Source organism: Nocardioides sp. Root140, assembly GCF_001426745.1.
GTDB lineage: Bacteria > Actinomycetota > Actinomycetes > Propionibacteriales > Nocardioidaceae > Nocardioides.
In genome coordinates, this window is record NZ_LMFI01000001.1 from 1360925 (window position 1) to 1573990 (window position 213066).

Below are 213066 nucleotides of genomic sequence, written 5' to 3' on the forward strand. Positions count from 1 at the left end.
AGCCCCTGCTCGAGGTCTCGACCGACAAGGTCGACACCGAGATCCCCTCGCCGGTAGCCGGCACCCTGCTCGAGATCAAGGCCAACGAGGACGACACCATCGAGGTGGGCGGGCTCCTGGCCGTGATCGGCGCTGAGGGTGAAGGTGGTGGCGCAGCTCCTGCTGAGGAGGCCCCCGCCGAAGAGGCACCTGCTGAGGCACCCGCTGCCGAGACTCCGGCCGCGGAAGCGCCCGCGGCCGAGGCTCCGGCCGCTGAGGCACCGGCTGAGCCCGCTGCCCCCGCCGAAGCCCCCGCCGAGCCCGCTGCTCCCGCCGCGTCCGGCGGCTCGGGTGCGGGCACCGAGGTCAAGCTCCCCGAACTGGGCGAGTCGGTCACCGAGGGAACCGTCACCCGCTGGCTGAAGAACGTCGGTGACGACGTGGCCGTCGACGAGCCGCTGCTCGAGGTCTCCACCGACAAGGTCGACACCGAGATCCCCTCGCCGGTCGGCGGCACGCTCCTCGAGCAGAAGGTCGCCGAGGACGAGACCGTCGAGGTCGGCGCCGTGTTGGCGATGATCGGTGACAAGGGTGCCGCCCCGGCAGCAGCCGCAGCACCGGCCGCCCCCGCCGCCGCTGAAGCTCCCGCGGCCCCCGCTGCTGAGGCACCCGCGGCCCCCGCTGCTGAAGCGCCCGCGGCCCCCGCCGCCGAAGCACCCGCGGCCCCCGCCGCCGAAGCACCGGCCGCTCCGGCGGCAGAGGCTCCTGCCCCGGCAGCGCCCGCCGCCTCGGCCGCTCCGGCCGCCAGCTCCGGCAAAGAGGACGCCGGCTACGTGACCCCGCTGGTGCGCAAGCTCGCCAACCAGCACGGTGTCGACCTGGCCAGCGTCACCGGTACCGGCGTCGGTGGCCGGATCCGCAAGCAGGACGTGCTCGACGCCGCCAAGGCCAAGGAGGCGCCGGCACCGGCAGCTCCCGCCGCGGCCGCTGCTGCACCTGGTGCCTCCGCTCCTGCTGCGTCAGCCGCACCCACGCCGTCCCCGCTCCGCGGCAAGACCGAGCCGCTGAGCCGCCTGCGCAAGGTGATCGCCAAGCGCATGGTCGAGTCGCTCCAGGTGTCGGCCCAGCTCACCCAGGTGGTCGAGGTCGACGTCACCAACATCGGTCGCCTCCGCGACTCGATCAAGGCCGACTTCGTGGCCCGCGAGGGCGTCAAGCTCTCGTACTTCCCGTTCTTCGCCAAGGCGACCATCGACGCGCTCAAGGCCCACCCGGCCCTGAACTCGCAGGTCGACGTCGAGAAGGGCGAGGTCACCTACTTCGACGCCGAGCACCTCGCCATCGCGGTCGACACCGAGCGCGGCCTGCTCAGCCCGGTGATCCACAACGCCGGCGACCTCAACGTGGCCGGCCTGGCCCGCAAGATCGCCGACCTCGCCGACCGCACCCGCAACAACAAGGTGAAGCCGGACGAGCTCTCGGGTGGCACGTTCACGCTGACCAACACCGGCAGCGTGGGCGCCCTCTTCGACACCCCGATCATCAACCAGCCGCAGGTCGCGATCCTCGGCACCGGCACGGTCGTCAAGCGGCCCGTGGTCATCGACGACCCGAACCTGGGCGAGACCATCGCGGTCCGCCAGATGGTCTACCTGTCGCTGACCTACGACCACCGCATCGTCGACGGCGCCGACGCGGCCCGCTTCCTCCAGGACGTCAAGCAGCGCCTCGAGGCAGGTTCGTTCGAGGTCTGAGACCCCAGCACGAAGCGCAGACGGCGCGCGTCACCCGGAGACCGGGGACGCGCGCCGTCGCCATTTCCACTGCGTGGCTCGATCCGCGGGATGGCCTCGTTGGCGCGTGACGGGGACCGTGACAGGCTTGGGCCATGGACGTCGTCATTGCCGGAGCATCCGGATTCCTGGGCACCCATCTGACCCAGAGCCTGCGCACCCGCGACCACACGGTGACCCGGCTGGTGCGACACCCGGTTCAGGCCGATGACGAGTCGCAGTGGGACCCCTACGCCGACCAGGTCGACCAGTCGGTCATCGACGGAGCCGACGTCGTGATCAACCTCGCCGGGTCTCCCCTGCTCGGCAACCCGCACTCGACGAAGTGGGCCGACGACCTGGTCCGCAGCCGAGTCGCGACCACGCGCGTGCTTGCCGACGCGGTCGCCCGCAGCCAGGCCGCCGGTCAGCCCACCGCGTTCCTGGCCGGCAACGGCATCTCGTTCTACGGCGACCACGGCGAGTGCGTGATCACCGAGGAGACCGAACCCGAGGGCGAGGCCTTCCTGACCGGCGTGACCAAGCTCTGGGAGGAAGCCGCCTCCCCCGCCGTCGACGCCGGCGCGCGGGTGTGCGTCCTGCGCACCGCACCGGTGATGGACCGTCGCAGCTCTCCCCTGAAGCAGATGCGCATCCCGTTCAGGATCGGGCTCGGTGCCCGGATCGGCAACGGGCAGCAGTACTTCCCGATGATCTCCCTGCGCGACTGGCTCTCCGCCGTCGTGCACCTGGCCGAGAGCGACTCGGCCTCGGGACCGCACAACCTGTGCTGCCCGGTGACCCCGACCAATGCCGACTTCACCCAGGCCCTCGCCAAGGCGTTGGGCAGCCGCGCCTTCGTCGCCGTGCCGTCGATCGTGCTGGACAAGGCCGCGGGGCGCATGGCACCGGAGATCCTCGGCTCCGTCCGCGCCGAGCCGGCCGCCCTGCTCGCCGAGGGCTTCGAGTTCGCCGACAACGACGTCCGCGACGTTCTCGCAACCGGCCTCAGGCACTGAGGTCGTCGGTCTCTCGTCGAACCGGCCCCGGTCAGCGGACCTGGCCGACCAGCCAGGCACCCCGGCGTCTCACCAGCGTCACAATGCGACGATCGGCACTGTCGGCAGGCAGGGCCAGCCGTTGACCGCGACCGACCGCCACGGCCCCGACCAGCCGATCGGTGACCTGCACGACGAGGCGCCTGGGCTCACGGTGCACCAGGCGGAACGCGAGCACCTGCTGGCGCAGACCTTCGACGTGCAGGCCGCGGGCGGCATAGGCGCGCAGCAGGCGTACGTCGTCGACGCCGGCACCCTCGGCGTACAGGCGACCGAGCGCCAGCGCATCACCCGCGGAGTACGCCGCGGCGCGCCGTGCGTCCCAGGCCGAAAGGATGCGCCGGGCCTCGACCTCCCACGAGCCGGCCGAGACGGTCGCCCGGGCCGCCGACGTGACCGGCTCCGCCACCCCCGCCGTGTCCTCGACACGATGCGTCGAAGAGCTGGCCCGGGCGAGCACGAGCACACCACCGACCGCGGCCGCCACGAACAAGGCGGCCACGGCGCCGAGCACCACTCCCCGGAGGTTCACCCCACCACCCTGACCCAGCGCGGACGATCGCGCATCCGGTCGTCCACAGGCGCTCGACGGCTGGGCACATCCGGTGTCGTACCGCCCCGGGAGTAAGGTCGAATCCGTGCCAATCGAGTTCCGTGAAGCAGGCCTGGGCGCCGACGCCGTCGACTACCGCGAGGCGTGGGAGATGCAGGGCGAGGTCCATGCCGCAGTCGCCGACGGCGCCGACGACGTCGTACTCCTCCTGGAGCACCCGCCGGTGTTCACCGCCGGCACCCGCACCGACCCCCACGAACGTCCCGCCGATCCCGGCGGCGCGCCGGTCATCGACGTGAACCGCGGCGGCAAGATCACCTTCCACGGGCCCGGCCAACTGGTCGGCTACCCGATCGTGAAGCTGCCCGAGCGGGTGAAGGTCGTCGACTACGTGCGTCGCGTCGAGGAGGCCCTGATCGCGGTCTGCGCCGACTTCGGCGTCACCACCGCACGCATCCCCGGACGCAGCGGTGTCTGGCTGGCGGCCGACGAGAAGGGCCCGGAGCGCAAGATCGCGGCGCTCGGGCTGCGCGTCTCGCGGCGGGTCACGATGCACGGGTTCTCGCTCAACTGCAACGTCGACCTGGCGTGGTACGACCGGTTCGTGCCGTGTGGCATCGCCGACGCCGGGGTCACCTCCCTGAGCCGTGAGCTCGGCCGCGACGTCGAGGTCTCCGAGGTGATCCCCAGCGTCGAGAAGCACGTGGCCGACCTGCTCGCCTGGAACGACTACACGCCGACCCCCGACTACGAGCCCCGGCCCGAGCCACCGCGACTCAACCTGATCCGCCCCGGCACCTGACGCCTCGGTGGTCGAGGAGCGAGGGACGAGCGTCTCGAAAGCACCCGGCGAGGCTCACGCCGTACGACGGCCGAGAGTGGGAGCCTGATCCCCGCGACCCGCACGAGGTGGGACGAACAGCGGGACGGGGACAGGCACATGGCCGAGATGGTGATCGAGACCCAAGGTCTCCAGAAGGTGTTCCACACCAGGCGCGGAGGTCGGCGCATCGCGGTGCGCGACCTCGACCTGCAGGTGCCGGCCGGTGGCGTGCACGGCTTCCTGGGCCCCAACGGCTCGGGCAAGACCACGACGATCCGGATGCTGCTCGGGCTGGCGTCGGCCACCTCGGGCACCATGCGCCTGTTCGGTCGCGACGTGCCGCACCACCTCGCCGAGGTGCTGCCGCGCATCGGCGCGGTGGTCGAGTCGCCCAAGTTCTCCCCCATGTTCTCCGGCCGCCAGAACCTCCAGCTGCTGGCCGGAACCATCGGCGTGCCGACGACCCGGGTCGACGAGGTGATCGAGACGGTGTCCCTCACCGGGCGGGACGGCGACCCGTTCCGGGCCTACTCGCTCGGCATGAAGCAACGCCTGGCCATCGCCGCCACGCTGCTCAAGGATCCTGACCTGCTGATCCTCGACGAGCCCACCAACGGACTGGACCCGTCCGGGATCCGGGAGATCCGGGAGACGATCCGCGACCTCGGGGCCCGTGGCGTGACCGTGCTGCTGAGCTCGCACATCCTGGCGGAGGTGCAACAGGTCTGCGACTCCGCCACGATCATCGGACAGGGCCGCATGCTGGCCACCGGCAAGGTCGACGACCTGATCGGTACGGGCACCTCGTGGCGGGTCGGCGTACCCGATCGGGCCGAGGCACTCCGCGTCCTCGCCGAGGGCGGCCTCACCGGGCGGATGGCCGCCGGCGAGATCATGGTCGACACCGACGACCCGCAGGCGATCACCCGCACCCTGGCCGCCGCCGGCATCTACCTGACCGAGCTGGTCGCCGAACGCGCCGACCTCGAGTCGGTCTTCCTCCAGCTGACCGAGGGCACCAGCCTCGACGACACCGCGAGCCACCCCGACACGGCCGCCGACACGGCGTACGACGAGGGCGAGGCCCGCGCATGAACCTCCTCAAGGTCGAGCTGACCCGCCTGCGCTGGCGACGCGCCGCGCTCCTGATCCTCCTGGCCGCCGTGGTGCTGCCGATCATCTTCATCGCGGCCACCGCCTGGAACACCCGACCGTTCAGCGACGCCGACGTCGCCGACGCCGAGTCCCAGATGCAGATGCAGCAGCAGTACGCCGAGGAAGACATCGCGAACTGCGTGGCACATCCACAGCAGTACGGCTTCGAGGCCGATGAGCCGGACCTCGAGTCCCTCTGCAGCCAGAGCATGGTCCCGCCTGACGACATCTCCAACTACCTCTACCGCGACCAGCTGAGCACGCCCTACGCCCTCGACGGTCCGGGCCTGTCCGCGGCCACCTTCATGGTGCTGCTCGCCCTCATCCTCGGTACGACGTTCGCCGGTGCCGACTGGGCGTCGGGGTCGATGAGCAACCAGCTGCTCTTCGAGTCGCGCCGTCCCCGCCTCTGGCTGGCGAAGGCCGCCGCAGCGGTGATCGGCGGAGCCCTTCTCGCCGTGGTGGGGCTGGTGGTGTTCTGGGCGTCGTACGCCGGGCTCGCGGGCTTCCGTGACGTGGAGCTGGCCGGGTACGCCGACGACATCGGCGCCCAGGTGCTGCGCGGCACCCTCTTCGCCGGGGCCGCCGCACTGGGTGGCTTCGGGGTCACGATGCTGTTCCGCAGCACGGTCGCCAGCCTCGGCCTCCTGCTCGCGGGGGCGGTCGGCGGGTCGATGCTGATGGCGGTGCTCCCCGTCGACGACCCCGAGCGGTGGATGTTCCACTCCAACGCCGCGGCCATCCTGCAGAACGGGTACGAGTACTGGCCCTCAGGCGGCTACTCCTGCATGGACGACTGCAGCGACATCATGCTGCACCTCTCACTCACCCACGGCGTGGTCTACTTCGCGGTCGTCCTGGCAGTCCTCACGGCCGTGTCGGTGTTCTCGTTCCGCAGTCGCGACGTGCCCTGATTCCGCGGTGCACGGATGCCCGTCGGTCGGCGTACTGACGGGTTCACGGCGGATTGGGGTGGCCTTCCTCACGGGCGTAAGGTTGCGGCTGTGACGCAAGCTCCCGCCGCCCCGACCTCACCCACAGCTCCCAACGGCCGCAAGCTGCTCCGACTCGAAGTGCGCAACGCGGAGACCCCGATCGAGCGCAAGCCCGAGTGGATCAAGACCAAGGCCAAGATGGGCCCCGAGTACAACGAGCTGATGAAGCTCGTGAAGTCCGAGGGCCTGCACACCGTCTGCCAGGAAGCCGGCTGCCCCAACATCTTCGAATGCTGGGAAGACCGCGAAGCCACGTTCCTCATCGGCGGCGAGCAGTGCACCCGACGCTGCGACTTCTGCCAGATCGACACCGGCAAGCCGCAACCGCTCGACCGCGACGAGCCCCGCCGGGTCGCGGAGTCAGTGCAGAAGATGGACCTGCGCTACGCCACCATCACCGGCGTCGCCCGCGACGACCTCCCCGACGGCGGCGCCTGGCTCTACGCCGAGACGGTCCGCAAGATCCACGAGCTCAACCCCGGCACCGGCGTCGAGAACCTGATCCCCGACTTCAACGGCAAGCCCGACCTGCTCGCCGAGGTCTTCGAGTCCCGCCCCGAAGTGCTGGCCCACAACGTCGAGACGGTCCCGCGGATCTTCAAGCGGATCCGTCCCGCGTTCACCTACGAGCGCTCCCTCGGCGTGATCACCGCGGCCCGCGAGTTCGGCCTGGTCACCAAGTCCAACCTCATCCTCGGCATGGGCGAGACCCGCGAGGAGATCTCCCAGGCACTCACCGACCTCCACGAGGCCGGCTGCGAGCTCATCACCATCACGCAGTACCTCCGTCCCTCGCTGCGCCACCACCCGGTGGAGCGGTGGGTCAAGCCGCAGGAGTTCGTCGAGCTGATGGAGGAGGCCGAGGACATCGGCTTCTCCGGTGTGCTCTCCGGGCCGCTCGTGCGGTCGTCGTACCGCGCCGGCCGCCTCTACAAGCAGGCGATGGAGCGGCGCGAGCTCGTCTGACGTAGTCTCCACCCCGCACTGATTCGAACTGATTGATATCCAGAAGGCCAAACACATGTCGACCCCTGTGGCACCCGAGAACATGAAGCGCCGTCAGCAGCTCGTGCAGACGTACAAGATGGCGAAGAAGTCCGACACGAAGATCGGGCTCTGGATGCTCGGCGCCTTCATCGTCGGCGCCGCCATCGGTTTCGGCCTCTTCTACATCCTCCCCGGATCGGGCGTGCTCGGCCTGGTCATGGCCATCGTCGGGGCGCTGCTGTTCGGCATCCTCTTCATGATGATCGTGTTCGGTCGCCGGGCGCAGAAGGCCGCGTTCAACCAGATGGACGGCCAGCGTGGCGCCGCCGCAGCAGCCCTGGGCATGCTCCGCCGTGGCTGGAAGACCGACCCCGCAGTCGCCTTCACCAAGCAGCAGGACGTCGTGCACCGCGTCATCGGCCCGCCCGGAATCGTGCTCGTCGGCGAGGGCTCCCCCGCCCGTGTCAAGCAGCTGCTGATCAACGAGCGCCGCAAGCACGAGCGGGTCGCCTCCGAGACGCCGATCCACGAGATCGTCTGCGGCAACGGCGAGGGCGAGGTGCCGCTGCCCAAGCTGGTCAAGCACGTCACCAAGCTCGGCAAGAACATCAAGGGTGCCGAGATGACCGACCTGCTCTACCGGATCAAGGCACTCGACGCGAACCGCTCGAACATCCCGCTGCCCAAGGGCCCGGTGCCGACCAACATGAAGGGCCAGCGCGGCAACCTGCGCGGTCGCTGACCCCGCCGAGCCACTCGCGTGTGCACCCTGCCTCAGGCAGGGCAGACGGTGTTCATCGCGGCGCCCGCCCAGACCCCGAGCATCTCGTCGGCCAACGTCGAGCCGGCACCGAAGTACTCCAGGCCCTTGCCATTGGCGCCGTTCGGGTTCATCTTCCCCTCGTCCTTCGGGTCTCCGATGGTCCGCGTCTCCATGAGCTTGATCGCGACCGGGAGCCCGGCCTCCCGCAGGGCGGCGTAGCCGGCGTCGACCTGCTCGTCGCACGACGGGGTGAAGATGCCGAACATGGCGGCACCCTCCTCGGCGTTGATCACCAGCCAGTTCGCCGAGGTCGGTCCGTTGAGGCTGTACATCGGGATGTAGCAGTGGTGTGCGCTGGCGCTCGTGGTGCCGAGTGCGACGGCGGCCACGACGCCGGCACCCGTGATCACGCTTCGTCGAATGATCCTGCTGGCGTTCATAGGGCGACTCCTCCGTCCAGACCCCGGCCTGTCCGGGATCGGCCTTCGAGTCCACCAGACCCGCCAGCGCACCCACATCACTCACATTGGTGAACCGGTGGATGGGGTTCGTCGTACGCCGGTCAGGGCTTGGCGGCACCCGTCGGGTAGGGCTGGACCTTGCTCGCCGGCGGAGCCACGATCTTCACCGGCTCGCCCCACTTCGACATCTTGAGCTCCATGGAGCCCTGCGCGTCGAGCTCGGCGGTCATCTTCGCGAGACGGCCCTCGTCGTCGAGCCACACGTCGTAGTCGAGGGTGTCGGGCACCTTGCCGGCCTGGTCGCCGAGCGTCTTCTTGAACGCCTCGGTGTTCGTGGTCAGCACGTAGTGCCGGGTGTGCGCGCCGTCGACGGAGTCCTCGCCGACCAGGGTGACCTTCTCCAGCCCCTGGCCGAACATCTCGACCGTCGACTTCGGGTCGAACGACGAGAGTCCGCCGAGGCTGGCGGCCATCGGGTTGTTCGGGTCGTCGAGGTCGATCTTGTAGAAGACGTCCTCGGTGCCGGCGCCCAGCATCGGCATCGCCAGGTACATCCCGTCGTCGACGACGCGGGCCTGGATCGACTGCTCACCGAAGGCAGGGGCCGACATCTCCATCGACATCCTGGGCTTCTCGCCCGTGTAGTCCACCTGGCCGGTGGCGGTCATCACGAGGCCGGCGTTGACCAGCTCCATGGTGATGTGCGCGGTGTCGATGCCCTTGAACGCCGACTCGATCTCCTTGGCGAACTCCTTGGCGTCGACCTCCTCGCCCACCGGGGCCACGCTGCTCGACGTACCGCCGTCGCCGGAGGAGTCGACCGACGCCGAGGTGGACTCCTCGGAGGAGCCCGCCTTGCCGTCGTCGTCGGGTCCGCAGGCGGTGACGCCGAAGATCAGCAGCGGGACGACCGCGGCGGTCGCCAGACGGTGCCGGGCGGGGCGACGGTGAAGAGTGCGCATGCGCACCAATCTAACGGCGGTCCCCAAGATCGCCGGAAGCGTCTCGTAGCAGCACCGTGGACGTGCCAGCCACCATGTCGTGGAGGCCGCGGCCGTCCGGGCGGAACACCAGCGGCGGGATGAACAGGGCGATCATCACGCTGCGGATCAGCGCGTGCAGCAGGTCGACAGGTGCCCCGCTCCCGTCGAAGCGTACGACGCGCAACCGGGCCACCTGCTTGCCGAACGAGCCGCCGACGAACGCGGTGAGCACGGTGCTCTCGAGGATGAACACCGCCATCGTGTAGAGCCCGGAGAACCGGTCGCTGCTCCAGTCCTCGATGCCCATGAAGAGCATCACGACCAGGGTCGAGGCGATCCAGTCGATGAGGAGGGCGAGCATCCGCTGGGCCCAGGAAGCGGTTTGTGGCACGGCGAGAACCCTACCTGCGGTGGATTGGGTCTCATTCACGGCTCAGGTGTTACATGCGCGAAACAAACCGGATACGGTCAAGAAACTGCCTGTGGCTACTTTTACGGGCAACCACTGGTGCAGTGCCGCACCGGAAATCTGATCCGCTCGAAAACTTGCGGTCGCACCAGTCCCCTGGGCTGCGGCCAAGGAGGACGAATGTTCGCGAATAGCGACGAGCTTCTGAAGTACCTCAAGGACGAACGCGTCGAGATGGTCGACGTGCGCTTCTGCGACCTGCCCGGTGTGATGCAGCACTTCACCGTGCCGGTCTCGTCCTTCGACCAGTCGGTCTTCGACGACGGCCTCGGATTCGACGGCTCCTCGATCCGCGGGTTCCAGGCGATCCACGAGTCCGACATGCAGCTGTTCCCGGACCCGACCACGGCGTACCTCGACCCGTTCCGCGTCGCCAAGACGCTGGTCGTGAACTTCTTCATCCACGACCCGATCACCGGTGAGGCCTACTCGCGCGACCCGCGCAACATCGCCCGCAAGGCGATGGCCTACATGGCCAGCACCGGCATCGGCGACAAGGCGTTCTTCGCCCCCGAGGCCGAGTTCTACGTCTTCGACAAGGTCCGCTTCGCGACCAATGCGAACGAGGGCTTCTACCACATCGACTCCGAGGCGGGCGCCTGGAACTCCGGTTCCGTCGGCACCGAGGAGAGCCCGAACCGCGGCTACAAGGTCAAGTACAAGGGCGGCTACTTCCCGGTCGCGCCGTACGACCACTTCGGTGAGCTGCGCGACGAGATGGTCATCGAGCTCGAGAAGTCGGGCCTGCTGGTCGAGCGTGCGCACCACGAGGTCGGCACCGCCGGCCAGGCCGAGATCAACTACAAGTTCGACGAGCTGCTCAAGGCCGCCGACGACGTGATGAAGTTCAAGTACATCATCAAGAACGTCGCCTGGCGCAACGACAAGACCGCGACCTTCATGCCGAAGCCGATCTTCGGCGACAACGGCTCCGGCATGCACGTGCACCAGTCGATCTGGAACAACGGTGAGCCGCTGTTCTACGACGAGACCGGGTACGGCGGCCTGTCCGACATGGCCCGCTACTACATCGGCGGAATCCTGAAGCACGCCCCGGCGCTGCTGGCGTTCACCAACCCGACGGTGAACTCCTACCACCGCCTGGTGCCCGGCTTCGAGGCCCCGATCTCGCTGGTCTACTCGCAGCGCAACCGCTCGGCCTGTGTCCGCATCCCGATCACCGGCTCGAACCCGAAGGCCAAGCGCATCGAGTTCCGTTGCCCCGACCCGTCGGCCAACCCGTACCTCGCCTTCTCGGCGCTGCTGCTGGCCGGCCTCGACGGCATCAAGAACAAGATCGAGCCCGCGGACCCGATCGACAAGGACATCTACGAGCTGCCGCCGGACGAGATGGCCGACATCGCCCAGGTCCCGACGTCGCTCGACGCGGTGCTGAAGGCCCTCGAGGAAGACCAGGACTTCCTCACCGTCGGGAACGTCTTCACCCCCGACCTGCTCGAGACCTGGATCGACTACAAGCGGACCCAGGAGATCGCGCCTGTGCAGCAGCGTCCGCACCCGCACGAGTTCGAGCTCTATTACGACATCTAACCGGGCCGCCGGCTGCGGTCGTTCAGGAACGCTGAACAACCGCAACAAACAGCCGCTGACCTGCAGAAACGCCGCTGAGCGACCCTTTGGTCGCTCGGCGGCGTTTGCTGTTGCTAGCCGCTCGCCTGTTACAAATCCAGTACAAATCTCGGGAGCGCCACCTTCCGCCAGGCTCGTCTCTTGGCGCTCCCCGGGCGGTCCACCCTGGGGGTCTCGGCGTAACTCGGTCGCCCGAATCGTCGCCGTCGCATCGCATGAGCTGACAACCGTCGTAGCGGATGCTCGGCGAGCGCGTTGCCAGATCATTTCCACCTGCGTGATCGCTCCCGCGCGGTTGTCGGACATAGGTGCCCGTAGACCAAACGTTCGTCAACGCCGCGAGGAGGGGCTTGATGATGGCAACAAACTCGAACGTGCCGACTGCGGAACCGGGAGTCTTCGGTCCGCGGCGTCGCGGAAACGCCAGCAGCCGGTCACCCAGGCTGGTCGATGCGCAGGAACTGTGGGACATCGACGATGTCGCGTCTTACCTCGGCGTCACCAAGCAGACCATCTACTCGTGGCGGACGACAGGCTACGGTCCCGCCGGCTTCCGTGTCGGCAAGCACCTGCGCTGGCGAGCAGCAACCGTCATCAATTGGACGGTTCGACTCGAGGAGAATCAGTGATCCCGACGGGTCCTCGGCCAGACCCGGGACCGGCGATAGCGACGGGACATCCGGCAGCACGACTTGTCCCTCGATCGGATTGTGCCGAGGACAGCCATGGCCAGCGTTAGCTCTGGCAGGCCAGCCGACGACGGCAGCCCTCGTTACGTCGTCAACTACCGAGATCCCGAGGGGCGGCAACGCCGCAAGACCTTCCGACGCAAAGCCGAGGCGGTCGCGTTTCGCAACACAGTCGAGGCGGACAAACTCCGTGGAACCTATCTTGATGTCGACGCGGGCAGGATCTCGTTTCGGACGTATGCCGAGGAGTGGCTGGCAAGCCGGACGTTCAGTCCGCTGACCTACGAGGCGACCGAGCTGCGACTCAGGCTCCACGTGTTCCCGACCCTCGGACACCTCGAACTTCGCCAGATCAAGCCGTCGACGATCCAGAAACTTCTCCGGTCGATGGAGATGGCCGAAACCTATCGACGCGTCATTTTCTCAAACGTGTCCGCCATCTTCTCTGCTGCAGTCGATGACGACATGATCGCCAAGAATCCCTGCAAGGCGAGTTCAGTGACACGGCCCGCCACGTCGCGACGAAAGGTTGTGCCGTGGCCGTCAGAGTGGGTTTCCTCCATGCACGACGCGCTGCCACCGCAGTACAGGATCGCGGTGACGTTGGGTTCGGGACTTGGACTGCGTCAAGGCGAGGTTTTCGGCCTGGCAGTCGAGGATGTCGATTTCCTTCGTGGAGTTGTCGAGGTGAGGCGTCAGGTCAAGGTCTTCGGTGGCAACCGCCTGGTCTTCGGTCTGCCGAAGGGCGACAAGACCCGGACCGTCCCACTGCCCGAAAGTGTCGGGACGGAACTCAGCAGCCACCTCGCCGCCTACCCGCGGCGCAGTGTCACGCTGCCGTGGGGCGCGCCCGAGGTTGAGAGGAAGTCGAGCGCGGGGCTCATACTGACGACACGCGAACGCTCGGCCCTCAACCGCAACTACTTCAACACGCGCCTCTGGAAGCCCGCGCAGGCGCGCGTGGGCATCGAGCAGGTGCGGGATAACGGCATGCACGCCCTCCGCCATTGGTACGCATCCGTCTTGCTGGACGCCGGCGAGTCGATCCGCGCGGTTTCTGAATACCTAGGACACAGCGATCCAGGCTTCACCTTGCGGACGTACACGCACCTCATGCCCAGCAGCTCCGAGCGTACGAGGGCCGCCATCGATCAGGCATTCGCGGAAGTGCAGGATGAGAAGCCCACGGCAGTGAATGGCGATGGCATCACCGAACTCGGCGCACCCTGAGAAGATCGACACCCGCAAGCAGCGAGTAACCCTGCACAAGGTTGGTCTTCTACAGAGAAGGTCGATGACCCAACAGGTAAGACGACAATGGGACCCAGGGCCAAGAAGTTCAGCGCCAGCTAGGTCGCATCCGATCCATCGGCTGTGTCAGCCTCAGCAGCATTCGTCGCCTGACTCGCCGTCGACCTCTTGGCCGGGGTCTTCTTCGCGGCCATCGCGCCCGCGGAGGCCTTCGCTGCGCCAGCTACGGAGACCTCCGCAACCGACTCCCCCAGCAGGTAGGCGCGAGCTTGTACCCGAAACTCCGGGTCGATGCCGGTCGCGGTCACCAGGAACCCGCAGACGTCCGCGACCAACTTGGCGGCGATCTCATCGAACTCGTCACCGAACGCGTTCGAGAGCGTCATCCGCTGCCGCGCCGCGGCGAACGCGGACGCAGCCTCGGCCTGCCGGAGCGCGTTCTGCATGTGGTCAGGGCGCCGCATCAGCCGGGTGACGAGCTCCCGGAGCGTCGGGTAGTACTCAGGCAGGTGGTCGCGCTCCTTCGCGCCGTCAGGGCGTAGTGACTGCAGGAGCTGAGCGACCTGCTTCTTCTCCTTCAGCCCGGTCGCGCCGCCGTACAGATACTCCTGGAGCCCGCGGTCGGGGTCAGAAAGGAAAGCACCTCGCACGTGCTCGGTGACCTTGATGAGGGTCACCAGGTACAGCCACGCCAGGTCGAAGAACAGCGACAGGTGGTCGGGGTCCTTCGGCTTGAGGAACTTCACCGCGTCAGAGAGGTGCGCGACGAGCTGGAATGGGTTGCGGTGGTCGTCGTAAATCCAGTAGTCGAAGTCGCGGTAATCGATGAGCGGCTTCAACCGCTTGTCCAGGTTCGTGTACGCCTTCAGGTGCGCTTCTGCTGCGGCCTTGTCGAACAAGATGGCCAGCGGGCTGCCTTCGGGCACCGGCGGACCGTGCAGGGTCTGCATGTGGGCCAGGTCCGCTGAGGGGAGCACCGTGATGCGGAGCTTGTCCGACAGCTGCCTGGTCGAGTCGAGGACCTCGTGCTCGCGCACCAGCATGGCGTCGTCGGCGCCGAACAGGTCAGCGACACCGCGGACCCAGAACATCCGGGCGGTCGGCTTGTCCGACTTGCCAGACTTGCAATCAGCGATGGTCGTCGACAGCCGGTACCCCGGCGTGACGGAGACCCCGAGAACGTCTAGGTCGGTGAACGTCTCTGCCGGCCCTCCGTCAGCACGCTCGTGACCACGCAGCACCACGTCGAGTCGGGTCGAGAAACCCATCGACCACAGGAGCGACCGGACGCCTACCTTCAGGCCCAGATCGAGCTCGCTCACAGAGACCTCGTTCCCATCGCCGCCTCGAAGATCTTGTCGAACTGCTTCGCCGAAGGCTGCGCACTTTTCCGGAGCCGATGCACGGTCTGCATCGGCGCCACGTACGACCGGTCCGACGCCAGCGTTTCCCGCGCCAGCGCGTCATCGACCCGGTGCTCGACCAGCTCACCGTGCGTCAGCAGCTCCCGCGCAAGCTTCAGCGCCTCCCGGTTGTCGGCGGTGTCGATGAACCGAGGAGTCACCCACCGACCGCCAGGCAATGTGTCCGGAGCGAACTCGATGAGGCGGGCGTTCCGCATCAATTCATACTGCCGCTTGTGACCGCTGTGCGGCGCCAAGAACCCCCGGTTCGGGTCCAGCAACTTGTCGATGACGTTGATGAGCCCGGCTGCATCCAGACTCGAATACCCACCGAACGACTCCGCGCACCGCAGACACGCGATGACCGCGAGCGCCTTGTCCAGAACGGGCTTGCGGGCGGTCAGGAGCTTCCTATCCGCGATGTATGGCAGCGCAGCGAACGGCTGCGCACCCCCACCAGGAACGGTCACGGCCGGCGCCATGATGAGGCCCTTCGCAACCGCGTCGGTCAGCAGCGGGTGCGTGGTCGGAGAGATGGCCAGCCCCTGCTTCGCCCGGACCGCGGCGAACTCCTCCGCGAGCTGATCACCACCGTGACTGTTCACGAGCTCTCCGAGCAGGGCCGGGTTCTCGAACCCGAAGAATGGCGAGTACACGATGTCGCCGTCGATGGCCTGCACTTTTTGCATCAGCCCGGAGTCCATGGCCAACTGCACGATCAGCGGGACATCGGCGTGGTCCAGCGCGAAGGTCGACTCGAGCTCCTCCAGCGGCACCGGGGCCTCGGACAGCCCGTCGACAACCACCAGGAGCTGCTTCTCTAGTTCGGTCGGGTTGCGGTCCTGCCACACCTCCCCGAGCCGCGTGTACAGATCGTCGTAGTAGGGGACGTTCTCGGTGAAGGTCTGGATCTTGCCGCCCGAGCGCTGGATACCGCTTACGAACCCGGCGTCGCCCAGGAGCGTGACCACTTCGTTGAACGCCAGCATGTCAACATCAAGCTGGCTGGCCGCGATCGACATCAGCGCCTGCGCGTCCTTGATGACGTCGTTGCCGCGGATGAGGCCCGCGACGGTCGCCGCCATCCCGACGATCCGGGTGTCAACCAGCGGCTGCAGCACCGGCGAGTTCGGGTCGACGTTCCGCACGCCGGAGTGCACGTCCTGGCAACGCAAACCCTCGTCGAAGTGGTCCATCGTCCTGTCCCCGTAGTTCTTCATGTTCGCGCGCGGCAACGGCAACCACACGGACCACATGCGCTTCCTTCGGCGATTCTTCCAGCGCCCACGTTCGATCGCCTAAGAGATTCGGAGTGCCATTCGACCTTTCTGGCGGCGAAACGCCTGGCGAATGCCGCTGCTCGAGTGGCTGATGTCGAGCCTCGCCGATATGCAGACCGACCGTGGCTGGGGAGCATGGCGCGACGCGTACGACGATCTACCTCAGCTGGCGACTATCCCGCCCGAGGTCGCGAACACCCGGACGTCACCGCGACCGAAGTGGAGGAGATGGCTTCTGGCCGGCGACCCGCAGGGTCAGACACAGACGACTCGGCAACACCCACGAGCAGTCCGGAGCCGATCTGCCCGGCACAAATGCTACGCTTTCATTCCCAGAGCATTCCGAGCAGAGGATCGAGATGACTGCATCGAGCGAGGCGAACGAGTTCCCGGTCACCGCGCCGGCGAGCCACGAGGCGGTCGCGCAGGCAGTGGGGAGGCACCTTCCACTCTTCGGTCAGGTCCTCATCGAAGCGTGGGGCGGGTTCGCGACCACCCGCCGCTTGGCGGCGCCGCAGATGGCCTTTGCCGGCGCCTCCTCGCGCGGGATGCTGGTCTCGGACTTCACTCGTGAGCCGGCCCACCGCATCTTCAACCGGGTGCCTGAGGCCACCGTGGAGGACGACCAGTTCGGCCGGCCGTGGGTGAGCCTGGCCGGCGGCGGTCTCAGGGTCCGGTTCCGCAAGCTCACCTCCGAGCTCGGCCTGTGCCGCAGCGACTCCGACCGGGCGCTCAGCCTGGCCTACCACCTCGGCGACCCGTGCCTGCCGGGCATGGAGACGTTCACCGTCCTGACCGCTGGCTACGTCCTGGACACCGCCGAGGAGAACATCTCGCGCCTCGAGTTGGTCTGCCATCTCGGCTTCACCGACGTCTTCTACTCTCTTCCGATCCCACTCACCAGCATGACCAGCACGACCCCTGTTGTTGGCTCGGTCGCCGGCCCGGTGCAGATGCCGCTCGCGCCGCTGTCGCCACCGATCATCCGCTCGGCGCAGACGGCCGCTGCCAAGCGCCTCGCAGCCGGCTCTCGCCCCGGAGGAGGTCGTGGTGTCTGACCAGGCACGGCCGCGGATGGTGACCCTCGTGCGGGAGTCGCTCGGCCTGACTCAGCTCGACCTGGGCGAGGCCGCCGGTCTGAGCCAGGGCTACATCTCCAAGGTCGAGTCGAGCCTGCTGCCCCTGACCGGTGAGAACCTCCTCAAGGTGGCGGACGCGTTGAAGTGCCCGGTCGAGCTGCTGGTCGACGACACCCCCGTGCAGGGGCTGGAGGTCACCTGCATGCACCACCGGCGCCGGCACTCCAAGATCAACGCCTCCACCAAGCGGCGCATCGAGGCCCTCACTCACCTGACCCGGGTCTCTGTCGAGGGCCTGCTGCGCGGCATCGAGCTCGTACCCGACACCGAGCTGCACCGTCTCGACCTCGACCTGTTCGACGGCGACCCCGCGGCCGCGGCACGCGCCGTACGCGCCTCCTGGCGAGTCCCGACCGGCCCGATCCACAACGTCGTCGAGGTGCTCGAGGCCGTTGGCATCATCGTGGTGGCACGGTCGCTGGTCACCAACGCCCAAGACGCGGTGTCCACCTGGCCACGTGACGGTGGGCGCCCGCCGATCATGGTCGTCAACCTCGGTCTGCCGGCCGACCGGCAGAGGTTCACCACCTGCCACGAGCTCGCTCACCTGCTCCTCCACACCATCCCCGAGGACGACCAGGAGAAGCAGGCCGACATCTTCGCTGCGGAGTTCCTCGCCCCGGCCGAGGAGATCGCACCGCAGCTGGCCGGCCTGACCACCCGCGACTTCCCACGGCTCATCCAGCTCAAGGCCCAGTGGGGCATGTCGATCGCGGCACTGATCCGGCGCGCCTACGACCTCGACGAGATCTCCGATCGGCAGTATCGCCAGTTCCAGATCCGGCTCAACCAGCTGGGCTGGAAGCAGCTCGAGCCCGGTGCCCTGCCGGCCGAAACTCCCAGCACCCTGACCAGGGTGATGGAGGTGCACCTGAGCCAGCACGGCTACACCATCGACGAGCTCGCCAAGACCGCCGGGATGCTCCCAGCCCCGTTCAAGGCCCACTACCGACCGCCCCGCGAGACACCTCCCGCGACCCCGCTACGGCTGGTGCAGCCATGAACGGCCAGGCACACAACCCGGCCGCTGACGCCGACGGCGCAGTCGTCCACAGGAACGATCAGACAGCGACTCATGCACAACCGCCGCTGAACACCGTCGAGCCGTCGGCCTCGCGGCCTAGGCTGTCCACACCCAGCCAGGTGGAAGGAGCAAGACCCCGGATGCAGATCCGCAGCAGCATCCACCGCGGAGCCCGCGACGACAGCCACGCCCACCCGGCCGCAGGGCGCGGTGTAGTGATCGGCCGCGAGGTCGACGTCCTGTCCGGGCAGATCGGAGAGGTCGGGGCCAGGTCCGCCGCAGGCCGCTTTCCGAGCCCGAACCCGCTGTTCGCAGGCTGCCCGTCCCTTTTCTTGCAGACCGCGTGCGCGACACGTCACCTCAGCGCCGCGGCTGCCCTGGTCGCGGTTGAGGAGACCGGCCTCCTGCTCACCTTGAACCCGCGGATGAAGGACCGCATCAAGGAACTGCGGCGCGTGGTCAGTGAGTGCCGAGTCACGATCGCCGCAGCCGCTCCTGCCGATGCATCCGCCCAACCGGTGCGCGCGGAGATTGTCGTGCTAGCCGACGCAAACAGGTATGCCGGGAAGAACCGAGCTGTCGCCACGGCTACGGGCTCAAACCTCGACCCGGCATGGGTCGCCGTGCAGCGCGAGCTCGGCCTTTCCGCGGCCCTCACTGATTCCCCCTACGTGCCGGCGGAGAAGCAGACGGCTCTTGCCGCGGTTCTCGACGAGGCACGCGCTCTCGGGCCTGACGTGGTCGCCGTGCTCCCACTCCATCTCGACTGGCTCAAGAAGGACGTCGCCAGCCTGATCGCCGAGATCAACAAAGCCGCAGTCCCGGTCGCGCTGGTGCTCGAGCACGACAACGACCCACTCGGCGTCCAGGACGCCGTCGCCGGACTGGTCCGACTGCTCGCCGAGGCCGAGGTCAAGATCGCGTTGCTGCGCTGCGACATCTCCGTGATCGGCGCAGTCGCCTTCGGTGCGAGCCTCGGCGCCGTCGGGACGACCACGGCGCTGCGACACCTCTACCCGACCAAGGAGAAGGGCGGCGGGTTCAACGGCGGAGCGCGGATCGGGATCTACGTGCCCCGTTCGATGGCCTACCGGGCCCTGGACACTCTCAACACCGCGATCGCGCTCGACCAGGAGCACCAGGAACGATGGATCTGCGGGTGCCATCGTTGTTTCAACCGGCCCCTGAGCCACATCCACGACGAGGTCGCGGCATACCAGCACTCACTGACAGCCATCGCAGAGCTCGGCCAGAACATCCTCGACGCCTCGAGCCCGTTGCACCGTCAGCACGCCTGGGTCGGCCAGTGCAACCACGCGCAGGTCACCAACATGGAGATCGCCGCAGAGACCGGCCTTAACTGGGATCCGCCCAAGTTCCAGGGCGCGTGGCACAAGCTCGCGCCGAGTCTGCCGCCACTGTCCTAGCCTCCGGCTCAGCCGCAGCGCTCGTTCAGCAGGCTGGCGTGACGCCCGTTCGGAGAGCCACGTCGAACAGTTGCTCCTCCATCAGGCGACGTTGGTGCGCAACCCCGCCCTCGGAGTGCTTGGCGCGTCCGAGGCCCTCGACGACCACTCGAGCGCCGACCGGGTTGACCTCGGCCACGGTGAACCCGTAGTAGTCGCACTCGAAGACATCCCAGCCATCTGCCCCTGGGGGCGAGGGGACGGCCGCGACCGCCGATGCGTAGGCCGAGGCAGCAGCTAGTGCACCCCGCGCCGCCGACAGCGGCCACAGGGTTATGAAGGCCTCCATGCGCAGGACGGCAGGCTCGATGTGGTCGCGCCCGTGCTCGAGCCGGTCGGCCAGGATGGAGCGGTACAGCACCGGACCCCGCCCAGTCGCGACCCGCCCCTCAAGAGCCTCGACGTCCCACGACACCACCGGCACCAGCAGGCCGTCGCAGAACCACACCGCCGGCAGGCACACCCCTGCACCGACCACGTCACGGCGTACGAACTCGGCGGCCTCGGCCGGCTGCAGATCGTGCCAATGCGCCAAACCGCGTGGCGTGGGCTTGGCGATGCCGAGCCGCTCCCGGGTCAGCATCTGCACCACCCCCAACGATCCTCTCCACCCACGTCACTGCGGTGCGCCTGAGCCGCGCCCCGGGCGACATCATCCGTCAGCGCGACCGCGGGGGTAACCCCCCACCCCCGCAACGAGACGCCGCCGCCAGCTGCTAGTCGGCGGGCCGAATGGCCCAACGCCCGGAGTATCACGACACACCTGCTGGAGTGACTACGCCGCGGCCCGCGAACCTACCCGCCCGCGCAGTGGGCAGCTCACGCAACATGACCTTCGCTTGAGGGACCACTCGCATCCCTCGGTCCTGGCCGAGCGAGCTGACGAACACCCAGTCATCAGGCTTCATCCCAACCCGCTCCATCAACAGCTTCGGCAACGTCACCTGCATCACCTCCGTCACCATCCGCGGTCGAACAGGGTCACGCCGCGCCGCGGCGCCGGGATCGTCCGGAGCCGGCACCGGCGTGAGCACAAGAGCCCACCGCCGGTCATCAGCAAGGCCCACCGTGACCCATACCCTCGGCCTGATCCCCGACAGCACCGCCAGCTCCATCGGAAGTCCAACACGACGTTTCTCGTTGACGCGCCGGGACACCTCCATAGTGTTCATACTAACACTACGCGAGCCTGATGCTGAGGAGACACACTTCGGACAGGGATGGCTTTCACCTCTCACGATTCACCTCCGGTCGGCGCAGCTGCTCACGCCTCGCCTCCCCACAGCAGGTCGAGGTCCGGATCGTGGATGACGTCGAGGCGCTTGTCGGGGGCGTAGGCCGTGGGCTCAGGCACCACCAGGCGGCGCAGCTGGCGCTCTGTCGCGCTTAGCTGGGTGGCGTCTATCTGGTCGATCGGGTCTGTGTCGTCGTAGTTCATCGCGGTCTCCTCAGCGGCCCGGGGCCCGGCGGTCGGTGGTGGGCTGGGTGCGCGGCAGATCCCGCTGCTTCTCGGGAGGCTTGGGCACGAAGGACTCGTCGAGCTCGCCGGCGAGGTCCCGCATCTGGGTCTGATACCGCTCCCACTCGCGAGGGTGGATCCCGTTCTGCAGGGCGGAGGCGACGACGGCGGCCATGGAGTAGGGCCGGTCGGCGGGCACCTGGTCGAGTGCGCACCAGGCCTTGGCGCCGTCGCCGTGCAGCCAGCTGGCGAAGCCGAGCATGGAGGCCGGCGCCGCGCGGACCTCGTCAGGGGCGCGGCGGGTGAGGTCGTTCCAGATCGCCATGTGGGAGGTGTGGTTCTCCTTGGTCATGCCCTCCCACAGCGCGTCGCGGGTGCCGATCTTCTCCAGCGCGAGGAGCATCCGTGCGCCGTCGACGTCGGAGAGCCGGTTGCCGTCGGTGTGGAACTGCTCGAGACGGTCCAGGGCCCAGTCCCGCTCCGCGGCCGGCGAGCTGGCCGCGGCTTCTGCTCGAGCTGCGGGGATCAGCTGGGCGATCGGCTCGCGGTCGCCGACCATGGAGGCGGCCAGCGAGGACCGGCTGGAGGCCGGTTGGGCGGCGCCGGACAGCACGGTCGTGGCCGCGATCCGCTCGGCGGTCGCCTGGGTCTGCAGCCCGGTGGTGCCGGTGTTGAACTCCCGCCACCGCTCCCCGTCGGAACACAGCCGGATCTGGGTGGTGATGCCAACGGTCTCGAGTCGGTTGGACAGGTGCTGGCTGGCCAGCTCGGCGCTGCGGCGGTCCCCGGTGAAGCAGAGGATGCCCAGCCGAGCTCCGGGGCGGGCGTGGCGGCCGTAGGGGCCGCTGATGGCGTCCCAGACCTCCTCGCGGGCGGTCGCGCTGGTCGGGAGGTCGACGCGGGTGATCGGGAGCCCGGGCCCGAACGGGACCAGGACGATCGACTCCTCGGGCTTGAAGCCGAGGACATGCGGGACGGCGGCGAGCAGCTCGTCCGGGGACTGAACGACGAGATCCATCGGAACCCTCCCCGCGGTCAGCTGGCCTGGGCCGGGCGGGCGGCGCGATCGATGCGCGCGGAGACGTACTTGAGCGAGACGCCGACCTCGCCGAAGCGGCTGTCGACGACCACGACGTCCTTGGTGCGCTTCTCGCCGGTCTCCTTGTCCGGCCAGCTCTCGGTGCGCTCGAGGCCGTGGACGAAGATCGGGTCGCCGGATCCGCAGCTGTCGTGCACGTGGGTGGCGGCCGAGCCGAAGATATTGAAGTTGTGGGCAGTGGGCCCGTCGTTGACCCACTCCCCCTCGTCGTTCTGCACGCGCCGGTTGACCAGGACCCGGCAGCTGACGAACGGCTTGTTCTCGCGGGTGTAGAGCAGCTCGGGAGCCTCGGCCAGGTTGCCGGCGAAGGTGACGGTGGTGGACATGAGTTCCTCCTAGGTGACTGCGAGACGTCGGAATCGGTCCCGCAGTCACCTAGGTCCCGTCGGGCTCCCGCAGCGATCACCTGGGCCGAACTTGTTCGTTTCCGCTCGTGCTCGCGAAGGAGCTGCTCCTCAGGGCGCAGTGAGGGCGCAAAGAAGCGCCCCGACCGGCTCTCGGGTACCGGATCGGGGCGCTGAGAAGGACGCGAGAGGCAGGGATCGACACAACTGTGCCGGCCACCAGCTGGGCCTACCGTGCCGGCCGCCGCCGCGGCGGTCGGTTGCTGAGCTTCTGCGGTGGCGGAGGCAGGTCGTGGCCGAGCCGCCGGCGGGATTCCTCGCCCGCGGCGATCACCGCTTCCTGGGCGAACGCGGAGCGGGCGAGCATCCGGCCGAGCTCCTGGCGGTCGGCCACGAGCGCGTCTTCGACGGCCTCGATGGTGGAGGCCGGCAGGTCGTGCTTCTTGTTGAAGCTCTTGCGGGTCACGCTGACCAGGGCGGGATGCTTCTCGCTGGCGGCCGCGAGCTCGGCGCGCTGCTGGGGCGAGCGCCGGGCGTGCAGCTCGAGCGCCTGGGCGAGCCAGCCGACGAACGATCCGGGCGAGTCGGGGTCGGTGTCCAGGTCGGCGACGTAGGCCGATCGGGCGAGGTCCCACACGCCGGGCTTCCAGTAGATGCCGACCGGGGTCGTGGTCTGGCTCCTCATGCCGCCACTCCCCTGGCCCAGCGCCAGCTGCAGCACCTGGCGCTAACACCAACGCCGCTGCATTCCCGGGCGGGGCCGTGTGCAGCCGTTCCCACTCTCGCTCGATTCCTTCCGTCCAGACAGCTACGAGGGTGCAGCTGCGCCGCGTCGCCGCAGCGGAGTCCGCCTCCGTAGGAGCGGGGTGTTCCCCACCCTCCGGACGTGCCCACCTTTCCACAGGTTCGCGCTGTGAGCCGGTAGGCGTCGGCCCCGTTGGGAGACTTGGTCCTGTCAGTTCTTTCTATTCTACTCACGGAGGACAGCCGCATGACCGACACCATCCAGACCGACGCCGTCACCACCACTGAGGGCACCGACGCCGCCCCGGCTGAGGAGTTCCTGCACCTGGACCCCGCCGACATCATCATCGGCACCAACGTCCGCACCGACCTGCGACCCGACCACAAGGAGTTCCGCAAGTCGATCAAGGAGCGCGGCGTCATCGAGGCCGTCACGGTCTACCGCAACGATAACGGCCAGTACGTCCTGCTGCGCGGCCAGCGCCGCACCGTGACCGCCGCCGACGTCGGCACCCCGACCGGCCTCATCCCGGCGCGGGTCGTCCCCCAGCCCGCCGAGACCGACCGGATCGGTGACCAGATGGTCGAGAACATCCACCGAGCCGGGATGCGCGAGACCGAGATCGTCGCGGGCGTGGAGCAGCTGGCCCTGCTCGGCGTGAGCGCAGCGCAGATCGCCAAGCGCACCAGCATCGACCGCCCGACCGTGAACGCCGCCCTGGCGGTCACCAAGGCCGACCAGACCCGCAACCGGCTCGACTCCGGCGATCTGACCTTGGAGGAGGCCGCGATCTTCGCCGAGTTCGAGCACGACCCCGAGGCCGTGGAGCGCCTGGAGTACGCCAAGCGCTTCCGCCGCTCCCTGACGCACGAGGCACAACAGCTGCGTGACGAGGTCGCCGAGCGCGAGGCCGACGCCGCCGAGGTCGAGCGGCTGCGCGGCGAGGGCCTGCCGGTACTGACCGCCGAAGAGGTCGCGGCGGCTGACGAGGTGCTGCGCATCGAGCGTCTGCTCAACGCCGAGGGCGAGCCGGTGCCGGAGGAGGAGTGGCCCAGCGTCCCGGGCGCTCGCGTCCACGTCGTCAAGGAGTGGGTCTACCCCGAGGACGAGTACGACGAGAGCGAGGACGACACCGACGACGAGGCCGACGACGAGGCCGACGACTACGAGCCCGCCGAGCCCTACCAGCAGTACGTGCCGGTGTGGGTCGTTACCGACCTCGACGCCTCCGGCCTGCGGCGTCGTGGCGGCGTCAGTGGCGGCGCGAGCAGCGGCAGCACCGCCGACGAGGACGCGGGCGAGAGCGAGGAGGAGGCCGAGGCCCGCCGCGAGGAGCGCCGCCGTGTGATCGCCTACAACAAGGCGTGGGCCAGTGCGGAGACGGTGCGCCGCGAGTGGCTGGCCGGGTTCGTCGCTCGCAAGACGGCCCCGGAAGGAGCCGAAGCCCTGATCTGCGAGGCGGTCGTCACCGGCCACCACTCGCTGAGCAAGGCCATGGACCACCGGCACCCGATGCTGTTCACGCTGCTCGGCATCCCGGCCCCGACCGGCTACTACGGCGCAGGCCAGGACGAGTGCCGCAAGATCACCACCAAGGCGACCACTCCGAAGGCCGCGACCATGACCACGCTCGCCGCCGTCGTCGCCGCATGGGAGGCGACCACCGGCAAGCACTCCTGGCGCAACCCGAGCGCGTGGGACGCCCGCGTGCTCGGCGCGCTCGTGGAGTGGGGTTACCAGCCCAGCGAGGTCGAGTGCATCCTGCTCGGCGAGGAGCCCGAGCCGGACGCCGACACGGAGGGCGAGGCCAACGCCGACGAGGCCAGCGACAGCGCCGCCTGACGCGTCGCCCCTCCCCCACCCGAGGCCGGTTCTCCCTGTGGAGAACCGCCCTCAGTGGAATAGAAACCATAGAATGAACTCAGTTCGTTTGATCCGCTACCCGGGAGGACCCCGCATGTCACACGAGATCGAGACCCACGGCACGCACGCTGCCGCCGTCTTCGCCCGCAAGGACGCCTGGCACCGGCTGGGCACAACCGTCCGCGACCGCGCATTCTCCGCCGAGGAGGCCATGACGCTCGGCCACCTGGGCGGCTGGGAGGTGCGCAAGTTGCCGCTCACCACCGCCGAGGTCAGCGAGGGCGGCGTCACGCCGATCGAGGTCCCCGGGTTCGCCACGGTGCGCACTACCCCGTTCACCGGCCAGCCCGAGGCGCTCGGCGTCGTTGGCGGCGGCTACACCCCACTGCAGAACGAGGACCACGCCGAGTTCCTGAACCTGCTGGCCGACGAGTCCGGCGCGATCTTCGACACMGCCGGGTCGCTRCGCGGCGGGCGGCAGGTGTTCATCACCATGCAGCTGCCGRACTCACTSACGGTCGGCGGCACCGACCGCGTCGACCTSAACATCGCCGCGCTCAACAGCCACGACGGCACCAGCGCGTTCCGCATCCTCGTCACCCCGGTCCGCGTCGTCTGCGCGAACACCCAGAGCGCGGCCCTGAGCAACYRCGAGTCGTCGTTCTCGATCCGCCACACSCGCAACGCCAAGGCCGCCGTCCAGGCCGCCCGCGACGCGCTCGGGCTGACCKTCACCTACGTCGACGCGTTCCAGGTCGAGGCCGAGCGGCTGATCCAGCAGACCATGACCGACGCCACGTTCGACGCMCTGATCGACGCCACGTTCGGCAAGGCCGAGGGCAACGCCACCAACCGGGTCCGGCGGCTGATCCAGCAGACCATGACCGACGCCACGTTCGACGCMCTGATCGACGCCACGTTCGGCAAGGCCGAGGGCAACGCCACCAACCGGGTCCGCGAGACCGAGCGCCGCCGCCGCTCCCGGCTGCACTGGCTGTTCGCCGACGCCGACACCCAGGCCGGCATCCGYGACACCGCGTGGGCCGGCTACCAGGCCTTCGCGGAGTACGTCGACCACTACGCCCCCGTCCGAGCTAAGGGCGACGAGGCCACCGCCCGCGCCACGCGAGTGCTCACCAGCGACGACCCCGACCGGATCAAGCGMSGCGCCTGGACCGCGCTCGCCCCGGCCTGACCATCCGCGCCAGTTCTTCCGGTGGCGGGCTGAGACCCCGAGTCCGGCCCGCCACCGGCCCAACCGAAGGAGGAGCCATGACCAAGCAGACGCCGAACACCGCCACGACCTTCCCCGTCGAGGTGATCCGATGAGCGCACACATCGAGTGGCTGGCCGCCGCTGAGACCAGCGTCCAGGTCCTCACCCCGGGCGAAGACTGGGTGGGTGCTGGGGAGCACCGCCGCCCGGTCCTGACTCTCGCCCAGGACGACGTGATCGCGATTGAGGGCACGCCCGCCGAGTTGCGTGCGCTCGCCGCGCAGATCACCGCCGTTGCCACCGCCGCGTCTGCACGGCTCGACCTCGCCGCTGAGGCCGGGTGATCCCTTGGCCACCATCCGGCAGGCGCGCCGCCCGCAGTGCTGTGTCCGTTGCGGGCGTCCCTTGCGCCGGATCAACTTCCTCTCCGGCTTCGTCGGCCCCGACTGCCCGCCGTTGGTTCGGATGGGGTGCGAGCACTATGCCTGTCTGGACTCGCTGTGCTGGTCGACCAGCGACGGCCGCCATCTGCTGGCCACCGACTGCGCCCAGCACGCACCGGCCGGTGCCGGAGCCCAGGCGGCGCTGTGGTGACGCCGCGTCGCTCACCACAGCGTCAGTTGCTCGCCCAGTAGCTCTTGGAGTCGCGCGAGGTCGTCGGCCACTAGCTGCGGGTCCTCACGCGCGAGGTCGCGAAGTTCCCGAGCCCGCCGACGCGGGCCGCGCGGGTCGGCCAGTGGGCTGTAGGGCAGCCGCCGCTGGACCGACCACTCGCGCCGATTCTGCGCCGCGCTCGACGCCACCACGTGATCCGGTGCGACCCGCTGGCACAGCGGGTTGTGACACCGGTGCCCGAGCAGCCGCGCCTGGGCGAGCGCGTCCACACCGTTCATCACCGCGAACGCGAACCGGTGCGCGATGATCACCCGTCCCGGCGCAAACCAGAACAGACCATGTCCGCCGCCGTCCGTGCGGTCACGCTCGGACCGGCCCGCAACCGCCCCGGTCCACCACAGGCACTCGCTCCCCGGCACCGTGGCGACCTTGGCCCGGTAGCGCGCGAGCACCCTCGGGTCCGCGATCGCCGCAGTCACTGCCGCGAGGCCGGCGTCATCCAACCGCCGTACCGGCACCCGCTCCCCCACTCGCGGCGGGCGCAGCCGTCGCGGCCGGCGCCCTAGCGCCGTCCTCGTCGCCCTTCTCGGCGTCCTGGTCGTTCTCGGCCAGCCGCCGCAGCCGCGTCGCCTCTCGCACGCCGATCTGGTCGCCGCACCACTCGACGGCCTCGCGCAGTGTCACGCCCTCGACCATCGTCATCTCGCGCAGCGCGGCCCCAGCCCGCTTCTCTGCCTCGGCCACCGCAGCGTCCCGCTCTCCGACCGCAGTCATCACCTGCACCGCCAGGTCTTCCAGCCGCTTGGCGCGCTCGAAGAGCGCAGCCCTCCGTTTCGACGTGACACTCCGCGCGTCACGTCGCGCCTTCTGGCGCATCGTCTGCTGACTCATCCGGTCATCCCTCGCTCGTGTCGACATGGACTCTGACAGTCACCTAGGACACAACCCGGACCCCGAGCGATCACCACCGCCGAAGAACCTTTCCAACACCCTCACCAGCCTCACCCGACCAGCACCCTCACACCGACACCGCTGAGCCCCTCCCGAGCGCCCCAGCGTCCCCCCTCGAACTCAGTCGCACCCCAACCTCCACACACCTAGTGCATTCCCGGTTCGCCGAATAGAAAGAACAGACGAAACTTCGCTGCGAAATTGATCGTTCCGAGGCCCCGATCGGACGTAGGTGCCCGTGACGATGAGCCTCCACAAGCTGACGGCCGGGTCGGGGTACGACTACCTGACCCGCCAGGTCGCAGCGATGGACGCCACCGACAAGGGTCACGTCGGGCTCGCGAGCTACTACACCGAGAAGGGCGAGACTCCCGGCGTGTGGGTCGGGTCCGGCATGGCGGGCATCGAGGGCCTGAACGCCGGCGACATCGTGACCGCCGACCACATGTCGGCACTGTTCGGCGCCGGCCACCACCCCCTCGCAGACCAGCGGATCAAGGAGCTGGATCTGCGGGTCGGTCGCGCCGACGTCGCGAGCCCGACCGAGGCCGACTACAAGGCGGCCGCTCGTCTCGGTACCCCGTACAAGGTCTTCGAGAACGACGTCAGCGCCTTCCGGGTCGAGGTCGCCAAGCGCCTCGCGGCCGTCAACGAGGCCGCCGGGCTGCCGGGCGACTGGCCGGTCCCCGCGCAGGAGCGGGCACGGATTCGCACCGAGGTCGGGCGTGACTTCTTCCGGGCCGAGCACGGCCGCGAGCCTGCCGACGCGCGCGAGCTCGCCGCCACGATCGCCAAGCACTCCCGGCCCAAGACCAACGCCGTGGCCGGATACGACCTCACCTTCTCGCCGGTGAAGAGCGTCTCCACGCTGTGGGCACTGGCCGACCCCAAGACCGCCGCGGTCATCGAGCGCGCCCACCAGGCGGCGATCAAGGACGCGCTGCACTTCATCGAGACCAAGGCGCTGTTCACCCGCCAGGGCACCAACGGGATCCGCCAGGTCAACGTCCGCGGCCTGCTGGCCACGGCGTTCACCCACCGCGACTCCCGCGCCGGCGACCCGGATCTGCACACCCACGTCGCGGTCGCGAACAAGGTCCAGACCCTCGACGGGAAGTGGCTGGCGATCGACGGCCGGCTGCTCTACAAGGCCAAGGTCTCTGCCTCGGAGACCTACAACACTGCGCTCGAGCGGCACCTGGGCGACGCGCTGGGGGTGCGGTTCGCGGAGCGCCCGAATCCCGCCGCCCGGAAGCGGCCGGTGCGCGAGATCGTCGGCGTCGACCCCGACCTCAACCACCGCTTCTCCAAGCGCCGCGTCAGCGTCGAGGCCCGCCGCAAGGTGCTGGCCGCCGAGTTCCAGGCATCCCACGGCCGCCCGCCGACACCGATCGAGACGCTGCAGCTGGCCCAGCGGGCCACGCTGGAGACCCGCGAGGCCAAGCACGAGCCGAGCTCGCTGGCCGAGCAGCGGGAGGCCTGGAACCGCGAGGCGGTCGAGGTCCTCGGCTCACCGCGAGACCTCCAGCAGATGCTCCACGGCGCACTCAACCCGACCGCCGCCGCGACCGCCCCGGTCGCCGACGCGGCGTGGTTCGCCAAGATCAGCGATCGGATTGTGACGACGATGGAAGGCGGCCGCGCCACCTGGCAGTACTGGCACGTCTACGCCGAGGCCCAGCGCCAGGTGCGGGCCGCCAACGTGCCCACCGACCAGGTCAGCACCGTCGTCGGCCTGCTGGTCAGCGAGGTCCTTGACGGCTGCTCGATCAGCATCACTCGCCCCTTCGACGAGATCTCCGAGCCGCCCGAGTTGCGCAAGCTGGACGGGTCCTCGGTCTACACCGTCGGCGGCGTCCACCTGTTCACCTCGAGCAAGGTCCTGGCCGCCGAAGAGCGCCTGGTGGAGGCCGCCGGTCGCCGCGACGGCTACGCGGTCGACGAGCAGAACGTCGCACTGGCTCTCCTGGAGTCCGAAGCCAACGGGGTCACCCTAAACGCCGGCCAGGCCACCTTGGTCAAGGAGATGGCCACCTCCGGCGCCCGGCTGCAGCTGGCCATCGCGCCCGCCGGCTCGGGCAAGACCACCGCGATGCGGGCGCTCGCCCAGGCCTGGACCGACGGCGGCGGCAGCGTGATCGGCCTCGCCCCCTCAGCCGCGGCCGCGGACGCCCTACGCCAGTCCATGGGCTCCCAGACCGACACCCAGACCGACACCCTCGCCAAACTCACCCACTCCTTGATCACCGGCGATGCGCCCGACTGGGTCGCCGGCATTGGCCCGCAGACGCTCGTGGTGATCGACGAGGCCGGCATGGCCGACACGCTCTCCCTGGACATCGCCGTGCAACACGTCCTCGAGCGCGGCGGCAGCGTCCGCCTGATCGGCGACGACCAGCAGCTCGCCGCGATCGGCGCCGGCGGCGTGCTGCGCGACATCCGCGCCACCCACGGCGCGCTGCAGCTGACCGAGCTCGTGCGGTTCACCGACCCGGCCGAAGGCGCCGCCTCGCTGGCGCTGCGCGAGGGCAAGGGCGAGGCCCTGGGCTTCTACCTCGACCGCGACCGGGTGCACGTGGGAGACCTGGCCACGATGACCGAGGACGTGTTCGCGGCCTGGCAGGCCGACCGTGCAGCAGGGCTGGACGCGATCATGCTCGCCCCGACCCGCGAGCTGGTCAGCGAGCTCAACCAGCAGGCCCGCGCCCACCGACTCGCGGGGGCCGACCCCGCGAGGCCCGGCCTGGCCCGGCGCCTGGCCGACGGCAACGAGGCCAGCATTGGCGAGTTGATCATCACCCGCACCAACGACCGCAAGCTGCGCACCTCGGCCACCGACTGGGTCAAGAACGGCGATCGGTGGACCGTCGTCGGCCTCCACGAGGGCGGCGACCTGACCGTGCAGCACACCCAGCACGGCCGTACCGTCCGCCTCCCCCAGGAGTACGTCGGGGCCTCCACCGAGCTCGGCTACGCCTGCACCGTGCACACCGCCCAGGGCGTCACCGCCGACACCATGCACGGGCTGGCCACCGGCACCGAGTCGCGCCAGCAGCTCTACACGATGCTCACCCGGGGCAAGAGCGGCAACCACGTCTATCTCGAGGTCGTCGGGGACGGCGACCCGCATTCGGTGATCCACCCGACCCTGGTCCGCCCGCTGACCCCGACCGACATCCTCGAGTCGATGCTGGCCCGCGACGACGCCCAGCGGTCCGCGACCAGCCTCATGCGCGAGCAGGCCGACCCCGCTACCCGGCTCGGTGAGGCAGCCCAGCGCTACCTCGACAGCCTCTACGTCGCGGCCGAGAACGTCGTCGGTCCCGATGTCGTCGAGGCCCTGGACAGCATCGTCGACCAGCTGCTTCCCGGCCTGGCCGATGAGGCTGCCTGGCCCACGCTGCGCGCCCATCTGCTGCTGCTTGGCGCCGCGGGTGAGAGCCCCGTGGAGGCGATGCGCGCGGCCGCGAGCGACCGAGAACTGGTCTCGGCCGAGGACCGCGCCGCGGTGCTCGACTGGCGGCTGGACGCCTCCGGCATGCGCAACGCCGGCACCGGCCCACTGCCCTGGATGCCCGGCATACCGGAGAGACTGGCCGACGACCCGCACTGGGGTGCCTACCTCGACCAGCGCGCGCACCTGGTCGACCAGCTCGCCAACGAGGTCCGCCGCCGGGCCGCGGCACAGACGTCGCTGCCGACCTGGGCGCAGAACGGGATCCGACCCGACACCGACACGGTGGCCGACGTCGAGGTCTGGCGAGCGGCCATGCAGGTCCCCGTCGACGACCGTCGCGCGACCGGCGCGCCGCAGCTACAGAAAGCCTCCTCCACCTACCAGCGACGGCTCAACCGGCGTATCACCGGCGACCACACCCCAGCGCTCACGGAATGGCGCCAACTGCTTTACTCGCTGGCCCCGCAGGTCCGCGGCGACGAGTTCACCCCGCTCCTTGCCGAACGGCTCGCGGCCATGTCACGCACCGGCGTTGAGGCCCACCAGCTGCTCCGCACCGCCACGTCGGCTGACACTGGGGCCGGACCTCTTCCTGATGAGCACGCCGCGGCGGCGCTGTGGTGGCGCATGGCACGCCACCTCTCGCCCGCCGTGGCCGTCCAGGTCGGGGACGGCTCTCACGGCGAGGGGGTCACCACCAGCTGGGCAGCACACTTGCCCGAACTGCTCGGCGAGGAGCGGGCCGCCCGCATCCAGGCGAGCGCCTGGTGGCCCGCGCTGGTCTCCAACGTCGACCACGGACTGCAGCGCGGCTGGCAGCTCGAAGCCCTGCTCTCGTCCGGGTCCGCCCTGCCCTCCGACGACGTCGACGAGTGCCAGGCGCTGGTGTGGCGAACCTCCATCGCGCTCGAACCGATCCCCGACGAGCACGAGCACGACTACCACTTCGACGAGCCGCCGGTGGACATGTGGGACGGCGTCGAGCCCGACCCGGCCACGTTGGTCGACCACCCCGACGACATCGAATGGCCGCTCCCGCACGACCTCGAGGCCGATGACAACCACCTGGTCGACCAGCCCGAGCCGGACGAGGCGATCGACCAGGTCGACGTCGCCCCGTCGGCGGCCGACAACGTCGACGAGCAGCAGTTCGTCGAGGGCGACCTGACGCTGGCCGCGTACATCCGCGACCTCGGCGGCACCCCGCTCGAGCCGACCGACGCCGACATCCGCCTCATGTACCAGCGGGCCGATGAGTGGTACTCCTTCCCCGTCACGCGCGAACGCATGATCGAGATCAACGAGATCACGCAGGCCTTCTTTGAGTCCGGGTTCACCGACTCATGGGGTCGCGACCACCTCACCGGCCGGTTCGGGATCGACATCGCCGGGCACGAGCACTTCCGTCCCGGACAGGCGCCGGCCGGGTGGACCAACCTGGTCGACCACCTGCGCCAGCGTGGCGTCAGTGAGGCCGAGATGTTGGCCACCGGGGTCGCCACCACCGCCAGCACCGGCCGACTGATCGACCGGTTCCGGGACCGAGTGATGTTCCCGGTAGTCCACAACGGTGAGGTGCTCGGGTTCGTCGGCCGACGCCGACCAGACCTCACCGACGCCGACAAGGGCGGCCCGAAGTACCTGAACACCGCCGACACCCCGCTGTTCCACAAGGGCGCTCAGCTGTACGGCGTCGTCGACGAACTCCTCGCCGAGGGCGCCGTCCCGGTCATCGTCGAGGGCCCCATGGACGCGATCTCGGTCACGCTGGCCAGCGCCGGCCGCTACCTCGGCGTGGCCCCGCTCGGCACGTCACTGACCGACGAGCAGGCCTCCCAGCTCGGCGGAATCGGCCGCGACCCGATCGTGGCCACCGACGCCGACCTCGCCGGCCAGGTCGCGGCCGAGCGCGACTTCTGGATGCTCACCCCGCACGGTCTCGACCCCGGCTACGCCCGCTTCCCCGAGGGCCTGGACCCGGCCGACTTGCTCGCCCACCGCGGCCCCGCGGCACTCACCGCGGCGCTGGCCAGCGGCCAGACGCTGGGTGACCAGCTGCTCTCCGAGCGGCTCGACGACCTTGCGCCCGAGCAGGCCCGCGTGGCCGCGATGCGGGTCCTTGCCGCCCGGCCCAGCCGCGCCTGGGCGCCGGGCACCGACCAAGTGCGCGCCCGACTGCAGCTCTCCCAACTGCGGTCGCGGCGGGACCTGCGCGACGCCATCAAGGCGTGGGACGCCGATCCCCGTAAGGCCGCCCAGGCCGAGCTGAACAGCAGCAACGAGATCCGCGCCCGCCTCGAGGCCGCGGCCGCGAAGTCGCCGGCGGAACGCTGGGCCCCGCTGGCCCGCGAGGTCGACCCGCGACTGGTGGAGCAGGGCGACTGGCCCGCCACCGCGGCGATGCTGCAACAGGCCCACGAGCAAGGCCACGACATCGGCGCCGCTACCCGCGCCCTGGTCGCAGCAGCACCCCTGGGCGACACCCCCGCCCGCGAACTGCGCTACCGGCTGGTTCGGCAGGTTGGACTCGGCGAACACGACGCCGAATCCACCGACCGTGACGCCCCGAGGCTCCGGCGCGACGCGGGTACTGGACAAGAGCACGGCTCTTCGAACCCAGTACACCGCAGCCCCCGCCGGTAGGCACGACGGCACGGCCCAGACACTCTGTAAGTAGGAGTCCGTGACACGACACGGCTCCGAGTTCCCGAACAGGGACACCGCCTGACCCGAGATCGACCCCGCGGACGACCGCTCACACTTCAGGAATCACCAAGGGCGTTCCGGTCGGAGGTTCGGCCGCCCGCGGAGTGCAGAGCCAATCTGAATGTCGGAGGCTTCTGCCATCGTGAACCCATGAACGCATTCGAAGCTGCCGACTACGCGGAGCTTCTCCCGCGCCGTTGGAAGCGGCGGCTGGGGACCGCCGTCCTCGCGGTCGCGCTTCTGTTCCCCACCGCGTTCCAGAACTGGTATCTCGTACAGGTCCAGGACTACACCCAGAAGCTCACCAAGCAGCTCGAGCACATCTGGTTACCCGAGGCTGCCGTCGACAAGGCTCCCAGCTGACCAGGGTCCGGGCGACCGGAAGCGTGTGCTGCCGAACCAGACCGCGGTGGTCGTCCAGACTCGAACCAACAGACCGACCGACCACGACAGGAGGAACCGACTAATGAACGAATCCACCCTGTACGACGCTGCGGTGCCGAGCAACGGCGGTGATCCCGACACTCGCCCAGACCCCGGGACCCGCTTGACAGCGTCCGTGGAGACCGTCGACAACGACCGTGCCGGGCTGATGCTCGACGCCGGAGTGGTGCGTTGAAGTGCCGGCCAAGCGTCCTTCAAGCCAATCGCTGTACTCCAGCAACTGCGTGCCCACCCAGGTTGACGCGTCAGATCCAAAACCGTTCCCCGGGACGATCGAGACCGCCCAGATCGAGACCGTCGACAACGACCGCGCCGGGCTGATGCTCGACGCCGGAGTGGTGCGCTGAACGCGGCCGTCATCGTCGGCGACCGAGCAGATGCTCATGTCGCCGCGGTCCTGGGCGAGCTCGGTGAAGACCCGGTCATCATGGACGCGGCAACATTCCTCCGCTCACCGGTCACCATCAGCAGCGACTCGGTGGAAGTCGCTGGTGTCAACGTCGCACCGGGACCAGGCTGGTTGCGTCGCCTTGCTCCCGCTGGATGGGCCGAGGCGATGAGCGCTCCGGGAGCCGAAGGGGCATCACGCGCTGGCGCGATGTCTGCGCTCGCCGCCCTCGCGCGCGACGAACGCTTCTCGTGGCTCACACCTCTGGACCGGCTCGGCGGAGCGGAGAACAAGCCGTACCAGTACCGGCGCGCAGCAGCAGCCGGAGTGCCGGTGCCGTCGTGGATCGTGACGACAGACCCTGATGCGATCCCCCGTGACGGGAACTGGGTAACCAAGCCGCTCGGCCCGGGGTCATTCATCGACGGCGACGGCAACGGATGGATCGTCCCCACCACGGTTGCCGACCTGTCCGAACCCGAGATCATCACCCGGGTGCCGTTCATCCTTCAGCGCCAGGTGAACGCCACAGTTCACGCTCGCATCGTCACGGTGGGCCAACAGGCATGGTCGGCGACTCTGCTCGCTGACGAGTTGCCGCTGGATTGGAGGCTCTCTCCCGCCGGACACCATGGCTTCACGACCACACCGGTCCCCGAGAACGTCCGCGAACTCGCCCTGGTCGCCAGCCGGGCGGTCGGTGTTGGCTACTCGGCCCAGGACTGGATCCAGGACGAGGACGGCGACTGGTGGTTCATCGATCTGAACCCGGCAGGTCAGTGGTTGTTCCTCCCCGAGGCGGTTGCGACCCCAGTCACAGTTGCCATCGCCCGGCACATCGAAGGACGCCCGTGACCAGCCGCAGAGAGCGGGCCAGGACGGCGGTCCGGGCAGCATTCGAAGAGGCGAAGCTGTTCTTCGGGTACGCCTTCATCGTCTTTGTTCCTGGATCGAACCCTCCCCGTCACCCGCACGCGAGCCCCGATGCGCCGAAGCTCCCACCCGCGAACTGGACCGACGAGGAGTGTCAGCTCTACATCGACGAGGCACGCCTCGACGTCCAGCACCAGCAAACGGAGAAGCGCGACATTAGAGCCCGCGCTCAGGTGATGCTGACGACCGCCATCGTCGTTGCCGGCGCCATCGTTGCCTCCTACGTCGGCAAGGCCGGGCTCTGTGTCGTCGAGAGCCTGCTGTACATCGCAGCCGGGCTCTTCACGCCGGTGTCGGCGGTGGTCGTCCTCGGCGCCGGCTTCCTCGCAGCAGCGCACATCACCGCCTGAACTCGCCGACCCACGCCAAGCCTGCTCATCGGGCCGCGGGGAGGTCTCGCGGCGTTCCGCCGCCCGCCGAACATCCCGTTTCCGCGGCCGACTTCAGAAGGCCCACGACCTCAGCAGGCTTCAGTGGCAGGAGCCGCATCGGCTTGACTGTGCGTTGTGTGTATCCGCCATGAGCCCCCTCGCTAAGCCTCGATCCACCGTCGGAACCGTCAGCCTCACCGCGCTACCCCACTATGAGTCCGGCGAACTCAGGCGCACAGTCGCCAATGGGTGGACTTTGCGGAGATGATGCCGCCGGCTGCCAGGCCGGAGGACGGTCACCAGGGTGGCGACGGTTTCGGCGCCGTCGTTGCGGTCAGTTGGCCGCGATCGGTGGCGGGTCTTGGCCGTGAGCGAAGAGCCGTCGCCAGGCGTCCTGCCAGGGCCACCCGACCGGGAGGTGCATGGTGATCCGTCGTGCCGAGGAGGCGATCCGGGCCGGGACGGCGATGAGTTTGCGGCGGATCGTCGCGGTGGTGGCCTTGGCCAGGGCTGGGCCGGTGATGGTCGCGGCGGCTCGGGTGAGGTTGAACGCCATGACCGCCAGCACCAGCCAGGCTGCGTTGGCGTTGAACACCCCGGACGGCATGTGCGCCAGCGCAGAGTTCTTCAGGTCGGAGTGGACCTGTTCGATGATCGCGTGGCCGCGGTGGGTCTTGTCAGCGGCCACGGTGTCTGCCACGGCCGGGTCGGTGGTGGTGAAGAACGCGTGGAAGCGCCAGGTGTCGAACAAAGTGGCCTGACCGTTCTTGGCGCTGGGTTTGAGGTCGGGGATCCGGCGGACCACGAGCCGTCCGGTGACCTGCTCCGCCTTCTTCTTGGAAGTGAACGCGGTGAACGGAATCTCGGCGACCTCGGCGCGAGAGACCCAGGTGCTGGTGGGTTCGTCGAAGATGGCGTCGGTGTACTCGATGGCGGTCCACGCATCGTCATCGATGGTGGCGATTGCGGCTTTGACCTTGGGATCCATCCGGACGGTGACCGAGACATCGGCGCCAGCTCGTAGCGCAGCACCGACCGTGGCGTAGCCGTAGAACGCGGAGTCGGCACGCACCAACGGCGTCGCCGGGGACAACGAGCCGATCGTCTTCAACGCGTCCGCGACCAGCCGGGCCGCGCCCCGCGGTGAACCACACGATCCCTTCCGGAGCCGTTGGGCCACGATCACCGGCGCCGACGCGCTGGTCGACACGGTCGCGAGCAGCGCGTTGAGTCCGCGGACCCCGGAGTAGCCGTAGCTCGAACCCTGCTTGGCGTAGCCGTGGACCTCGATGATGGTGTCGTCGATGTCGACCATCACACCCTCTCGCCGGAGTCACTTGAGGTAGCGACCAGCGGTGCCTGGGCAGCCAGCTGGGTCAGGAACCTCGAGGCGACCGCGTCGAGCTGACGGACGTGACCGAAGCTGAACGAGCGCAGGAACGAACCTAGGGTCGAGGGCGCGTAGGCGCCTGCGAACACCCGTCCCATCCCACCGTGGCGCAGCAGAGCCATGTCATCGATGCTGTCCGCGCCGGCGACCATTCCCGCGACGAGCGAGGTGACCTTCAGTCCGGCGTTCGCGCCCTTGTCGGTCGGGACGATCAGATGCGTCTGGGCCAGTTCTTGGAGCCCCGCGGACTGGGCCAGTGTGAGGACCGGGACCAGCCCGGCCGACGACACGAGATTCGGATCATCGAACACCGCCGAGGTCGCGCGGGGCGTGTGGCAAAGTTGCATCTACGAGATGCCCTTCGTGATGGCGTGAATTGGACCCTAGAGAAGTCAAATTCTTCCAGCACGTAAGGGCATTCTCACTTCACGGCACGCTCACCCGACCGACCTCATCGGTGGATCGAGGCTTAGGTGACCAGGAAGCGAGGTGGACCATGAGCACAGCCCAAACTGAGAACACGGGTCCCGGATTCGTCATTTTCACCGCGCTCGGCAACGCCGCGCTCGACCAACTGGCCGCCTCCCTGGCGGCCGAGTGCGACGGCTCCCCGACGAGCATCGCCGACCTCCTTGAGCGTGTTCTGGAGGCCGACGTCGAGGACCTGGCCGAATCTCTCAGCGAGGCCGCCCATCCGCCGGTGCGACATAGCCGTCCCAGTCGCGACGTCGAAGAGGTCGGTCCCGCGGCCGAGAGTCCGGACGGCGCGGCCCGCCGTCGTCTCACGGTCCGTGCACTGCTCGCCGGCGGCGCGGCCGACGCGCGCGGCATCACCCGTTGAGCAGCGCGCCGCGGGCATACAGGTCGTTACACATGGCTGACGTGTAACAAGATGTATGGGAGATCCTGATGTTGCCGAACCCCTACTCTCCGGGCGAGCTGCCTCGGGTGCTGGCCGGCCGGGAGGAGCAGCAGAACCGCATTCGCGGCTACCTGAGCCGGATCGGAACCTACGGCGAGATGGGTGGTCCGCTCCTGGTCTTTCAGGGCCCGCGTGGTGTTGGGAAGACCTCGCTCCTGCGCGAGGCACAGCGCGACGCTGAGGGGCATGGATTCATCACCGCCTGGGTCTCCTGTCGACGCAGCGCCCCGTTCTTGCCGGACCTGGTAAGCCGGATCGGGAAAGCGATCGAGACTGCCGACATCCTGCCCCGCGCCGAGAAGGGACGGTGGGGTCTCCGCCTGGAGCGAATCGGCGTGGAGATCGGCGTGCCCAGCGTCGTGAAGGTGAGCGCCTCGGCGTCGGCGGACCGCTATGAAGGCGACCCGCCGCGAGGCGCCCGGATCTCAGCCCTCGAGGACCTCCTGCACGAGACGAGTAGGCAGGTGCGCGGCCGCGGCGGCGCGGGCCTGGTCGTCTTCGTCGACGAGCTGCACGCCGCTGCGCGCGACGACCTCGCGGTCCTTCTCAACGCGATGCAGAACCTGGCCGGGAAACGGGAGGACAACCCCTTCGCCGTGATCGGCGCCGGGCTGCCCTCGGCGCCCGCGGCCCTGGTCAAGGCGGCCACGTTCGGGGAGCGCAGCACCTTCCTCACCCTCCCACGACTTCAACCCGCGGCCGCGGAGACGGCGGTGGCCGAGCCCGCGGACGACCTGGGAGTTCACTGGACCTCCCAGGCCCTGCAAGCGGTCGTGTCGGAGGCCCAGGGCTTCCCTTACCTGCTGCAGGTTCTCGCACACGCCACCTGGGAGGCGGCGCGCCCATCACGTGAGGGCGTTGTGCTCGACATCGACGACGTGAACGCCGGGCTTCCGGTCGCCGACGACCAGCTGACCACCATGTACTCCGCACGTTGGGCGGCCGCGAGCGATCTGGAGAAGAAGATCATGGCCGTCATGGCGGGCGCCGGCAGCACGACGGTGACGCGCGCGGAGATCGCCGCGACGCTCGAGCGACCCACCCAGGCGCTGGGTGTTCCCCGTGAACGCCTGATCGACAAGGGCATCATCGAGCCGGTCGGGCACGGCGAGCTCCGATTCACCATGCCCGGCTTCGACCGCTACATCCGGGAGACGCTGGCCACCGGAGCGCCCTCGGACGCCACGGACCCGGCGCTGGGCCGGCTCGGTGCCGGCCGCCGGCGGCGCGAACTCCCGCCCGCCTCCGACGGCGGTCACGACACGCCGCAGCTGTAGAGCTCACGGCAGCTTGGCAACGTAGAACCGCCTCGAGCTCGGCGATGCCATTCGCCGATTGGCGTTGGTCGCGCCACCTCGGCGAGGTCGTCGAGCAGCTCGTCGACGGTGGCGTCCTTAGTGCTTATAGTGCCGGCGCGCAGTAGGCGTTCCACTCCCCACCGCTGCGGCGCGCCGGGGGTAGGCCTCCACGTCGGCCGGGGCGTTGAACCACGCGGCAGTGGCATTGACGCCCTTCGTGCGATCAGAGCCCCCTGGTCGTCCATGGCCGCTCAGTCTCCCGCCCCCGGCCCTGTTGGGAGCCCCTGACCGGTTATCCACAGCCGCGCCGTCGGCCGAGCGAACACCGGCCGCGATCAGCGACACTTCGACAACCAGAGACCACATCATGACCGAAGGAGCAGCAGGTGGACGACGGTGGCGGACTCGAGGCAACAGCGCACGCGAAGGCGGCTCGCGAACACGTCTTCGGCTTCAACCGGATCACGATGTGGGAGCGGGACCGGATCCCGGCCGAGACGTCTGACCAGCTCGCTGAGTTCGCCGACATCGCGGCCGCGTTCCCACAGGCATTCTCGCAGCTGTCCAGCACGCTCGAGCAGGCCCTGGCCAACCAGGTGCTCAGCATGGACTCGATGCCCGACGAGTCCGATCCGTCCATGGCGATCGGCGTCGCGCGACTCCATCTGGAGGAGGCGCGCGGCCTCGCGGTCGACCTCCACAAGCACCTCAGCGCCGCCCACAACGCCACCGCCCACATCATCAGCCAGGGCGTCGACGACGGCCAGGAGTCGATGAACTGGGACCAGCCCTAGGAACACCCACCGGGCTTCGGTGAGCCGGCGCCGGATCCAGATTTCTTCGGCTCGGTGATCGTCCCGGCGGGCCGGGCTTCCTTTGGTGACTGAGACATGTACCCGGTCCACCAAGGAGCTGCCCGTGAGCACGCCCACCGATACCCCCGATCGTGACCCTGTTCAGGAGGTCCGCGATCACCTCGAGCAGGCCCTGGCCTCGCTCGACCGGCTGTGTGAGCTCGTGCCTCCGCCCAGCAGCTCTCCGGCGCCCGAGAGCGGAGGAGGCGAATCGGCATGACGTCCACCGACACCACGCTGCGCGCCGCCGACGCCGTCTTCGTCGCCGAGCGGGCCGTGGGCCGCGCCCGACGGGTGGTTGAGGACATCCAGACCACGATCACCTCCGCACTCCGCGTGCTCGACGACGCCGAGCTCGACTCAGCCAAGGCGAGACTCACCGACCGCGGTGACTTCTACCTCGGGGCGGCCAGCGAGCACCTGGGTCGGCTCCAGACCCGCTGCAACGAGATGCCGGAGCTGACCCGCGAGCTGTTCGGGCACCTCAACCGCGCTTCGGAGTCGCTCGCCGAGGCCCGCGGCTTCCTCGACCTGGCCGAACCCTCCAATCCCGTCGTCGCGGGCGACGTCGCGCAGCTGAAGCCACGCATCGCGGTCGTCGGCGAGATGGTCGCGCTTGCCAAGCCGGTGGCGCAGCTCGCCGCCCAGCACGTCGACAGCGCGCGCCGAGCCAGCCAGGACGTCACTCCGCCGGCGCTGCTCGAACCGGTCACCCTGGACCGCAGCATCCGCACTGCCGGCAAGGAGCTCGGCCGCGCTGATGAGGACGTTCGCCTCCTCGGGGACGTCGTCGACCACGCTGCGACCAGCGCCCGGCAGTCGGCCGGCATCGCCGCCGAGATCTCCGACAACGCCCGCCGCCGGATGTCCGAGCACGGCCGGGACCCGGATGCCAGCGCCGCCGCCCCGGCCACCGGGTCCCCGGCTCGGTAGGGCGGGATGAGGACGCCATAGACCTCGACCATGGCGGCCGGCACCTTGCCCGGCCGGCGCCGTTATGAGCGGGCTCGACGTCGACGAGCAGATCCCGGCCAACATCCCGCTCCCCCGGCCTCCGCGAACAGCAGCGGGCGGTTCCGGCGCCGGCGAGCGGCCCAGCTGCGGGTGGCCAGGTGAAGGCCCTCGGCGGCATCGCCACCGCGGCGATCGCCGTCCTCGCCGCCGGCGGGATCAAGGCTGCCTTGCCCGGCGCCCCCGCCGACCCCGCTGGCAGCGAGGCGACCGCGACCCGAGTCCGGGTCGTGGTGGTCCTCGACGGCGACACGCTTCGCGTCGAGGACCTCGACGGAGGCGATCTCGGCCGAGTCCGCCTGCTCGGCATCGACGCCCCCGAAGTCGCCCATCCCCCGACGCCGGCCGAGTGCTACTCCACCGAAGCCACCGAGCAGCTCGAGCAGCTGGCACCGGTTGGCAGCACCGTCTTCCTCACCACCGACATCGGCCAGCCCGACCGAGACCGCTACGGCCGGATGCTGCGCTATGTCGACCACGCCGGCACCGACGCAGCCCGCGAGCTCCTGGCCGCCGGCGCAGCACGGGTCTACGACACCGACCAGCAGCTCGCTCGCGAGACCGACTTCGCCGCGGCCGCACAGGACGCCCACGGCGCCGAGACCGGCCTGTGGGGCAACTGCTGAGCACCATGTGATCGCCCCCACGCCTGGGCCGGACTTAGGAGACCAGGAGGACCGGCGCAGCCGGTGCCGGTCCGCGGATCCACTGGGAGTAACCATGAGCGACTACACCGCTCGCGAGGAAGTAGCACTTGAGGAAGAGGCCCGCCAGCGCGCCGATGAGATCCGGGCCACCGAGGAAGCCGCCGCGCAGGCCGCGGCCGCCGATACCGGCCCCTCCCCCGACGCCGAGATCGCGCAGGTCCAACGATCGGGCCGGCAGCACGACCACACCGACACCGCCGCTTACCAGCGCCCCCAGCTCGGCCGCCGCCGCGGCCCTCGCCGATAGGCCAGGAGGTGTCAGCGATGGCTGCCCCGATCACCCCGGCCGCCCCCAGTCAGTCGACCGTGCGATGGGTCGACTGCTCGCACAAGCTCGGCCCGCTGCCGTGCATGAACCACAAGCCGCACGTCGGGGACGGCCGCGGCTGCGTCCACCACTCGACGTCCGGCTTCCAGGACGACGACTAGGTGCGTGGACTGCCCACGAGCGGCTCAGCCGGGGACCAGGTGCAGCCGCGGCCGCTGAGGCGGCTCCGCGGCCGCTTCGAGGCGCTGCCAGCCGCTCGAGCGTCATCGGATTGCCCGTAGCGGCGCAGCAGTCCCGCCAGCACCCCGCCCAGCCCGAGCTCGACCACCAGCTGGTCCGCAGCAACCTCCGCCCGGGCCTCGATCACGCGGCCGGCCGTCGGCACCAGGTAGGTCAGCGCGATGACCGCCCCACCCAGCAGCCCCGGCCAGGTCCGGCCCTCAGTGACCGACTGCACCACGCAGATCACGCCCACGACGCCGCGCAGCGTCCAGGCCACCCGCATGAACGGCAGCCAGGCAAACGCCCGACCCACACAGCGGAAGGTGGCCACCACCATCCGCCAAGGCGTCGTGGCCGCCAGCACCGCAGCCTCCAGCCGCGGGCGGATTGCACGACGCCGACCGACAGCATGCGCCAGTACCGCCACCGCCTCCGCGCCGGTCACGCCGCCGCGGTAGGTCCCCTCCACCAGGCCCGGCGTGATGACCACCGCCCTGTGCCCGATCGCCAACGCCACCGGCGTCTGCGGCCGCTGCACACGACGCACGTACAGGGAACCGACGTCGACGCCACGGCCAGCCGGCTCGGCCAGGAACGGCGCCATCACCCGGAACTCGGCCTCCGTCGCCGGCCGCGACTGGGTCAGCAACCCGATCGCCACCACCTCGAGCTGGCCCAGCGCCAACGCGCCCAGCACGGCCGCCGAGGCCAGGAACAGCACCAGGCCCAGCGCCGGCGGCAGCAGCGCGAACACCACCACGGCGAGCACGAAGCTCACCAGCAGCGCAGGCCCGAGGGTCACGACCCTCAGCACCGTCATCGGGACCTTCATCTCGACCACCTCCATCAGTCAACACTAGTGCGAATCTCTCGACTTTGCCGCGGGGTGATCGTCCGACGACCTCCGCGCGACCTAGGCGAACGAGACCAGTTTGTGCCCAGCCGCCGACACAACGGAGTTATCCACAGCCCCAATCCACGCCAGAGCAGGGACCGGCCCCGCCATGGGTTCATGAACCAGACCCGATCCCGGACGACTCCGACCGAAAGGAACCACCCCGTGCACACCCTCACCGCCGATGACACCTGGGACCGCCTCGGCTCCATCGCCCAGCTGCTCCACCAGGCCGCCACCCGCGCCTGGGAAGGGGCGGAACCAGACTCACCGCTGCAGTCCCTCGGTCTCGGCGTCTACCTGGCACAAGCACGGGCCAGCTCGCTCCTCCCCGAGGACTACCGGCTGCCCGACGTCGACCAGGAGGACCTCGAAGGGCAGAGCGCGCTGCAGCTGCTCACGGCCGCGGAGGAACTCACCCGGCCGCTCCCAGCCCACCGCCCCGACCTGGTCAACAGCTCCCAGCTCGTGGTCGACCTGTGCGACCTGATCCGGGAGGCACGCGACCTTGGATGCTGACCACCGGAGCGGCTTCGCCGACGTCGACGACGCGCTCTTCGACACCACGCAGATCCCGCTCACATCTCGGGACATCCGCACCGTCGGCGAGCTGCTGCACGACGTCGACCACACGGCGCGCCACCTCCTGATGGACGTCGCCGGCGACGACGCCGGCCGACTCCTCCACGGCTGGCCCGACCTCGTCGCGGCCGCGGCGACGCTGTGGAGCAGCCTGCCCGGGCAGCAGTTCGGGGCAGGCGCGCACACCCGCGACGAACCCATCACTCGCCTGGTCTCGGTCGGGGACGCGATCGGCAGGAGCCTGCGTAGCACCAGCTGGCCACCGGTGAGCCAGCCCGATCGGCGCATGACCCAGATGACCAGGACCCTCGGTCACGCCAGCGACCTGGTGCACCGCTTCGGCGCCGACCTCCCGGTCCAGCGCACCGAGAGCTACCGCGACCTCGAGGCCGCTCGCGCCCGGATCATGCACGCCCTGTACGTCAGCGCCCACGCCGTCGGTGTCTCCCTGCACCAGCACGGCCACAACCGGTACCAGGACGCCCTCGGCACTAACCGGCCCATCGAGCTCAACCGGCGTCACTCCCCCTACGCCGTACCGCCGACCACCGAGTGGATCCGCCGCATGGCCGTCTCCGAGGCGGCCGCGGGCAGGTACCTCGACGGACGGTTCACCCAGGCGCTCCGGGGCGAAGCCAACCGACCGATCGAGGACGACACCCGGATCTCCCGGGCCCTCGCCGGGTGGGACATCCAGGCCCACCGCACCCTCGCCTCCGACGCATGGCCGACCAACATGGTCCTCATCACCCGCACCCAGGGCCTCATCGCCGGCGCCGCCATGGTGCTCGTCGACGCCGCACAGCTCGCCGGCCACCTCGAGCCCACTGACCGGCTCTCACCGGCGATCGCCGAGGCCGGCCGTGCGTGGAGCAACCTCGCCAGCCGCTGGGGCGACCTCACTGCCCCAGATGCTCGTCTTGACCCCGACCTGATGCACAAGGCCGCCGAAGTTCGTGCCGCCTACCGCGAGCTGACCCACGCCTCCACCACCATGGCCAGCCTCGATGTCATTGCCGCCAGGCCCGGCCTTCTGCCCGGCATCGACGCGACCCTCCACACACTCGAGTCAAGCTCGGAGTGGCGTATGTCGTCGCGGAGAAGGCCGAGGCACCCAACCTGACCGGACCAGCTCGAGCGCTGTCCATCCGAGCGCACAACGACATCGAGGCCGGCCTCGTCGCCGCCGATCCAGTTGGCGACGTCGTATGGATCTCGCCGGTAGACATTCTTGCCCGCAAGATCGTTAGCGCACCTCGCCCTTTCGTCGAGGCTCTTCGTCGAGCCAGCGCGAGAACGGTTGAATCGAGCAACAGGGCGAGCGCGGCGTCACTCAACCACGAGCTCGAGGTGCACGCGGGCAGCCGGGCAAATGCCCCTCGCAGCTGTTCCAATGCCGAGCTACACAGTAAATATCTAGCGGAAGCACCTCATACAGGCGGTCACGCTCCTTCACGCTGAGTCGCCCAACTACACCCAGCGCCACAGGCACCCGCGGCATGGCTCGGGGTGAGTCGATGTTCCGCGGAAGGTGATCGTACGGACGCCACGTCCTTCCTTAGGTGACCAGACACCGTCTCCGGTCTCCAAGGAGCAGCCCCGTGAACGAATCAGTCCACACCACTGAAAGCGCCAACGCTGGCGCGCTGCGGGAGCGCACGCTCGATGACATGGCAAACGCTTACTCGCGCCGAGCACGCGAGGCCCGTGCCAAGCAGGGCAAATCTCCTGTGATCACCGGATCCGGAGTGCTCAATCGACTCGCCGAGATCATGGCTTTGGAGGGCCCGCAGTCTCAGCGATCGGGCCTGCCCGCAGCCTAGATCCTCCAAACCGGCTCACCGATCCGTGAATCGTCGAACCTGTTGTTGATCTTCTCTCGAGGCGCGATCTCGATCCTCTCGACTAGCACCTGGACGATCTCTCGCTTGCGTCGTACAGACGCCGATTCCCACCACTTCTCGATGTCTGGACGGTCTTTCGGCACATCAGACAGCACCGCGTGCAGGTTTGGCGCCCACGTCCCCAGCACGCGTTCTGCCTCGCGCTGGCGGAGCGCCCACCCCTCGCGCACGGCATCCCACTCTTCCTGGTGCAATCGCCCAGCTGCGAACTCCAGGCCGTAGTGCTTCCGCAAGCGACTGATTTCGGCAATTGTCTCCTCGGCCCCGCGTGCCGCAGCACCGTTGGCGGTGCGGCGTTGGGCGGTACCTGAGCGGACCTTGGCCTCCGCGACCGCGTCAATGATGGCCATAGAGACGATCCGATCAGTCTGAGGCCCTGCGATGGTAAGGCCACCGCAGGTGTGCGGTCGGCCCGGCTGCTTGGAGCAGGCATACCGGAACGGACCGCCGTTGCGGGTTGGTGACCCGGCCAGGCTAGAGCCGCACTTGCCGCACTTAAGAATGGCCGCGAGCAGATACTTCGGCTCACGGCCACGCTTTGTCCGGGGTCGGTCTGTAACCAGCCGGATGTCCTCAATCGCTTCCTTGGACAGAATCGGGGTCCAGTCCCCCGGCGAGATCAACTCGCCATAGCCTCCCCGCTGGCCGGGGCTGAACTCGCGCCAGCCACACAGTGATCCGCGGCGAACCATTGCGCGCACGTTCGCAGCCCGCCAGTATGACCGGTCCGCCGGCACGCCGGCCGCAAACAGCATCCGGGCAATGGTCGAGTCGTCCAGACCGTGATCGTGAGACGTGACATGTTCGACCCAGAGTTGGTCGCGGACCCAAGCTGCGGAGCACACCTCGGCGTTTCCGCCAGCCTTCCGCAATAGGCGCGCGAGAGCGCCAGGGGTGAGGGAACTGCTGCTGCGCGCGCCTTCGATGACGGCGGTGACAGCTTGACGCTCGTCCCGTTCGGCGGCCCGCTGAACCCGCCTCGCGTCCCACTTTCCACTACCAGGGGTAGGCACTCCGCGCTCGTTCAGGTCGGCCGCGATCGAGTACAGCGAGTCACCTTCGATGAGCCGGCGTGCAACGTCTCGGATGACGCCAGCCTCCTCGGGGATGATGCGCTGCTCATCGTCATAGCCATACCCGAGCGGTCCATGGGCCCGACCTGCCTGCGCAGCCTGTGCTCGTTGCGCGGAAAGACGGGCAGACTTCACGTCGCCTTCGTTGGCGGCGACGGCAGCGAGGATCCGGGCGAGAAGGCGGCCGGACGGGGTGGTTAGGTCGATTTCGCCAGCCTGGAGAAACACCACCGGGATCGCGGACCGCTGAGCCTCGATCGCATCCAGCACCCGCTCCAAGTCGACCACTCGCCGCAACACTCGGTCGAGGTGCCACGCGACTAGCCCATCGACATACCCGGCTTGCACGTCAGCCAGAAGTTGCTCGAAACGGGGGCGACGCTTGCCAGAGCGTGCAGAAATGTCGTTGTCTGAGTACACCTTCGGCTCAGGCCAGCCGAGCGCCTCGCATCGTTCGCGGCATGCTTCGATCTGCCGCTGGACACCGAGGGCTTGTCCAGTGCGGTCGAGGCTAATCCTCGCGTAGATCGCGGGCGCTTGGGGCAAACCTCGCTGCTGCTGCATGCCACCAGAATCTAGCAGTGGTTTTAGGCATTGCGGTCTTGACCGCCGTGAAGCCACGCGAGATACCTTCGAGCACGACGTGGAGGCGGTGCCCCTCGGGCAGCATGGCGTCCACGAACGGCGCCGAGACATCGATACGTCGCCCGCTGGACTTGAGCATCCGCTCGACCAGCTCCTGGACCTCGCCGGTGGTGAGCACCGTGTTGGTCAGCTCGTGGCGGCCGTGCCGCGCGACGAAGACCTGGCTCGGGTCGTTGATCCACACCTCCTCGACACTCGGGTCGTCGAGGTAGGGCTGCAAGGGGCCGAACCCGGAGACCCGCGCCACCAACTCACCCACCACCCCCTGAGGGTCCGGGACCGAGGCCACCTGCCCGGTGAGGCTGCGCTCGTCGTGGGCACGCACCACCTGCTCCGCGATGCGGCGTACGACGGCCGCCTCCGACTGTGGATCGACACCGTCACGACGAACGACCTCACGCACCCGCGCATCGAGCTCGCTGACCAACGCGGCGTGTGCGTCAGCGTATGTGGTGGTCACTGGGTCCCCGTCCCCGAGATGGGATGCTGCCCGACTGTTATATGTCAGGTTCAACCCGTTTGACCATGCCCGCTCACCCAGCCTGTGGAAAACCCTCCCGTCATCGCGCGCCCGACGCCCACCACGACTGGGGTTGCCGCTCACTCCTCCACGTGGACGAGTCTGCGCAGTCGGTCGCGCAGGTGACGCTGCTCGGCGGCATTGACGGTCGCGGCGATCGCGCGTCGGTAGGCCGCAACCGCCTCGGCGTCACGGCCCGAACGCTCCAGCAGATGGGCGCGTACGGCGTCCGCCCGAGGCAGGTCCGGATGGTTCGCCACGAGGTCGTCCAGCGCCGACAGCGCGGCGGCGTACCCCTGCACCATGGCCTGCGCGACGATGCGGTTCAGGGCGATCACCGGGTTGCGGCCGCCGGTGTCGGCGTCGAGCACCGTGTAGAGCGCGTGGATCTCGTCCCAGTCGGTCGACTCGGTGTCGGCGGCCTGCGCGTGCACGCCCGCGATGCAGGCCTGGAGAAGGTAGGGGCCCGGCTGCGCACCGGGGACGACCTCGTCGAGCAGGGCCAGCCCCTCGTCGATCAAGGTGTGGTTCCACAGCGTCCGGTCCTGCTCGTCGAGGGGAATCAGCTGTCCCAGCTCGCCGACACGGGCCGGGTGGCGTCCCTCGGTGAGCAGCATGAGGGCGAGCAGGCCTGCCACATCCGTCGAGTCCGGCACGGCCTGCCGCAACAGGCGGGTGAGGCGGATCGCCTCGCCCGCCAGGTCGGCGTCGCGCACCGGTGCACCGCTCGTGGTGTGGTGGGCCTCGGTGAACATCACGTAGAGGACGTCGAGCACCGGAGGCAGTCGCTCCTCCGCGTGGCCGGGCCTGGGCAGGTCGCCGTCGAGGTCCTTGAGGCGGCGCTTGGCGCGGGTGATCCGCTGCGCGATCGTGGCCTCGGGAAGGGTGTAGGCGTTGGCGATCTGCGCCGTGCTCAACCCGGCCACCGCCCTGAGCGTCAGCGCCACCTGGGCCGACCGCGGCAGGTCCGGTTGGCAGCAGAGCTGGAGCAGCAGCAGCGCGTCGTCGCCGGGTTCTGCCTCGCCGTCCAACGGTTCCTCGAGCAGCGCCACCCGGGTCTCGCGGGCCCGGCGCCTGGCGTCGCTGCGCACCCGGTCGACGTACCGCCGGCGGGCCGTCTCACACAGCCAGGCCTGGGGATCGTCGGGCGGCCGGGTCGCCCACTGCCTGTGCGCGTCGAGCAGCGCGTCCTGCACGGCGTCCTCGCAGAGCTCGAACTGGTCGCGTCCGTAGGTGCGCAGCAACCTGGCGAGGGCCTGTGGTGCGAGCTCGCGCCACAGGCCCTCGTCGGGGGTCACCGGAGTGGTCACCCGTCGCCCAGGTCGGAGAACACCACCGGGCGGATCTCGACGGCCAGCCCGGGGATCTGCACGTCCGGGATCTTCCGGGCCAGCTCGACCGCACGTGCCTCGTCCTCGACGTCGAGCAGGTAGAACCCGCCCAGGAACTCCTTGGCCTCGACGAACGGACCGTCGGTCACCTCGGGCCCGTCGCCTCCGGGGCGCACGACCTTCGACCTGCTCGGGTCGCCCAGCGCCTGGGTCGAGATGAACTCGCCGTTCTCCTTGGTCTCGGCCATGAAGGCGCCGTGGCCCTCGCCGAGCAGCTTCTGCTGCTCCTCGGTCAGGTTCTCGAGCACGGTGGGGTCGACGTGCATCAGGATCAGGTACTTCATGGTGTCCTCCTCATGGGGTGCCGCCCGGTGTGGGCGAACACCCGGTGGTCGTCACCGGTCAGGCGGATACGACAGCTCCGACGAAACAATTCCACGAATTCTTCTCTGCGGCCGCGACCGGGCAGGTCAGTGGACGCCGAACGCCATCAGGTCGGAGACCGGGTTCGTCTGGCCGGGATCGACGTTGGTCAGCAGCAGCATGTCGTCGTACGACGAGAAACCGCCGACGCGGTCCCGGATCGCGACGATGTGCCGGGCCACCTCGGGCTTCAGGGAGAGATGGCCGCCCAGGACCTCGGCCGGCACCTTGTTCACGTCGACCAGCCCGCCGTCGGGGTACTGCCGGTTCGGCACGTCCGGCCGACCGATCAGGAGCTCCCTCGCCACGTCGGGCTGGGCGGCCAGCAGCTCGCGCGCGGTACGACGCGCTTCGGCCTGCTGGCGTACGGCGGCCACGGCGAGGCGCTGCCGGTCGACGAGGCGATCGTTCGGGCGCAGGGAGTCGGCGAACACCCAGCCGCGGATCGCGACGGCATGCATGAGACCACCGCCGATGTTGAGGCCCATCGCCGTGCCGAACAGCACCTCCTGCACGCCCCCGTAGTCGGGGTCCGCCGCGAACAGCAGCACGAGTGAGGCGAAGTAGAACGGCACCGTGAGTGCCTGCCAGAGACTGCGCTTCTTCACGGCCGCGTGGGCCATGATCGCGCCCGTCCCGATGCCGATCGTCCACAGCGGCACCAGGGCCCAGGCCCAACTCTTGAACAGGGCAACGGCACGTGACGTCATGACGGAAGTATCACCCGCCTCTGAACCGGCGAAACGTGACGCCCGTCGTGCCATGATCGGCGACATGACGAGCACGCACGACGACCTGGTCCGCACCGCACGCCAGCAGGCCCTCGGCGACCTCCCCCGGCGTACGGCGCAGCGGAGCCCGGGCAAGACCGCGATCATCGACGGCGAGACCCGGCTGACGTTCGCCGAGTTCGAGGCCCGGGTGGACGCGACCGCGGCAGGTATGGCGTCCGACGGCATCGCCAAGGGAGACCGGGTCGCGCTGCTCTCCCACAACTGCTGGCAGTTCGCGGTGCTCGCCTTCGCGTCGGCACGGATCGGCGCCGTGCTGGTGCCGGTCAACTTCATGCTCGGTGCCGACGAGATCGCCTTCATCCTCGACCACAGCGGAGCCGGGACCTTCGTCGTCGAGGAGGCGCTCGTGCCGACCGCGGAAGACGCGATGAAGTCCGGTGGAAATGTCACCCGCCGGGTCGCCATCGGGGCAGCGCCACCGGCCGGTTGGGCCGACGTACGCACCTGGTTGGAGCACGACGGCGACGCGCCGAGCGTGCTCGTCGCGGACGACGACCCGGTGCGCTTGATGTACACCTCCGGCACCGAGTCGCGACCCAAGGGCGCGCTGCTCTCGAGCCGGGCCCTGATGTGGCAGTACGTTTCCTGCACGATCGACGGCTCCATGTCGGCCGACGACGTCGAGCTGCACACGCTCCCGATGTACCACTGCGCGCAGCTCGACTGCTTCCTCGGCCCCGACGTCTACCTCGGCGCCACCAGCATCATCCTGCCTGGGCCCGACGCCGGCGCGATCCTGCGGACCATCGCTGCCGAGAAGGTCACCAAGTTCTTCGCGCCCCCGACGATCTGGATCGCACTGCTGCGCCACCCCGACTTCGACAGCACCGACCTCTCCTCGCTGCGCAAGGGCTACTACGGCGCCTCGGCCATGCCGGTCGCGGTGCTGAAGGAGATGCGCGAGCGCCTGCCGCAGGTGGACCTCTGGAACTTCTACGGCCAGACCGAGATGGCGCCGCTGGCCACGATCCTCGGCCCCGAAGAGCAGCTCTCGAGTGCCGGATCCGCCGGGCGCCAGGCCCTCAACGTCGAGACCCGCATCGTCGACGACTCCGACACCACGGTGCCGACGGGCGAGGTCGGCGAGATCGTGCACCGCTCACCGCACGCCACCCTCGGCTACTACAACGACCCGGAGAAGACCGCGGACGCGTTCCGCAACGGCTGGTTCCACTCCGGCGACCTCGGGTACGTCGACGAGGCGGGGCGGCTCTTCGTCGTGGACCGCAAGAAGGACATGATCAAGACGGGTGGGGAGAACGTCGCCAGCCGCGAGGTCGAGGAGGCGATCTACAAGCTCGACGGAGTCGCCGAGGTCGCGGTCTTCGGGGTGGACCACCCGACGTGGGTCGAGGCGGTCACCGCGGTCGTCGTACCCAAGCCGGACACGACGCTGACCGCCGACCAGGTCATCGAGCACGCGCGGACGGTGCTGGCCGGCTACAAGACACCGAAGTACGTCGTGATCGCCGACGCGCTGCCGAAGAACCCGAGCGGCAAGATCCTCAAGCGGCAGCTGCGCGACGAGCACGGCGACATCGCGGGCACCTGACCGTCAGGCCAGGGCCTCGGCGATCGGCGTCGCGCCGTTGTTGAACTCGATCGTGCGCTTGATCGTGGCGTCGTCGCCCAACACAGTGGCCGCGACCAGCGCGACGTCCTCGCGGGAGACCGACGCCGACGAACCGCCGACGTCGATCTTGCCGGTGGCGGGCTCCTCGGTGAGGGTGCTCGGGCCGAGCACCGTCCAGTCCAGGGACGAGGCCCGCACGTGCTCGTCGGCAGCGGCCTTCGCCTCGGCGTAGTGGAAGAACGAGTTGTCGGACGGCACACCGTGGTCGGGCCCGGCACCGAAGTAGGACACCATCACGAAGCGTCGTACGTCGGACTGTGCCGCCGCGTCGACGACCCGGATCGCGGCATCGCGGTCGACGGCGTACGTGCGGTCGGGGCTGCCTCCACCGGCGCCGGCCGAGAAGACCACCGCGTCGTGGCCGGCGACCAGCTCGGCCAGGGCTGAGGTGTCGAGGTGCTCGACGTCGGCGGTCACCGGTGTCGCGCCCGTCGCCGCCACGTCGGCGGCATGGTCGGGGTTGCGGATCACGGAGCTGACCTGGTGGCCCGCGCCGGACAGGATGCGGGCGAGATGCAGGGCGACCTTGCCGTGGCCGCCGATGATGGCGATGCGTGACATGCGCTACCTCCTTGGGAGTCGGCTCGCCTGTCACGCTACGTGGCGCGGTCAACCCCGCCTCCTAGAGTGACGCGGGTGACCACCGCGAACCAGGCACCGATCCTCTCCGGCAACGGAGTTGTCCTGCGGCCCCTCGCCGAGGACGACATCCCCCGCATCGTCGAGGCCTGCCGCGATCCGCGCACCCAGAAGTGGTTGGGCAGCATGCCGTCGCCGTACGACGAGGACGACGCGCGCGAGTGGATCGAGGCCTCGAGACTGGCTGCGGCAGAGGGCAGCAAGATCACGTGGGCGGTGGCCGACCCGACCACCCACGAGCTGGTCGGTGCGATCAACCTCTTCGACATCGAGCCGGGCACGCGGGCCAAGGTCGGCTACTGGTCACACCCCTTGGTGCGCGGTACCGGCACGATGACCGAGGCCTGCCGGATCGCGCTCGAGCATGCCTTCGACGACCTCGAACTGCCCACCGTCGTCGCCCACGCCGCAGTCGAGAACACGGCCAGCCAGCACGTGCTCACCGCCAACGGCATGCGTCGGGTGGCGCTCGAGGCCGGCGGCACGACGATCCGCACCGGCAAGGTCGATGCCTACCGCTACGAACGCCACGCGTCTGAGGCAGCCCGTCCCTCGACGTTGTACGCCGATGACGTCGAGGCACACCAGGGCAGCAAGCCGCTGCTCCCCCGCACCACGTTGGCCCTCGATGAGGGCGAGGTCGCCGTGGCTCTCGGCCGTCCGGGCAGCGGCCACACCGCGCTGGCCCTGGCGCTGGCCGGTCGGCTCCCCCTGTCGGCAGGGCAGGTCACCCTCGACGGTTCGCAGGACCCCACGAAGCTGCAGAAGGCCGTTGCCCTGGTCGACGTACCCGGGGTGAGCGAGCCCGACGGCAGCGTGCCCCTGCGCACGATCGTCGGCGAGGAGCTCGCGATGGCGAAGCGCAAGGCATCGAAGGCGGCCGTGCTCTCGTGGCTGGCCGAGGAGGGCATCGAGGCGTACGCCGACAGCACCGTCGACGACGTACCGCCCGAGGCACGGGTCGGCGCGTTGGCCCGACTCGCCTCCCTGCGGCCCGGCACCCGGTTCGTCGTGGTGACCTATCCCGAGCGCCACGGGCTGCATCCGGGCAGCTGGCTCGAGCTGGCCCGCTCACTGGCTGACGGCGGGTTCGGCGTGCTGGTCACCGCCAGCGCTGCCGTCGACCTGCCCGCCGACGTACACCGCTTCACGATCGGCCCCGAGGAAGGTGCCTGATGACGTCACTGCGCATTGCCTGGACCGAGCTGCGTCGCCTGACCGCGGGGCGGCTGCCCAAGATCGCCGTGCTCGCGCTGATGCTGGTGCCGACGCTGTACGCCGGGCTGTACCTCTACGCCAACCACGATCCCTACGCGAACCTCGACCACGTCCCGGCCGCCCTGGTCGTCGAGGACACCGGTGCCACCGACACCGCCGGCGAGGAGATGCAGGCCGGTCGTGACGTGGCCGACGAGCTCCTCGAGCGCAAGGACTTCGGGTGGGAGGAGGTCAGCCGCGAGGAGGCGGAGGAAGGTGTCAGCGAGGGCCGCTACGACTTCGCGCTGGCCATCCCACGAGACTTCTCCGCCTCCCTGACCAGTGCCGGGACCTCCGACCCGGAGCGGGCGCGACTCCAGATGATCACCAACGACGCGAACTCCTATCTCTCCACGACGATCGCCAACACAGTGACCGACAAGGTGCGCGACGCGATCGCCACCCGGCTCTCGAAGGAGGCCACGGACACGTTCCTGCTCGGCATCGCCGATCTGCGCAGCGGCCTGCTCAAGGGGGCCAATGGCGCCGACAGACTGGTCAAGGGCCTGACCCAGGCCCGCACCGGCGTCGGCAAGCTCGAGCGCGGGGCCGGCCGCCTGGCCACCGGAGCCGACACCCTCGCCGACGGTGCCTCCGAGCTGAGCACCGGGCTCGGCACCCTGGAGTCCGGCACCGCCGCCCTGCCGGGCCAGACCCGCCAGCTCGCCACCGGGGCACGCAAGGTTGCCAACGGCAACGCGACGGTCGCGTCGTACGGACGACTGGCCGCCTCTGCCGTCGGAGACGTGCGCACCCGCTACCGCGACAACCGTGCCGACCTCTCCACCGACCTGCGCGCCATGGGCCTGACCCAGGCACAGCGCACCCGGATCCTGGCGCTCTACGACCGGGTCGGCCAGCCGATCCGCGAGGCCGACGCCAAGGCCCGCGACGCCAGGAACAAGCTGAACCAGCTGGCCAACGGGGCGGACGCGGTCGCCGACGGCAACGAGAAGCTCGCCGCAGCGGTGCCCGCACTGGTCAAGGGCATCTCCGACGCGCACGACGGTGCGACGAAGCTGTCCAACGGCGCCGGCCAGCTGTCCGAGGGCGCCACCACCCTCAAGACCGGGGTCGGCGACCTCGACACCGGGCTGGTCAAGCTCCGCAACGGAGCCGTGAAGCTGCGTGACGGCCTCCGCGACGGGGCCGCCCAGGTGCCCACGATGGATGCGAAGACCCGCAGCCGCGTCGCCAGCACGATCGGCGACCCGGTCGACATCCGCTCGAGCTCGCAGGCCGAGGCCGCGTCGTACGGCGCCGGGCTGGCCCCCTTCTTCCTGGCCCTGGCCGCCTGGATCGGCGGCTACGTGCTGTTCCTACTGGTCCGTCCGCTGTCCCAACGTGCGCTCGCGGCCAACCAGACGCCTCTGCGGGTGGCCCTGGGTGGCTGGTACACGCCGATGCTGCTCGGCCTGGCCCAGGTCACCGTGATGCTGGCGGTGGTCACGATCGCCCTCGACATCAGACCGGTGCACGTGCCGACCACGCTGCTGTTCCTGATGCTCTCCTCGGCCGTCTTCATCGCGATCATCCACGCCCTCAACGCGCTTCTCGGCACGGCCGGCCAGTTCCTCGGGCTGGTGATGATGGTGATGCAGCTCGTCACCGCCGGCGGCACGTTCCCGTGGCAGACGATCCCGCAGCCGCTCTACGTGCTGCACCACGTGCTGCCGATGAGCTACACCGTCGACGGCCTCCGGCAGCTGATGTACGGCGGGCTCGAGGCGCGTGTGCTCACCGACGTACTGGTGCTGGCCGCGTGGGGCATCGGCGCGTTGCTCGTGACCAGCCGGGTGGCCCGCAAGCAACGGGTCTGGTCGGCCAAACGCGTCCGCCCCGAGCTGGTGCTCTGACCCTCTCGGATCACCGGATGCGGCGATCATCCTCCCTCTCGAGATCGTCGTCAGGGGCTTCGTCACGGACCGAGAACGAGAGCTTTCGCAGCAGCCTGCTCAGCTCGGCCTGCTCCGTGGGGTCGAGCTGGCGCAACAGTCGCCGTTCCAGCGCGATGTGCTCGTCGAAGATGGCGTCGATCCGTCTCAGCCCGTCTTCGGTGAGCTCGGCGAAGACCTGACGTCGATCCCCGCCGGTGCGGACCCGGCGTACCAGGCCGTCGCGCTCGAGATTGTCCAGTCGCAGGGTGACCGCACTCGAGGTGAGCAGCGAGGAGGCGGCGAGCTCGCCGACGGTCTTGCGGAACGGCGACCCGGAGCGGCGCAGGCTGGCCAGGACGTCGAACGCAGCGACCGAGAGCCCGTGTTCGCGGTGCAGATGCGCCGCCGCGGCTCGCTGCAGGGGCAGGAGCCGACTGACCCGCCCGAAGACGCCGATACTGGCGGCGTCCACGTCGGGGCGCTCATCGCGCCACTCCGCGATGATCAGGTCGACCTCGTCCTCGGGGGTGTCCCGTTTCCCTCGGCCTCGTGCCATCTCGCCCTCCGACCAGCTGTCCGCCCTGCGTCGAAGAATGATCCTAGGTGGCCCTTGACTGACCGTCGGGCCGCGACCTATCTTACCGGCAAGGTAATTCTGTAAGTCCTTATAGATCAAGATCTTACAGATATTCGATGGACCACATCAGCGGGCTGACACCCCCACAGGAAGGCTTGGTCATGGACAACGCGACACACGTGGGCCGGCGCGGGCTGCTCGCGACCGGGCTGGGCCTCGGCGCCGTCGCAGCCGCCGACCTCTGCTGCACGCCGTTCGCCGCTGCAGCCGGGCGCACGCCACGCGGGCACCAGCCGCCGGACGCGACCCAGCTCAGCGGCGAGCTCCGGGACGCTCGCACGAAGGTGATCCTGCTCGGCACGGCGGCCGGCCCCTTCCCCGAGCCGGGACGTCAGGGCTGCAGCAGCCTGGTGGTCGTCGGCGACCGGTCCTACCTCGTCGATGCGGGGTACGGCACGGTCCGCAAGCTGGTGCAGTCCGGAGTACCCATGGAGTCCCTGCGCGGAGTGTTCGTGACGCACCTGCACTCCGACCACGTGGCGGACCTGTTCAACCTGTTCATGCTCGGGTGGGGCACCGGTGGGCACGGAATCGTCGACCCGGTGCAGGTGTACGGCCCCGGGAATCCGCACGGTCTGCCCGCACCCACTCCCGGTGTGGACCCGGCGCCGCTCGCCAACCCCGACAACCCGACCCCGGGTACGTCGGAGCTGCTGGCAGGCGCGGTCGACGGCTGGGCCTACGACCTGAACATCCGCACCCGCTACAACAGCCGCCCCGGCCTTGCGTCCCTGATCGACGCACACGACCTGCTGCCGCCGGAGTCCGTCGGCGCGACACCGGACGGTGACGTCGCCCCGGACATGGAGCCGTTCGTCGTCTTCGAGGACGACCGGGTCCGGGTCAGCGCCACGTTGGTGCAGCACCCGCCGGTCTTCCCGAGCTTCGGCTACCGCTTCGAGACCGAGGACGGAGTCTTCGTCTTCTCCGGGGACACCGCGGTCAGCAACAACGTGGTCCGTCTGGCTGCCGACGCCGATCTCCTGGTGCACGAGACCCTGCACATTCCCTACTACGCCGGGATCGGCTACCCGCAAGCGTTGCTGGACTTCTTCGCCAGCTCGCACACCACCCCGGAAGACGTCGGGCGGGTGGCGACGGAGGCGGGAGTGCGACGCGTTGCGCTCGCGCACATCGGGCCCGGGGATCCGCGCGAGGTCGGTGACTCGACCTGGCGACGCGCGGTGCGCTCGACGTACCGCGGTGACGTAGTGGTCGGGCACGACCTGCAGCAGATGGCCTACGGTCCACGCCGCTGAGCCGAACCGGGCCCACAGCATGACTCGGTGCGGTCCGTCCGGACAGGCGGCACACTGGAGCAATGGATGCAGTCGATTGGAATGAGCGCTACGCCGATGCGGAGCTGGTGTGGTCGGCGACGCCGAACCAGTTCGTCGCCGGCCAGCTGGCCGAGCTGACACCCGGGCGCGCCGTCGACCTGGCCGCCGGCGAGGGCCGCAACGCGCTCTGGCTGTCGTCGCTGGGTTGGCAGGTCACCGCGGTCGACTTCGCGCAGGCCGGCCTCGACAAGGGCCGGGCCGTCGAGCCGCCCTCGGACCACCCGATCGAGTGGGTGTGCGCCGACGTGCTCAACTGGGCGGCGCCGGTGCCGGTCGACCTGGCCGTGATCGCCTACCTGCAGCTCCCGGCCGCGGGCCGACAGCGGGCAGTACGCCGGGCCTGGTGCGCGCTCGACATCGGCGGCACGTTCCTCTGTGTCGCCCACGACTCCAGCAACCTCACCGAGGGCACCGGAGGGCCGCAGGACCCGTCGGTGCTGATGACCGCCGACGACCTGCTGGCCGACCTCGACGGCGAGTCGTTCGAGGTGGTGCGGGCCGAGCGCGTCTCACGCGAGGTCGAGCCGGGGCACGGTGGCGAGCCGGCGCGGACGGCGTACGACTGCCTGGTGCACCTGGTCAAGCGCTGACCGGTCAGGCGTCGGTGTCGTGGTCCTCGGACTTGGGCTGGTCACCGAACACACCCGCATCGCGCGCGTCGCGGGTCTTGCGGAGCTGACGGGTCAGGCTCCAGCACAGCAGGGCCACGGCCACGATCAGGGCGATGAACACCGAGAACCCGAGCCACCCGGCGACGACGTCCTTGTCCTCGGGGATGCTGTTGTCCTTGGCGACAAGGGCGATGAGCAGGCCGTTCACAGCCGCCAGTGATTCAGTCATGACTCCAGTGTCTCAGTCGTGCCGCGGATGCCGGCGAAGAGGTCGTCCTCGGGCAGCGTCGACTCGACGTGGCTGGTGACCAGCTCGAACTCCTCGGTCGGCCACACGCGCTGCTGGAGGTCGAGGGGTACGGCGAACCAGTGCCCGTCGGGGTCGATCTGGGTGGCGTGGGCGAGCAGCGCCCGGTCACGCACGTCGAAGTAGTCGCCGCAGGGCACCCGGGTGGTGATGCGAGCGTCGTGCGCCGGGTCGGGCTTCCAGTTGGCCAGCCGTTCCTTCCACGGGTTCTCCAGGCCGGCTGCCTCCATCGCCTCGGAGATCGCGACGGTGCGCGGCCGGTTGAACCCGTGCTGGTAGTACAGCTTCATCGGCTGCCACGCCGGACCGGCCTCCGGGTAGCGCTCCGGGTCACCGGCAGCCTCGAACGCCACCATCGAGATGTTGTGGCACTGGATGTGGTCGGGGTGCGGGTAGCCACCCTTCTCGTCGTACGTCGTGACGACATGGGGCCTGAACTCGCGGATCAACCGCACCAGTGGTGCGGCCGCAGCCTCGACGTCCTCGAGGGCGAAGCAGCCCTCCGGCAGCGGCGGCTTCGGGTCGCCCTCGGGCCATCCGGAGTCGATGAAGCCCAGCCAGTCCTGGGTGACGCCGAGGATGTCGCGGGCCGCCTCCATCTCCCTGCGACGGATCTCGGTGATGTTCTCGAGCACGTCGGGGCGGTCCATGCGGGGGTTCAGCACGGAGCCGCGCTCGCCCCCGGTGCAGGTGACGACGTGGACGTCGACCCCCTCGGCGACGTATTTCGCGGTCGTCGCGGCACCCTTGCTCGACTCGTCGTCGGGATGGGCGTGCACGTGCATCAGGCGCAGGGGGCCGGAGGGCGGTGTCGGCATGCGGTGATTCTAGTGGCGGGTGGGCGAAGTCCCGTGCCCGGCGCACGCGCCTTCACCCGCGGGCCACTGGGTGGCGGGTGGGCGAAGTCCCGTGATGCCGGGCGCTCTGCCACCATGGAGCCCGTGAGTGTTGACCTGTCCGAGCGCTACGGCACCAGACGTCCCCGGCAACGACTGTTCGTGGTGGTCGTGTGTGCCGTGCTCGCCATCGCCTTCCTCGGTTGGCTGGGCTGGGTGATGTGGTTCCACTCCACGCCCGAGGCCTCGTCCGACCTGTCGACGTACTCCGTGGTCGACCAGCACAAGGTCGAGGTCGTCGTACAGGTCCACCTGTCCGACGACGCCGACGCGACCTGCAAGGTGCGGGCCCTGGCCGGCGACCACGTCACGGTCGGCGAGCAGAACTTCACGCCCACGGACGGGCGCAACGAGGTGAGCATCCGCACGGAGCGCGAGGCCACCTCGGTCGAGTTGGTCGGCTGCACGACACCCGACCAGGATCGACCCCGCTGATCACCCGGGGCTGATCTCTCGGGAACGTGCCGCACCCCGGCCGTTTTGCTAAACTCATTCTTTCGACACCTCGAGCAGGGACATTCAGTGCTGCCGACGGAGCAGGCACTTGTGCCCTCTGCGGTTCGTGTGCGTCCCCCACACCGCCCGAGGTTTCCCAATGGGCACTGCCCCAATCCGCACTGCACGCAGGAGTTGCACCATGACTGAGCAGGGAACGATCTGGCTTACCCAGGAGGCTTACGACAAGCTCCAGGCTGAGTTGGAGAACCTCAAGGGCCCGCTCCGCCAAGAGATCATCGAGAAGATCTCCGCTGCCCGGGACGAGGGAGACCTCAAGGAGAACAGCGGCTACCACGCCGCGAAGGACGAGCAGGGCAAGCAGGAGGCCCGCATCCGTCAGCTCGAGGACATGCTCCGGCGCGCCGAGGTCGGCGAGACGCCCCCCGACGACGGTGTCGTCGAGCCCGGCATGGTCGTGACCGTCAAGCTGCTCGACTTCGACGAGACCGAGCAGTTCCTGCTCGGTGCCCGCGAGAACCTCAACGAGGGCGACGACCTCACCGTCTACTCCCCCGAGTCGGCCATGGGTGCCGCGATCAACGGCAACTCCAAGGGCACGACGGTCACCTACGCCGCGCCCAACGGCAAGGAGCTGAAGGTCGAGATCCTCGACGCCAAGCCCTACGGCGCCTGATCACTTCCCGATACTCCCTGACGTTTCGGCCCTGATCCGGGGATACTCCCTGACGTTTCAGCCCCTTCGGGGACCGAAACGTCAGGGAGTATCGTCATTCTGGGACCGAAACGTCAGGGAGTATCTACTCGAAGACGGTGTAGCCGCGCTCGCGGAGTCGGGCGAGCAGGGTCGAGGCATGGGTCTCGCCGCGGGTCTCCAGCTGCAGGTGCACCTCGACCTCGTCGAGGTGGAGCGAGGGCGAGATGCGTTCGTGGGCGACCTCGAGCACGTTGGCCTGGGCGGCAGCGAGCTCACCGAGCAGCTTGGCCAGCCCGCCAGGTACGTCGGGGATGCAGACCCGCAGGTTGAGGTAGCGGCTGTCGGCGGCCATGCCGTGCCGGATCACCTTGCCGAGCAGCAGCGGGTCGATGTTGCCGCCCGAGAGCACCGCCACCACGGGCGTCTCGAACGCGGTCGGGTTGTCCAGCACGGCAGCCACCGCGGCCGCACCGGCCGGTTCGACGACCAGCTTGGCCCGTTCGACCAGCGCCAGCAGGGCTCGTGAGAGGGACTCCTCCGAGACCGTGATGACGTCGTCGACGTAGCTCTGGATCGCCCGGAACGGGACGTCGCCGGGCCGGCCGACCGCGATTCCGTCGGCCATCGTGGCCATCGACTCCAGCGCCACCGGTGAGCCGGCGGCCAGTGATCCGGGAATCGCCGCGGCGCCCTCGGCCTGCACGCCGATCACGCGTACGTCGGGCCGCAGCGCCTTGATCGCCGTACCGATGCCGGCCACGAGACCGCCGCCACCCGCGGGAACCAGCACCGTGCGCACGTCGGGTGCCTGCTCGAGGATCTCGAGACCGGCGGTGCCCTGCCCCGCCACGATGTCGGCGTGGTCGAAGGGGTGGATCAGCACGGCGCCGGTGCGTTCGGCGAACTCGCGGGCCGCCTCGAGGGCCTGGTCGATGTACTTGCCGTGGAACACCACGTCTGCGCCGTACGCGCGCGTGGCCCGCTCCTTGGGGATCGGCGCTCCTTCGGGCATGAACACCGTCGACTTGATGCCGAGCAGGTTGGCCGCGAGCGCGACGCCCTGGGCGTGGTTGCCGGCCGACGCCGCCACGACGCCGTGGGCCCGCTCCTCCTCACTGAGCCGCGAGATGCGCAGGTAGGCACCGCGGATCTTGAACGACCCGGTGCGCTGGAGGTTCTCGCACTTGAGGCTGACCGGCCCGCCCGCCTTCGCGCTGAGCCATCGCGACTCCTCCATCGGGGTCAGCACCGCGACGCCCTCGAGCACCTCGCGCGCCGCTTGGATGTCGGCCAGGGTCGGCACGGGGATCTCAACCACGGTCTTCTCCATCTGCGAGCGCCTCGGGGTCGTTGGGCGTGCCGGGTTGTCGTCCGGCCGCGACCAGGTCCTCGTCGATGGCCTCCATCGGGTCCTCGCCGACCTCGGTGAAGGCGGCGAGGTGCTGCACGACCGCGTTGACCACGGCAGCCAGGGGTACGGCGACCAGAGCGCCGGCCACTCCCGCCACGATCACACCGCAGCCGATCGCGACGATCACGCCGAGCGGGTGCACGGACACGAAGCGGCCCATCAGGAACGGCTGCAGGATGTGGCCCTCGATCTGCTGCACCAGGATCACTCCACCGAGCATCAGCAGCGCGGTGAACGGGCCCTGGGCCACCAAGGCCACCAGCACCGCGACGGAGCCGGCGATCGTGGCACCGATCATCGGCACGAAGGCACCGAGGAAGACGAGGACGCCGATCGGCAGCACCAGGGGCAGGTCGAGGATCGCCGCGACGATCATGATGCCGATCGCGTCGACCAGCGCGACGACCACGGTGGCGCGCACGAACTGGGTGAGCGAGTTCCAGGCGACCCGGCCCGACGAGTCGACGCGTTCTCGCGCGGCCCGGGGGAACATCCGCACCATCCACGACCAGATGCGGTCGCCGTCGGCGAGGAAGAAGTACGTCGCGAACAGCACGATGAAGAAGCCAGCCAGCACGTGTCCGAGTGCCGCGCCGAACTCCGTGACGTGCGCGAGCACCTCGGTGTCCTTCGAGCGTTCGGTGATGCTCTTCTGGGTCTCCTCGAGCCAACTGTTGATCTGGGAGTCGCTGGCCTTCAACGGACCGTCCTGCAACCACTCGCGGATCTTCTCGATGCCGACCACAACCTGGTCGGCCAGCTGGGTTCCGCCGCGGATCACCTCGCGACTGACGAAGGTCAGGAGGGCACCCACGGACGCGATGCCGCCGAGGACGACCAGTCCGGCACCCAGGGCGCGCGGCACGCCCACGTTGGCGAGGCCACGGACCACCGGCGCAGCGAGCGCCGCGATCAGCATGGCGATCACCAGGGGCAGGGTGATCACCGCGAAGTAGGCGAGCACCCAGAGGATCGCGAGGCCCGCAGCCGAGATGATCAGGAAGCGCCACGCCCACGCCGCGGCCAGGTCGAGCGCCCACGGCACCTGGGCCCTGCGGGTGTTCGACGGGCCGGTCTCGATCGGCGCCGGTTCTGCCCGACGCTCGGCACGCAGGACCGCCCACTGGTGCGCGAGCTGCTGGGTCAGGCGCTCCGACAGGGAGTCATCGTCGTCGTCGCGCTCACGCCTCGACAACAGCTTCGAGCGACGCCTGGGTTCACCCTCTTCGGGCGCGCCCTCAGCTGTCTCGTCGGGCGCCTGTTCGGGCTCGGCCTGGTCCGCTTCGTCAGCTTCGTTGCTCACGGTCGCCAAGGCTATGCCACGGGCATGGTGGGCCCGTCATCCAACAGGCCCACCCGACGGACACGTTCAGCCGAGGGCCCGGTCGAGGTCGCCGAGGAGGTCGTCGACGGTCTCGATCCCGACGCTGAGGCGGACCAGGTCGGCAGGCACCTCGAGGTCGGTGCCGGCGACCGACGCGTGGGTCATCCGGCCGGGGTGCTCGATCAGCGACTCGACTCCGCCGAGCGACTCGCCCAGCGTGAAGACCTCCGCCTTGCCGCAGACGTCCAGCGCCAGCTGCTCGCCACCGGTGACCCGGAACGACACGATGCCGCCGTACCGCTTCATCTGCTTCGAGGCGACCGCGTGGCCGGGGTGCTCCGCGAGACCGGGGTAGATCACCTGCGACACCTTGGCGTGACCGCTGAGGAACTCGACGATCTTCTCTGCGTTGTCGCAGTGCCGGTCCATGCGCACACCCAGGGTCTTGAGGCCGCGGTGGGTGAGGAACGCGTCGAACGGTCCGGGGACGGCACCCATGGAGTTCTGGTGGAACGCGACCTTCTCGGCGATGTCGAGGTCGCGTACGACGAGGGCGCCGCCGACGACGTCGGAGTGGCCGCCGCAGTACTTCGTGGTCGAGTGCACCACGACGTCCGCGCCCAGGGTGATCGGCTGCTGGAGGTACGGCGACGCGAACGTGTTGTCGACGACCAGCAGGGCACCGGCGTCGTGGGCGACAGAGGCGAGCGCCTCGATGTCGCCGATGTTGAGCAACGGGTTGGTCGGGGTCTCGACCCAGACGACCTTGGTCCGGCCGGGCTGGATCGCCGCGCGCACGGCGTCGACGTCGGAGACCGCGGCCGGGCTGTGGTCGAGGCCCCAGACCTTGGCCACCTTGTCGAACAGGCGGTAGGTGCCGCCGTACGCGTCGTCGGGGATGACCACGTGGTCGCCGGGGCGGCACACGGAGCGGAGCAGGGTGTCCTCGGCAGCCAGCCCGGAGGCGAAGGCGAAGGCGCGTTCGCCCTGCTCCAGGGCGGCCAGCACGCCCTCGAGCGCGGTGCGCGTGGGGTTGCCCGAGCGGCTGTACTCGTAGCCGCCTCGCATGCCGCCGACGCCGTCCTGCTTGTAGGTGCTGGTGGCGTAGATCGGCGGGATCACCGCGCCGGTCATCGGATCGGGTTCGTAGCCGGCGTGGATCGCACGCGTCTCGAAGCCTGACTTGTTGGCGTGTTCTTGAGTGCTCACGCACCCGACTGTAGCGAGGGGAGCTCGGGTCGATGCGTGCGCCAACCGGCAAGAGCCTTGTCCGCCGTACGCGTGCGGACGATGATGGAGCCGAGGGCGCCATGAATGATCCGCCGTACGTCTTGCAGGAAGCCGGTCTCTCCCCCGCCGAGCCGCCGGAGGACCCCGACGCGCCCAAGGGCCGACTCACCTGGTTGTGGGCCGTGCTGGCCATGGGCGCGATCGTCGGCGTCGGCGGCGCGATCAGTGTCGTCTCCCAGCGGTACGCCGAGAACGAGCCGCCACTCGACCCCGACCAGGCGATCAACACCGAGCAGGCGGCGGACCTGTGCCGCGATGCGATGTTCGAGCTCGGCATCGAGGAGTTCACCGTGCCGCCGTACATCCCCGCCCCCGACGGCAGCAACCTGCAGACGCCGCTGCCGTGGCGTGCCGGCGTGACGATCATGATCGTGCCGATCCGGGCGATGGCGTCCGAGGGCAGCTTCAGCGCCCTGCCCATGCGCACCGTCAAATGCACGATCGACCGCTGAGGCCGGGGCAACGGGAACGTTCGGAGGCCTTGCGTTGTTGGGCACACTGGAAGCATTCCGACCCGAAGGAGACGCCCGTGTTCGGCCGCCACAAGACCGAGTTGGTCACCCCCGACCGTGCCCTGCCGGGCCGCACGGAGGCCTGGTTCCACCTGGCCGACAAGCACGTCGTCCTCGACGCGCCCGTGGTCACCGACGAGATCCCTGACGGCTTCGAGGCGGCGATCTTCGGGCTCGGCTGCTTCTGGGGCGCCGAGGAGATCTACTGGCAGAAGGACGGCGTCTGGTCGACCTCCGTCGGGTACGCCGGCGGCTCGACGCCGCACCCGTCGTACGAAGAGGTGTGCTCCGGGATGACCGGCCACACCGAGGCCGTGCGCGTGGTCTTCGACCCGGCCGTCATCTCCTACGCCGACCTGGTCAAGACGTTCTTCGAGGTGCACGACCCGACCCAGGGCATGCAGCAGGGCAACGACGTCGGCACGCAGTACCGCTCGGCGCTCTACACGCTCAGTGAGGCGCAGCGCGAGACCGCGATCGAGCTGACCAAGGTGTACGGCGACGAGCTGGCCCGCCGCGGACAGGGCCCGGTCACCACCGAGATCCGGCCCGCGTCGACCTACTTCTACGCCGAGGACGTGCACCAGCAGTACCTCGCGAAGAACCCGTTCGGCTACCGCTGCCACGCCAACACCGGCGTCAAGTTCCCGACGGGTGCCTGAGGACGACCGCGAGGCACGAAGGCAGATTCGGCTCTGCCGCGACGCCCTGTTAGCGTGATCGCTTTCCTGCCCGTCACGGGCAAGGGGGGATCTCGGGTCTGCCCGTGAGTCGACCCCGGAGACTCTCATGCAACACAGAGCCCCACGCCCATTGACAGACCTGTGGCGCCGCCTTCCGCGCGCCACCGCGCACTCGCTCGCCATGGTGGCCCGACCTGGGCACGCCCGAGCCCTCGTCACCGTTCTGGTGCTGCTGGGCCTCGGCGCGAGTGCCTACGCCACCCGAGCGTCCATGGTCGGCGGGTCATCGAGCACGCAGTCCGGCTCGGCGGGGCCCGAGCACCCAGGCCCCTCCGGGGCGCCCGAGGTCGGGCCGCCGGAGCTGACCCCGGAGACACCTGCCTCCGACGGCCCGGTGGCGAACCGCAAGGACGCCAAGTCCGCGACGTCGAAAGCCCCACGGGACGAGGTGGCTTCCCGTGCGGGAGCCCGCACCACGCAGACGCGCCTGACCCCGCGCGAGACGTCGTCTTCGCCGAGCCCAGAGGTCTCGACCGCGGCCGACGTCACACCCCCGGCGACCAGCCTCAGCGCCGAGTTCCCTGCCGCGGACAGCGCTCAGTTCTCGTTCCGTGCGGACGAAGCCGCGTCGTTCATGTGCAGCCTCGACGGAGCGGCGTACACGCCCTGTGACTCCGGGGTGGGCTACTCGGACCTGGACCCCGGTCGGCACACCTTCTCCGTACGCGCGACGGACGCGGCGGGGAACGTCGATGCGAGCCCGGCCGAGACCACGTGGCAGGTCAGGGGCAACGGCAAGTCTGACCACTGACGTGTCCGGCGGCCCCCGCGGCCAGCCGTCTTGGCGGGGCGTGGCTCGTCAGCGTCCTGTTCGGGCACCTGAGTAAGTTGGACGCATGAGCACCCCCACCGAGCTCGGACTTCCCCGCTGGCACGCGATCGTCGAGAGCGGTGACTCCGCGGGCCTGGCCGACCTGGTCGCCGAGGACGCCGTCTTCCACTCCCCCGCCGTCTTCAAGCCGCAGGAGGGCAAGCCGCTGGTCGTCGCCTACCTGACCGCGGCGTTGAAGGTCCTCGGCGAGGACTTCTCGTACGTCGACGAGTGGCCGCGCGAGAACGACGCCATTCTGGAGTTCACCTCGACCCTGGGCGACCTGCAGGTCTTCGGCATCGACCGGATCACCTGGGACGACCACGGCCGGATCACCGAGTTCACCGTGATGATCCGGCCACTGAAGTCACTCAACGCCCTGGTCGAGCGGATGGGCGAGGAGCTCACCGCCCTCGCCGAAGCCGCCAAGCCAGAGTAGTCACGCGTCGATCGTCAGCACCACGTCGACAGCGTCACCCAACGTGACCAGCTCTGCCCGCCGTACGGCGTCCTTCACGGGCAGGAACCACGTGCCCTCGCGCGGGAACATCGACGTCGTGAAGTCGGTCTCCCCGATGCGCGCATTCACCGGCACGACGCCCCAGTAGGCCACCGCGGCCTTCACCTCGTCGACGATCTCGGCGGCGTCGGGAGGAAGCACCACGAAGTGGTACGGCGCGGGCCCGCGCCACTCGACGACGGGTCCGGCGAACTCGATCTCCACGGCGTCAGGATACGCAGCCGGGTGGCCTGTCAGGCGCGCTCGATCACGAACGCGGTGATGAAGCCGAGCGTCGCGATCAGCCCGGCGTACAGATGCGTCCGCTCGAACGCCTCGGGGATCATCGTGTCGGCCACCATGGCCAGGATCGCGCCGGCCGCGATCGCGGTGATCACCGCGATCGCCTCGGGGGCCGCGCCGTCGAGGAGCAGCGCACCCAGCGCGCCCGCCACGCCGCTGGCCACCGCGATGCCGACCCAGACCCCGAAGACGTAACGGGCACTGCGTCCGCTGGCCTTCATGCCGGCCGAGCTGGAGAGCCCTTCGGGCACGTTGGAGATGAAGATCGCGGCCAGCACCGGGAGGGCCACTCCACCGCCCCCGAGCAGCGAGACGCCCAGCACCACCGACTCGGGCACGCCGTCCAGCAGTGCGCCGATCGCGATCGCCGTGCCGCTGCCTGCCTGTTCCTTCTCGGAGGGCTGGAGCTCACCGGAGCGCTTGCGGTGTCGGGCGCCCTTGTGTGCCAGCGCCACGTTGGCGGCGACGTAGACCACCGCACCGCCGAGGAAGCCGGCCACGGTCGGCCAGAGCCCGCCGAGCTCCTCGGCCTCGTCGACCAGGTCGAAGGACAGCGCCGAGATCAGCACGCCCGCGCCGAACGCCATCACCGTGGCCACCACGGGCCGCGGGACGCGCACGAACCACGCGACCAACGCGCCCAGCACCAGGGCGCCACCCGCGAGCAGGCCCCACAGGCCGGCTTCGATCCAGACCGTCACGGCTGTCACTCAACCAGACGGGCGACCTGTCCTGGCCCAGAACTGGCGACGGGTCGATCAAAACTGGCGACAGGTCGATCAGAACTGGCGACAGGTCAGTCGTCGACCCAGAAGCCACGGCCGCCCCACCCGCCGTACCCGTCGCCCCGCCGGTCGCCCGGCCCGCGCGAGCCGAGGTAGGAGCCCACGACCGCGGCGCCCAGGTCATCGAGCTCGGGTGCCACCACGCGACCGTCGACGCGCTTGGCCATCGAGTCGATGAACCGGGCCAGCCCCGGATCGTCGCCGAGGCGGAAGAACGTGGTCTGCGCGCCGAGGCGTCCGGCGTTGTCGAGCTCGCGCACGCTGTAGGCGATCGTCAGCGGGTGCGGCGGATAGTCGAAGTAGACCTCGCCGTTCGGCTCGAGGTGCGAGGTGGGCTCGCCGTCCGTGACGATCAGCAGCACGGGCTGGGCATTGGGGTGCTTGCGGAAGTGGCGGTTGGCCAGCAGCAGCGCGTGGTGCAGGTTCGTGCCCTTGGCCCAGAACGCGTCGAGTGCCGTGAGCTGCTCGATCTCCATCACCTCGGCGTGCCGGCCGAACCCGATCAGCTGCAGGTGGTCGCCACGGAACCGGCTCTGGATCAACGTGTGCAGCGCCAGCGCCGTCCGCTTCATCGGCACCCAGCGGCCGTCCATCGCCATCGAGAACGACGTGTCGACCAACAGCGCCACGCAGGCCTGGGTGCGGGCCTCGGTCTCGCTGACCTCGACGTCGCCGATGTCGAGGCGTACTCCGTTGCGTGTGTCTCCGCCGTCGGAGACCGTGCGGATCACCGCATTCGTGATCGTGCGCGTCACGTCCCACGGCTCGGTGTCACCGAACGCCCACTCGCGGGTGGCCCCGCTCAGCTCGCCGGCGGCACCCGCGTGGCGTACGTCGCGAGCGCCCTGGCGACCCGACAGGCGCTGGGCCACGTCACGGAGCAGCGCCTTGCCGAGCTGGCGCATCGCCTTGGGCGACAGTCGGTAGTTGCCGGTCGAGTCGCGCTTCAGGTAGCCGGTGTCGCGCAGCGCCTTCTCGAGCTCGGCAAGGGTGCGGGCGTCGACCGCAGCCTCGTCGCCGAGCTGCCTGGCCAGCTTGTCGAGGTCGACGTCGTCCATGCGCGCGCCCTGGTAGGACTGCGCGAGCTGCTCGGCCAGGTCGTCGAGGTCGGCCAGGTCCTGCAGGGCGCCGGTGCCGTCGCCGAGCCCCAGACCCTCCTCGCCCTCGAAGTCGGCCGAGCCGCCCCAGTCCTCGCCGGGCCGGGCCGCCTGCAGGTTCGCGTCGAGCCGGCCCAGCTGCTCCGAGAGCTGCGGGGAGCCGAACGCCTGCTCCGAGAGCTGCATCAGCTCGTTGCGCTGATCCGGCGTCATCGAGTTGAGCATCCGCTGGGCGGCGGCGGAGCGGGCGGCCATGGCGTCGAGGAGCTCGTCGATGTTCCTCGGGTTCTCGGGGAAGAACTCCCCGTGCTTGTCCATGAACTCGTCGAAGTCGGCCTGGGTGTCCTCGCCGCGGGCATGCTTCTCGAGCAGGTCGTTGAGGTCGCCGAGCATCTCGTTGATGCGCTCGCGGTCCTCGTCGGTGGCGCTCTCCAGGGCCTGCTTCATGCCGGCGAACCGCTGGTCGAGCAGCTCCCGGCCGAGCAGGTCCTTGATCTGCTCGTAGGCCTCGCGGGCCTCCGCGCTCTGCCAGTCGTACGACGCCAGCTCGGTCACCGCCGCCGCAGGAGAGTTCGGCAGGTTCTCCAGCTGCATCTCGCGGAACGCGCGGTCGGAGTCGTCGAGGTCGACGTCACGGGCCAGCTGCTTGCGCTCCTCGAGCACCGCCTTGTCGAGCAGCTCGCGCACCTGCTGGAGGGTGCCGTCGAGGTTGTGGCGTTGCAACAGCTCCTGGCGTTTCTCCTGCACCCGGCGGGCCAGGTCGTCCAGCCCGCGCTGGTCCCTGGACCCGCGGCGGAGGTATTCGCGCATCGCCCGCTCGGGCGAGTAGCCGGCCATCACGTCCTCGCCGATCGCCTCGAGGGCGTCGGCCAGGTCGACCGGCGGCGCGAGCGGGTCCGGGCCACCCGCGTAGCGCGAGTAGCGCGACCGGTGCCGGTCCGGACGGCGCGTCATCCGTAGATCGTCTCCCCGTCGCCGGTGTCCTTGCCGATCTTGCGGGCCAGGTAGAGGCCTTCGAGGGCCAGCTCGATGGCGCTGGCCTGCTCGCCGTCGTTGGTGGCCCCGAAGCGCTCCATGACGGTGTCGTAGAACTCCGACTCCCCCAGCGGCGGCAGCGCGTCGAGCAGCTCACGCGCGGTGACCTGCTCGCCGGTGGCGATCGGCGAACCCTGCTCGATCGCGTTGATCAGCACGGCGAAGTCGATGCCGCGGAACCGCCCGCGGACGGTCTCGGCGACCGCCGTACGCAGCAGGTGCTCCAGGATCTCGTGCTCGCGCCCCTCCTCGCCGGTCTCGAACTCGATCTTGCCGCCGAGCACGTCGACGGCGGTCTCGAGGTCCACCACCCGGGCCACCGCATGCTCCTCGCCACGCACGGTGGCGCGGTGCAGCGCGGCCGCGGCGATCGTCTCGGCGCCGGCGATGGCGAAGCGGGCGCTGACCCCGGAGCGCTGGTCGACGGCGTTGGAGTCGCGCAGGGCACGGGTGAAGCGCGCCAGCACCTCGATCAGGTGGTCGGGCACGGTGGCGGCGAGGTGCGCCTCCTGTCGGATCACGGCGACCTCGGCCTCGAGCTCGACCGGGTAGTGGGTGCGGATCTCGGCGCCGAAGCGGTCCTTGAGCGGGGTGATGATGCGCCCGCGGTTGGTGTAGTCCTCCGGGTTCGCGCTGGCCACGACGAGCACGTCGAGCGGCAGTCGCATGACGTAGCCGCGGATCTGGATGTCGCGCTCCTCCATCACGTTGAGCATCGCCACCTGGATGCGCTCGGCGAGGTCGGGCAGCTCGTTGATCGCGACAATTCCCCTGTGGCTGCGCGGGATCAGGCCGAAGTGGATGGTCTCGGGGTCACCGAGCGAGCGCCCTTCGGCGACCTTCATCGGGTCGACGTCGCCGATCAGGTCGGCCACCGACGTGTCGGGCGTGGCCAGCTTCTCGGCGTACCGGTCGTCGCGGTGCCGCCACGAGACCCGCAGGTCGTCGCCGTACGCCGCCACCGCGGCCTTGGAGGAGACGGTGATCGGGTCGTAGGGGTGCTCGCCGATCTCGGAGCCGGAGATCACCGGGCTCCACTCGTCGAGGAGCCCGACCAGGGTGCGCAGCAGACGCGTCTTGCCCTGCCCCCGCTCGCCGAGGAGCACGACGTCGTGGCCGGCGATCAGGGCGCGTTCGAGCTGCGGGATCACCGTGGCCTCGAAGCCATGGAGCCCGGGCCACGGGTCACGGCCCTCGGCCAGCGCGGCCAGCAGGTTGTCGCGGATCTCGGTGCGCAGGTCGCGGAGCACGTGTCCGGAGGCGCGCAGCTCGCCGAGAGTGGTGATGAACTCGTGTGAAGGGGGAGCGTTGGTCACGCCCTCCAAACTAGACCCGGGAGACAAGCGCCGCTCGCGCCTGCCGCCGGTCGAGCCGGTCCGGGCCCTCTAGGGTGGCCAGCATGGCTTTCGCGCTGCGTCCCCGGGTCGACTCCGACGTACCCGCGCTCGTCGAGGTGCTGGGCGCCCAGCAGCCGACCTCGGGCTATCCGCACCGGTGGCCCCTGCCGTTCCCGGTCGCCGACTTCATCGTCCGTGACGACCAGGACCGCGCCTGGGTGGCCGAGGTCGACGGACGGGTGGCCGGGCACGTGGCGGTCGGGCCGGTCACCGGCGAGGAGGCGACGGCGTTCCTCCACGCCACCGACACCGACGACGCATCGGCTCTGGCGCTGGTCGCCGTCCTCTTCGTGGATCCATCGGTCAAGGGCCGGGGCGTCGGCGGGGCGCTGCTCGACGCGGCGGTCGAGTGGGCGCGCTCGCAGGGCAGGCTGCCGGTGCTCGACGTCCTCCAGGGCGCCGCCGTCGACGTCTACCGGCATCGAGGCTGGCAAGTGATCGGTGAGCTGCGTCCGGACTGGCTGCCCGACGCCGTACCGCCGATGCTCCTGATGTCCCTCCCCCACCAGCAGTAACGCGGGGTCACCGTCGCTCCACACGCGCCCTGACACGGGCGAACCGTCAAAGGCACCGCACAAGTGCGACGGTCAGGCGGCGGCCGGCACCCCCGTGTGCCGGGCCAGGTGCCTCTCGGCAGCACGCGCAGCCGGGTGTGAGACGACCGCGGCGGCCACCGCAATGACGGCGATCACCACCCAACCGGGCGCGCCCCAGCTGAGCGCGAGGAACGTGTAGAGGGCCGGGAAGACGATCGGCTCGACCTGGTAGCCCAGGCTCCACACGCCCTGGTAGTCGCCGAGACGGCGCGGGTCGGAGAGCTCTGAGGTGAAGCCCCAGTCGGAGGCCGACTGCCACAGCTCGGCACCGGTGATGGTGATGTGGCCGATCCAGATCAGCACGATCGAGACCCAGCCGACGGTCTCGTGCGTCACGCTGAGCACCACGCACGACAGCACGAACGCCCATCCCGACCAGCGCACCGCCCGCAGCGACCCGTTGACGGTCTCCGCACCCCGCGAGGCCCGCACCTGGAGGAGTACGGCGAGCACGGTGTTGGTGCCGAACAGCCAGGCCAGCAGCACTTGCGGCGCATCGGTGCGCTCGACCAACCACAGGGGCACGACGACGTTGAGCAGCACCTGGTTGGAGGAGAGCACGCCGTTGCACAGGGCGAGTACGACGAACCCCCGGTTGCGGAACGCGCCCGGTGAGAGGTGGTGGTCGTCTCCGTGGTCGGGGACCGAGCGCACCAGTGTCGGGAGGAACGAGATCATCAGCGCGTTGATGATCAGCAGGGCGCCGGTCAGCAACGGGATGGCCATGATCGCCTCGCGGGAGCCGATGCCCAGGGCCACACCCGAGGCGCCCGCGCCCAGCGTGTAGCCCACGTTGCGGGCCGAACGCTGGAAGGCCATCGCCCGCACCCGGGTCTCGCGGGGGAAGACCTCGATGCGGTAGACGTTGCGTGCCGAGCGGCCCGCAGTCTCGACCGAGGCCAGCACCGAGAGCACCAGCACGAACGTCAGGAACCCCGACACCAGCGGCCAGGAGAAGTAGAGCCCGGCCTCGAGCAGGGCGCTGATCACCCACAGCCGCTTGGCGCCGACCCGGTCGCTGAGCCGGCCCAACGGGATCGACAGGGCCAACGTCACGACCGCCGCAGCGCTCATGCCGAGGCCGACCTGGGCTCCGGTGAGTCCGACGATCTGGGTGAAGAAGACGGCCGTACCGGTCAGGAACGCTCCGGTGGCGAACGCCGAGAGGACCGACTGGAGCGCGAGGTCGCGCTCCAGCTTCGTGGGCGGGACCAGCCCCGCCAGCACCCGGGGAATGGCCACGTCAGTGGGCGAAGTGGCGGGTCCCGGTGAAGTACATCGTCACGCCCGCGGCTGTCGCGGCAGTGATGATCTCCTCGTCGCGGATCGAGCCACCCGGCGCCACGACCGCCTTCACGCCACCGTCGAGCAGCACCTGGAGGCCGTCGGCGAAGGGGAAGAACGCGTCGGACGCGGCCACCGAGCCGGCGGCCCGATCGCCCGCGCGCGTGACGGCCAGGTTGCAGGAGTCGACCCGGTTGACCTGCCCCATGCCGACGCCGACCGAGGCTCCGCCGGAGGCGAGCAGGATCGCGTTGGACTTCACCGCGCGGATCGCCCGCCAGGCGAACTGCAGGTCGGCCAGCGTGGCCTCGTCGGCGGCGTCACCGGCGACCAGGCGCCAGCGCGACGCGTCGTCGCCCGTGGCGTTGCCGAACTTGTCCTCGCCCTCGGCGTCGATGGCGTCGCGCACCTGCATCAGCAGGCCACCCGAGATCGGCCGGGTCTCCACTCCCCCGCGGGCCGGCGGGTCGACGACCAGGAGGCGGAGGTTCTTCTTCGTGGTGAGGATGTCGAGGGCCTCGCCGTCGAAGCCGGGCGCCACGACGACCTCGGTGAAGATGTCCTTGACCGTCTCGGCCAGCTCCTTGGTCACCGTGCGGTTGGTGGCGATGATGCCGCCGTACGCCGACACCGGGTCGCAGGCGTGGGCCTTGGCGTGGACGGCCGCGATCGGCTCGTCCGAGGTGCCGACCGCGATGCCGCACGGGTTGGCGTGCTTGATGATCGCCACCGTCGGCAGGTCGCCGTGGTCGTAGGCCGCGCGGTACGCCGCATCGGCGTCGACGTAGTTGTTGTAGGACATCTCCTTGCCGTGCAGCTGCTTGCCCTGGGCCAACCCCGGCTGCGGGGCGAAGCCGTTGACGTAGAGCGCGGCACCCTGGTGCGGGTTCTCGCCGTAGCGCAGCACGTCGGCGCGGTTCCACGTGGCACCGGCCCAGGCCGGGAACCCGGAGCCGTCGGAGGTGTCGGTGAGCACCGAGCCCATCCACGACGCCACGTGCACGTCGTACGTCGCGGTGTGCACGAACGCGTCGGCGGCCAGCTTCTGGCGCTCGGCCAGGGTGAACCCGCCGGCGGCAGTGGCGGCCAGCACGGCGTCGTACCCGTCGGGCGAGGTGACGATGGCGACCGACGGGTGGTTCTTGGCCGCGGCGCGCACCATCGACGGACCGCCGATGTCGATCTGCTCGACGCACTCGTCGGGCGTGGCGCCCGAGGTGACGGTCTGGGTGAAGGGGTAGAGGTTCGAGACGACCAGGTCGAACGGCTCGACCTCGAGGTCGGCGAGCTGCTGCACGTGCGACTCGAGGCGGCGGTCGGCGAGGATGCCGGCGTGCACGCGCGGGTGCAAGGTCTTGACCCGGCCGTCGAGGCACTCGGGGAAGCCGGTGAGGTCCTCCACCTTCGTGACCGGGATGCCGAGTCCCTCGATCAGGGCGGCGGAGCCACCGGTGGAGACCAGGGTGACCCCGGAAGCGTGCAGACCACGGACGAGCTCCTCCAGACCGGTCTTGTCGTAGACCGAGACCAGGGCCCGCTTGATGGCGATCTTGCCGTCTGTCATGCGCCGAACCGCACCTTCCTGTCGGTGATGGTGAAACCTTCTCGGGCCATCCGGCCCACGTTCTCGACGAGCATCTGTCGCTCGGCGACCTTGATCCGCTCGTGAAGTGCTTCCGTGTCGTCGTCGTCCTCGACCGGCACCGCGACCTGCGCGACGATCGGGCCGGTGTCGACCCCGCCGTCGACGACGAAGAGGGTGGCGCCGGTGACCTTGACGCCGTACGCCAGCGCGTCGGCCGGCCCGTGCATGCCGGGGAACGACGGGGACAGCGCGGGGTGCGTGTTGACGATCCGGCCGGCGAACCGGCCGAGGAAGTCCTCGCCGACCAGCTTCATGAACCCGGCGGAGACCACCAGGTCGGGCTCGAACGCGGCAACGCTGTCCGCGAGGGCGTGGTCCCAGTCGTCGCGGCTGGAGAACTGGCCGACCTTGCGCACGAAGGTCGGGATGCCCGCACGGTCGGCGCGGGCCAGGCCCTCGATGCCGTCACGGTCGGCGCCCACCGCGACCACGGTGGCGCCGTACGCCGGGTCGGCGCACGCGTCGAGCAGCGCCTGGAGATTGGTGCCCGACCCGGAGACGAGCACGACGAGGCGCTGGGGACTCCGGGTGGTTGGCACGGGCGGAGTTTATCGACCGCGCCCCGATTCACCGAACCGGTCTCAAGCCGGGTCGGGGCAGCACGTGTCACACATCAAGAATCCACGGCTCGCGCATCAAGAATCCACGGCTCGCGCATCAAGAATCCACGGCTCGCGCATCAAGAATCCACGGTTGGCGCTTCTTCGGGGAGCGAGCGTCGGGTCCACCACGTGGCGAGCAGTCCGCCGAGCAGGCCGCCGGCACCGAGCGAGACGATCCCGTGCCAGAGCACCTCCGAGACCAGGGGGCCGACGTCGGTCATCCGCCCGGGCCCGACGGCTCCCCCGGCGACCGCGGCCAGCAGTCCGAAGAGGAGGCCGGCCAGCACCCCGCCGACGACCCCGCGCAGGGCGCCTTCGTCCCAGGCTGCGGTCGGGCTGTGCCGGTGGCTGCGGACCACGCCGGCCGCCGCGCACAGCACCGGCAGCACGATCAGCGCGGGAGTCCATGCCGGAGTGGGGCCGGTGTCGGGCAGCGCGGCCAACAACGGGAACATCGGCACCGGCCCGATCGCGACCAGTGACGGCGAGACGAGCGTTCCGGTGCCGACCAGGAACCCCGGGCCGAGCAGGTAGGCGCCGCTGAAGATCACGGCGTTGGGCACGACCGTGAGCACCAGCACCACGAACATCAGGCCATCACCGGTGTCGAGGTGCAGCTGCGACATCACGTTCATCGCGGCCCCGAAGTCGAGGGCCAGCGCGACCACGAACACGCCCGCCGCCGCGACCAGGAAGGCGAGCACGACGGACCAGGCGGCGTGCAGCGAGGCGCGTACGGCGGGGGGCGCCAGGGAGAGCCAGATCGATGCACGGCCGGACCCGATCGCGATGCCGGTGCCGCCGACCCCGCAGGTGAGGGCCAGGGACCACAGCATCACGGCGTTCAGGTCGGGGCTGAGGTCACCGGTGCCACAGAGCACGGCGGTGAACACGGCGACCACGACGTACGTCGCCGCGAAGAGTCCCGTCGCCGCGGGGACGGTCCAGTCACGGTCACCGTCGGAGAGCGCATCGGCGTCGGGCCCGTGGCCGGCCACCTGCTCGCCCAAGCGGAGGCCGAAGCGCCACACCACGACGCCGAAGAGAAGGGTCAGGCCGAGCGGGACGGCGGTGATCGCGACCCCCTGGACCGTGACGCCGGACCCGTGGCCCATCAGCCAGCCCAGGCCGCCCGCGCGCAGTGCATCGCGCGGGGCCCCGTGGATGCCCCCGTCGGCGAGGAACCAGCCGAGCAGGGCCAGGCCCAGGCACACGGCCAGCGTGCTGGCCGCGGCGGAGAGCCCGGCGACGGTGGCCAGGAGCGTCAGGGGACGACGGTTGGTCTCGGCTGGGGACAGCCCCGGAGGGCTCAACGTGGCGGTCATGACGAGACCCATCCTGACCCGCGCGGCACTCCTCCGATCGCTGCACACGCCGCGCGTGGGTGATTCCGGGCGGTTTCGCCTGAGGCACGGCCACCCCGTACCGTGGTCGGGTCATGCTCGATCCTGCCGAATTCGACGCCTTCTACGCCGCCACTCGCGGTCGCCTGTTGTTGCAGACCTACGCACTCACCGGCGACCTGCCCGCGGCGCGCAGCGCTGTGCGCGATGCGTTCATCGCCGCGTGGCACCACTGGCGCAAGGTCTCCCGCCTCGACGACCCCGAGTCATGGGTGCGACCGCACGCCTGGTCGCTCGCCCAACGGCACCACACGACCCGCATCTGGCACCGCGACAAGGCCCTCGACGACGCCTCCCGGGCAACCCTCGAGGCTCTCGGCAAGCTCAGCCTCCCGCAGCGCAAGGTGTTGCTCCTGACCCAGCTGAGCTCGGTCAACATGGAGCAGATGGCACGTGAGATCGGCCTCACCCGCGAGACCGCCGAGCGCGAGCTGCAGACCGCGGCCGCCCAGTTCTCCCTGCACCGCAACGTCCCCTCGCCGTCGGTGCGGCTGCACCTGGAAGCCCTCGGCGCCCAGATCTCCTCCTCACGCTTCCCCCGGGTGACGATCATCCGGCGCTCCGGTGCGGCCCGTCGTCGCGCGCACACCGGCGTCGGGGTCGTGGCCGCCGTCGCCGCGCTGCTCGCGGCCGGTGCCGTCGTGCACCAGACCGGCGGCGCCACCCCCGCCCTCGGCGGTGTCAGCGCCCACGGCGACTCCTCCCTCGACGAGCCCGATCCCGCCACCCTGCTGCACCCCGACGACCTGCTGACCAGCGAACAGATCAGCACCCTGGCCCCGGCCCGCACGCTGAAGGCCCCCGTGACCAGCAACAACACCGGGGGCACCGGCATCAACACGGTGTGCCAGGAGGAGCCTTTCGCCGATCCCCAGGGCGAGGCGACCCTGGTCCGCAAGTTCGCCCTCGACGGAGAGCCGTCGATGACGGCGCTGCAGTCGCTCGAGCTGTCCACGGACGACGCCGCCGCGCACACGGCGTACGACACCGTCGTCGGCTGGTACGCCGGCTGCACGGAGCGCCGCGCACAGCTGCTCTCCACGCACCGGCTGAACGGCGTGGGCGACGAGGCCGTCCTCCTGGTCCTGCGCACCTGGCAGGCACCGGAGCAGACGCTGACCATCGGGGTGGCCCGCACCGGCGCACTGGTCTCCACGGTGGTCCGCCAGTTCCAGAGCACCCGCGAGCCGCGCCTCGAGCCGATGGTCGGACTCACCGCCACCGCCGTCGAGGGGCTCTGCACCCACGAGGCGGCAGCGGCCTGCGTCACCACCCCGAAGGCGGTCCCGATTCCACCGCCGGCCGGAGTGACGGCACGGGGGCTGCTCCAGGAGGTCGACCTCCCGCCCGTCGAGGGGGTCACCCGCCCGTGGGCCGGCACCGGCCCGGCCGTCCCCCGCGCCAACATGGCGGCGACGACCTGCGACAACACCGAGTTCACCTCGAAGCAGATCTCCTACGCCACCACGCGCACGTTCGTGATCCCTCGCGCGAAGCTGCCCAAGGCGTTCGGCCTGACCGAGACCCTGGGCCGCTTCCGCAAGCCGGCCCAGGCCAAGAAGTTCGTGGCCGGGGTGCGCGCACGCCTCAACGCCTGCGAGGACAAGGACCTCTCGACCAAGGTCACCCAGGTGCACGCCCAGGGCGACAGGACCAGCGAGGTGAGCATCTGGCACCTCAGCACCGAGATCTCCGACGAGCGCACCGTCCAGTTCCAGATGGCGGTCATCCGGCGCGGGAACATCGTCGTACAGATCGGGTTCGTCCCCGACGACGACCACTCCATCGGCACCGGCGCCTTCCACGAGCTCAGCCTCCGCGCGCTCGAGCGCATCCAGAACCTGCCTCGCAGATAGAATTTTCCCGCGCGGTGTGCAACCGCCGGTCCCTGCCACGCGTAGACCGTTCGACAACGCGAGCAGGAAAGACCAGGACGGGGGTACGTCGATGAACGAGCAGGAGTTCGACGACTTCTACACCGCTTCCTTCGCCCGGATCACCGGTCAGGTGTACGCCATGATCGGCAACCGGGACGAAGCGCAGGAGTGTGTGCAGGAGGCGTTCGTCAAGGCCTGGGCCCACCGGCGAAAGCTGGAGAAGGCCGAGCACCCCGAGGCATGGGTGCGAGTGACTGCCCACAGGCTGGCGGTCAGCCGCTGGCGTCGTACCCGCATCGCGAAGCGTCCGGCCGACCGCGCCGTGTCGCTGCCGGCCTCCACCGCCCCCGCCGACGAGAACCGGGTCGCGTTGGTGGCCGCGCTCAAGAAGCTTCCCGAGTCGCAGCGCCGGGCGTTGGTCCTGCACCACATGTGCGACCTGCCGATCGCGGCGGTCGCCGCCGAGGTCGGCGCCCCCGAGGGAACCGTGAAGGCCCGACTCTCCCGAGGACGTACGGCGCTGGCCGCGCTGCTCTCCGACTCCCCACCAGACGCACACGGACTCCAGGAAGGAGCCAGCCATGTCTGATCCGATCAAGGACCTCGAGAACTTCAGCAGCGAAGGATTGCCCATGAACCCGCTCGCGCCCTCGGAGGTGCGTCGTCGCGGTGACCGCATCCGCCGACGCAACCAGGGAGTGCTGGCCCTCGGTGCCGCGGCCGCGGTCGCCGTGGTCGCCACCTCCGGTGTCCTCGTCGCCGGTGCCGTCAACCAGGGTGAGGGCCCCGACCCGGCCGTGGACCCGACGCGGACCACGGACAGGACGACCTCCGGCTTCCTCACCACGATCCCCGACGACTTCGCGCTCGACGTCGGCATGGGGGGTGCCCAGGTCACCGAGGACGGCCAGATGGACGACCTCGACTACTGCGGGACCACGCCCCTGTCCGACCTCCCCACGCTCGACGTACGCAGCGCGGAGGTGTCCGGTGGCGAGACCTCGGTGACCCGCACCCTCTACCTGCTGGAGAACCAGGACGAGGCGCGCGCCACCCACGTCGCCGTCCTCGACGCGGCCCGCGACTGTGCGGCCGAGAAGATGCCCGACGGCACCGTGGCACTCCAACCCGCCGACGACTCGTGGCCCGGCAACACGATCACGCTCGACCTCGGCCGGGGCGCCGAGACCGAGCCCACCGTGCAGGTCGTCAACGTCGTGACGAACGGCCCGGCCGTGCTGGTGACCTCGATCTGGGGCGTGTGGAGCGGCGACGTGCAGCCCGGCGTCGAGACCTCCCGTGACGGGCTCGGGCAACTCGTGCCCGAGCTGGACCTCTTCGGCGACAACGTCGGCCCGCTCGAGCCCTCCGAGGTCGATCCCGACCAGGACACCGGCTCGTCGGACGACGTCCCGACGACGATCCCCGACGACTACCCGCTCGGCACGGGCTGGCCGGACGACTCCCTGGCCGAGACCGAGGAACTGGGCCTGCAGGGCCCGAACCGCACCCTCGAGTCGCTGCCCTTCAACGCCTGCGGAGAGACCTGGCAGGAGCCGGAGTACGCCGACCGGCTGCGCGCCGAATGGACCAACGCCGAGGACTACCGGGCCCGCCAGCTCACGACGTACGCCGACGCCGACGCTGCGGTCGCGGCGGTCGCCGACCTGATCGCCATGATGCAGGCCTGCCCGGAGGACCCGGTGCGCGACGACGGCTACGTCACGAAGCGCACGGTCCGCAAGATCCCCTTCGGCGGTGAGGGCTGGGCGATCCTCGAGCGCGACACGCTCAACGGTGGCGACTCACCCCTGGGCGGTTCCACCATGGTGATCCGCAACGGCCTGTCGGTGCTGGTGATCCGGCACGACGGCCACTCCGGCTACCCGGGCACCGACAACGGCCAGGGTCAGGTCGACCGGCAGACCAGCGAAGCCTCCCAGGCGATCGCGGCGATGTGCCGGTTCACCGTCGCGGGGTGCGGCTCAGGGTCGGACGGCGGCACCGAGTCCTCCTCGGACGACGTCCTGGGTCCCGACGGTTGGGGCGAGCTGAAGATCGGCATGACGGCCGCCGAGCTGGAGGCCACCGGGCTGGTCACCATCGCCCCGGCCGACGACCCGACCGCGGCGTGCCGGGCCGTCACGATCAAGGGCTGGGAAGACACCGTCCACCCCAACATCAACGGGCAGGTGCATGCGTTCGTCAGCAAGAAGCACGGGCTGGCGATGATCTTCGCCCAACCCGGCATGAGGACCGCCGAGGGCATCGGGGTCGGGTCGACGGTCGCCGACGTGCGAGCGGCGTACGGCGAGCTGGGCGGCCAGGACGCCTACAACACCGCACCCGTCGACGGGAAGAGCTGGTTCTTCCTGACTGACGGTGGATCGGTGACCGCCTTCCAGCTCGAGCACGCAGACCAGGACTGCATGGACTGATCGCGAAGCACGCGGCGCCCCGGACCCGAGTGGGTCCGGGGCGCTCGTCGTACAGGTGGAGGCTCTCTTCGCTGGCGGCCGAGCCGGCGGCGTACCCTGACGGCAGCAACGGTGAGTCACCAACGGAGGCAGGACGCAGTGAACTTCGACGCCAGTGACCCCGACCTCCTCGACGCGGTGTGCCGCATGTGCGAGGAGCCGGCATCCTTCGCGGTCATGCTGCGCGGTGCCGCGGCGGAGGAGCTGAGCGACCGGGTGATGTTGTGCAAGGTCTGCGAGCACTACGCCTCGGGCGGGCAGGTCGACTCCCTGATCGCCAGGTCGTCGGACGCATCGGCCGAGACGGACCGGGTGGCCGAGATGATCATCCGGGACCTCGACCAGTCGGTGCCCTTCGACCTCGACCTGCCGGGTGCCGACGACTGGGGCTGACCCGTCGCCAGTTCGGCAACAAATGACACCGACCCGTCGCCAGTTGGCGACGGGTCGGTGTGTCTCCCGCCGACGAGCGGCGGGAACGGTGGATCAGAGGCTCTGCAAGATCTCCCGCATGAGCGCGGCGGTCTCGGACGGCGTCTTGCCGACCTTGACGCCCACGGCCTCGAGGGCTTCCTTCTTCGCCTGCGCGGTGCCGGAGGAACCCGACACGATCGCGCCGGCGTGGCCCATCGTCTTGCCCTCGGGGGCGGTGAAGCCCGCGACGTAGCCGACGACCGGCTTGGTGACGTTGTCCTTGATGTACGCCGCGGCACGCTCCTCGGCGTCGCCACCGATCTCGCCGATCATCACGATCGCCTTGGTCTCCGGGTCGTTCTCGAAGGCCTCGAGCGCGTCGATGTGCGTCGTGCCGATGACGGGGTCACCGCCGATGCCGATCGCGGTCGAGAAGCCGAAGTCCTTCAGCTCGTACATCATCTGGTAGGTCAGCGTGCCCGACTTGGACACGAGACCGACCGGGCCGGAGCCGGCGATGGTGTGCGGCGTGATGCCGGCCAGCGACTCACCCGGCGTGATGATGCCGGGGCAGTTCGGGCCGATCATGCGAGTCGACTTGCCGTCGAGGTAGGCGAACACCTCGGCGGAGTCCTGCACCGGCACGCCCTCGGTGATGACCACCAGCAGGCCGATGCCGGCGTCGATGGCCTCGATGCAGGCGTCCTTGGTGAAGGCCGGCGGCACGAAGACGACGGACACGTCAGCGCCGGTCTCCTTCATCGCCTCTTCGACCGAGCCGAAGACCGGGAGTTCCTTGCCGGCCAGCTCGACCGACGTACCGGCCTTGCGTGCGTTGACACCGCCGACGATGTTGGATCCCGCCTCGACCATGAGGGTGGTGTGCTTGGAGCCCATACCGCCCGTCATGCCCTGGACGATGATCTTGGAGTCCTTGTTGAGGTAGATAGACATGTCTTCGTCCTTCTCAGGCGTTCGCCAGCTCGGCGGCCTTGTCGGCCGCGCCGTCCATGGTGTCCACCTGCGTCACGAGCGGGTGGTTCAGCTCGTTGAGGATGCGGCGACCCTCGTCGACGTTGTTGCCGTCGAGGCGCACGACCAGCGGCTTGGTGGCGGCGTCGCCGAGGATCTCCAGGGCACCCTTGATGCCGTTGGCGACCTCGTCGCACGCGGTGATGCCACCGAAGACGTTCACGAACACGCTCTTGACCTGCTCGTCGTTGAGGATCACGTCGAGGCCGTCGGCCATCACCTGGGCGTTCGCGCCGCCGCCGATGTCGAGGAAGTTCGCCGGGGTGACCCCGCCGTGGTTCTCGCCGGCGTAGGCCACGACGTCGAGGGTCGACATGACCAGACCGGCGCCGTTTCCGATGATGCCGACGGAGCCGTCGAGCTTCACGTAGTTGAGGCCCTTGTCCTTGGCCTTCGCCTCGAGCGGGTCGGCCTCTTCGCGGATCTCGAAGGCCTCGTGCTCGGGGTGACGCACCTCGGAGGCGTTGTCGTCGAGCGACACCTTGCCGTCGAGGGCCTCGAGCTTGTCGCCCTCGAGGCGGGCCAGCGGGTTGACCTCGACCAGCGTGGCGTCTTCTTCGACGAAGACCTTCCACAGGTCCTGGACCATCTTGATGGCCTGGTCACGCAGCTCCGCGGGGAACGCGGCCTCGTCGACGATCGCGGTCGCCTTGGCCTCGTCGACACCGGTGAGGGCGTTGATCGGGATCTTCTTGACGGCGTCGGGGTTGGTCTTGGCGACCTCTTCGATCTCCACACCGCCCTCGACGCTGGCAATGCAGAGGTACGAGCGGTTCGAGCGGTCGAGCAGGAAGGAGAAGTAGTACTCCTCCACCGGCGGGGTCGCCGGCGTGATCAGGACCCGGTTCACGGTCAGGCCCTTGATCTCCATGCCGAGGATGTTCGAGGCGTGCTCGAAGGCCTCGTCCGCGGTCTTGGCGAGCTTGACGCCGCCGGCCTTGCCGCGACCTCCAGCCTTCACCTGAGCCTTGACGACGGTCACGCCGCCCAGCTCCTCAGCGGCAGCACGTGCCTCTTCGGCGGTCTCGACGACCTTTCCGAGAGTCGTGGTGACGCCGTGCTTGGCGAAGAGTTCCTTCGCCTGGTACTCCATCAGGTCTGACATCCACCCAGTCCTTTTTCTTATTCGTTACAGTCCGGGGATTCCATTGGGCACCCTAGACCCGTTTGCGGACCTGGCCCCAACGAGGGTCTGGGGAATGGGACGTGTGACCGGTCACCATGAGCAGAAATCCTGGCGAACATCACACAGACTTGTCCGACGTTGTCCACAATGGACGACACCCTCGATTTACACGCCCCCCGGGGAGTCCGTTACAGTCTGAGGCTGCTTCATCCCCCGAGGTTTGAGGATTCTTGTATGGGCAACCACCGAGCTCCCCGTCGTGGAGCGAAGTCTGCGACCCCGGGAACCTCGGTCGGCATCCCCGCCGCCACCTCTTCCGCCGGCAAGCGCCGTGCGGTCAAGCACGCGGGATCGCGCGGCCAGCTCTTCCGCAAGCTCCCCTCCGCCCCGGTCCTGCTGGGTGTCGCCGCACTGACCGTGTCGGCCACCGGCGCCGTCGCCGCCGGTGAGGCGCCGAGCAATTCCACCGCTTCCGACAGCTTCAACGTCGCCTCCGCGGCCAACGCCCTGTCGGGCGAGAGCGTCATCTCCTCCACGAGCGCCCGCGCCGAGCGCAAGGAGACCGTCTCCCGCGATTCCCGCCGTGACGCCCTCGCCGACTCGAGCGAGGAGAAGCTGCAGGCCGCCGCCGAGGCGACCGCCGAGCAGCGCAACGTCGAGCTCCAGCGTCTCGCCCAGGACGCCGAGAAGCAGGCCAAGAAGATCGCCCTGAACCTCTGGCAGCTGCCTCTTTCGAGCTACCGCCTCACCGCCACCTTCGGCCAGTCCAGCGGCCTGTGGTCGAGCACCCACACCGGCCTCGACTTCGCGGCCCCGGTCGGCACCCCGATCATGTCGGTCACCAACGGCACGGTGACCTCCGCCGAGTACGCCGGCGCCTACGGCAACCAGATCATCGTCACCACCGATGACGGCGAAGAGCTGTGGTACTGCCACATGAACGAGTTCGCGGTCGCCGTCGGCGACACGGTCCGCGCGGGCGATGTCGTCGGCTACGTCGGCGTGACCGGCAACACCACCGGCCCGCACATGCACCTCGAGGTGCGCCCCGGCGCCGGTGACCCGGTCGACCCGTACCAGGCGCTCGTCGCCCACGGCGTCACTCCCTGACGGAGCCGCGCCAGCGGATCCGTCGAAGGTGGTCGAGCGAGCGGCGCGGCTGAGGAACGAAGCCGCGACCCGCGTGTCGAGACCCGGTGACGTACGCGCCACCTCAGCCAGCGACCAGTGACCAGCGACCGTGCAGGTCGGATCCGGCGCGCCCTGACGACCCGCGAGAGTTGCAGTTCGTACCACCTCAGCGACGAGAGTCGTACAAACTGCAACTCTCGAGGCCCGCTGGAGCCGGAGCCCCTGTCCCTGCTGTCGGCGATCATCTCACCAGGTCTCGATACGGTCGCTGGGCGACCTACTCGACCACCGGGTGACCGCGACTCGCTCGACCACCATCATCCAGTCCGCTGGCGCGTCCTGGATCAGAGCTTCTCGACGGGGGCGTAGCGGAGCAGCAGCCGCTTGACGCCCTCGGAGCCGAAGTCGATCGAGGCCACGGACTTGTCGGCCACGCCTTCGACGGCGACGACGGTGCCCATGCCGAAGGAGTCGTGCACGACCCGGTCGCCGGGCTCGAGGGAGGGGATCTCGCGAGCCGGCTTGGCCTTCTTGGCCGCGTCGAGACGAGCGGCGGCACTGCCGAAGTTGCGGCGTCCAGCGGCGGTGGGCTGGCTGAAGTCGATGCCCGAGGAGCGACTCAGGTCGGGCCGGTTCCACGACGTCTGCGCCCCCGCCGTGCGGCGCCAGTCGACCAGGGTCGCCGGGATCTCGTCGAGGAAGCGTGAGGCCGGGTTGTGGGACGGTGCGCCCCACGCGGAGCGCATGACGGCGCGGGAGAGGTAGAGCCGCTCGCGGGCCCGGGTCACGCCGACATAGGCGAGCCGGCGCTCCTCCTCGAGCTCGGGCTTGTCGCCGAGCGAGCGCATGTGTGGGAAGACGCCGTCCTCGAGGCCGGTCAGGAACACCACCGGGAACTCCAGCCCCTTGGCGGTGTGCAGCGTCATCAGGGTGACCACGCCCTGGGCGTCGGCCGCCTCTCCGTCGTCGCCGTCTGCCGGGGGCGGCGGGATCTGGTCGGTGTCGGCCACCAGGGCCACGCGCTCGAGGAAGTCGCCCAGGCCCGGGGTGACCGTCCCGGCGTCGACGTCGCTGGGGTCGGCGGACGGCCCGGCCACCGGGTCGTCGGAGAACTCGCGGGCCACCGCTACGAGCTCGGCGAGGTTCTCGACGCGGGTCTCGTCCTGGGGGTCGTCGGATGCCTCGAGCTCCGCCAGGTAGCCGGACTTGTCGAGCACAGACTCGAGGATCACGTCGGGGCGCTCCCCCGCGTCGACCATCGACTGGAGCTCCTCGACCATCGCGACGAACCCGCGGATCGCGTTGAGCGAACGGGTCGCGATGCCGGGCGCCTCGTCGGCACGGCGCAGCGCCTCCCAGAAGATGGTGCGCTCGCGTTCGGCGTACGCCGAGACGCAGGCCTCCGCACGGTCGCCGATGCCGCGCTTGGGAGTGTTCAGCACGCGGCGCAGCGAGATCTCGTCGGCCGGGTTGGCCAGCATGCGGAGGTAGGCGAGTGCGTCGCGCACCTCGCGACGCTCGTAGAACCGCACGCCGCCGACGACCTTGTAGGGCTGGCCGGTGCGGATGAAGACCTCTTCGAAGACCCGCGACTGGGCGTTGGTGCGGTAGAACACCGCCACGTCGCCGGGACGGGCGTCACCGGCATCGGTGAGCTTGTCGATCTCCTCGGAGACGAAGCGGGCCTCGTCGCGCTCGTCGTCGGCGACGTAGCCCACGATCGCGGCGCCGTCACCGGCCTGGCTCCACAGGCGCTTGGGCTTGCGGCCGGCGTTGTTGCCGATCACCGAGTTGGCGGCGTTGAGGATGGTCTGCGTGGAGCGGTAGTTCTGCTCGAGCAGGATCGAGGTGGCGTCGGGGAAGTCCTGCTCGAAGTCGAGGATGTTGCGGATGTTGGCGCCACGGAACGCGTAGATCGACTGGTCGGCGTCACCGACCACCATCAGCTCGGCCGGCGCGACCCGCTCGCCGCCGGACTCGGTCTCCTCCATGGAGTCGGCGCACAGCTGGTGGATGAGTGCGTACTGCGCGTGGTTGGTGTCCTGGTACTCGTCGACCAGCACGTGCCGGAACCGACGCCGGTAGACCTCCCGCACCTCGGGGAGCGACTGGAAGAGGTGCACCGTGAACATGATGATGTCGTCGAAGTCGAGGGCGTTCGCGTCGCGCAGCCGCCGTTGATAGAGGGCGTACGCCGCGGCGTAGTTCTCCTCGAACTTGTTGTGCGTGTCCTTGGCGGCGTCGTCGGGGTCCTTCAGCTCGTTCTTCTGGTTGGAGACCCAGTTGAGGACGGCGCGGGGTTGGTACTGCTTGACGTCGAGGTCGAGGTCCTGGCAGACCAGGGTCATCAGCCGCTTCGAGTCGGCTGCGTCGTAGATCGAGAACGTCGACTTGAAGCTCGAGCCCCCGAAGTCGAGCGCCGTGATCTCCTTCCGCAGGATACGCACGCAGGCGGAGTGGAACGTGGAGACCCACATGATGCGGGCCCGCTTGCCGACGAGGTCCTCGACGCGCTCCTTCATCTCGGCGGCGGCCTTGTTGGTGAAGGTGATCGCCAGGATGGAACCGGGGTGCGCCTTGCGCTCGCGGATCAGCCAGGCGATGCGCCGGGTGAGCACCCGGGTCTTGCCGGAACCGGCGCCCGCGACCACCAGCAACGGTCGCCCGGCGTGGATCACGGCCGCACGTTGCGGCTCGTTGAGCCCCTCCAGGAGGGCCTCGTTGGACGGGGTGCGGGCGGGCTCGACGGATTCGAGGCCGGGGATCGGAAATGAGGTGCTCATGCTGCATCCACCCTATGTCGATGCGCCGACACCGCCCGACGGTGGTTGAGGAGTGAGGGGTCTCGCATGCGGAGGGTGCCTGGTTTCGAGACGGCGCTGGCGCGCCTCCTCAACCAACGGTGGGACCGGGACTGGGGCACCTCAACGAGCGGGTGTCTCAGCGAGCGGGGAGGACGGTGAGCTCGACCCCGTCGCCGAGCCGGTAGGGACTGGTGGCCAGGAGGGCGCCGAGCGCCCGTCGCATGCGGGAGATCTCGGCCCGCACGGTCACCTGGTGGTCGCTGTCGCCGTAGAGGCGCTGGCTCAACGCGCCGGCGGTGACACCCGAGGGGCCGGCGGCAGCCAGTGCGGACAGCACCTCGGCGTGCCGGGGCGACAGCGTGACCCGCCACGGCGAGTCGGGCCCGCGCACCTCGAGCACGGCGGGCGCCGTACGCAGGTCGAGGGTGGCGGTGAGAACGCTCTCGCTGGCCCGTGCACGGATCAGCCACCCACCACGCAGCCGTTCGGGCAGGCACAGCCCGAGGCCAGGCACTGCCACCACACGATCGGCCCGCGGGGCCTCGACCCGGTTCTGCACAGCGACGCCTTGGTGGGCGGCGACCCAGCCGTGGTCGTCGACGACGAGCAGCGGGCTGCTGACACCGGAGAGCAACGGCTCGACCGAGCGACGGAGCTGCGTCAGCCGCTCCTCGTGGTGCCGCCACAGCCGGGCCTCGGCGAGCCGCACGGACGCGGTCACCAGCGCCTCGATCGCCGGGTGCAGGGTGAGTGCGGGGCCGCTGACGTCGACGATGCCGAGCAGCGAGCCGTCGATCGGGTCATGGATCGGGGACGCCGAGCAGTACCACGGCACCTGGGCGTTCTCGAAGTGCTCGGCCGAGAAGAGCTGCACCGGCGCCGCCTCGGCCAGCGCGGTGCCGATCGCGTTGGTGCCGACGGCGCTCTCTGTCCAGGTCGCGCCCTCGGCAAAGCCGAGTACGTCGGCCTTGCGCCTGACCCGGGACGACCCGGAGCGCCAGAGCACCACGCCGTCGGCGTCGGTGACCACGACGAGGAAGTTCGACGCGTCGGCGGCACTGAGCAGGAGCTCGCGGATCTCGTCGATCACCAGCGACAGCCGGGAGTCGCGACGCCGGTCGTCGACGGCGGAGGGCGGCAGGGGTTCGCGTCCGTTGCGTCCGTCGGGATCGATGCCCAGGCTCAGCATGCGCTCCCAGGACCGGGCCACCACGGCGCGCGGGCGTTCGGGCGGGGCGGTGCCGGAGAGCACCGCGTCGTGGATCCGAACCAAGTCGCGGGCCCGCAGCGCAAGGTCGTGCGTGGCCATGAGTCCCACCATAGGTGCATGTTGTGACCGCGGCCACAGCCATCCACGGCGACGATCCCCGTTGCAACACTCTGCAACCCTGTCGCCGCCGCCCCTCCTTCCTGTGTGCTGCATCACATGCACCACCTACGAAGGAGCCCGCAATGACACAGACACTCGAACCCGACACCACGACGACCCAGAGCCCCGAGGAGCGGGTGGCCGGATGGTTCGCCGATCTCGAGGCGGCACTGCAGGCGGGTGACGCGACAGCAGCCGCCGGCCTCTTCGCCACCGAGTCCTACTGGCGCGACCTGATCGCCTTCGGCTGGAACCTCACCACCTCCGAGGGGCGGGACCAGATCGCCGAACTGGTCTCGAGCACCTCGGCCGGTGCCCGTGGCTTCGCCGCCGAGGAGCCCCCGACCGAGGCCGACGGCGTGACCACCGCGTGGTTCACCTTCGAGACGGCGGTCGGTCGCGGGCGCGGCCTGCTCCGTCTGGTCGACGAGGACGGACCGAAGGCCTACACGTTCCTGACCACGCTCTACGAGCTCAAGGGCCACGAGGAGCCCCGTGGCATCGGCCGGCCGATGGGCGCCGAGCACGGCGCCACCAAGGACCGCATCACGTGGGCCGAGAAGCGCCGCCAGGAGGACGAGTCGCTCGGCACCACCACCCAGCCCTACGTGCTCGTCATCGGCGGCGGTCAGGGTGGCATCGCCCTCGGTGCGCGGCTGCGGCAGCTCGACGTACCGGCGCTGGTGATCGACAAGTACGAGCGCCCCGGCGACCAGTGGCGCAGCCGCTACAAGTCGCTGTGCCTGCACGACCCGGTCTGGTACGACCACCTGCCCTACCTGAAGTTCCCCGACAACTGGCCGGTCTTCGCACCCAAGGACAAGGTCGCCGACTGGCTCGAGTCCTACACCAAGGTGATGGAGGTGCCCTACTGGTCGAGCACCGAGGCCCGCGATGCGTCGTACGACGAGAGCACCGGCGAGTGGACCGTGACCGTGGTGCGCGACGGTGAGCCCTTGACGCTGCGTCCCAAGCACCTCGTGCTGGCCACCGGCATGAGCGGCAAGCCGAACGTGCCGGTCTTCCCCGGCGCCGACATCTTCGCCGGCGAGCAGCACCACTCCTCGAAGCACCCCGGCCCGGACGCCTACACCGGCAAGAAGGTCGTCGTGATCGGCAGCAACAACTCGGCCTTCGACATCTGCGGGGCGCTGTGGGAGCACGACGCCGACGTCACGATGGTGCAGCGGTCCTCGACGCACATCGTCAAGAGCGACACCCTCATGGACATCGGGCTCGGCGACCTCTATTCCGAGAAGGCACTGGCAGCGGGCGTCACCACCGAGAAGGCGGACCTGATCTTCGCCTCGCTCCCCTACCGGATCATGCACCAGTTCCAGATCCCGCTCTACGACCAGATGCGCGAGAAGGACAAGGACTTCTACGACCGCATGGAGAAGGCCGGCTTCGACCTCGACTGGGGTGACGACGGCTCCGGCCTGTTCCTGAAGTACCTGCGCCGCGGCTCCGGCTACTACATCGACGTGGGTGCCGCCGAGCTGGTCGCCGACGGGCAGGTGAAGCTGGCGCACGGCAACGTCGACCACCTCACCGAGACCTCGGTGGTGCTCGAGGACGGCACCGAGCTCGAGGCCGACCTGGTCGTCTACGCGACCGGCTACGGCTCGATGAACGGGTGGGCCGCCGACCTGATCAGCCAGGAGGTCGCCGACAAGGTCGGCAAGGTCTGGGGCCTGGGCTCCGACACGACCAAGGACCCCGGACCCTGGGAGGGCGAGCAGCGCAACATGTGGAAGCCGACGCAGCAGGAGAACCTCTGGTTCCACGGCGGCAACCTGCACCAGTCACGGCACTACTCGCTCTACCTCGCGCTGCAGCTGAAGGCGCGGCAGGTCGGCATCGACACCCCGGTGCACAAGCTTCAGGACGTGCACCACACCAGCTGACCGGCTGGGTCGAACGGGACCCGGCAAGCGCAGAACCCCGCCTCGCCGAGCGAGACGGGGTTCTGCGTGCTACGGGCGTGCGTCAGAAGTTGATCATGTGGCCCGCGATGCCGTGCACGGCTTCCTTGACCGCCTCGGACAGCGTCGGGTGCGCGAAGACGTTGCGCGCCACCTCGTCGGCGGTGAGGTCCCACTTCTGGGCCAGGGTCAGCACCGGCAGCATCTCGGTGACGTCGGGCCCGATCATGTGGGCGCCGAGGATCTCGTTGTGCTCGGCGTCGGCCACGATCTTCACGAAGCCGACCGGCTCGCCGAGGCCCTGGGCCTTGCCGTTGGCGCTGAACGGGAACGTCGCCGTCTTGACGTCGTACCCCTTCTCCTTGGCCTGCGCCTCGGAGTAGCCGAAGGAACCGATCTGGGGCTGGCAGTACGTCGCCCGCGGGATCATGTCGAAGTCGATCTCGATGGTCTCGGCGCCGGCGATGGTCTCGACCGCGACGATGCCCATCGCCTCGGCGGCGTGGGCCAGCATCATCTTGCCGGTGACGTCACCGATCGCGTAGACACCGGGGACGTTGGTGCGGCCGCGCTCGTCGACCGCGATCGCACCGCGCTCGGTGAGCTGCACGCCCACCGTCTCGAGGCCGTAGCCCTCGACGGTCGGGGCGAACCCGAACGCGGCCAGCATCTTGTCGGCCTCGATGACCTGCGAGTCCCCGCCTGCGGCCGGGCTGACCGTGACTCGAACGCCCGAGCCGGTGTCCTCGACCTTCTCCACCTTGGTCGAGAGCAGCACGTTCACGCCGAGCTTCTTGTAGTGCTTGAGCAGCTCCTTGGAGACGTCGGCGTCCTCGGTGGGCACCATGCGGTCGAGGAACTCCACGATCGTCACGTCGACGCCGAAGTTCTTCATCACGTAGGCGAACTCGACACCGATCGCACCCGAGCCGCCGATCACGATCGACTTGGGGAGGGTCTCGTCGAGGATCTGCTCCTCGTAGGTGACGACGTTCTGGCTGACCTCGATGCCGGGCAGCATGCGCACCTTCGCGCCCGCGGCGATGATCAGGTTGTCGCAGGTGTACGTCGTGGCGTTGCCGTCGGCGTCCTTGACCTCGACCGTCTGCTTGCCGTCGACGGCACCGGTCAGCGTGCCGCGACCGTTGATCTCGGTGATCTTGTTCTTCTTCATCAGGAAGTGGACGCCCTTGACGATGCCGGCCGACACCTGGCGCGAGCGCTTGTGCGTTGGGCCGAAGGACATCGTGGCGTCGCCCTCGATGCCGTACTTCGCCTTCTCGTGGTTGAGCGTGTGCGCGAGCTCCGCGTTCTTCAGGAGCGCCTTGGAGGGGATGCAGCCGACGTTGAGGCACACCCCGCCCCAGTACTTCTCTTCGATGACGGCAGCGGTCTGGCCGAGCTGGGCTGCGCGGATCGCCGCGACGTAGCCACCAGGACCGGCACCAAGGACAAGGACGTTGAAGTGGGTCACGGGTGCCAGACTATCCGCCCCCGCCAGCGTGTCGAGCGGGGCGTCCGCCCTCTGCCGGGGCGTGGGTCCGCGGCCGTGTGCGGCGTACCGCTAACCTGCAGGGCGTGACGCTCTACGCCGCCTACGGGACGAACCTCGATCCCGCCCGCATGAGCGAACGCTGCCCGCACTCGATCCTGCAGACCACCGGCTGGCTCGAGGGCTGGCGGTTGACCTTCGGGGGCGAGGAGCACGGCTGGGACGGCGCCCTGAGCACGATCGTCCAGGACCATTTCGAGCGGGTCTTCGTGGCGGTCTACGACCTGACGCCCGAGGACGAGGTCGCACTCGACGGCTGGGAGGGCGCCGACACCGGGCTCTACCGCAAGACCAAGGTGCGGGTCGCCACGCTCACCGGGGAACTGGTGGTCTGGGCCTACGTGCTCGACGCCTACGAAGGTGGCCTGCCCTCGGCGTACACCCTCGGCGTGCTGTCCGACGCGGCCGAGGCCGCCGGGGCTCCCGACGACTACGTCGCCGCGCTGCGCGCCCGGGCCTGCCGGTCGACCGGCCTCTGAACGCCGCCGCCGACAGCCCAGCTCACATCGCGAGGTACTGGTCGCACCAGGCACCGATGATCCGCGCGGCCCGACGCGCCTGGCCCTTCGCGGTGAGCAGGTGGTCGGACCCCTCGAGCGACACGAAGCTGCGCGGGTGGCGCGCGGTCCGGAAGATCTCGCTGGCGTTCTCGATGCCGACCGTGTTGTCGGTCGGTGAGTGCAGCACCAGCAGGGGCATCTTCAGGGTGCGGATCTTCTCGCGCAGGTCGGCGGTGCGTACGTCGTGGACGAAGTCGCGTTTGAGGGTCAGCGCCTTGCCGCCCAGCCGGACCGGCGCCTCACCCTCCTCGAGCACCCGGGCCAGCACCGCGTCGTAGTGGTGCTCGACGTGCGTCGTCTCGACCGGTGCTCCGATGCTGGCCACACAGCGCACCCCGTCGGCCTCGCGCGCGGCGGCGATCACCGCGGCGCCGCCCCATGAGTGTCCGACCAGCAGCTCCACCTCGCCGACCCGCTCACGCAGGAAGGCCACGGCACGCACCGTGTCGGAGACCTTCACCGAGAACGACCCGTCGCCCCAGTCGCCCTCGCTGTCGCCGAGACCGAGGTTGTCGAAGCGCAGCATGCCGACGCCCTCACTGGCCAGCTGCTTGCAGATGCGTGACGCGGCCGGGCAGTCCTTGCCGAGCGTGAAGCCGTGGGAGAACACGCCCCACCCGCGTACGTCGCCCTCCGGTGGGTCTATGAGTCCCGCCAGGCGGGCTCCGGTCACGCTCTCGAAGGACACCTTCTCGGCCATGGGCGCCAGCCTAGAGGTCCCTCGTGCCGGACCGCGCCGTGCTGGGTCCGGGTGAGCCCCCGGATGTCTGTCGGCGGGCGTGTCACCCGGCGGCAGGTTCGTGGTTAGAGTGCCTGTCGTGACTGAATCCAACGCGCTGGCCGCCGAGGCCGCGGACAAGCTCGCCGAACTCACCGGCGTCGCGAAGCACGACATCGCCCTGGTCCTCGGATCGGGCTGGCTGCCCGCCGTCGACGCCCTCGGCGAGGCCACCGCCGAGATCGCCACCACCGACCTGCCCGGCTTCTCCGCAGCCGCGGTCGCCGGCCACTCCGGCAAGATCCGCAGCATCCGGTCGGGCGACCGCAACCTGCTCGTCTTCCTAAGCCGCACCCACTTCTACGAGGGCAAGGGCGTCGCCGCCGTCGTCCACCCCGTGCGTACGGCGGCCGCCGCCGGGTGCCGCGCGATCGTGCTGACCAACGGGTGCGGTGGGCTCAAGGAGACCTGGCAGCCCGGCCAGCCGGTGCTGATCCGTGACCACATCAACCTGACCGCCACCTCACCGATCGAGGGCGCGAACTTCGTCGACCTCACCGACCTCTACAGCCAGCGGCTGCGCACGATGTGCCAGCAGGTCGACGCGACCCTCGACGAAGGCGTCTACGTCCAGTTCCCCGGCCCGCACTACGAGACCCCCGCCGAGATCGGCATGGTGCGGGCGATCGGTGGCGACCTGGTCGGCATGAGCACGACGCTCGAGGCCATCGCCGCCCGCGAGGCCGGCATGGAGGTGCTCGGGATCAGCCTGGTCACCAACCTCGCCGCCGGCATCACGGGTGAGCCGCTCAACCACGAAGAGGTGCTCGAGGCCGGCAAGGCGGCGGCCACCCGCATGGGCGGGCTGCTCGGCAAGATCGTCCCGGGCATCTGATGGGCCGCATCTGATGCGCGTCCTCGTCACCGGCGCCGCCGGCAGCATCGGGCAGGTCGTCACCCTGGGGCTCCTCGACCGCGGCCACGAGGTGATCGGCCTCGACCGGATGCCTGCCCCTGACGGCTTCGAGGGCGTCTGGCACACCGCCGACTGCGCCGATGCCGACGCCGTGCTCGACGCCTTCGCGGCCCAGCCCGTCGAGGGCGTCGTACACCTGGCCGGGCACCCCGAGGAGGCCAGCCTGCCCGACTCGTTGACCTCCCACGTGGTCACGACTGCGGCGCTGCTCGACGCGATGGTCGCCCACCAGGTCCGGCGCATGGTCTACGCCTCCTCCAACCATGCCGTGGGCCGCACCCCGCGACGCGACCTGGTCTCCGACGACGCGCTGCCCCGGCCCGACACGTTCTACGGCGTCGGCAAGGTGGCCGCCGAGGCCCTGCTCGCGTTGTACGCCGACCGCTACGACCTCGACGCCGTGGCCTGCCGCATCGGTTCGTTCCTGCCAGAACCGTCGACCACGCGGCACCTCTCCACCTGGCTCTCGCACGACGACGGGGTGCGCATGATCGAGGCGGCGCTGACCGCCACGGCACCCGGGTTCGCGGTGCTCTACGGCATCTCGGCGAACACCCGCGCCTGGTGGGACCTCGCGCCCGGCCGGGCCCTGGGCTACGAGCCGCAGGACGACGCCGAGCGCTGGGCGGCACGCATCCCGAGCCGGCCGGAGGACGACGCCGAGGCCGCCCACGTCGGGGGCCCGTTCGCCCTCGAGCAGTTCTACCGGCCGGCGCTCGACCGCAGGTGACGGTCTTGGGTCCGAGTAGTTGACTGGGGCCATGACCCTTCCAGAACTTGCCACGCGGACCCTCGGCACGAGTGACCCGCTGACCGTCTCCACCCTCGGCCTCGGCTGCATGGGAATGTCGGAGTTCTACGGCCGCACCGACCAGTCGCAGGGCATCGCCACGATCCATCGAGCGCTCGACCTCGGCGTCACCTTCCTCGACACGGCCGACATGTACGGCCCGTTCGTCAACGAGCACCTCGTCGGTCAGGCGATCCGCGACCGGCGTGACGACGTACAGCTCGCCACGAAGTTCGGCAACCAGCGCAACCCCGACGGCTCGTGGGTGCGCATCAACGGCACCCCCGAATACGTGGTCGAGGCCTGCCACGCGTCGCTGCACCGCCTGGGCGTCGACCACATCGACCTCTACTACCAGCACCGGGTCGACCCGACCGTCCCGATCGAGGAGACCGTCGGTGCGATGGCCGAGCTCGTCGCGGCCGGCAAGGTGCGCCACCTCGGGCTCTCCGAGGCCGCGGCCGACACCATCCGTCGCGCCCACGCGGTGCACCCGATCACCGCCCTGCAGAGCGAGTACTCCCTCTTCACCCGCGACGTCGAGGACGAGATCCTGCCGACGCTGCGCGAGCTCGGCATCGGACTGGTCCCCTACTCTCCTCTTGGCCGCGGCATTCTGACCGGTGCGATCACTGCTGCCAGCCTCGAGGCCGGCGACTCCCGCAAGGAGGGCCGCTTCCCACGCTTCGAGGGAGAGGCACTGCAGAGCAACCTGGCCCTGGTCGAGCGGGTCATCGAGATTGCCACCCGGCTCGAGGTGACCCCGGGGCAGCTCGCCCTCGCGTGGGTGCTGGCGCAGGGCGAGGACGTGGTCCCGATCCCCGGCACCAAGCGGATCCCCTACCTCGAGGAGAACGTCGGCGCCGCGGCCATCACGCTGACCGACGACGACCTCGCCGCACTGTCCGAGGCCGTGCCGCGCGACGCCGTGGCCGGTGACCGGTACGTCGACATGAGCAGCGTCAACCGATGACCCGATGAGGAGACCATGAACACCGCAGCCCTGCTGATCGATGCCTTCACCCGCTCCCGTGACGGCGGCCTGGCCGTCGTCGACGGACTCACCGAGGAGCAGCTCGCGCACCGCGTCGGTCCCGACGCGAACTCGATCGCGTGGCTGCTCTGGCACCTCACCCGCGTGCAGGACGACCACGTCGCCGACGTCGCCGGACTCGAGCAGGTGTGGACCGCCCAGGACTTCGTGACCCGCTTCGCCCTGCCCTTCCCGGCGGAGGACACCGGCTACGGCCACACGTCGGAGCAGGTCGCGTCGGTGCGTGCCGACGCCGACCTGCTGTCGTCGTACCTCTCGGCCGTGCACGCGCAGACCACGGCGTACGTCGAGGGGCTCGGCGACGACGACCTCGACCGTGTCGTCGACACCCGGTGGGACCCGCCGGTGACGCTCGGCGTCCGTCTGGTCAGCGTGCTCGACGACGACGCCCAGCACATCGGGCAGGCGGCGTTCGTCCGTGGACTGGTGCAGGCACCCTGATGGTGGCCTGGCAGCTGACCATCGACGCCAACGACCCCGCCCGGTTGGTGAAGTTCTGGGCTCCCCTGCTGGGCTACGAGGTGCAGCCACCGCCGGCGGGTTTTGACACCTGGAACGACTACTACCGCTCGCTCGGTGTGCCCGAGCACGAGCTGGACACCGACGGGGACGGCAGCGACCGGATCTTCGACCCGAACGGCGAAGGACCGACGATCTGGTTCCAGATCGTGCCCGAGCACAAGTCCGGGAAGAACCGGCTGCACCTCGACCTCTTCCCCACCGGCCGCGACCGGTCGCTCCCGATGGAGGAACGCGTGCGCCTCGTGGATGCCAAGGTCGCCGAGGTGGTGGCGGCCGGCGCCACCGTGCTGCGCCGCAATCCGGCCGACTTCCCCGAGGGCGAGACCCTCGAGGGCTTCTACGCGGTGACGCTGGGCGATCCGGAGGGCAACGAGTTCTGCGTGGCGTGAGTCCGGCGGGTTAGCCTGTCGGGCATGCGCCTGACCGTCCCGGCCCTGCTGGCTGCGCTCCTGCTGCTCCTGACCGGCTGCGGTGGCGACGAGTCCGACGACGGCGCCGACCCGACGACCACGGCGCTGCCGCCGACGCCCACCGGCGTCGCGGGCCGGTGCAACTCCGACGTGACCGGCCTCGAGGAGCTCACCCTCGAGGCCCGCGACGGTTCCACGGTCTCGGCGGCCACCCTCGGCACCGGCACGACGGCCGCGGTGTTCGTGCACCAGACCAACGGCCAGGGCCTGTGCGGCTGGCTGCCGTACGCCGAGCAGGCGGCGAAGAGCGGCGTGCGCGTGATCCTCGTCGACGTGTGCGGCTACGGATCCTCCGAGTGCACCGACCGGTTCAAGGCCGACGTGGCGCAGCAGCTCGGACTCGCCGTCGACCGGGCCCGCAAGGACGGCGCCACCCGGGTCACCCTGGTCGGCGCCTCGATGGGCGGCGCCATGGTGGCCGGTGCCGGCCAGCAGGCCGGGGCCGACGCCCTGGTCGACGTCTCCGGCCCGTTCGAGTGGATCGACGTGCCCTCGGTGACCGCGGCCGCGCGCAGCATCACCGTGCCGTTCCTGGTGATCGCCTCGATGGGCGACACCGCGATCCATCCGGCCGAGCTGCGCCGGGCCGTGCAGCTGTCGCCGGCCGAGCAGAAGCGCTTCATCGAGTCGCCCGACGGGCACGGCTACGACACCCTGCTCAACCTCGACGGCTCCCCCACCAGGGCCGGTCGCGCCGTGATCGACTGGATCAGGGCGCCGTCGTAGACCCGGCCAGGCGTCGTACGGCGGAGGCCATCATCCGCTCGTGGTTCCAGACCAGCAGCGGGCGCACGACGTACGCCACCAGGCCGAGCAGGCGTCCCGACACCACGACCTCCTGCTCGAACGAGAGGCGGGTGGCCCCGTCACCCGCGTCGTCGAGGCGCCAACGCACCCACCCGACCAGGTCGCCGTCGATCGAGGTCTCGAGCAGGTCGGCCCGACGGTGCACGGCGTGCAGGTGCAGCTCGAGGTCGTAGGGCAGCCTGGAACGCACCACGACCAGCGCGTCGTCGGGCCCGAGGCTGGCCACCGCCCGCACCTCGGGCCACCAGTCGGGGTAGTGCTCGAGGTCCTCGAGCAGCCGGTGCAGCTCGGCGCGTGGGCGCGGCACGACCCAGTCGCCGTCGAACCGGAAGCTCCTGCCGGCGGCGGGTGGGTCGGGGATCACTTGACATCCTCCCCGGGCTGATATCCGGGGATTCCAGGACGATTCATGCCGCGTCCTGGGTCGCTGGGATCGCTCCCTGGTCTGGTTCCTGCGGTCGTGCTGGTGCAGGCGAGCCCCCGGTGTCCCCGGGTTGTGATGCGAGTGCGCGCGCCAAGATGTTGATGGCGGCGTTGGTATCGGCGTGCGCTTGATGTCCGCAGGCTTCGCACTCGAATACCGCTTGGCTCTCGCGGTTCCCGGGTGCGCAGTGCCCGCAGGCGGCGCACGTACGACTGGTGTTCTTCGGATCCACGCGCACCACGTGGCCTTCGGGCATCTTCTGTTCGACCCGGGTCAGGAGCTTCCCCCAGCAGGAGGCAAGGATCGCCATGTTGAGCGCAGCCTTCGCGCGGGCACCGTTGGGTAGGAACACACCCGGCTCATCGGGGTCTGGTTTCGGTTTCGCGCGGCGGACCATATTCGACACCCGCAGGTCTTCCACCGCGATCAGGTCGTACGTGGATGCAAGTTCGGTGGTGGTCTTCTCCACCCAGTTCATGCGCCTGTCCTCCAGACGGCGGCGCAGCACCGCGAGTTGGTCCAGGGTCCCATTCCGGCTCCGGCATTCCCTCAACTTTCGCCCGGCCTTCTTCGCGGCAGTCGTCTGCCGTGCCAGCCGCTGCTCCAAAGCGAGGAACCGTGCCTGCTCGCCCTCGGTGAGAGCCGGAGCCTGGGCCATCTTTCCTTCGCTGGTGGCGAGGGTGTTCTTCACACCCCGGTCTATGCCGACCACACAACCCGTCCCGGCGGCGATCTTGTCGGCGGGTGGGGTGGTGAAGGAGATGTGCCAGCGCCCGTTGCGGTGGGTGATCCTCGCGGATGTCGCGGCCTCGATCTCGGCCCACAGCCGACTGACCTTGAACCGGACGAGCCCGACCTTGGGGACCGTGACAACCCCCCACTTCCGGTTCAGACGGCGCACGGTGAGGTCGCGGACGACGAACGAGCCCTCGCGGTCGGCGCGACGCTTGAACCGGGGGTACGCAGCCCTGCCTGCGAAGAAGTTGGCGAACGCTCGGTCGAGGTCCCGCAGCGCGGCCTGTTGGACACTGGAGGACCCTACCCGCAGCCAGTCCAACTCAGCACGGAGTTGAGCAAGTTCACGCATCTGCGTGGTGGTGGTGACCCGAACCGCGTCCAGTGGTCCCAGTTCGGGGTGGGTGCCCCGGTTGTGCCGATCCCGGGACCACATGGAGCGTTGCTCAAGACCGATGTTGAACACAAACCGGGCGTGATGACAGTGCTCCACCAACCCCGACGCCTGCCCGGTGTCGGGGTAGAGCCGCTGCCGAATACTCACGACACCAACGCTATGCGAGAGGACCGACAGCCTTGGTGAAGACACAGGCGGACTGCCGACGTTCCGACACCCGGTATCGCTGCTAAGCCCCACCCGGTCTTAGCAGACCCTCTACCGCAGGTGTCGTCAACAACGCCATGCTGTACCACTGCGAGGACACCCTCCGGGGGTCTGCGACGTCCTCGGAGCGAAGTTGGTCGGGTCCACCGGCGAACCTGACCACGTGCACCTGCTCGCCCGATCCGCCCGCGTTAACAACCCGCGAACTCGTGCGCCGCTTGAACGGTGCGACTGTCCGTCGCCCAGTGCGTTGCCCACGCTGCCCTCCACATGACGAACTCTCGGTGATTGCCATTAGCCTGAGAGCATGTCTGACTCCACGACCGGCCTCGTCACCTGCTCCGTCTCCGGCGGCGTCGCGCACGTCAAGCTGAACCGCCCCGACAAGCTCAACGCACTCACCCTGCAGACGCTCGACGAGCTGATCGGGACCGCCCGTGAGCTGCGCCGCGACCGCACCCTGCGCGCCGTGATCGTCTCCGGCACCGGCGACTCCTTCTGCGCCGGCCTCGACTTCGCGTCGGTGCTGAAGAAGCCGACCGGCGTGCTGCGTGCGTTCGTGCCGAACCCGTTCCTGGGCACCAACAAGTTCCAGGAGGCCTGCTGGGCCTGGCGCAGGCTGCCGGTGCCGGTGATCGCCGCGGTGCACGGCCACTGCTACGGCGGCGGCATCCAGATCGCCCTGGCCGCCGACTTCCGGATCGCCGCCCCCGACTCGCAGTGGTCGGTCCTCGAGGGCCGGTGGGGGCTGATCCCCGACATGTCCGGCGTCCGCTCGCTCTCCGAGGTGGTCGGTGTCGACACCGCCAAGAAGCTGACCATGACCGCCCAGATGCTCTCGGGCAAGGAGGCCCACGACCTCGGCCTGGTCACCGACCTGGCCGCCGACCCGGTCGCCGCCGCCGAGGACTTCGCGCGCGAGCTCGCCACCCGGTCGCCCGACGCGCTGGCCGCCGCCAAGCGGCTCTTCAACCGTGCCTCGACCGACAGCGCCCGGCGTACGTTCGCCCGCGAGCGGATCGAGCAGGCCTTCCTGCTGGCGACCGCCAACACCGCCAAGGCGCGCGAAGCCGCGTTCAAGAAGGTGGCGCCGGTCTTCGGCCCCCGCGGACGCCGCTGACCTGCCATGTCGCACGAGGGCGGCTGGGCATTCGTCGAACGACCCGATGCCCTCGTCTGGTTCCACGACACCGCGTCCGAGCTGCCCGTCGTGATCCTGCTGCACGGCCTGGCCGGGCACGCCCTCGAGTGGGCGGGCACGATCGAGGCGCTGGCGAGCAGGTTCCGGGTGGTCTCGATCGAGCAGCGCGGCCACGGCAGCAGCACCCGTCGTCCCGACGACGTGTCCCGCGAGGCGTACGTCGCCGACGTGGTGGCCGTCATCGAGGAGCTCGAGACGGACGACGTGTTCCTCATCGGCCACTCGCTGGGCGCGCACACCGCGATGCTGGTCGCCGCCCGGCACCCGAGGCTGGTCGGCCGGCTGGTGATGCTCGAGGGTGGGCTCGGTGGCGAGGGCCCCGAGAGCGTCGACGCGGTGCACGAATGGCTGGCCGGTTGGCCGGCGCCCTTCATCGACAGCGACGACTTCGTGCAGTTCTTCGGCGGCAACCCGGTCGTCGGCCGGGCCTGGGCCGAGGGCCTGGAGGAGCGCGACGACGGCCTCTGGCCCCAGTGGGACGCCGACACGCTCACCGCGGCACTGGCCCCGGTCGCGGAACGTGAGTACGTCGAGGAGTGGGCCGCGGTCACCGCACCCACGCTGCTGGTCCGCGGCGAGAACGGCATGATCCCGGGCGACCAGTTCGACCGCATGCTGATGGCCCGCCCCGAGACCCGACTGGTCACCGTGCCCCACGCCGGCCACGACGTGCACCTCGAGCAGCCGACGGCCTGGCTGGCCGCGCTCGAGGAGTTCCTCGTCGGCTGACGCGCTGACCACTGGGACGAATGCCCTAATGTCGCCCCCATGAGCGAACAGCTGCTGGAGCAGGCCCGGGCATGGGCCGCCGAGGATCCTGACGACGCGACCCGGGCCGAGCTGGAGCAGGTGATCGCGGCCGCCTCGTCGGGCGACGTCGCAGCCTCCGCCGACCTCGCCGACCGGTTCTCCGGCACCCTCGAGTTCGGCACCGCCGGCCTGCGCGGCGCACTCGGCGCCGGCCCCAACCGGATGAACCGGGTCGTGGTGATCCGTGCCGCGGCCGGGTTGGCGGCGTACCTCAATGCGAACGGCGCCGGGCCCGACGACGCGGTCGTGATCGGGTACGACGCCCGCCACAACTCCGACGTCTTCGCCCGCGACACCGCCGAGGTGATGACCGGTGCCGGGCTGCGCGCGTTGCTGCTGCCCGGCCAGCTGCCCACTCCCCTGCTCGCCTACGCGATCCGCGAGCTCGGCTGCGTGGCCGGCGTGATGGTCACCGCCAGCCACAACCCGCCGCAGGACAACGGCTACAAGGTCTACCTCGGTGACGGCAGCCAGATCGTGCCGCCGGCCGACGTCGAGATCGCCGCGCAGATCGCCGCCGTCGGCGCGCTGGGCGACGTCCCTCGTGGAACGCCGGGTGAGCAGCTCGACGGCACGATCCAGACCGACTACCTCGCCCAGGTCGGCCGCGTGGTCGACGACGCGACCGACCATGACCGGGCCGACCTCAGGCTGGTCTACACGCCGCTGCACGGCGTCGGCAACAGCTCGGTGCTGCGGGTGCTGGAGGCGGCCGGGTTCGCGGCGCCGTCCGTGGTCAGCGAGCAGCAGGATCCCGACCCCGAGTTCTCCACGGTCGCGTTCCCGAACCCCGAGGAGCCCGGCGCGATGGACCTCGCGATGGCCCTGGCCCACGAGGTCGACGCCGACCTCGTGGTCGCCAACGACCCCGACGCCGACCGGTGTGCCGCCGCCGTGTCCGGCCCGCACGGCTGGCGGATGCTGCGCGGCGACGAGGTGGGCGCACTGCTCGGCGACCACCTGCTCCGCTCCGGCAAGCAGGGCGTCTACGCGGCGTCCATCGTGTCGTCGTCGCTGCTCGGCAAGCTGGCCGCCGCGGCCGGCCAGGAGTACGTCGAGACGCTGACCGGCTTCAAGTGGATCGGCCGGCTCGAGGGGCTCGCCTTCGGCTACGAGGAGGCCCTCGGCTACTGCGTCGACCCCGCGCGCGTGAAGGACAAGGACGGCGTCTCGGCGCTCCTGCTGCTGGCCGACATCGCCGCCGAGGCGAAGGCGTCGGGCCGCACGCTGCTCGACCTGCTGGACGACATCGCTGTCCGCCACGGCCTGCACGCCACCGACCAGCTCTCGGCGCGGGTCTCCGACCTGGCCGAGATCGGCGCCGCCATGGAGCGGCTGCGTGCCACCCCGCCGACCTCGCTCGGGGGGCTGGCCGTCGAACGCTGCGACGACCTCAGCCTCGGGTCGGCGGACCTGCCGCCCACCGACGGCCTGCGCTACCTGCTCGCCGACGGGGCCCGGGTGATCGTGCGGCCGAGCGGGACCGAGCCCAAGATCAAGTGCTACCTGGAGGTCGTCGTGCCGGTGGAGGCCGGCCCGGACGTGGAGGCCGCCTCGGACGTGGACGCCGGCTCGACCCGCGAGGCGGTCGACGCGGCACGCATCTCGGCGGCCGGCCGCCTCGACGCCCTGCGCAACGACATCAAGGCCGCCGCCGGCATCTGACCTGCGCGAACCGTGCATTCTTGATGCGCGAGCCTGCAGTTCTTGATGCGCGAACCGTGGGTTGTTGGTGGCGGATCAGGTGAGGACCAGAAGTACGGCGGCGAGGACGGCGAGGCCGACGACCACGCCGATCTCGAGCCGGGCCGGCGTACGGCGGATCGGGTGCTCGGGCAGCTTCTTCGCCCGGGCGTCCTCACAGAGCTGGTTGAGCTGCTGCTCGATCAGGTCGACGTGGTCGCCGACCGGATCGGACCCGGCGCGGTCATGCTTCATCAACGCCCGACGCGAACGCCCGATCGCCGAGGTGTGGTAGGCCTTCTCGGCGGTGGCCACCACCATGAACATGCGGACGGTGACGTACTTGACCCGTACGAACGGGATCACCACGTCGGTGAACGACTGACGCAGCACCAGGTCGTCACCGCGCTGGTGGACCGACGGCCGCAGCATGATCGCCCACACGAGGGACATCACGAGAGCGACGAGAACGATCGAGGTGGCGTCTCCGAAACCGGCTCCACCGACGAAGATCAGCACGATGGCCACCACACCCACGACCATCGCGAGCCACCCGAGGATGCGGCCGTTGGTGGGCCCGAACTTGCGCACGGACTCTTCGTCCATCGATCTCTCCAAGTGATTGCTCTCCGCTACCCGTTCAACCCTATGCTGGGCGGGTGACGACCACTCCCACCACCACTGCCTCAGCGTCGAGTGCAGCCGGGAACAGCTTCTCCGACGTCACGTCGTCGGAGAGTGCGCTGCGACGGTTCCTGCACGGTCTGCCCGGAGTCGACCAGGTTGGCGCCGAAGCACGCGCCGCCTCCCTCGGCACCCGGTCGATCAAGACCACTGCCAAGGACTACGCGATCGACCTCGCCATCAGGATGGTCGACCTGACCACCCTCGAGGGCCAGGACACCCACGGCAAGGTGCGGGCCCTGGCCAACAAGGCCATGCGACCCGACCCGGCCGACCCGACCTGCCCGCAGACCGCCGCGGTGTGCGTCTATCCAGACATGGTCGCGGTCGCCAAGGAGACGCTCGGCACCAGCGGCGTCAACGTGGCAGCGGTCGCCACCGCGTTCCCGAGCGGTCGCGCCGCCCTCGACATCAAGCTGGCCGACACCCGCGACGCAGTCGAGGCAGGCGCCGACGAGATCGACATGGTCATCGACCGTGGTGCGTTCCTCTCCGGCCGCTACCTCGAGGTGTACGACGAGATCGTGGCCGTCAAGGAAGCCTGCGGACCGGCCCACCTCAAGGTCATCTTCGAGACCGGCGAGCTGCAGACCTACGACAACGTACGACGCGCGTCGTGGCTGGCGATGATGGCCGGCGGTCACTTCATCAAGACCTCCACCGGCAAGGTGCAGCCGGCGGCCACGCTCCCCGTCACGATGATCATGCTCGAGGCGGTGCGCGACTTCCGCGAGGCCACCGGCCAGATGATCGGTGTGAAGCCCGCGGGCGGCATCCGCACCAGCAAGGACGCGATCAAGTACCTCGTGATGGTCAACGAGGTGGCCGGCCCCGACTGGCTCGACCCGGACTGGTTCCGCTTCGGCGCCTCCACGCTGCTCAACGACCTGCTGATGCAGCGCACCAAGATGACCACCGGTCGCTACTCCGGCCCCGACTACTTCACGCTGGACTGAGGCAGACATGGCAACCAAGAAGGCCACCAAGACCCCCTCGACACAGTCGAGCCCCGTCTTCGACTACGCCCCGGCCCCCGAGTCGCGTGCGATCGTCGACATCAAGCCGTCGTACGGCCTGTTCATCAACGGCGAGTTCGTCGACGGCGGTGGCACCAGCTTCAAGACGATCAGCCCGGCCACCGAGGAGGTGCTCGCCGAGATCGCCGAGGCCGACGAGGCCGACATCGACACCGCGGTGAAGGCGGCCCGTCGCGCGCACACCCGGGTCTGGGGCCGGATGCCCGGCAAGGAGCGCGCGAAGTACCTCTACCGCATCGCGCGGATCATGCAGGAGCGCGGTCGTGAGATCGCGGTGCTCGAGTCGATCGACAACGGCAAGCCGATCAAGGAGTCCCGCGACGTCGACGTACCCGTCGCCGCGGCGCACTTCTTCTACTACGCCGGCTGGGCCGACAAGCTGGAGTACTCCGGCTACGGCACCCGGTCGCTGGGTGTCGCCGCGCAGGTCATCCCGTGGAACTTCCCGCTGCTGATGCTGGCCTGGAAGATCGCGCCCGCGCTGGCCGCCGGCAACACGGTGGTGCTCAAGCCGGCCGAGACGACGCCCCTGACCGCGCTGCTGTTCGCCGAGATCTGCCAGCAGGCCGACCTCCCGCCCGGCGTGGTCAACATCGTCACCGGCGCCGGTGACACCGGCCGCTTCCTGGTCGGTCACGACGACGTCGACAAGGTCGCGTTCACCGGCTCGACCGACGTCGGCCGCGCGATCGCCAAGGCCGTGGCCGGCACGAACAAGAAGGTCACCCTCGAGCTCGGCGGCAAGGCGGCCAACATCGTCTTCGACGACGCGCCGATCGACCAGGCCGTCGAGGGAATCGTCAACGGCATCTTCTTCAACCAGGGCCACGTCTGCTGCGCGGGCAGCCGGCTCCTCGTGCAGGAGAGCATCGCCGACGAAGTGCTCGAACGGCTCAAGAGGCGTATGGCGACGCTGCGCGTGGGCGACCCGCTCGACAAGAACACCGACGTCGGTGCGATCAACTCCGCCGAGCAGCTGGCCCGCATCAAGGAGCTGTCCGCGATCGGCGAGGAGGAAGGCGCCGGCCGCTGGTCGCCGCCGTGCGACCTGCCGAGCACCGGCTTCTGGTTCCCGCCGACACTGTTCACCGGTGTCACCCAGGCCCACCGCATCGCGCGCGAGGAGATCTTCGGCCCGGTGCTGTCGGTGCTGACCTTCCGCACCCCGGCCGAGGCGGTCGAGAAGGCCAACAACACGCCGTACGGCCTCTCCGCCGGCGTGTGGACCGACAAGGGTTCCCGCATCCTCTGGATGGCCAACCAGCTGCGCGCCGGCGTGGTGTGGGCCAACACGTTCAACAAGTTCGACCCGACCAGCCCCTTCGGTGGCTACAAGGAGTCCGGCTACGGCCGCGAAGGCGGCCGGCACGGCCTCGAGGGTTACCTGAAGGCAGAGGTCAACTGATGGCTCGCATCGACGTCCGCAAGACGTACAAGCTCTACATCGGCGGCGCGTTCCCGCGCTCGGAGTCCGGCTACTCGTACGTCGTGAACGACGCGAAGGGGAAGTTCATGGCCAACGCATCCCTGGCCTCCCGCAAGGACGCCCGCGACGCGGTCCAGGCCGCCCGCAAGGCGTTCCCGGGCTGGGCCGCGCGTACGGCGTACAACCGGGCCCAGATCGTCTACCGCATCGCCGAGGTGATGGAAGACCGTCGCCCGCAGTTCGTCGACGCCGTCCAGAGGTCCGAGGGGCGCACCGCCGCACAGGCCAACAAGGTTGTCGACGACGCCATCGACCGACTGGTCTGGTACGCCGGGTGGGCCGACAAGATCACCCAGGTCGTCGGCGGAGCGAATCCGGTCGCGGGACCGTTCTTCAACCTCTCGACCCCCGAGCCGACCGGCGTCGTGGCTGTCTTCGCTCCGCAGGAGTCCAGCCTGCTGGGCCTGGTCAGCGTCGTGGCCCCGGCCATCGTGGTCGGCAACACCGTCGTGGTGACCTCGTCCTACGAGCGGCCGTTGCCGGCGGTCACGTTCGCCGAGGTGCTGGCCACCTCCGACGTGCCGGGCGGCGTGATCAACGTGCTCACCGGCTCCGCGGCCACCACGGGTCCGTGGCTGGCCTCGCACATGGACGTCAACGCGATCGACCTCACCGGTGTGGCCGGCGACGCCGACCTGGCGAAGTCCCTCGAGGAGGCCTCGGCCGAGAACCTCAAGCGGGTACGCCGAGCGCCGTCGGCCGAGCCCGACTGGTCACTCGATCCCGGCATCGACCGGATGACCGGGGTCCTCGAGACCAAGACCGTCTGGCACCCCGTCGGCATCTGAGGCGCCGGGACTCCGGGACTCCGGGACGCTCAGCGGGCCAGCAGCGCCTGCGAGATCACCGCGAGGATGTCGCGCGGGTCGCGGGCCGGGTAGGCCGATCCCCCGGTCGCCTCGGCGATCCGGGTCAGCTCGGTCATGTCGGCGTCCTCGGAGATGCCGATCGCGATGATGCGCACAGGTCGGGCCATGTCGGCCTCGGCGCGCAGCGTCTTCACCAGGGAGGACAGCCCGATCGACCCGGGGTCGTCGTTGGCGCCGTCGCTGAGGATGACCACCGAGTTGAAGTAGCGCTCGTCGTACTTCTTGATCGCCTCGCGGTAGGCGGCCAGCGTGGTGTCATAGAGTCCGGTGCCACCGGTGGTGCGGTCGACCAGACCCTCGATCGCGCCGACCAGCCGGGCGCCCTGGTCGCCCTCGCCGAGGGCCCGCAACGGCGCCAGCTGCTTGTAGTCGACGCCGGGGCCACCCTGGTCGATCGAGAACGACCACAGGCCGACCCGCGCATTGCCGGGGAACTCCGACAGGGCGCGACGGGCTGCGTCGACGGCGAGCTCCATGCGGGTGCCGTCGCCGGTCTCGAAGTCCATCGACCCCGAGGCGTCGACCACGGCCAGCATGCTGGTGGGCACGGTGAGGACGGTCCAGCGGCGCAGGTCGGACTGGACGTCGGCGATGTTCGGCTGGGGCAGCGCGGTCACGTCGCCGAAGCCGACACCGGCGGCCAGCGCGGTGCCGTCGGCCTTGCGGAAGTCGGCCTCGCTGAGCAGGTCCTGGCCGGCGCGTCCCTCGAGGTAGGAGACGAACTCGCCCGACGCGTCGGTGGAGTCGTCGTCGACCTGGGCCATCGAGACCACGGGGTACTGGAGGAGCAACGTGCCGCTGTCGGGCACCACGAACGACAGCGCACCGTTCTGGCGCTTGGCGGCCAGGTAGTGCTGCTCGGTCACCGGCACCAGCTGCTTGGACGTCGTCGAGATCGCGGCCAGCACCTCGTCGGCCGGCTTCGCGGTGCGGGCGCCGTACTGCTGGGCCAACGGCACCATGCGGGCGGTGAGTTCGTCGGCGGAGGCGCCGGTCGCGCTGCTCTCCGCGCGAGGGGCGGCGAGGGCAGCCGCGGACGGACCGTCCTTGGTGGGGTCCTGGACGACGACTCGACCGCTCGACAACGCGTCGAACCAGGAGCCGGGTGCCGCGGCCGACGGGCCGCCGGCCAACGCCACGGGGCTGCTCGCGATCGCCTCGGAGAGCACCGTCGATCGCACGCCGGCATCGCTGAGCTGCTTGATCCACACGGGTGAGTCGGGGACCCACAGGTCGGGGGCGCTTGGGTCGCGGGCGACCAGGGCGTTGAGGGCCTCGGCCGGGACCATCGCGACGACCTGGACCTCCACGCAGTCGACCTCGTCGACCATCGCCTCGGCGGCCCGGGTGAGCGCCGGCGCGATGTCGGGGGCTGCTGCCACGGTGGTCGTCGAGGTGCTTGCGCAGGAGGAGTCCTCGCTGCGGGCGCGCCACAGCACAGCCGCCACCACACCGATGATCAGCACCAACACCAACAGGCCGATCCACAGTGGGAACCGGCTCGCCTTCTCCCGTTCGCGGGCATGAGTTCCGCTGCCCATTGCGCCTCCCTACGCATGAATGCGAGTTGCCCCGCGAGGGCAGGGTAGTGCACAAAGGACGAACCGATGTAAACAACTCAAACGTTATCCACCGAATCGATGACGCCCAGCAGGGCGGGAATCGGTGGGTGCAGGGCTGGCACAATGAGCGCGTGCATGCGCGTGTGATCGTCCTCGCCGGGCCTTCGGGCGCCGGGAAGTCCCGGCTGGCCCAGCGTACGGGGTTGCCGGTGCTGCGCCTCGACGACTTCTACAAGGACGGGTCCGACCCGACCCTCCCCCGGCTCACCGAGGGCGCCAACGCCGGCCTGGTCGACTGGGACCACCCCGACTCATGGCTGCCCGACGACGCGCTCGCGACCCTGAGCGAGCTCTGCCACAGCGGGTACGCCGAGGTGCCGGTCTACGAAATCGCGCAGAACGGTCGGTGCGGCTCGCACACCGTGCACCTCGACGGCTCGCCCCTGTTCGTCGCCGAGGGCATCTTCGCGCAGGACATCGTGGCCGCCTGCGAGGAGGCCGGGCTCCTCGCCGCGGCGTACTGCGTGACCCAGCGGCCGGTCGTGACGTTCTGGCGTCGCCTGACCCGCGACCTTCGCGAACACCGCAAGCCACCGTTGGTGCTGCTCCGACGCGGCCTGGCGTTGATGCACAACCAGCGGGCCGTGGTGGCCGACGCGGTCGCCAAGGGATGCCGCCGCTCGACGCCCGACCAGGCGTTCCACGACATCGAGCGGATGCGTGTGGAGGCGACGCGGTGAACCCCTGGGACCAGCCCCTCCGCCAGCCCAACCAGCAGACCTGCGGCGCCGCCGTCCTCGTCGTGGCCCGCATGCTCAACGACCCCGCCTACCGCGACCGGGTCGCCACGGTTGACGACTTCCGCGACGAGACGCTCGCCATGCACCGCCGTACGACGAGCGGCGTCGACGTGCTCGGCCGGTTGCAGCTGCCGTGGCCGCGGGCGTTGGGCACTCCCCCGTGGGCGGTGGCCAACCAGATGACCGGTTCCTCGGGCGCACAGGGTGCGACCTATGCGCCGCACCTGGTGACCCCGTGGCGGCGCACCGACGCCCTCGAGCAGATCAAGTCGGCGGCCGATGCGGGCCACGTCGTGCCGCTCTTCGTCGGCAGTCGCTGGCTGCCGCGTCACGTGGTGCTGGTCCTCGACGCCGACCTGACGGTCTACGACCCGGCACGCGGTGTGCGCGACCGCATCGAGCCGGACCGGTTCGTCGAGGGTGACGTGTCGGTCTCCGGCTGGTCGCGGCCGTGGTTCACGGTGCTGCCTGACTGAACGTCAGAGGCTAGGACGCCTCGGCCAGTGCGGCGTACCCCGGCTTGATCACGTCGTTGATGATCGCCAGCCGCTCGTCGAACGGCAAGAACGCCGACTTCATCGCGTTGATCGTGAACCACTGCAGGTCGTCGAGCCCGTAGCCGAACGCCTCGACCAGCGAGTGCATCTCGCGGGTCATCGACGTGCCGCTCATCAGGCGGTTGTCGGTGTTGACCGTGACCCGGAAGCGCAGCTTGGTCAGCAACCCGATCGGGTGCTCCTCGATCGAAGCGGCCGCGCCGGTCTGGATGTTCGACCACGGGCACATCTCCAGCGGGATGCGCATGTCACGGACGTACGCCGCGAGGCGGCCCAGCTCGACGGTGCCGTCGTCGCCGACCGTGATGTCGTCGATGATGCGGACACCGTGGCCGAGCCGCTCGGCGCCGCACCACTGGATCGCCTGCCAGATCGACGGCAACCCGAAGGCCTCGCCGGCGTGGATGGTGAAGTGGGCGTTCTCGCGCTGGAGGTACTCGAACGCGTCGAGGTGACGGGTCGGCGGGAAGCCGTCCTCGGCGCCGGCGATGTCGAAGCCGGCCACTCCGCGGTCGCGCCACGCGACGGCCAGCTCGGCGATCTCGCGGGAGCGGGCCTGGTGGCGCATCGCGGTCAGCAGCTGGCGTACGACGATCCGCCCGCCGGCCGCCTCCATGCCGCGGTCGAAGCCGTCACGCACGGCTTCCACCACCTCGTCGAGGCTCAGCCCGCCGTCGAGGTGCTGCTCGGGTGCGTAGCGGATCTCGGCGTACACGACCCCGTCGGCGACCAGGTCCTCGACGCACTCGCGCGCGATCCGCTCCAGCGCCGACGCGGTCTGCATCACCGCGACGGTGTGGTCGAAGGTCTCGAGGTAGCGCACCAGCGATCCGGAGTTCGCGGCATCGGCGAACCACTGTCCGAGCAAGCTGTCGTCGTCGACGGGCAGCTCGTGACCGATGGCATGGGCCAGCTCGGCCACCGTCTGCGGGCGGACACCACCGTCGAGGTGGTCGTGCAGCAACACCTTGGGGGCACGTCGTACGACGTCGGCAGTCAGGGACACCTGCCCATCATGGCAGCGAAGCGCACGGAGGGTGAGACAACACGGTTGGACGCGTCGTGGGGAACGGCGTGAACGACTACGCTCCACAGGTATGCGCGTCTTCACGACATTCGATGAACTGACCGAAGCTGCCGGCACCGACCTCGGCACCAGCGAGTGGCTGACCGTCGACCAGCGCCGGGTCAACGCCTTCGCCGACGCCACCGGTGACCACCAGTGGATCCACGTCGACCTCGAGCGGGCCAAGGACGGTCCCTTCGGCGGCACGATCGCCCACGGCTACCTGACCCTGTCGCTGATCCCGTGGCTGGGCAGCCAGATCTTCACGTTGCAGACGCCGGGGGCCAAGCTGAACTACGGCGTCAACAAGGTGCGCTTCCCGAACCCGCTCAAGGTCGGCAAGCGGATCCGCTCGCACGTCGCCATCGCGGACGTCGTCGACATCCCCGCCGGCAAGCAGCTCACCGTGCGCCACACGATCGAGATCGAGGACGAGGCCAAGCCCGCCTGCGTCGCCGAGACCGTCGTACTCCTGCTCCCCTGATCCGCCCGCGCCACCCCCACTCGAGTAACGCGGGGTTACGGTCGCTCCACACGCGTTCTGACACGGGCGAACCGTCAACAGCACCGCACAAGAGCCGCTGTGCAGGCACCGCCGTACGACGACCCGGGCGGGGTCAGGCGATGCGGTCGATCACCAACGGCTGCGGGGTGTACGCCGACCCGTCGGTGCCGATGTCGTAGCCGCCCTCGAGTGAGGCCAGCGCACGGTCGAAGCGTTCCGGCTCGTCGGTCAGCAGCGTGAACAGCGGCTGGCCCTCGGTGACCTCGTCACCGGGGCGTGCGTGCCAGACCACGCCCGCCCCGTCCTGCACGGCGTCACCGAGCTTGGCGCGTCCGGCACCGAGCCGCCACGACGCCAGCCCGACCGCCATCGCGTCGAGCCGGGTCAGCACGCCGGAGGCCGGTGCGTTCACCACGTGCGACTCGCGGGCGGTGGCCATGGGGGCGTCGGGGTCGCCGTCCTGGGCCCGGATCATCGCCTTCCAGGCGTCCATGGCGGAGCCGTCGGCCAGCTTGTCGGCCGGGTCGAGATCGGTGACTCCGGCGCCGGCCAGCATCTCGCGGGCCAGGGCCAGGGTCAGCTCGACCACGTCGGCCGGCCCGCCCCCGGCGAGCACCTCGACCGACTCGGCGACCTCGATCGCGTTGCCTGCGGTGAAGCCGAGGGGGGTGGACATGTCGGTGAGCAGGGCGACCGTGTGCACGCCGGCGTCCTTGCCGAGCGAGACCATCGTCTCGGCCAGCTCGCGGGCCTTGTCGAGGTCCTTCATGAAGGCACCGGTGCCGACCTTCACGTCGAGCACCAACGAGCCGGTGCCTTCGGCGATCTTCTTCGACATGATCGACGAGGCGATCAGCGGGATCGCCTCGACGGTGCCGGTCACGTCGCGCAGCGCGTAGAGCTTCTTGTCGGCCGGGGCCAGGCCGGTGCCGGCGGCACAGATCACCGCGCCGATGCTCTCGAGCTGGTCGAGCATCTCCTCGTTGCTCAGCGCCGCCCGCCAGCCGGGGATCGCCTCGAGCTTGTCGAGGGTGCCGCCGGTGTGGCCCAGTCCCCGGCCGGACAGCTGGGGAACCGCGACACCGCAGGCGGCCACGAGCGGGGCCAACGGCAAGGTGATCTTGTCGCCGACACCGCCGGTGGAGTGCTTGTCGGACGTCGGGCGCGACAGGGTGGAGAAGTCCATCCGCTCCCCCGACGCGATCATCGCGTTGGTCCAGCGGGAGATCTCGCGGCGGTTCATGCCGTTGAGCAGGATCGCCATCGCCAGCGCCGACATCTGCTCGTCGGCCACCACACCGTCGGTGTAGTGGGCGATCACCCAGTCGATCTGGCTGTCGGTGAGCTCCTGGCCGTCGCGCTTGGCGGAGATCACCTCGACGGCGTCGTGCTGGGTCACGTGGTCTCCTTCGTCAGGTCATCGGGTCCGAACGGGTCGGGCAGCACTTCGTCCATGCGGCGTACGCCGGACACGGTGAGCAGCAACAGCTCGCGACCGCCGTTCTCGAACAGCAGCTGACGACACCGACCACAGGGCATGATCACGTCGCCGCTGCCGTTGACGCACACGAAGTGGGTCAGCCGCCCTCCGCCGGTGGCGTGCAGCGAGCTGACCACACCGCACTCGGCGCACAGCACCACGCCGTACGCCGCGTTCTCGACGTTGCAGCCGACCACGGTGCGCCCGTCGTCGACCAGCGCCGCGGCACCCACGCGATAGTTCGAGTACGGCGCGTAGGCGCGCGCGGCGACGTCGACGGCGGCCCGGGTCAGGGCGTCCCAGTCGACCTCCACGCTCAGTCCTTCACGTAGGGCTGGCCGTCGGCGGCCGGCGGGCGGACCCGTCCGACGAAGCCGGCCACGGCGATCAGGGTGGCGAGGTAGGGCGCGATGGCGATCAGCTCGGAGGGCACCTTGGTGACCAGGCCGAAGTCGTCCTTCATGGCCGCGGTCAACGCGAAGAAGAGCGCGGCCATGGTGGCGCCGACGGGGTGCCAGCGGCCCATGATCACGGCAGCCAGCGCCATGAAGCCCTGTCCGTTGGCGGCGTTGTCGTTGAAGGACCCCGACGAGCCGACGGTGTAGAACGCGCCACCGAGACCGGCGAGGGCGCCACCGAAGAGAATCGCCTGCCAGCGCACGCGATTGACGCGGATGCCGACGGTGTCGGCGGCCTTGGGGTGCTCGCCGACCGCGCGGACCCGCAGGCCCCATCGCGTCTGGTAGAGCAGGAACCACACCAGGAACGGCGCCAGCAGGGCCAGGTAGACCAGGATCGACTGGTTGAACAGGGCACGCCCGAGCACGGGGATGCTGGAGAGGCCGGGGATCTCGATCGGCGTCAGCGGATCGGGCGAGTCGGAGAGCAGCGTGTTGAGGTGCGCGTTCTCCTGCTCGGTCGGGATCTGCCCGCGCAGGAACGTGGTCAGGCCCAGTGCCAGGGCGATCAGCACGACACCGACGACCACCTGGTCGACGTGGTAGCGCAGCGAGAACAGGCCGAGCATCAGGGCCACGACGACACCGGCCAGCGACGCGGCGATCATGCCGACGCCGTTGCTGTAGGCCAGCGCGCTGACCACGGCACCGAAGAACGCGCCCATCAGCAGCTGCGCCTCGATGGCGATGTTGATGACACCGGCACGCTCGCACACCACGCCCGCGAGGGCGCCGAGCACCAGCGGCGGGCAGTACTTCACCATGCTGGGCAGTGGATTGGTGATCCAGGCCTCGACCGCCGCCGTCTGGTCGGCGTAGTACCAGACGGTGAACGCGGCGTAGAACGACAGCCCGACTGCGACGTGGATCAGCATCGCCCAGCCGTTGCGTGGGATGCGGTTGATCACCGCGACGACCAGGGCGATCGAGACGATCGCGAAGCCGATCCAGACCAGGCGCAGGCCGTTGAACGGCTCGGGCTGGTGCTCCTTGGAGAGCTCGTCGGCGTTGAGGAACAGCACCTGGGAGTTGTCGATGCTCAGCGCCATCATCAGGACCAGCACCCACACGATGCCGAAGGCGACGACCAGCTTGATCTGGCGGAGCTTGTCGGTGCGGTCGCGGACGGGCTTCTCGCTGGCCGTCACGGTCGTGGTGGTGCTCATGCGGAGACTCCCTTCGCGGCGAACGTGCTCGTGGGTTCCTTGCGTCGCTGTCGCACGATCCACCGGACGATGGCCGGTGCGGCGACGAACAGCACGATCAAGGACTGGATGACCTGGACCACCTCGGGGGCGGTGCCCGCGCTGGTGGTCTGCATGGCGCCGCCACCCACGGCGAGGATGCCGAACAGGAAGCCGGCCAGCACGCTGCCGAGCGGGGTGCCACGGCCCAGCAGCGCGACCGTGATCGCGTCGAAGCCGACCGAGCCGACCAGGCTGGCGTTGTTGCTGGCCTGGTCGCCGTTGATCATCATCGTCGCGGCCAGGCCGCTGAGCCCTCCGGCGATGACCATGGTGAGGATGAAGACCTTCGCGGTGCTCATGCCCGCCGTGCGGGACGCGTCGGGGTTGGCGCCGACCGAGCGCAGCTCGAAGCCGAGGGTGCTGCGGGTGAGCAGCCACCAGACCACGGCCGCGGCGACGAGGGAGAGCAGCACACCCATGTGCACGCCCAGCACCTCGGGGAAGGCGGCCGCGTCGGGCACCGGCGGCGACTGGGGCAGGCCAAGGTCGTCGTCGGGGCGCTGGAACGACTTCAGCTCACCCAGCGCGTAGGCGAGCACCCCGAACGACGCGATCTGGTTGAGCATGATCGTGCTGATCACCTCGTGGGTGCCGGTGGCGGCCTTGAGCAGGCCGGCGATGCCGCCCCACAGGGCTCCGGCCAGTACGCCGGCGAGCACCGAGGTGAGCAGCAGGATCGGACCGGGGAGGTCCCAGGTGAAGCCGACGTAGCTGGCCGCCAGCGTGCCGAGGATGATCTGGCCCTGCGCACCGATGTTGAACAGCCCGGCGCGGAAGGCGAGCGAGACGCCGAGGCCGGCGCAGATCAGCGGGGCCGAGCGGTTCAGCGTGTTGGCCAGGCCCTCTCCGGAACCGAGCGAACGGTCCAGCAGTGCGCCGTACGACGTGGTGACCACGTCGAAGGAGCGGGAGAAGAAGTCCCACGGGTAGGAGAAGAAGTAGCCCATCGAGTCGATGACGGACTCGTTGCTCAGCGCCATCAGCACGGCACCGATCAGGAGTGCCAGCACGATGGCCGCGGCGGTGGTGAGGACGCCTTCGAGTGCCTTGCGGTCCAGGCGCAGGCCGGGTCGCTTGGTCACGCGGCACCTCCCTCGGCGCCACCGGCGCCGGCCATGAGCAGACCGATCTGCTCGCGTTCGATGTCAGGACTGACGGTGTCGACGATGCGTCCGTCGTACATCACCGCGATGCGGTCGGCGAGCGCGAAGATCTCGTCGAGCTCGGTGGAGACGATGATGACGGCGGTGCCGCGGTCACGCTCGGCGATGATGCGCTTGTGGATGAACTCGATGGAGCCGACGTCGACGCCGCGGGTGGGCTGTGAGGCGATCAGCACCTTGAGTGGCCGGGAGAACTCGCGGGCCACGACGACCTTCTGCTGGTTTCCTCCCGAGAGCGACCCGACGGGCGTCTCCCGCGAGGTCGTGCGGATGTCGAACTCCTGGATGCGGTCGTCGGCGTTGCGCTCGATCTCGGCGAGCTTGAGCGCCGGACCGTTGGAGAACTCGGGTGAGCGGTAGAGGTCGAGGACGAGGTTCTCGCGCACGCTGAACGAGGAGACGTAGCCGTCGTGGGAGCGGTCCTCGGGGATGTAGCCGATGCCGGCCTCGAGGCTGCGCCGGGGGCCGTAGCGGCCGATGTCGTCGCCGTCGAGCATGATCTCGCCGGCCGAGGGGCGGATCAGTCCGAGGAGCGACTTGATCAGCTCGGTCTGGCCGTTGCCCTGGACCCCGGCGATGCCGAGGACCTCACCGGCGCGGGCCTCGAACGAGACGTCCTTGACGACCTCGTGGCCGCGGGGGTCGATGATCGTGATGTTGCGGGCCTCGAGCACGGGGGCACCGACCTCGGCGGCGTCCTTGTCGACGGTCAGCTTGACCGCGCGACCCACCATCATCTCGGCCAGCTCGGCCTCGGTGGCGGTCGGCTCGGCGGTGCCCACGATCTTGCCGCGGCGGATCACGCTGATCCGGTCGCCGACAGCCTTGACCTCGCGCAGCTTGTGGGTGATGAAGATGATCGAGGTGCCCTGGGCCTTGAGCTCACGCATGATGCCCATGAGCTCGTCGATCTCCTGCGGGGTGAGCACGGCGGTCGGCTCGTCGAGAATCAGGACCTTGGCGTCGTTGGCGAGGGCCTTGAGGATCTCGACGCGCTGCTGGACACCCACGGGGATGTCCTCGACCAGCGCCTTCGGATCGACTCGCAGGCCGTAACGGTCGGAGAGGTCGCGCACCCGTTGGGCCGCGGCGCCGCGGTTGAGCACCGGGCCGCCCTCGCGACCGAGCATGACGTTCTCGGCGACGGTGAAGACCGGGACCAGCATGAAGTGCTGGTGCACCATGCCGATGCCGGCGTTGATGGCGTCCTTGGGCGAGGCGAACGTGACGGGTTCACCGTCGAGCAGGATCTGGCCCTCGCTGGGTTCCAGGAGCCCGTAGAGCATGTTCATCAGCGTCGACTTGCCGGCGCCGTTCTCGCCCAGGAGGCAGTGGATCTCGCCGGGTTCGATGGTGAGGTCGATCGCGTCGTTGGCGACGAAGTCACCGAAGCGACGGGTCAGCCCCTGGATCTGCAACTGCATGGCACTCCCTTGTGCGATGACTGGCGTCGTACGAAGGATATGCAGGACGCCGGCGATGCCTGCGCGGCCGCGTCCGGAGTGGCGGCGGCCATGTTGCCGTGGACCAGGAACGCCAGGCCGCCGAACATGCGCTTCTCCGTCAGCCCGACCTCGCCCTCGAGTGCCTGCCTGATGCGCTCCAGGCTGACGCCGCCGTTCTCGAGGGTGCCCTCGTAGGGAGTGTTGTCGAAGGAGCCGTCGATGGAGCTCTTGATGGCGTCCTCGACCGCGACGTCCATGCCCTTCATGACCGAGGAGAGCAGGATGTCGCAGTACTCGGCGGCCGAGACGCAGCCGTCGGTGTCGACCCAGATCGCCTTCTTGTCCGCCTGCTTGACGGCCTGGAGGCCACCGAGGCCGGCGGGACCGGCGACCGGCATGACGATGTCGGCGCCCTGGCGGATCAGTGCCTCGGCGAGCGACTGGCCCTTCGACTGGTTCTCGAAGTCGTTGGTGAAGGAGCCGTCCTGCTTCTCGGCGTCCCAGCCCACGACCTTGACGTCGGCGCCCTTGTCGGTGTTGTACTGCTCGACACCCTTGACGAAGCCGTCCATGAAGATGGTGACGGTCGGGATCTTGGCGCCACCGAAGGTGCCCACGACCTGGCTCTCGGTCTGCGAGGCGGCGAGGTAGCCGGCGAGGAAGGCCGGCTGGTCGGTCTTGAAGCCGAGGCCCTTGAGGTTCTTGGCGGGCTTCTCGTAGCCGAAGTCGACGATCGAGTAGTCGATCTTCGGGTGCTTCTTGGCCGCGGCAGCGGTGGCGTCACCGAGGAGGAACCCGACCGTGGTGATGTTCTTGCAGCCGGCCTTCGCGAGGTTCTCGAGGTTCGGTGCGTAGTCGGCGTCGGCCTTGGACTCGGCCTCGGCGGTCTGGATGCCGTAGTCGGTCTTGGCCTTCACCAGGCCGTCGTGCGACGTCTGGTTGAAGGACTTGTCGTCGAAGCCGCCGGAGTCGGAGACCATGCATGCCTTGAAGTCCGGGTGCTGCTCCTGCGGCGTCGTGGACTCCGACGCGCTGGGCGAAGCAGAGTCCTTGGCGTTCGAGTCGCCGTCGTCGCCGCGCTCGCCACAGCTCGTGAGGGCGAGGGCGGCCAGGCTCAGCGCAACTGCAATACGTGCCGTCTTCTTCACGGCGGTCCTCCTGGGGTCGGGGCAGGCCCCTGTCAACCGGGCCAGTCGGGTCACATTAAGCCCAACCTCGCGGAAATGAGGCGATTCGAGCCGAACTGTTACCTGCCGGTGACCGATCGTCTTCCGGACGACTCAGACGAGGGACTCGAGTGCCGCCCCGACCAGCACGGCCGCGCCGATCGCGATGGCGCGCTCATCAATGCGCAGGTCGCCCTGGTGCAGGTCGTACGTCGGACCACCCGGCGTGCGGGTGCCGAGCCGACCCATCGCTCCGGGAACTCGCTCGAGGTACCACCCGAAATCCTCACCGCCCAGGCTCTGCAACGCGGGCAGTGCACCGTCGGGGCCGAGCACGGCGGCCACCGACCGAGCCAGCGCAACAGTGGCCTCGTGGTCGTTGACGACCGGCGGCACCCCGCGCTGGTAGACGATCTCGGCGGTGACGCCGTACGGCGCAATGATCTGGGCGATCAGCTCGCGCACGAGGTCCTCGGCGCCGGCCCAGGCGACCGCGTCGAGCATGCGCACGGTGCCGGCGACCCGGCCGGTGGCGGGAATGACGTTGTGGGTGGCGCCGGCGCGGATCAGGCCCCAGACCACGCTGACCCCGGCCCGTGGGTCGAGTCGACGCGAGAGTACGGCGGGCAGCTCGGTGACCAGCTTGCCGAGCGCGAAGGTGAGGTCCTCGGTCAGGTGGGGCCGCGAGGTGTGCCCGCCCTTGCCGACCAGGTGCACGTCGAGCGAGTCGGCAGCGCCGGTGAGCGGCCCTTCCCTCAGTCCGATGTGGCCGACGTCGACGGTCGGGTCGCAGTGCAGGCAGAAGACCCGGTCGACCCCGTTGAGGGCGTCGCGGGCCAGCAGCTCGAGTGCTCCGCCCGGCATGACCTCCTCGGCCGGTTGGAACAGCAACCTGACCCGGCCCGCGAGCATCCCGCGGGAGGCGAGCTCGGCCAGGGCCAGACCGGCACCGACGAGAGCTGTGGTGTGCACGTCGTGCCCGCAGGCGTGGGCCACTCCCGCAACGGTGCTGCGCCAGGGGTCGTCGGTGCGGTCGTCGACCGGGAGCGCGTCGAGGTCGGCACGCAGCGCGACCACGGGCCCGGACTCCCCCACCTCGGCGATCAGTCCACTGCGCGGCAGGCGGCGGACGCGCAGCCCGGCCTGCTCGAGTCGCGCCGCCACCTGCTCCGTCGTCCGTGCCTCGCTCCACGACAGTTCGGGGTGGGCGTGGAGGTCGCGCCGGAACTCGAGGAGCTCGACGGCGTACTTCTCGAGGACTGTGGCGACGAGTTCGTGGGCTTCAGACATGACCCGGTGAGCATATCCGCCGCGGCACCACCCCGGGCGCAACCGACCGCTGCCCGGAACCGGCCGATTCCCCGGTCAATGCGTCGCGTGGCGGTTCACGCGAGCGCGCCGCCGGCCCGGTGCGGCCGACCCGGCAGGAGCTCCTCGAGGAGTGCCTCGGTCTCCGCGTCGAGCGGCGCACCGCACCCTCGCAGCACGTCGCGCATCTCCACGGCGACCTCCTCGAGGTCCGAGCCGTCCGGGTCCACCGAGGCGCTGCGGAGCAGGTCACGCCACAGCACCTGGGAGGTCGGCGAGAGCCGCAGCCCGGCCCGACTCGCGGCACCCGCACCGCCGGGGTCCCCCGGCAGCGACAGCTCGACCAGCCGGTGGGCGGCGTCCGTGACGACGTCGGTCACCTGGCGTTCGAGGCGCGTGCGGGCCAGCCAGCTGTAGCGCTGGGCGGGCCGCCCCTCCAGCAGCTCCCCGCGGACCAGCTGCAGGGCGCGACGCAGCAGCTCGCGCTCCTCATCGGGCCCCCGTCCCCGGGACTCCAGGGCCAGCTGGCAGAACGCGTGCCAGTCCACCGCCACGTCGTCGCTGAGGTGCAGACGGCCCTCCTCGGTCTCGCGCAACCGGTAGGAGCCGTCCTCCTCCAGCCCGAGCCAGTCGCGCACCCGGTCGATCGTGGCGTCGCGTACGTCGGGAGTCACCCCGCCCGGCCAGATCGAGGCGCCCACGACACTGCGGTGGACCGGAGCCGGCTGGACGGCCAGGAAGGTGACGATCTCGGAGGCGAGCGCGACGCGTGCGGGGTCCATCGCGTTGCTGGCCCGCAGGTCCAGGGCGCCGAGCACGCCGACCCGGACCGCAGCGACGCTGAAGTGGTCGTCCCTGCCGGAACGTGGCGGGCGGGGCACGGCGACCCGGTCACCGTCATGGATCGGGGACGGCTGCCGCGCCTTGGCGAAGAGCCCGGCCAGCTGCTCACCCGCGGCGGCGGTGAGCCGCACCGCGTCGACCTCGATGCCGAGCAACGGCACGTGCAACCGACCGGTGTCGTCGACATCCAGCTGCCAGCGGGCTCCCGGGACGGGGACACACGCCACGACTCCGACGCCGCTGTGCGGCGTGGCCACGAGGCGAGCGAGCCGGTCGACCGTGGCGGGGTCCGTCGGGGCGGCTCCCATCACGAGGTACCTGCCCGGCTCGCCCGGCGTACGTCGTGCCTGTCCGGTGAGTACGTCGGCGGCAGCGTGGCGCGGCGACGTGCCGGCCCAGTCGGTGACCAGGGCTTCCAGGTCGTCGACCGGCTCCACGTGGGTCCCGCCGATCGTGGCCAGGGTCGGTTCGAGGTGGTAGCCGCGGACGACCTGCTCGTCGGCCCAGGGCGCGACCGCCAGCTGCACCGCCCAGGCCGAGACCACCTCACGCGCGATGACGTCGGAACCACCCAGGCTGAGCAGTCCGCCGAGCGCCTCGAGGTCGAGCAGGACGTCGTTGCCGTCATCATCGCGGCCGAGGCAGACCAGTCCGGGGTACGGCGCAGGGCCGCGCTCACCGGGAAGGTCCGCGTCTGCCGGGAGCTCCCAACGGGCACCGTCGTCGTGGACCGTCCACGGGGACGGCGCCGACATGGTGGGCGGTGCCAGATGGAGGGTCACCGACGTCGTGGACACGGTGACCGCATGTGCCTGCGGCACCGCGAGCCGCTCGAGCTCACACGATGCGGCCAGGCTTCGCAGGGCGACGTCGAGGCGCTCGGCGCGATCCGTGTCGGCACCGATCCTGAGCTCCACCTCGGCCTCGAGCTCCTCCGCGGTGGCCAGCCGGCCACGCCGGCGACGCCGCTCGGCGACCAGGCCCAGCAGCAGGGCGGCAGAGAGCAGCCCTCCCCTGGCCAGTTGGGTCATGGTGCCCCGGGCGTCGCGGTCGGCGACCTCCATCGCCTGCTCGCCGGCGCCCGCTCCGGTGCGTTGGTCCTGGACGGACTGTGCCTGCGGCACGCCACCGGCCAGGAAACCGGTCTCCTGGCCCGCGGCCTGCCCGGTGTCGCTGACTCTCGGCGCACCGACGGCGTCCTCGGGCATGATCAGCACCCAACCGGGCTGGATCAGTCGCCCGAGGACCAGCTCCTGCCCGTCGGGCTGGATGCGTCCCTTGTTCAGGTCGAAGATCTCCTGCCAGCGACGGCCGTCGCCCAGCGACTTCTCCGCGATGTCCCAGAGATTGTCGTGGTAGTGCCCGTCGGGCGGTTGCACGATGACGACCTTCTTGCCGAGGACGTCCGTCATGTCCTGCGGAACACCGGGCACGTGGACGCGCGGCGACGACTCGAGGGTGCCCTGCGCGACCCCCACCACCTCGTCGTGCTCGGTGGCCGTCGGGGACTGGCCGGCGGTCGCCGTCGGCGCCGACGGCGGGCTGGCCTGGCTCGTCGTGGCGTTGCCGCTCGGCGTGGGCACGGGCATCGACGCCTGCGCGGCGCCCGTGCTGCCGAGGAAGATGCCGCCCACCAGGGCGGTCCCGACCAGTGCACGTGCGAGGGCCTGGGTGTGCCCGGACAAGGGAACCGGTCGGGGCAGGCCACCGCCTCGCACCAGGCTCGCGACCTCGGCCAGGGTGCAGACCACGAACTGGAGCCACGCCAACCACACGACTGCCCGGAACACGACGAGCAGGGCGTCGATGCCCAGGGGCTGGGTCAGGTCGCCCCGGTCGGGAAACCCTGTGGGGACCGGCGGCGGGCCGGTCAGCAGCCAGAGGGCAGCGGGTACGACGAACACCAGGACCAGTAGGGCCAGGCCGGCTCCGATCGCCTTGGCCAAGGAGGGGCGTTGCTGTTGCGGGGGCGGGGCAGCGAACCGCTCGGGTCCACGAGGCACGTGCACTCCTTGGGGGTGGGGCGTGGTCATTGAGTCACCGCTTCCGCAGTGGCCGAGGCCGAGATGCTGAAGGTGTTGTAGTTGATCAGGCTGAGCAATTTGGTGTCCACCCGGTCGCTGGCCGCCACCGTGACCGTGTCGGCAGTGACCCGGACGTCGGTGACGGTGTAGCCGCGGCTGGTCAGGAAGGCGCGGGCCCGGGCCTCGGCGGCGGCCTCGTCGAGACTCGGGTCGCCGGAACCACGCAGGCCGTCGACGTCGATCTCCTGGGCACCCGCACGTGCCGCCTGCTCGACCTCGTCGGCGAGCTTCATCCGCGCGTTCAGGGCGGTCCCGCCGTCCAGGACGAGGCCGGCACACATCAGCAAGGTGATGGCCATCCCGACCACGAAGGCCGTCGCGGTGCCACGCTCGTCGCGGGTCCGGCGGCCGTGCTGCCGCTGCTGGTTCCCGCTCATTCGTACCTCCGGTAGGGGTCCAGCGGGACCGCGCTCTCGGCATCGACGCTGGCGCTGCCGGGAACCCCGATCAGGCCGAGCCCGTCGTACGAGACACTGCATTCGAGGTGCACCACGGCGGTGCCGCCCGGACCCCACACCCCGTCCAGGGAGACGGCGCTGCAGGTGGTCTGGTCGTCGAGGGAGCTGGCCACCACCTCGCGGGCGGCGGCAAGGGCGTCGGCCCGGGAGACCTGGAGCGACGCCGCGCGGGCGGCGTCCCGAGCGGTCGCGTCCACGTCTCCACGGACGGAGACATAGCGCCCGCACATGATGATGAAGACGATGAAGGCCATCAACACCGGAGCCAGCAGCACGACCTCGACGGCCATTGAGCCTCGCTCGTTCCGGCTGCGCTTGCGGAGGCTCATTCGGTCTCCACGAACCGCTCGATGGGTCCCTCGACCGTCTGGGACACCTCGGGTACGCCGAAGGGCAGGATCTCCTGGGCGTGGCCCGTGACCGTCACCCGCACCTTGTCGTTCCCGACCGCGACGATCTGGATCTTGTAGCCCTCGAGGACTCCCTTGCCGATGTTCTCGGCGTACTCCGCGCCGTTGCGGCGGGCGTCCGCGATGTCACCGGTGGCCCGGGCCACGCGGGCGGTCTCGCGCGCCACCGCGCTGGCGGCCTGGTTGCCCAGGAACACCAGCGTGGACTGAACGGCGAGCAGGATCACCAGCAGCAGGAGTGGCATGTAGAGCGCCAGTTCCACCGCGGATGCTCCGCGCTCGTCGCGCAGGCGGCGAGACCGCACTGTCATTCGTCCAGATTGATCGAATCGGCCTTGCCGCGGATCTTGGTCAACAGGATCGTTCCGACGGCCAGGGCGATCCCGACCAGAAGTGCGGTGATCACCACCCACTCGACGGCCGACACGCCGTCGTCGTTGCGACGGACACGCTCGACCCGGCCCCCGAGAAGTGTGAGCAGGAACTCGAGTTGAATCATCGTGGCATCTCCTTAGGTAGAACAGGACTGTCATTCCCCTTGTGGTCAGGCCCAAACCTCAGGCCAGGACCCGCGCGACCGCTGGGTACATGAGGAACAAGAGGAAGCCGACACAGAGCAACAGCTGGGCCACGAGCATCGACTGGGAACGGGCCGCGGCACGACCTTCGGCATCGGCGAGCTCCTTGCTGCGCATCGAGGCGGCGCGCGCTGCCAACGACTCACGGACCTTGGCACCGTCTTCGGCGACGAGGGCGAGGGCTGCGGCCAGGTCGCGCAGCTCGTCGACGTCGATCGCGTTGCCGAGCTCGCCGAGCGCGGCCCACGGGGTGATCCCCTGCAGCCGCGCTGCTTCGAGGGTGTCGCGGATCCGCACCATGGCCCAGCCGTCGGAGATGGCCGCGGCCGACTGGAGCGCCTCGGGCACCCCGCGTCCGCCGGCCAGGTTCATCGCGACGAGGTCGAGGAAGGCGCTGAGGACGTGGCGGAATCCGCGCTTGCGTTCGTCGGCGATCTTGCGCAGCTGGAGCCAGGGCACGGCTGCTCCGACGACGGCTCCGACCAGCATCAGCCACAACGGGACCAGCGGTGGGAAGAGGCCGAGGAACGAGGCGGGGAGCAGCGCGATGACCGGGAACAGGAACCCGAGCAGGCCGGCCATCAGCGACCGGGCCAGGAACATCTCGCGGGACTGGCCGGCCAGGCCCAGCTGTGCGGAGAGCGACGCCGGCATCTTGAGGCCCCGTGAGTCGAGTGACTCGGCCACTTCAGCGCCGAGCTTGCGCATGCGGGCGGACTCGGCCTGGTGCCGACGGTCCGCGGTCAGGCCGGCATCACGACGACCACGCTTGAGCTGCTCGTCGAACCGAGCCAGGCCGACCGGGCCGGACGCCGCTGGGCTCATGAACAGCAGTGCTCCGACCAGCACGCCCGCACCGACCAGGGCTCCGGCCAGCATCACCAGGATCTGGATCATCAGTCACGCCCCTTCGCGTCCAGGCTGCGCAGGAAGCGCTCCGGTGCCTCGAAGACCGACAGGCGACGCAGCCACATGATGCCGGCCGCGAAGAAGGCCAGCACGACGAGCAGGACGAGCTGACCGACCGGCGAACCGTACGGCTCGACGTACGCCGGGTTGAACAGCGCGAGGCCGACGACGAAGGCGATGGTGACGCCGACGACGATCTGCACACTGCGCTGGGTGCTGCGGCGCCCGGCGTTCACCCGTTGCCGCATCTCCAGCTCCTGACGTGCCGAGCCGGCCAGCGACGTGAGCACTCCGCGCAGGCCGGGGCCGCGGAGCCTGGAGTTGAGGATCAGCGCGGCAATGATCAGGTCTGCGCCGGAGTCGTCCATGTCGTCGGCGAATCGCTGCAGTGCCATCGGCAGCGGCACCCGCACCCGCAACCGGTCCGAGAGCGCGAACAGGTCTGAGGCGATGGCGGGTGAGGCGGCGTGCGCCGTCGCCGGGATCGCCTGCTCCAGGCCGACTGCTCCGGCCACGGTGTCGCGCAGGGACTCGGTCCAGGCGGCGAGGGCCTCGATCCGGGCCACCCCTTCTCGGGCGGCCCGGGTGCCCCCGAAGAGCCGGTCCCAGAACAGCACGAGCGCCGCGCACGCCAGGGCCACGACGATCCATTGCGTCAGGAGCAGCACCAGGAGTCCCGCACCGATGGCGAGCGGCAGCGTCCGGCCGGCCCCCTTGAGCTGGGCAAGGAGCTGTGAGGGTGCCGCCGCAACGCGCTCGGCGGGTCGCGGCGTGAGGGCGTGGACGAGCAGGAGCACACCACCCCCGACGGCGGCGCCGATGAGGATGACCAGGAGCAGGGTCGGGCTGGTGGTCACGGCGCCGTGTCCAGCCAGGTCGGCGCTGCCCCCGGGACATACCCGACCGCGGCCAGGTCATCGAGGCAGGAGATGCCCGCGGCCGGCTCAGCGACACCGTCGCGGCCGAGGGCGAAGACCTCGCTGGAGAGCACCCGCCCGTCGACGCCGTTGACCTCCCGGACAGAGGTGACGGTACGCCGGAGCAACCCACCCGCGGCGAACGTGTTGATCCGCTCGATGAAGACGACGAAGTCGATCGCGCCGCCGATCAGCATCATCGTGGCATCGGCGGGGAGCCGTTCGGCGCTCTGGATCGCGTAGGTGCAGATGCGGTTGAACACCTCGGCCGAGGAGTTCGCGTGGATGGTCGACAGGGAACCGTCGTTGCCCTGGCTCATCGCGTTGAGCATGGTCACGATCTCGTCGCCGAGCACCTCACCCACGATGACCCGGCTGGGGTTCATGCGCAGCGACCGGCGGACGAGCTCTCCCATCACGATCGCGCCCTGTCCCTCGGTGTTGGGCAGCCGCTCCTCGAAGGAGACCACGTTGGGGTGGAGGTCGGGGAACTCGCCGAGACCGAGCTCGAGGGCTCGCTCCACGGTGATCAGTCGCTCGGCCGGTTCGATCTCGTTGGCCAGGGCGCGCAGCAGCGTGGTCTTCCCCGCGTTGGTGGCGCCGGCGATCATGATGTTCTTCCTGGCCCGCACTGCGGCGGAGAGGAAGGCAGCCAGCTCGGGCGACATGGTGCCGTAGCCGACGAGGTCGTCGAGCATGACCCGGGACAGGCGAGCGCGACGGATCGACAGTGAGGGCCTCTGGCACACGCCCATCACCGCGGAGAGCCGCGACCCGTCCGGCAAGCGGATGTCGAGCTGCGGGTTGGAGGTGTCGAAGGCGCGGCTGGTCAGGCCGCTGTAGGCGCCGAGGGTCTGGACCAGCTCGATCAGCTCTTCGTCACTGTCGGCAACAGGTGCGCCGCGTTCCTCGCGACCGTTCGAGTAGCCGAGGAAGACGTTGTCGCAGCCGTTGATGTCGATGTTCTCGATGTCGGGGTCGTCGAGAAGGGGCTGCAGCCGCCCGACGCCGAAGAGCGCGGCATGCACCGCCTCCGCGAGGTGCCCCTCTTCGCCGGGAGTCATCGGGCTGCGCCCGGCGCTCACCTCTTCGCGGGCATAGCGGTCGAGCACCCGGCTGACCACGGCCCGGGCGAACTGCCGCTCGTCCTCCGCCGACATGGGCGGCAGGTTGTTCGCGGCGTCTTCACGACGCTGCCGGGCGAGGACCTCGGCAACCTCCTCGCGGAGGTTGCGCACGAGCTGTTGTTCCATCTCAGACCATCCCGATGCGCTGCTCGACGGACGGCACGCTGACCAGCGCCTGCGCGATCACGCGGGCCGACCTCGCAAGGAGCGTGCGCCCGGGGGCACCTGCACGGGTCGAGGTGAAGATGCCCGCGCCCTTGGCGTCCTCGGCGAAGACTCCGACGACCCTGGCCGGGATGCCCTCGGAGTCGAGGAGCTGCTGGAGGTGGGTGGCCGACTGGGTGTCGCGATAGGTCGTGGCGACCGCGATCAGCACCGGCGTACCGTCGGCGTCCCCCATCCGCAGGGACTTGCCGAACTGGAAGAGGCGACTGCGCAGGTGCGCCACCCCTTCCATGTCGGGTCGTACGACGACCAGCACGGCGTCGGCCTTGTGAATCACGGGGAGCGCGGCCGACCCGGCGCTCAGCTGACCGCAGTCGACGAGCACGTCCTCGGTGTGCCGCGCCAGCAGCGAGGGAAGCTGGGTCCACACCGAGCCGAGCCCGGTCAGCTGCTCCTGCGACGAGAGCCCCACCAGCACCGACTGGCCGAGGTTGGTCTGCTGGAGATGCTCGGACAGGTTGGTCTCGTCGGCGTCACGCCGGGCCGCAGCGGCCAGCGAGAGGAGGCCGTGGTCGGGGTTGAGCGGACCACCCTGCGGAGTCCGGCACCGCCAGAGGATGTCGCCGCCTGCCGGATCGGCGTCGACCAGCGCCACCGGCCGTGGCCAGACCGAGGCCAGCACCTGGCCGGCCAGGGTGACGCCGGGTGATCCCTTGGCCGAGCAGAGTGCGATCACGCTCACCGTGCGTCTCCGGAGCCAGAGGATTCCACGCTCAGCTCCGTGTCGGTCGACGCACCGCGCTGGAGCAGGGCCAGGCCAGCCTGATCGGCGCTCGCTGCGTCGACGACAGCGGCCGCGGCGGAGTCCGGGACGAGCAGGCTCACCGAGCCGGTGGACCCGCCCCCGAGGTCGTCGGCGCTCGCTGCACTGACGGAGAGCACCACGGCTTCGGTGATCGGCCGCGGCTCCTCCGACTTGTCGGAGCCGCCGACCCGGATCACCTGCACCAGGTCGCCCCCGCGCAGGCTCTTGCTCGGGGTGATCGCGGGGTTGAGCGGGACGGCGACCACGGCACGGTCCTCGCCGACCGGCTCCTCGCGCGTCAGCATCGTCTCGTCGATCAAGGTGTCCCGGCGGATCTGCACCTGTGCGTAGGTTCCACCGTCGAGCACCTGCTCCGCGAGGTCGCTGGGAATCAGCCGGAGCCCTTCGCTGGCCACCTTGACCTCCCGCAGGTCCGCCTTCGTGATCAGGGTGCCCGGCGGGATGTCGCGCGCCGCGGCGAGAACAGGCTCGCGGGAGTCCATCCGGACGGCCAGCAGGCCCGCGATCAGGGCGCCGCCGACGATGAGCAGGATGGCCAGCGCGGCCAGCCCGGGGCGCCGCTGGCGCGGGGGGTCGACCCGCCGACCCGCCGGAGTCGTTCCTCCGGACCGTCGGAACGCCCGGTTGCGCTGCTGCTCCGCGAGCGTTGATCCGTCGCCTGAACCCATGTGCCATTCCCCTAGTCGCTTACGAACCCCGGATGCTCGCTGCAACCGAGCAGCAGCCGTCATCGTAAGGGCCAACCTGGTCAGAGACCACCCAGCCCTACGGGCGTCGGCCCATGGTCTGCCCAGTCCTCCGGGGAGAGAAACCCATCGCGTCAAGGTTTCGCGGTGACGGCCTCGTGGAACGAGTAGCCGGACCAACACCTCGGACTAAGGAGCCATCATGGCTGCAGGAGACCACCGGATCGATCCCGAAGAGATTCGGTTGACGGCCAGCACCATCACGAAGATGGTTGCCGACCTGGAGACGAGCAAGAAGACCCTGGACAAGGCGGCAACGGACCTGACGGGCGGAGGGAGCTGGAGCACGCCGAAGGCGTCCCGCAAGTTCGACGAGCAGTGGAAGATGTGGAGTGACGGGCTCGAGAAGCTGCTCCACGTCGGCCCTGACTTCGCCAAGTGGCTGAACAACTACGCCAACGACGCCGACAACTTCGACCAGCACTACTCCTGATCGAACAAGCCGGAATGGGGCGGCACCCGGTGGGTGCCGCCCCGTTCGACATTTCGGCTGACGCTCTCGCTCGGAGCACGGCGACCCATTCGCTCAGGCCACGGCGCTAGGCGCGGAACGGCACCTGGACCACGGTCGCGTTGCCACCGGAGTCCAGCACCACTCCCCGGCCGGGATGTGTCTTCGACATCACCAGGCTGCGCGCCATGCGGGCGTCGTAGATGTCCGCGTCACTTGCGCTCTGGGGCGACAGCAACAGGCCCTGCCGCGACTTGCGGGCGTCGTACACCCAACCGCTGTAGCCGCTCCCGAGGTCGTTGACGTCGCCGGCCACGACGATCCGCCAGTTCCTGGCCCTGGCCAGGGACACGACGTCATCGAGGGCCTCGCCGACGTTGCCGCTGCGCATCATGTCGCCGTCGTCGACCAGCAGCACTCCCCCGGCGGGCAGTGCCGCGATCCAGGTGTCGATCTCTTCCACGCTCATCGTGTGGTGGTCGACCAGCGCCTCCTCGCCGAGCTCGTCCGCGAGAGCGTTGCCGACGCCGAGGACTCCCTTCACCGGCACGCCCGCTGCCCGGGCCGCGGCCGCCACGAACCTCAGTGCCGCGGTCTTCCCCGACTTCGAGGGTCCGGCGATCACCGCCGTCCCGGCACCGGACAGGTCAAGGCTGACCAGGGCAAGCTCGTCGCCTCCGATGCCGAACGGCAGGAGGCCGTCACGGACCGACGCGGCCGCATCACGCAGCAGCTCTTCCGTGTCGCCGTCGTGAGCGGCCAGGTCGGGCAGCTCCCGCAGCTGGAAGGGCCTCTGTGCCGCGGGTACGTCGGCATCACGTGCCTCGTTGCGCAGCGCGATCTCTCGCAGTGCCGCGTTCTGTCCGGCGCCGCTGACCTCCGCAGAGAGCAACGCGATCTGGCGTTCGACGACCGGGTCCGGGGTGAGCGCGCGACCGTCCGGCATGTTCTCCGGCACCTGCTTGGCCTGGATGCCGGCGGAGCTGAACTCGTCCCTGTCGGCCAGCCGGAGCACCAGCTTGTCCTCCACCAGCGGCCCCATCCGGCCGCTGACCAGGGTCCGGTCGCCGGAGACCACGACGGTGACGCCGACCGAGGGTCCGTCGCGGAGCAGGTTCTGCACCTGCTCCGCCATCCGGCCTCCGTCGACCTCCCCCAGGGTCGCCATGAAGCCGTCCCAGCGGTCGAGCAGGAAGACGACGTACGGCGGCCGCTCGTCCTGCGGCATGCCTTCGCGCAGCTCGGCCAGGTCCGAGACCCCGACGCGTCCCATCAGCGCCTGTCGTTCGTCGACCAGGGCGGTGAGCCTGTCGATCAGGCGCCCGGCCCGGCTGGTCTGGGTCCGGCTGACCACCGCGCCGGTGTGGGGCAGCGCCTGCAGGCCGAGCAGCGCGCCGTTTCCGCAGTCGAGTCCGTAGATGCTCAGGTCGGCCACCGGCACCGCGTCGGCGAGTGCCCCGGCGAAGGTGCGCAACGCCGTGGACCGTCCGCTGCGCGGGCCGCCGAGGACGTAGAGGCTGCCGTTGCGCCCGAGCTGGAACACCGCCGGGCGCTGCGCCTGCTCGGCCGGGAGGTCGATCAGCCCCCAGGCCGCCGGAGGAGGCAGTCGCGGGTCGCGCTCCTCCTCCGGCAGGGACGGCAGGTCGCCCAGGGTGATCAGGTCGGGGAGCGCGTCGAGCCACGGGCGGTGGGCCGGCGGGATCGCCATCCGGTCGGTCAGGCTGCCCACTGCGTCGACCAGCGCCGAGAGGTCGGTGTCGGCCTCGTCGGTCTCCACGGACTTGTCCGTGGGACGTGCCGGCAGCGGCAGGCCGAGGTGGTCCCAGTCGACCGCCCACGCCAGGGGCTCGACGAACTCCGGTTGCTCCTGTGCCGTCGCGTCCGGGCTGCGGCCGCCGACACGACCGCTCTGGAACGGCATCAGCGTGGAGGCCCCACTGCGCACGTAGGCGCGACCCGGCTGGTGCTTGCCGATCATCGCCGCGTCCGAGGAGTCGATGACGTCCTCACTGTCGCCAGCGTCGGTGACCCGCAGCGAGATGCGCAGGTTGGTGTTGGCCTTGATGTCCGCGGACACCACGCCACTGGGTCGTTGGGTGGCGAGCACCAGGTGGATGCCGAGCGAGCGACCTCGCTGGGCGATCGAGACCAGGCCGTTCACGAAGTCCGGCAGCTCGGCGACCATGCTGGCGAACTCGTCGATCACCAGGACCAGCCGCGGGATGGGCGGCAGGTCCGGTTGCTTGCCGCGCAGGGCCCAGTAGTCCTCGAGGTCCTTGGCGCCCGGGCCGGCGAGCAGGTGCTCCCGGCGATGCAGCTCGGCACCGAGCGAGACCAGCGCCCGACCCACGAGGTGCGTGTCGAGGTCGGTCACCATGCCCACGGTGTGCGGGAGCCGGGCACAGTCCTTGAACGCCGACCCGCCCTTGTAGTCGACGAGCACGAAGGTGAGGTCGTCCGGCCGGTTGGCCACGGCGAGCGAGGCGACCAGTGTCTGCAGCAGCTCGGACTTTCCGGAGCCCGTCGTACCGGCCACCAGCGCGTGGGGGCCGTCGCGTCGCAGGTCGAGGCGGAACGGTCCGTCGTACCCGGCACCGACCACCACGTCGGTGGTCGGGCTGCCGGCCCAGCGGAGCGCGATGCCCTGCGGGGTCGGCGGGTCGAGGTCGATCTGTTCGAGGAGCCGCGCCGACGAGGGCAGGCCGGCCGAGTCCTCCTGGGGCGTGGTGTCGCGCAGCGGAGCCAGGCAGCGGGCCACCGTCTCGCACCACGTCGGCTCGACGAGGTCGGGTACGACGCCCAAGGTGTCCTCGGCGGTCGTCTCATGGATCCGCAGGCCGTCGGTCTCGATCACGGCCACGGCCTTGCACTCGGCCGGGAGCTGGCGGGCCTCCGCATCAAGGCAGATCACCCGGACGCCGACGAGGGGGCCTCGGCGGAGCAGCTCGACGACGGCCGGCAGGGCGCGGAGTCGGCGCGCGCCGTCGAGGAAGACGACGTAATCGGGTCCGACCCGATCCTTGCTCTTCGCGGCGCCGCTCGCCTCACGTTGCTCGATCACGGCGAGGATCTCGTTGAGCCGCCTGCCGACCGACTCCTGCCGGGTCCCGACCGCCGCACTCACCCCGTCGGCCTCGTCGCGGGCGTGCGGGAGCCAGCGCACCCAGTCCCACTTCTCCTCGCCGGCATGGTCGCTGATCACCACGAGCCTGACGTCGCGAGGGCTGTGCAGCAGGGCGACCTGGGCGATCAGCCAGGACGCGAGAGGTACGGCGGCCTCGGGGTTGCCGGCCACACCGATGACGCCCAGCTGGGCGAGCCCCAACCAGGTGGGCACGGCCACGAGCGGCGGCAGCTCCGGGGCCTCCTCGCTCTTGTCGTGGTGCTGCTCCACGGTCAGCTCGGGAGCCATCTCGGTCAGCCCGAGCCGCAGCCGGAGGTGGTCGCCATCGTCGGGTCGCCGCTCCCACAACCGAGGGCCCGGACCGATCGCCTGGCTGATCCAGTCTGCGGGGTCGGGAAGCTCGAAGCGCTTCTCCGTGCGTTCGAGCACCCGGGCTGCCGCGATCCGCTTCTCCAGCGCCACGACTGTGGCGTCGTACTCGACGACCTTCTGGCGATACTCCTTGCGGTTGTAGACCTTGTCGCTGATGAAGTTCGCCAGCGCGAGCAGCGGCGACATCAGGCCGAAGAGCAGGTAGCGCATGTTGTCGAGGAGCAGGGCCATCGGCACGGCCATCACGGCCGGCGCCAGCACCATGACCCACGGCAGCGGACGCCCGCGCGGCTCCTCCGGCCTCGTCGGCATGTGGAAGGCCCGCTCCCGCGGCGGCGGCATGATCCGGGGTGGGCGGTTGAACTCGATCAGGGCCTCGGCGGCGTTCATCGCCACGTCGGCGCGGCCCGAGCCGAGCGGTGCCCGGGCCAGCACGGTGTCGCCGATCAGGAGATGCCCACCCTCGGGCCACGCGGTGGCCTCGGTGATCTCGACCTCCTCGAGCGAGGCGACGACACCGTCTGCGACCTCGACCGTCACCGACCCGTCAGGGGTGGCGTCGACGCGGAGCGCGGCAGGTGGCAGGCGTACGTCGGGCAGCGACCACTCCGGCGAACCGCAGCCGATGGTGGTGTGGCCGAGTGGCAGTCGGTGAATGCGCCCGGCCCCCGGCCCGGCCACCACGCGCAGCTCCGCCACCCCGGAGGGGACCGCCCGGGTGATCCGGTCAGCCGGTTCGAACAGCGCGACCACCGATCCGGCGTGGACACCGGCCTCCCCCGTCGGGGTGGCCGGGTCGACCCGCTGGCCGTCGACCCACAAGGGGATTCGCTTCGCGAAGTCCGGATGCACCTGCTCACCGAGGAGGTCCAGGAGCGGAGGTAGCAGGGCTCCCACGGGCGCCTCGGCGTCACTGTCGACGACAGCGTTGACAGCGCGGCCGTTGCGCCCGTCCAGCAGCGTGAGCGTCAGCCGCACGTCGTACCCACCTTCCCCGAGGATGCCTGGCGGTCAGTATGCCGTCACGCGTCACATTCGCACGACAGACGTTTCGATGTGCAAGGCCGGGGAAGACGCTGAGCTCAGGACCGATCCGCGCGACGTAGGGTGCCCAGATGATTCGCAGAGCCAGCTTGGTCCTTGTTTCGTTGACCCTCGTCCTCTCCGGTTGCGGCACGGACGACGACTCGCCCTCCGGGAAGGAATCCGACATGACACCCGATGAGGCCTACGCGGCACTCGAGAAGGTCAGCCTCGACCTCCTGAACGAGGTCGCCCAGCCCGGCACCATCGAGAAGGGCGAGCAGGGCCGCCCCGTGCCCTGCGGAGGTCCGGGCGGCAACGAGCGGAACAAGATCAAGTTCAGCTACTCGGCCACGGCCTCTGCCGCCGATCCGGCCACGGTCATGGAGTCGGCACGCACGACGCTCACCGGCCGCGGTCTCGAGGTCGCCGGACCCGACTCGACCGCAGTCGGCGATCAGCTGTCCTTCAGCGGAGATGCCTTCACCGCCGGTCTGACGCTGCGCAAGAACGGGCTTCTCGAGGCCGGCGGCGAGACCGCGTGCCTGGACGACCCCGACCAGTGACCCGATGACCGACCACTTCAGCCTCGACGTCGACCCGGAGTCTCTCCGGGCCGCTGGTCGACGCCTGAAGCGGATCGTGACCATGCTCGACGAGCGGGCACCCAAGGTGGTCGCCACACCCGACCAGATCGGCGACCAGTGGACCGGCCCACCGGCCAGCAAGGTGAAGTCCGAGATGACCACGCTCGGCGAGACGCTCACCAGCGCGAGGCCCAAGGTGAAGAGCGCCATGCGGGCCGCCAACCACCTGGCCACCCTCTACGACGACGCCCTCGAGCAGCTCCCCTCGCTGAACAGGCGATGGGCGGAGACCGTCGCCGACCACAAGGCGGCACTCGCCCAGGCCAGCTCGGACCAGGCCAAGGCGGTCAAGGAGGCAACCAGGTCCGGTGAGATCGACATCGCCGACGAGGTCCGCATCCGGAAGATCAACGGCGGACAGACCCGGGCCGCCGCGTCGGCCATGTCGGCGGCACAGGCCAGGCTGACCACGGAGTTCGAGGACCTGCAGGCCGACCTCCGACGCGACACCCGCGATGCTGCCCGGGAGTTCCGCGAGAATCTCCTCGTGAAGGCGCCGGCGCTGGATCCGAACGGCCCGATCTCCAACCGGGGCAGGGTCCTGTCCCTCACCCAGTGGCGCGCGCAGGCGAAGGAAGCGCTTCTCACCGACCTGCCCCTCACCGACGGTCACTACGACGCGGTGGCCGAGGAGGAGGAGTGGCGAAACGCCCTCAAGACCCATGGCCTCGAAGTCCCCGCCGACTTCGACAAGGAGCACGGCAAGGAGCTGGTGGCGGCGCTGGACGACAAGCTCGCCGAGCTGGAGGGGCTCGACGACAAGGCCCGCTCCGAGGCAATCACCAAGTGGGCCTCGGGCCTCGACCCCACCGACCTGTCCCTCCTGGCCATCCTCGACGCCGAGCGCGTCGGCAACCTCGACGGAATTCCCAACCAGGCGCGCTACGCCGCAAACCGGGTCAACCTGACCGCCGGGATCGAGGCCGAGAAGGAGCAGCTCGCCAAGTACTGGGACCCGCCACCCGGCAAGGACGATGACGGGTGGGCCGAGTACACCCGTCTCAACGGCCGCATCGACATGCTCGAGGAGCTCCTCTCGGGCAAGGCCGACTACGTCGACCCGGACACCGGCGCCAAGGTGCAGCGGCCCTATCAGACGCTGGTCTTCGTGCCACCGACGTACGACGGCGACAAGGTCACCGACGACGGCAGGCTGGCTGCGGTGATGGGCAACCTGGACAAGGCCAAGTACGTCGGCACAGTGGTTCCCGGCATCACGAACCGGATCGACAACTTCGACGCCACGCTCGACAAGGCGATCAACACCCACGAGATGGCCCCCGACAGCGCCACCATCGCCTGGCTGGGCTACGACACTCCCGAGTTCAAGGACGCTTCGTCGACCGAGAAGGCCGAGATCGGTGGGGCGAACCTGAAGAGCTTCACCGACGGGCTGGTCCGGGCCGAGGGGTCGGAACTCTCGATCATGGCCCACAGCTACGGCACCCTGGTCACCTCGAAGGCGCTCCAGGCGGGGATGCGCCCCGACCGGGTCGTGCTCTTCGGCTCCCCCGGGCTCGGCGAGAACATCAATACCAGGGACGACCTCGGCATCCCCGACGACATCCCGATCTACGCCCTCCGTGCCCCCGGCGACCCGGTCTCCATCACTGCCGGCCACGGCACGGACCCGGTCGACATGGAAGGCATCATCCGGCTGGACACGGACTGGTCGGGTCCGGAGGACGTGACCGGTCACTCGCAGTACACCAACAGGAAGACGCAGTCCCTGATCAACATCGCCGGGGTGCTCCAGGGCTGGACGGTGCGCCCCGACGGTTACAACGGCCCGGGCAACTTCCTGGTCGAGGGCGGCAACCCGCTCGACGAGGACGGACTGGCCGGCCCCTACAACGAGAACCTCCGCGCCCTGGTCGACGAGCTCCAGGCCGAGGTCCCCAACGAGAACCTCGAGCGCTTCGTGTCGCACCTCGAGACCAGGCTGCAGAACATCGTCGAGGGCGGCACGAAGCCCGGCTTCGATGACATCCCGGAGCTGACCGACCTGATCCGGACGGCGATGAGCGACTCGCAGCTCGGCGAGCACCTCACCGAGCAGGAGCTCGAGCAGGCGCTCATCGACGCCGGGTTCGCCGACAAGACGGGAGACCTGGTCGGCGACATCGTGCGCGACAAGGTCGGTGACTTCGACCAGCTCGACGACCTCAGCATTCCGATCACCATCCCGCTCCCCGGACCCGGCCCCTTCGGCGGGCCGTTCACGTTCAACCTGAACGTGCCCGACGGTGCCAACGAGCATCTCGCCGACATCCTGGGCAACGTCACCGACAGTGGCCTGACCAAGCTGAGCGAGCTCGCCGTGAACGTTCTCCCTGGCATGGAGGGCCTCCTCGACACCGCTGACGTCATCTACACCGCGGTCGACGGCGTCAAGAAGACCATCACCCTCGTCAAGTCCACGCCGGCCATTCTCAGGACGGCCCTCCACCTCACCACGGAGAAGGCGAAGGACGAGGTGATCGAGACGATCGCCGAGCTGACCGTCGGGACCCTCACCACCGTGGACCACGTGGTCGAGGGAGGTCGCAACGTGATCGAAGGCGGACGAGAGGCGCTCGACGACGGTCGTGAAGCCCTGGAGGACGTGGGCGAGAGCATCAGCAAGAGCAAGCTCAACCCGGGCAACTGGCATCTCTGACCGAGGAGGCAACGATGGCGACACGCATGACCGAAGAGGCGGCACGGGTGGTGCGCACCCGGTTCAGCTCGACCAGCCAGTCACTGAACGGCGCCGCGCTCGACCTGCGCGCGCTGCAGGAGGAGATCTCGTCCGGCGCCGGGGAGTTCCGCCCGGAGATCTCCGACGACGCGGGAAACTTCCAGCGGTCCTGGCGAAGCGTCCTGGAGATCCTGAGCGACAGCTCGGCGGTCATCGCCGGCAACACCAACGCCCAGTACCTCGACCTGACCGACGTCGACAACGGCAGTTGACCTGTCGCCAGTTCAAGTCGATCCGTCGCCAGTTCAAGTCGACCCGTCGCCAGTTCATCCCGAACAGGGAACATTCGCGACGGGTCGATCGAAACTCACGACGGGTCGACCGAAACTGGCGACAGGTCGACCGAAACTGGCGACGGGTCGATCGGAACTGGCGACGGGTCAGTGTTCGTCGTACGCGGCGAGGATGCGGTCGGCGGCCTCGGGCGCGGCCATGTCGCCGGCCAGCACCGCGGTGCGTACGTCGTCGCGCACGGCGGCCACACCCGGTGAGCGTCGCAGGCGCTCGGCGAGCTCATCGCGCACCAGTGCCCAGGTGAAGTCGAGCTGCTGGTCGGCACGCTTGCGGGCCAGGCCCTTCTCGCCGAGGTGCTCGCGGTGGTCGAGGATGCGCTGCCAGACGTCGTCGACGCCGATGTTCGTCAGGCCGGAGCAGGTCACCACCGGAGGCGCCCACTCCCCCTTGCCCTGCACCAGGCGCATCGCGCCGGCCAGCTCGCGGGCCGCGACCCGGGCCTCGCTCTCCCCCGCGTTGTGACCGCCCGCGTCGTCGGCCTTGTTGACCGCGATGACGTCCGCGATCTCGAGGATGCCCTTCTTGATGCCCTGCAGCTGGTCGCCGGTGCGGGCCAGGGTGAGGAACAGGAAGGTGTCGACCATGCCGGCCACGGTCACCTCGGACTGGCCGACACCGACGGTCTCGACGAGCACGACGTCGTGTCCAGCCGCCTCGAGGATGATCATCGCCTGCGTCGTCGCGCGGGCCACGCCACCGAGGGTGCCCGCCGACGGCGACGGACGGATGTAGGCGCCGGGGCTGGCCGAGAGCCGCGCCATCCGGGTCTTGTCGCCGAGCACCGAGCCGCCGGTGCGCACCGACGACGGGTCCACGGCGAGGACGCCGACCTTGCTCCCGGCCTCGACCAGGGTCATGCCGAGCGCCTCGATGAAGGTCGACTTGCCGACGCCGGGCACGCCAGAGATGCCGACCCGCACTGCCCCACCGGAGTCGGGGGTCAGCTCGGCGAGCAGCTCGCGCGCGGCCACCCGGTGGTCGGGGCGCGACGACTCGACCAGGGTGATCGCCCGCGACACCGCGGCACGCTGCCCCTCACGGACGCCTGCGACGAGCGCGGGTACGTCGACCTGCCGGCGAGACATCAGTGGGAGAGCTTCTCCAGCAGGTCGATCGCGGACTCCGCGATGACCGTGCCGGGGAGGAACACGGCGGCCGCGCCCATCTCCTTGAGGGTCTCCACGTCGTCGGGCGGGATGACCCCGCCGATGACGATCATGATGTCGGGACGCCCGAGGTCCGCCAGTGCCTGCTTGAGGGCAGGCAGCAGCGTGAGGTGGCCCGCGGCGAGCGAGGACACACCGACGATGTGCACGTCGGCGTCCACGGCCTGCTGCGCGACCTCCTCGGGCGTGGAGAACAGCGGGCCCACGTCGACGTCGAACCCCATGTCGGCGAAGGCGGTGACCACGACCTTCTGCCCGCGGTCGTGGCCATCCTGGCCCATCTTCGCGACGAGGATGCGGGGGCGACGGCCCTCGTCCTCCTCGAACTTCTCGGTCGCGGCGACGACCGCGTCGACCGCGGAGTTGCCGCCCTCGGAGGCTTCGGACCTGTACACACCGCTGATCGTACGGATCACGGCCTGGTGCCGGCCGTAGACCTTCTCGAGAGCCTCGGAGATCTCGCCCACGGTGGCCTTCGCACGAGCCGCGTCAACGGCCAGGGCGAGCAGGTTGCCGTCGAGCGAGCCCTTGCTGGCACCCCGCTCGGCCGAGTTCGTCAGGGCCTCCAGCGAACGGCGTACGTCGTCGTCGTTGCGCTCGGCACGGAGCCGCTCGAGCTTGGCGATCTGCTGCTTGTAGACGTCGTCGTTGTCGACCCTGAGGACGTCGAGCTGGTCCTCGGCGGCGAGCCGGTAGGTGTTGACCCCGATCAGCTTCTGCGCGCCCGAGTCGATGCGGGCCTGGGTGCGGGCCGCCGCCTCCTCGATGCGCATCTTCGGGATGCCCTGCTCGATCGCGGCCGCCATGCCACCGGCCTTCTCGGCCTCCTGGATGTGCTTCCAGGCGCGCTCGGCAAGGTCGTGCGTGAGCCGCTCGACGTAGTAGGAACCGGCCCACGGGTCGATGATCTCGGTGGTCCGCGACTCCTGCTGCAGCAGCAGCTGGGTGTTGCGGGCGATGCGGGCCGAGAAGTCGGTCGGCAGCGCGATCGCCTCGTCGAGGGCGTTGGTGTGCAGCGACTGGGTGTGGCCCTGGGTCGCGGCCATCGCCTCGATCGCGGTGCGCTGCACGTTGTTGAAGACGTCCTGTGCGGTCAGCGACCAGCCGGAGGTCTGCGAGTGCGTGCGCAGGCTCAGCGACTTCGGGTTGGCCGGGTCGAACTGGCGCACCAGGCGGGCCCACAGGGCACGCGCGGCACGCATCTTCGCGACCTCCATGAAGAAGTTCGTGCCGATCGCCCAGAAGAAGCTGAGCCGCGGCGCGAACTGGTCGATCGTCATACCGGTCTCGAGGCCCGCGCGGATGTATTCCACACCGTCGGCCAGCGTGTAGGCGAGCTCGAGGTCGTTCGTCGCCCCGGCTTCCTGGATGTGGTAGCCGGAGATGGAGATCGAGTTGAAGCGCGGCATCTTCGCCGAGGTGTAGCTGAAGATGTCGGAGATGATCCGCATCGACGGCGCCGGCGGGTAGATGTAGGTGTTGCGGACCATGAACTCCTTGAGGATGTCGTTCTGGATGGTCCCCGCGAGCTGTTCCGGCTTCACCCCCTGCTCCTCGGCGGCGGCGATGTAGAGCGCCAGCACGGGCAGCACGGCACCGTTCATGGTCATCGACACCGACATCGTGTCGAGCGGGATGCCGTCGAAGAGGGTGCGGGTGTCGTAGATCGAGTCGATCGCCACACCGGCCATGCCGACGTCGCCGCGCACCCGCGGGTGGTCGGAGTCGTAGCCGCGGTGCGTGGCCAGGTCGAACGCGACGCTGAGGCCCTTCTGCCCGGCCGCGAGGTTGCGGCGGTAGAACGCGTTGGACTCCTCGGCGGTCGAGAAGCCGGCGTACTGGCGGACCGTCCACGGCTGGGTGGTGTACATCGTCGGGTAGGGCCCGCGCAGGAACGGGCTCAGGCCGGGCCACGTGTCGAGGGCGTCGAGGCCCTCGAGGTGCTCGGGGCCGTAGACCGGCAGCACCGGGATGCCCTCGGGGCTCTGCCAGGGCTCGGCGGCGCTCTCGGTCCGTTGGTCTCGAGACGGTTGCTGCGCAACCTCCTCAACCAGCGGCAGGCCAGCGAAGCTCTTCGGGACGGTGCTCATGCGAGGTGCTCCCTCGTGGTGTTCAGGAAGGTGAGTGCGTCCACACCGACCGCGGCCGAATCGTCAACCAGGTCTGGGGAAACGGTCTTGTCGCCGGCCTTGCCGGCCAGCACCACGTGACGCGCACCGGCCTCGCGCAACTTGGCGACCAGGTCGGCACCCCACTCGGCGTACGTCGGGTCGGCGCCGGCCAGGCAGACCACCGGCTGGCCGTCGTACGCCGCGAGCACGGCGTCGACGCCGTCGGTGGCACCGGCCACGACCACACTGATGCCACCCGCGGCGAACAGGTTGCTGGCGAACGTGGCGCGGGCGGTGTGCGAGGCGACGCTGCCCATCGTGGCCAGGAAGACCGGAGTCGCGGCGGGCTCGTCGCGCAGGGCCTCGAACGGCGCACCGTAGCGGCGTACGGCGTCCATGGCCGGGTGCCCCGGACGCTCGGGCAGGGCCTCGCCGAGGTTCGGAAACTCGCTGATGCCGGTCAACGGGCGGGTGCGGTGGGCGATCTGGTCGTCACGCTCGGCCACCACCGCGTCGATCCGCGACTGGAACGAGCCGTCCTCGAGCGCGGCCAGGATTCCGCCCGCCTCCTCGATGCGGCCGAACTCCGCCCAGGCCGCCTCGGCCAGGTCGTCGGTCAGCTTCTCGACGGCGTAGGAGCCACCGGCCGGGTCGACGACCTTGGCGACGTGGGACTCGGAGATCAGCAGTGACCCGGTGTTGCGGGCGATCCGGCGACCGAACGCGTCGGGGATGCCGAGGGCGGAGTCGAACGGCAGCACCGTCACGGCGTCCGCGCCACCGACACCGGCGGCGAACGAGGCCACCGTGGTGCGCAGCATGTTCACCCACGGGTCGTACTTGCTCATCATCGGGCGCGAGGTGACGGCGTGCTGGCGCTGGCCGTCGCCTTGGTCGGCGGGGGCCAGGCCGCTCAGCTCCGCCACGCGCGACCAGAGGCGGCGAGCCGCCCGGAACTTCGCGATGGTCGGGAACTGCTCGTCGGTGGCCGCATAGCGGAACTCCACCAGGCGCAGCGCATCGGCCACCGAGCGGCCGTTCGCGGTCAGGTGGCGGAGGTAGGTCGCGCCGACGGCGAGGCTGTAGGCCAGCTCCTGCGCGTCGGAGGCACCGAGGTCGTGCACGGCGGTCGCGTCGACGACGACGCCCAGGGCACCGATCTCCTCGGCCTTGGCGGCCACCAGGTCGAGCACGTCGAGCGAGATGGCGCCTTCACCGCGCACCTGCGCGGCGATCGGGTCGGCGGCCAGGTTCGTGCCCTCGGCCGGGGTGACGCCGCGGTCGGCGTAGAGCGCGGCCAGCGCCTCCGCGGCGGCGAACGGGTCCTCGGCGGCGTCGAGCACCACGGGGGCCAGGTCGATGAACACGCCCTCCAGTGCGGCCTCGAGGTCCGCCGGCGCGAGCGTCGTACCGACCTCGAGCCACAGGGACGTCGAGCCGTTCTCCAGGTCGACCAGCGCCGCCTCGTTCAGGGCCTTCGCGTCCAGACCGAAGAGGTAGGGGCGGATGTCCCAGCCGATCTCGGGCCGTGCGGCCAGGCGGCCGCGGGTGAAGGGAGCCGCGCCGGGTACGCCGGTCGGGGCGAGGCCGGCGACCGAGTCGAGGGTGCCGATCGGTGCGACCGAGATGCCGTCGAGGGTCCGCCGCGCGAGCTTCTCCCAGACGGCGGCGTCGGGGGCGTCGTCGGCAAGCTTGCGGGTCTTGCGCAGCACGGCCGCGGTGCTCTTCTCCCAGTCCGCGGCGGAGTGCTGGTCCTCGGGACCAGCCAGGGCGAGGCGGTCCGGATCAGGGCCAGATGTCATGGTCCGCACAATAGGGAACCCACAGCCTGACGGCCACTCGATGTGAGATCTCCCATCAACTGGACAGTAACTGCCCTCGGGTACCTGGCCGACGTCCGCAGGCCACCCCGTGTTCGCGTCGCGTTGTCCAGGACCGGTCACGATCGACCCATGGAACCTCAGCGGATCTCCATCGTCACCGAGTCGTTCTACCCCGCCGTGGACGGCACGACGCGCACCACCAAGCAGGTGGTGGACCGGCTGGTCGACCTCGGTCACCAGGTTCAGATCATCGCGCCCGGCCCCGGGCTGGCCACCTACCGCTCGTCGCCGGTGGCCCGGATCCGCCCCCTCGACAAGCCCGGTCGCCAGGTGGCCGCCGCGCTCGCCGGCTTCGGCCCCGACCTGGTGCACGGGGCCTCCCCGGGCATCCTCGGCCGCAAGGCGCTCAAGCACGCCCAGCTCCAGGACCGGCCGACCATCGTCGTGCAGCAGTCGCCGGTGCCGGCCCTCACCGCGGAGCACTGGCTGCGTACCGTCCACGCCCGCGCCGACCAGGTGGTCGTGACCTGCGAGTGGATGCGCGCCCGCCTCGGCGTGCTCGGCGTCGAGGCCCCGGTGTGGGCGCCGGGCGTCGACGTGGCCGCGTGGAGTCCCACCCTGCGCGACTCCTACCTGCACGACCGCTGGTCGCGCCGCACGGTCGAGCCGGTCCCCCGGGTGGTCGTCGGGTACGTCGGCAGCCTGCACAAGCGCCACGGCGTACGCCGACTGGCCGAGCTGGCCTCCCTGCCCGGGATCCGGCTGGTCGTCATCGGCGACGGACCGCAACGCCACTGGCTGGAGACCCACCTGCCCGACGCGAAGTTCACCGGCGCCGTCGAGCCCGGCGACCTGGTCACCGCAATGGCTTCCCTCGACGTGCTGGTGCACCCCGGGGAGTTCGAGACCTGTTCCCACGCGTTGCGCGAGGCGGCCGCGTCCGGCGTACCGCTCGTCGCCCCTCGTTCCGGTGGCGCCCTCGACGTGCTGCGCCACCTCGAGACCGGCCTGTTCCACGACCCCACCTCCGCCACCGGATTCCGTGAGGCCGTCGCCAGCCTCGCCGCCGACACCCGACGCGGCCTGCTGGGAGCCCGTGGCCGCGAGCTCGCGGTGCAGCGCAGCTGGGTCGACGCGGTCGACGAGCTGCTGGCCGAGCAGTACGGGTGGTCTCGAGACGGTCGCCGCGCGACCTCCTCGACCAACGGGCGTGGGAGGGGCGTCCGCGTCGCCTGACCTGCACTCGGGCAGGATTCAGCCATGGCCGGTGCACACAGCTCTCACTCGAAACGCAGCTCCGGACCCGGACACGGGCACGGGCACTCGCACGGTGGCCCGGTGCCGGACGTCGCGGTGGGGGTGCTCCCCCGGCTGCTGCTCCTGGGCCTGCTCGGACTCGTGGCCCTGGGCACCGTGGCCGGGCTCTTCGCCCTGTGGCCCGGGGACGGCGACCGCCCCGAGGCCGTGCAGTACTCCGCGGCCGGCACCACGTTCCCGCAGGCGACGGTGGTCTCGGTCAGCGACCCGTGCCCCGTCATCGTGGCCGACCCCTCGTTGCCACCCGGCGAGAACGAGTCGTTCCCCGAGCACTGCAACGAGCTGACCGCCTCGGTCGACGGCGCCGACGTCGTGATCCAGGTGCCGCCGTACGTCGCGAAGTCCGGCCTCGAGAAGGGCGACAAGGTCAAGCTGGCCAAGACCCCGAGGGAGGGTGCCGAACCGACGTACGGCTGGGTCGGTGCCGAGCGCAACTTCCCGCTGGGCGCGATGGCGCTGGCCTTCGTGCTCGTGGTCGCGATCGTGGCCAGGCTGCGCGGAGTGATGGCCCTGCTCGGCCTGGTCTTCGCCGGGTTCGTGGTCGCCAAGTTCATGCTGCCCGCACTGCTCGAAGGCGGTTCCGGGATCGGGGTCGCGCTGGTCGGCTCGAGCGCGATCATGTTCGTCGTCCTCTACCTGACCCACGGGGTGTCGATCCGCACCAGCACCGCCCTGGCCGGCACGTTGAGCGGCATCGCGATCATCACGCTGCTCGGCCTGTGGGGCGTCGATGCGGCCCGGCTGAGCGGCGTCGCCGACGAGACGAACGCATACCTCATGCTCAACGCACCGGACTTGAACTTCCAGGGGCTGCTGACCTGCGCCGTGATCATCGCCGGCCTCGGCGTGCTCAACGACGTGACGATCACGCAGTCGTCCGCGGTGTGGGAGCTGCGGGCCGCGGCACCCGGCATGACGCGGACGCAGCTGTTCACCAGCGGCATGCGGATCGGCCGCGACCACATCGCCTCCACGATCTACACGATCGTGTTCGCCTACGCCGGCACGGCGCTGGCGGTGCTGATGCTGCTCTCGCTCTACGACCGGCCGCTGATGGACACGTTGTACGACGAGAGCATCGCCGCCGAGGTGGTCCGCACCCTGGCCTCGGCAATCGGTCTCGTGCTGGCCGTGCCCGCGACCACGGCGATCGCCGCGCTGACCGTGTCAGGCCCGGTCGACTCCGAGCCTGTTGAGCCCGGCTAGAGGGAAATGCTGATCAGGACAGTCGCCGTACGACGGCCGCGGAGCCCGGCTGGCTGCCCCAGGTCCGGGAGCCGGACACACCGGCTCGTTCCTCGCCGGCACTCGACCAACGAAGTGGGTTTCGGTGGTCGAGTAGCGAGCGTCAGCGAGCGTATCGAGACCCAACCCCTCAGGGCTCGACGCGGCCGTCGTTGTCCTTGTTGCGGAGGCCGATCTTGTCGCCCAGCCACACCAGCGGGTCGAACTTGCGGTCGACGACGCGCTCCTTCATCGGGATGATCGCGTTGTCGGTGATCTTGATGCCCTCGGGGCAGACCTCGGTGCAGCACTTGGTGATGTTGCACATGCCGATGCCGGCCGCCTCCTGGGCGAGGGCCCGCCGGTCGTGGGTGTCGAGCGGGTGCATGTCGAGCTCGGCGTACCGGAGGAAGAACCGCGGCCCGGCGAAGGCCTGCTTGTTGTCCTCGTGGTCACGAATGACGTGGCAGGTGTCCTGGCACAGGAAGCACTCGATGCACTTGCGGAACTCCTGGCCGCGCTCGACGTCGACCTGCATCATGCGGCGCTTGTTGTCTGCGTCGCGCGGGCCGAGCTCGACGCCGGGCAGCTCGCGGGCCTTCTCGTAGTTGAACGAGACGTCGGTGACCAGGTCGCGGATCACCGGGAACGCCCGCATCGGGGTGACCGTGATCGTCTCGGACTCGTCGAAGTCGGAGAGCCGGGTCATGCACATCAGCCGGGGGCGGCCGTTGATCTCGGCGCTGCAGGACCCGCACTTGCCGGCCTTGCAGTTCCACCGGACGGCGAGGTCGCCGGCCTGGGTCGCCTGCAGCCGGTGGATCGCGTCGAGCACGACCTCGCCGGTCTCGACGGAGACCGTGTAGTCCCCGAGGTCGCCGCCGCCGCTGTCGCCGCGCCACACGCGCATCTTGAGGTCGTAGCTCATGACTGCTTCCCTTCCTCGGGGGTCTCGACAGGTTCGACCGACGGAGCTTTGGGCTCCCCGGCAGCTGGCGGCTCCTCGAAGAACGTCCGCAGCTCTGCGGGCATCTCCGGCAACGGCTTCTCGTGCAGGTCGACCCCGGAACCGTCGGCGTCGAGCGTCACCACCAGGTTCTTCGTGCCCCACACGGGGTCGGGTCCGGGAAAGTCGTCGCGGGTGTGTCCGCCGCGGGACTCCTCCCTTGCCAGGGCCGCCTTGGCGATGGACTCGCTGACCAGCAGCATGTTGCGCAGGTCGAGCGAGAGGTGCCAGCCAGGGTTGTACTGGCGGTGTCCTTCGACGACCATCCGGCTGGCCCGCTGCTTGAACTCCTCGATCGCGCCGAGCGAGGCGCTCAGCTCCTCGGCGGTGCGGATGATGCCGACGAGGTCGTTCATCGACTGCTGCAGGTCGTGCTGGATGGTGTAGGGGTTCTCCCCGCCTCCCTGGGCGTCGGCGGCGACGTCGAACGGCGCCAGGGCGCTGGCCTCCGCGGCCTTCACGTCGACCGGGTCGATCGCGGGTGGTGCGCTGGCCGTCGAGACGGCGTACGCCGCAGCGCTCTCGCCGGCGCGCCGGCCGAAGACCAGCAGGTCGGAGAGCGAGTTGCCGCCGAGCCGGTTCGACCCGTGCATGCCACCGGAGCACTCGCCCACGGCGTACAGGCCGGTGACGGCGCTCAGCTCGGTGTCGGCGTCGACCTCCACACCGCCCATCACGTAGTGGCAGGTGGGCCCGATCTCCATCGGCTCTGCCGTGATGTCGACGTCGGCCAGCTCCTTGAACTGGTGGTACATCGACGGGAGCCGGCGGCGGATGAACTCAGGGCTGCGCCGCGACGCGATGTCGAGGTAGATGCCACCGTGCGGGGTGCCGCGGCCGGCCTTGATCTCGGAGTTGATCGCGCGGGCCACCTCGTCGCGTGGCAGGAGCTCGGGTGGGCGCCGGTTGTTCTTCTTGTCGTCGTACCAGCGATCGGCCTCCTCGATCGTGTCGGCCGTCTCCGCCCTGAAGAACTCGGGGATGTAGTCGAACATGAAGCGGGTGCCCTCGGAGTTCTTGAGGATGCCGCCGTCGCCGCGGACCGACTCGGTGACCAGCAGGCCCTTCACCGACGGCGGCCAGACCATGCCGGTCGGGTGGAACTGCACGAACTCCATGTTGATCAGGCTGGCGCCGGCCCGCAGCGCCAGGGCGTGGCCGTCGCCGGTGTACTCCCAGGAGTTCGAGGTGACCTTGAACGACTTGCCGATGCCCCCGGTCGCGAGGACCACGCTGGGTGCCTCGAAGGTGACGAAGCGGCCGGTCTCGCGCCAGTAGCCGAAGGCCCCGGCGACCCGGTCGCCGTCCTTGAGGATGTCGGTGACGGTGCACTCCATGAACACCTCGATGCCGAGGGCCACCGCTCGCTGCTGGAGGGTGCGGATCATCTCGAGGCCGGTGCGGTCCCCGACGTGCGCCAGGCGCGCGTACTTGTGGCCGCCGAAGTCGCGCTGGGAGATCAGCCCGTCGTCGGTGCGGTCGAAGAGTGCGCCCCAGTCCTCGAGCTCCATCACCCGCTCGGGTGCCTCCTGCGCGTGCAGCTGGGCCATCCGCCAGTTGTTGAGCATCTTGCCGCCGCGCATGGTGTCGCGGAAGTGCACCTGCCAGTTGTCGTCGGGGTAGACGTTGCCCATCGACGCGGCGATGCCGCCCTCGGCCATCACGGTGTGGGCCTTGCCGAGCAGCGACTTGCACACGATCGCCACCCTGGCGCCGGCGTCGTGGGCCGCGATGGCCGCCCGCAGCCCGGCGCCGCCCGCGCCGAGCACCACCACGTCGAAGGTGTGGTGCTCCATCCCCCCTCGGGAACTGCCCGACATCTCGTTGCCGGTCATCGGGTGCCGCGTTCCCTCGTGTGCCGAGCCCATCAGAAGAACCTCACGTCGTCGATCGTCCCGGTCGCCAGCAGGTAGACGTAGAGGTCCACCAGCGCGACCGAGAAGAGGGAGTACCACGCGAACTTCGCGTGACTGCCGTTCAACCGGGACACCCAGGTCCACAGCTTGTAGCGCACCGGATGCTTCGAGAAATGTCTCAACCGGCCGCCGACCGCGTGGCGGCACGAGTGGCACGACAGGGTGTAGAGCCAGATCAGCGCGACGTTCACGATCATCAGCAGGGTGCCGAGGCCCATGTGGCCCCACTCGTGGTCCTCGTTGCGGAACGCGAGCACCGTGTCGTAGGTGAGGACGACGGCGACCACCATGGCGGCGTACCAGAACCAACGGTGCAGGTTGTTGAGGATCAGCGGCAGCCGGGTCTCGCCGGAGTAGGACTTGTGCGGCTCGGCGACGGCGCACGCGGGCGGCGAGAGCCAGAACGCCCGGTAGTAGGCCTTGCGGTAGTAGTAGCAGGTCATCCGGAAGCCGAGCGGGAAGATCAGGATGATCAGGGCGGCCGAGAGCGGGAACGCCCGGAACGGCTGGCCGAAGTCGGACGCACCGTCGACGCAGTCACCCAGGCAGGGAGAGTAGAACGGCGAGAGGTACGGCGAGGCGTAGTAGTCGGAGCCCATGAACGCCCGCCAGGTGGCGTAGATGACGAACGCGGTGAACACGATGAACGTGGCCAGCGGGGCGAGCCACCATCTGTCCTCGCGCAGTGTCTTCTCTTCGATACGCGCCCTGGTGGGCCCAGTCACCCCTGCGTCGGTCGACGCCATCGCCACCTCCGAGTTCATGTTCTGAATGACCATGGCAGGAAGTCGCGTCGAGTGGAAGGGGCCGCGCGCAAAGAACGAACCGACCCGGCAAAAGTTCCAACCCACGAGTAACGGGGGGAATCTCACACCCGGTTAGGGCGGCCTCAACTCCCATGGCCCGATCTGGAGCGGTACCGTGCCACCGTGGCAATCCCGACTCTAGTAAAAGGCAGCCGGTCGACGCGATCGACGATCGCACTGAAGCTCCTGATGGCCGTCACCGGCCTGGTCTTCATCGGCTACGTGCTGCTGCACATGTACGGCAACCTCAAGGTCTTCGCCGGCCAGGAAGCCTTTGACGAGTACGCGCACCACTTGCGGACCTTCGGGGAGCCGATGCTCCCGCACGAGGGACTGCTGTGGATCATCCGCGCAGTACTCCTGCTGTCGATCATCGGCCACGCCTACGCGGCCTTCACGCTCTGGGGCCGTGCCAACAGGGCGCGCACCCAGAAGTACGTCGTGAAGAAGGCCGTCGCAGCGACGCTCAGCTCGAAGATGATGCGTTGGGGCGGGGTGACGCTGCTGCTGTTCGTGATCTTCCACCTGCTGCACTTCACGACCCGCACCATCAACGTCAACGGCGACAAGGACTCGCCGTACGAGCGCGTGGTGAGCTCGTTCCAGCCCGAGATGTGGTGGGTCACCGTGATCTACCTGCTCGCCATGGGCGCCCTGGCCATGCACCTGCGCCACGGCGTGTGGAGTGCCTGCCAGACCCTCGGCCTGACCAACAACGCCAAGAGCCGTGCCCGCGCGAACTTCGCCGGTGTATTCCTCGCAGTGGTGATCGCCGGCGGCTTCGCCCTGGTGCCGCTGTCCATCCTCCTCGGCATCGTCGACTAAGGACTGATCGCACAAATGACTGACTCTCATTCCGAGTTCTCCTCCGACGTCGACTCGCACGCGGACGCTCCCACGATCGACCCGGACCTGATCGACGACGCGATCGACTACTACACGCCGGGCGAGCCGATCGTCGACGCCAAGGCACCGACCGGCCCGATCGACCAGCGCTGGAGCACGCGCAAGTTCGAGGCCCGCCTGGTCAACCCGTCCAACCGTCGCAAGCTCGACGTGATCATCGTCGGCACCGGTCTGGCCGGCGCCTCGGCCGCGGCCACACTCGGCGAGGCCGGCTACAACGTGAAGTCCTTCTGCTACCAGGACTCCCCGCGTCGCGCGCACTCGATCGCGGCCCAGGGCGGCATCAACGCGGCCAAGAACTACAAGGAGGACGGCGACTCGGTCCACCGTCTCTTCTACGACACCGTCAAGGGCGGCGACTACCGCTCGCGCGAGTCGAACGTCTACCGCCTCGCCGAGGTCAGCACCAACATCATCGACCAGTGCGTCGCCCAGGGCGTCCCGTTCGCCCGCGAGTACGGCGGCCTGCTCGACAACCGCTCGTTCGGTGGCGTCCAGGTCTCCCGCACGTTCTACGCGCGCGGACAGACCGGACAGCAGCTGCTGATCGGCGCCTACCAGGCCCTCGAGCGCCAGGTTGCCGCCGGCACCGTCACGACGTACACCCGGCACGAGATGCTCGAGGTCATCGTCGCGGAGGACGAGGCCGGTCAGAGCCGGGCCCGCGGCATCATCGTGCGCGACATGGTGACCGGCGAGATCGAGACCCACCTCGCCGACGTCGTCGTACTCGCCTCCGGCGGCTACGGCAACGTCTTCTACCTGTCGACCAACGCGATGGGCTGCAACGTCACCGCCGCGTGGCGGGCACACCGCAAGGGCGCCTACATGGCCAACCCCTGCTACACGCAGATCCACCCGACCTGCATCCCGGTCTCGGGCCCGCACCAGTCGAAGCTGACCCTGATGTCGGAGTCGCTGCGCAACGACGGCCGGATCTGGGTCCCGAAGAACAAGGCCGACTGCGCCAAGGACCCGCGCGAGATCCCCGAGGAGGACCGCGACTACTACCTGGAGCGGATCTACCCGAGCTTCGGCAACCTGGTCCCCCGCGACATCGCCTCCCGCGCCGCGAAGTACCAGTGCGACGACGGCCGTGGTGTCGGTCCTGAGGTGGAGGGCGTACGCCGTGGCGTCTACCTCGACTTCGCCGACGCGATCGGCCGACTCGGCCGTGACGCGGTCGAGGAGAAGTACGGCAACCTCTTCGACATGTACGCCCGGATCACCGGCGAGGACCCGTACGAGACCCCGATGCGGATCTACCCGGCCGTGCACTACGTCATGGGCGGCCTGTGGGTCGACTACGACCTGCAGAGCTCGATCCCGGGCCTGTTCGTGACCGGCGAGGCGAACTTCTCCGACCACGGCGCCAACCGTCTCGGTGCCTCCGCACTGATGCAGGGCCTGGCCGACGGGTACTTCGTGCTCCCGCACACGATCCGCGACTACCTTGCCGACGGACCCTTCGAGAAGCTCGAGGAGTCGCACCCGGCCGTGGTCGAGGCGAAGGCCGCGGTGGAGGAGCGGATCAACCACTTCCTCACCGTGGGCGGCACCCGGAGCGTCGACTCCTACCACCGCGAGCTCGGCCACATCATGTGGGAGTACTGCGGCATGGAGCGGACCGAGGACGGCCTGAAGAAGGCGATCGACCTCATCCGCACCCTGAAGGACGACTTCTACCGCAACGTGAAGGTGCTCGGCACCGCCGACAGCCTCAACCAGAGCCTCGAGAAGGCCGGCCGGGTGGCCGACTTCATCGAGCTCGGTGAGCTGATGTGCATCGACGCGCTGAACCGCCGCGAATCCTGTGGTGGACACTTCCGTGCCGAGAGCCAGACCGAGGACGGCGAGGCGCTGCGTCACGACGACGCGTTCGCCTACGTCGCGGCCTGGGAGTTCGTCGCGGACGGCGAGAAGCCGATCCTGCACAAGGAAGACCTGACCTACACCGCCATCGAGATGAAGCAGCGGAGCTACAAGTGAGCGCGCCAGACGGAACGAAGACCGGTATGAAGCTGACCCTGAACATCTGGCGCCAGCCCGACGCCACGTCCCCCGGCAAGATGCACACCTATCAGGTCGAGGACGTCTCGGAGGACATGTCGTTCCTCGAGATGCTCGACGTGCTCAACGAGCAGCTCAACGCTGCCGGCGAGGACCCGGTCGCGTTCGACTCGGACTGTCGCGAGGGCATCTGCGGCATGTGTGGCCTGATGATCAACGGCCAGGCGCACGGACCCGTCACCACCACGACCTGCCAGCTGCACATGCGGTCGTTCAAGGACGGCGAGACGATCACCATCGAGCCGTGGCGTGCCGACGCGTTCCCGGTGCTCAAGGACCTCGTCGTCGACCGTGGCGCGTTCGACCGGATCATCCAGCAGGGTGGCTACATCTCGGTGAACACGGGTTCCGCACCCGAGGCGCACTCGGTCCAGGTGCCCAAGGAGGACGCGGACCGCGCGTTCGACATGGCCACCTGCATCGGCTGTGGCGCCTGCGTGGCCGCGTGCCCGAACGGCTCGGCCTCCCTGTTCATGGGTGCCAAGATCACCCACCTCGGCCAGCTCCCCCAGGGCCAGGCCGAGCGCGACAAGCGCGTCGTGAACATGGTCGCCCAGCACGACCACGAGGGCTTCGGTGGCTGCACCAACATCGGTGAGTGCACGTCGGCCTGCCCCAAGGAGATCCCGCTCGACGTGATCTCCCAGCTCAACAAGGACCTGCGCACCGCGATGAAGCACGGTCGCTGAGCAGTTCAGCATCGATCAACCAGGGCCATCCGGATCTCCGGATGGCCCTGTGTTGTCTACGGGCTCCGTGCTGTCTACGGGCCTTGTGCTGTCTGCCTGTTCGCGGGCCACTCGCGCGCGAGGGCATGCCGGTCTCCTACTACGTCTGCCGGGCCGATTGGCTCCTTCTGTCATGCGTAGTTGAGGCCAATCGGCCCATCAGACCGAGTGCACGCCCGACTGCTCCGGGGCCGAGCAGACCGCCGGCGCCGGTGTCGGTGTCGGTGTGGCTGTCGGTGGCCATGCCTAGCGTGTCGGGCCATGACAGCAGACGACGACTCGGCAACACCCCACGCATCCGAAAAAGCTTCAGATTCCGATGCCGTGATGATCAGCGAGCGGGAAGCAACGACGATGCTGGGTGCACTCGGCCTCGCCCGGGAGCCGGCCCGGCGCGCCCTCAAGGCCGGTCTGGCAGGAGACGCCCTGCGACTGCGGGGAAGCCTGCTCTATCGCGCTGCGGCCGTTCAGGCGCTCGTGCGGCCGCCCGTCCCCGAGTCCGCGCTACCGGCGGAGCTGCAGCAGGGATGCTTCGTCGCCCGCATCGACCCGTCGCGTGTTTCCGGACTCGTCACGGACTCCGAACGACGGGCGGCAGTCTGTGATGGGTGGCGGGTCTCTGCCATCACCCGGCTCTTCTTCCGGCTGCGCGCACAGCGTGTGGACCCGATGCCGTTCCTCGCCACGGTGAGTGGCTTCGTCGTGGTCGGAGGACTGGTCACGGCGGCCGTTCCGCACCGTGACGTGGCCGGAGCCGAGAGGACCCGGTTCTCCCTGGACCCACCGGGTCCGTGGTACCCCAGCCTGCACGGGCGGCTCGTCCCCACGCCCCCTGGCGGGCCATGGACGTTGATCCCTACGGCCGCAGGAGCCCTTCCCTGGCTCGGGTCGTCCCTGCCCGCCGGCTGAGCAACCTCGGGAGGCGGTGAGGGCGGCGGGGGTCGTGGGGCCGCGGGGGATCTGACGACTCAGCCCCGCTTGCGACGCACCACACCGATCACGGCGAGCATGGATCCCGCACCGGCGGCGAAGGCGGCCTTGGGACTGCGCACGAAGGACCTGGACCCGGTGGGTACGACGAACTGCCCGATGGGTCCCTCGGCCGCAGCCTCGATGGCCTCCTGCTCGCGGGCCTGGGCCTCCCTGATGGTCCGCGCTGCCGTCGAGGTGTAGGCCCAGGCGGCGGCGTACATGACGACTCGCGAGAAGTAGTTGATCCAGACCACCAGGATCAGCGCGATCCCGAACGCCTGGAACGCCGGCTGCGACTTGGTCGAGGCGATCAGGAACGTCGAGAGCTGCTTGAGCACCTCGAACCCGAGCGCACCGAGCAGGGCCCCGGACCACAGCGAGGGGCGCGGGACCTCCGGGTCCGCGAGCAGCTTGAAGATCGCGAAGAACAGCACCATGCTCGCGCCCACCCCGACCGCCACCGAGATCACCTGCAGCAACGGCGCGAGGCCGACACCGAGACCCACCAGATCCAGCAACTCCCTGGAGAACCGGGCGATCACACTCGAGACCGCCACGCTGAGGATCATCACCAGGCCGATCAGGGCGAGCGAGACGAGGTCGCGGAGCTTGCCGACGACGAAGTTCGGCTGTTCTCGCTGCGGCGTCTCGAACATCACCAACAGTGCCTCACGCATGCCGGACAACCAGCCGAGTCCGGCGTACAGCACACCGGCCAGACCGATCAGCCCGACGGCACCGGCCGAGTCCTGGATCGCCTTCAGCGAGATCTGGCCGTCGGCGTTGCCGATCATGCCGGGCAGCACACCGGTCAGGGCGTCGGTGAGGTTGTCCTGCGCGTCGGGGTAGACCTTCGCGACGTAGCCGACCACGAAGAACGCCAGGGCCAGGATCGGGAAGAAGGACAGGAACGCGAAGTAGGTCACCGCACCGGCCTGAAGGTTGCCCTTGACGTTGCCGAAGTGCTCCACCATCCGCATCAGGTGGTCGAAGATCGGACGTCGGGCCCGGAGTCGGGTGATGCGCTCGTCGAGGCGTTCTTTCAGTGAAGGCACGCGTTCAGGCGATCACGGCGGAGCCGCCCAGCGCAAACGATCTGTCCACCTGCCAGCCGATCTTGTCGTCGTGCACGTAGAGATGGAACTCGTCCGCGGGGAAGCGGCACTCGAAGCCGGCCAGCTCGGTGAACGCACGATCCAGCGTCTGGTCGTCGAGGTGGTGGGCGATCGTCACGTGCGGGTGGTAGGGGAACTCGAGCTCGCTGGCCAGCGGGCCACGGCGTACGGCGAACGCCAGCTGCTCGCACGCGGAGATGCCTTCCACGACACCGACGAAGACCACGGGAGACACCGGACGGAACGACCCGGTCCCGCGCAGGTGCACGGTGAACGGGGCCGCGGACCCGGCCACCGAGCGCAGGTGGTCCTCGACCAGGTCGAGGTCGTTGCACTCTGTCGGCGGCACCAGCGTGATGTGCGTCGGGATCATCGTGGCCGTGGCGTCGCCGATGGAGGTTCGGTAGTCCTGCAGCTGGGTGGCCCAGGGCTCCGGGATGGCGATCGCAACACCAATGGTCGACACGGAACGACCCTAACGCCTGCCGGGTGCCACGAAGCCCACCCGTTCATAGACGTCGGCGAGGGTCTTCTCCGCGACCGCGGACGCCTTCTCGGCACCCGAGGCGAGCACGTCGCTGAGGGTGTCCTTGTCCTCGAGCAGCTCGAGGGTCCGGTCCCGGAACGGCGTCACGAACTCGACCACGACGTCGGCCAGGTCCTTCTTGAAGTCGCCGTACCCCTTGCCGTCGTACGACCCCGCGATGTCGTCGATCGCGCGACCGGTCAGGGCCGAGTAGATCGTGAGCAGGTTGGAGACGCCCGGCTTCTCCTCGACGTCGAAGCGCACCTCCGACCCGGAGTCGGTGACCGCGGAGCGGATCTTCTTCGCGCTCACCTTGGGGTCGTCGAGCAGGTCGATGATGCCGCTGGGCGAGGACGCCGACTTCGACATCTTCGAGACCGGGTCCTGGAGGTCGGTGATCTTCGCGGTCGCCTTGAGGATGTAGGGCTCGGGCAGCCGGAACGTCTTCTTGTAGCGGTGGTTGAACCGCTGGGCGAGGTCGCGGGTCAGCTCGAGGTGCTGGCGCTGGTCCTCGCCGACCGGCACGTAGTGCGGCCGGTAGAGCAGGATGTCGGCGGCCTGGAGGATCGGGTAGGTGAACAGCCCGACGGACGCGGCGCCCTCTCCCCCCTTGGCTGACTTGTCCTTGAACTGGGTCATCCGTCGGGCCTCACCGAAGCCGGTCAGGCACTGCAGCACCCAGCTGAGCTGCGAGTGGGCGGGCACCTGGCTCTGGATGAAGATCGCCGCACGGGACGGGTCGATGCCCATCGCGATCAGCTGGGCGGCCGCACGAAGACACCGCTCACGCAGCACCTTCGGGTCCTGCTCCAACGTGATCGCGTGCTGGTCGGCGATGAAGAAGAACGGCTCGTAGTTCTCCTGCAGGTCCACCCACTGGCGCAGGGCACCGAGGTAGTTGCCGAAGTGGAACGAGTCAGCGGTGGGCTGGATGCCGGAGAGAACCCGCGGGCGAGCAGTGCCCGTCCCGGCGCCGGCCACAGCAACCTGAGGGGTGGTCGAGGTGGACATGCGGGCATTCTGTCAGGACTGCGGCAGTGCCTCGACGTGACCCTCGCGGCGGTGCAGGACGAGCGAGACCACCAGCACGACGAACCCGGCAACCGACAGCGCCACACCGACCAGCGCGGGCGAGCGATAGCCCCACCCGGCGGCGATGACCAGGCCGCCGAGCCAGGCGCCCAACGCGTTGGCCACGTTGAGCGAGGCGTGGTTCATCGCGGCACCGAGGGTCTGGGCGTCACCGGCCACCTCCATCAGCCGCAGCTGCAGGTTGACCACCAGCACCGAGCTGATCGCGGAGATCGCGAACGCGAACGGCAGGGCCCACCAGCCGTACGGCGTGACCGCGGCGAACAGCAGCAGCACCACACCCATGCCGAGGGCGGAGCCGAGCAGCGAGCCGAAGACCGACCAGTCGGCGAGCTCGCCGGCCAGCCAGGTCCCGAACGTCATGCCCAGGCCGAACATCAACAGGAAGATCGGCACCGCCGACTCGCGGAGCTCCCCCACCTCGGTGATCGTCGGCGAGATGTAGGAGTAGACCGCAAACATGCCGCCGAAGCCGACCGCACCGGCCAGCAGGGTCAGCCAGACCTGGACCCGGGAGAACGCCGCGAGCTCGCGCCGTCCGCTCGCCCCGGGGTCGGCCGGGATCGAGGGCACCGAGGCCAGGATCATCGAGATCGTCACGACGCCGAGCACGGAGACCGCGACGTACGCCGAGCGCCAGCCGAGGTTCTGCCCCATCCAGGTGGCCGCGGGCACCCCGATCACGTTGGCGATCGAGAGTCCGAGCATCACCAGGGCAACCGCGCGGCCCTTGCGGCCGGGGGCGGCCAGCTGGGCGGCGACCAGGGAGGCTACTCCGAAGTACGCGCCGTGCGGGAGCCCGGAGAGGAAGCGGGCCGCGGTCAGCAGCTCGTAGTTGGACGCCAGGGCGCTGAGCCCGTTGCCGATCGCGAAGGCAACCATCAGCGAGACCAGCAGCGCCCGACGCGGCAGCCTGGCACCGAAGAACGCCAGCAGCGGCGCGCCCACCACGACACCCAGGGCGTACGCCGAGATGACGTGGCCGCTGGTCGGGATGCTGACGTCGACGCCGTCGGCGATCTGCGGCAGCAGGCCCATCGTGACGAACTCGGTGGTGCCGATCGCGAACCCGCCCATGGCCAGGGCGAGCACGGCCAACCCGAAGTGGGTCGACGTCTCGGAGGACCGGGTCGGGGTGCGGGGTTCGGCGGCGGGGCGCTCTGTGGCTGGCATGCTCATCGCATTCTCCAACCGGCTCACGCCGACCGCCTATTCCGTGTCGCTGGGCACACACGCCACCACTACCACCGTTGGTTGAGGAGGTCGCGCCAGCGACCGTCTCGAAACCACGCTCAGCCCGCCAAGTGGTTGATCGTTGGTTGAGGAGGTCGCCCCAGCGACCGTCTCGAAACCGCCCGTGGTTGAGGTGGCCGTCTCGAAACCACGCTCACCCGGCCAGGTGACCCCACCGTGGAGCGAGCTCGCTCCACGGTCCGACCGCGGCGACCTCGCCGTCGACCAGCACGACCACCCGGTCGGCACGCGAGAGCGCGGCACGCTTGGCGGTCGCGCCGATCACCGTGGCCCCGCGGTCGCGCAGCGCCTGCCAGAGCTCGACCTCGGTGCTGGCGTCGAGCGCGCTGGAGACGTCGTCGGCGAGCATCAGCTCGGCGTCGGTGGCCAGGGCGCGGGCCAGGGCCAGACGCTGCACCTGTCCGCCGGAGAGCCGGACACCTCGGTGACCGACCAGGGCGTCCTTGCCGCCGGCCTCCTCGATGTCGGAGCCGAGCCGCGCCACCCCGACCGGGGCGTCGAAGGCGCGCTGGTGGCCGAGTCGCACGTTCTCGTCGAAGGTGCCCGACAGCACCCGCGGCACCTGGGCCACGTGGGAGACCTGGCCGGGGCGCAGGAACCTCTCCGGGTCGTCGACGTCGCGGTCGTTCCAGAGGATCTCGCCGCGATGCCCGATCAGCCCGGCCAATGCGGCGAGCAGGCTCGACTTGCCCGAGCCGACCTGACCGACCAGCAGCACCAGTTCTCCGGCCTCGACGGTGAGGTCGACCCCGGAGACACCGAGCGTGCCGTCGTCGTGCAAGGCCGAGAACCCCCGCAGCTCGAGCTGTTGCAGAGGAACCCGGCTCGACGGAGCGGGCTCGGGTGCGGCACCGGAGACGAGGTCGACGCCGGGCGGCAGGTCCATCAGGTCGACACCACCAGCGAACCGGCTGGTCTCGACCTGCCAGGCGCGGGTGCCCGGGGCCTCGGTGACGACCATGCCGGCGACGCGGCCGAACCAGTCGAAGCCGGCCACGGCGTTCGCGACGAGGAGCGCGGTGGCCAGGCTCCAGCCGCCGCCGAAGTAGATCGCCCAGGCGGTGACCACACCGCACTGCACCATCACGATCGGCACGCCGTCGAGGAACGCCTGGACCCGGTGCTCCTTCACCGCGGCGTTGACGCGTCCGGCGTCGACGTCGCGCAGGTGTCGGTGCACCGACGGGGTCGCTGCGGCGAGCTTGACGGTGCGGGCCGACTCGAGCGCCGAGACCAGCGCACGGCCGAACCGGGCGCGGGCCGCGGACGCCTCGGCTGCGGAGCGTCCGGCGATCGGCCGGCCGATCGAGGAGGCCAGGGCCGAGGTGACCATCACCGCGAGCAGCACGGCACCGGCCACCCATGTGCCGGCCAGCAGCGCGGTGAAGGCGGCGATCAGCATGCCGTTGATGAAGTCGACCCAGCGGTCGGCGTAGCGGGCGTAGCGGTCGGCGTCCATGGAACGCGCGACCACCTCACCGGGAGGCGTACGCACGAGGCGCTCCTGGGCGGTCTGGCCGTGCAGCACCGACATGCGGGTGCGCAGCATGACCTCGATCCACCAGCGCGGGTAGCGCCAGAACGCGTCGGCCAGCATGAACGGCATCGCCAGCAGGCAGGCGACCAGCGCCACGCTGAGCAGCCCGGGGGTGTCGCCGTCCTGGAGGTCCTCGACGATGTGGCCCCAGACCAGGCCGGTCACGGCTCCCTGGGCGCCGATCACCGACACCATGAGGAACAGCACGGCCCCGGCGATGCCCCAGGACGGGCGCACCAGCAGCGCGTGGAAGATGCCCTTGGCCAGCGACGGTCCGTTGCCGACCTCGCGCACCGGGGGCGGCGTACCGGTGCGGCGTCGGCCACCGACTGCGGCGGCCTCGGCGGCGCTCTGGGCCGCGTGGTCGAGGGTGGAGTGCTCGACCGGCGCGGGGGCGTCGTCGTCCTCGTGGTCGACCAGGTGCTGGATGCGGCTGTCGTGCAGCAGGTCGCGGAACGCCCCGGGCTCGAGGGCCAGGGTGGCGCGGAGCCCGTCCTGCACGACGCGACCGTGGTCGAGCACCGCCACGTGGGGTGCCCGCTCGATGGTGCTGAGCCGGTGCGCGATCAGCACGCCGGTGCGCCCGCGCAGCAGCCGGTCGGCGGCGGCGACGACGCGGTGCTCGGTGAGGGGGTCCATGCGGGCGGTCGCCTCGTCGAGTACGACGACGCGCACGTTGCGGATCAACAACCGGGCGAAGGCGACCAGCTGCTCCTCCCCCGCCGACAGCGAGGTGCCGCCCGGGCCGAGCAGGGTGTCGAGGCCAGCGGGGAGGCCCGCGACCCAGTCGTCGAGGCCGAGCTCGGCGACCGCACGCTCGATCTCGTCACGGGAGGTGTCGCCGAAGAGCGTGATGTTCTCGGCGAGGGTGCCGGCCAGGATCTCGGTGCGCTGGGTGACCACGCCGACCGCGGAGCGCAGCTGCTGGAGGTCGAGGTCGAGAACGTCGACGCCGCCGAGCAGCACCGCACCGCGCGGCGGCTCGACCGCACGCGAGATCAGCGAGGCCAGCGTCGACTTGCCCGAGCCGGTGCGGCCGACCAGCGCGATCGTGTCGCCGGCCGGGAGGAACAGGTTGATGTCGCGCAGGGCGAAGGTGCCCTCGTCGTACGCGAAGGTGAGCCCGCGGATCTCGAGCTCGAGCCGGTCGGCGGACGGGAGCGGCCGGCCACCTTCGGGCTCGGGCTCGGAGGCCAGCATCTGGCGCAGCCGGATGACGGCACCGAGGCCGGCCTGGAGGTCGGGCAGGTGGTTGGCCAGCATCGCGATCTGGCCGACGAAGGTCGACGTGACCAGGAAGAGGGTGACCAGCTTGGCGACGGACAGGTCGCCGTTGCCGGCCAGGGCGATGCCCGCGACGCCGATGCCGGCGAGGAGGGCGTGCAGCAACAGGCCGGCGCGCAGGGCCAGCCGGCGCTCGATGTCGAGCACCGCCCGGAACTTCGTGTGGACGGCGGAGGAGAGCTTGGCGACGCGTGCGATGACGTGGGCCTGGCCGAGGCTGGTGCGCAGGTCGTCGCGCCCGGCGATGCCCTCCTCGAGTGCGGCGGCGTGGTCGGTCCACGCCATCTCCTCGATCACCTTGCGACGGGAGATCTCGCCCAACAGTGGCTTGATCGCGAACCAGGTGACCACCCCGAGTGCCGGGAACAGCAGCCACGAAGGCCACCAGGTCACACCGGCCACGATCCACATCGGCACCACCCCGAAGACGGTGCGGGCGAACATCCACAGCTGCCAGCGCACGAGGTTGCCGACCTCGTGGGTGTCGTCGTCGACCCGGTCGAGGATCTCGCCCACGGCCTGCTCGGAGAGGGTGGCCAGCGGCTGGCGCATGGCCGCGCTGAGCAGGTCTTCACGGAGCCGGCCCTCGGCGCGGTCGGAGAGCCCGACCCACACGATCTTGCCGAACGTGTCGATGATCGAGGCCCCGATCACGCACGCCGCCAGCAGCCACACCAGGCCGCTCGTCGGGTGCTCGGCGAGCCGGCCGATGACGACCGTTCCGAAGGTGGTGGAGATCGCCGCGATGGCCGCGCACACCAGTGCCGCGGCGGCGATCGGCGACTTCATGCGACGCCAGTCGACCCGCCGCGCCCCGTCGACGGGTGCGGGTCGCGACGGGGCGACGGGCGGCCGGTCGGGGGCGGTGGTGAGGGTCTCGGTCATGACCTGTCGAGACTACGTCTCCGCACCGACAGACTCATCTGGTTTTCGGCACAGGTACGGCGTCCGCCAGGTCCACCGGCGGAGCCACCCGTCGGGTCAGATGCCCCAGTCAGATGCCGCAGTCAGATGCCGCAGTTCGGCGCGCTCCACGTGCGACCGGACCGGATGTCCACGTGCACGTGGTCGTTGTGGTCGGGATAGCCCGGACCGAAGATCGTGCCGTAGCCGATGTAGCGCGCATTCTGGGCGATCCGGCAGTACGTCGAGTTGCCGTTCTCTGGCACCAGGTCGAGGGCGCGACCATAGGTGTGCTGACCGGTGCCCGAACCGCCGACCTGGCGGTCACAGGCCTGGGAGCGGAAACCTGACGTGACGCGGATCGGGTTGTCGCCCATGCGGTGGCGGAGTGCCTCGGCGCGCCACATCGACCGCAACAGGTTGGTCTTGACCGTCGTCGCACTCACCGAGCCACCGCTGTAGCCGCCGGCCCCGCAGCCCCCGTCGACCTCGCTCCACGCGAAGTGGAGCGGGGAGCAGTCGGCGTCCTGCAGCGCATAGATCTTCGACTGGGTGGCCGGGCCGGCGACACCGTCGGGGCTCAGTCCGTAGGCGGCCTGGAAGTTCCTCACCGCCTGGGTGGTCTGCGGGCCGTAGCTGCCGTCGATGGCCATGTTGACGCCGTAGCCGGCCCATCCGGCGACGCGCTCCTGGAGCTCGGCGACGTCGGACCCGGTGGTGCCGGAGCGCAGCGTGCGACTCCACGTGTAGCAGGCGTCAGCACTGGCCGGTGCGGAGCCGAGGAGGACGAGGCTGGAGAGGGCCAGCACCAGGGCGGCGACGAGGCTGGACATGCGGATCGGCATGGTTCACTCCTGTTCCCGAGAACGGCCCGAAGGCCCGTGGCCGACAGTTCATCGTGCTCCGGGCCACTTGTGAAGAGCGCGGGGGTGAACAGTTCCGGGGCGGAGAACGAGAACGGTGTGGATCACAGTCACTGGGTGACTGCGATCCACACCGTTGGTGGCGCGTGGTGATCAGACGCTGAGCGAGCCGATCAGGTCGTTGAGCGTGGCCGAGGGACGCATCACGGCGTCCGTCTTGGCCTCGTCGACCTTGTAGTAGCCACCGATGTCCGCGGGCGAGCCCTGGACGCCGATCAGCTCGGAGTTGATCGCCTCCTCGTTGCTGCGCAGGTTGCCGGCCAGCTCCGCGAACGCCGCCGCGAGCTCGGCGTCCTCGGTCTGCTTGGCCAGCTCCTCGGCCCAGAACAGCGCGAGGTAGAAGTGCGAGCCACGGTTGTCGATCGAGCCGACCTTGCGCGACGGCGACTTGTTCTCCAGCAGGAACGTGCCGGTGGCGCGGTCGAGGGTGTCGGCCAGGATCTGCGCACGGGCGTTGTCGTTGACCTGCGCGAAGTGCTCGAAGCTGACCGCCAGCGCCAGGAACTCGCCGAGGCTGTCCCAGCGCAGGTAGTTCTCCTTGACCAGCTGCTGCACGTGCTTGGGCGCCGAGCCGCCGGCGCCGGTCTCGAAGAGCCCACCACCGTTGATCAGGGGGACGACGGAGAGCATCTTCGCCGACGTGCCGAGCTCGAGGATCGGGAAGAGGTCGGTGTTGTAATCACGCAGCACGTTGCCGGTCACCGAGATGGTGTCCTCGCCCTTGCGGATCCGCTCGATGGAGAACGCGGTGGCCTCGATCGGCGCGAGGATGCGGAGGTCGAGGCCCTCGGTGTCGTGGTCCTTGAGGTACTTCTCGACCAGGGAGATCAGGTTGCGGTCGTGGGCACGGGTCTCGTCGAGCCAGAACACGGCCGGCGTCTTCGAGGCACGGGCCCGGGTGACGGCGAGCTTGACCCAGTCGCGGATCGGCACGTCCTTGGTCTGGCAGGCGCGCCAGATGTCACCGGCCTCGACGTCGTGCTCGATCAGCACCTCGCCGGCCTTGTTCAGCACCTGCACCTTGCCGGCGGAGGCGACCTCGAAGGTCTTGTCGTGCGAGCCGTACTCCTCGGCCGCCTGGGCCATCAGGCCGACGTTGGGCACCGAGCCCATCGTGGTCGGGTCGTAGGCGCCGTTGGCCCGGCAGTCGTCGATCACGGCCTGGTAGATGCCGGCGTAGCTGCTGTCGGGGAGTACGGCGAGGGTGTCGGCCTCGTTGCCGTCGGGACCCCACATGTGGCCCGAGGTGCGGATCATCGCCGGCATGGAGGCGTCGACGATGACGTCGCTGGGCACGTGGAGGTTGGTGATGCCCTTGTCGGAGTCGACCATCGCCAGGCGCGGGCCGTCGGCGATGCCCTTCTCGAACGCGGCCTTGATCTCCGCACCGTTCTCGAGCTTGTCGAGGCCGGCCAGGATTCCGCCGAGTCCGTCGTTGGCGGACAGGCCGGCCTCGGCCAGCTGGTCGCCGTACTGCGCGAAGACGTCGGGGAAGAAGGCCTTGACGACGTGGCCGAAGACGATCGGGTCGGAGACCTTCATCATCGTGGCCTTGAGGTGCACCGAGAACAGGACGTCGTCAGCCTTGGCCCTGGCGATCTGCGCCTTGAGGAACTCCTGCAGCTTGGCGACGTGCATGACGGTGCCGTCGACGACCTCACCGGCGAGCACGGGGATCGACTCGCGCAGCACGGTCGTCGTACCGTCGGCGGCAACGTGCTGGATGCGGAGGTCGTCGTCGGCCTCGAGGATCACGGACTTCTCGTTGTGCCGGAAGTCGGCCTCGGCCATGGTGGCCACGTTGGTCTTCGAGTCGGCGCTCCAGGCGCCCATCGAGTGGGGGTTCTTGCGGGCGTAGGCCTTGACCGACGCGGGCGCGCGACGGTCGGAGTTGCCCTCGCGGAGCACCGGGTTGACCGCGGAGCCCTTGACCTTGTCGTAGCGGGCGCGGATGTCCTTCGCCTCGTCGGAGTCGGAGTCCTCCGGGTAGTCGGGCAGGTCGAAGCCGGCCGCCTGGAGCTCCTTGATCGCGGCCTTCAGCTGCGGGATCGAGGCGCTGACGTTGGGCAGCTTGATGATGTTGGCCTCGGGCGTCTTGGCCAGGGCCCCGAGCTCGCCGAGCGTGTCGGGGACCTGCTGCTCGGCGGGGAGGCGGTCGGTGAACTGCGCGAGGATCCGGGCGGCCAGCGAGATGTCGCGGGTCTCGACGTCGACGCCGGCGGTGGAGGCGTACGCCTGGATGATCGGGAGGAACGAGTGGGTCGCCAGCATCGGCGCCTCGTCGGTGTAGGTGTAGAGGATCTTGGCCATGGGTGCGGCGACTCCTGATCGGTCTGTGCCCCTGGGTGGGGTGTGCCTGTGCGGTCAGTGGGTTTCTTGACATCAAGATACCTGACACGGGGTCGCGTCCAGCCTCGCACCCGACACCTCATCGGTCTAGAGTTCTGGGTGCGCCCTGAAACGTCAGGGGTCAACGTCGTGCGACAAAGGGGTTCTCGGATGACCGACACACCAGCCACACCTGAACCGACACTGGTCCAGAAGCTCTCCGCCGAGGTCCTCGGCACATTCGTCCTCGTCTTCGTCGGCGTCGGCGCCGCGATGTCCCTCGCACCCGATCTGGAGGGTGGGGGGACCCTGGGCGTCGGCATCGCCGGTGTCGCCCTGGCCTTCGGCTTCGCGGTCCTCGTCATGGCGTACGCCGTCGGCCACATCTCCGGTGGCCACTTCAACCCGGCCGTCTCGGTCGGTGCCGCCATGGCCGGCCGGCTCTCGTGGGTCCAGGCCGGCTTCTACGCCGCCGCCCAGCTCGTGGGCGCGATCGTCGCGGCCGCCGCACTGTTCATCGTCTTCAAGGGCATCGACGGCTGGGACGCCGAGGGCGCCATGGGTCAGAACAACTACGGCGACGAGAGTGGCAGCGGCATCGCCCTGTGGTCGGCACTGCTGGTCGAGGTCATCGGCACCGCGATCTTCCTCTACGTGATCCTCGCCGCGACCGACAAGCGCAACCCGAGCACCGCTGCCGCTCCGGTCGCCATCGGCCTCGCCCTGACCGGCATTCACCTGGCCCTCATCCCGCTGACCGGCACGTCGGTCAACCCGGCCCGTTCGATCGGCCCGGCGCTCTTCGCCGGCACCGACTCACTGGTGCAGGTCTGGGTCTTCATCGTCGCCCCGCTCCTCGGTGCCGCGATCGCCGGCTTCACCTACGCCCTGATCTTCGGCAGCGACGGCGAGCCGGTCGCCGGCTCCGGCCTCAACTTCGGTGGCGGCAACGCCCAGGCCACCGGTTTCGCCGGCGGCTGGGACCCGAACGCCCAGCACCAGCAGGGCGGCTGGGACCAGAACGCGCAGCAGGGCTGGGACCCCAACCAGCAGCAGTGGGCCGGCCAGGCACCGCCCCAGCAGGGCGCCCCGGACCAGCAGTGGGGTCAGGGCGCACCCGAGCAGCAGTGGGGCCAGCCCGCTCCGGAGCAGCAGTGGGGCCAGCAGGCGCCCGAGCAGCAGTGGGGTGCCCCGCAGGCACCGCAGGCTCCCGAGCAGCAGTGGCCCGCGCCCCAGGCGCCGCAGGCACCGCAGGCGCCCGAGCAGCAGTCGTGGGGCCAGCCGGCTCCGGAGCCCGAGCCGTGGACTCCCCCGGAGGACGACGGCTCGCGGACCCAGATCCGCCAGCCCGACGACCCCAGTTGAGAAGACCCAGCTGATCCGGGTCAGCTGACACAGAACAGACGAGGGGCCCCGACATCGCAGCCGCGGTGTCGGGGCCTTCGTCATGTCGAGGACGGAGTCAGCGCTGCACGTCCACCAGCTCGAGTCCTTCGGCTCCGGTGCGGTCCACCTCGACCAGGCCGACGCCCTCGGCGTACGACGACACGTAGGGCTCCGCTCCCTCTTCGACTCCGGTCTCCTCGACCTCGACGACGTCGTCGAACTCGCCGTACGGCGTGTAGGTGGTCGCGTTCGTCGCACGCACCTCCGCGGCGCGGGTGATCGCTCCCCCGACGAACTCGGCGGCGTACCCGTCGCCGTGACGAGGCCCGTCGGCCATCGCCAGGGTGGCCTCCGCGCTGTCCTCACCGGCCCGCCAACCGTCGGGCCCGGTCGTCCCGAAGATCCAGACGTTCCCGTCGCGATCCTGGGCGTAGTAGGAGTCGGTCGTCTCGAGCACCCGACCGCGCCGCCCCAGCGTCTCGTGTCGTACGACGACCGTCCGCACGCCGGCGATCGTCGACGTCTGGTCGGTGACCGTGGTGGTCGCGGTGCTGGCCCGGGCGCTGCCGGTGACCTCGTAGGTCCACGTGGTGCCCGGAGCCAGCGGCAGCCAGCGGTTGTCGATGCGCACGGTGAAGTCGGACGGGTCCGGCGACGGGGTCGGGATGGTCAGGGAGTCGATGCCGGTGGGGTCGATCCGTTCCGGCGCCGAGCCGCAGCCGCACAGCAGGGCGAGGGCCAGGCCGGGGGCCACGACCGGGCCGACAACTCGGGCAACCAGGAGACGCATGGCGCACAGCATCCCATCCGTGAGACCCCGGCGGTCGGGGGCTCCCGCCCGCTGCTAGCGTCAGGAACGATCACCCGCATCTTCGAAGGAGACCCCCTGTGAGCACACCGCTCAAGGTGGCCGTGACCGGCGCAGCCGGCCAGATCGGCTACAGCCTGCTCTTCCGTCTCGCCAGTGGCGCCTTGGGCGACCGGCCCATCGAGCTGCGACTGCTCGAGATCACGCCCGCGCTCAAGGCACTCGAGGGTGTCGTCATGGAGCTCGACGACTGCGCCTTCCCGAACCTTGCCGGCGTCGAGATCGGCGACGACCCCAACAAGATCTTCGACGGCGTCAACCTCGCCCTGCTCGTCGGCGCGCGCCCGCGCGGACCGGGCATGGAGCGTTCCGACCTGCTCTCCGCCAACGGTGCGATCTTCACCGGCCAGGGCAAGGCGCTCAACGAGGTCGCCGCGGACGACGTACGCATCGGTGTGACCGGCAACCCGGCCAACACCAACGCACTGATCGCGATGACCAACGCGCCCGACATCCCGCAGGAGCGGTTCTCGGCGCTGACCCGTCTCGACCACAACCGCGCGATCTCGCAGCTCGCCGCGAAGACCGGTGCGTCGGTCAACGACATCAAGAAGATGACGATCTGGGGCAACCACTCGGCCACCCAGTACCCCGACATCTTCCACGCGGAGGTCGGTGGCAAGAACGCCGCCGAGGTCGTCAACGACCAGGCCTGGCTGGCCGACACGTTCATCCCGACCGTCGCCAAGCGTGGCGCCGCGATCATCGACGCCCGTGGCGCCTCCTCGGCCGCCTCGGCAGCCTCGGCGACCTGCGACGCCGCCCGCGACTGGCTGAACGGCTCCCCCGAGGGTGACTGGGTCTCGATGGCCGTGCGCTCCGACGGCTCCTACGGCGTGCCCGAGGGCCTCATCTCCTCGTTCCCCGTCACCACCAAGGACGGCAACTGGGAGATCGTCCAGGGCCTCGAGGTCAACGAGTTCTCGCAGACCCGCATCGACGCCACCGTCGCCGAGCTCGCCGAAGAGCGCGCCGCGGTGACCGAGCTCGGCCTGATCTGAGGCAGCACCCGCATCACGCACGAAGCCGGCACGAGTTGGAGACAACTCGTGCCGGCTTCCTGCATTTCAGCCGGGCTGCATTTCAGCCGGGCTGCGGTTCAGCCGGGCTGGTCGGGGATCGAGGCGACCAGCACCAGCAGGGACACCGCCATCACCACCAGGATCGTGGCGTCCAGTCCCTTGCGGCGCACCCGCAGCATGCCGGCGTCGTCGTCGTTCAGCGCCAGACGGGCACCGGCGGCGACGAGCAGTGACAGGGCCAGCCAGCTGACCCCGGAGCGCCACGACCCCGTCGCGGCCACGACGACGCCGATCAGGGCACCGGCCAGCGCCACGAGGTAGATGATGCCGCCGAGCGTCGACGGCTTCTTGATCTCGGTGACCGCGCGCGGCGCCGGGGGTTCGGCGACAGGTCCCGCCACCGGGTCAGCCGCCGGATCTGCCACCGGTCCAGCCGGCTCCGCCGCCGGCTGGCCCGCCGGGTCTTCCTGTGGCGACACGTCCTCGGGCTGCTCGGCCACGATCAGGCCAGCGTGCTCTCGGCGATCGAGACCACGTTGGCCAGCAGCATCGCGCGGGTCATCGGGCCGACACCGCCGGGGTTCGGCGAGACCCATCCGGCGACATCCCAGACGTCGTCGGCCACGTCGCCGGCGATCTTGCCGTCGACCCGCGAGACCCCCACGTCGAGCACGGCGGCACCGGGCTTGACCATGTCCTTGCTGATGATGCCGGGCACGCCGGCGGCGGCCACCACGATGTCGGCATTGCGCACGTGGGCGGCCAGGTCGACGGTGCCGGTGTGGCACAGCGTGACCGTGGCATTCTCGGAGCGGCGGGTCAGCAGCAGGCCGAGTGGACGACCGACGGTGACACCTCGGCCGACCACGACCACGTCGGCGCCGGCGATCGGCACGTCGTGGCGACGCAGCAGCTCGACGATGCCGTGCGGCGTGCAGGGCAGCGGCGCCTCGTTGCCGAGCACCAGCCAGCCCAGATTGGTCGGGTGCAGGCCGTCGGCGTCCTTCGCGGGGTCGATCAGGCCGAGCACCCGGTTCTCGTCGCGGCCGCGGGGCAGCGGCAGCTGCACGATGTAGCCGGTGCAGGCGGGGTCCTCGTTGAGCGTGCGGACGGCGTCCTCGATCTCTGCCTGGGTGGCCACCTCGGGGAGGTCGACGCGGATCGACTCGATGCCGACCTCGGCGCAGTCCTTGTGCTTGCCGTTGACGTACCACCGGCTGCCGGGGTCGTCACCGACCAGCACCGTGCCGAGCCCGGGGGTGATGCCCCGTTCCTTGAGCGCGGCGACCCTGGAACGCAGTTCGTCCTTGATCGCCGCAGCAGTGGCCGTCCCGTCGAGCTTCTGTGCAGTCACGCCGACCATCCTAGGGAACGGCCCCGCACCCGCGGTCACGGGTCGAGCCGCCTGTCGATCTGGCCCGCGCCGGGCGCCACGGACAAGTCGTCCGGGCACTAGGTCTGCCGGGCCGATCGGCTCCTTCTGCTCTTGGTAGATGAGGCCAATCGACCCACCAGACCGAGCAGCCGTTGGGTTGTCCCGCGCCCAGGACGGCGAGCATGGGTCGGATCACACCAGGTCGAGGTACATCACGTGCAGGCCGACGTAGCCGTGCGCCTTCGAGTGGAACGCGCCCGGCACGGTGCCGATGATCTCGAAGCCGAGCGCCTGCCACAGCCCGACCGCCGCGGTGTTGGTCTCGACCACCGCGTTGAACTGGATGCCTCGGAAGCCTTGGTCGCGGTGCCACTGCACGACGTACTCCCCCAGCCGGCGCCCGACGCCCTTGCCGCGGGCCCGCGGCGAGACCATGAAGCTGGCGGTGCCGATGTGGGCTCCGTACGACGGCCGGTTGGGGCCCATCTTCGCGGTGCCGAGGATCGTGCCGGACTCCTCGAGCACGACGGTGTGGCCGGGCTCCGATTCGAGCCAGAGCGCCTGAGCCTGCTCGGAGGTGAGGTCGGTCGGGTAGGCGTAGGTCTCGCCGGCCCGGACGATCTCGTCGAAGACCGGCCAGATCTGCGGCCAGTCGGCGACGGTTGCGGGGCGGATCATCGTCGGCTCCGTGCCCGGGGCCAACCCGGATTGGGGATGTGCCGTCTCGTCGGCCGCGGAATCATGGGGACATCAGGAGGAGGTGCCCCATGGCCCTGGCAAAGAGCGCTGTCGCCGTGATGCTGCCCATCACGGACCCCGACCGTGCGCAGAAGTTCTACGGAGAGACCCTCGGGCTGCCCTACGAAGGGATGACCTCGGAGGGCGCACCGCGGTTCACGCTCGGCGGCGGATCCGAGCTGGTGCTGCTGCCGCGTCCGGCCGGAACGCAGTCGGAGAGCACCGCGATGAGTTGGGAGGTCCACGGGATCGAGTCGGAGGTCACCGGGCTCGCCGAGCGCGGCGTGGTCTTCGAGGACTACGACCTGCCCGACCTGAAGACCGTCGACCACATCTGCGTGATGGGAGCCGAGAAGGCCGCCTGGTTCAAGGACCCGGACGGCAACGTGCTGTGCATCCACGAGTCGACCTGAGCCGCTGACCGCCGTCCTCACTCGCCGGTGGCTCCGTCGATCGACTCCCGGAGCAGGTCGGCGTGGCCGTTGTGTCGTGCGTACTCCTCGACCATGTGCAGCAGGATCCAACGCAGGCTGAACTTCTCGCCGGTCCTCCGGTCGAGGCGCACCGACAGCAGGTCGAGACCGTGCTCGGGGATCACCCGGTCGAGGATCGCGTTCGAGGCGGCGATCGCGTCGTCGAAGAGCGTGCGGATCTGCTCGGGGGTGTCGTCGACGGCACTGTGCCAGTCCCAGTCGACGTCGGCCTCCCAGTCGACGCCCTGCCAGTAGTCGGCGTCCTCGTTGCCGAGCAGTCGCCCGGAGAACCAGCTGTCCTCGCACAGCGCGAGGTGCTTGAGCATGCCGCCGAGCGTCATCGTCGACGGCGCCAGCGTCTGGTTGAGCTGTTCGCTGTTCAGGCCGGCGGTCTTCGCACGCAGGGTGTCGCGGTGGTAGTCGAGGTAGGCGCGCACCATGGTGGCTTCGTCGGCGGCCAGGGGCGGATCCAGACGTTCAGTGGCTGTCATGCGGCTCACCGTAGCGTCGCTCGCTCGGGCCGGGACAGCGCTTTTCGGCTGGGCGGTTGCGCTGGATCCTCAACCACCGAGGTTCGGTCGGCGATCGGTGATGCAGTACGCCGACCCGGCGGGGTCGCGCATCACGGTCCACTCCGACTCTTCCCGCTCCAGCTGGCCGCCGAGCTGCGCGTGGCGGCGTACCTCCGCTGCCCGGTCCTCGGCGGCCAGGTCGAAGTGGGCCCGCACCGGACCGGAGCTCTCACCCAGCCGCTGGAGCAGCAGCCGCAGTGGTGAGCCCAGCGGGCGCTCCAGCGCGGAGAACTCGTCATGTCCCGGCGACGGCACGTGGGCCCAACCGGTGACTGCCGCCCAGAACGCGCACTCCTGGTCATGGCCTCGCGACGGGATGTCGAGACAGACTTGGTCGACCGCGCTCGACCTGTCGCCAGTCCCGCTCGGCCTGTCGCCAGTCCCGCGCGACCTGTCGTGAGTTCTGGTCGACCCGTCGTGAGTTCCGTGCTCCACGAAGCAGAAGACGAAGCCACCCGGCGAGCTCAGCACCAGGTAGCCCTCGGGCAGGATCCGGTCCGCCACCACGGTCGCACCGAGGGACACCGCCTCTGCCGCGGCCGCCTCCGGGTCGCCGACGTGGAGGTCGAGGTGCAGCCCGGGCGCACCCTCGTCGAGCCGCTGCACCTTGAGGTACGGCTCGCCGGTCGGCGGCACCAGCGTGGCGAACTCGCGGCGCGCGCCACGCGGGGCGGAGACGCGGCAGCCGGCCACCTCGCTCCAGAACATCACGCCTCGTTCGAAGGACGACCCTGGCAGGTCGAGGAACGCTGAGATCCACAACGGTGAGTCCATGCGGCTACCGTACGAGCATGTTCGGTGTCGATGCGTGTCCCTGCGGCTCCGGTGCGTTGTACGACGCGTGCTGCGGGCGTTTCCACCGCGGTGCGGAGCAGGCCTCGACCGCCGAGGAGTTGATGCGCTCGCGCTACGCGGCGTACGCCGTCGACGACCTCGACTACGTCTTCCGCACCTGGCATCCGCGGACGCGTCCGGCCGACCCCAAGCCGCAGCCCGGCACCACATGGACCGGCCTCGAGATCGTCGACGTCGTGGCCGGTGGCCCCGACGACGACTCGGGCATCGTCGAGTTCCGGGCGCACTTCACCACGCCCTCAGGGGTCGACGTGCTCCACGAACGCAGCACCTTCGAGCGCCGCGCAGGTCGTTGGTTCTACCTCACCGCCGTCTGACCCTCTCGGTGGTCGAGTGCCGCCGAGGATCCCCCTCGGTGGTCGAGTGCCGCCGAGGAACGCCCCCCTCGGTGGTCGAGTGCCGCCGAGGAACGAGGCGGTGTATCGAGACCACACCCACCCAGGTCTCGATACGCTCGCTGGCGCTCACTACTCGACCACCGAGAAAACTCGCCCGCGCTCACTGCTCGACCAACGAATCGACCCAGCGCGAGCCGACCTCGACGGGCTCCGAGGCTCCACCGGTCAGCTCGGCGACCAGCGGGACGAACGCGTCCGATGAGCCGGCAGGTACGCCGAGCAGCAGCGTCACCGAAGCGCCGTACGCGACGTCGAGCACCGTGATGCCACGGGCCCGCAGCTCGGTCTCGAGTCGACCGGCGGCAGCGTGCTCGACGACCAGCGAGTGCTCCACGACCAACGCGCGCTGCAGCGTGCCGACCGCGTCGAGGCCGGCGCGCACCGCGTCGCCGTACGCCCGGACCAGGCCGCCGGCGCCGAGCAGGACGCCGCCGAACCAGCGAGTCACCACGACCACGACGTCGGAGACCTCGCGCCCGCGGAGCACGTCGAGCATCGGGGCGCCCGCCGTACCGGCCGGCTCCCCGTCGTCGGAGGAGCGCTGCACGTCGGCGGCCGGCCCGAGGACGAACGCCGAGCAGTGGTGCCGGGCGTCCCAGTGCTCCTTGCGCAGCCGGTCGACCACGGCACGCGCGGCGGACTCGTCGGCCACCCGTTCGACCGTGCAGAGGAACCGCGACCGCTTGACCTCGATCTCGGCCGACCCGTCGCGGGCCACGGTGAGGTAGGAGTCAGGCACCCAGCATGCTCTCGCGTTCGGTGGCGCACTGGGCGAGTCCCTGGGTCACGGCGGCACGCCGGCGCTCGATCTCCTGGCCGACTCCCGCGACCGCGGCAAGGGCGCCACGCACCCGGGCGGTGGAGTCGACGATCCGGTCGCGCACCGCGAGGTCACTGAAGAAGTTGTCGAACCAGACGTCGAAGGTCTTCGTGAGGTCGGAGATGCCGACGTCACCGACCGGGGCGACGCCGACGTCGTTCAGCTCGGTCGCCAGCCGCCGCAGCGCGCCGTCCGCAGCGCGCAGCCGGTTGGTCGCGTCGTCGAGCCGTTGGTGCTTCTGCAGGTCGGAGATCAACCCGCCACCGAAGAACGTGTCGTACGTCGACCACGACTGCGCCGATCCCAGCAGCTCGGCGGCCTCGTTGAGCGCCCGGAACGCCTGCTGGCCGGCCTGGTCCGCCTCGGCGAGCTCACGCTCCTCGTTGCGCAGGGCGCCGACCCTGGTGGCGAGATCGGCGAGCGACGCCCCCACCTGCGGGTCGACGGTGGGGATCCACGCCTCCTTCTCGGCGAGCACGCGTTGCCAGTTCTCCTCGACGTCGCCCAGGCCCTGGAGCCGCTGTCGCACGTCGGCGCACTCGGCCTCCAGCTGTGACTCGCGTGCCTCGGCGGTGGCCGTGGCGTACTCGGCCTGCTGCTGCTCGGCCTTCTCACGTTCGAGCCGCTCGACCCGCTCACCCTTCAACCCGGCCAGGATCCGGGTCGGGCTGAACGACTCGAGCTTCGCGACGTCGGCCCGCTCGTCCTCGAGGCGGGCCCGCGCTTCGGCCACCGCCCGCGTCGCCACGGCGAGGTCCTGCTCCAGACCGGTCAGCCGCTCGCGCAGCGTGCGCCTCTCACTGCGGGCCTGTTCGGCGTCGGCCAGTCGCTTGGCGATCTCGTCCCCGTTGGTCATGTCGGCATCGTAGGCCGCGGGTCACCACACGCCGAGGACGTCGCCGCCGATCTTGACGATGAACGCGGAGACCACGACCACGAAGAAGACCCGCACGAACCCGGCACCCTTGTGGACCGCCACCCGGGCGCCGAGGTAGCCGCCGACCAGGTTCGCCACCCCCATGAACAGCCCGATCTTCCACATCACCGCACCCTGCGGGATGAAGATCACCAGCGAGGCGAGGTTCGTGGCCCAGTTGGCCAGCTTGGCCTTGGCCGAGGCCTCCAGGAAGTTGTAGCCGAGCAGGCCGACCAGGGTGAAGACGAAGAACGAGCCGGTGCCCGGCCCGAGCGCACCGTCGTAGAACCCGATCGCCAGGCCGGTCAGCGCGGCCAGGATCGTGTGCCGGTGCCCGGAGAACCGCAGCTCGGTCAGCTCCCCGGCCTCCGGCTTGAGCAGCACGTAGGCGCCGACCAGGATCAGCACGGCGAGGATGATCGGGTTGAACGCCGACTTGGGGATCAGCGTCGCCACCAGCGCCCCGCCCATGGCCCCGGCGAAGGCCGCCAGCATCAACGGCAGGAACGTCTTCGGGTCGGGCTTGATCCGGCGGTAGAACGTGGCCGAGCTGACCGTCGTACCGCAGATCGAGGCGAGCTTGTTGGTGGCCAGGATGTGCACCGGCGCGGCACCCGGCAGACCGATCACGAGGGCCGGCAGCTGGATCAGTCCCCCGCCGCCGACGACCGCGTCCACGAAGCCCGCCGCGAGGGCCGCCAGCACGAGCAGGCTGATGACGGTCAGCGTCGGCTCGGGCACCACGCCACCCTAGACCGACCGGAGACCGGTGGAGTCTTGCGGATCTCTTGAGGATTCGCTGAAGGTACGCCGAGCCCGTGCTTGAGGCGCGACGACCAGAGTTCTGGTTGTCGCAGAAGAAAGACCAGCGGGGCTGGTCACTCACACGAAGGAACACACCATGCGCAGCATCTCCAAGCCGGGCCGCAAGCACTCCGTCAAGATCCTCGCCTCGGCCGGACTCGTGATCGCCGCGGCCGGTGTCGCGGGCCTGGGCACCTACGGTTCGTTCACCTCGACCACCAGCGCCAGCACCAACGTCGGCACCGGGACCGTGAAGCTCGACCTGGCCAACCAGGCCACCCGCGGTCTCGACATCGCGGTCACCAGCATGGTGCCTGCCGACTACGCCCAGCGTGCCGTCCAGCTGACCCGCTCGGCCACCTCCGAGAGCTTCGGCAGCGTCACGCTCAAGACGAGCCTGACCACCGACAACCTGCTCAAGACCGGCAGCGACGGCCTCAAGCTGCAGATCGACGCGTGCTCGGCCCCGTGGGTCAAGGCCGCCGGCAGCAACGACCTGACCTGCTCGGGCACCACCACCGTCGTGCTCGCCTCGGGTGCCGCCACCCAGACGGACGTCGCACTGCCGAAGGCGCTGGCCGACCTCGACAGCGCCACCAGGGTCGCGAACCTGCGCATCCAGCTCTCGCTCCCCCAGACGGCGAACAACGACTACCAGGGCCTGAGCAACGCCGTGAACGTCGACTTCACCGCGACCCAGCGCGCCGGCCAGGCCCAGTGACGCAGGCCCGCTGACCCAGGGCCGACCAGACCACGAACAGGAGAAGACCATGACGCTCCACCGCCTGCGCCTCGCGCTCACCCGGTTGCTCAGCCTGGCCGTCTCCGCGGTCCTGGTCGGGTGCCTGTTGGTCTTCGGCCTGATCGCCCTGGGCCCGCACGTCTTCGGCTACCGGACGGCCACGATGCTGACCGGCAGCATGGACCCCGGCATCACGCCGGGCGACGTCGTGGTCTCGTTGCCGAAGCCGGCCGACGAGGTCGAGGTCGGCGACGTGATCAGCTACCACATCCCCGTCGAGGACCACCGGGTCGAGACGCACCGGGTGATCGAGGTGATCGGCAACGACGACGGCACGATCGCCGTCCGCACGCAGGGCGACGCCAACGCCGCCGCCGACCCGTGGGTCGCCACCCTCGACGGCGACACCGTCTGGGAGAAGAAGGCCGTCGTGCCGTGGATCGGCAACGGCATTCGTGCCCTGCGCAGTCCCTTCGTGCAACGACACGTCTTCTGGGGCGCACTCGCCCTCATGCTCCTCGTCGGCCTCAGCATGATCTGGAGCCGCGACGACGAGCAGCAGGAGCTGACGGAGCAGCCGGTGGTCGTGACGATCCTGGAGCCCGACCAGTGGAGTTACACCGCGGCCCTGGCCGCGCTCGCCGAGGACCTCGACGCCGACTACGCGCTGACGTACGCCGGGCAGTGGTCCGACCTGTTGCCCCGACGCATCGACCGGGTCCACGCCGCGGTCCAAGCACGGGACGCGCTGACCGGCAACGACGCCGTGCTCAGCCTCAAGGTGTCGTCGGCCAGCATCGGTGCCGTCGACCTGGCCGAGACCGCCGCACTGCTGGAGGAAGCGATCGCCGACTCCGCCTGGGAGCTCGCGGACGACCTGCTCACGGGCCTTCCGCAACTGGCCGACCGAAGCCGCCACGACCTGCAGACCTGCATGGCCGCGTGAGGGTCAGGCCGGCGTCTCCATGCGATATCCGACTCCCCGCACCGTGCGGATGAACCGCCGATCCGGCTGCTCCCCGAGCTTCTTGCGCAGGTTGCCGACATGCACCTCGACGAGGTGGGTGTCGCTGGCCCACTCGTTGCCCCAGACCGTGCGCAGCAACGCCTCGCGGCTCCACACCCGGCCGGGGCGGCGGACCAGCTCGGTGAGCAGGTCGAACTCGATGCGGGTCAACTCGGTCTCCACCTCGTCGACCCACACCTGGCGGGCGTCGACGTCGACCGCGATCACGCCGTGGCGCAGCACCTCGTTCTCGACGTCGGGCTGTGCCGCCGGCTCGGCAGTGGGCGTCTCGGTGCTGGGCGCCACCGGCGCGGCCTGCTCCGTACCGATCTGCGCCGAGCCTGACTGCGTCGTACGGCGCGGACGCCGGAACAGCGCACTGACCCGGGCCCGCAGCTCGCGCGGGCTGAACGGCTTGACCATGAAGTCGTCGGCCCCCGTCTCGAGGCCGATCAACTTGTCGATCTCGTCGCGGCGGGCCGAGATCATCACGACGTACGCGTCACTGTGCTGGCGGATCCGCCGGCACGCCTCGATCCCGTCGAAGCCGGGCAGGCCCAGGTCGAGCGTGATCAGGTCAGGATCGAGGCTGAGTGCGGCTTCGACGCCGGCCGGCCCGTCCTCGGCCGTGCTGACGGTGAAGCCCTGGCTGGTCAGGGTGTGCTCGATCAGCCCGCGAATGTCCGAGTCATCCTCGATGACCAAAGCTGTCCGTTCCATTCCTCGATCCTGCCAGCATTCCTTGAGGAAACCTTGAGGCCCGACGCGCGTCGGCCTTGAAGTGCCGCCACCAGACTTGAGCCCGAGCCACCCACCGAGATGGCTGGAACCATGACTGCCTCCGACTTCGTACGCCGCGCACTCACCGTGCTCGCCGTCGCCGCCTGCCTGCTCGTGGTGGGCGGCGCCGCGGAAGCGAAGTTCACCGGCATCGGCAGCGCCGCCGTCCAGGTCGGTACGGCGAGCATGGTCGCGCCGACTGCTGTGACCGGCAAGTGGGCCTGCCGTACGTCGATCGTGACCGAGGGCGTCACGTTCACGGTCACCGGTTTCGACGACGCAGGCCCCACCGGTGCGAGCTATCGCTACCAGGTGTTCCGCAACCAGGGCACCACCGCGGTCCACACCATGACGTCGATGACGCGGTCGGCCACGGTGGCCACGCCGACGATGGGTGTGGACGGGACCGCGACCACGTGGACGCTGACCGTGCAGTCGGTGCTCGGCAACTGGACCAGCCCGGTGTGGAGCAAGAAGATCAGCTGCCCCGCGCTCAGCTCGGCGAACGGCAACCTCTGACCACTGGTCACCTCTGAACCGCATGGCACATCCGGGGGGATGGCAAAAGGGTGGAAGGGCTCGATGAGCCCTTCCACCCTTTCTGTTTCACGACTCAGGCACGTGGCCCGAGCAGGAGTCAGCCGACCTTGATCGCCGAGACGTCAGCGGTCACGGTGAACGAACCGCTACCGGTGGAGCTCTGGTCGTCGTTGTAGCCGAAGCCGATGACCGTCAGCTCGGTGGCCTCGGTGACGGTGATGACGCGCACCGACTGGCAGGTGGCCTCACGGTCGCCGGCCGGGAAGGCCGAGGTGAAGCAGGTGCCGAAGTCCTGGCCGAAGGCGTCGGCCTCGGAGACCGGACCGCGGACGGCCAGCTGCAGGTGCGTGCCGTCGGTGCGGACCGAGTCGGCAGCGACGGTGTCGAAGAAGCCGAAGGCGTTGATCATGTAGGTGCCGGCCTCGGGCAGGTTGATCGTCCCGACCTCGGTCTTGCGGGTCTTGAACGAGCCACCGAGGTCAACGATCGTGCCGCCACCGGCGAAGGAGTCGGCCAGCGCAGCGCCGTCCTTGCCGTCCTTGCCGTCCTTGCCGTCGGTGCCGTTCTTGGCGCTGGCGTTGATCTTGGCCTTCAGGTCCGCGTTCAGGTCGGTCGCGGAGATCGTGCCGTTCTGGATCTTGGCCGAGGTCACCGAGCCGGACGCGAGGTCGGCGGAGGTGATCGAGAAGTTCTTGATGTCGGCGCCGGTGATGGCCTTGGCGGCGACGGCGCCCGTGGTGGTCGCGAAGCCGAGAACGGCGGTGCCGGCGACGACCGCGATGACGCGGTTCTTGAGAATCGACATGGAGTAGTACTCCCCCAAAATTAGGTATGAATGAATGCTGGGGAAGCAGAACACGCAGCGTCGCCGTGGCGCGCCTCGTACTCGCCAGTTCACGAGATCGACTACGGCAAATGACCCGGATGGCATCCGCGGTTGACCGATCGTCCGATGACAAAACGGACATCGCGTCGCCCCGGAGGTCCCGGGTCGACGCGATGTCGAGTTCCTTCCAGCGGCCGGTTGCCAGGGGGCCGGAGTCAGAGGATCAAGGCACGGACGTCACAGGCCGCGGCACTGGTTCTCCTTGTTCCCCTCGACCCGGTTGTTGCCGCCGATCGGGCGCGGACTGTTCGACTTGCACTGCAGGTTGCCGTCGACGACGTTGCCGCGCACGGTGAACCGGCCCCGGTTGGAGAACAGCTGGATGTCGCCGTTGACCCTGGCTCCGGCGACGATGCCGCCGTACGTACCGCTCTTGAGCTGGATGTTGCCGTCGACACGTGAGCGCACCCCGTCACGCATCCGGACCACCACGCGCTTGGCATTTCCGGCCTGGATGTTGCCGCCGACCTTGACCCCGCTGGCGACCAGGCGGGCGTTGCGATAGACCTTCACGTCGCCGTCGACGCGCGTTCCGTTCAGCGCGCAGACCGCACCCCTGGGCACGATCACGTTGCCGTCGACGTACCGCGCCCCGATCGAGCCGCGACAGACACGGTCGTCGCCGGCCTGGGCCGGGCTTGCGGTGAGCGAGACGAACGAGGCGGACAGGGCGATCGGGAGTACGGCGGCGAGAGTGAGCATGCGCTTCATGACAGAACCTTTCGTCGAGGAGTTGCCTTGATCCTCGACAGCCACCGTGAAGCAGTCATGAGACGGACCTGAGAGCCCTCTTACCCGCGCCGTCAGGTCACGCCTTCGCGAGAAAGGCCAGCAGGTCCTGCCGGGTGAGCACGCCGACCGGCTTGCCGTCCTCCTGCACCAGCAGCGCGTCGGCGTGCTCGAGCAGCGCCACCGAGTCCCGGGCCGCCTCGGTCGAGCCGATCGTCGGCAGGGCCGGCGACATGTGCTGCTCGACGGTGTCGGTGAGCTTGGCGTCGCCGGCGAAGAGCGCGTCGAGCAGGGTGCGCTCGGAGACCGACCCGGCCACCTCGGCGGCCACGATCGGCGGCTCCGCACGCACCACGGGCATCTGCGAGACGCCGTACTCCTGGAGGATGTGCACGGCCTCGGCGATGGTCTCGTTGGGGTGGGTGTGCACCAGGTCGGGCAGCTGGCCCGACTTGCCGCGCAGCACCTCGCCGACGGTACGGCGGTCGGCGTCCTCGGAGCCCGACGCGAAGCCGTACTGGCCGAGCCACTCGTCGTTGAAGACCTTCGTCAGGTAGCCGCGACCGGAGTCCGGGAGGAGGACGACGATCACCGCGTCGGTGCGCCCTTCGGCGGCCAGCTCGGCGGCGAGCTGCTTGGCGGCGAAGGCGGCCATCCCCGATGAGCCGCCGACCAGCAGCGCCTCCTCGCGGGCCAGGCGCCGGGTGAAGGCGAAGGAGTCGGCGTCGGAGACCTCGATGATGCGGTCGGCGATGTCGCGGTCGTAGGTCTCGGGCCAGAAGTCCTCACCCACGCCCTCGACCAGGTAGGGGCGGCCGGTGCCGCCGGAGTAGACCGAGCCGGCCGGGTCGGCGCCGACTATCTGCACCTCCGAGTTCTGTTCCTTCAGGTAGCGGCCGATGCCGCTGATCGTGCCGCCGGTGCCGACGCCCGCGACGAAGTGGGTGATCCTGCCCTCGGTCTGCTTCCAGATCTCGGGGCCGGTGGTCTCGTAGTGGGAGCGCGGGTTGTGCGGGTTGGAGTACTGGTCGGGCTTCCACGCCCCCGGCTGCGAGGCCAGCCTGTCGGAGACGTTGTAGTAGGAGTCGGGGTGCTCCGGTGCGACCGCGGTCGGGCAGACCACCACCTCGGCGCCGTACGCCTTGAGCACGTTGCGCTTGTCCTCACTGACCTTGTCGGGGCAGACGAAGATGCACTTGTAGCCCTTCGCCTGCGCCACCATCGCCAGCCCGACGCCGGTGTTGCCCGACGTCGGCTCGACGATCGTGCCGCCGGGCTTCAGCTCGCCGGAGGCCTCGGCCGCCTCGATCATGCGCGTCGCGATGCGGTCCTTCACCGACCCGCCGGGGTTGAGGTATTCGACCTTTGCCAGCAGGAGAGGTCCTTCGTCGGTCGACGGGTCCAGGTCCAGCGAGCGGGAAAGCCTCAGCAGCGGGGTGTTGCCGATGAGGTCAAGGAGTGAGTTCACGTAGTCCACTCGCTCAGGCTAGCGCCGGTCGCTCTGCCACGGCGACCGCCGCCGGTTGAGGAGGCCCAACTAGACTCTCGCCGTGGGGAAGACAGCGGCAGCCAAGAAGCTCGCCTCTGCTGCGATGTACGGCGGCGGGGGCCTTTCTGCGTTGGGGGCCGGCCTGTACGGCGTCCTGCGCGCCGAGGCGAAGCTCGCCAGGAAGGCGATCGGCGACGCCCAGGGCGTTCCGCCGAACGCGACCGGCTGGTACGGCCGCGGCCGGCCCGGTCCCGCCCTCAAGGTGGCGCTGATCGGCGACTCCAGTGCCGCCGGGTACGGCGTCGGGCAGGTCGTCGAGACCCCGGGCGCCAACCTGGCCAGCAGCCTGGCCGCCCGCGCGGACCGCCGCGTCTACCTGCGCTCGTTCGCCGTCGTCGGCGCCCAGTCCAAGGACCTCGCCGCGCAGGTCGAGCAGGCGCTGCCGATCGAGCCCGATGTCGCGGTGATCCTGATCGGCGCCAACGACGTCACCCACACCGTGCGCCCGTCGCAGTCGGTGGCCTTCCTCTCCGAGGCGGTACGCCGACTGCTCGGCGCCGGCGTGGCAGTGGTGGTCGGCACGTGTCCCGACCTGGGCACCATCAAGCCGATCAACCCGCCGCTCAAGCAGGTGGCCCGCAACTGGTCACGCCGTCTGGCCGCGGCCCAGTCGATCGCGGTCGTCGAGGCCGGCGGCCGCACCGTCTCGCTCGGCTCGATCCTCGGTCCGGAGTTCGCGGCCGCACCCGCCCTGCTCTTCGGGCCCGACCAGTTCCACCCCTCCGCCGAGGGCTACGCCTCGCTCGCCGCCGTACTCTTGCCGTCGGTGATGGCCGCACTCGACCTGATCCACGAGTCGGAGGCCTCCCCCGAGGCGTTGCGCGGCGAGGGCGTCCTGCCGATCGCCCGTGCCGCGGTCGAGGCAGCCCGCACGCCGGGCACCGAGCTCGACGGCACCGAGGTGGCCGGCTCGCGGCGCGGCGTACGCGGTCTCTGGGTCGAGCTGCGGCACCGTCGCCGTCACCCGACCACGACCACCGAAGAACCGCATGAGGCCGAGGCGGCGCACGCCGAGAAGTAGGCCCGGCGCCTACTCGGTCGGGTTCTCGCAGTGGAAGACGTCGCGCGAACCGCCGGCGTGGTACTCGTACTCACGACCACCGGCCGACAGCACGACGCGCTGCCCGTCGACGAGCGCCTGGGTGTACATCGAGCCCGGCTTCGCGCAGCCGATGCTGCCGTCGCGCCAGGTGACCTGCTCGACCCGGACGACGTCCACCTCGCTCGCGTCGAGGCCCAGCATTCCGGCCAGGTCCGCGACCGCGTCCTGCGCGACCTGCGGCAGTGCGGGCCCGGACGACGACGCCGATCCGGACGTGGACTGTGACGCCGAGTCCGAGGGATCTGTCGAGCTCATGGTGTCCTCCGCGGTGGTGTCGTCGGGCTCGGATGATTCGGTGCCACACCCGCCGAGGGCCAGCGTGACAGACACGGCAAGCACTGCCCCGGCGTACTGCCAGATCCTCATCGTGTCCTCCAGGTGTCGGTGAGCCAAGGGTAGGGCCGATGGGGTGAGGACCGAAGAGTAGGGATTTCCCTACCCCGGTTGGCGGTTTGCGACCATCGATCCGGAGCCACCGCGCAAATAGCGTCAGAGGCATGAACTCACAGACCCACGAAACCCGGTCAGCCCTCGACACCCAACCCGCCCTCACCGTCCACGACCTCACCCGCTCGTACGGCGACGCAGCCAACCCGGTCCGCGCCCTCAACGGGATCGACCTCACCATCCCGACCGGCAGCTTCATCGCCGTCATGGGCCCCTCCGGCTCCGGGAAGTCCACGTTCCTCAACTGCGCCGCCGGCCTCGAACGCCCCGACGGCGGCCGGGTGCTGATCGGCATGGACGACGTCACCGACTGGTCGGAGTCGCAGCGCACCAAGCTGCGCCGCGACCGCATCGGCATCGTCTTCCAGGACTTCCACCTGATGCCCTACCTGACCGCCGAGCAGAACGTCGGGCTCCCCCGGCGCCTGGCCGGCGGCCGGGTCGACAAGCAGCTCGTGCGTGACCTGCTCGGTCGCGTCGGGCTCGCCGAACGCCGCGGCCACCTCCCCGGCCAGCTCTCCGGCGGCCAGCAGCAGCGCGTGGCGATCGCCCGCGCCCTGGTCAGCCGGCCCGCCGTCCTGCTCGCCGACGAACCGACCGGCGCGCTCGACTCGTCGAGTGCCCGCGAGATCCTCGAGCTGATGCGGGACAGCGTGAACGAGCTGGGCCAGACGGTCGTCATCGTCACCCACGACCCCGTCGCCGCGTCGTACGCCGACTCCGTGGTGTTCCTCGTCGACGGCCGGGTGGCCGGCCGGATGGACCGACCCGACGCCGACGCGGTGGCCAGCCAGATGGCCCACCTCGACGACCTGGTGATGGCGGGAGCGGCGTCATGATCGGCCTGGCGATGCGCTCGCTCAGCGCCCGGCGTACGGCGTTCGCCGCCACGTTCGCGTCGATCTTCTTCGGCACCGTGCTGATCGGATCGTTCGCGACCCTGCTCGAGACCTCGTTCACCGACATGGCCAAGGTCGACCAGGACACGCTCTTCATCATGGGCGCCGTGGTCGGCAGCTGGGGCACGATCATCGTGCTCTTCTCCCTCGCCTCGACGCTCGGCATCGCGGTCCGCCAACGCGACGTCGAGATCGCCCTGCTCCGCACCATCGGCGCCTCGCCCCGCCAGGCCCGGCGGATGATCCGCATCGAGACCTTCGTGGTCGCCCTGGTCGCCTCGGCACTCGGTGCCGGTGCCGCCTGGCTCGGCGGTCGCGCGCTCTTCACGATGATCCGTGAGGGCGGCATGGTCGCCGACACCGTCGACTACGCCGGCGGCCCGGCCTCCCTGGGCATCACGATGCTCGCCGTGCTCGCCACCAGCCTGGTCTCGGCGACGATCGCCGGACGCAAGGCGACCAGCGGTGCCGCCACGATCGCACTGACCGACGGCAACGCCGGCACGCAGAAGATGCGTTGGTGGCGCGTGCTCGTCGCCGTGCTCCTGATCGGCTACGGCGTCACCATGGCGGTCATCACGATCACCGTCACCGCCCACTCCGACGACCCGTACGACGCGATGGCCACCTCGGGCTCCAGCTCGATCCTGGTCGCGGCCGGTCTCGCCTGCATCGCCCCCCTGCTCCTGCGCTGGGCGGCCACCATGATCCGTCCGCTCGTGGGTCGCGCGGGAAGCACCGGCCACCTCGCGGCGTACAACACCTCGCGCCGGGCACCGCTGCTGGCCGGAGTGCTCGCCCCGGTGATCGTCTTCACCTCCGCCAGCATCGGCACCCTGATGGCGGTCGGCATCGACGGCCGCACCCTGGCCGAGTCGAACCCCGACTCCGACACGATCACCATGCTCAACAACGTCGTGGTCGGCATGATCTCGCTGTTCGCCGCGATCATGGTGGTCAACGCGTTCGCGGCCGTCGTCTCGCACCGCCGCGGTGAGCTGGCCCGGCTGCGCCTGCTGGGCGCCACTCCCGAGCAGGTGCGTGGATCCGTGGTCGCGGAGGCCGCCATCGTCGCGGTGGTCGGCGTCGTCCTCGGGGCCGTCGCCGCGCTCGCCACGGTCGTGCCGTTCGCGATCGCCCGTGACGAGGGCATCGTCCCCGACGGACAGCTGTGGTTGCCGCCGGTGCTGGCCGTCGTCGCCGTCGCCATCACGCTGGGCTCCGCCGCGGTCGCCGTACGCCGCACCACGGCACGCCAGGCCCTGGCCGTCGCGGGTGCAGGTCAATGAAGGCCGACGCAGTGACAGACTCAATCACCATGTCCCTGCCCTTGCCGCGGATCGAGTCGATCCTCCCGAAGCCGGTGAACCGCGAAGCGTTCATCGAGCGGCTCCGCCTGACCACCGTCGCGCTCGGCCAGGCCCTGCTGATGGTGCCGGCGCTGGTGCTCGGCATCCTCACCCTGCTGGCCTGGCCGCTGCTGCTGGTGCTGGTCGGCTTCGGGCTGGCCCACATCGCGGTGCCGGCCACGGCCCAGCTGACCCGGCTGCACCGCTGGGTCTCCGGTCAACTGCTGGGCGAGACGATCAGCAGCGGGTACGCCGACACCACCGGCACGAACCCGCTGACCCGGGCGTTCATCTGGCTGCGTGACCCGGCGCGGTGGCGTGACTTCGCGTTCCTCTGGTTCTCCGTCACCGGTGGCTTCGTGCTGTCGGTGGTGGTGGTCGGCCTGCTGGTCTCGCCGATCACCTACCTCTTCGGGCTGGTGCTCGACACGAGCGTGGCGTGGGCGCTGCTCCTGCTCCTCTCGGGTCCGATGCTGGTGGTGTGGTGGCTGGTCACGCCGGCCCTGGTGCGGGCCCGGGCGCTGGCCGAGCGCGGCATCCTCGGCCACTCCCGCGTCGAGCAGCTCGAGCGCCGGGTCGAGGAGGTCGCGGTCTCCCGCTCCGAGGCACTCGACCACTCCGCCGCGGAGGTACGCCGCATCGAGCGCGACCTGCACGACGGCGCCCAGGCCCGCATCGCCGCGGTCGGGATGAACGTCGGGCTGGCCGAGAAGCTGCTGGCCACCGACCCGGACGCGGCCGCGGAGCTGCTCAAGGAGGCGCGTGAGACCACGGTCTCCGCCCTCGAGGACCTCCGCTCCGTGGTGCGCGGCATCCACCCGCCGGTGCTGGCCGACCGCGGACTGGCCGGTGCGGTCGAGGCGATCGCGATGGCGATCCCGCTGCCGGTGACGCTGGCTCTCGACATCGACGGCGAGCTCCCTCCGCCGGTCGAGTCGGCCGCCTACTTCGCGGTGACGGAGTGCCTGACCAACATCGTCAAGCACGCAGACGCCAGCAGGGCCTGGGTGACCGGCTCCTACGACGGCGCACTGCTGCGACTGGTCGTCGGCGACGACGGACGCGGCGGCGCCGACCCGGCCGGCTCCGGGCTGGCCGGTGTGTCGCGGCGACTCCTGGCCTTCGACGGCACAATGGACCTGACCAGCCCTCTCGGGGGACCCACAGTCGTGACCATGGAGCTGCCGTGCCCGACCGCCCACGGATCGTCCTCGCCGAGGACCAGGCCCTCCTCAGGGCCGGCCTGACCCGGATCCTGGAGGCCACCGGCTTCGAGATCGTCGCGGCGGTCGACAACGCCCCAGCACTCACCGCTGCCCTCGCGGGCCCTGACGTGGATGCCGCCGTGGTCGACGTACGCATGCCGCCGTCGTTCACCAACGAGGGCCTGGTCGCGGCGATCGCCGCCCGGCAGGCCCGGCCCGGGTTCCCGGTGCTGGTGCTCAGCCAGTACGTCGAGCCGCTGTATGCGCGCGAGCTCCTCGCCAGCGGAGAGGGCGCGGTCGGCTACCTGCTCAAGGACCGGGTCGCCGACGTCGACAACTTCGTGGCCTCGGTGCAGCAGGTCGTCGACGGCGGCACCGTGCTCGACCCCGAGGTCGTCGCCGCCCTCGTCGGCGGTGTCTCGCGGGACCACCCGCTCGAACGGCTCACCGCCCGCGAGCGCGAGGCCCTGACCCTGATGGCCGAGGGCCGGTCGAACGCCGCCATCGCCGCCCGCATGTTCGTCACCGAGAAGGCGGTCGGCAAGCACATCAACAGCATCTTCATGAAGCTGGATCTCCCCCAGGCCTCCGACGACAACCGCCGCGTCCTCGCCGTCCTCACCTTCCTCGGCGGCTGAGCAGGCCGAGGAAACGAGGCCGCCCGTCGAGACCACTCACCCCTCGGTGGTTGAGGAGCGAGGAACGAGCGTCTCGAAACCACCACCCCGCCGTTGGTTGAGGAGGGCGCTCCGCGCCCGTCTCGAAACCAACTACGTCTCATCGAATCAAGATGTACTGATTCCTGAAGCGCGCACGCCACGTCCCGCTGCGGGTTGGCGGCATCGGCAACGGTGGTGCAACTGCGTCGTAGGTCTGGCCGGTCGGCGTGGTGATCTCGATCGTGTGCCGCTCCGGCCACTGACTTCGAGTCCGATATCGCCATCGAGGCGCTTCCTTGGCGTAGTTGCAGGCTTCGCACAGCCCCTGCCCGTTGTGCGCACAGGTCTTGCCGCCACGGGCCTTGCCCATCACATGGTCGTCATGCCTGATCGGCGCATCGCAGTAGGGCTGGCGACAGATCGCCCCATCACGGGCGTAGATCAATCGTCGCAATGCGACGGGGAACTTGATGCCCTTGCTGTCCATGGCAACGAGGCCGTTGTCGTCGGGGTGTGCGTAGAGGCGACGTATGAAGACCTCGCCGTCTGCGTTGGCGATCAGCTCGTGTGCGATGCCGAGTGGCAGCGGTCCGTAGCCGGGTATATGGGCGGGGGTAGTGCTGTCGCCACCAAGAAGCATCTCGGCGCTCATCACCAACTGGATCTCGATGCTTCGCGGCTTCTTGTCGTCGAGGCTGTCCTTGCCCCACGGCGACCCGACCAGCCGCTCCACGAACGCGTCGGCCTTCATCTGGTCTCGGGTGCGTTCGTCACCGGCTGCCTTCCAGGTGTCGGCGTAGTCGCCCAGTGACTGCATGGCGGCCGCCCCGTCCTCGGCCGGGATGTCGCCGCAGATGCGCATCATCCCGTTGCCCAGGTCACGCCCCGTCACCCGCCGCTCGGCCCGCGCCTTGCGGGCGCGCTTCTCGGCGCCCTCGGCGTCCAGCTTGCAGACCATCTGGCGGACCTTGTGGCGAAGCTCCTTGTCGCCCTTGCCCGCCAGCTTCGGGGCAAGCGCGGCGTCCACGCGCTGTCGGTCCTCAGAGCTGAGGTCTTCCGTCTCGTCGACGATGATCTTCGCGCGGCGCTCGTTGATGTCGCCGCGCTCGAGCGCCTTCAGCGTCTCGGGCATGTCGGTGGTTAGCACCCGCGCCATCGCGAGGAGGCCGCGCGCCTTGCTGGGCGACTCGTGTCGAGCCAGCCCGACCTCGTGGCCGACCGCCTTCCCGCACTGCGCGGGCGGTACGCCGGCCTCCTGGTCGGTGTCGGCGCGCTGGTTGAAGAGCTCCGCGGACAACTTCGCCTTGAGCGCCGCTGCTGACGACGTCGTCACTTCGAGGTTGCCCAGCGTGGCGACCAGCTCGTCGGACTTGAGGCCTGAGACGTCGAGCTCGGCGAGCATTTCAGGCAGTGCCTCGACCAGGCCCAACATGGCCTTCTCGGGCGGCATCAGACGCCGCGCGTCGTCGCCCAGCGAGCCGAGGATTCCGAGGTGGTCGAACATGAGTCTGATGCTAGACAGCACCACCGACAGCGGGTCAGATCAACGCAACACAGACAGCACGGACGAGTAGTCGTCGGTCCACTCGGTCTGGTTCTCGAGGTCTAGTGGTCTCCAGTTCGGTCGTGAGGCCAGTTGATCCGTCGCGCCCTTGTCCGCGGAGAGAACGATCCACTTACTCTTCACCGAGTGGGGTGCGGTCCCGTCCCCCGAGCCCTCGAGTGCAATCAAGTCCAGGTCATCTGCGGCAGCTGCGACAACCGGCCTCAGGTCGAAGACGCGGTTGCTCACGTGTACGACCAGAACTCCACCGGGGGCGAGTTTCTCTGCGTACACACGGAACGCTTCTCGAGTCAGGAGGTGCACCGGAATGGAATCAGAACTAAAAGCATCGAGCACGAGGAGGTCAAATGTGCCCGGGTTGAGCGCCTCAACCTGGAGTCGCCCGTCACCGACAACGGTCTTGATGTCTGCCGGCGAGTCCTCGAGGTAGGTGAAGAGTTCAGGGTCCTCGGCCATCCGCACGATCTCAGGATCGATCTCGAAGAAGGTCATGTGCTGGCCAGTGGTCCCGTAAGCCGCCAGCGTGCCGATGCCGAGGCCGATGACTCCCACGTTGTTGAACCTGTCGCCGAGCTGCGCAAACACATCTCCGATTGAGCCCGGAGAGGTGTAGTAGCTCGCCGGTTGATCCGGAGTATCCAAAAGTTGAATGCCATGCACGGTGTTGCCGTGCACAAGCATGCGTTCACCGTCACTCTGGTCGATGTGGTAGGCGCCGAAGAATGATCTGCTGCTCTCGATGGTGTCACCGCGATTGCCGAGGCCACCTGCCAGAAAGGCAACGGTCAGGATGACGGCGAGATGCATCGGCCGCCGAGCAAGCCACCAGCCCAATCCGAAGATGAGTGCGACCCACACGAGCCCTTGCAGAGAGACAAAGTTGTCGGCGTAGGCGACCGCAACGACCATTGCGCTGACGCCGGCGAGGATCACGAGCCCTGCCACGAATGCAGGGTGATAGCGCCGATCGAGCAGGCCCTTCGGGCCTGCCTGGATTCCGCCGAGGACAATCGGAACGAGGACCAGCGTGGCGGGGTATTCCAATATTCTGTCGAAGACCACCGGCGCGACCAGGCCGTTGAGCAACCCGCCCAGCGCGCCACCAATGGCGATGACCAGGTAGAAGTGCGTGAGATGCACAGGGGCAGGCCGATCAGCAGCCAAGCGGGCGTGAGCGACATAGCCGGTGGCGGCGAGGAACACCAGCACGGGGAGGATGCTCAGCCAGATGGGAGCGTTGCCCAAGAAAGACAAGATGGCAGCAACAACCGACAACGCGAGAGCGAACCTGACTGCACGCCTCGGGACCTCGCGAGAGGTGCGTGCGAACGCAGCGACAAAGGTCGCGAGGTAGATCGCCAGCGGCACAACCCACAAGAGCGGGATCGCAGCGACATCGGTGGACACGTGCGCGGTGATCGCAAGCATCAGTGACGAGGGCAGGAAGGCCCACAGGAGCCATGTGGCCACGCGGCGTCGCTCAAGGGGCTGCGTCTTGACTACCGGTTCAGGTCCGACTTCCAAGCGAACGCGAGTCTGGGAGGCGACGAGACCACAGGCGAGCGTGAGAACCGCGAAGATCCCGAAGCCGATACTCCAGGCCTGCCGCTGGGCGTCCAGGGTCATGGTTGGTTCGATGAGGAACGGATAAGCGAGCAGGCCAACGAAGCTGCCCAAGTTGCTCGCAGCGAACAGGAAATACGGGTCATCAGCGCGCGGGTCATCGGTCCAGGAGAACCACTTCTGGAGCACAGGGCCTGTCGTCGCCACGACGGCGAACGGCAGGCCGATCATGAGGATCAGGGTGCGAAGAAGCCAAAGCACCGGCGAAGAGTCCCCGTCCGGTGCCGCGTCCGCCGGCAGCGCGATGGGGAGCACCAACGCGGGAAGCAGGATCAGCGGCACGTGTGCGCGTGGTTGCCAGCGATGACCCAACCGACGTGAGGAAAGGTGGACGTAGAGATATGCGAGGAGCAACAGAACCTGGAAGAACAGCGAACTTGTGCTCCACACCGTCGCCGACCCGCCATACGACGGCAAAAGCAACTTTGCGACCAGCGGCTGCACCACGAAGAGGAGAGCGGCACCCGAAAAGGCTGTCGCCGTGAAGAGAACCCGCACCGGTGCATGCAAGCGCGCGCCTTCAATGGTGGCGCGTGCTTGAACGGTGTGCATGCTCTCGAACACATCAGTCATTGGGAGTCCCCTCACCCGATCTGGCCGGACTCCACTTCCTCGAAGCGCCCAGGCATCTGTTGTTGCATTCGCGCCCGGCAGTGAGCGCGAAGCCAAGCAAAATGCCAAGCGCCACACACCGCTCCGAAGCGCGTGCGTGGCGCATGACATCCGCCACCATCAGGTGGCGAACCCGCCCAGCTTGAATCCGAGGCGTCCGTACCAGGCGCTCAGTTCAGTGCCGAAGAGCGTGAGACCCGCGATGATGAGCAGCGCGATGAAGGTGACCAGCAGGCCGTACTCCGTCGCTGTAGCACCGGCTTCTGATTTGTCCGTCTTGGGCCCACACAGCAGCCAGGCGATGAGCGTGTTCACCACTGTCTCTCCTCTTGATTTGAATTGCTCGCGACCGCCGAGCCCTACCACGACGCCTGACCTGCCGCCTTGGATGGTTTCGGTCAGCTCACTTGGCCCAGTCCCCAACCTTGGTGGACAGACGCGTGAAGAAGTCATTGAGCCCCTGGCCGAACAGCGTGACGCCGGCGATGATGAGCAGCGCGATGAAGGTGACCAACAGGCCGTACTCCGTCGCGGTAGCGCCCTTTTCGTCACGTCGGGTCTTCAGGTCGCCGAGGAACATGATGGTCATGAACTGGATCTTGTCGAGCATGGTGATCTCCCTGTGTAGTGACTGATGCGAATCAAGTCCGATCCCCCGGACTCTGGCAAGTGCAATGCTGCCAAGCACTTGGCCTTGACGAATCCGATGATCAGGTGTGACTGAGTGGTCAATTCGAGCTACGAGCTGCACCCGCCAGGTGCCCATCCAGACCGCGATCAAGTGGCGTGAACCGAGCTGGAGATCACAGGTTGGCGACATCTCACGAAACTGTCCGTGCACATGCCAAAGCCGGTCACGCCTGGGCGACTGGCCCAAGCGTGACCGGCTTTGTTAGCTCACTTGGCCCAGCCACCGACCTTGGTCGACAGACGGGTGAAGAAGTCGTTGAGCCCGTTACCGAACAGGGTGACGCCAGCGATGATGAGCAGCGCGATGAAGGTGACCAGGAGGCCGTACTCCGTCGCGGTCGCACCCTTTTCACCGCGGCGCCGGCCGCCCGTCTGCACGTCGCCGATGAGCATGTAGGTCATGAACTGGATCTTGTCGAGCATTGTGGTCTCCCTAGAGCTTGAGTCTTCGAATGAGCCCGAGCCCCCACCGGACTCGTTCTGGACCCAATCTTGCCGATGTTCCGAGGCTGGCGGATCGGGTGATCCGCCCGCACGTCATGGTCATTTCGGACTACCCGGCACCCCACCGAGTGGTCTGCTCCAGTGACCGTCAGGGTGTGACGGAAGAGAGCAGACCGGTTCGCATGGCCCTGACCAGCGCCTGGGCACGATTGCTGGCGCCGAGCTTCTCGTAGATGCGCGTGATGTGTGTCTTCGCGGTCGACTCGCTCATGTAGAGCTTGCCGGCGATGGCTGCGGTGCCGAGGCCTTCAGCCAGAAGTTCGAGGACTTCCTGCTCTCGTCCGGTGAGTTTGGTCTGTTTGGGTTCTGAGGCTCGCCGGATCATCGCCGCGGTGAGGCCCGAGCAGAGGAAGTTGCGTGGAGACACGGCCGCGTGAGCCGCGGCCTTGACGACCTCGCTGGCCTTGCTGTCCTTGCCGACAAAGGCAGAGGCGCCCGCCTCCATGGCGGCGAAGATCTGCTCGTCGCCGGCGTGCATGGTGAGCATCACCAGACCCACGCTGGCGCTCTCGGCCCGGATGCCGCGGACGATCTCCAGACCTGTTCCGTCCGGCAATTGCAGGTCGGTCACCACGACGTCGGGGTGCAGTGCCGCCCACGCAGCCTTCCCCTCGGCGACGCTTCCCGCCTGACCGACGACCGTCATCTCGCCCTGCCGTTCGAAGGCGCGGGCCAAGCCTTGTCTGATCAGTTCGTGGTCATCGATGAGCAGGACGCGTGTGGCCATCGCTCGAACCTTCCGTGGTTGTGCTCGTGTTCCTGGACTGCACTGTCACCACAGTGCCACCATCCGGCCGCGGTGTGATGGTCAAGTCCGCATCGATTCGTTCCGCACGTTCGCGCATCGTGTGCATGCCGTAGTGGCCGGGTCGCGCCCCTGCCGCTCCGACACCGTCATCTTCGATGACCAACCGGACGCACTTTCCGTCGCTGACCAGAGTGACCCACAGGTTGATGGCACGGGCATGCTTGCGCACATTGCCGATTGCCTCCTGCCCGATCCTCAGCAACTCCTGCTCGACGCGTTGGGGAAGCCGTGGACCGCGCTCGTCGAAGAGCAGGTGGACGCGCATGCCACTCTGGTGACTCACCTCGCGGACGTACTCCGCCAAGGCTCCCGAGACACTGCTGGCCTCGTCGAGGTCATGTCGCAGGTCGAAGATGGAGAATCGCAACTCGCTGACCACGCGGGTGATCTCGGCACGAAGGTCGTCGGCCATCTGCCGGGTGGATTCGTCCGCACTTGTTTCCGAGATCTCATCCACCAAGTAGCCGAGAGAGACGATCTCCTGCGCGACACCGTCATGGATGTCCCGGGCGAGCCGATTGCGCTCCTCTGATGTCGCAAACGAACGCACATCATCGAAGAGGAGTGCCGTGTCCAGCCGCACCGCCTGGGTGTCGGCGATGGCCTGGAGGTCCGCCAGCTCCGCCTTTGACCACGTGGACTTCCGCCCCACCAGGAGCACGCCGAATGAGTGCTCGCCGACCCGCAAAGGCAGCGCAACCAAGCCCTTTCCTTGACGTGGGCGGCCGGTCCAGGCGCAGATCGATGCCATCTTCTCGTCGGCTGCGGTCACCGGACCGTCGACGACGAGTGACTCAAACGCATCCTTCCCAGTCTTGACGATGACTGCCGATCGTTCCGCACTGACTGCCGCCCGCGCTGCCTCGTTGAGTGCCCGGGCCGCCGTGACACTGTCGAGACCGACCGGAAGCCGTTTGGTCAACGTGTGCAGCTGCGCAACCAGGTGGTGCGCGGCGGCGTACGGTGCCTGGGTCGTCTCCATCTCGCGGACCGATCGGCTCTGCCACACGGCCAGCAGGCCGGCGCCGAGGCCGAAGACGAGCCAAGGTGTGGAGGCCTGGATAGCGGCTCCATCCCTGCCGAGCGAGTTCGTCGTTGCCCATGCCCCCAGCATCGCGGCGCAGCCGGCAAAGGACGTGTTCACCGTGGTGACCCAACCATGACGCATTCCGGCAACCACCGGCGGCACGACGAGATAGATCAGCAGAGGTTCCACCGGTCCGTCGGACGTACCGATCAGGACCGCAGCCAAGATGCCCTCCACCACAGGCGTCCAGGGCATGGCGCTCCCGGCCGGGTCCAGCTCAACGGCACACGCAACGGATGCGAGCAGCACCAAAGAGAGGAGAATGATGCCGACCGAGTCGAGATTCCGCGCGCTGAGTATCTGACCAGCCGCCAATGCCAGCACAAACACTCGAGTCGCTGTCGTGACGCGCCAAGACCGTGCGACCACCGTGGGCTGTCGCAACGAGGCGGAGCTGGCGCGAGTCATCGGTCGAAGAAGCCCATCAGCTGGATGGCGGCAGGGCCCATCACCATGAGGAAGAGACAGGGAAGGATGAAGAAGATCAACGGGAACAAGATCTTCACCGGCACCTTCTGAGCCTTCTCTTCTGCGCGCTGCCGGCGCTTGTCGCGCATTTCTTTGCTCTGCACGCGGAGGACACGACCGATCGGGATGCCGAGCTGATCGGCCTGCACCATGGCTCCGCAGAACGTCTTCAAGTCTTTGACGGTGGTGCGCTCGCCCATCGCTCGCATCGCCTCCATGCGACCGACACCGATCTGCATCTCCTGAAGCAGGCGGGCAAGCTCCTGAGCTAAGGGACCCGTCGTGTTCTTGGCAACCCGGGCGACCGCCGAGTCGAAACCGAGACCAGCCTCCACGGAGATGGTCAGCAGGTCCAGTGCATCGGGCAGTGCGTTCTGCATCAGCTCCGAGCGCTTCTCGCCAGCGTTGTGAAGGAGGATGTTCGGCAAGAGGTAGCCGAGGGCGCCGAGCCCTCCGGTCACCAGGACCAACTTCGGGAAGGAAGCTCCTGCGCCCAATGCATAGACGAGCGAGAGGCCACCCAGGAGCGCCATGCCCAACACCTTGAGACCGATGATCCGGTTGACGTCCCAGCTCTGAGGGTTGCCGGCAATGTCCAGCTTGTGGCGGATGCGGTCTGCCGCATCGGAGCGCGTCAGCCGTCGGCCGAGACCAACCACCTGCTCGCCGAGGGGCGCGATCACGCGCTCCGAGAACGGGCGGTCAAGCTCCTGCTTGAGCACGTCGGGCGCCTGGTCGATGGCCCGCACCGCGGCCAAGGAGCGGGAGACTCCGCGTCGTTCGGCTGTAACGACACCGATCACCGAGAGGCAGAGGGCCATCGCGGAGAACAGCAAGAGTCCACCGAGCAAGAGAAGAGTGGTTGCCGACATCTCAGACCTCGACCTTCACGAGTTTGGACATCACCGTGAATCCGAGTGCCAACAGCACGCATGCGGCGAGACTCATCATGATCCCCAAGGGCTCCGTGTACATCACCCGGGCTGTGTCTGGGCGGATGAGAAGGAGGTAGAGGAACACGACAATCGGGAGAGCGCCGAGCACCCAGGCGGAGATGCGGCCCTCTGCGCTGAGCACCTGGACCTGCCGTCGCAGGTACTCGCGCTCGCGCAACGTGGTGGCCACCGTGGTCAGCAACTCGGCCAGGTTCCCACCGACCTCGCGCTGGATGCGGATCGCCATCACGACCCAACTGAAGTCTTCGCTCTCCATCCGCTCCGCGACACCATCGAGCGCTTCTTCGATCTCAACTCCGAGACGCTGTTCGATGAGTACCCGTCGCAGCTCGCCGACCATGGGCTCCTGGCCCTCACGCACAACGGTGTCGATGGCCTGGGGCATCGACAGTCCTGCCGACAACCCTCCGGCCATCAGGGTGAGCGTCTCGGCGAGTTGGCCATTGAAGGCCGCCAGGCGCTTGCTGTGACGGCGCTTGAGGTACAGGTAGGGAACGACAGCGCCGAGGATCAGGAAGACCACCATCACCGCGCCCCCACCGAGGATCAGCCCCACGAGACCTGCAGCGGCCGCCACACCGGCGTGGATCAGCAGCCACTCGGCTGCGGTCAGCGACAGCCCGGCGCCTGCGAGACGCTTGTTGAGCCGCTGCTCGAAGTCCCCCTTGACGAAGTTCTCGGTCAGCGCGACGGCCGACTCCTTGATGCTCGTCGGAGCGGGTTCACCCGACCGTTTGCCCTTCGCCCCGGTCTTAGCCTCGCCAAGGTAGGCGGAGACACGCCGCTGGGCCTCTGACTGCCCCTTGGCACCCATCATCACGATGCCGAGGACGACAGCGAGTCCGAGACCCAGTGCCAGAGCACCGAGCAACATCGCGTTCTTGCCGACCTTGGACTTTGCATGGGTGACAGGCTGCGGACCGGCGTCCGCCACGGCGATCGTGACCAGCGCCGAGTCGTCGTACGTCGAGTTTCCCGCGGTCAACCTCACCCCGAGGTTGACCTCAGGGACTGACTTCTGCGGAGCGGGGAACGTGACCAGCACCTGGCTGGCCAGGGCATCGGCCTGAGCGGTGAAGACACCCTTCAGCGCCTCCGGCTCGGCGTCAATGACGCTGCCGCCGCTGGCGTCGGAAATCTTCGACAGCAGCGCCCGGTTGGCCGGACGCTGATCGAGCGAGACGACGTCGACCACGACCTTCTGGTCGGTGGCCGCGGCCATCGCGTCCTCGATGGGCGCGCCACCGCCCTGGTCCATGCCATCCGAGAGCACCAGCACATTGCGTGCGCCGTCGGTGCCGGCGAGGTCTACGGCATTGACGACGGCGTCGTAGACGCGGGTGCCGAGAGTCAGCTCGATGTCATCAATTGCGTTGGCCAAGGTCGCGTGGTCCGTGGTCGGCTCGATGGTGCCCTGCACCGTGCCGGAGAAGGTGAGCAGGCCGATCTTCACGTCGTCGGGCGCCGCGTCGAGGAACGCCTTGGCGGCGGCCTTGGCGTCCTCGATCGGCGCACCTCGCATACTTCGACTGGTGTCGAGTGCCAGGACTGTAGTGCGTTCGATCTCGCCCGCCTCCACCGTCTTGGCCGATGCGTCGACGACGTCACCGTCGACCGTGACCACCAGGGACTCAAGATCAGGCGCAGCCCCACCAGGGAGCTTGTCCACCGCCAGCAGCACGGAGACCTTGCCGTTCGCGGACTCGACGTGGTCGATGTTGATCTCGTCAGACGCGTGCGCGGGAGTTGCGAGAAGCACGATCCCCACTGCCCCGAGAGTGGCAGCAGCCCGAGCCAGATTTTGCCTGGTCACCGGTATGCCCCCATTGCGAACACTGCGGGGTCGACGAAGACATTGTGGTCGGCCAGCCTGTCCAGGAAGCGAGGCCGCAGACCTGTCGACTTGAGGTGACCACGAGCACGGCCGTGCTCGTCAAAGCCTGCGGAGTAGTCGAAGAGGAAGACATCCTGCATGGTGATGATGTCGCCTTCCATGCCAACGATCTCGCTGATCGCGGTGATTCGACGGGTGCCGTCCTTCAAGCGTGTCTGCTGGATGATCAGGTCGATGGCGCTGGCGGCCTGCTCACGAATGGCACGCACCGGAAGCTCCATGCCCGCCATCATCACCATGGTCTCCACACGGGCCAGAGCATCGCGTGGCGTATTCGCGTGGACGGTCGAGATGGAGCCGTCGTGGCCGGTGTTCATCGCCTGCAGCATGTCGAGAGCCGAGGCGTCACGGATCTCGCCGACGACGATGCGGTCGGGGCGCATACGAAGCGAGTTGCGCACCAGGTCGCGGATGTGGACCGCACCCTTGCCCTCGATGTTGGCCGGGCGGGACTCAAGGCGAAGCACGTGCTCCTGGTGGAGCCGAAGCTCGGCGGCGTCTTCAATGGTGACGATGCGCTCATCTTCCGGGATGAAGGAGGAGAGCACGTTGAGAGTCGTGGTCTTGCCGGCGCCGGTTCCACCCGAGACCAGGATGTTGAGCCGACCCTTGACACAGGCCTCCAGCAACGTGGCTGACTCGCGGCTCAGCGTGTCGAAGGAGATCAGGTCCTCGACCGTGTACGGGTCCTCGGAGAACTTCCGGATGGTGAGCTTGGAACCATCCAAGGCCAAGGGCGGGATGATCGCGTTGACACGGCTGCCATCAGGAAGTCGGGCGTCGACCATCGGACTGACTTCGTCGACGCGGCGCCCGATCTTGCCCACGATCTTGTCGATGGTGCGACGCAGGTGCGCTTCATCGCTGAAGACGGCGTCGACCCTGGTCAGCTTTCCGTTGCGCTCGACAAAGATGTCCGTGGCGCTGTTGACCATGACCTCGGTGAGGTCGGGGTCACGCAGAAGCGGCTCCAACGGACCGTAGCCGAGGATGTCGTCGGCGATCTCCTGGGTGATGCGCGTGCGGTCGGCCCCCGACATCGGCTGGTCTGTCGTCGCGATCGCAGTCTGCAGCGCGGCGCGCACCTGCACCTCGAGCTCGCTGGCCGTCATGTTGACGTCGTACAGCTTCGGCCCGAGCGCCGTCACCAGCTGGGCGTGGACGACCTTCTTGAGGTCGGCGAAAGGGTCACGCAGCGTCGGACGCTTCGCCCGATCCCCGGCCGGCACGCCCGCCTCCGGGTCGCTGTTGACCAGCGTCATGCTGCGCTGCGCCGCCTGGATGCGGTCTGCAAGTGCCATGTCAGCTCACCTTCTTCATCCGGAGCTTGCGTCGGCTCCCCCGTCGAGACCCGGCCGACGCATCTTGGGCGGGAGTGGGTGCCGCGTCGGCGTACAACTGGCCGGCGAAGCTGGCCAGGGTCTTGCTGATCTGGTGTCCCGAGTTCGAGCGCACGATGGCTTCGCCGCGGTTCACAGCAGCGAGCACGTCACGGCTCGAGGGAAGGCTGATCGTGGCGTTGACGCCGAGGGTCTCCTCGAACTCCTTGGCCGAGAGTCCCACCTTGGAGTCGGCCCGGTTGAGCACCAGACGCCACCGTTCACGCGGGAAGTTGAGAAGGTCGAGCGTTCCGGCGGCGAGCTTGAGGCTCTTCAACGAGGGGATGTCCAGCGTGCCCACCACGATCAACATGTCGCTGTGGTCGAGGGCGGCGAGGGCGTGGTCATCGAACGCGCCCGAGGTGTCGACAACGACGGCGTCGAACATGGTCTTGAGAGTGGCCAGCACGGAGGAGACCTGGTCGGGTTGCACGTGAGTCTCGAGCTGCACCGGGGCGGCGAGGACACTGAGCCGCTCTGAATGCGAACTCAGCAAGGACTCGATGCCGCTCGGGTCGATGCGCCCAGACAGTTGAGTCAGGTCGGCCAGGGTGTGCAGCGGGGTCAGCTGCAACATGATCGCCACGTCTCCGCACTGCACGTCGAGGTCAACGATGCAGACGCGGTGGCCTTGGTCCGCCAAGGAGGCCGCGACGTTGGTGGCCACCATGCTCTTGCCGACGCCACCCTTGGTGGAGAAGACCGTGAACAAGGCACCGTCCTTTGCCTCGGCCGCACGATCCGCAGTTCCACTCATGGCGTGGGCAAGAGTGCGGGCCCGACCGACCGCGCTTCCGAGGCCGGCGAGGTCATTGGCTTCGAGAACGTCGCGCATCCCGGAGCGAAGCGCAGCAGCCAGCACGTCGTTGTCGACAACGCCGCGCAACATGATCACGCTGAGCGCAGGACGATGGATCCGGCTGGCCTCGGCGAAGGCGCGTGCAGCACCCGCGTCGACCGAGGTGCCCACGACGACGGCGTACTCGTGGGTGTGCTGGTCCAGGTGTTCCTGCAACCGGTCGAGGGAGTCGACCACCGTCACGTCAGCACCCAGCTCTTCACGCACGAGGCGGATGAGCTCGAGGTCCTGCTCAACCAGGGTGGTCATTGCCCGATCCCCGCGAAGACTTCCGGCATGATGTCGCGGACGACGACGCCCGGTCCGTCCTTGACCTTTGACTTCTCACTCAGCAGCGCAAAGGAGAGATCACCGTTGCGATCGGCGAAGATCAGCTTCTCGGCCTGCTCCTGATCCACCGCGAGAGTGAGGATCGTGCGTGGAATCTCCTCAGTGGTCTCGCCTTCCTTGGTCTTGGTCGTCTTCGAGGTGATGGTCGTCGTTCCGACACCGATCACCTGCACCTTCGAGACCAGCAGTCGCGTGTAGGTCGAGAGCTTCTGGGTGCTGCCGTCGGCCTTGATCGCCTCGGGGTCACCGGACGCGAAGATCGCCACCTCGGAGCCTGGGATCACGAAGCCGGCCACACGGGCTGGGTCAGTGAGGTCGACGCTGATGGCGAGCTTGTCGTCGGGGATCGTCAGAGCGGCCTCGGAGCCGGCAGCACCGAACTTCTTGCTGATGATCTGCTCGCCCGGGTAGATGGCACCGAGGGCCACGTCGTTGGTGATCGAGTTGGTCGAGGTCAGTGCTCCGTCGACCATGTCGTCGCGCACCACCTCGGTCGTCTCGAACTTGCCAGCCGACTGCGCATCCTTGACGGACTCGCCTGCGTCGATGGTGTCCGTGACGGTGAGCACCTCGACCAGCTCCTGGCCTTCTGTGGCCCGGGCGTCGATGCCCTGCACGTACATCACGATCATCGCAGTGCCGAGCGCTGCGATGAACAGCGCCGCCATCAGGAGGATTGAGCGTCTTGCCATGGTGTTGTCCTTGTCGCTTGATGTCTTGTTCGCCCCGAGTCGTCAGTCGACGAGGACGATTACCTTGGTGCCGACGCCGAGATACGTCATGACAGGGCCGCCGGACATGCTCTCCGGCAACGCGTCAGGGTCGAAGAAGACGACCTTCAGACTTTCGATTCCGGCACTTGCGAAACTCAGCCCGTTGTCGGTGCTGGAGTCGAGCACGCTGGCAGCCTTGGTCGATCCACCAAGCTCGCCAGTGATGAAAGCCGGTCGGAAGTCGACAATGGAGTAGTGGTTCGAGTTGCCATTGCTGGGTTGCACCTCGAAGACCGGCACCCAGAAGAACCGCGGAGACTTGAAGATGTCGGCGTTGATGACCTCGCCGCTGTTGTAACCCGGAGCGGCGATCGTGCTTATCGTCGTCGAGGAGTTGGTGAAGAAGCAGGTCAACGTGTCGTCGTTGATCATGTACTTAGTGCCCTGGATCCTGGGCGTCTCGAAGTCACTCGACCCGCCGTTCCGATCGCAGCCGCTCGCGGTCGGTGTCTTGTCGAGCCGGCCAGGCGTCCCATTGGCTGGGCCGGTGATCAGTCCTGCCGTGGCGGGGTTGCCCGCAAAGCCAGTTTGCGCCTGGACGCAGTTGGTGCCGTCATCGGTGGGATCGACGGCCCCTCCGACGCCGGGTGTGCAGTAGCCGTTCGTGCCCCCTAGCGTAGTCAGGTCGAAATCGACCTTCGTCGCCATGTTCCACGCGATCGCGTTGGTCGCATTGGCGCTCGGGTCGAGGTGCGGCAAGTCGATCGTGCCGAAGTTCCCCTCATTGCTCGCCCCCGCGCACTCCAGCAGGGGGTCGCCGACCCTGAGCGGCAGTGCGGTCTGCGGGGAACTCCAGTGGGCTCCGTTGTCCCTCGAGACTCGCACCCACCACACCTTCTCGACGCTGCGCACCGTGGAGGGGATCTCGGTGAGGTGGATCTGTCCCGCGGTGACGGTGAACGGCACCGGCGAGGCTGTGATCGGTATCTTCACGATCGACCCGTCCTCGGTGGAGAACGAGATCGCGTTCACTCCGACCAGGCTCTTGTTCTGCGGGTTCGCGGAAGCGTAGATGTCGAGCGCGCTGAACTGGTTCAGCGTGATCACCTGCGGGTTGACACCACCCGGCGCCGCGTTCAGGTTCACGTCCGGATAGGGCACGAATGCGCCCGTGCTCTCGGGAAGTGCCGGAACGTAGACCGTCTCGTGGCCACCGGGCGGATCGAGTAGGGTCTGCGGGCCGTAGTCACAGCCTGAGACCGCGAACGCAGGCATCACGCCCGTAGCCGGAGAGTAGACTCCGGCCTCGGCGTAGGCGGGCACCTCAACGCCGGTGACGTTGGTGACTGCCTTGGCCAAGCCGAACTCCACTGTCGCGTCCGGCGCCCACAACTTCACGTTCCAGCCGGTGCACTTGATGAATCCGGTGGGGTCGCTCGGCGATCCGGTCAGGTCGACATTGATGGGGTCGCCGGAGTTGTCGATCCAGTTGTCCCGCAGGTACTTCGTTGCAGCGTCGACGGCACCGGAACTACAGGTGTTCGTGCCATTCAACTCGGCCGCGGCGGCGAGCACGGCCTGGTCCACTGCGCTTTGCAGTGAAGATCGCTTGGCATAGACCTGCCCGACGTCGACAGCCATGGCGCTGGCGCCCAAGAGAACGAGGGACAGCAGGGCGAAGAGCACCGCCGTTGCACCGCGGTCGTCTCGCAGCCGGTCGAACCCCAGCAGGCGCTTCATGAGCAGTCCTGGACGTCTTCAACCCGAGCGGAGGCTTTCTTGGTCACGGCTGGGAAAGCGGGGAGGAATCCGCCGATGGATGGAGCCGAGTAGGTGACGATGACTGTCACCTGATCGCCGGTTTCTCGCCCGGCTCCGGTGTTGCCCGAGCTCTTCACAAAGCTGTGGGACACCGCGATGGTTCCGCTCGCGGCCCCGCCCACGAAGTCCTTCACCTTTTGGTCGTTGGCGGCTTCGGCGCCGCATGGTGCAACGGCGTACCGCCTCGCTCCCTCTCGCGCCGCGTTGGCGCCGGTCTGGTATGACCAGAAGTAGACGGAAGCCTGGATGATGCCGAAGAGCAGCATCAGCAGCAGCACCGAGACGAGCGCGAATTCGACGGCAGCCGCACCGCGCTCATCGCGCGTGCGTGCTCGTTTGTGTTCCCCACACATCTGCCCACCCCTTGGTCTCCGGCCATCCCCCGGCCAAAACGGACATTAGGTGCCCACGGAGAGCCAGATACGTGAAACCCCCTATTTAGGCCCTCTTGTCCACAGAGACCACCCGTATGGACTAGACCGGGGTGGCCCGAAGTGGGTAGGCCCACTAAATGCAACGAGGCGCTCCCCAAATTGGGGAGCGCCTCGCGAAGATCCGCCGTGGCGGAACTGGGGTGTCAGACCTGGGTCAGTCCTGGCTGAAGAAGGCCAGGATGCGCAGCAGGTTGGTGTAGATCCAGACCAGGCTCACGGTCATCGCGAACGCCGCGCGCCACGACTCCTTCTCGGGGAGACCGGCGGCGACGCCCTTCTCCACGAAGTCGAAGTCCATGATCAGCATGAACACACCGAGGATCAGGCCGGCGAAGGCGGTGATCATGCCGAGGCCACTGACGCCGAACAGACCGATCTGGGCACCGAACATGCCCAGCACGAGCTCCATCAGCGAAAGCCCGATCATGCCGAAGACAGCTGCGATCACGAACTTCTGGAACTTCGCGCCAACCTTGATGTTGAAGAACTTGTAGGCAGCGAGCGTGCCGGCGAAGGCAGCGAAGGTGCCGATCACGGCTCCGCTGACCACGCCCTGACCGAACTGGGCGTCGAACAGCTTGCTGAGGCCGCCGAGGGCGACACCCTCGAAGGCACAGAAGAGCAGCACGAGGGCCGGGCTGACGCTGCGCTTGAAGGAGTTGACCATCGACAGTGCGAAGGCGCCGAGGCTACCGATCGTCACTGCGGCAATGAGCTGGTTGAGGTCGCTCTGCGTCAGGTTGGCGTTGTCCTTGATCTCGGGCGTGAGGATCCACGTCGCGAGCGCGGTCACGATGACCAGGCCCAGCGAGATCGCGGTCTTCTGCACGACCGAGTCGATCGTCATGCGGCCCTGGTCGACCTGGCCCTGTCCGTAGCCGGTCTGCCCCGGCGCACCGGTGCCCCACTGCGACGGATCGGAGACGGGCTGCTGGCCGTAGCCCGGGTACGTCTGGCCGTTGCCGGCGTAGGTCTGGTTGCCATAGGCGTTGGCCTGCCCGTTGAACTCGGGCGAGCGGTTGAACACCGGGTTGTTGCTCTTCATGGTGGTCTCCTCCTTGGAGGCCGGGCGGTGCCGTCGCTCTGACGACTCCCACGTGCATCTTCAGTCTAGGGGCTGCCTGCATGAGTGAAAACGAATGGCCTGCGTCGAATGTTCCTGATGAGGCTGGTGTTCTGTTGGTATCACGCTTGGTCTCGAGACGGCGCTGGCGCGCCTCATCAACCAGCGGGGAGGATCGAGGCATGCGCGTGCGGATCGAGGGCCACCACCTGCCGGGCCGGGCGTACGCCGAGCACCCGAACGTGCACGTGGCGGTGCAGGTGGGTCGGCTCCCCCACCAGCCGGTGCGGGGTGACGCGCGCGAGGCGAGCTGGGAGCTCGACGTACGCGTGGTGCCCACCGACGACGGCCCGGACTGGCGTGGCGACGCCGTGCACGGTCGCCGCGGCGAGCGCTTCCTCTACCTGACGTGGGGCGACGTGTCGGACGGCGAGTGGGTCATGTTCCGCCGGGCCAAGCTGATGGTCGGCGACATCGATGCGGCGCTGGTCTCGGTCGCTGACAAGGACGCAGACCGCGTGCTCGTGGCGCGGGTCCACCTCACCGACGACTATGGCTGCCCGCGTTGCGCACGCGTGCGGGCACCGGCGATCGAGTGGAGCGTGGAGTAGCTACCTCTTGCGGCGGGCCCACTCGCCGTACGCCTGGAAGGTGAGCCCCATGACGCCGAGAAACAGGGCGAATGTCAGCAACAGACCGAAGACTTCGCTCACGGCTGTCCTCCTTGTAGTAGACCCCCTGCCCACCCGAAAGACTCGTTACCCAGAGTACGCCGGCGCCAAACCCGAGCGGATTTTGGTTTCGAGACGGTCGCAGAGCGACCTCCTCAACCAACGAGGGCGCGGCGACCTCCTCAACCAGCGAGGGTGCGGCGACCTCCTCAACCAACGAAGGCGCGGTGACCTCCTCAACCAACGGGGGCCCCGGGAGTAGGTTGGCCGGGATGCGGATCCTCTTCACGTTCATCGGCGGACAGGGCCACTTCTGGCCGCTCGTCCCGATCGCCCGCGCTGCCGAGGCAGCCGGCCACACGGTGGCAGTCGCCGGGTCGGGCAAGCTGCTGGACGTCATCCATGGCGCCGGGTTCACCGCCTTCGGCACCAGCGATCCCCACCCACCAGGCGGAGACCCGAACGCCGGTTTGCGCGACGACTCTCCCCTCGAGCCGGCCGACCGCGAAGCCGCCGAGCGCGAGTTCGCCGACAACTTCGCCGGTAGGGGCGCGCGCCGGCATGCGACCGCACTGCGCGAGATCATCGGCGAGTTCGTGCCCGATGTCGTGGTGCGTGACGAGGCCGACTTCGGCTCCGCGGTCGCCGCCGAGCGCTGCGGGGTGCCGTGCGCGACGGTGCTGGTGCTCGCCTCGGGCGCGCTGCTGCGCCGCGACCTGGTGGCGCCGGTGCTCGATGAGGTGCGTGCCGAGCACGGACTTCCCGCAGACCCCGGGCTCGAACGGCTTCACGGCGCGTTGGTGCTCTCGCCGTTCCTGGCGAGCCTGCGTCACCCCGAGCATCCGCTGCCGGCCGATGCCTTCCTCTACCGACCCGGCGATCCAGTGCGGGTACGAGTCCGTCACCCCAGGCCGCAGGTCTACTTCACCCTGGGCACGGTCATGGGTGGCGCGTCGGGTGACCTGATCGAGCGGGTGCTGGCCGGGCTGAGCAAGGTCGACGCCGACGTGGTCGTCACCGTCGGCAGCAAGCTCGACCCCGCTTCCTTCGGACCGCAGCCGCCCCACGTGCGGATCGAGCGGTTCGTGCCTCAAGCCAGGGTGCTGCCGACCTGCGACCTCGTGATCTCGCACGGCGGCTCGGGCAGCCTGATGGGCGCGCTCTCCCACGGGCTGCCGTCGGTGCTGTTGCCCCTGGGCGCTGACCAGCCGCACAACGCCGAGCAGGCCGTGGCGATGGGCGTGGCCGTCGAGCTCGACGCGGTCGAGGTCACCGCATCCGACCTCGCCGACACGGTCGACGACGTGCTCAACGACGACCTTTTCCGCTCCGCCGCACAGCGCGTCCAGGCCGAGGTCAACGCGTTGCCGCCGGCCGCTGCCGTCGTACCGCTGCTCGAGGACCTGGGCCGCTGAGCTGAGCGAGGAGGTGCCCTTGATTTTCCCAACTCGTACTGCCATTGTGAGTACATGAGTCAGACAAAGGAAGAACGCCTGCAACTGCGAGTAGCCCCCGCGGCGAAGCACCACTTGGAGTCCGCTGCCGAGGCGGCTCACCTCAACCTGAGTTCCTTCGTTCTGCAGGCAGCGATTCAACGGGCCGATGAGATTCTCGCCGACCGGGCACTGATCAATCTCAAGGCCGAGGCCGCGGAAGCTTTCCTTGATGCCCTCGAGGCGCCAGCGACAGTCAACGACCGGCTCCTCGATGCTCTGCAGCGCAGCCCGAAGGTGGACTGGCTTGACTGAACTCAGGCGCCCGGCTCTGCTCGACGGCAAGCATGACCGGACCTTTCTTGACTCCGGCGCCACCAGTCTCGATCACTGGCTGCGCCATCAGGCTGGTCAGAGCGACCGCGGAAACACCGCCCGCACGTGGGTTCTCGCTGACAGCGAATACCGCGTCGTTGGCTACGTCGCGATGTCCATGACGGGCGTCGTCCTCGATCAGGCTCCCAAGAAATTGCAGTCGGGACGCCTCGATCCCATCCCCGCGCTCCTCTGCGGGCGGCTTGCCGTCGATCAACGGCATCGCGGGCTGGGCTTGGGCACCATGCTCGTCCGATTGCTTCTGACGAAAGCGACCGAAGCCAACCGCACCGCGGCCTGCCGAGCGGTGGTGGTCCACGCCCTTGACTCAGAGGCGAAGGCATTCTGGGAGAGATTCGGCTTCCACCCATTCACCGCTGGCGCCGAAGAGCGCGATCTCTTCATGCTCACGAGCGAGATCGAGGCGACGCTCTCCCGCCTGCTCGCCTGACGAGCGCTCAGATCGCGCGACTCCACCGAGGGCAGCGCGACGAGGGCACCGCCGTCGTACCGCTCCTCGAGGGCCTGCTGCACTGACCTCGGGCCGACGCGGTCGGCTGCTGAGCGACCACGATCATGCAGGTGGGCTGTTGTGACGCAGGAATTCGCGAAATCGTGGTCACAGCTCGACGTGTGCACGATCGTGGTCGGTCGGCGGCGCAAGCCGCGGCCGAGCGGGCCGGCCGGTCGATCTGACGTACCCCCGGTGGGGTTCGAACCCACACTGAAAGGTTTTTAAGACCTCTTCCTCTGCCAGTTGGGATACGGGGGCTCCCGGGTCCCGACTATAAGTAGGTCTTGCGGGCGTGGATGGCGTGCGCGCCGGCGGCCCGGTCCAGGAACAGCAGGCCGTCGCAGTGGTCGATCTCGTGCTGCAGCGCACGCGCCTCGAAGGCGTTGGCGCGCAGGGTCACCGTCTCGCCGGTCCCCGGCAGCTGCCCGCGTACGACGACCCGCGTCGCCCGCTTCACGTCACCGGTGAAGTCGGGGACGCTCATGCAGCCCTCGCGGGCCTTCTCGTTGCGGGAGGACTCGACGACCTCGGCGTTGCACAGCACGAAGGTGCCGTGGTGGTCGCGGGTCTTGGGGTGCTCGGAGACGTCGACGCAGAAGACCTTGACCGACTCCCCCACCTGGGGCGCGGCCAGGCCGACGCAGCCGGGCGAGACCCGCATCGTGGCGACCAGGTCGGCGGCCAGCTGCACGATCTCGGGCGCGGTCGGGTCGACGTCGGCGCCGACGGTGGAGAGCACGGACGCCGGGGCGGTGACCACCTCGAGCACGCGCCCCTCGACAGCCAGCGAGGACTCGGTCCAGGCGGCGACGTCGTCGTTGAGTTCCGCCGAGCTCACAGCTCGTCGGCCTCGACCTCGTGCAGGCTCACGCCCACCCCGAGCTCGGCGGCGGTCTCCCGCAGCGACACCAGCAGTGCGTCGGAGTCGACGTCCTTCGGCAGGTCCACCTCGGCGACCAGGACGTAGAGGTCTCCGGCCAATCGCGTGGTCAGGTCGGTGATGTTGCCGCCCACCTCGGCGACCCGGGACACCACCGACGACACGATGCCGGGGCGGTCTCCGCCGTGCACGCTCAGCACCCACGACGTACCAGCCAGGTCCGCGACCCTCTCGACCGGGAGCTCGCGCACCGACACCGTGAGGTCGCCGCCGGACGCCAGCGACGCCAGCGCCGCCTCGACCGTGTCGACGTCGGCGTCGCCCGCGCTGATCAGCGTCATCGCGAAGTGGCCGCGCAGCAGGGTCATCGAGGAGTCCTCGAGGTTCAGCCCGAGTCCGCCGAGGATTGCGGTGGTCTCGGCGATGATGCCGGGGCGGTCGTGGCCGAGGACGGTGATGGCGTGGAGAGTCACGGCGCCCATTCTGCCGGACCCGCGCCCCGCCCACTCACTCGCCGGCCAGCTCCTTGGCCCGGGCCAGCACCGCGTCGGTCATCTCCTCGGTCAGCCGACCCGTGAACGTGTTCTGCTGGCTGGGATGGAAGCAGCCCAGCAGGGTGACGCCGTCGCCGCGGGCGGACCCGGCGCCGAGAGTGGCCTCCGCGCCGTGGCCGAACTTCGGCTTCGGCTTCGGTACGTCGAAGCCGGCCGCACGGAACGACCGCAGCGTCGCGTCCCAGCCGTAGCCGCCCAGCGCGACGACCACCTTGACCGACGGCGCCAGGAGCTCGATCTCGCGCTCGATCCACGGTGAGCAGGTGGTGCGCTCCTGGGTGGTCGGCCGGTTCTGCGGCGGGGCGCACCGCACGGTCGCGACCATGCGCGCACCGATCAGCCGCTGTCCGTCGCCGGCGTGCTCGGAGGTGGCCTGGGCCGCGAGCCCGACGCGATGCAGTGCGGCGAACAGCCAGTCCCCCGAACGGTCGCCGGTGAAGATGCGGCCGGTCCGGTTGCCGCCGTTGGCCGCCGGGGCCAGGCCGACGATCACGATCCCCGGGTGCTCCTCGCCCCAACCCGCGATCGGCCTGCCCCAGTAGGGCTGGTCGGCGAAGCTGGCCCGCTTGTCACGCGCGACGTCCTCACGCCAGGTGACCAGGCGCGGGCACGCCGCACACACCGAGACCCGCGCATCGAGCTGTACGTCGTCGGCGGTGTGGGCGACCTCCGTGTCGGGCGACGCGGGGTCGTCGGGCCAGCCGGTGCCGGGCGGCACCGGCGAGCCGAACGGTTGCCCGGTCAGCGGATGCGGCAGCAGCTCGGTCACGTGGGTGTCAGGAGCCGGTTCCGTTGGTGCCCAGACCGTTGGAGCCGGCGTCGGGCGCGAGGTGCGCGCCGCCGGGCTCGGAGTGTCCGAACGGCAGCTTCTCCGCCGCGGCGCTGGCGACGTGGGCCGCCTTCTCCTTCACGACCGGGGCCTGCGCCCGCACGGTCTCCTCGGCCTTGGCGACTCCGGCCTGCACCGGCGGACTCTGGCGAACCTTGCCCGCGGCCCGGGCGATCTGCTCGTAGCGTTCGTGACCGGCCTTGGCCCCGAGCACGTAGCCGATGGCGATCCAGAACAGCACCTTGATGAGCTTGAACATGTCGTCCTCCCTCGTGAGCGTGTGGTGCCTCGACCGTATCGCTCTAGACGGTATGACGTGACCCCGTCGTAGTCGGCGGGGTTGCGGGCCGGGGCCTCACTCACAAGATTCGTGGGTTACCGAGCAGGGGCCGCCTGCTCGGCTTAGACGGTATGACGTGACCCCGTCGTAGTCGGCGGGGTTGCGGGCCGGGGCCTCACTCACAAGATTCGTGGGTTACCGAGCAGGGGCCGCCTGCTCGGCCTATCCGACAATTGTGGGAGGCCCCGGTGTTTACCGAGCGTACGAGCGTTGGGCTCGACGTGCACGCACGATCTGTTGTTGCCGCAGCGATCGATGGCGTCACGGGCGAACTCGTCCAGACCCGTTTGACCCCATCACACGAACACATCCGGTCCTGGCTGAACGGACTGCACGGCCCGGTCGCGGTGGCCTATGAGGCCGGACCAACAGGCTTCGGTCTGTCCCGATCCTTGACCGCGGCGGGGATACGGTGCGAGGTCGTCGCGCCATCGAAGTTGCAGCGCCCCAGCGGAGACCGGGTCAAGACCGACGCCAAGGACGCCCTGCACCTGGCACGGCTACTGCGGCTCGATGAGTACACGTCCGTGTCGATCCCCAGCGTTGAGCAAGAGAACGCCCGCGACCTGGTCCGCGCCCGTGAAGACGCACGCGGCGACCTGATGCGCGCCCGGCACCGATTGTCCAAGCTCCTGTTGCGGCAAGGGATCGTGTACTCCGACGGGAAGGCGTGGACCGGCGCGCACGAGGCGTGGCTGCGCCGGCAACGCTTCGACGGACCGGCGTTGCAGATGACCTTCGAATCCGACTTCGATGCGGTGCTGACGGTCAGGGCCCGCCGCGACCGGCTCGATCAAGCGATCACGGCCATGGCCGCAGACTCAGAGTTCACCCCGATGGTGCGGCGCCTTGGTTGCCTGCGCGGGGTCAGCACGTTGACCGGGTTCGCGTTGGCCGTCGAGGTCGGCGACTGGCACCGGTTCACCGGCAACACCATCGGGTCCTTCGTCGGGCTCGTGCCATCCGAATACTCCTCGGGCCAATCACGGGTGCAGGGATCGATCACCAAGACCGGCAACACCCACGTACGCAGGTTGCTGGTTGAGGCTGCCTGGCACCACCGGGCACGCTACGTCGCGGGCAAGACCATGCGCGATCGGTGGGAACTCGCGTCCCCAGCTGCTCGTGCCCGTGGCGATGCCGGCAACACGCGACTGCACCAACGCTGGGCCAGGTTCAACCAACGCCGCAAACGGCACGTGATCGCCAACGTCGCGATCGCGCGCGAACTGGCCGGCTGGTGCTGGTCCCTGGCCGTGCTCGAGGACTGACCCCACAGACCGGTTTCGTCGAAGAACGTGGTGGAAGCAGCGCGTGGAGTGACCCGCGATTCAGCTATGAGCAGCCCGGTCCTGCTGGGCGACGCTCGACTCTAGACAAGCGGACTGCTCCTGCCGAACAAGCCCGTCCTGCGGTAACCAACCCGCGCATATCAGTCTGACCGCGCGTCGCCAACGACACGCTCACCACCAACACCTCGACGAAACCAGAGGCGCCCGCCCCGGGACCACCGGGACGGGCGCCTCACCCTGCCTCTTGACAGGAAGCAGCTACATATCAGSTGATAGAGAGGC

205 protein-coding genes, 1 tRNA gene and 1 pseudogene (1 of these 207 running past the window's edge) are annotated in these 213066 nt (G+C 69.3%); 95 read left to right on the forward strand and 112 right to left on the reverse strand.

Features of this window, described 5'->3' with window-relative positions; genetic code table 11:
• Positions 1–1733 carry the 3' portion of a 2-oxoglutarate dehydrogenase, E2 component, dihydrolipoamide succinyltransferase gene (sucB, locus tag ASD30_RS06585; protein ID WP_056678491.1) on the forward strand. The gene continues 100 nt to the left of window position 1, outside the view, so the window shows 1733 of its 1833 coding nt (coding positions 101–1833); the start codon falls outside the window, past its left edge; the stop codon is at positions 1731–1733.
• 134 nt (positions 1734–1867) lie between these two features.
• Positions 1868–2770, forward strand: a complete 903-nt coding sequence (locus ASD30_RS06590; RefSeq protein WP_056678496.1) for a TIGR01777 family oxidoreductase — start codon at positions 1868–1870, stop codon at positions 2768–2770.
• 31 nt (positions 2771–2801) lie between these two features.
• On the opposite strand, the gene ASD30_RS06595 is transcribed toward ASD30_RS06590, so the two are convergent.
• Entirely contained in the window at positions 2802–3341 is a 540-nt protein-coding gene (locus ASD30_RS06595) for a hypothetical protein (protein ID WP_156393522.1), read from the reverse strand.
• Positions 3342–3447: 106 nt separating this feature from the next.
• On the opposite strand from ASD30_RS06595, the gene lipB reads away from it, so the two are divergent.
• The 5 genes from lipB (at position 3448) to ASD30_RS06620 (ending at position 8064) form a co-directional block, all read left to right on the forward strand.
• The gene (gene lipB / locus ASD30_RS06600; RefSeq protein WP_082563591.1) at positions 3448–4164 is read left to right on the forward strand and encodes a lipoyl(octanoyl) transferase LipB; all 717 of its coding nucleotides are present in this window, start codon (positions 3448–3450) and stop codon (positions 4162–4164) included.
• A gap of 138 nt (positions 4165–4302) precedes the next feature.
• Positions 4303–5280 (forward strand): ABC transporter ATP-binding protein, encoded by a 978-nt coding sequence (locus tag ASD30_RS06605; RefSeq protein ID WP_082563592.1) that lies wholly within the window; start codon positions 4303–4305, stop codon positions 5278–5280.
• Positions 5277–6254, forward strand: a complete 978-nt coding sequence (locus ASD30_RS06610) for an ABC transporter permease subunit (protein WP_056678504.1) — start codon at positions 5277–5279, stop codon at positions 6252–6254. Before ASD30_RS06605 ends, ASD30_RS06610 begins: the two co-directional genes overlap by 4 nt.
• 90 nt (positions 6255–6344) lie before the next feature.
• On the forward strand, positions 6345–7301 hold the full coding sequence (gene lipA, locus ASD30_RS06615; RefSeq protein WP_056678508.1) for a lipoyl synthase: 957 nt from the start codon (positions 6345–6347) through the stop codon (positions 7299–7301).
• A 55-nt stretch (positions 7302–7356) separates the two neighbouring features.
• Positions 7357–8064 (forward strand): DUF4191 domain-containing protein, encoded by a 708-nt coding sequence (locus tag ASD30_RS06620; protein ID WP_056678511.1) that lies wholly within the window; start codon positions 7357–7359, stop codon positions 8062–8064.
• 32 nt (positions 8065–8096) lie between these two features.
• On the opposite strand, the gene ASD30_RS06625 is transcribed toward ASD30_RS06620, so the two are convergent.
• From ASD30_RS06625 to ASD30_RS06635, 3 genes are all read right to left on the reverse strand, one after another.
• Positions 8097–8525 carry a hypothetical protein gene (locus ASD30_RS06625; RefSeq protein WP_056678513.1) on the reverse strand — a complete coding sequence of 143 codons (429 nt, stop codon included), beginning with the start codon at positions 8523–8525 and terminating at the stop codon, positions 8097–8099.
• 122 nt (positions 8526–8647) lie between these two features.
• A complete protein-coding gene (locus ASD30_RS06630; RefSeq protein WP_156393523.1) occupies positions 8648–9508 on the reverse strand; it encodes an LppX_LprAFG lipoprotein in 861 nt (286 codons plus the stop codon).
• A gap of 10 nt (positions 9509–9518) precedes the next feature.
• Positions 9519–9920, reverse strand: a complete 402-nt coding sequence (locus tag ASD30_RS06635; protein ID WP_056891207.1) for an RDD family protein — start codon at positions 9918–9920, stop codon at positions 9519–9521.
• Between the two features lie 198 nt (positions 9921–10118).
• Here ASD30_RS06635 and glnA point away from each other — a divergent pair, with 198 nt between their 5' ends.
• The 3 genes from glnA (at position 10119) to ASD30_RS06650 (ending at position 13507) form a co-directional block, all read left to right on the forward strand.
• Positions 10119–11549 carry a type I glutamate--ammonia ligase gene (gene glnA, locus ASD30_RS06640; RefSeq protein ID WP_056678523.1) on the forward strand — a complete coding sequence of 477 codons (1431 nt, stop codon included), beginning with the start codon at positions 10119–10121 and terminating at the stop codon, positions 11547–11549.
• A 392-nt stretch (positions 11550–11941) separates the two neighbouring features.
• Positions 11942–12217, forward strand: a complete 276-nt coding sequence (locus ASD30_RS06645; protein ID WP_082563595.1) for a helix-turn-helix transcriptional regulator — start codon at positions 11942–11944, stop codon at positions 12215–12217.
• 96 nt (positions 12218–12313) lie between these two features.
• Positions 12314–13507 (forward strand): tyrosine-type recombinase/integrase, encoded by a 1194-nt coding sequence (locus tag ASD30_RS06650; RefSeq protein WP_235532521.1) that lies wholly within the window; start codon positions 12314–12316, stop codon positions 13505–13507.
• Between the two features lie 119 nt (positions 13508–13626).
• Here the strand turns inward: ASD30_RS06650 and ASD30_RS06655 are convergent, their stop codons facing one another.
• Together ASD30_RS06655 and ASD30_RS06660 are read right to left on the reverse strand one after the other, a co-directional pair.
• Positions 13627–14850 carry a hypothetical protein gene (locus ASD30_RS06655; protein WP_056678525.1) on the reverse strand — a complete coding sequence of 408 codons (1224 nt, stop codon included), beginning with the start codon at positions 14848–14850 and terminating at the stop codon, positions 13627–13629.
• The gene (locus ASD30_RS06660) at positions 14847–16127 is read right to left on the reverse strand and encodes a hypothetical protein (RefSeq protein WP_056679442.1); all 1281 of its coding nucleotides are present in this window, start codon (positions 16125–16127) and stop codon (positions 14847–14849) included. Before ASD30_RS06660 ends, ASD30_RS06655 begins: the two co-directional genes overlap by 4 nt.
• A gap of 443 nt (positions 16128–16570) precedes the next feature.
• Between ASD30_RS06660 and ASD30_RS06665 the strand changes: the two genes are divergently transcribed.
• The 3 genes from ASD30_RS06665 to ASD30_RS06675 all read left to right on the forward strand — a co-directional run bounded on the left by ASD30_RS06665 (position 16571) and on the right by ASD30_RS06675 (position 19801).
• Complete coding sequence (locus tag ASD30_RS06665) at positions 16571–17269, forward strand: hypothetical protein (RefSeq protein WP_056678527.1); 699 nt, start codon at positions 16571–16573, stop codon at positions 17267–17269.
• Positions 17262–18353, forward strand: coding sequence for a helix-turn-helix domain-containing protein (locus ASD30_RS06670; RefSeq protein ID WP_156393524.1), 1092 nt, complete (start codon positions 17262–17264; stop codon positions 18351–18353). Before ASD30_RS06665 ends, ASD30_RS06670 begins: the two co-directional genes overlap by 8 nt.
• A gap of 161 nt (positions 18354–18514) precedes the next feature.
• A complete protein-coding gene (locus ASD30_RS06675; RefSeq protein WP_056678532.1) occupies positions 18515–19801 on the forward strand; it encodes a hypothetical protein in 1287 nt (428 codons plus the stop codon).
• 25 nt (positions 19802–19826) lie between these two features.
• On the opposite strand, the gene ASD30_RS06680 is transcribed toward ASD30_RS06675, so the two are convergent.
• The 6 genes from ASD30_RS06680 to ASD30_RS06700 all read right to left on the reverse strand — a co-directional run bounded on the left by ASD30_RS06680 (position 19827) and on the right by ASD30_RS06700 (position 23427).
• Positions 19827–20432, reverse strand: coding sequence for a hypothetical protein (locus ASD30_RS06680; protein ID WP_056678536.1), 606 nt, complete (start codon positions 20430–20432; stop codon positions 19827–19829).
• 160 nt (positions 20433–20592) lie between these two features.
• Positions 20593–21003 (reverse strand): hypothetical protein, encoded by a 411-nt coding sequence (locus ASD30_RS06685; protein ID WP_156393525.1) that lies wholly within the window; start codon positions 21001–21003, stop codon positions 20593–20595.
• 101 nt (positions 21004–21104) lie between these two features.
• Complete coding sequence (locus ASD30_RS27100) at positions 21105–21278, reverse strand: hypothetical protein (protein ID WP_185254947.1); 174 nt, start codon at positions 21276–21278, stop codon at positions 21105–21107.
• Between the two features lie 10 nt (positions 21279–21288).
• Positions 21289–22317: a DUF4192 domain-containing protein gene (locus tag ASD30_RS06690; protein WP_056678543.1), complete on the reverse strand. Its 1029-nt coding sequence runs from the start codon at positions 22315–22317 to the stop codon at positions 21289–21291.
• Between the two features lie 17 nt (positions 22318–22334).
• Positions 22335–22724, reverse strand: a complete 390-nt coding sequence (locus ASD30_RS06695) for a single-stranded DNA-binding protein (protein ID WP_056678545.1) — start codon at positions 22722–22724, stop codon at positions 22335–22337.
• 247 nt (positions 22725–22971) lie between these two features.
• Positions 22972–23427 (reverse strand): hypothetical protein, encoded by a 456-nt coding sequence (locus tag ASD30_RS06700; protein ID WP_082563665.1) that lies wholly within the window; start codon positions 23425–23427, stop codon positions 22972–22974.
• A 306-nt stretch (positions 23428–23733) separates the two neighbouring features.
• Between ASD30_RS06700 and ASD30_RS06705 the strand changes: the two genes are divergently transcribed.
• The 4 genes from ASD30_RS06705 (at position 23734) to ASD30_RS06720 (ending at position 27159) form a co-directional block, all read left to right on the forward strand.
• Entirely contained in the window at positions 23734–25329 is a 1596-nt protein-coding gene (locus ASD30_RS06705) for a ParB/RepB/Spo0J family partition protein (RefSeq protein ID WP_056678551.1), read from the forward strand.
• A 115-nt stretch (positions 25330–25444) separates the two neighbouring features.
• Positions 25445–26545 carry a DUF932 domain-containing protein gene (locus ASD30_RS06710; RefSeq protein ID WP_056678554.1) on the forward strand — a complete coding sequence of 367 codons (1101 nt, stop codon included), beginning with the start codon at positions 25445–25447 and terminating at the stop codon, positions 26543–26545.
• Positions 26546–26675: 130 nt separating this feature from the next.
• On the forward strand, positions 26676–26909 hold the full coding sequence (locus tag ASD30_RS06715) for a hypothetical protein (protein ID WP_056678559.1): 234 nt from the start codon (positions 26676–26678) through the stop codon (positions 26907–26909).
• A gap of 4 nt (positions 26910–26913) precedes the next feature.
• On the forward strand, positions 26914–27159 hold the full coding sequence (locus tag ASD30_RS06720) for a hypothetical protein (RefSeq protein ID WP_156393526.1): 246 nt from the start codon (positions 26914–26916) through the stop codon (positions 27157–27159).
• A gap of 11 nt (positions 27160–27170) precedes the next feature.
• Here ASD30_RS06720 and ASD30_RS06725 read toward each other — a convergent pair whose 3' ends face one another.
• Both ASD30_RS06725 and ASD30_RS06730 read right to left on the reverse strand, forming a co-directional pair.
• Positions 27171–27659, reverse strand: a complete 489-nt coding sequence (locus ASD30_RS06725) for a hypothetical protein (protein WP_056678565.1) — start codon at positions 27657–27659, stop codon at positions 27171–27173.
• 16 nt (positions 27660–27675) lie between these two features.
• Positions 27676–28071, reverse strand: coding sequence for a hypothetical protein (locus ASD30_RS06730; protein WP_056678568.1), 396 nt, complete (start codon positions 28069–28071; stop codon positions 27676–27678).
• A gap of 304 nt (positions 28072–28375) precedes the next feature.
• Here ASD30_RS06730 and mobF point away from each other — a divergent pair, with 304 nt between their 5' ends.
• From mobF to ASD30_RS06750, 6 genes are all read left to right on the forward strand, one after another.
• Positions 28376–34231: a MobF family relaxase gene (mobF, locus tag ASD30_RS06735; protein WP_056679446.1), complete on the forward strand. Its 5856-nt coding sequence runs from the start codon at positions 28376–28378 to the stop codon at positions 34229–34231.
• 213 nt (positions 34232–34444) lie between these two features.
• Positions 34445–34657, forward strand: coding sequence for a hypothetical protein (locus ASD30_RS06740; protein ID WP_056678569.1), 213 nt, complete (start codon positions 34445–34447; stop codon positions 34655–34657).
• A 103-nt stretch (positions 34658–34760) separates the two neighbouring features.
• Complete coding sequence (locus tag ASD30_RS26425; protein WP_156393527.1) at positions 34761–34913, forward strand: hypothetical protein; 153 nt, start codon at positions 34761–34763, stop codon at positions 34911–34913.
• A gap of 49 nt (positions 34914–34962) precedes the next feature.
• Positions 34963–35085, forward strand: coding sequence for a hypothetical protein (locus ASD30_RS27760; RefSeq protein ID WP_268788281.1), 123 nt, complete (start codon positions 34963–34965; stop codon positions 35083–35085).
• A gap of 251 nt (positions 35086–35336) precedes the next feature.
• Entirely contained in the window at positions 35337–35981 is a 645-nt protein-coding gene (locus ASD30_RS06745; RefSeq protein WP_056678571.1) for a hypothetical protein, read from the forward strand.
• Entirely contained in the window at positions 35978–36409 is a 432-nt protein-coding gene (locus ASD30_RS06750) for a hypothetical protein (RefSeq protein WP_056678574.1), read from the forward strand. The genes ASD30_RS06745 and ASD30_RS06750 overlap by 4 nt, the downstream gene beginning before the upstream one ends.
• A 355-nt stretch (positions 36410–36764) precedes the next feature.
• Here the strand turns inward: ASD30_RS06750 and ASD30_RS06755 are convergent.
• A pseudogene (locus ASD30_RS06755) lies at positions 36765–38167 on the reverse strand (IS1380 family transposase).
• A gap of 149 nt (positions 38168–38316) precedes the next feature.
• Here ASD30_RS06755 and ASD30_RS06760 point away from each other — a divergent pair.
• From ASD30_RS06760 to ASD30_RS26435, 8 genes are all read left to right on the forward strand, one after another.
• Positions 38317–38661, forward strand: coding sequence for a hypothetical protein (locus ASD30_RS06760; RefSeq protein ID WP_056678577.1), 345 nt, complete (start codon positions 38317–38319; stop codon positions 38659–38661).
• 68 nt (positions 38662–38729) lie between these two features.
• The gene (locus ASD30_RS06765) at positions 38730–40019 is read left to right on the forward strand and encodes an ATP-binding protein (RefSeq protein WP_056678579.1); all 1290 of its coding nucleotides are present in this window, start codon (positions 38730–38732) and stop codon (positions 40017–40019) included.
• A gap of 407 nt (positions 40020–40426) precedes the next feature.
• Positions 40427–40834, forward strand: a complete 408-nt coding sequence (locus tag ASD30_RS06770) for a hypothetical protein (RefSeq protein WP_056678582.1) — start codon at positions 40427–40429, stop codon at positions 40832–40834.
• Positions 40835–40958: 124 nt separating this feature from the next.
• A complete protein-coding gene (locus ASD30_RS26430) occupies positions 40959–41114 on the forward strand; it encodes a hypothetical protein (RefSeq protein ID WP_156393528.1) in 156 nt (51 codons plus the stop codon).
• Positions 41111–41827, forward strand: a complete 717-nt coding sequence (locus tag ASD30_RS06775; protein WP_056678585.1) for a hypothetical protein — start codon at positions 41111–41113, stop codon at positions 41825–41827. Before ASD30_RS26430 ends, ASD30_RS06775 begins: the two co-directional genes overlap by 4 nt.
• A 179-nt stretch (positions 41828–42006) precedes the next feature.
• Entirely contained in the window at positions 42007–42531 is a 525-nt protein-coding gene (locus tag ASD30_RS06780) for a thermonuclease family protein (RefSeq protein ID WP_056678587.1), read from the forward strand.
• 94 nt (positions 42532–42625) lie between these two features.
• The gene (locus ASD30_RS06785; RefSeq protein WP_056678591.1) at positions 42626–42859 is read left to right on the forward strand and encodes a hypothetical protein; all 234 of its coding nucleotides are present in this window, start codon (positions 42626–42628) and stop codon (positions 42857–42859) included.
• A 17-nt stretch (positions 42860–42876) separates the two neighbouring features.
• Positions 42877–43041 (forward strand): hypothetical protein, encoded by a 165-nt coding sequence (locus ASD30_RS26435; RefSeq protein ID WP_156393529.1) that lies wholly within the window; start codon positions 42877–42879, stop codon positions 43039–43041.
• Here ASD30_RS26435 and ASD30_RS06790 read toward each other — a convergent pair.
• Positions 43038–43949 (reverse strand): hypothetical protein, encoded by a 912-nt coding sequence (locus ASD30_RS06790; RefSeq protein WP_056678594.1) that lies wholly within the window; start codon positions 43947–43949, stop codon positions 43038–43040. The two genes, ASD30_RS26435 and ASD30_RS06790, sit on opposite strands and share 4 nt — an antisense overlap.
• A gap of 213 nt (positions 43950–44162) precedes the next feature.
• On the opposite strand from ASD30_RS06790, the gene ASD30_RS06795 reads away from it, so the two are divergent.
• The 3 genes from ASD30_RS06795 (at position 44163) to ASD30_RS26440 (ending at position 46402) form a co-directional block, all read left to right on the forward strand.
• Positions 44163–44516: a hypothetical protein gene (locus ASD30_RS06795; protein WP_056678597.1), complete on the forward strand. Its 354-nt coding sequence runs from the start codon at positions 44163–44165 to the stop codon at positions 44514–44516.
• Positions 44506–45702, forward strand: a complete 1197-nt coding sequence (locus ASD30_RS06800) for a hypothetical protein (RefSeq protein WP_056678598.1) — start codon at positions 44506–44508, stop codon at positions 45700–45702. Before ASD30_RS06795 ends, ASD30_RS06800 begins: the two co-directional genes overlap by 11 nt.
• Before the next feature lie 478 nt (positions 45703–46180).
• The gene (locus tag ASD30_RS26440) at positions 46181–46402 is read left to right on the forward strand and encodes a hypothetical protein (RefSeq protein WP_156393530.1); all 222 of its coding nucleotides are present in this window, start codon (positions 46181–46183) and stop codon (positions 46400–46402) included.
• On the opposite strand, the gene ASD30_RS06805 is transcribed toward ASD30_RS26440, so the two are convergent.
• The 5 genes from ASD30_RS06805 to ASD30_RS06825 form a co-directional block, all read right to left on the reverse strand.
• Positions 46399–48120: a recombinase family protein gene (locus ASD30_RS06805; protein WP_162250922.1), complete on the reverse strand. Its 1722-nt coding sequence runs from the start codon at positions 48118–48120 to the stop codon at positions 46399–46401. The genes ASD30_RS26440 and ASD30_RS06805 overlap by 4 nt on opposite strands.
• A complete protein-coding gene (locus ASD30_RS06810) occupies positions 48068–48661 on the reverse strand; it encodes a Flp pilus assembly complex ATPase component TadA (protein ID WP_200951079.1) in 594 nt (197 codons plus the stop codon). The genes ASD30_RS06805 and ASD30_RS06810 overlap by 53 nt, the downstream gene beginning before the upstream one ends.
• 140 nt (positions 48662–48801) lie before the next feature.
• Positions 48802–50031 carry an RNA polymerase sigma factor gene (locus ASD30_RS06815; protein ID WP_056678603.1) on the reverse strand — a complete coding sequence of 410 codons (1230 nt, stop codon included), beginning with the start codon at positions 50029–50031 and terminating at the stop codon, positions 48802–48804.
• A complete protein-coding gene (locus tag ASD30_RS06820; RefSeq protein WP_056678606.1) occupies positions 50028–50396 on the reverse strand; it encodes a YciI family protein in 369 nt (122 codons plus the stop codon). The genes ASD30_RS06815 and ASD30_RS06820 overlap by 4 nt, the downstream gene beginning before the upstream one ends.
• Positions 50397–50522: 126 nt before the next feature.
• Positions 50523–51185, reverse strand: a complete 663-nt coding sequence (locus tag ASD30_RS06825) for a hypothetical protein (RefSeq protein ID WP_056678609.1) — start codon at positions 51183–51185, stop codon at positions 50523–50525.
• Positions 51186–51249: 64 nt separating this feature from the next.
• Here ASD30_RS06825 and ASD30_RS06830 point away from each other — a divergent pair, with 64 nt between their 5' ends.
• Positions 51250–52821 carry an acyl-CoA synthetase gene (locus ASD30_RS06830; RefSeq protein ID WP_235532522.1) on the forward strand — a complete coding sequence of 524 codons (1572 nt, stop codon included), beginning with the start codon at positions 51250–51252 and terminating at the stop codon, positions 52819–52821.
• Between the two features lie 3 nt (positions 52822–52824).
• On the opposite strand, the gene ASD30_RS06835 is transcribed toward ASD30_RS06830, so the two are convergent.
• Positions 52825–53463: an SDR family oxidoreductase gene (locus tag ASD30_RS06835; protein ID WP_056678616.1), complete on the reverse strand. Its 639-nt coding sequence runs from the start codon at positions 53461–53463 to the stop codon at positions 52825–52827.
• Between the two features lie 75 nt (positions 53464–53538).
• On the opposite strand from ASD30_RS06835, the gene ASD30_RS06840 reads away from it, so the two are divergent.
• Both ASD30_RS06840 and ASD30_RS06845 read left to right on the forward strand, forming a co-directional pair.
• Positions 53539–54717 carry a GNAT family N-acetyltransferase gene (locus ASD30_RS06840; RefSeq protein ID WP_056678618.1) on the forward strand — a complete coding sequence of 393 codons (1179 nt, stop codon included), beginning with the start codon at positions 53539–53541 and terminating at the stop codon, positions 54715–54717.
• A complete protein-coding gene (locus ASD30_RS06845; protein ID WP_056678621.1) occupies positions 54717–56654 on the forward strand; it encodes a YhgE/Pip domain-containing protein in 1938 nt (645 codons plus the stop codon). Before ASD30_RS06840 ends, ASD30_RS06845 begins: the two co-directional genes overlap by 1 nt.
• A gap of 10 nt (positions 56655–56664) precedes the next feature.
• Here the strand turns inward: ASD30_RS06845 and ASD30_RS06850 are convergent, their stop codons facing one another.
• Complete coding sequence (locus ASD30_RS06850) at positions 56665–57231, reverse strand: MarR family winged helix-turn-helix transcriptional regulator (protein ID WP_056678623.1); 567 nt, start codon at positions 57229–57231, stop codon at positions 56665–56667.
• A gap of 182 nt (positions 57232–57413) precedes the next feature.
• On the opposite strand from ASD30_RS06850, the gene ASD30_RS06855 reads away from it, so the two are divergent.
• Positions 57414–58571 (forward strand): MBL fold metallo-hydrolase, encoded by a 1158-nt coding sequence (locus ASD30_RS06855; protein ID WP_056678626.1) that lies wholly within the window; start codon positions 57414–57416, stop codon positions 58569–58571.
• Between the two features lie 62 nt (positions 58572–58633).
• Positions 58634–59242, forward strand: coding sequence for a class I SAM-dependent methyltransferase (locus tag ASD30_RS06860; RefSeq protein WP_082563598.1), 609 nt, complete (start codon positions 58634–58636; stop codon positions 59240–59242).
• A 4-nt stretch (positions 59243–59246) separates the two neighbouring features.
• Here the strand turns inward: ASD30_RS06860 and ASD30_RS06865 are convergent, their stop codons facing one another.
• Together ASD30_RS06865 and mca are read right to left on the reverse strand one after the other, a co-directional pair.
• Entirely contained in the window at positions 59247–59492 is a 246-nt protein-coding gene (locus ASD30_RS06865) for a hypothetical protein (RefSeq protein WP_156393532.1), read from the reverse strand.
• Complete coding sequence (mca, locus tag ASD30_RS06870) at positions 59489–60388, reverse strand: mycothiol conjugate amidase Mca (RefSeq protein WP_056678633.1); 900 nt, start codon at positions 60386–60388, stop codon at positions 59489–59491. The genes ASD30_RS06865 and mca overlap by 4 nt, the downstream gene beginning before the upstream one ends.
• Before the next feature lie 123 nt (positions 60389–60511).
• Between mca and ASD30_RS06875 the strand changes: the two genes are divergently transcribed.
• Complete coding sequence (locus tag ASD30_RS06875) at positions 60512–60901, forward strand: DUF4307 domain-containing protein (RefSeq protein ID WP_056678636.1); 390 nt, start codon at positions 60512–60514, stop codon at positions 60899–60901.
• Positions 60902–61103: 202 nt separating this feature from the next.
• Positions 61104–61598 (forward strand): transcription elongation factor GreA, encoded by a 495-nt coding sequence (gene greA / locus ASD30_RS06880; protein WP_056678638.1) that lies wholly within the window; start codon positions 61104–61106, stop codon positions 61596–61598.
• Positions 61599–61722: 124 nt separating this feature from the next.
• Here the strand turns inward: greA and ilvA are convergent, their stop codons facing one another.
• From ilvA to ASD30_RS06895, 3 genes are all read right to left on the reverse strand, one after another.
• Positions 61723–62937 (reverse strand): threonine ammonia-lyase, encoded by a 1215-nt coding sequence (gene ilvA, locus ASD30_RS06885; RefSeq protein WP_235532523.1) that lies wholly within the window; start codon positions 62935–62937, stop codon positions 61723–61725.
• The gene (locus ASD30_RS06890) at positions 62930–64333 is read right to left on the reverse strand and encodes an AI-2E family transporter (RefSeq protein WP_082563667.1); all 1404 of its coding nucleotides are present in this window, start codon (positions 64331–64333) and stop codon (positions 62930–62932) included. The genes ilvA and ASD30_RS06890 overlap by 8 nt, the downstream gene beginning before the upstream one ends.
• Before the next feature lie 66 nt (positions 64334–64399).
• Positions 64400–65563: a cystathionine gamma-synthase gene (locus tag ASD30_RS06895; protein ID WP_082563601.1), complete on the reverse strand. Its 1164-nt coding sequence runs from the start codon at positions 65561–65563 to the stop codon at positions 64400–64402.
• Between the two features lie 101 nt (positions 65564–65664).
• On the opposite strand from ASD30_RS06895, the gene ASD30_RS06900 reads away from it, so the two are divergent.
• The 4 genes from ASD30_RS06900 (at position 65665) to ASD30_RS06915 (ending at position 68149) form a co-directional block, all read left to right on the forward strand.
• Positions 65665–66096, forward strand: coding sequence for a hypothetical protein (locus ASD30_RS06900; RefSeq protein WP_056678643.1), 432 nt, complete (start codon positions 65665–65667; stop codon positions 66094–66096).
• 77 nt (positions 66097–66173) lie between these two features.
• Positions 66174–66818, forward strand: a complete 645-nt coding sequence (gene msrA / locus ASD30_RS06905; protein ID WP_056678646.1) for a peptide-methionine (S)-S-oxide reductase MsrA — start codon at positions 66174–66176, stop codon at positions 66816–66818.
• 202 nt (positions 66819–67020) lie between these two features.
• Positions 67021–67650 (forward strand): hypothetical protein, encoded by a 630-nt coding sequence (locus ASD30_RS06910; RefSeq protein WP_156393533.1) that lies wholly within the window; start codon positions 67021–67023, stop codon positions 67648–67650.
• Positions 67651–67735: 85 nt separating this feature from the next.
• Positions 67736–68149 (forward strand): nuclear transport factor 2 family protein, encoded by a 414-nt coding sequence (locus ASD30_RS06915; RefSeq protein WP_056678653.1) that lies wholly within the window; start codon positions 67736–67738, stop codon positions 68147–68149.
• On the opposite strand, the gene ASD30_RS06920 is transcribed toward ASD30_RS06915, so the two are convergent.
• From ASD30_RS06920 to ASD30_RS06935, 4 genes are all read right to left on the reverse strand, one after another.
• A complete protein-coding gene (locus ASD30_RS06920; protein ID WP_056678655.1) occupies positions 68150–68434 on the reverse strand; it encodes a DUF1905 domain-containing protein in 285 nt (94 codons plus the stop codon).
• A gap of 29 nt (positions 68435–68463) precedes the next feature.
• Positions 68464–69213, reverse strand: coding sequence for a ZIP family metal transporter (locus tag ASD30_RS06925; protein WP_056678658.1), 750 nt, complete (start codon positions 69211–69213; stop codon positions 68464–68466).
• Positions 69214–69308: 95 nt separating this feature from the next.
• Positions 69309–71348: a vWA domain-containing protein gene (locus tag ASD30_RS06930; RefSeq protein ID WP_056678661.1), complete on the reverse strand. Its 2040-nt coding sequence runs from the start codon at positions 71346–71348 to the stop codon at positions 69309–69311.
• On the reverse strand, positions 71345–72745 hold the full coding sequence (locus ASD30_RS06935; RefSeq protein ID WP_056678665.1) for a sigma 54-interacting transcriptional regulator: 1401 nt from the start codon (positions 72743–72745) through the stop codon (positions 71345–71347). The genes ASD30_RS06930 and ASD30_RS06935 overlap by 4 nt, the downstream gene beginning before the upstream one ends.
• Positions 72746–72828: 83 nt before the next feature.
• On the opposite strand from ASD30_RS06935, the gene ASD30_RS06940 reads away from it, so the two are divergent.
• A complete protein-coding gene (locus ASD30_RS06940; protein WP_056678668.1) occupies positions 72829–73341 on the forward strand; it encodes a GNAT family N-acetyltransferase in 513 nt (170 codons plus the stop codon).
• 72 nt (positions 73342–73413) lie between these two features.
• Here the strand turns inward: ASD30_RS06940 and ASD30_RS06945 are convergent, their stop codons facing one another.
• From ASD30_RS06945 to ASD30_RS06960, 4 genes are all read right to left on the reverse strand, one after another.
• Positions 73414–74664 (reverse strand): MFS transporter, encoded by a 1251-nt coding sequence (locus tag ASD30_RS06945; protein WP_235532524.1) that lies wholly within the window; start codon positions 74662–74664, stop codon positions 73414–73416.
• 1 nt (position 74665) lies between these two features.
• Positions 74666–76270 carry a bifunctional phosphoribosylaminoimidazolecarboxamide formyltransferase/IMP cyclohydrolase gene (gene purH, locus ASD30_RS06950; protein WP_056678673.1) on the reverse strand — a complete coding sequence of 535 codons (1605 nt, stop codon included), beginning with the start codon at positions 76268–76270 and terminating at the stop codon, positions 74666–74668.
• Positions 76267–76890: a phosphoribosylglycinamide formyltransferase gene (purN, locus tag ASD30_RS06955; protein ID WP_082563603.1), complete on the reverse strand. Its 624-nt coding sequence runs from the start codon at positions 76888–76890 to the stop codon at positions 76267–76269. Before purN ends, purH begins: the two co-directional genes overlap by 4 nt.
• A 140-nt stretch (positions 76891–77030) precedes the next feature.
• The gene (locus ASD30_RS06960) at positions 77031–78278 is read right to left on the reverse strand and encodes a cell division protein PerM (protein WP_056679458.1); all 1248 of its coding nucleotides are present in this window, start codon (positions 78276–78278) and stop codon (positions 77031–77033) included.
• Positions 78279–78391: 113 nt separating this feature from the next.
• Here ASD30_RS06960 and ASD30_RS06965 point away from each other — a divergent pair, with 113 nt between their 5' ends.
• From ASD30_RS06965 to ASD30_RS06980, 4 genes are all read left to right on the forward strand, one after another.
• Complete coding sequence (locus ASD30_RS06965; protein WP_056678679.1) at positions 78392–80212, forward strand: hypothetical protein; 1821 nt, start codon at positions 78392–78394, stop codon at positions 80210–80212.
• A 91-nt stretch (positions 80213–80303) separates the two neighbouring features.
• Positions 80304–80822: a SigE family RNA polymerase sigma factor gene (locus ASD30_RS06970; protein ID WP_056678682.1), complete on the forward strand. Its 519-nt coding sequence runs from the start codon at positions 80304–80306 to the stop codon at positions 80820–80822.
• Positions 80815–82671 carry a hypothetical protein gene (locus tag ASD30_RS06975; protein WP_056678686.1) on the forward strand — a complete coding sequence of 619 codons (1857 nt, stop codon included), beginning with the start codon at positions 80815–80817 and terminating at the stop codon, positions 82669–82671. The genes ASD30_RS06970 and ASD30_RS06975 overlap by 8 nt, the downstream gene beginning before the upstream one ends.
• A gap of 138 nt (positions 82672–82809) precedes the next feature.
• Positions 82810–83103 (forward strand): hypothetical protein, encoded by a 294-nt coding sequence (locus ASD30_RS06980; protein ID WP_056678689.1) that lies wholly within the window; start codon positions 82810–82812, stop codon positions 83101–83103.
• Between the two features lie 93 nt (positions 83104–83196).
• Here ASD30_RS06980 and sucD read toward each other — a convergent pair whose 3' ends face one another.
• Both sucD and sucC read right to left on the reverse strand, forming a co-directional pair.
• Positions 83197–84078: a succinate--CoA ligase subunit alpha gene (gene sucD, locus ASD30_RS06985; RefSeq protein WP_056678692.1), complete on the reverse strand. Its 882-nt coding sequence runs from the start codon at positions 84076–84078 to the stop codon at positions 83197–83199.
• A gap of 13 nt (positions 84079–84091) precedes the next feature.
• On the reverse strand, positions 84092–85261 hold the full coding sequence (gene sucC, locus ASD30_RS06990) for an ADP-forming succinate--CoA ligase subunit beta (RefSeq protein WP_200950139.1): 1170 nt from the start codon (positions 85259–85261) through the stop codon (positions 84092–84094).
• 255 nt (positions 85262–85516) lie between these two features.
• On the opposite strand from sucC, the gene ASD30_RS06995 reads away from it, so the two are divergent.
• Positions 85517–86392 (forward strand): M23 family metallopeptidase, encoded by an 876-nt coding sequence (locus tag ASD30_RS06995; protein ID WP_056678695.1) that lies wholly within the window; start codon positions 85517–85519, stop codon positions 86390–86392.
• Positions 86393–86757: 365 nt separating this feature from the next.
• On the opposite strand, the gene pcrA is transcribed toward ASD30_RS06995, so the two are convergent.
• The gene (pcrA, locus tag ASD30_RS07000) at positions 86758–89196 is read right to left on the reverse strand and encodes a DNA helicase PcrA (protein WP_056678698.1); all 2439 of its coding nucleotides are present in this window, start codon (positions 89194–89196) and stop codon (positions 86758–86760) included.
• A gap of 157 nt (positions 89197–89353) precedes the next feature.
• Positions 89354–90526 (reverse strand): helix-turn-helix domain-containing protein, encoded by a 1173-nt coding sequence (locus tag ASD30_RS07005; protein WP_056679465.1) that lies wholly within the window; start codon positions 90524–90526, stop codon positions 89354–89356.
• A 143-nt stretch (positions 90527–90669) separates the two neighbouring features.
• Here ASD30_RS07005 and ASD30_RS07010 point away from each other — a divergent pair, with 143 nt between their 5' ends.
• Positions 90670–92493 carry a flavin-containing monooxygenase gene (locus tag ASD30_RS07010; protein WP_056678703.1) on the forward strand — a complete coding sequence of 608 codons (1824 nt, stop codon included), beginning with the start codon at positions 90670–90672 and terminating at the stop codon, positions 92491–92493.
• An 82-nt stretch (positions 92494–92575) separates the two neighbouring features.
• Here the strand turns inward: ASD30_RS07010 and lpdA are convergent, their stop codons facing one another.
• Positions 92576–93985 (reverse strand): dihydrolipoyl dehydrogenase, encoded by a 1410-nt coding sequence (gene lpdA / locus ASD30_RS07015; protein ID WP_056678707.1) that lies wholly within the window; start codon positions 93983–93985, stop codon positions 92576–92578.
• 104 nt (positions 93986–94089) lie between these two features.
• On the opposite strand from lpdA, the gene ASD30_RS07020 reads away from it, so the two are divergent.
• On the forward strand, positions 94090–94542 hold the full coding sequence (locus tag ASD30_RS07020; RefSeq protein WP_056678711.1) for a gamma-glutamylcyclotransferase: 453 nt from the start codon (positions 94090–94092) through the stop codon (positions 94540–94542).
• A 22-nt stretch (positions 94543–94564) separates the two neighbouring features.
• Here the strand turns inward: ASD30_RS07020 and ASD30_RS07025 are convergent, their stop codons facing one another.
• Positions 94565–95323 carry an alpha/beta hydrolase family protein gene (locus ASD30_RS07025; protein ID WP_056678714.1) on the reverse strand — a complete coding sequence of 253 codons (759 nt, stop codon included), beginning with the start codon at positions 95321–95323 and terminating at the stop codon, positions 94565–94567.
• A gap of 109 nt (positions 95324–95432) precedes the next feature.
• On the opposite strand from ASD30_RS07025, the gene ASD30_RS07030 reads away from it, so the two are divergent.
• From ASD30_RS07030 to ASD30_RS07055, 6 genes are read left to right on the forward strand one after another with little or no spacing between them, the layout of a single operon-like run.
• Complete coding sequence (locus ASD30_RS07030) at positions 95433–96236, forward strand: purine-nucleoside phosphorylase (protein ID WP_156388834.1); 804 nt, start codon at positions 95433–95435, stop codon at positions 96234–96236.
• Between the two features lie 13 nt (positions 96237–96249).
• Complete coding sequence (locus tag ASD30_RS07035) at positions 96250–97047, forward strand: NAD-dependent epimerase/dehydratase family protein (protein WP_056678717.1); 798 nt, start codon at positions 96250–96252, stop codon at positions 97045–97047.
• 31 nt (positions 97048–97078) lie between these two features.
• On the forward strand, positions 97079–98080 hold the full coding sequence (locus ASD30_RS07040) for an aldo/keto reductase (protein ID WP_056678720.1): 1002 nt from the start codon (positions 97079–97081) through the stop codon (positions 98078–98080).
• Positions 98081–98095: 15 nt separating this feature from the next.
• Positions 98096–98602, forward strand: a complete 507-nt coding sequence (locus ASD30_RS07045) for a mycothiol transferase (RefSeq protein WP_056678723.1) — start codon at positions 98096–98098, stop codon at positions 98600–98602.
• Positions 98602–99072, forward strand: a complete 471-nt coding sequence (locus ASD30_RS07050; protein WP_156393534.1) for a VOC family protein — start codon at positions 98602–98604, stop codon at positions 99070–99072. Before ASD30_RS07045 ends, ASD30_RS07050 begins: the two co-directional genes overlap by 1 nt.
• 24 nt (positions 99073–99096) lie before the next feature.
• Positions 99097–99879, forward strand: a complete 783-nt coding sequence (locus tag ASD30_RS07055; protein ID WP_056678725.1) for an alpha/beta hydrolase — start codon at positions 99097–99099, stop codon at positions 99877–99879.
• Here ASD30_RS07055 and ASD30_RS07060 read toward each other — a convergent pair.
• Together ASD30_RS07060 and ASD30_RS07065 are read right to left on the reverse strand one after the other, a co-directional pair.
• Positions 99863–100324: an SRPBCC family protein gene (locus tag ASD30_RS07060; RefSeq protein ID WP_235532525.1), complete on the reverse strand. Its 462-nt coding sequence runs from the start codon at positions 100322–100324 to the stop codon at positions 99863–99865. The genes ASD30_RS07055 and ASD30_RS07060 overlap by 17 nt on opposite strands.
• Positions 100325–100367: 43 nt before the next feature.
• Positions 100368–101663: an RNA-guided endonuclease InsQ/TnpB family protein gene (locus ASD30_RS07065; protein WP_056678727.1), complete on the reverse strand. Its 1296-nt coding sequence runs from the start codon at positions 101661–101663 to the stop codon at positions 100368–100370.
• A gap of 367 nt (positions 101664–102030) precedes the next feature.
• Between ASD30_RS07065 and ASD30_RS07070 the strand changes: the two genes are divergently transcribed.
• The 3 genes from ASD30_RS07070 to ASD30_RS07080 are packed head-to-tail and all read left to right on the forward strand — an operon-like array spanning position 102031 to position 105399.
• On the forward strand, positions 102031–102843 hold the full coding sequence (locus ASD30_RS07070) for a crotonase/enoyl-CoA hydratase family protein (protein WP_056678731.1): 813 nt from the start codon (positions 102031–102033) through the stop codon (positions 102841–102843).
• A gap of 6 nt (positions 102844–102849) precedes the next feature.
• Entirely contained in the window at positions 102850–103653 is an 804-nt protein-coding gene (locus ASD30_RS07075; RefSeq protein WP_056678734.1) for an alpha/beta fold hydrolase, read from the forward strand.
• 39 nt (positions 103654–103692) lie between these two features.
• Positions 103693–105399, forward strand: a complete 1707-nt coding sequence (locus ASD30_RS07080; protein WP_056678737.1) for a phospho-sugar mutase — start codon at positions 103693–103695, stop codon at positions 105397–105399.
• Between the two features lie 75 nt (positions 105400–105474).
• On the opposite strand, the gene ASD30_RS07085 is transcribed toward ASD30_RS07080, so the two are convergent.
• Entirely contained in the window at positions 105475–106023 is a 549-nt protein-coding gene (locus ASD30_RS07085) for a hypothetical protein (protein ID WP_056678740.1), read from the reverse strand.
• A 53-nt stretch (positions 106024–106076) separates the two neighbouring features.
• Here ASD30_RS07085 and deoC point away from each other — a divergent pair, with 53 nt between their 5' ends.
• Genes deoC through ASD30_RS07100 form a run of 3 tightly spaced genes read left to right on the forward strand, consistent with a single transcriptional unit; the run spans position 106077 to position 109412 of the window.
• The gene (deoC, locus tag ASD30_RS07090) at positions 106077–107057 is read left to right on the forward strand and encodes a deoxyribose-phosphate aldolase (protein ID WP_056678743.1); all 981 of its coding nucleotides are present in this window, start codon (positions 106077–106079) and stop codon (positions 107055–107057) included.
• A gap of 7 nt (positions 107058–107064) precedes the next feature.
• Positions 107065–108543, forward strand: a complete 1479-nt coding sequence (locus ASD30_RS07095) for an aldehyde dehydrogenase family protein (protein WP_056678746.1) — start codon at positions 107065–107067, stop codon at positions 108541–108543.
• Positions 108543–109412 carry an aldehyde dehydrogenase family protein gene (locus tag ASD30_RS07100; protein ID WP_056678749.1) on the forward strand — a complete coding sequence of 290 codons (870 nt, stop codon included), beginning with the start codon at positions 108543–108545 and terminating at the stop codon, positions 109410–109412. Before ASD30_RS07095 ends, ASD30_RS07100 begins: the two co-directional genes overlap by 1 nt.
• Before the next feature lie 29 nt (positions 109413–109441).
• Here the strand turns inward: ASD30_RS07100 and ASD30_RS07105 are convergent, their stop codons facing one another.
• A complete protein-coding gene (locus tag ASD30_RS07105) occupies positions 109442–111034 on the reverse strand; it encodes a substrate-binding domain-containing protein (protein ID WP_056678752.1) in 1593 nt (530 codons plus the stop codon).
• Positions 111035–111186: 152 nt separating this feature from the next.
• Between ASD30_RS07105 and ASD30_RS07110 the strand changes: the two genes are divergently transcribed.
• Both ASD30_RS07110 and ASD30_RS07115 read left to right on the forward strand, forming a co-directional pair.
• On the forward strand, positions 111187–111795 hold the full coding sequence (locus ASD30_RS07110; RefSeq protein WP_056678754.1) for a hypothetical protein: 609 nt from the start codon (positions 111187–111189) through the stop codon (positions 111793–111795).
• Complete coding sequence (locus tag ASD30_RS07115; RefSeq protein WP_056678756.1) at positions 111792–112331, forward strand: hypothetical protein; 540 nt, start codon at positions 111792–111794, stop codon at positions 112329–112331. The genes ASD30_RS07110 and ASD30_RS07115 overlap by 4 nt, the downstream gene beginning before the upstream one ends.
• Before the next feature lie 10 nt (positions 112332–112341).
• Here the strand turns inward: ASD30_RS07115 and ASD30_RS07120 are convergent, their stop codons facing one another.
• Positions 112342–113418 carry an adenosine deaminase gene (locus ASD30_RS07120; protein WP_200951080.1) on the reverse strand — a complete coding sequence of 359 codons (1077 nt, stop codon included), beginning with the start codon at positions 113416–113418 and terminating at the stop codon, positions 112342–112344.
• A gap of 91 nt (positions 113419–113509) precedes the next feature.
• Here ASD30_RS07120 and ASD30_RS07125 point away from each other — a divergent pair, with 91 nt between their 5' ends.
• On the forward strand, positions 113510–113962 hold the full coding sequence (locus ASD30_RS07125) for a MaoC family dehydratase (protein WP_056678760.1): 453 nt from the start codon (positions 113510–113512) through the stop codon (positions 113960–113962).
• 133 nt (positions 113963–114095) lie between these two features.
• Here the strand turns inward: ASD30_RS07125 and ASD30_RS07130 are convergent, their stop codons facing one another.
• From ASD30_RS07130 to ASD30_RS07210, 17 genes are all read right to left on the reverse strand, one after another.
• On the reverse strand, positions 114096–115382 hold the full coding sequence (locus tag ASD30_RS07130) for a thymidine phosphorylase (RefSeq protein WP_056678763.1): 1287 nt from the start codon (positions 115380–115382) through the stop codon (positions 114096–114098).
• The gene (locus ASD30_RS27105) at positions 115379–115777 is read right to left on the reverse strand and encodes a cytidine deaminase (protein ID WP_056678767.1); all 399 of its coding nucleotides are present in this window, start codon (positions 115775–115777) and stop codon (positions 115379–115381) included. The genes ASD30_RS07130 and ASD30_RS27105 overlap by 4 nt, the downstream gene beginning before the upstream one ends.
• 2 nt (positions 115778–115779) lie before the next feature.
• On the reverse strand, positions 115780–117087 hold the full coding sequence (locus ASD30_RS27110) for an ABC transporter permease (protein WP_056678770.1): 1308 nt from the start codon (positions 117085–117087) through the stop codon (positions 115780–115782).
• Positions 117084–118250, reverse strand: a complete 1167-nt coding sequence (locus ASD30_RS07145; protein ID WP_056678773.1) for an ABC transporter permease — start codon at positions 118248–118250, stop codon at positions 117084–117086. The genes ASD30_RS27110 and ASD30_RS07145 overlap by 4 nt, the downstream gene beginning before the upstream one ends.
• Complete coding sequence (locus ASD30_RS07150) at positions 118247–119755, reverse strand: ABC transporter ATP-binding protein (protein ID WP_056678776.1); 1509 nt, start codon at positions 119753–119755, stop codon at positions 118247–118249. The genes ASD30_RS07145 and ASD30_RS07150 overlap by 4 nt, the downstream gene beginning before the upstream one ends.
• Positions 119731–120924: a BMP family ABC transporter substrate-binding protein gene (locus ASD30_RS07155; protein ID WP_056678778.1), complete on the reverse strand. Its 1194-nt coding sequence runs from the start codon at positions 120922–120924 to the stop codon at positions 119731–119733. Before ASD30_RS07155 ends, ASD30_RS07150 begins: the two co-directional genes overlap by 25 nt.
• 132 nt (positions 120925–121056) lie before the next feature.
• Complete coding sequence (locus tag ASD30_RS07160) at positions 121057–122232, reverse strand: amidohydrolase (RefSeq protein WP_056678781.1); 1176 nt, start codon at positions 122230–122232, stop codon at positions 121057–121059.
• Between the two features lie 95 nt (positions 122233–122327).
• Entirely contained in the window at positions 122328–125096 is a 2769-nt protein-coding gene (locus ASD30_RS07165) for a hypothetical protein (RefSeq protein WP_156388832.1), read from the reverse strand.
• Positions 125097–125122: 26 nt separating this feature from the next.
• On the reverse strand, positions 125123–125554 hold the full coding sequence (locus ASD30_RS07170) for a TadE/TadG family type IV pilus assembly protein (RefSeq protein WP_056678789.1): 432 nt from the start codon (positions 125552–125554) through the stop codon (positions 125123–125125).
• The gene (locus ASD30_RS07175) at positions 125551–125964 is read right to left on the reverse strand and encodes a TadE/TadG family type IV pilus assembly protein (RefSeq protein WP_056678792.1); all 414 of its coding nucleotides are present in this window, start codon (positions 125962–125964) and stop codon (positions 125551–125553) included. Before ASD30_RS07175 ends, ASD30_RS07170 begins: the two co-directional genes overlap by 4 nt.
• The gene (locus ASD30_RS07180; RefSeq protein ID WP_056678796.1) at positions 125961–126356 is read right to left on the reverse strand and encodes a TadE/TadG family type IV pilus assembly protein; all 396 of its coding nucleotides are present in this window, start codon (positions 126354–126356) and stop codon (positions 125961–125963) included. Before ASD30_RS07180 ends, ASD30_RS07175 begins: the two co-directional genes overlap by 4 nt.
• Complete coding sequence (locus tag ASD30_RS07185) at positions 126353–126544, reverse strand: Flp family type IVb pilin (RefSeq protein WP_056678799.1); 192 nt, start codon at positions 126542–126544, stop codon at positions 126353–126355. The genes ASD30_RS07180 and ASD30_RS07185 overlap by 4 nt, the downstream gene beginning before the upstream one ends.
• A 58-nt stretch (positions 126545–126602) precedes the next feature.
• Positions 126603–127520 carry a type II secretion system F family protein gene (locus ASD30_RS07190; protein WP_056678802.1) on the reverse strand — a complete coding sequence of 306 codons (918 nt, stop codon included), beginning with the start codon at positions 127518–127520 and terminating at the stop codon, positions 126603–126605.
• A complete protein-coding gene (locus ASD30_RS07195) occupies positions 127520–128389 on the reverse strand; it encodes a type II secretion system F family protein (RefSeq protein ID WP_056678806.1) in 870 nt (289 codons plus the stop codon). The genes ASD30_RS07190 and ASD30_RS07195 overlap by 1 nt, the downstream gene beginning before the upstream one ends.
• The gene (locus tag ASD30_RS07200) at positions 128386–129702 is read right to left on the reverse strand and encodes a CpaF family protein (protein ID WP_056678808.1); all 1317 of its coding nucleotides are present in this window, start codon (positions 129700–129702) and stop codon (positions 128386–128388) included. Before ASD30_RS07200 ends, ASD30_RS07195 begins: the two co-directional genes overlap by 4 nt.
• Before the next feature lies 1 nt (position 129703).
• The gene (locus ASD30_RS07205; protein ID WP_056892115.1) at positions 129704–130483 is read right to left on the reverse strand and encodes a MinD/ParA family ATP-binding protein; all 780 of its coding nucleotides are present in this window, start codon (positions 130481–130483) and stop codon (positions 129704–129706) included.
• Positions 130480–131235 carry an SAF domain-containing protein gene (locus tag ASD30_RS07210; RefSeq protein ID WP_056678814.1) on the reverse strand — a complete coding sequence of 252 codons (756 nt, stop codon included), beginning with the start codon at positions 131233–131235 and terminating at the stop codon, positions 130480–130482. Before ASD30_RS07210 ends, ASD30_RS07205 begins: the two co-directional genes overlap by 4 nt.
• Positions 131236–131455: 220 nt before the next feature.
• Between ASD30_RS07210 and ASD30_RS07215 the strand changes: the two genes are divergently transcribed.
• Positions 131456–131746 carry a WXG100 family type VII secretion target gene (locus tag ASD30_RS07215; RefSeq protein ID WP_056678818.1) on the forward strand — a complete coding sequence of 97 codons (291 nt, stop codon included), beginning with the start codon at positions 131456–131458 and terminating at the stop codon, positions 131744–131746.
• A gap of 106 nt (positions 131747–131852) precedes the next feature.
• On the opposite strand, the gene ASD30_RS07220 is transcribed toward ASD30_RS07215, so the two are convergent.
• Positions 131853–136238 (reverse strand): FtsK/SpoIIIE domain-containing protein, encoded by a 4386-nt coding sequence (locus tag ASD30_RS07220; RefSeq protein ID WP_056678821.1) that lies wholly within the window; start codon positions 136236–136238, stop codon positions 131853–131855.
• A 233-nt stretch (positions 136239–136471) separates the two neighbouring features.
• Between ASD30_RS07220 and ASD30_RS07225 the strand changes: the two genes are divergently transcribed.
• Genes ASD30_RS07225 through ASD30_RS07235 form a run of 3 tightly spaced genes read left to right on the forward strand, consistent with a single transcriptional unit; the run spans position 136472 to position 139882 of the window.
• Positions 136472–136849 (forward strand): hypothetical protein, encoded by a 378-nt coding sequence (locus tag ASD30_RS07225; protein ID WP_156388830.1) that lies wholly within the window; start codon positions 136472–136474, stop codon positions 136847–136849.
• A 4-nt stretch (positions 136850–136853) separates the two neighbouring features.
• Positions 136854–139589, forward strand: coding sequence for an alpha/beta hydrolase (locus ASD30_RS07230; protein ID WP_056678828.1), 2736 nt, complete (start codon positions 136854–136856; stop codon positions 139587–139589).
• 14 nt (positions 139590–139603) lie between these two features.
• Positions 139604–139882, forward strand: coding sequence for a hypothetical protein (locus ASD30_RS07235; protein WP_056678831.1), 279 nt, complete (start codon positions 139604–139606; stop codon positions 139880–139882).
• Positions 139883–140050: 168 nt separating this feature from the next.
• Here ASD30_RS07235 and meaB read toward each other — a convergent pair whose 3' ends face one another.
• The 3 genes from meaB to ASD30_RS07250 are packed head-to-tail and all read right to left on the reverse strand — an operon-like array spanning position 140051 to position 145043.
• Complete coding sequence (gene meaB, locus ASD30_RS07240) at positions 140051–141049, reverse strand: methylmalonyl Co-A mutase-associated GTPase MeaB (protein ID WP_056678834.1); 999 nt, start codon at positions 141047–141049, stop codon at positions 140051–140053.
• Positions 141049–143220, reverse strand: coding sequence for a methylmalonyl-CoA mutase (scpA, locus tag ASD30_RS07245; RefSeq protein WP_082563609.1), 2172 nt, complete (start codon positions 143218–143220; stop codon positions 141049–141051). Before scpA ends, meaB begins: the two co-directional genes overlap by 1 nt.
• Complete coding sequence (locus ASD30_RS07250) at positions 143217–145043, reverse strand: methylmalonyl-CoA mutase subunit beta (protein ID WP_056678837.1); 1827 nt, start codon at positions 145041–145043, stop codon at positions 143217–143219. The genes scpA and ASD30_RS07250 overlap by 4 nt, the downstream gene beginning before the upstream one ends.
• Positions 145044–145193: 150 nt before the next feature.
• On the opposite strand from ASD30_RS07250, the gene ASD30_RS07255 reads away from it, so the two are divergent.
• Both ASD30_RS07255 and ASD30_RS07260 read left to right on the forward strand, forming a co-directional pair.
• Positions 145194–146300, forward strand: a complete 1107-nt coding sequence (locus ASD30_RS07255; RefSeq protein ID WP_082563610.1) for a glycosyltransferase — start codon at positions 145194–145196, stop codon at positions 146298–146300.
• A gap of 102 nt (positions 146301–146402) precedes the next feature.
• Positions 146403–147587 (forward strand): YibE/F family protein, encoded by a 1185-nt coding sequence (locus ASD30_RS07260; protein ID WP_235530187.1) that lies wholly within the window; start codon positions 146403–146405, stop codon positions 147585–147587.
• A gap of 169 nt (positions 147588–147756) precedes the next feature.
• Here the strand turns inward: ASD30_RS07260 and ASD30_RS07265 are convergent, their stop codons facing one another.
• The 3 genes from ASD30_RS07265 to ASD30_RS07275 are packed head-to-tail and all read right to left on the reverse strand — an operon-like array spanning position 147757 to position 151306.
• Complete coding sequence (locus tag ASD30_RS07265; RefSeq protein WP_056678840.1) at positions 147757–148533, reverse strand: succinate dehydrogenase/fumarate reductase iron-sulfur subunit; 777 nt, start codon at positions 148531–148533, stop codon at positions 147757–147759.
• Positions 148530–150479, reverse strand: coding sequence for a fumarate reductase/succinate dehydrogenase flavoprotein subunit (locus ASD30_RS07270; RefSeq protein WP_235532526.1), 1950 nt, complete (start codon positions 150477–150479; stop codon positions 148530–148532). Before ASD30_RS07270 ends, ASD30_RS07265 begins: the two co-directional genes overlap by 4 nt.
• Complete coding sequence (locus ASD30_RS07275; RefSeq protein ID WP_235530185.1) at positions 150479–151306, reverse strand: hypothetical protein; 828 nt, start codon at positions 151304–151306, stop codon at positions 150479–150481. The genes ASD30_RS07270 and ASD30_RS07275 overlap by 1 nt, the downstream gene beginning before the upstream one ends.
• Before the next feature lie 150 nt (positions 151307–151456).
• Here ASD30_RS07275 and ASD30_RS07280 point away from each other — a divergent pair, with 150 nt between their 5' ends.
• From ASD30_RS07280 to ASD30_RS07295, 4 genes are all read left to right on the forward strand, one after another.
• Positions 151457–152158, forward strand: a complete 702-nt coding sequence (locus tag ASD30_RS07280) for a succinate dehydrogenase cytochrome b subunit (protein ID WP_056678843.1) — start codon at positions 151457–151459, stop codon at positions 152156–152158.
• A gap of 15 nt (positions 152159–152173) precedes the next feature.
• Positions 152174–154228, forward strand: a complete 2055-nt coding sequence (locus ASD30_RS07285) for a fumarate reductase/succinate dehydrogenase flavoprotein subunit (RefSeq protein ID WP_082563613.1) — start codon at positions 152174–152176, stop codon at positions 154226–154228.
• Between the two features lie 26 nt (positions 154229–154254).
• Positions 154255–154998 carry a succinate dehydrogenase/fumarate reductase iron-sulfur subunit gene (locus tag ASD30_RS07290; protein WP_056678846.1) on the forward strand — a complete coding sequence of 248 codons (744 nt, stop codon included), beginning with the start codon at positions 154255–154257 and terminating at the stop codon, positions 154996–154998.
• 366 nt (positions 154999–155364) lie between these two features.
• A complete protein-coding gene (locus ASD30_RS07295) occupies positions 155365–155946 on the forward strand; it encodes a hypothetical protein (protein WP_056678849.1) in 582 nt (193 codons plus the stop codon).
• A gap of 59 nt (positions 155947–156005) precedes the next feature.
• Here ASD30_RS07295 and ASD30_RS07300 read toward each other — a convergent pair whose 3' ends face one another.
• The 7 genes from ASD30_RS07300 to ASD30_RS07330 all read right to left on the reverse strand — a co-directional run bounded on the left by ASD30_RS07300 (position 156006) and on the right by ASD30_RS07330 (position 166953).
• Positions 156006–157064, reverse strand: coding sequence for a YihY/virulence factor BrkB family protein (locus tag ASD30_RS07300; protein WP_056678852.1), 1059 nt, complete (start codon positions 157062–157064; stop codon positions 156006–156008).
• A 4-nt stretch (positions 157065–157068) separates the two neighbouring features.
• Complete coding sequence (locus ASD30_RS07305; RefSeq protein ID WP_056678855.1) at positions 157069–157590, reverse strand: 2'-5' RNA ligase family protein; 522 nt, start codon at positions 157588–157590, stop codon at positions 157069–157071.
• A 9-nt stretch (positions 157591–157599) separates the two neighbouring features.
• Positions 157600–158661, reverse strand: a complete 1062-nt coding sequence (gene trpS / locus ASD30_RS07310; RefSeq protein ID WP_056678858.1) for a tryptophan--tRNA ligase — start codon at positions 158659–158661, stop codon at positions 157600–157602.
• A 12-nt stretch (positions 158662–158673) separates the two neighbouring features.
• The gene (locus tag ASD30_RS07315; protein ID WP_082563614.1) at positions 158674–159921 is read right to left on the reverse strand and encodes an MFS transporter; all 1248 of its coding nucleotides are present in this window, start codon (positions 159919–159921) and stop codon (positions 158674–158676) included.
• A 208-nt stretch (positions 159922–160129) separates the two neighbouring features.
• Positions 160130–163702 (reverse strand): ATP-binding cassette domain-containing protein, encoded by a 3573-nt coding sequence (locus tag ASD30_RS07320; protein ID WP_056678861.1) that lies wholly within the window; start codon positions 163700–163702, stop codon positions 160130–160132.
• Positions 163703–163824: 122 nt separating this feature from the next.
• Complete coding sequence (locus tag ASD30_RS07325) at positions 163825–164565, reverse strand: D-Ala-D-Ala carboxypeptidase family metallohydrolase (protein WP_056678864.1); 741 nt, start codon at positions 164563–164565, stop codon at positions 163825–163827.
• Positions 164566–164736: 171 nt separating this feature from the next.
• Positions 164737–166953 (reverse strand): NADP-dependent isocitrate dehydrogenase, encoded by a 2217-nt coding sequence (locus tag ASD30_RS07330; protein ID WP_056678868.1) that lies wholly within the window; start codon positions 166951–166953, stop codon positions 164737–164739.
• A 189-nt stretch (positions 166954–167142) separates the two neighbouring features.
• Here ASD30_RS07330 and ASD30_RS25960 point away from each other — a divergent pair, with 189 nt between their 5' ends.
• Positions 167143–168336, forward strand: coding sequence for an MIP family channel protein (locus tag ASD30_RS25960; RefSeq protein WP_082563615.1), 1194 nt, complete (start codon positions 167143–167145; stop codon positions 168334–168336).
• 97 nt (positions 168337–168433) lie between these two features.
• Here ASD30_RS25960 and ASD30_RS07340 read toward each other — a convergent pair whose 3' ends face one another.
• Positions 168434–169147, reverse strand: coding sequence for a hypothetical protein (locus ASD30_RS07340; RefSeq protein ID WP_156393535.1), 714 nt, complete (start codon positions 169145–169147; stop codon positions 168434–168436).
• A 98-nt stretch (positions 169148–169245) separates the two neighbouring features.
• On the opposite strand from ASD30_RS07340, the gene ASD30_RS07345 reads away from it, so the two are divergent.
• Positions 169246–170226 carry a malate dehydrogenase gene (locus ASD30_RS07345; RefSeq protein ID WP_056678874.1) on the forward strand — a complete coding sequence of 327 codons (981 nt, stop codon included), beginning with the start codon at positions 169246–169248 and terminating at the stop codon, positions 170224–170226.
• A gap of 98 nt (positions 170227–170324) precedes the next feature.
• Here the strand turns inward: ASD30_RS07345 and ASD30_RS07350 are convergent, their stop codons facing one another.
• The 3 genes from ASD30_RS07350 to ASD30_RS07360 form a co-directional block, all read right to left on the reverse strand.
• Positions 170325–170747 (reverse strand): DUF3017 domain-containing protein, encoded by a 423-nt coding sequence (locus ASD30_RS07350; protein ID WP_056678877.1) that lies wholly within the window; start codon positions 170745–170747, stop codon positions 170325–170327.
• A gap of 2 nt (positions 170748–170749) precedes the next feature.
• On the reverse strand, positions 170750–171601 hold the full coding sequence (locus ASD30_RS07355) for a bifunctional methylenetetrahydrofolate dehydrogenase/methenyltetrahydrofolate cyclohydrolase (RefSeq protein ID WP_056679502.1): 852 nt from the start codon (positions 171599–171601) through the stop codon (positions 170750–170752).
• 213 nt (positions 171602–171814) lie between these two features.
• On the reverse strand, positions 171815–172300 hold the full coding sequence (locus ASD30_RS07360) for a GNAT family N-acetyltransferase (RefSeq protein ID WP_056679506.1): 486 nt from the start codon (positions 172298–172300) through the stop codon (positions 171815–171817).
• Positions 172301–172389: 89 nt separating this feature from the next.
• Between ASD30_RS07360 and ASD30_RS07365 the strand changes: the two genes are divergently transcribed.
• On the forward strand, positions 172390–172773 hold the full coding sequence (locus ASD30_RS07365) for a VOC family protein (RefSeq protein ID WP_056678880.1): 384 nt from the start codon (positions 172390–172392) through the stop codon (positions 172771–172773).
• Positions 172774–172790: 17 nt separating this feature from the next.
• On the opposite strand, the gene ASD30_RS07370 is transcribed toward ASD30_RS07365, so the two are convergent.
• Together ASD30_RS07370 and ASD30_RS07375 are read right to left on the reverse strand one after the other, a co-directional pair.
• On the reverse strand, positions 172791–173324 hold the full coding sequence (locus ASD30_RS07370; RefSeq protein WP_056678883.1) for a DinB family protein: 534 nt from the start codon (positions 173322–173324) through the stop codon (positions 172791–172793).
• A gap of 69 nt (positions 173325–173393) precedes the next feature.
• Positions 173394–174179 (reverse strand): VOC family protein, encoded by a 786-nt coding sequence (locus tag ASD30_RS07375; RefSeq protein WP_056678886.1) that lies wholly within the window; start codon positions 174177–174179, stop codon positions 173394–173396.
• Between the two features lie 17 nt (positions 174180–174196).
• On the opposite strand from ASD30_RS07375, the gene ASD30_RS07380 reads away from it, so the two are divergent.
• Positions 174197–174577 carry a YchJ family protein gene (locus ASD30_RS07380; protein WP_056678888.1) on the forward strand — a complete coding sequence of 127 codons (381 nt, stop codon included), beginning with the start codon at positions 174197–174199 and terminating at the stop codon, positions 174575–174577.
• Positions 174578–174758: 181 nt separating this feature from the next.
• Here ASD30_RS07380 and ASD30_RS07385 read toward each other — a convergent pair whose 3' ends face one another.
• From ASD30_RS07385 to ASD30_RS07395, 3 genes are read right to left on the reverse strand one after another with little or no spacing between them, the layout of a single operon-like run.
• On the reverse strand, positions 174759–175397 hold the full coding sequence (locus ASD30_RS07385) for a YigZ family protein (protein ID WP_056678892.1): 639 nt from the start codon (positions 175395–175397) through the stop codon (positions 174759–174761).
• Positions 175390–176334, reverse strand: coding sequence for a hypothetical protein (locus tag ASD30_RS07390; RefSeq protein WP_056678895.1), 945 nt, complete (start codon positions 176332–176334; stop codon positions 175390–175392). The genes ASD30_RS07385 and ASD30_RS07390 overlap by 8 nt, the downstream gene beginning before the upstream one ends.
• A gap of 21 nt (positions 176335–176355) precedes the next feature.
• A complete protein-coding gene (locus ASD30_RS07395; protein ID WP_056679509.1) occupies positions 176356–177135 on the reverse strand; it encodes a sulfite exporter TauE/SafE family protein in 780 nt (259 codons plus the stop codon).
• A 160-nt stretch (positions 177136–177295) separates the two neighbouring features.
• Between ASD30_RS07395 and ASD30_RS07400 the strand changes: the two genes are divergently transcribed.
• Both ASD30_RS07400 and ASD30_RS25965 read left to right on the forward strand, forming a co-directional pair.
• Positions 177296–177919 carry a TasA family protein gene (locus tag ASD30_RS07400; protein ID WP_056678897.1) on the forward strand — a complete coding sequence of 208 codons (624 nt, stop codon included), beginning with the start codon at positions 177296–177298 and terminating at the stop codon, positions 177917–177919.
• Positions 177920–177968: 49 nt separating this feature from the next.
• The gene (locus ASD30_RS25965) at positions 177969–178886 is read left to right on the forward strand and encodes a signal peptidase I (RefSeq protein WP_082563617.1); all 918 of its coding nucleotides are present in this window, start codon (positions 177969–177971) and stop codon (positions 178884–178886) included.
• A gap of 3 nt (positions 178887–178889) precedes the next feature.
• Here ASD30_RS25965 and ASD30_RS07410 read toward each other — a convergent pair whose 3' ends face one another.
• A complete protein-coding gene (locus tag ASD30_RS07410) occupies positions 178890–179666 on the reverse strand; it encodes a response regulator transcription factor (RefSeq protein WP_056678900.1) in 777 nt (258 codons plus the stop codon).
• A gap of 111 nt (positions 179667–179777) precedes the next feature.
• Here ASD30_RS07410 and ASD30_RS07415 point away from each other — a divergent pair, with 111 nt between their 5' ends.
• A complete protein-coding gene (locus ASD30_RS07415) occupies positions 179778–180245 on the forward strand; it encodes a hypothetical protein (protein ID WP_056678903.1) in 468 nt (155 codons plus the stop codon).
• Positions 180246–180363: 118 nt separating this feature from the next.
• On the opposite strand, the gene ASD30_RS07420 is transcribed toward ASD30_RS07415, so the two are convergent.
• From ASD30_RS07420 to ASD30_RS07430, 3 genes are all read right to left on the reverse strand, one after another.
• Entirely contained in the window at positions 180364–181071 is a 708-nt protein-coding gene (locus ASD30_RS07420) for a hypothetical protein (protein ID WP_056678906.1), read from the reverse strand.
• Positions 181072–181329: 258 nt separating this feature from the next.
• Positions 181330–181863: a hypothetical protein gene (locus tag ASD30_RS07425; RefSeq protein ID WP_056678910.1), complete on the reverse strand. Its 534-nt coding sequence runs from the start codon at positions 181861–181863 to the stop codon at positions 181330–181332.
• 97 nt (positions 181864–181960) lie between these two features.
• Positions 181961–183358, reverse strand: coding sequence for a cystathionine beta-synthase (locus ASD30_RS07430; RefSeq protein ID WP_056678913.1), 1398 nt, complete (start codon positions 183356–183358; stop codon positions 181961–181963).
• Positions 183359–183431: 73 nt separating this feature from the next.
• Between ASD30_RS07430 and ASD30_RS07435 the strand changes: the two genes are divergently transcribed.
• On the forward strand, positions 183432–184451 hold the full coding sequence (locus ASD30_RS07435) for an SGNH/GDSL hydrolase family protein (protein WP_056678916.1): 1020 nt from the start codon (positions 183432–183434) through the stop codon (positions 184449–184451).
• Between the two features lie 9 nt (positions 184452–184460).
• Here ASD30_RS07435 and ASD30_RS07440 read toward each other — a convergent pair whose 3' ends face one another.
• Positions 184461–184898 carry a hypothetical protein gene (locus ASD30_RS07440; protein ID WP_056678919.1) on the reverse strand — a complete coding sequence of 146 codons (438 nt, stop codon included), beginning with the start codon at positions 184896–184898 and terminating at the stop codon, positions 184461–184463.
• A 131-nt stretch (positions 184899–185029) separates the two neighbouring features.
• Here ASD30_RS07440 and ASD30_RS07445 point away from each other — a divergent pair, with 131 nt between their 5' ends.
• Genes ASD30_RS07445 through ASD30_RS07460 form a run of 4 tightly spaced genes read left to right on the forward strand, consistent with a single transcriptional unit; the run spans position 185030 to position 189070 of the window.
• Positions 185030–185818, forward strand: a complete 789-nt coding sequence (locus ASD30_RS07445; RefSeq protein WP_056678922.1) for an ABC transporter ATP-binding protein — start codon at positions 185030–185032, stop codon at positions 185816–185818.
• On the forward strand, positions 185815–187167 hold the full coding sequence (locus ASD30_RS07450) for an ABC transporter permease (protein WP_056678925.1): 1353 nt from the start codon (positions 185815–185817) through the stop codon (positions 187165–187167). Before ASD30_RS07445 ends, ASD30_RS07450 begins: the two co-directional genes overlap by 4 nt.
• Before the next feature lie 29 nt (positions 187168–187196).
• Positions 187197–188474 carry a sensor histidine kinase gene (locus ASD30_RS07455; RefSeq protein ID WP_056679511.1) on the forward strand — a complete coding sequence of 426 codons (1278 nt, stop codon included), beginning with the start codon at positions 187197–187199 and terminating at the stop codon, positions 188472–188474.
• On the forward strand, positions 188414–189070 hold the full coding sequence (locus ASD30_RS07460; RefSeq protein WP_056678929.1) for a response regulator: 657 nt from the start codon (positions 188414–188416) through the stop codon (positions 189068–189070). Before ASD30_RS07455 ends, ASD30_RS07460 begins: the two co-directional genes overlap by 61 nt.
• Before the next feature lie 139 nt (positions 189071–189209).
• Here the strand turns inward: ASD30_RS07460 and ASD30_RS07465 are convergent, their stop codons facing one another.
• From ASD30_RS07465 to ASD30_RS07535, 15 genes are all read right to left on the reverse strand, one after another.
• On the reverse strand, positions 189210–190595 hold the full coding sequence (locus ASD30_RS07465) for an HNH endonuclease (protein ID WP_056678932.1): 1386 nt from the start codon (positions 190593–190595) through the stop codon (positions 189210–189212).
• A gap of 39 nt (positions 190596–190634) precedes the next feature.
• Positions 190635–192851 carry a fused MFS/spermidine synthase gene (locus ASD30_RS07470; RefSeq protein WP_056678936.1) on the reverse strand — a complete coding sequence of 739 codons (2217 nt, stop codon included), beginning with the start codon at positions 192849–192851 and terminating at the stop codon, positions 190635–190637.
• Positions 192852–193010: 159 nt separating this feature from the next.
• A complete protein-coding gene (locus ASD30_RS27115) occupies positions 193011–193205 on the reverse strand; it encodes a Flp family type IVb pilin (protein ID WP_056679512.1) in 195 nt (64 codons plus the stop codon).
• Positions 193206–193293: 88 nt separating this feature from the next.
• Positions 193294–193500, reverse strand: a complete 207-nt coding sequence (locus ASD30_RS07480; RefSeq protein WP_200951081.1) for a Flp family type IVb pilin — start codon at positions 193498–193500, stop codon at positions 193294–193296.
• 287 nt (positions 193501–193787) lie between these two features.
• Positions 193788–194003: a Flp family type IVb pilin gene (locus ASD30_RS07485; RefSeq protein WP_200951082.1), complete on the reverse strand. Its 216-nt coding sequence runs from the start codon at positions 194001–194003 to the stop codon at positions 193788–193790.
• Between the two features lie 169 nt (positions 194004–194172).
• Positions 194173–194811 (reverse strand): response regulator transcription factor, encoded by a 639-nt coding sequence (locus ASD30_RS07490; RefSeq protein ID WP_056678939.1) that lies wholly within the window; start codon positions 194809–194811, stop codon positions 194173–194175.
• Positions 194783–196309, reverse strand: coding sequence for a sensor histidine kinase (locus ASD30_RS07495; protein WP_056678942.1), 1527 nt, complete (start codon positions 196307–196309; stop codon positions 194783–194785). The genes ASD30_RS07490 and ASD30_RS07495 overlap by 29 nt, the downstream gene beginning before the upstream one ends.
• A 74-nt stretch (positions 196310–196383) precedes the next feature.
• Positions 196384–197319 carry a type II secretion system F family protein gene (locus ASD30_RS07500; RefSeq protein WP_056678945.1) on the reverse strand — a complete coding sequence of 312 codons (936 nt, stop codon included), beginning with the start codon at positions 197317–197319 and terminating at the stop codon, positions 196384–196386.
• Position 197320: 1 nt separating this feature from the next.
• Positions 197321–199171, reverse strand: a complete 1851-nt coding sequence (locus ASD30_RS07505) for a type II secretion system F family protein (protein WP_156393536.1) — start codon at positions 199169–199171, stop codon at positions 197321–197323.
• A 41-nt stretch (positions 199172–199212) separates the two neighbouring features.
• On the reverse strand, positions 199213–200598 hold the full coding sequence (locus ASD30_RS07510) for a CpaF family protein (protein WP_056678951.1): 1386 nt from the start codon (positions 200596–200598) through the stop codon (positions 199213–199215).
• 1 nt (position 200599) lies between these two features.
• Complete coding sequence (locus ASD30_RS07515; protein ID WP_056678953.1) at positions 200600–201784, reverse strand: AAA family ATPase; 1185 nt, start codon at positions 201782–201784, stop codon at positions 200600–200602.
• On the reverse strand, positions 201781–202557 hold the full coding sequence (cpaB, locus tag ASD30_RS07520; protein WP_082563621.1) for a Flp pilus assembly protein CpaB: 777 nt from the start codon (positions 202555–202557) through the stop codon (positions 201781–201783). Before cpaB ends, ASD30_RS07515 begins: the two co-directional genes overlap by 4 nt.
• 42 nt (positions 202558–202599) lie before the next feature.
• Positions 202600–204318, reverse strand: coding sequence for a pilus assembly protein TadG-related protein (locus ASD30_RS07525; RefSeq protein WP_056678959.1), 1719 nt, complete (start codon positions 204316–204318; stop codon positions 202600–202602).
• Positions 204315–204752, reverse strand: coding sequence for a TadE/TadG family type IV pilus assembly protein (locus ASD30_RS07530; protein WP_082563622.1), 438 nt, complete (start codon positions 204750–204752; stop codon positions 204315–204317). The genes ASD30_RS07525 and ASD30_RS07530 overlap by 4 nt, the downstream gene beginning before the upstream one ends.
• A 235-nt stretch (positions 204753–204987) precedes the next feature.
• Complete coding sequence (locus ASD30_RS07535; protein WP_056678965.1) at positions 204988–205878, reverse strand: Bax inhibitor-1/YccA family protein; 891 nt, start codon at positions 205876–205878, stop codon at positions 204988–204990.
• Between the two features lie 200 nt (positions 205879–206078).
• Between ASD30_RS07535 and ASD30_RS07540 the strand changes: the two genes are divergently transcribed.
• The 4 genes from ASD30_RS07540 to ASD30_RS07555 all read left to right on the forward strand — a co-directional run bounded on the left by ASD30_RS07540 (position 206079) and on the right by ASD30_RS07555 (position 208826).
• Entirely contained in the window at positions 206079–206507 is a 429-nt protein-coding gene (locus ASD30_RS07540) for a DUF5990 family protein (protein ID WP_056678967.1), read from the forward strand.
• A 332-nt stretch (positions 206508–206839) separates the two neighbouring features.
• Positions 206840–207982, forward strand: a complete 1143-nt coding sequence (locus ASD30_RS07545) for a glycosyltransferase (protein ID WP_056678970.1) — start codon at positions 206840–206842, stop codon at positions 207980–207982.
• Positions 207983–208036: 54 nt separating this feature from the next.
• Complete coding sequence (locus tag ASD30_RS07550) at positions 208037–208315, forward strand: type II toxin-antitoxin system TacA family antitoxin (protein WP_056678974.1); 279 nt, start codon at positions 208037–208039, stop codon at positions 208313–208315.
• Complete coding sequence (locus ASD30_RS07555; protein ID WP_056678977.1) at positions 208308–208826, forward strand: GNAT family N-acetyltransferase; 519 nt, start codon at positions 208308–208310, stop codon at positions 208824–208826. The genes ASD30_RS07550 and ASD30_RS07555 overlap by 8 nt, the downstream gene beginning before the upstream one ends.
• A gap of 247 nt (positions 208827–209073) precedes the next feature.
• On the opposite strand, the gene ASD30_RS07560 is transcribed toward ASD30_RS07555, so the two are convergent.
• From ASD30_RS07560 to ASD30_RS07580, 5 genes are all read right to left on the reverse strand, one after another.
• Positions 209074–209147, reverse strand: a tRNA-Leu gene (locus ASD30_RS07560).
• A 13-nt stretch (positions 209148–209160) separates the two neighbouring features.
• Complete coding sequence (gene def / locus ASD30_RS07565) at positions 209161–209727, reverse strand: peptide deformylase (protein ID WP_082563624.1); 567 nt, start codon at positions 209725–209727, stop codon at positions 209161–209163.
• Positions 209724–210242, reverse strand: a complete 519-nt coding sequence (locus ASD30_RS07570) for a glycine cleavage system protein R (RefSeq protein WP_156393537.1) — start codon at positions 210240–210242, stop codon at positions 209724–209726. Before ASD30_RS07570 ends, def begins: the two co-directional genes overlap by 4 nt.
• A 34-nt stretch (positions 210243–210276) precedes the next feature.
• Positions 210277–211092: a uracil-DNA glycosylase gene (locus ASD30_RS07575; protein WP_056678984.1), complete on the reverse strand. Its 816-nt coding sequence runs from the start codon at positions 211090–211092 to the stop codon at positions 210277–210279.
• A 7-nt stretch (positions 211093–211099) separates the two neighbouring features.
• A complete protein-coding gene (locus ASD30_RS07580) occupies positions 211100–211411 on the reverse strand; it encodes a hypothetical protein (protein ID WP_200951106.1) in 312 nt (103 codons plus the stop codon).
• A gap of 254 nt (positions 211412–211665) precedes the next feature.
• Between ASD30_RS07580 and ASD30_RS07585 the strand changes: the two genes are divergently transcribed.
• Positions 211666–212763, forward strand: a complete 1098-nt coding sequence (locus ASD30_RS07585) for an IS110 family transposase (RefSeq protein ID WP_235532527.1) — start codon at positions 211666–211668, stop codon at positions 212761–212763.
• The last annotated feature ends 303 nt before the right edge of the window (positions 212764–213066 follow it).

What these genes read in the sequence shown, in the direction of transcription:
- ASD30_RS06590 (WP_056678496.1), top strand. Translation starts at nt 1,868, where the DNA reads ATGGACGTCGTCATTGCCGGAGCATCCGGATTCCTGGGCACCCATCTG.
- ASD30_RS06605 (WP_082563592.1), top strand. Translation starts at nt 4,303, where the DNA reads ATGGCCGAGATGGTGATCGAGACCCAAGGTCTCCAGAAGGTGTTCCAC.
- ASD30_RS06610 (WP_056678504.1), top strand. Translation starts at nt 5,277, where the DNA reads ATGAACCTCCTCAAGGTCGAGCTGACCCGCCTGCGCTGGCGACGCGCC.
- ASD30_RS06620 (WP_056678511.1), top strand. Translation starts at nt 7,357, where the DNA reads ATGTCGACCCCTGTGGCACCCGAGAACATGAAGCGCCGTCAGCAGCTC.
- ASD30_RS06625 (WP_056678513.1), bottom strand. Translation starts at nt 8,525, where the DNA reads ATGAACGCCAGCAGGATCATTCGACGAAGCGTGATCACGGGTGCCGGC.
- ASD30_RS06630 (WP_156393523.1), bottom strand. Translation starts at nt 9,508, where the DNA reads ATGCGCACTCTTCACCGTCGCCCCGCCCGGCACCGTCTGGCGACCGCC.
- glnA (WP_056678523.1), top strand. Translation starts at nt 10,119, where the DNA reads ATGTTCGCGAATAGCGACGAGCTTCTGAAGTACCTCAAGGACGAACGC.
- ASD30_RS06645 (WP_082563595.1), top strand. Translation starts at nt 11,942, where the DNA reads ATGATGGCAACAAACTCGAACGTGCCGACTGCGGAACCGGGAGTCTTC.
- ASD30_RS06650 (WP_235532521.1), top strand. Translation starts at nt 12,314, where the DNA reads ATGGCCAGCGTTAGCTCTGGCAGGCCAGCCGACGACGGCAGCCCTCGT.
- ASD30_RS06660 (WP_056679442.1), bottom strand. Translation starts at nt 16,127, where the DNA reads ATGGACCACTTCGACGAGGGTTTGCGTTGCCAGGACGTGCACTCCGGC.
- ASD30_RS06665 (WP_056678527.1), top strand. Translation starts at nt 16,571, where the DNA reads ATGACTGCATCGAGCGAGGCGAACGAGTTCCCGGTCACCGCGCCGGCG.
- ASD30_RS06675 (WP_056678532.1), top strand. Translation starts at nt 18,515, where the DNA reads ATGCAGATCCGCAGCAGCATCCACCGCGGAGCCCGCGACGACAGCCAC.
- ASD30_RS06685 (WP_156393525.1), bottom strand. Translation starts at nt 21,003, where the DNA reads ATGGAGGTGTCCCGGCGCGTCAACGAGAAACGTCGTGTTGGACTTCCG.
- ASD30_RS27100 (WP_185254947.1), bottom strand. Translation starts at nt 21,278, where the DNA reads ATGAACTACGACGACACAGACCCGATCGACCAGATAGACGCCACCCAG.
- ASD30_RS06690 (WP_056678543.1), bottom strand. Translation starts at nt 22,317, where the DNA reads ATGGATCTCGTCGTTCAGTCCCCGGACGAGCTGCTCGCCGCCGTCCCG.
- ASD30_RS06695 (WP_056678545.1), bottom strand. Translation starts at nt 22,724, where the DNA reads ATGTCCACCACCGTCACCTTCGCCGGCAACCTGGCCGAGGCTCCCGAG.
- ASD30_RS06700 (WP_082563665.1), bottom strand. Translation starts at nt 23,427, where the DNA reads ATGAGGAGCCAGACCACGACCCCGGTCGGCATCTACTGGAAGCCCGGC.
- ASD30_RS06705 (WP_056678551.1), top strand. Translation starts at nt 23,734, where the DNA reads ATGACCGACACCATCCAGACCGACGCCGTCACCACCACTGAGGGCACC.
- ASD30_RS06715 (WP_056678559.1), top strand. Translation starts at nt 26,676, where the DNA reads ATGAGCGCACACATCGAGTGGCTGGCCGCCGCTGAGACCAGCGTCCAG.
- ASD30_RS06730 (WP_056678568.1), bottom strand. Translation starts at nt 28,071, where the DNA reads ATGAGTCAGCAGACGATGCGCCAGAAGGCGCGACGTGACGCGCGGAGT.
- mobF (WP_056679446.1), top strand. Translation starts at nt 28,376, where the DNA reads ATGAGCCTCCACAAGCTGACGGCCGGGTCGGGGTACGACTACCTGACC.
- ASD30_RS06740 (WP_056678569.1), top strand. Translation starts at nt 34,445, where the DNA reads ATGAACGCATTCGAAGCTGCCGACTACGCGGAGCTTCTCCCGCGCCGT.
- ASD30_RS26425 (WP_156393527.1), top strand. Translation starts at nt 34,761, where the DNA reads ATGAACGAATCCACCCTGTACGACGCTGCGGTGCCGAGCAACGGCGGT.
- ASD30_RS06745 (WP_056678571.1), top strand. Translation starts at nt 35,337, where the DNA reads ATGTCTGCGCTCGCCGCCCTCGCGCGCGACGAACGCTTCTCGTGGCTC.
- ASD30_RS06760 (WP_056678577.1), top strand. Translation starts at nt 38,317, where the DNA reads ATGAGCACAGCCCAAACTGAGAACACGGGTCCCGGATTCGTCATTTTC.
- ASD30_RS06765 (WP_056678579.1), top strand. Translation starts at nt 38,730, where the DNA reads ATGTTGCCGAACCCCTACTCTCCGGGCGAGCTGCCTCGGGTGCTGGCC.
- ASD30_RS06775 (WP_056678585.1), top strand. Translation starts at nt 41,111, where the DNA reads ATGACGTCCACCGACACCACGCTGCGCGCCGCCGACGCCGTCTTCGTC.
- ASD30_RS06785 (WP_056678591.1), top strand. Translation starts at nt 42,626, where the DNA reads ATGAGCGACTACACCGCTCGCGAGGAAGTAGCACTTGAGGAAGAGGCC.
- ASD30_RS26435 (WP_156393529.1), top strand. Translation starts at nt 42,877, where the DNA reads ATGGCTGCCCCGATCACCCCGGCCGCCCCCAGTCAGTCGACCGTGCGA.
- ASD30_RS06790 (WP_056678594.1), bottom strand. Translation starts at nt 43,949, where the DNA reads ATGGAGGTGGTCGAGATGAAGGTCCCGATGACGGTGCTGAGGGTCGTG.
- ASD30_RS06805 (WP_162250922.1), bottom strand. Translation starts at nt 48,120, where the DNA reads ATGCAGCAGCAGCGAGGTTTGCCCCAAGCGCCCGCGATCTACGCGAGG.
- ASD30_RS06820 (WP_056678606.1), bottom strand. Translation starts at nt 50,396, where the DNA reads ATGAAGTACCTGATCCTGATGCACGTCGACCCCACCGTGCTCGAGAAC.
- ASD30_RS06825 (WP_056678609.1), bottom strand. Translation starts at nt 51,185, where the DNA reads ATGACGTCACGTGCCGTTGCCCTGTTCAAGAGTTGGGCCTGGGCCCTG.
- ASD30_RS06830 (WP_235532522.1), top strand. Translation starts at nt 51,250, where the DNA reads ATGACGAGCACGCACGACGACCTGGTCCGCACCGCACGCCAGCAGGCC.
- ASD30_RS06835 (WP_056678616.1), bottom strand. Translation starts at nt 53,463, where the DNA reads ATGTCACGCATCGCCATCATCGGCGGCCACGGCAAGGTCGCCCTGCAT.
- ASD30_RS06845 (WP_056678621.1), top strand. Translation starts at nt 54,717, where the DNA reads ATGACGTCACTGCGCATTGCCTGGACCGAGCTGCGTCGCCTGACCGCG.
- ASD30_RS06850 (WP_056678623.1), bottom strand. Translation starts at nt 57,231, where the DNA reads ATGGCACGAGGCCGAGGGAAACGGGACACCCCCGAGGACGAGGTCGAC.
- ASD30_RS06855 (WP_056678626.1), top strand. Translation starts at nt 57,414, where the DNA reads ATGGACAACGCGACACACGTGGGCCGGCGCGGGCTGCTCGCGACCGGG.
- ASD30_RS06860 (WP_082563598.1), top strand. Translation starts at nt 58,634, where the DNA reads ATGGATGCAGTCGATTGGAATGAGCGCTACGCCGATGCGGAGCTGGTG.
- ASD30_RS06865 (WP_156393532.1), bottom strand. Translation starts at nt 59,492, where the DNA reads ATGACTGAATCACTGGCGGCTGTGAACGGCCTGCTCATCGCCCTTGTC.
- mca (WP_056678633.1), bottom strand. Translation starts at nt 60,388, where the DNA reads ATGCCGACACCGCCCTCCGGCCCCCTGCGCCTGATGCACGTGCACGCC.
- greA (WP_056678638.1), top strand. Translation starts at nt 61,104, where the DNA reads ATGACTGAGCAGGGAACGATCTGGCTTACCCAGGAGGCTTACGACAAG.
- ASD30_RS06900 (WP_056678643.1), top strand. Translation starts at nt 65,665, where the DNA reads ATGAATGATCCGCCGTACGTCTTGCAGGAAGCCGGTCTCTCCCCCGCC.
- ASD30_RS06910 (WP_156393533.1), top strand. Translation starts at nt 67,021, where the DNA reads ATGGTGGCCCGACCTGGGCACGCCCGAGCCCTCGTCACCGTTCTGGTG.
- ASD30_RS06915 (WP_056678653.1), top strand. Translation starts at nt 67,736, where the DNA reads ATGAGCACCCCCACCGAGCTCGGACTTCCCCGCTGGCACGCGATCGTC.
- ASD30_RS06930 (WP_056678661.1), bottom strand. Translation starts at nt 71,348, where the DNA reads ATGACGCGCCGTCCGGACCGGCACCGGTCGCGCTACTCGCGCTACGCG.
- ASD30_RS06940 (WP_056678668.1), top strand. Translation starts at nt 72,829, where the DNA reads ATGGCTTTCGCGCTGCGTCCCCGGGTCGACTCCGACGTACCCGCGCTC.
- purH (WP_056678673.1), bottom strand. Translation starts at nt 76,270, where the DNA reads ATGACAGACGGCAAGATCGCCATCAAGCGGGCCCTGGTCTCGGTCTAC.
- ASD30_RS06960 (WP_056679458.1), bottom strand. Translation starts at nt 78,278, where the DNA reads ATGACCGCCACGTTGAGCCCTCCGGGGCTGTCCCCAGCCGAGACCAAC.
- ASD30_RS06965 (WP_056678679.1), top strand. Translation starts at nt 78,392, where the DNA reads ATGCTCGATCCTGCCGAATTCGACGCCTTCTACGCCGCCACTCGCGGT.
- ASD30_RS06970 (WP_056678682.1), top strand. Translation starts at nt 80,304, where the DNA reads ATGAACGAGCAGGAGTTCGACGACTTCTACACCGCTTCCTTCGCCCGG.
- ASD30_RS06975 (WP_056678686.1), top strand. Translation starts at nt 80,815, where the DNA reads ATGTCTGATCCGATCAAGGACCTCGAGAACTTCAGCAGCGAAGGATTG.
- sucD (WP_056678692.1), bottom strand. Translation starts at nt 84,078, where the DNA reads ATGTCTATCTACCTCAACAAGGACTCCAAGATCATCGTCCAGGGCATG.
- sucC (WP_200950139.1), bottom strand. Translation starts at nt 85,261, where the DNA reads ATGTCAGACCTGATGGAGTACCAGGCGAAGGAACTCTTCGCCAAGCAC.
- ASD30_RS06995 (WP_056678695.1), top strand. Translation starts at nt 85,517, where the DNA reads ATGGGCAACCACCGAGCTCCCCGTCGTGGAGCGAAGTCTGCGACCCCG.
- pcrA (WP_056678698.1), bottom strand. Translation starts at nt 89,196, where the DNA reads ATGAGCACCTCATTTCCGATCCCCGGCCTCGAATCCGTCGAGCCCGCC.
- ASD30_RS07005 (WP_056679465.1), bottom strand. Translation starts at nt 90,526, where the DNA reads ATGGCCACGCACGACCTTGCGCTGCGGGCCCGCGACTTGGTTCGGATC.
- ASD30_RS07010 (WP_056678703.1), top strand. Translation starts at nt 90,670, where the DNA reads ATGACACAGACACTCGAACCCGACACCACGACGACCCAGAGCCCCGAG.
- ASD30_RS07025 (WP_056678714.1), bottom strand. Translation starts at nt 95,323, where the DNA reads ATGGCCGAGAAGGTGTCCTTCGAGAGCGTGACCGGAGCCCGCCTGGCG.
- ASD30_RS07035 (WP_056678717.1), top strand. Translation starts at nt 96,250, where the DNA reads ATGCGCGTCCTCGTCACCGGCGCCGCCGGCAGCATCGGGCAGGTCGTC.
- ASD30_RS07040 (WP_056678720.1), top strand. Translation starts at nt 97,079, where the DNA reads ATGACCCTTCCAGAACTTGCCACGCGGACCCTCGGCACGAGTGACCCG.
- ASD30_RS07045 (WP_056678723.1), top strand. Translation starts at nt 98,096, where the DNA reads ATGAACACCGCAGCCCTGCTGATCGATGCCTTCACCCGCTCCCGTGAC.
- ASD30_RS07050 (WP_156393534.1), top strand. Translation starts at nt 98,602, where the DNA reads ATGGTGGCCTGGCAGCTGACCATCGACGCCAACGACCCCGCCCGGTTG.
- ASD30_RS07055 (WP_056678725.1), top strand. Translation starts at nt 99,097, where the DNA reads ATGCGCCTGACCGTCCCGGCCCTGCTGGCTGCGCTCCTGCTGCTCCTG.
- ASD30_RS07070 (WP_056678731.1), top strand. Translation starts at nt 102,031, where the DNA reads ATGTCTGACTCCACGACCGGCCTCGTCACCTGCTCCGTCTCCGGCGGC.
- ASD30_RS07075 (WP_056678734.1), top strand. Translation starts at nt 102,850, where the DNA reads ATGTCGCACGAGGGCGGCTGGGCATTCGTCGAACGACCCGATGCCCTC.
- ASD30_RS07080 (WP_056678737.1), top strand. Translation starts at nt 103,693, where the DNA reads ATGAGCGAACAGCTGCTGGAGCAGGCCCGGGCATGGGCCGCCGAGGAT.
- ASD30_RS07085 (WP_056678740.1), bottom strand. Translation starts at nt 106,023, where the DNA reads ATGGACGAAGAGTCCGTGCGCAAGTTCGGGCCCACCAACGGCCGCATC.
- ASD30_RS07095 (WP_056678746.1), top strand. Translation starts at nt 107,065, where the DNA reads ATGGCAACCAAGAAGGCCACCAAGACCCCCTCGACACAGTCGAGCCCC.
- ASD30_RS07100 (WP_056678749.1), top strand. Translation starts at nt 108,543, where the DNA reads ATGGCTCGCATCGACGTCCGCAAGACGTACAAGCTCTACATCGGCGGC.
- ASD30_RS07105 (WP_056678752.1), bottom strand. Translation starts at nt 111,034, where the DNA reads ATGGGCAGCGGAACTCATGCCCGCGAACGGGAGAAGGCGAGCCGGTTC.
- ASD30_RS07125 (WP_056678760.1), top strand. Translation starts at nt 113,510, where the DNA reads ATGCGCGTCTTCACGACATTCGATGAACTGACCGAAGCTGCCGGCACC.
- ASD30_RS27110 (WP_056678770.1), bottom strand. Translation starts at nt 117,087, where the DNA reads ATGAGCACCACCACGACCGTGACGGCCAGCGAGAAGCCCGTCCGCGAC.
- ASD30_RS07150 (WP_056678776.1), bottom strand. Translation starts at nt 119,755, where the DNA reads ATGCAGTTGCAGATCCAGGGGCTGACCCGTCGCTTCGGTGACTTCGTC.
- ASD30_RS07160 (WP_056678781.1), bottom strand. Translation starts at nt 122,232, where the DNA reads ATGTCTGAAGCCCACGAACTCGTCGCCACAGTCCTCGAGAAGTACGCC.
- ASD30_RS07170 (WP_056678789.1), bottom strand. Translation starts at nt 125,554, where the DNA reads ATGAGCGGGAACCAGCAGCGGCAGCACGGCCGCCGGACCCGCGACGAG.
- ASD30_RS07175 (WP_056678792.1), bottom strand. Translation starts at nt 125,964, where the DNA reads ATGAGCCTCCGCAAGCGCAGCCGGAACGAGCGAGGCTCAATGGCCGTC.
- ASD30_RS07180 (WP_056678796.1), bottom strand. Translation starts at nt 126,356, where the DNA reads ATGACAGTGCGGTCTCGCCGCCTGCGCGACGAGCGCGGAGCATCCGCG.
- ASD30_RS07185 (WP_056678799.1), bottom strand. Translation starts at nt 126,544, where the DNA reads ATGATTCAACTCGAGTTCCTGCTCACACTTCTCGGGGGCCGGGTCGAG.
- ASD30_RS07190 (WP_056678802.1), bottom strand. Translation starts at nt 127,520, where the DNA reads ATGATCCAGATCCTGGTGATGCTGGCCGGAGCCCTGGTCGGTGCGGGC.
- ASD30_RS07200 (WP_056678808.1), bottom strand. Translation starts at nt 129,702, where the DNA reads ATGGAACAACAGCTCGTGCGCAACCTCCGCGAGGAGGTTGCCGAGGTC.
- ASD30_RS07210 (WP_056678814.1), bottom strand. Translation starts at nt 131,235, where the DNA reads ATGGGTTCAGGCGACGGATCAACGCTCGCGGAGCAGCAGCGCAACCGG.
- ASD30_RS07215 (WP_056678818.1), top strand. Translation starts at nt 131,456, where the DNA reads ATGGCTGCAGGAGACCACCGGATCGATCCCGAAGAGATTCGGTTGACG.
- ASD30_RS07225 (WP_156388830.1), top strand. Translation starts at nt 136,472, where the DNA reads ATGACACCCGATGAGGCCTACGCGGCACTCGAGAAGGTCAGCCTCGAC.
- ASD30_RS07230 (WP_056678828.1), top strand. Translation starts at nt 136,854, where the DNA reads ATGACCGACCACTTCAGCCTCGACGTCGACCCGGAGTCTCTCCGGGCC.
- ASD30_RS07235 (WP_056678831.1), top strand. Translation starts at nt 139,604, where the DNA reads ATGGCGACACGCATGACCGAAGAGGCGGCACGGGTGGTGCGCACCCGG.
- meaB (WP_056678834.1), bottom strand. Translation starts at nt 141,049, where the DNA reads ATGTCTCGCCGGCAGGTCGACGTACCCGCGCTCGTCGCAGGCGTCCGT.
- scpA (WP_082563609.1), bottom strand. Translation starts at nt 143,220, where the DNA reads ATGAGCACCGTCCCGAAGAGCTTCGCTGGCCTGCCGCTGGTTGAGGAG.
- ASD30_RS07250 (WP_056678837.1), bottom strand. Translation starts at nt 145,043, where the DNA reads ATGACATCTGGCCCTGATCCGGACCGCCTCGCCCTGGCTGGTCCCGAG.
- ASD30_RS07255 (WP_082563610.1), top strand. Translation starts at nt 145,194, where the DNA reads ATGGAACCTCAGCGGATCTCCATCGTCACCGAGTCGTTCTACCCCGCC.
- ASD30_RS07265 (WP_056678840.1), bottom strand. Translation starts at nt 148,533, where the DNA reads ATGAGCTACGACCTCAAGATGCGCGTGTGGCGCGGCGACAGCGGCGGC.
- ASD30_RS07270 (WP_235532526.1), bottom strand. Translation starts at nt 150,479, where the DNA reads ATGGGCTCGGCACACGAGGGAACGCGGCACCCGATGACCGGCAACGAG.
- ASD30_RS07275 (WP_235530185.1), bottom strand. Translation starts at nt 151,306, where the DNA reads ATGGTCATTCAGAACATGAACTCGGAGGTGGCGATGGCGTCGACCGAC.
- ASD30_RS07285 (WP_082563613.1), top strand. Translation starts at nt 152,174, where the DNA reads ATGACTGACTCTCATTCCGAGTTCTCCTCCGACGTCGACTCGCACGCG.
- ASD30_RS07290 (WP_056678846.1), top strand. Translation starts at nt 154,255, where the DNA reads ATGAAGCTGACCCTGAACATCTGGCGCCAGCCCGACGCCACGTCCCCC.
- ASD30_RS07295 (WP_056678849.1), top strand. Translation starts at nt 155,365, where the DNA reads ATGATCAGCGAGCGGGAAGCAACGACGATGCTGGGTGCACTCGGCCTC.
- trpS (WP_056678858.1), bottom strand. Translation starts at nt 158,661, where the DNA reads ATGTCCACCTCGACCACCCCTCAGGTTGCTGTGGCCGGCGCCGGGACG.
- ASD30_RS07315 (WP_082563614.1), bottom strand. Translation starts at nt 159,921, where the DNA reads ATGAGCATGCCAGCCACAGAGCGCCCCGCCGCCGAACCCCGCACCCCG.
- ASD30_RS07320 (WP_056678861.1), bottom strand. Translation starts at nt 163,702, where the DNA reads ATGACCGAGACCCTCACCACCGCCCCCGACCGGCCGCCCGTCGCCCCG.
- ASD30_RS07325 (WP_056678864.1), bottom strand. Translation starts at nt 164,565, where the DNA reads ATGCCGATCCGCATGTCCAGCCTCGTCGCCGCCCTGGTGCTGGCCCTC.
- ASD30_RS07330 (WP_056678868.1), bottom strand. Translation starts at nt 166,953, where the DNA reads ATGGCCAAGATCCTCTACACCTACACCGACGAGGCGCCGATGCTGGCG.
- ASD30_RS25960 (WP_082563615.1), top strand. Translation starts at nt 167,143, where the DNA reads ATGACCGACACACCAGCCACACCTGAACCGACACTGGTCCAGAAGCTC.
- ASD30_RS07340 (WP_156393535.1), bottom strand. Translation starts at nt 169,147, where the DNA reads ATGCGTCTCCTGGTTGCCCGAGTTGTCGGCCCGGTCGTGGCCCCCGGC.
- ASD30_RS07360 (WP_056679506.1), bottom strand. Translation starts at nt 172,300, where the DNA reads ATGATCCGCCCCGCAACCGTCGCCGACTGGCCGCAGATCTGGCCGGTC.
- ASD30_RS07365 (WP_056678880.1), top strand. Translation starts at nt 172,390, where the DNA reads ATGGCCCTGGCAAAGAGCGCTGTCGCCGTGATGCTGCCCATCACGGAC.
- ASD30_RS07370 (WP_056678883.1), bottom strand. Translation starts at nt 173,324, where the DNA reads ATGACAGCCACTGAACGTCTGGATCCGCCCCTGGCCGCCGACGAAGCC.
- ASD30_RS07375 (WP_056678886.1), bottom strand. Translation starts at nt 174,179, where the DNA reads ATGGACTCACCGTTGTGGATCTCAGCGTTCCTCGACCTGCCAGGGTCG.
- ASD30_RS07380 (WP_056678888.1), top strand. Translation starts at nt 174,197, where the DNA reads ATGTTCGGTGTCGATGCGTGTCCCTGCGGCTCCGGTGCGTTGTACGAC.
- ASD30_RS07390 (WP_056678895.1), bottom strand. Translation starts at nt 176,334, where the DNA reads ATGACCAACGGGGACGAGATCGCCAAGCGACTGGCCGACGCCGAACAG.
- ASD30_RS07400 (WP_056678897.1), top strand. Translation starts at nt 177,296, where the DNA reads ATGCGCAGCATCTCCAAGCCGGGCCGCAAGCACTCCGTCAAGATCCTC.
- ASD30_RS25965 (WP_082563617.1), top strand. Translation starts at nt 177,969, where the DNA reads ATGACGCTCCACCGCCTGCGCCTCGCGCTCACCCGGTTGCTCAGCCTG.
- ASD30_RS07410 (WP_056678900.1), bottom strand. Translation starts at nt 179,666, where the DNA reads ATGGAACGGACAGCTTTGGTCATCGAGGATGACTCGGACATTCGCGGG.
- ASD30_RS07415 (WP_056678903.1), top strand. Translation starts at nt 179,778, where the DNA reads ATGACTGCCTCCGACTTCGTACGCCGCGCACTCACCGTGCTCGCCGTC.
- ASD30_RS07420 (WP_056678906.1), bottom strand. Translation starts at nt 181,071, where the DNA reads ATGTCGATTCTCAAGAACCGCGTCATCGCGGTCGTCGCCGGCACCGCC.
- ASD30_RS07425 (WP_056678910.1), bottom strand. Translation starts at nt 181,863, where the DNA reads ATGAAGCGCATGCTCACTCTCGCCGCCGTACTCCCGATCGCCCTGTCC.
- ASD30_RS07440 (WP_056678919.1), bottom strand. Translation starts at nt 184,898, where the DNA reads ATGAGGATCTGGCAGTACGCCGGGGCAGTGCTTGCCGTGTCTGTCACG.
- ASD30_RS07445 (WP_056678922.1), top strand. Translation starts at nt 185,030, where the DNA reads ATGAACTCACAGACCCACGAAACCCGGTCAGCCCTCGACACCCAACCC.
- ASD30_RS07450 (WP_056678925.1), top strand. Translation starts at nt 185,815, where the DNA reads ATGATCGGCCTGGCGATGCGCTCGCTCAGCGCCCGGCGTACGGCGTTC.
- ASD30_RS07455 (WP_056679511.1), top strand. Translation starts at nt 187,197, where the DNA reads ATGTCCCTGCCCTTGCCGCGGATCGAGTCGATCCTCCCGAAGCCGGTG.
- ASD30_RS07465 (WP_056678932.1), bottom strand. Translation starts at nt 190,595, where the DNA reads ATGTTCGACCACCTCGGAATCCTCGGCTCGCTGGGCGACGACGCGCGG.
- ASD30_RS07470 (WP_056678936.1), bottom strand. Translation starts at nt 192,851, where the DNA reads ATGACTGATGTGTTCGAGAGCATGCACACCGTTCAAGCACGCGCCACC.
- ASD30_RS07480 (WP_200951081.1), bottom strand. Translation starts at nt 193,500, where the DNA reads ATGCTCGACAAGATCCAGTTCATGACCATCATGTTCCTCGGCGACCTG.
- ASD30_RS07485 (WP_200951082.1), bottom strand. Translation starts at nt 194,003, where the DNA reads ATGCTCGACAAGATCCAGTTCATGACCTACATGCTCATCGGCGACGTG.
- ASD30_RS07490 (WP_056678939.1), bottom strand. Translation starts at nt 194,811, where the DNA reads ATGGCCACACGCGTCCTGCTCATCGATGACCACGAACTGATCAGACAA.
- ASD30_RS07500 (WP_056678945.1), bottom strand. Translation starts at nt 197,319, where the DNA reads ATGTCGGCAACCACTCTTCTCTTGCTCGGTGGACTCTTGCTGTTCTCC.
- ASD30_RS07510 (WP_056678951.1), bottom strand. Translation starts at nt 200,598, where the DNA reads ATGGCACTTGCAGACCGCATCCAGGCGGCGCAGCGCAGCATGACGCTG.
- ASD30_RS07515 (WP_056678953.1), bottom strand. Translation starts at nt 201,784, where the DNA reads ATGACCACCCTGGTTGAGCAGGACCTCGAGCTCATCCGCCTCGTGCGT.
- cpaB (WP_082563621.1), bottom strand. Translation starts at nt 202,557, where the DNA reads ATGGCAAGACGCTCAATCCTCCTGATGGCGGCGCTGTTCATCGCAGCG.
- ASD30_RS07525 (WP_056678959.1), bottom strand. Translation starts at nt 204,318, where the DNA reads ATGAAGCGCCTGCTGGGGTTCGACCGGCTGCGAGACGACCGCGGTGCA.
- ASD30_RS07530 (WP_082563622.1), bottom strand. Translation starts at nt 204,752, where the DNA reads ATGTGTGGGGAACACAAACGAGCACGCACGCGCGATGAGCGCGGTGCG.
- ASD30_RS07535 (WP_056678965.1), bottom strand. Translation starts at nt 205,878, where the DNA reads ATGAAGAGCAACAACCCGGTGTTCAACCGCTCGCCCGAGTTCAACGGG.
- ASD30_RS07540 (WP_056678967.1), top strand. Translation starts at nt 206,079, where the DNA reads ATGCGCGTGCGGATCGAGGGCCACCACCTGCCGGGCCGGGCGTACGCC.
- ASD30_RS07545 (WP_056678970.1), top strand. Translation starts at nt 206,840, where the DNA reads ATGCGGATCCTCTTCACGTTCATCGGCGGACAGGGCCACTTCTGGCCG.
- ASD30_RS07550 (WP_056678974.1), top strand. Translation starts at nt 208,037, where the DNA reads ATGAGTCAGACAAAGGAAGAACGCCTGCAACTGCGAGTAGCCCCCGCG.
- ASD30_RS07580 (WP_200951106.1), bottom strand. Translation starts at nt 211,411, where the DNA reads ATGTTCAAGCTCATCAAGGTGCTGTTCTGGATCGCCATCGGCTACGTG.